Genomic DNA, 163,890 nt, shown 5'->3' with positions numbered 1-163,890 from the left:
TAGGGCGTGTCTGCTAAATATTCGGCTTTGGATGTTCGAGGCTGGATGGATGCTTCGTGCGAATGTTATTTCAGATGAGTTGTGGTCGGTGATTGAGCCTGTAGTCGCGACTGCAGGGGGCCGGCGAGGGCGGCCCTGGAACGATCACCGTTTGACGCTTGAGGGTATTTGCTGGCGTTTTCGCACCGGTTCGCCGTGGCGTGACCTGCCGGTTAAGTTCGGTGCCTGGCAGTCGGTGTGGGAGCGCCACCGGCGGTGGTCTGTCGACGGGTCCTATGAGCAGATGTTCGCGGCGGTAAAGACGGCAACCGGTGCCCAGGACACGGAGTTGGAGTCACTGCTCTCCGTTGATTCGACCAGTGTTCGGGCACATCAGCATGCTGCCGGAGCGCCCAAGGTGACGGTCGATCCAGACCACACAGGGGGCAGTGCCGAGTTACAAGTTTCTGCCCAGCGAGCCGGCTGACCACGCGATCGGACGCTCTCGAGGCGGGCTGACAACAAAGATCCATGCTCTTACCGACCGGGCGTGCGCGCCTGTCACGATGCTGCTGACTCCCGGCCAGGCCGGTGATAATCCGCAACTGGTGCCCTTACTCGAAGCCCATAAGATTCAAGACGCCACGCAGTTCCGGCTGCTCGCCGATAAGGCCTACTCCCATCCCTCCACGCGCACCGAGTTGAGGTCCCGCCGGATCAGGCACACCATCCCGGAGCGCTCAGATCAGATTGAACGCCGGAAGGCCAAAGGCTCAGCCGGTGGAAGGCCACCGGCCTTCGATCAGGCAATCTACAAGGAACGCAACACCGTGGAACGCGGCTTCAACCGCCTCAAACACTGGCGCGGCATCGCAACCCGCTACGACAAGTACGCCACCACATTCCTCGGCGGGGTACTACTAGGAGCGATCACAACATTCCACCGAGTACACAATTAACAGACACGACCTAGTCGGTTTCCGGGCCCTGGCAGTAGAAGCAGGTGCCGGTGTCGCAGTCCTCTGCTGTTTCCTGTTCCGTTTGGCGCTCACTCATTGAGGGTCCTTTCCGTGGGGGTGTGAAGTAGTAGCCCTTGCAAGGGTTTGCCCGGGACCCCTTCTGGGATCCCGGGCAAACGCGGTGGGTAGTGGCCTGCCGGCTGGCTAGTGTGCCAGGGCAGGTTCGGCCAGCTCGACCTTTTCCGCCTCAGTGGGCACGAAGCCCGCCTGGAGCTCGGAGCGGAGCTTGGCCATGTCCAGCTCACCCTGCCACTTGGCGATTGCGACGCAGGAGACGATGTTGCAGACCGTGCTGGTGAGGGCGCGAGCCTCGCTCATGAAGCGGTCGATGCCAACGATGAGGGCAACGCCGGCCACGGGGAGGGTGGGCATGACCGTCAGCGTCGCCACCAGGGCCACAAAACCACTTCCGGTGACGCCGGCCGCGCCCTTGGAGGTCAGCAGCATCATGCCGAGCATCAGCAGGATCTGGCCCCAGCTGAGGTGGATGTCGCAGGCCTGGGCGATGAACATGGAGGCCAGGGTGAGGTAGATGGCCGTTCCGGTCAGGTTGAAGGAGTAGCCGGTGGGGACCACGAGCCCCACAACGCTGCGGTCGCAGCCGATCCGTTCGAGCTTGGACAGCAGGCGCGGCAGGACAGGTTCGCTGGAGGACGTGGCCAGGACGATCAGGAATTCGTCCTTGAAGTAGCGCAGGATCTGCCACAGGCTGAAGCCGGTCACCTTGGCCAGGATGCCCAGGCCCACCACCACGAAGACGATGCAGGCGGCGTAGAAGGCAAGGATCAGCATGCCGAGGTTTCCGATGGAGTGGGCGCCGTACTTGCCAACGGTGAAGGCCATGGCCCCGAAAGCTCCCAGCGGAGCCACCTTCATGATGTAGCCGAACATGATGAAGAGCAGCTTGTTGAAGCTGTTGACCACCTTCAGGGCCAGCTGGCCCGGTGCGCCCAGTTTGCTGAAGGCGAAGCCGCAGAGCAGGGCAATGACCAGTACGGGCAGGACTTCCCCGTCCGCGAAGGCGCCAACGAACGTGGTGGGGATGATGCTTAGGATGAAGTCCACGGGGTTGCTGCTGGGCAGCTGGGTGGTGTACTTCTGGGCCACCGAGGAATCCAGGTGCGTGGGATCGATGTGCATGCCCGCACCGGGCTGGAAGAGCATCACCGCCGCCAGGCCAAGGGCCAGGGCGAGTGCCGTCAGGGCATAGAAGAGGCCCAGCGAGCGGATCAGGGTGGGGCCCACCTTCCTGGTGTCCCGCAGGGAGGTGATGCCTCCCACGATGGTGCAGAACACGATCGGGGCGATCATGAACTTCACGAGTTTCACGAAGCCGTCGCCGATGGGCTTGAGGGATGCGCCGAGGTCCGGCCACAGCGCGCCCACAACGACGCCGAGCGCGACTCCGATGAGTACCTGGACATAGAGGTGTCCGAGGATGGATTTGATCTTCATTGAACAACTTCCTGCTTGGTGCCTGCCCTTGGTGACCGGGCAAAGATAGGGATTTAAGCTGACAGCTCCGCGGCCGGGGCCACGTCGATGTCTGCGGTGGCGATGTGGCGTGCTGCCCGGTGGAGGGCCACTTCGCTGACGGCGCCGGTGTCATCGGTGATGATTTCGGCGGTGATGACGCCGGCAGGTGTCCCGACCCGCAGCAGGCGGGGAGTTCCGGTGCCGGTGGAGGGTGATTGGCCTGCCGCGTTGGCTACGACCGATGACTGCAGCGAGGATGCCAGGGCAACTGCCACGGCTGAGGTCAGGCCGATGGCAGGGTGGGGTGCGAGCATGGACAACATCCGCACCCGCACGTCGTGGCTGCCGGCGGTGATGGTTGTTCCGTCCGCGGCGGTGTAGTCGCCGGCAGGTGCCACAACCCCGACTTTCGGGACAGCGTTCTGCGGCGGATCCTCAGGCTTCCGCAGCCCCATGATGAGGCCTGCTGATGCCCGTGCTGCGATGAGGGTGGGCAGCTGGGCGGTGAGGTTGTCAGTCATAGAGGAAAGATCGACGCCGGCCTGGTCGGCTGCGAGAAGCACGGCAGGGGCGCCGGCGTCCACCATCGTTGCGTCCAGGGTCCTGCCGTTGACCTGGAGCTGGTCCACCGGGGTGCCGGTAGGCAGGAGTGCACCGGTGTTCTGGCCCCAGGGGCCGTGGAACGAGAGGCTGACGGGAACACCGGCAGCGCTGCTGCCCGGAACCCGGGCCAGGCCGGACTTGGGAATCCGGCCGCCGGGAGTGGGAACCGCTCCGCTGAGCACGGCGCCGGAAGTCACGTGGCGCATGCGGACCTTGGTCATGCCGTCCCGGGCGGGAACGATGCCCGTCTGGACTGCGAACAGGGCAATGGCGGTGGCGCAGTTGCCGCAGTTGGAGCCCAGCTCAACGGTGGGGTCACCGATCCCCACCTGGGCGAATAGGTAGTCAAGGTCTGCCTCGGCACCAGGGGTTGCCCAGATGACTGCAGCCTTTGACGTGGTGGACGTTCCGCCCCCGACGCCGTCCAGCTGCCGCGCGTCCGCTGCGCCGAAAGCGGCTGACAGCAGCGCGGGGATGTCCTCGCGGGTGGGGGCGTGGAGGGCCACGTCCCTGGCATCGAAGAGCCAGCACTTGCTGGTGCCGCCCCGGTACCAACGTCCTTTGAGTCCCACTGTATTTCTCCCTCGTAACTTGCAGGTGCTCTACTTCACAGCGCCTTGTACTTCTACGATCAGGGATCAGTGCGTTCAGCACAATCGAAAATAAATGGATGACTATCTACTTTTGCTAAACTCAAACCATGGCAATCTTCGATCTCCACCGGCTGCATGTGCTCCGCGAGGTGGGCCGCACGGGGTCCCTGACCTCCGCAGCGGCATCCCTCTCCTTCACCACCTCAGCGGTCTCACAGCAGATCGCCAAGCTTGAGCAGGAGATGGGCGTGGTCCTCATCGAGCGCCATCCCAGGGGTGTGGTCCTCACCGAAGCGGGTCACGCCCTCCTGCAGTATGCGGAGGATATCGACAGGACTGTCGAAGCTGCGCGGGCGGAGATGGGAGAGTTCGCGGGCCTTCGGCGGGGCCAGCTGCGTCTGGGGACCTTCCCTACTGTTGGAGCATCGTTGATGCCGGATGTGGTCCTCGCATTCCGTGCGCGCCACCCGGAGGTGGCAGTGACGGTGGTCAGTGCCCGCCGGGATGGCCTGCTGGAGCGGCTGCGGCGGCGGGAAACCGAACTGACGCTTCTCTGGGACTATCCCTGGGAGCAAATCGAGGACCCCGACCTGGCCCTGGTCCGGCTGACCAACGATCCTACGGTGCTTCTGGTACCGCGGGAGCACCCCATTGCGAAACAGGGCGCGGTCCGTATCGGCTCCCTGCGGGACCAGGAGTGGGTGGTGCGCGACGAGCACCCCGTGGCCGATGTTCTGCGTCGCGTATGCAGCGATGCGGGGTTTGAGCCGCGGATCGCCTTCGCAGCCAACGACTACCAGGAGACGCAGGGCATGGTGGCGGCGGGTATCGGTATCGCCCTGGCGCCGAAGCTCGCACTGACCGCCCTGCGGCCCGACGTCGTGGCGGTTCCCCTCTCCGGGTCCCCGAAGCGCCGCATCCTCCTTGCCCATTTGGCCAACCGGCGTCTCAGTCCGGCAGCGCAACAGGCGACGAAGGTGTTTCAGTCCGTTGCCAAGAGGCAGGCTTCCTGACGCGGAAACGGTTGGCGTTCCAGCGCGGACTCACGCCGTTTTTCGCCTGTACGGTGCCGCCGGTACTTTTCTGCGTACAACTGTATACAATGGTATGCGAATCGGCTTGAAAAGAGGAAGCATTGGCCACCCCCATCCATCAACGGCTCCGGGAAGACGTTCTGGCGAGCGTCTTTGCTCCTGACGAGCCGCTCACGGAGGCCAAGCTCACGGAGCGGTACGGTGCCTCAAGAACGCCTGTCAGGGAGGCCCTCCAGCGGCTGGAACAGGACGGCCTGCTCGAAAGGCGCGGCAAGGCCGTTGTTGTCCGCACCCATTCCGCTGAGGAGATCATTGACATTTACGAGTCGCGGATCATCCTCGAACAGGCTGCCGCTTCCAAGGCCGCCACGAAGGCAACATCGCTGGATAAGCGCTCGCTCAACGCGCTGCTGCTCAAGATGCGCGACCTGGATGTCGAAGACGGGCGGATACTCGCTGACACGAACCGGACCTTCCACACGCAGCTGTGGCATGCCACCCACAGCCCCTCGCTCATCAGCCTGCTGGAGCGGCTGGACCAGCAGGTACGCCGGTATTCCTTCACCACACTGACCTACCCCGGCAGATGGCCGACCGTGTTGGCGGCCTACACAGAGCTGCTGGCCGCCATAGAGGAGGGCGACGCCGAACGCGCCGGCAACGTGGCAGCGCGGCACATGACGGAGGCCCTGGCCATCCGGTTGAAGATGTATGCCGAGGATCCCCGGACGCTTTAGGCCGCACCGGCGGCCTGGCAGCGTCCCCTAAAAACCCGCCGGCAGATGCTCCTGCATACCCATCGCAACAGGTAGCCCGAAAGTCGGGTGCAGGACGTCGGCCGGCGCAAGGGGTGGGGCGGGCTCCAATGAGCCTGCCCCACCTTGCTTTTCCGCTCAGCCGGCCATGGTTCAAAGGACGACGGCGGCGGCGGGGTGATTGCCGCCGTCGACCCTTCCGGAGGTGTCTTGTCTGCCGGTGCCCCGGGGTTAATTGCGATACGGCAATGGTAAGGGAGTGGAAGAAAGCACTCTTGTAGGCAAAGCAGGAGGGTTTCTCTTGCTTAAGCGCAACAGTTGCTATTAAATAAGTGCATGGCCCGCGTGAGGGGATCGTCGGCAGGCCAAGCGACGGATTGCACCGCCGCACTGGCGGCTCCCCCTGCAAAGACCTTCTGATTCCGTCCTGCGGCGGAAGGCGGCCCACCTGGGTCCGCGGAAGAGTAAAGCGTGCTGGGGCGCGAATCCATTAGCCATAGTGCAAAGGAGCAAATCCGATGGCACGCAACCTTACGTCAGCACCGGCCGTGGGCAATGCCCGGTGGAAGCGGCTGATCCCTGTCGCCATCATCGTCTACATCATCTCGTTCATGGACAGGACCAATATCGGGTTCGCCCTCAACGGACTCCACCAGGACCTGGGCATTGACGCCGCCCAACAGGGGCTGGCGGCCGGCATTTTCTTCATCGGCTACCTGGTCCTGCAAATACCGGGCGGCCACCTCGCCGAACACTGGAGCGCCAAGAAGTTCGTCGGCATCATGGTGCTTATCTGGGGTGTGCTGGCGGTCCTCTCCGGGTTCATCCAGGACTTCACCCAACTGCTTGTGGTGCGCTTCTTCCTGGGCGTCGCCGAGGCCGGGATCTGGCCGGCGATCCTTGTCCTGATCAGCCACTGGTTCCCCGCCGCTGAACGCGCCCGGGCCTACGCCTTCTGGATGATGAACATCGCCATTGCCTCCATCATCACGGCACCCCTTTCCGGGTGGATCCTGTCCTTCGCGGACTGGCGGTGGCTGTTCATCATCGAAGGTCTTTTCCCGTTCGTCATCGCCGCACCCCTGTGGTGGGCCCTGATCGCCGACCACCCGCGTGAAGCGAAGTGGTGCTCGGTGCAGGAACGCGAGTACATCGAGAAGGGACTGGCTGCTGACGCGGCAGCCCATCCCAGCAGGAAAAGCTGGGCATGCGCCACGTCATGTCCAACTCAGTGGTGTGGCGCCTGACCCTGGTGTACTTCCTCATCCAGATCGGCTTCTACGGCATCAATATCTGGCTGCCGCACGTGATCAAGACGATCACCTCCGGGTCCTCCATGGAGGTTGGCCTGATCACCGCGATCCCATATGTGCTGGCGATGGTCGGTCTCTGGTACAACGCCAAGGCCGCCGACCGCACCGGCCGCTACTCGACGCATGTGCTCCTCTCGATGGCAGTTGGTGCTGTTGCCCTGGTGCTCTCAGTTGCAACCGGGGACAACGCGCCGTTCCTGGCGGTCACCCTGATCAGCATCGCCGTCGCCGGAGCCCTGGCATATGACGGCCCGTTCTGGGCTTCCGCATCCCGTGCCATGCCGGTGGCTGTTGCCGGCACCGCCATGGGCCTGATCAATGCGGTGGGCAACCTCGGCGGCTTCGTCGGCCCCTATGTTGGCGGCTACCTCCAGGACGTGACGCACGGCAGTTTCCTTGCCACGTCCATCTTCCTGGCATGTTGCCTGCTGGCCGCCGGCCTTGTGATGCTGAGCCTGCGCCGCGGCGGCGACAGGCCGGTTGCACGCGGCCGGGTGCAGGAGGAGTCTCCCTCCGGAGCCATGGCAGACCGGCCCACGAAGAGGATTTCCTGACAGCACGGGCTTTTCCTGCCAGCACCGACTCCCTTCTGCCGCTCTGTGCGTCCGGCTTNCCGGACGCACAGGACCTGCACAGAAACAACCGGTCCGGGGCATAGCCGCATGCGATGTCCTTGGATCATGACCACTTCACGCACACCCCGCCAGCCCGACGTTGACCAGCCGCATCCCGACCATGACCGGGGGCTGGAGTTCGACCTGTCCACCCTGATGAGCCGCAGGTCCCTGGGGCTGTTCCTCGGCGCAGGGGGAGCCGTGGCCGCGCTGGCCGCGTGCACGCCGTCCGGAAGCACCGGCTCCACCTCTTCGCCAGCATCCACGGCCACCGCCGCTGCACCGTCAGCTGCAGCCACAGCCACAGCCAGTCCGACGCTGACGCGGGCCATCGCTGAATGCGGGGTGGAAATCCCGCAGGAAACCGCAGGACCCTACCCGGGCGATGGCTCCAACGGGCCGAACGTCCTGGAAGCATCCGGGGTGGTGCGGCGGGACATCACCTCAAGCTTCGGGACCGCCTCCGCCAAGGCCGAGGGGGTTCCGCTGACGTTCACCCTGACCCTCCTGGACAACGCCAACGGCTGCACCCCGCTGGCCGGGGCCGCAGTGTATGCATGGCACTGCGACCGGGACGGGAAGTACTCCATGTACGACTCCAGCCTGAAGAACGAAAACTACCTTCGCGGCGTGCAGGAAGCGGACGCCAACGGGCAGGTCACGTTCACATCCATTTTCCCGGCCGCCTACTCGGGGCGCTGGCCGCACATCCACTTCGAAGTATTCGAGTCAATGAACAACGCGACGGCGGCCGGGCAGGTCCTGGCTGTTTCCCAGATCGCGCTGCCGCAAGCCGCGTGTGACGACGTTTATGGCACCCCCGGCTATGAGCGCAGCGTCACCAACATGACCCGCACAACGCTCAGGTCAGACAACGTGTTCGGCGACGATGGCGGCATCTACCAGCTGGCCACGATGACCGGTTCAGCGGCGGAGGGCTACACCGCAGGACTCAACGTGACCATCTAGCAGTGGGCGTGGCGAAACGGGCAGAATCCGACCGTTGACCGCGAACACGGGCGTGAGTACTGTGAGTCCACTATTCAACCCTGCCGTGGAGGCAGCCATGAGCGCCGATTCGAAAAGCAGCACGGACTACGAATTCCTCACCGTCTGGCGCGTGGCCGGGACCCCGCGCGAGGTCATGGAGATCCTGGGCGACGCCGGCACGCTTCCCCGCTGGTGGCCTTCCGTGTATCTGGCCGTTGAGCCCCTGGATCCTGGCGATCCGGACGGCACCGGCAAGGCCTTCTTCCTCCACACCAAAGGCTGGCTGCCCTACACGCTCAGGTGGCAGCTCACCGTCACCGAACCCGTCACTGAGCAGGGTTTCGCGATCTCCGCGCGCGGTGACCTCAACGGCACCGGCCGCTGGACGTTCGAGCAGGACGGCCCCGAAACAGTGGTCACCTACGAGTGGCGGGTCAGTACGGCGAAACCGCTGCTGCAGCGGCTGAGCTGGCTGCTCAAGCCCGCCTTTGCGGCAAACCATCGGTGGGCGATGGCGCGCGGGCAGGAGGCACTTGCCTTGGAACTGCGCCGACGGCGGCCGGGCGCCGACCCTGCCAAAATCCCACCGCCCTCGGGGCCCACCTTTTCACGCCGGTACCGCCGCCCAGGGAGAACGACGCACGCCTGACGTGCGGCTGCTGTGCCTGGAAGGGGCGACGGCGGCGGCGGGGTGGGTGCCGCCGTCGTCCTTTCTGCGGAAGGTGCTTTTTCCTTTGCAGTCAGCGTTCTGCTGACCTGCGCATCGTGACTGAGGCGGACTTCAGCGCGCGACGGAGGCAATGAGGGGTGCGCAGCTGTTGCGGGGCAGGTAGTCGGCTTTGACCTCGATGCGGCGGGCTCCGTCCGGGAGCTTGCCGTGCATCCGCCCCAGCACCAGCTCGATGGCGTGGACCGCAAGCATGTCGAGCGGCTGGCGGATGACGCTCAGCGGGGGAGAGGTCAGCTCGGTCCAGGGATTGTCGTCAAAGACAATGAGGGAAAGCTGGTCGGGGATGTCGGTGCCCATCTGGACAAGCCTGCGGACTGAACTCTGCACTTGTGCGGTGTTGGCGACGATGAGGGCCGTGGGTGGCTGACGCATCGCAAGCAGCGATCCGACGGCGCCGCCACCTGCGTCGCCACGGAAAGGCACGTCGCGGATAAGCGTGGGGTCCACGGGCAGGGCTGCGTTCTGGTGGGCCGCCTTGTAGCCATTTAACCTGGCACTTCCGGTGGAGGTGGTGAGCGGGCCCGTGATCAGCCCGATCCGGGTGTGGCCGAGGCTGATGAGGTGCTCGGTTGAGCGCTGGGCCGAGTCGAAGTTCTCGATGCTGACAACGTCGACGTCTTCAAGTTCCTCGATGGCGCGGTCGATGAAGACGACGTTGACGCCGAGTTCCCGCAACCGCCGCCACTTTTCGATGTTGCCCCCGGTGGGAGTGGCAATGACGCCGCTGACAGACCGGTCGAGCAAGGTGTCAAGGGAGTCCGCCTCCAGGTGCGGATCCTCCTGCGTGGTCATCAACACCACCTGCACGCCATGGCTGCGCGCCTCCCAGACGATCCTGTCCGCCAGGCGTGCGAAAAACGGGTTGGACAGGTCGGTGACGACGAGGCCGATGGTGAGTGCATGCCCGGCGCTGAGTTCACGCGCGGCCGCCCTGGGACGGTAACCCAGTTCGTCGATGACCCGCAGGACTTCCTGCCTCTTCGCAGGCGCGACCGGCCCCGATTCAGGGTTCAGGACCCGTGAGACCACGGAGACAGATACCCCTGCAGCCGCCGCCACATCGCGAATAGTAGGCGCTTTGCGCACCGCTCCTCCTTGAGACACAAGACCCTCGTCGTCATTACCTGCGCCATCCTTTCCTGCCCGTCCGCTTCATTACGGAAGGCCCGGAAGGTGACCGTTGACACAGCTTATCAGCAGCTGGTACAAAAGTGGAACCGGTTCCACTCCGGATAGTTTCCCCACAAAATGCGACAAAGAAGTTGTGCCATCCGGCCCGCCGGAGGTGCTTTCTTTCGCCAGGCACCCCTTAGAGAGATTCCGTGAACCTTCATAAACTCCTCAGCGAACGCGAGCAGCAGTCCCGTCCCATTCGTGTCGGACTGATCGGCGCCGGCCGCTACGGGACCATGTACCTGGCCCAGGCCAACAACATTCCCGGCATTCACGTCGTGGCCATTGCAGACATCAACGTCAAGCGGGCCGAGGGCGCCTTCGACCTGGTGGAATGGCCTAAGGCCCAGGTCGCCCCGGATATCGCCACGGCTTTGCGGGACCGCTCCACCGCCATCGTCGCCAACGCTGACGAGCTGTTCGACGTCGATATTGATGTCATTGTCGAAGCCACCGGCAACCCGATCGTCGGCATTAAGCACGCCCTGAAGGCGATCGAAACCAAGAAGCACATCATCATGGTCACCGTCGAAGCTGATGCCCTCGCCGGCCCGGCGCTGGCCAAGCGGGCCGAAGAAGCAGGCGTGGTCTACTCCATGGCCTACGGGGACCAGCCCGCCCTCATCATGGAACTCGTCGACTGGGCCCGCACCAGCGGCTTTGATGTGGTCTGTGCGGGCAAGGGCGCCAAGTACCTGGAGCACTACCACGAGATGAACCCGGACAACGTCTGGGAAAACTGGGAGTTCTCCAAGGAACTGACCGACTCCGGCCAGCTGAACCCCTACATGCACACCTCGTTCCGGGACGGCACCAAGGCTGCCATCGAAATGGCGGCCGTAGCCAACGGCGCAGGGCTGGCCCCCTCGGATTCCGGCCTGAGCTTCACGCCCGGCAACGTTGAGGAAATTGCGACCATCTGCCGCCCTGCCGCCGTCGGGGGTTCGCTTGCGCACGAAGGAAGCGTCGACGTCATGTCCAGCGTCAACCGTGACGGCAGCTGGATCAGCCACAACACCCAGGAAGGCGTCTTCGTCGTCGTCAAGGCAACCAACGACTACGTCTCCGGCTGCTTCAACGAATACCCCTGGCACCCGGACCCCACCGGCCAGTACGCCGCCCTGTACCGTCCCTACCACTACGTCGGCCTCGAACTGAACATGTCCATTGCCAACGCAGCCCTTCGCGGCATCCCCACCGGCGGACCGGTCGGTTTCTACGGCGATGTGGTCGCCACCGCCAAGAAGGACCTTAAGGCCGGTGAATTCCTCGACGGCGAAGGCGGCTTCACGGTCTGGGGCAAGCTGGTTTCCGCCAGGCACTCGGTCGCCACCGGGGCCCTCCCCGTCGCCCTGGCCCACCATGTGGAGCTTCGTAATGATGTGCCCAAGGGAGCGATCGTTGGCTGGGACGATGTCATCATTGATGACTCCCTGTCCCAGGCGCTGGAACTCCGCCGCGAAACCGAAGCGCTCCTCGCTACCCCCGTCGCTGTCTCCTGAACAGTGCCCCTGGCTCCAAGCCAACCCGCTGCCGTCGGCGGCCAGCCGTGTCTGCCGCGCAGCACCGCATCCTTCCAATGAAGAAAGGCATCGAATGAACCTCAAGACCCGCGCCATCACCGGGGTACTGGCAACCAGCCTGGCTGCGGCCCTGCTGTCCGGTTGTGCAGGAGGAGCCCCGGCCGGCCAGACTGGTCCGGTGGCCAAGATCCAGCTCTCCATCCCGGATCCGCTGACCTCCTCCGTGGGCGTGACTGCCCAGCACTTTGCCGACCAGGTCAAGAAGACCTCCAATGGTTCGGTCCAGGTCACTGTGGTGCCCAACGGCACAAGCTTCAGCGGAGACCAGAATGCCGCCGTGACCCGGCTTCAGGGCGGATCGCTCGACGGGCTCATCCTGTCCACTTCCGTCTACGCCTCGGTGTTGCCGGAGATGAACGGCATCAGCATTCCCTACCTCTTCGCGGACACAAAGGAAGAGGCAAAGTTCCTCGCCGGAGAACCTGGAAAGGTGCTGAAGGACAAGCTGGCCGCAAAGGACACGGTGGCGCTCTCCTTCCTGACCCGGACCGGCCGCGAGATCACCAACTCCGTGCGGCCGATTGAGCAGCCGTCGGACCTGAAGGGGCTGAAGATCCGGGTGCCGGGCAACACCCTGTGGACCGACTTCTTCGGAAAGCTGGGCGCTAGCCCCACCACCATGGCCTTCTCGGAAGTCTTCACCGGCCTGCAGACCGGAACCATTGATGGCCAGGAGAACCCGATTGAGGTTCCCTGGACGAACAAGTTCTCCGAGGTGCAGAAATACGTCTCCATGACCAACCACATCAACGACGCCTGGGTCCTGGCCCTGTCATCGAAGAAGTGGGATTCCCTGACGGATGACCAGAAGAAGGCACTCAACGCCGCTTCCGAGGAAACGGCGACCTTCAAAACCGGTTATGACGACGAACAGTCCAAGAAGCAGCTGGATGAACTGACGGCCAAGGGCATGAAGGCCAACGAGCTCAGCGCATCCGGACTCGCCGAGTTCAAGGCCGCCTCGGAAAGCCTCTATCCGGAGTTCTCCAAGCTCATCGGCAAGGAGTTCTTCGACCAGGCCATCGCCTTCGCCGGCAAGAAGTAGCCGGGACGGGTGGGAGCCCTCCCGGCGGCTCCCACCCGTACCCACGTCCCACTCCCCATCGCAATCCCGCTATCAATGTCGACAGTCTGGAAAATCATGAAACCCACCGTTGCTCCCCAGGACTACGAGGAGGTCCTTCCCCTCGAAGCAGAGGAAATCCTTCATCACGACCATGTGCCAGACCGCTGGAGCGGCGCAGCATGGCTCGACAAGACGCTCGAATGGATTGTGGGAGCAGCGATTCTCGCGGAGCTCGTGGTCATCCTCCTGAACATCAGCGTCCGTGTCATCACCGGCGACTCAGTGCTTTGGGCGCAGGAGGTGTCCGAGATTGCCCTGCTGACCATCGCCTTCATCGGTGGCGCCATCGCCTACCCGAAGGGCGCCCACATGTCCGTCCAGGCGCTCATCATGCGCCTGCCCGCAACCTGGAAGCCGTACCTCGCGGCGCTGGTCGACTGGCTCGTCTTTGTCATGAGCGCCGGCGCGCTGGCCCTGTTCGTACCCACCCTCGTCCAGCAGGTCGAGGAAAAGACGCCCATCCTTCAGCTGCCCGTGTTCTGGGTCAACATGCCCTTCTCGGTGGGCATGGTCCTCATCGCCTGGTTTGCCCTGGTCAAGCTTCGGCGCCAGCCCTGGCGTCCCGCCCTCGTTGGTGCCGGAATCGCGGCTGCCCTCGTCGCCGTCGTCCTGGCCTCCCCGCCGTTGTTCTACTACGCCTCCCCGAACGTCCTGCTCGTGGTGGTCCTCCTGGCCCTGTTTGGCCTGTTGTTCCTGGGACTGCCCATTGCATTTGTCCTGGCCCTCGCCTCCGGAATCTACCTGTACCTCGGCGGCATTTCCGACGTGAGCGCCATCCCCATCGGCATGGCATCCGGGGCCAAGGGGTTCGTCCTGCTGGCCATCCCGTTCTTCATCCTGGCCGGCACTGTCATGAACTCCGCCGGCCTTACCCTGCCGCTGGCCAAGCTCGTCGATGCCCTGATTGGCCATCTCCGCGGCGGCCTGCTGCAGGTCGTGGTGGTTACGATGTACATCTTCTCCGGCATCTCCGGCTCCAAGGTCGCCGATGTCGCAGCGGTCGGTACCACCATGCGCGGCATGCTCGAGGAACGCAAGTACCCGCGGGGCGAAGTGGTCGCGGTGCTGTCGGCGTCGGCCATCATGGGCGAAACCATCCCGCCCAGCATCGTCCTGCTCATCCTGGGCTCCATCACCACCATCTCAACCACCACCCTGTTCCTTGCGGGGTTCCTGCCGGCAGCCTTCCTCGCCCTGGTGGTCATGGCACTGGTGTTCCTGAGGGCGCGCAAGCAGGGCGGTGTGCCAAGCGCCAAGGCCACGTCGCGGGCCCGGGGCTCCGCCACCTTCTTTGCCCTGCCGACGCTTCTGCTGCCCGTGGGCATGGTGGTCGGGATCCTCAGCGGTTTCGCCACCCCCACGGAAGTTTCCTCGGTCGCCGTCGCCTACGCCTTCGTGCTCGCGGCAGCCTACCGCCGCGGCAGCCGGCGCCTTCTGGGCGACACCCTGCGTGAAACAACCACGACGGCGGGCATGGTGCTGTTCATCATCGCGGCAGCGTCGCCCCTGGCCCAGACCCTCGCCCTGGCCGGCGTCTCGCAGCAGATCCACGACCTGATGTCCGGGCTGGGGGACTCACCCATCCTGTTCATGCTCTTCACCGTGCTGCTGCTGGTCATCATGGGCCAGCTCCTCGAAGGCCTGCCTGCGGTGCTCATCTTCGCCCCACTGCTGCTGCCGATCGCCACCGAGTTCGGCGTCAACCCCGTGCAGTACGCCATGGTCCTCATCATCTCCATGGGCATCGGCTCCTTCGCCCCGCCGGCAGGGGTTGGCTTCTACGTGGCCTGCGCCACCGCCCGCGAAACCGTGGAAAACAGCCTCAAACATTTCTGGCCGTACCTGCTGGCAGTGTTCGTCGGCCTCCTCGTCCTCGCCGCTGTGCCCTGGTTCAGCACCTTCCTTCCCGCCCTCGCCGGCCTGATCCCCTTCTAACCCATGACAAACACCAAACCCCTTTCCCCCCTGGATCCCGCTGCGTCCATTTCACTGCTGGGCACCGGCCCCATGGGAGCCCCCATCGCCCGCAACATCATCGACGCCGGGGTGCCCCTGACCCTCTGGAACCGGACCCTCCAGAAGGCTCAAGCCATCGAGGGAGGGACAGTAGCCCCGCGGCCGGCTGATGCCGCAGCGGATGTTGTCCTCACCGTTCTGCCGGACCTGCCCCAGGTCGAAGCACTTCTGGAAGGAGATGACGGCCTACTTGCGGGATGGGCCCGGGCCGGTGTTGTTGAACCTGTCCTGGTCATCCACGGCACCGTGTCAGCCACGGCGGTCGCCGCCTTCGCCAGCCACTGCATGTCCCATTACGGCGTCGTAGTCATCGATGCGCCACTCAGCGGTGGAACCATCGGGGCCGAGCAGGGCCGGCTGAGCATCATGACAGGCGGGCCCCAGAGCGTAGTCCAGTGGCTTACCCCGCTTTTCGAACTCTACGGTTCCACCGTTATGTGGTTCGGGGAGGCAGGGGCCGGGGCGATCGTGAAGGCCTGCAACCAGGTCGTGGTGGCGGCAACGGTCACCGCCCTGTCGGAGTCAATGGCGCTGGCACAGGCCTCGGGCCTGGACCTGGAAAACGTCCAGGCAATCCTGAAAGGTGGGCTCGCCAACTCCGAAGTCCTCCAGCAGAAAGGCGCACGCTGGATCACGGGTGACTTTGACGGTGGCGGTTCGGCCAAGAACCAGCTCAAAGACCTGCGTTTTGTCAGCGAGGCGGCGGCGGACGCCGGACTCTTCCTGCCCGTCGCCACCACCCTTGAAACGGAATTCGAAACTATGGTCACCGAAGGTCTTGGGGACCTCGACCACACCGGCATCTACCTGAGCATCACCAGCAACCGAGTAAAGGAACCGTCATGACCATCGTCGTCACAGCAGTATTCACGCCCAAGGACGGCGCCCGCGACCAGGTTGTCGCAGCCCTCGAGCCCGCCATCGCCGAGGTGCACAAGGAACCCGGCTGCCTCCTGTACGCCATCCACGACGCGCCCAACGGCCAGATCGTGATGATCGAGAAGTGGGAGACGGCAGAGCTGCTCGACGCACACGGCGGCGGGGACGCCGTCAAGCGGCTCAACGCCTCACTCGAAGGACTGCTGGCAGAACCCGTCGAGGTCACCCGCCTGGTCCCCATTCCTGCGGGGACCGCACAGCAGGGCGCCCTGTAATGCCCCAGAGCATCGTGGTCATGGGGGTCTCCGGTGCGGGGAAGTCCTCCGTGGGCCAGGCGCTCGCCGCCCAGCTCGGAACCAGCTTCATCGACGGCGACACCCTGCACCCCGAAGCAAACGTCAGGAAGATGGCCTCAGGCGTTCCCCTCACCGATGACGACCGCTGGCCCTGGCTCCACCTCGTCGGGACAAAGCTGGCCACCAGCTCCCACAGCGGAACCATTGTTGCCTGCTCAGCCTTGAAGCGAAGCTACCGGGATGCCATCCGGACCGCCGCCCCGGACACGACGTTCATCCTGCTGAAAGCCGACAGGCCGGCACTGCAGGACCGGCTCACCCAACGCCCCGGACATTTCATGCCGGCGTCACTGCTCACCTCCCAGCTGGAAACCCTGGAGGAGCTGCAGGACGACGAATCCGGCCTGATGATCCAGTCAACGGGAGGTATCGAGACCACCGTGGAAAGGATCCGGAAACTGTTGGAGCACGCGGCAGCGGACTGAATCCGCCGTGCTGGAAGGTACGACGACGGCGCCGGGTGAGTTCCGCCGTCGTTATTTCCCGCGGGGCTGCTTTCCTCCGGGACAGTCAGGCTGTGGCCGACGGTGTGAGGGAGTCCTGCCGCTGGGTGACGCGCTGGATGAACTCGACCGTTTCGCGTTCGGTTTCGGCGCGGGTGGTGGGTTCGTTGTGCACCTCGTGCCGGACGCCCGGGAAGACGCGGGTGCGGACGTCAGCGTGGCCCGAATCGGCGAGGCGGTTGGCCACGTGGTAGGCCCCTTCGCCGTAGTTGGTCACGGGGTCCTGGTCGCCGGCGAGGATCAGCACTGGGAGGTCCGCGGGGAGCTGTTTGTACCAGTCGTCGGAGTTGACCTGGTCGTAGAGGTCAACGAAGCCCTGCAGGAAGCGGGCACTCAGCGGTGCGCCGAAGTTGTTGAACGGATCCCGCCCGTGGTCGGCCACCACGTCGGCGTCCAGCGCCACCCAGGCGGTGGGGCCGGCACCTTCGCCGAAGCGGCCCAGGAAACCGTCGAACAACTGGCCCACCAGTTCCTCGGGCGCGGGTTCCGCGGCGCGCTCGCCGGAGGCAAGCCGGGCCAGTTCGGGCCGGTTGACCCTCTTCTCGATGCCGCGCATCTGGGCGGCGATTCCGCAGAGAACCAGGCCGGACAGCTGCGTCCGCGGGTCCACGGCCAGGCCGCGGGCAATCATGGATCCCCAGCTGTGGCCGAACACGACGTAGGGAAGCGAGGGGAGGGCATCCCGGGCCTTGGCCTGGAGGGTGACCTCATCGGCAACCACCACGCTCGCAGCGTCCTCGCCGGCGTCGCCCCAGGTGCCCTGCTGCATCGCCGTGCGCCCGTGGCCGGAATGGTCGCCTGCCACCACGATGAACCCCGCGTCCACCAAGGTGGAAATGAGGTGCAAGTAGCGGCGGGAGTGCTCCCCGAGCCCATGGATCAGCTGCACGATTGCCTTGGGCTGGCCGATCGGTTCGTAGACCCACGCCTGGATGGTGTCCCGGCCGTTGGCGGACGTGAACTCGATTTCCTGCAGAGACATGTATTCCTCCCGTGGCGGCGCCTTCGCCTGCCCGTGGTGAGCCTAACCCCCGGATGGACGATGCCGTCAAGGTTGTCTTTGCATGCGGCGCTGGGCCGTGGGAAATGTTGGTTCATCCTCTGTCTTAGCGCCTAGTCTGAACACCAGCCACGTCCCCGGATCCTGGAGGAAGCCATGCCGCAGCCCGACCGTCCTTTGCGCAAGCTTGGCTTCCTCACGATTGGGCTCTTCGATCCTGCTGATCCAGCGGCGGGACATGAATCGACCCTGCAGATCATCGAACTGGGCGAGCGGCTGGGCTTCGACAGTGCCTGGCTGCGCCACCGGCACCTGCAGTTCGGCATCTCTTCGCCGGTTGCAGTGATGGCGGCCGCGAGTCAGCGGACGTCCCGGATTGAGCTGGGTACTGCGGTGACGCCGCTGGGCTGGGAGAACCCGCTGCGGCTGGCGGAAGACCTGGCAACTGTGGACTTGTTGGCCGGAGGGCGAATCAATCCCGGCGTGAGCGTGGGGGAGCCGATGCAGTACGCCACGGTGAAGCATGAGCTTTACCCGGATACGGCGGACGTGGAGGACTTCAGCTACGCCCGGGTGGAGCGGTTTGCGCGGCTGGTGGCCGGGGAGCCGGTGCGGGAGTTCTCCGGCAAGCAGGGCGTGGTGGAGGAGTTCTCCAACCGGGTGGAGCCGCATTCGCCCGGGCTGCGGGAGCGGCTCTGGTACGGGGCGGGCAGCACGAAGTCAGCGGTGTGGGCCGGTTCGAATGGCTTCAACCTGCTGTCCAGCAGCGTGATCTTCCCGGACAAGGACCAGGATCCGGACTTCGCCCTGGTCCAGCAGTCGCAGATCCGGGCGTTCCGGGAGGCGGCATCTGCCGCGGGGCATGCCGGGGCGCGGGTGTCGCAGGGTCTGGTGGTGATTCCGACCGACTCGGCATCGGCGGCTCAGCGTGAGAAGTACCAGCGGTACGTGGACGAACGCACTCCGCGAACCGCTGCTCCGCAGGGGCCGCGGGGCATGATGTTCGCGGCTGATCTGATCGGTACGAGTGCGGAGATCGGCGAGCAGCTGTACGCCCATGCCGGCTTCCAGGAGGTGGAAGAGGTGGCTTTCGCCCTGCCCTTCAGCTTTGATCACGAGGACTATGTCCAGATCCTGACGGACATTGCGGACAAGTTGGGGCCTGCTTTGGGCTGGGCTCCGGGTCGAGACGACCAGCCGGCGTCGTAAGAACTCACGCCAGGGTTGTGGGCTGTTGAGCGCCGACTCTCTTGGGACCCTTCAAAGGTCCAACCTGTCAGATTGGACCTTAAGACTGTTGGGCGTATCCGTCCGCAAAGTGCCGAACAGGCCCTACCCTGACACGTAACACACCCCAACCTGACGTCGGGTTGGGGTGTAACCTCCGTACCGTAGCGGGTTGCAGGCCCATTGCAGGCTCGGGTAACAGGTCCATCGGTGGTTTGTCCCCTCAATGGACCAGGTTTGGCCGCATGGTGATAGGCATCTGCTGGTGAGACCTGACTCTGAGGTACGCGGCAGCCCTGGCGAAGCGGGCCTAGCTAGCCGAACTCAACATCAAAACCCGCAAAGATCAGCGCCTCTCGGATAAATTCTTGTAGCTGCTCGGACTCATGTACCTTCGCAGCCGCCTTCGCAGCCGAGCTACCCCGGAAATAGATGGCTATGCTCATAGGGGGAGCAAGCATTTCTGAATCAATCTCATACTGACGGCCTCGAAAGCTCACAGATAGACCCACGCGAGCGATACGAAGTTCGCCGTCTACAGACGAGACTACATTTGGTCCTCTTGCTTCAAAGTCGGTACTCATTTTGGCCCCCAAACAGTGTGGTATGTGATGTTTACTCCATTATCCCGCAAGATGGGGTACTCGATATTTGCCCAAACACTCCTCAGCCGGACACCGTTTCCGTTCAGAAATACGTGGGCATCTCCACATGCTTGTTTTGCGAAGTCACTCGAAGCAGCATTCCATAAGGGCTCCGCTTCTCCCCACGACATGCCGGCCGTTTGAGCTTCAAGAGCCTGACCCTGACCGGTCATTTCCAGTGTGGTACCACCGGTTCCCCTTGCGTACTGCTCCGCCGCTGCCTTAGCAGCACCGCCCCCGGACCAAAAGACTCTCGCCTCGGCCGCCGCGTCAGCTGCTTCTGCCGCACCAGCTGCGGCATCGACTGCGAGCTCGGCACCGGCAATGGCGGCGTCGGCGGCTATAAGCCCAGGAGTGGCGAGCCCACCGGTGGCGGCGATGATGGCCACATTCGCGACAAGTAAGGTGACATTCAGGGCGATCTCCCTCGTTTGCCGGTCCCAGGAGAAGGGGTTCCACCAGTCGAGTCCGGTGGGGTCGATGTTGTTGACGGGGTTGTTGCCGGCGTAGGCGTACCACTGCAGCGTTTTTTGGTAGGCGGGGTCGCGGCTTGTGAACTGGGCGGTGGCGGGGTCGTAGTAGCGGGCTCGGAGGTAGGTGAAGCCGGTTTCTGTGTCGTTGTAGCCGTGGGTGTATTGCAGTGGGGTGCTGGCGGTGCCTGTGTGGCCGGTGGTTTTGCCGTAGGCGTCGTAGGTGTACGTGCCTGCGATGCTCCCGGAGCTGTCGGTGAGAGCCCTAGTCGACCCGATTTGATCGGCGAAGAAGTAGAGGACTTGAGTTCCTGCAACTTGCTCGATGGGGATCCCGCCGGGGCCGTAGATCAGGGTGTTGGTTCCGTCGGAGAGCAGGTTCGGTGTTGCGGCGTCGTCCCAGGTGAACGCGTTGGTGGTGGTGCCGACGGTTTTGCTGGTGCGTAGTCCGCTGCTGTTGTAGGCGTAGGTGGTGTTGCTGGTGCCGGTCACGGCCTTGGTGAGTTCGTCGGCCCCGTTGTAGGTGTAGGCGCTGGATGCGCCTGTGGCGGGGGTGGTGGCGGTGCGGTTGCCGTCGGAGTCGTAGGCGTAGCCAGTAGTTCCGGCGGGCTTTGTTCCGCAGGTGGGGTTGGTGATGGTGGTGGTGGCGCTCCAGCAGAGTTGGTTGGCTGGATCGAACGCCTGGGTGCCGTTGCGCAGCGTGGTGGTGTTGTTGGCTGCGTCGTAGCCGTTGGTGGTTGTGGTCCCGCCGGAGGTGACGGTGGTCAGTTCATTGGTTGTGGTGTAGGCGTAGGTTTCGGCCTGGCCGGGGATCCCGGTGGGGGTCTGTCCGGTGATCTGTTCGGTGTTGTCCCGGGTGTAGGCGAGGTTGGCGAGTGTCGTCGAGGCTTTGGTGAGGGCCGAGCTGGTCAGTCCTCCGGCGTTGTCGACGGTGTTGGTGACTGTTGTGCCGTTGGGGTAGGCCAGGGTTGCGACTTGGCCGTTGGCGTTGTAGCCGACGGTGGTGGTGTTGCCTGTGAAGTCGGTGACCTTGGAAAGGCGTTCAGCGTCGTCATAGGTCCTGGCCACGGGTGTGGTGCGACCGGGGTAGGAGATGCTGGTTGTGTTCCCGGATGCGTCATAGGCGTAGCCGATGGTCGTGCCGGCGCCATTGGTGTGGCTGGTGAGTTCGCCGAACTCGTCGTAGGCCCAGGTGCTGGTCCCGCTGCCGTCAGTGACGCTGGTGCGGCGCCCGTTCTGGTCAAAGGCGACAGCGGTAATTCCGGGTGTCCCGTCGGAGTAGGCCAGGGATGCCAATCGGCCGGCGCTGTCGTAGGTGTTGGTAGCTGTGATGTTTTTCGGTGTGGTGGTCTTGGTGGTCAGACCGGCCGGGTCGTAGGTAGTCGTGGTCGTGTGATTGTCCGCGTCGGTGACCGTGGTCTGGCGGTCCTGGTTGTCGTACCCGTAGGTGGTTTTTTTGGCCAGCCCATCGGTGGTTGAGGCAACCTTCCCGGTGGGGGTGTAGGCGGTGCTGGTGACCGTGTTGTCAGCGGCCTTGGATGACACGGCTTGGTCGGCGGCGTCATAAGTAATCGTGGTCGTGTGGTTGTTCGCGTCAGTGGTGGAGGTCTTGTTTCCGTCGGCGTCGAACACGGCTGTGCTCTTGTGTCCAAGCGGGTCAGTGACGGTTGTTGTGTTGCCCCAGGCGTCGTGCCCGTAGGTGCTGCATCCCGTCGCCGGTGGGGTACAGGTGGCAAGGATCCCTGCGGCAGTTCCTGTCGGGGCGACTGTGCTGGTCAGCCATCCGGTGGCCGTGTTGTACCCCATGAGGGTTTTGTTGCCCAGCGGGTTCGTAATCGAGGTTACGTCTCCGTAAGAGTCGTAGGCGCTGGTGGTGGTTTTTCCGCGCGGGTCCGTGGTGGAAGTCCGCAGGCCCGGGTGGGCCGCGTCTGCATAGGCGTAACTGGTGGTACGAACGCTCGGACTTGGGTCCGCCGCGACCGTTGAGTTGCCCAGTGCAGCCGACGTCTCGCTTACCGCCACCGAGGTGGGGGCGCCGGCCGTGGAGTACGTGGTGGCCGTCCGCAGTCCTGTCGGTGAGATGGAGAGGGTCTGGTGGCCGGCGTTGTCGTACTGGTAGCTGGTGGTGTTTCCGGCCGTGTCGGACGCGGAGATCTGATTCCCGTGGTCGTCGTAGGCGTAGGTCTTCGTGTGTCCGCCGGGGTCGACGGCGGTTGAGACGCCGAGGGTGACGGGGTCGTAGGTGTAGGTCCAGGTGCCGGCATCGGCGGTGCCGGCTCCCTTGGTTTCGGAGGTGAGCAGTCCGTTGACGTCGTAGCTGTCGATGGTTTTGTGGCCTGCGGGATCGGTGACCAGGGTTTGGCCCTGGACGAGGTTCGCGCCGGCGTTGGGACCGTAGGTGAAGGTTGTGACCCTACCGAGGGGGTCCGTCTGGGAGGTTACGCGTTCGGAGGTGTCGTAGACCATGGATGTCACCGGGGTGGGTGTCCCGGTTTTTCCGTAGTTGGCCGGGGTCCGCATGGAGGTCATGAGGTGCGTGGAGGCGTAACCGAATTGGGCGTGATCGGCGTCGTTCTTTGTTCCACCGCTTCGTGTGGTGCCGACTCCGTATACATCTGTCAGGTTTGAGTTGGCGTCGTAGACGTAGTCGATCTGCCGGTTGGCGGTGTCTTTGACGCTGGTGATGTGGGTGCCGGTCCACGTGAAGGTGTACGTGCGTCCGGAGGGGTCTGTGACCGTGGACAGGTGGCCGGACCCGTCGTACGCCAACGTCGTTGCATAGGGCAGGGTTGCTTTGGTGCCGGCAAGGTCAGTTTCGCTGCTCAGCCTTCCGGTGGCAGTGTCGAAGGTGAAGATCGACGTTCCGCGGCGGGTGTACGTGTAGGTCGTGCCGGACTTGGTCAGGGTCGCGTCAAACCGTGGCGCGGTTGCAGTGTAAACCCCGTTGGAGAGGGTGAACGCGACTTTTGAGGCGTCTTCTTGAGTGATGGTTACTTTGCCGGTGGTGGCGTCGGTGGCGGCGGTGAGACCGTAGTTGTAGGTCCACCCCCAACCGAAGGGTCCATTGGCGGCGGAGGCTCCGTTGGGTCCGGCGGGGTCGGCTATAGCAGATGCATAGGAACGGGTCACGTTCAGGGGTGAGCCCAGCCCGGGGGTGGCGAGGTCAGTCAGGCTCTCACCGAAGTAGCCGGTTTGGGTGCTGACGGGGTCACCGGCGGTGCGCTGCACGCAGCCGCAGTTAACGAAGGCCGGGTTGGATCCCTTGGGAGCATCCTGCACTCCTGACGGTCCTCCGATGGGGGTGCCGGGGGTTCCGCCCATGGGGATGAACGCGACAGCGTCGTACGCGACGTCGTACGCTCCGGGGGTCATGCTGCTGCTGTTGTCGAGGGTGACGTTGCCGCCGTTTTGCATGGCGAAGGTGCCGATGGTGGCCCATTGTTCGGAGCCCCAGTCCTGGTTGACACGGATTTTCCAGGGGGCGACGCCGCCGCCGGGGTTGATGTTGTACACCACGTCGGTGGCTGTGGCCCCTGTGGCGGGGAAGTGGATTTTGATTTTGTAGTACTGCAACGAGGGCAGGTTCGGGGTCCACACGCCGGTGTTGATGACCTGGGGTTCGTTGGCAGGCTGTGTGTGGTCGAACAGGATCCGGCCGCCGAGGCCGACCCCGAGCTGGTGGGTGTCGATTTGACCCACGGTGACGCCGTTGGTGTCTTTTCCGTAGTTCATCGTGAAGGTGCCGTTGCTGGACCAGTTCAGACCGGAACAGCCGACCCTGTTGAGCGGTGGTGAGGTCTCATCGTCGACGATGATGGGTGCTCCGCCTGGGCCTGAGGGGACGGTTCCGTCGAGGTTGCAGGTTGGGGGGTGGGGGTCGGCGTAGGTGGGTTCGGTTGACCCGGCCCCGTATTCGTATGCCGATGTTGTGCAGGCGGTTGCACAGGTTGCCACCCAGGTGACCGGTTTGTGCCACCAGCATTCGTAGTCGGCCAGGGTGCAGTATGCCCCGCTGGCGTCGGCCGGGTTGCAGTTGTTGCTGCTGTCGCACATGGCATTGATGCCCGGGATCTGGGGCCAGTTCGTGCCGTGGTAGTCCGGTGTGGAGTAGCCGTAGTAGCCGTACCGGATCAAGGGGCTGGCCATCCAGCCCATGACACGTTCCTGGTAGGGCCAGTCCGCCGGGTGCGCAGCGTCGGCGTACGTAGTTTTCAGGTACGGGGAGCGGTTGGGCGGGTACGAGGGGTTGCGCGGGTTGTTCGCCCAACCCAGACCCCAGGTTCCGTCGGGTCCGGTGCAGGTCGGGCCCGGTGTGCAACCGGTCGTGTTCCCGAACGCGGCGGTGGGCTGGATGCCGCTGTTGTAGCCCCAGAGCGCGAAGTACCAGTTTTCAAGCTTGGACGGGTCGGCGTTGTTGGCCGTGATCCCGGATTCGTACAACTGGTTCCACGTGTCTTCCAGGATTTGCAGGCCGGCGGAGATGTTCTCCTGGTAGTCGTTGGCGATCTTCATCTCCCCGTGGTAGGAGATGTTGGTGTCTGCGGTGTGCATGCCGTTGGTGACCTGGGCGACGCCGTAGCCGCAGTCAGCGTTCGGGTAGTCGATCTGGTCGATCGTGCCGGCGGCACCGTAGTAGTCGGAGATCAGCGGGTCGGCCGGGATACCGGGAAGTGCGTGCCAGGATGCCTGGTTGAAATTTGATTCCTGGGCCAGGATGCCCAGCATGACCGAACGCGGCACCGTGGTCTGTGTGCTGCCGGCGGGATGGTCCAACGGGATCGGGGAAAAGTCATCACTGGGCGAATAGCTGACCAGGCCCATGTTCGCGAAATTTGCCGGTCGTGCGTACTGCGAGCCGGACAGGAGGCCCTGTTCGGCCATCTGGACAGCCCAGTTTACTTGGGCATTGGAGGGCTGCATGACCTGCATCGCCGGATCCAGGCGTCCTATGGCGCAGGTGGGAGTGTCTGTGCTGCTCGCCAGTTGGATGGTGGGGCCCGTAGTGGTGGAGGAGGCGTTCTTGATGCTGAAGCTGGAATCGAGCTGGACCGAGTTTTTGACCGTGGGTTTCCCCGCTACCGAATGGTCAGATGCGGACTCTTTCGGTGCGCGTGTGTTCCGTTCAGACGCTGCTGTGCGCTGCCCGGCCACGCCGGCAGGGACGAAGGATGAGACGTCGGTGGTTATTTTTCCGTCGGTGGTATCGAGGGAACGATCAATGACTTTTCCGGTCCCGGAGATGACGGCTTCCCCGGCAGTGATTGCCGCGGCCTGTGCCTGGTCCGCCTGCTGGTCCTGCTTATTGGCACCGGGTCGGGCCGGTTGCTTTGAAGCAAAAATTGCATCGCCGTCCAGGGATGCTCCGGTGGCTGTACCGCTCAAGTGTGAGGAGTCGACGCTTTTCAGAGCCGAGGAATTAGGCGCCTTCTCCAGGCCGGTAATCGTGTTTTTTCCGTCGCGTCCAGCGAACAAGGCGACTTTGTCGACCGGCCCCTGCCCAAGAGTTGTGGTCTTCTTACCGTCGAAATGCAGCGCTTCGGTGCGCGAGCTGTCGGCGACAACGTTCAGCAGGTCGACGCCGCCGTCACCAGTGGTGCGCAAACTGAACGGCGAACCCTTCAGCGTGGCGAGCTCGGCGGGCTTTGCCGGGGCGGTGTCCGTGCCATTATCTGGAACGGAAACAAGCATGGATCCCAGAACCCCTATGATTCCGCCCGGGGTTGGCACGGCAGAGGTAACCTGCCCGGCCACGGTCGTTGAATGCGCTACTTTTCCTGCGGCAAGGTCAACCGATACGAGCCCGGTCGTCTGCTCCTGGGCGCCCAATGAGAGCGAAAAAACCGCTGTGTCTCCAGTCCCGCATCCGGGGGAGTAGTACTTCAGGCCGACACCGCTCACGACAGGCGTCACCTTGCCTGTCGCGACCTCGATGGAATATCCGTACGCTCCACGGTCCCGGGCCGCGGCAAGATTCACGGAGGCACCAGCCAGCACGGCGACTGCTGCGAACTTTCCATCACCCGATAAGCACTGATAGCCAGTCCACGATCCAGCGTCCACATTTTGTGGCTTGATAATCGCAAGGGATTTCCAAGCAAACCCGCCGGATTCCTTACCGATCTGCAGATGGTAGCCGGACGAGTCACCAAAGCCAGTGATCGCTACATCGGAGGACGACGCTGCCTGAGGACCGAAATCCTCCTCAGGCGAGGCAACTGGGTGAACCACTGCAGGATCCAGGCCGGAAGCGGCAGTCTCGGCGGGAACCCCGGCTACCGCAGGAGGAGTGCTGACCAACGGCCCCAGCACCGCACCCGAAAGGACCATTCCCAGGACAGCAAGAGTGCGGGGCATGCGTGACAAAGATATGTTCATGACGGGGCTTTCAGCAGTAACGACGGCGAGGCGAAACGAAGCCGGAAAACCGGCCGCAACGTGTTTGCTGCTTGGTTACCGTGAGTGGAATCTCAGCCCTCACCGTCGCCGAGGGGGCGGCACGACTCACCTGACAGCACTCACCGATCAACGAAGAGACGAGATCCCCTGTCGTGGCGACACCAATTAGCCCAAATCCCCTCAGCGACCGGTTGCATGCCGGTGCACTCGTGGAAGCATCCACTCGCAGAAGAAATCATACATAACACCAAACTGTCAAGGACAGATCAGTTTATGATCAAGACCGAGACAATTATGAACGGTTGCTTGACACAACTAACAAAGCCTGAGACTCTCGGTCGGAGTCTCGCACGTCCAGTGAACCCGCTCGGCATAGGGGTTTTGTGCTGCATTTAGGCCGGAGTCAATTTGGCGGCTTCGACCGAACAGTTGGACTCAAAGGTCGTTGTTGTATCGCCAGCCGAACTACAACCGGGCTCCCGGTTTTGGCCTCCAAAGGCGAAAGTTCACCTAAAGTTAGCGTTGCAATTTGCCACTGCCGAACGAGCATCTTTAAGGACGTCTCGACGCGCAACGCCTATTTGTTCATTTTAATGGGGATGCGACTAATAGCTGAACTCTGCGCTAGTTCCACAATTAAAATAAAAATGGCTTCATTCTCGGAATTCGACATAAGAAAGGCAATGCAATGCCCAAACTTTCACTCAAGCGCACCGCCTCAATCGCGGCAACATTACTCCTCGGATCGGTCGGCTCCCTTGGGATGCTGGCGGCCACTCCGCAGCCTGCACAAGCCGCCTCGTGCTCTTACGATACGTGCTTCAATCAGGACCCGCAGTCAACCGATTGCTCGCGAGATGCCTACACCGCCGGCGGCACTTATGGGCAAATTGAAGTGAGGTACTCGCCCACTTGCCATGCCACGTGGTTCAGGGACGCGCAATTCGGCGGCTTCAGTTTCGCTCAATCGCTACATCAGACCTCTTATACCGTCTTTATGGAACCTCTCTACAGCTGGTATATTCCTTACCCTCAGTGGAGCGGAAGTTGGACGGCTATGCTCCCCGTACCAGACAACGGATATACGCAGTACCAAGTAAATGGCTATTGGTCCTCTGTTTTTGATATGCGTGAGGGAGCATAGGCTCGCAGGAATTCGCGTCGCGTTTCGAGGGGAAAAGATTCCCCGCTGCAGGCTATGGAAGGGTCCAATGTGACCTCTTTCCGTGCCTGTAGCCGGGGCGGACGCTACTGGATCGAAGATCAGAATGCGATGCCGCCCATGGCTGCTGCCACCTTCAGGAGCCTCAAGAAAGAAGCGACTGATAGCGCGACGAGCTGGCCAGACCAAAACGTAAGAACATGAAGGGCGGCACCGGAGTTGGTGCCGCCCTTTAACGTCAGGATTCGCTATACGAGACTGCTAAACGGTCTTCCGTTCCAGTCGCCAACCACGGACGGGTAGCCCGGGAATAAAGTCCCACTCAGCCTTGCAAGAATCACCAGGTGGCCCACCTGGCATGCTCCTGAAAGCCAGGCGTGTTGTCATGATCCTCGATAACGCTGCCCTTGCCGCAGGGGCAGTAGTACGCGTACTGCGCTGCGTCCCCCGGGCCGGCACCCCAGGCGATATAACGGGCGTTGGACGGTAGGACCCGATGGCTAATCTGGGGCTATCCGGCATGTTTTCCAAAGCGGGACGTTGTTGCTAATCGGAAGAGGTAATCATGGGGCCGCGAAACTTGCTGAGAAGGCGTCAGACGCCAGCTACGGTTATGCCGGCCCCTGCCGCTACGTCCACTCTCCGTGACTGTGAATCGCTGACGTCCGAACAGCGAGCTGATCTGCAGGCTGCCAGGGTCGAGCTACGGCAGGCTATGGAGGATTCCCACGTAACCTCGTTCCGTGCCTGCAGCCGGGACGGCCGCCCCTGGCTTGAGGATCCGGATGCAATGCGGGCCATGGCCGCCATTTTCAGGAGCATCAAAGAGGACACAAATGGTAGCGGGACGAGCCAGACGTAAGAACAGCTCTTAGCTGGCGTCTGGAACGTCGGCGTGGAAGACAAGGTCTTCCAAGAACTACTCATCGACCCGTTATTTGAGGCTCCTGCCAGCCCCTTCTGACGCTAGCTTTACATAACATAGGTTATCGGCCCTGTTAGGCGTTTCGACGTCCGGGAACGTGTACCGTCCAGATCAGATCCGTTTCGCACGCTTCTCGAGCCGGGAGCGCGACAGGCTCCAAGGAATATCAGCCAAGCCCCAGCTCAACTTCAGCCTCTACTACCGTGACCTGATCCGGTGGTCGCATGGGAACTAGCTTCCAGTCAGCCTTGTTGGCCAGTACCCGTACCAGGGATGCCCCTCTTGATGCAGAAGGTCGAGTACCGGGTACTCGTGCCCTTCAACCCGCAATAACTTGTACTGGTATCTGTTCCCACGCCTCGGGGGGCAGCGACTCAACTTGAAGGAGAACAGTTAGTATGAGCCCTCGTGATTCACAAGGCCCCGAGCACGTGTACGAACCGAGGCAGTACGAAGCTGGAGGGCGTTTGAGGCCACGTCCATGGCCTGTTGGCCCCAGCGGGAGCTACGGGAAAGTGGACTTTGATGACAGCGAGGGAAAGGCGGTCCTCACCGTCTACGTGCAGCGCGCCACTGAAGAAGGCTATGTACTGCATGTTGAACACCTGGCCGCGCCGCTACGGGTGGATGGGACGCTCCTTCGCTTGAACCCGACACCTCACGTAGATAGGGATGCTGCAGACTTCCGCCGGATCACCGCTGCACGTGCGGCGGCCGAGAAGGCCGCGGCCGAGCTGGACGCCGCCGTCAGCGCCGCCCGCGCGAACGGAGACTCCTGGGAGGTTATCGGTGCAGCCCTCGGCATGTCCGCCCGGACTGCGCGGGAGCGGTTCGAACACAAATCAAGGCGAGGGCGAAATGGGCTGTTGACAAGGTGATGCGGGCGCGCGGCGTGGCCCCTGGTTAACGCCACGCTCCCAGTCAGAACCGTCGTTCCTTGGCGCCTCCAACCACCCGCCGTCCAAGTTCATGGGAACGTAGTACATAGAAATACGAAGCAATGTTCGGGCGGCCACCCGTAACCTGTTTAAATGCCTCGTTTCGCCCTTGATATAGAATCCGTGCCCCGCCCTGCCCGCGCGCAGGAACTCCTGGACGCCGTGAACCACCGGGTGGTCATTGCCGACGGCGCCATGGGCACCATGCTCCAGGGCCGCGACCTCCAGCTGGACACCGACTTCCAGAACCTTGAGGGCTGCAACGAGATCCTCAATGACACCCGTCCGGACGTCATCGCCGACATCCACGACGCGTACTTCGCCACCGGCATCGACGCCGTGGAAACCAACACCTTCGGCGCCAACTGGTCCAACCTCTCCGACTACGGCATCGACGACCGCATCGAGGAACTCGCCCTCAAGGGCGCCAAAATCGCCCGCGAACGCGCCGAAGCCGCGGAAGAATTAGACGGCCGCATGCGCTGGGTCCTCGGCTCCATGGGGCCCGGCACCAAGCTCCCCAGCCTGGGCCACACCAGCTACGACTGGCTCAAGCAGACCTTCGCCCTGCAGGCAGAGGGCCTCATCGACGGGGGCGCCGACGCATTCCTCATCGAAACCAGCCAGGACCTCCTACAAACCAAGGCCGCCGTCAACGGCTGCAAGCAGGCCATCGTCGCCAAGGGCGTCCGCCTCCCCATCTTCGTCGAGGTGACGGTCGAAACCACCGGCACCATGCTCATGGGGTCCGAAATCGGTGCCGCCCTGACCGCGCTCGAACCGCTCGGCGTCGACGCCATCGGCCTGAACTGCGCCACCGGACCGGACGAGATGAGCGAGCACCTCCGCCACCTCTCCAAGCAGTCCTCCGTCGCCATCGCCTGCATGCCCAACGCCGGCCTGCCCGTCCTGGGCGCCAACGGCGCGCACTACCCGCTCTCACCCGCCGAACTCGCCACCGCGCACGAACAGTTCGTCCGCGAATTCGGCCTGGGCCTGGTGGGCGGCTGCTGCGGTACGACGCCGGAACACATGGCCGCCGTCGTCGAACGTCTTGCGCCCTTCCGCACCAAAGCCGCGGTCACCAACAGCGGAAAGCCGGCACGAATCCCCGAAGAGCGCGAAGCCGGTGTCGCCTCCCTCTACCAGCACGTGAACTTCGACCAGGAGTCCGCCTACCTGGCCATCGGTGAGCGCACCAACGCCAACGGCTCCAAGGCCTTCCGCCAGGCCATGCTCGAAGAGCGCTGGGACGACTGCGTGGACATCGCCCGCGAGCAGATCCGCGTCGGCGCCCACCTCCTGGACGTCTGCATCGACTACGTGGGCCGAGACGGCGTGGCCGACATCAAGGAGGTAGTGAGCCGCTTCGCGTCCGCCTCCACCCTGCCGCTGGTCATCGACTCCACCGAACCGCCCGTCCTGCGGGCAGGCCTGGAACTCATCGGCGGCCGCCCCGTGGTCAACTCCGTCAACTACGAGGACGGCGACGGCCCGGACAGCCGCTTCGCCCGCATCATGCCGCTGGTCAAGGAACACGGCACCGCCGTCATCGCCCTGACCATCGACGAACAGGGCCAGGCCCGCACCACCGAAGGCAAGGTGGCCATCGCCTCCCGCCTCGTCGACGCCCTGGTGGGCGAATGGGGCATGCGCGTCGAGGACATCATCGTCGACTGCCTCACCTTCCCCGTGGCCACCGGCCAGGAGGAGACGCGCCGGGACGGCATCGAGACCATCGAAGCCATCCGCCAGATCACCACGAAATACCCGGGCATCAACACTACCCTCGGCGTCTCCAACGTCTCCTTCGGCCTGAACCCGGCAGCCCGCATCGTGCTGAACTCCGTGTTCCTGCACGAGGCCGTCCAGGCCGGCCTGACCAGCGGCATCATCGACGCCGCCAAGATCGTCCCGCTCGCCTCCCTTCCGGAGGACCAGCGCAAGGTGGCCCTTGACCTCGTCTGGGACCGCCGCGAATACGACGCCGACGGCAACACCACTTACGACCCCCTGGCCAGCATGCTGGACATGTTCGCCGGCGTCGACACCGCTGCGCTCAAGGACCAGCGCGCCGCCGAACTCGCCGCGCTGCCCACCGGCGCACGCCTTGAACGCCGCATCATCGACGGCGAAGGCAAGGGCCTCGAAGAGGACCTGGACCTGGCCCGCAGCGAGGGCATGACCCCGCTCGGCATCATCAACGACCACCTCCTCGAGGGCATGAAGGTGGTGGGCGAACGCTTCGGCGCCGGCGAAATGCAGCTGCCGTTCGTCCTGCAGTCCGCCGAGGTCATGAAGAACGCGGTAGCCCTCCTCGAGCCGCATATGGAGAAGTCGGACTCCTCCGGCAAGGGCACCATGGTGATCGCCACCGTCCGCGGCGACGTGCACGACATCGGCAAGAACCTGGTGGACATCATCCTCACCAACAACGGCTACAAAGTGGTCAATATCGGCATCAAGCAGGGCATCGCCGAGATCATCGCCGCCGCCGAGGAGCACAATGCCGACGTGATCGGCATGTCCGGGCTCCTGGTGAAGTCCACCGTGGTGATGAAGGAAAACCTCGCCGAACTGCAGTCCCGCGGCCTGGCGAAGAAGTGGCCCGTCATCCTGGGCGGCGCAGCCCTGACCCGCGCGTACGTGGAGCAGGACCTCGCCGAGCAGTTCGACGGCGTGGTCCGCTACGCCAAGGACGCGTTCGAGGGCCTCTCCCTCATGGAACCCCTGGTCCGCGTGGCCCGCGGTGAATCGCCGGACGACGTCGGCCTGCCGCCGCTGAAGAAGCGCATCCACAGGGGCGGCGCGAAGTTCACGGTGACCGAGCCCGAAGCCATGCCCGGCCGCTCCGACGTCACCGCCGACAATCCCGTACCGGTGCCGCCGTTCTGGGGCACCCGCATCGTCCGCGGCGTCTCGCTCCACGACTACTCCGCGTTCCTCGACGAGCGCGCCACCTTCATGGGGCAGTGGGGCCTCAAGCCCGGCCGCGGCGAGGACGGCGCCTCCTACGAGGAACTCGTGGAACGCGAAGGCCGGCCGCGCCTGCGGTACTGGCTGGACCGCATCCTGGGCGAGGGCATGCTGGACGCCTCCGTCGCCTACGGCTACTTCCCCGTGGTTTCCGAAGGGGAACAAATGGTGGTGCTGCACCACGGCGAGGATCCCGACGCCGTCCTGGGCCAGGCGGGCCTGCTCGCCCCCGACGGTGGTTCCGGCGGCCCGATCGGCACCGACCGCCTGCGGTTCGACTTCCCCCGCCAGCGCCGCGACCGGCACCTGTGCCTCGCCGACTTCGTGAAGTCCCGCGAGTCCGGCCAGATCGACGTGCTCCCGGTGCAGCTGGTCACCGCCGGCTCCAAGATCGAAGAGTTCACCTCCAAGATGTTCGCCGCCAACCAGTACCGCGATTACTACGAACTCAACGGCCTGGTCATGCAGCTCACCGAGGCGCTCGCCGAGTTCTGGCACGCCCGCATCCGCAAGGAGCTCGGCTTCGCCGCCGAGGAGCCCAAGGACACCGCAGGGTACTTCAAGCTCGACTACCGCGGCGCCCGGTTCTCGCTGGGCTACCCCGCCTGCCCGGACATGGAGGACCGCCGCAAGGTCACGGAACTCCTGAAACCCGAGCGCATGGGCGTGGTCCTGAGCGACGAGCTGATGCTGCACCCCGAACAGTCCACCGATGCGTTCGTGTTCCACCACCCGGAGGCGAAGTACTTCAAGGTCTGATTTCGGCAGCGGCCTCCGGCGGAGGACGTCACCCCGGGGCCGTGCCAGGCAGCGAGGCCAGCTGGGTCAACGAACCGTCGCGGCCCAGGCTGAGGATGAGGTCCAGGGCCAGCCGTCCTAGGAACGCGTCATCGTGACTGACCACAATCACGGCGCCCCGATACGCAGCGAGTGACTCCACCAACTGGTCAACGCTGCGGATGTCCAGGTTGTTGGTCGGTTCGTCGAGGATCAGCACCTGCGCCGGCGGGTCCGCGAACAGAAGCCTGGCCAGGGAAACCCGGAACCGCTCACCGCCGGAGAGTGTCCGCACAGGCCGGTTCACGCTGTCCCCGCGCAGGAGGAACCGTGCCAGCCGGTTCCGAATATCACCGGATGGCACCTCCGGAGCGGCGTCCTGGACGTTTTCGAGCGTGGTGGCATCTTCCCTGAGCCCATCGAGGCGCTGCCGTAGGTACCCCGCCCGATCGGTCAGCAGGCTGCCGCCGGCTTCACCCCTGGAGCACGGCAGGCTGCCCACCAACCGCTCCAGGAGCGTGGTCTTGCCGGCACCGTTCGGTCCGATGATCGCCACCTTCTCGGGGCCCTGCACCACAAAGGAGCGGTTGGTGCCCCGCAGTTCCGCTATCCGCCGGCTGCGCGGAACTTCCGGGTCCGGGAGGTTCAGCGATATCCGTTCGTCCTCCCGCACCTTGGCGGCGGCCGTGTCCAGGGCTTCCTTGGCCGCCTGTACTTTGGTGTCCATGCCTGAACGCATCTTCCCGGCCGACACCTGCGCGTCGGAGGCCCGCCGGTTCATCAGGATCTTGGATCCCTTTTTGCTGTCGTAACTTTTCTGGCCCGTCCTGGCCCGTTGGGCGAGCTTCGATTCCGCCTCCTGCTGTTGGCGCTTTTCCTTCTTTACCAGTTGCCCGGCAGCCCGCGTTGCCTGGACGGCCGCGGCTTGCTGCTCCTCCAGGTAGGCGTGCCATTCGCTGTAGGGTCCGCCGAACACCGTAAGTCCTCCCGCGTAGAGTTCCGCGGTGCTGTCCATCAGTTCCAGGAGTGCCAGGTCGTGGCTGACCACTACCAGGCTTCCCGGCCAGTCAGCGAGCAGGTGCCCGAGTGCCGAGCGGGCTCCGCGGTCCAGGTTGTTCGCCGGCTCGTCCAGCAGCGTGATGGGCGTTCGCTGGACCCGCAGACCGGAAATGGCAGCCAGCATGGCTTCCCCGCCGGACAGCTCGCCGACCCGCCGGTCCAGACCGATGCCACTAAGCCCGATCTCCCGCAGTGCCTCATCAGCACGGGTCTCGATGTCCCAGTCGTCGCCCAGCACATCAAAATGCTCCACCGCTGCGTCGCCGGATTCGATGGCCCGGAGGGCGGAGACTTTGTCCTTGATGCCGAGCAGCTCCATCATGGTGGCTCCGTGGTGCAGCGTCAGGGTCTGCGGAAGGTAGCCGACGTCGCCTTCGGTGATGATGCTGCCGCCCGTTGGGGTGAGCGTTCCCGCCACGAGACGGAGCAGGGTGGACTTGCCGGAACCATTGGTTCCCACCAAGCCGGTTTTGCCCGGCCCAAAAGTGCCGGAAATCCCGGCCAGCGCCGGTGAGCCGTCCGGCCACCGGAAGTGCACGTCCGTCAGGACGATGGATGGATTCTTTGCTGTAGGCATGGTGCTCCAGGAGAAAATGTTGTGCGGCCGGAGCCGCGGTTCGCCAACGTCAGGTCTGTACCGCGGGGAGGGTCCTACGCCGGGCGGGACACGACAGTGTGCCGCCAGGGCAGGCAAGGACAAGGCAGTGCCGCGAGGCAGGAAATCAGTGCAGGAAAAGGAAAGCCATGGAGTGGCATGGGGCTCCGGGTGGTTTCAGCGGAAGAAGCGCTGAGACCTGCCGGCCCTTAGGGCATCAGGGAAGTGTCAGCGCGCGGACTGCGTCGCGAAACCTGAAATGCCCGTCAAAACATTGCCTAACACTGGGGAATAGAGGACACCAGTGTCACAAATCCATTCGTTGAAGGCAACCTGCCTGTCTTCTTCAAGGCGTGAGTAGGTGCCGGTCGCTGCCATGCGGTGATGGTGTCCGGGAGGCCTGGACGTCCGCGCCGGCAGCGCCGCCGGAAACCGGCTTCACCCGCCGCAGCGCGGCGAGAATCGCCCTGCCCACCACAGCGATGCCGATCACCGTGGTGACGGCGCGCAGGGTGTCCCAGCCCGCCGTCGAGGTCAGCAGCGAGTACAGCAGGAAGCTGCTGAGGTTGGTGCCCAGCGGCGCACCCGGCACATAGGAAATGCCGGTGCCGGCGCCCACCGCAAACGGCCAAAACCACAGGTTGGTCAGCAGCCCGAACAGATACGACGCCACCACGCCGTAGCCGGCCAGCATCCACAGTTCGGCCTTGCCGCGGACCCGGCGGGGGAGCAGGCCGGCTCCCGCGCCCACCCACGCGCAGGCGAAGATCTGGAACGGTGTCCACGGCCCGATCCCGCCCCACAGCGCGCTGGACACGGCGATGGTGGCCGCGCCCAGCAGCAGGCCGAACCGGGCACCGAACGCGCGGCCGGCCAGGATCAGCAGGATGAAGACCGCTTCCACGCCGCCGACGCCGGTGCTCGCCACCCGGACAGCGGAACCGACGGCAGCCAGGACGCCGAGCAGCGCCACGGTATGCGCCGAACGCACCGAACCGTCCAGGGACACCACGACGGCGACCACCGCCACGGGCGCGATCGCCAACGCCGCGTAGGGCAGGGCGGCCGTGGCGTCCTGGGGGAGGGCAGCGGCGAGCAGGGGCCAGCAGAACGTCGCCAGGGCCAGCAGGTTGGCAGCCGCAAGGACTGCGAGCTCGACGGCCCGCGGCACCCGGACGCGGCGCTGCGGCCGTTTCACAGCGGGAAGATCAGGCTGGGGTTCGGGCCATGGGGCCAGCCGTTGTGCCGCGGGAACGGCTGCGGCTGGTTCGACTTGATTGGCTGTCGGGGACGAGGGCGCAATCCCGTCCCGCATCGGCAGGATCCGGGCGCCAAGGCCATAGGCAAAGTCGACATCGTGCGTGGCGATCAGGACTGCCGTGCCGTCGTCCGCCGCCGCGCGCAGTGCTGACGAGACGGCTGCCCGGGCCGCGGGATCCAGGCCGCGGGTGGGCTCATCGATCAGGAGGACCGGCGGTTTGTCCATGGTCTGCAGGGCGATGGCGAGGATCCGGCGCTCGCCGGCGGAAAGGTCCCGGGGGTGTTCGTGGCCGACGGGCATCCCGGCATCTCCCCGCAGGAGGGCCAGGCGTGATGCGGCGACGCCTGGCTCGATGCGGGCTCGCCTGATGCGTGCCAGGCGCCGCTCGGCGGCACGGAGTTCTCCGGCGACAGTGTCCCTGGTGAAAAGGTCGTCGGAGGCGTCCGGCACCAAGGCCACCCGGCCGCCGTCGGCCGTCTTCCCACCGGCATTTCCACCGGCCGTGGTTCCAGCGACAGCCCCCTCGCCCAGGGCCAGCGCCACCAGCAGCGACGACTTCCCGGCCCCGTTCGGCCCCACCAGGGCCACCACTTCGCCACGATGCAGGGCCAGGGATGCATCGCGGACCAGCGGCTTGCCGCCACGATGGACTGAAAGGTTCGCCGCCATCAGCACGGGCGTGGAGTCCGCCAACGGCCGGGCCGGGCCTCCGTCAGAACGGGCAGTCGGGGCAGTTGGCGCAACGCCGGGCACCAGGGCATCGCGCTCGAGGGTCCACCACGAATCGGCCACGGGGACCAGCGCCGCCGCCCGGTGCTCCGCCACGATCACGCAGACGCCCGCCTGGTGGGCCAGGGCGTCGAGCACGGAAATGACCAGGGCGCGGGCTGCGGCGTCGAGGTCGGCCAGTGGCTCGTCCACCAGGAGAAGCCTGGGCTGGTCCACGACGGCGGCGGCGATGGCCACCAGCGTTGCCTCACCCGCAGAGAGGGTGCTGACGTTCCGGTCCAGCAGCGCCGTGACTCCGGTGAGTGCAGCGACCTCCTGCACCCGCATCTTTGCGGCAGCGGCAGGCATGCCGCGCAGTTCGAGGGCCAGGGCGATGTCGTCCCGGACCCGGGTGGTGGCGAACGCAGCCCGGGGGTTCTGCAGGACCACGCCCACCAGGCGGGCAGTGTCACGCGGCGGGGCAGCAGCGCGGTCCAGCCTGCCGACCCGCACCATCCCGGAAAGGTCTCCGCCGTCGACGTGGGAAAGCAGGCCGGCGATGCCGCGCAGGATGGTGGACTTGCCGGAGCCGGTGGGTCCGGTGATGACGGTGATGGAGCCGCCGGACGGCGCAAACTTCTCCACCTTTATGCATGCTGCACCAATCCGGAACTGTGCGTCCCGGACCTCAAGCGGTGCGCCGCCGTCGTTCCCCTTCTGCTGCGCCGCCCGGCTCCCGAAGCCGCGCAGCTCCAGGGCCGCGGCAACCCGGCCGGCGTGTTCGAGGGTGCGTTCCAGCACGGGCACCAGGGCGCGGGGGCCGAAGCGCTCACCCCGCAGCCGAAACGCCAGCCGGACGGAGGCCACGGCGTCGGCCAGGGCGGGGAGCGCGGCCCACGCCACCACCAGCATCCGGGCCACGCCCTGAAGTGGACCGCCGCGGGCCAGCCGCACGAAACCCCGGGACACATCGAACCAAGCGTTGAACAGGCCGAAGGCGAGGATGGTCGCGGCAATGGGCAGTGCGGACAGCACGGCCGCCCACAGTCCGGGCCCGGTGACCGGACCCAGGAACACCACATGGGCGTACGGAGCGGGGAGCCGCAGCGGCGGCAGGTCGAGCAGGAGGGGGCTGCCGGTGCCCGCGCCATTGAAGAGGACGCGGTAGATGACCCGCGCCGCAACGAACACAGCGGCGAGGACTGCCGCTGCGCGCAACGGCGCGGGCCGGAAGGTCATGCGGCGGGGGCGGCCGGCTCGCCGTCGACCGAGAAGAGCAGCTCCAGGCTCTCGCCCGGGTTGACCTTCAGGGTTGCCAGGCCTTCCTGGGCGTAGGCCCAGTCACCCGAGGCGGGCTTGACCCACAGACCCCAGTAGGCGAACGCGGCGGGCATACCCTTGCATTCCTCGCGGTAGGTGCCGTCCTTGTGTTTGATGTCCAGGTCGGCGGCGGGCACACCGTTCACCCGGCACACGATTTCGTTGGGGTACTGGGTGGTGCCCTCGGTCTTGATCTTTGCCTCCTCCAGCACCTTGGACGCCACAGTGGGTCCGTCCACGGAAACGCAGGTGGAGGTGTTGGCGGCGGACTGTTTCAGGGCGCCGGAGTCAACGATGACCTTCACGCCGGCGCAAGGGCCGGCGGCGGTGGAAGAGGCGCTGGCCGAAGCTGCTGCCGGGGAGGCAGAGCCGGAGGCAGCGGGGCTGGACTGGGTGGCGGCAGGCGTTGAACAGCCCGCGAGGGCAAGCAGGAGACCGGCGGCGGCAAGGGGGCCCGCGGCCGCGGTACGGATCTTAGTCAAAGTCACTTGTCAAGGGTAGGACGTTGCCGGTCGGGATCCGCCAGGGCTTTCGTTGTATGACGCCGGTACTCAACATGGCAGAGCCGGGGACGCAGAAAGGGCCGACGGCGGCACTCACGTGNCGCCGTCGGCCCGTTCCTTTGAAGGTGCTGCTGCAGCAGCGGCCTTTATGGCACCTGCGCGTCCACCAGCTGGTGCTCTTCCGAAGCGTTGGCGGCGGTGGACGCCGACGCCGGGTGGGCAGCGACGGCGGCCGCGTGCTCGGCCAGCACGCCGGTTTGGTGGCGGATCTTCAGGCGGTAGAGCAGGGTCCCGCCAATGACCACGGCGGCCACGAAGATCACGCCGCCCCACTGCAGGTACCACTCGAAGGGCGGCACGGAGTTGTAAATCTCCGGGCGCGGCCACACCAGGTTGAGGGTCATGGCGGCACCCCACAGGACGGCGAGGATGTTCACGGGAAGACCCCACTTGCCCATGGAGAATCCGGGCTCGGAACCATCCGCGACGAGCGGCCACTTCTTCAGCAGCCGCTTACGCAGCAGCGGAACCGTGACCAGGAGGTAGGACAGGTAGATCAGGACGATGCTGATGCTGGACAGGATGGTGAAGATGGCCGGCTGCATCACGTTGACCAGCAGCGGGATGACGGCCATGACGCCGATGACGATCGCGGCGACGGTGGGGGTCCTGCGGACCGGATCCACCTTGCTGAGCTGCCGGCTGAAGGGCAGGTTGTTGTCACGGGCCATGGCGAACATCATGCGGATGGCGGCGGCGTGGACGGCGAGGGTGCACACCACCACTGCCACGACGATGCAGGCCAGGAAGGCCTTGCCGAAAGGGCCGCCCAGGACGGAGAGCACGATGTGCTGCAGGCCGCCGTCGGGGGAACCAATCTGGGGGTCGGTGAGGTCCGGCGCTGCCAGGATGCCGAACAGCAGGATTCCGCCGCCCAGCAGGAAGGACGCCGTAACAGCCCGCAGGATGGCCTTGGGAGCGGTCTTCTTGGGGTCCTTGGTTTCCTCGCCCAGCGAGCTGGCGGTGTCGAAGCCGTACATGACGTAGCCGGAGGCCATGGCGCCGATCAGGAAGACGCCGAAGAAGCCGAGGTCGTGGCCCTCGCCAAAGCCGTTGGTCTGGAAGAAGACTTCCGGCCCGCGCACCACGTGCCAGGCCAGGGCGAGGATCAGCAGCACGGCCGCGATCAGTTCAACGAAAACACCGATGCTGTTGATCCTGGTCATCAGCTTCACGCCGAACGCGTTGATCAGGGTGGAGATGGTGATCATGATGGTGGCCAGCACCACGCCGTTCATGGCGAAGTCGTACGGTCCGGTGCCGTCACCGACGAACTGGAACCCGGACCAGAGCTGCGGGAGGGTGATCTGCAGGGCCAGGGCCACGGAGCCCAGCGCCATGATGGAGGACAGCAGCAACAGCCAGCCGGCCAGCCAGGACGATGTCCCGGACGCGAGCCGCTTGGCCCAGTTGTAGACGGAGCCGGCGACGGGGTAGCGGCCGGCCAGTTCGGCGAAACACAGGGCCACCATGAGCTGGCCGACGAACACGATGGGCCAGGACCAGGCATACGCCGGGCCGGCCATGGAAAAGCCAAAGTAAAACAGTTGGAAAACACCGGTGAGGATGGAGATGTAGCTGACACCCGCGGCGAAGCTGGCGAACTTGCCGATGCTTCGGTCGAGGGTCTGGGTGTAGCCGAATTCGTCCATGCCGCTTGAATCAATACTCTTGCTGGGTTCCAATTTGGACTCCTGGGTCAGAAAGCACGATGGGGACCGGCCGCCCTGGGGTGCGGCGGAATAACGTTTGCGGGGGCCGTTGCTGTTGGTCAGGACGGCCCCCTGATGAGCTGCCGCTTAGGCGAGGGACGTGGTGAGCTCCGGCTCTTCCAGTGCATCTGCCCCGGCGTGGCCTGCCCGGATGAGATCGGCACAGCGCTCGCCGATCATCATGACGGTGATGTTGGGGTTGACGGTGACGTGTTCGGGCATGACGGACGCGTCGGCAACACGGAGGCCTGTGACGCCCTTGACCCGCAGCTCCGGATCCAGTGGCGACATGTCGTCGTCGTACGCTCCCATCCGGACGGTGCCCACCGGGTGGTAGACGGTGTTGTGGGTCTTGCGGATGTAGTCCTTCAGTTCCTCATCCGTCTGCGCCTCGATGCCGGGCGAGAGCTCGCGGCCCGTCCATTCCGCCATGGCGGGCTGGGCGGCGATTTCGCGGGCCTTGCGGATGCCGGCCACCATGACGCGCATGTCGTGGCCCTCCGGATCGGTGAAGTAGCGCGGGTCCACCATGGGCTTGTCGCGGAAGTCGCGGCTGCGCAGCCGGACTGTTCCGCGGGAGCGGGCGTGGGTGACGTTGGGGGTGAGGCTGAAGCCGTTTTCCGTGGTGGGGTAGCCGTGCCGCAGGGTGTTCATGTCGAACGGGACGGAGCCGTAGTGCATCATCAGGTCGGGGCGGTCAAGGCCGTCCTCGGTGGGGGTGAAGATGCCGATTTCCCACCACTGGGTGGAGGTCTGCACCATGGGCTGCTTTGCCTCGAACTGCACCACGCCTTCGGGGTGGTCCTGCAGGTGCTCGCCCACGCCGGGGGAGTCCACCAGGACCTCGATGCCGTGCTGGGCCAGGTGCGCGGCCGGGCCGATGCCGGAGAGCATGAGCAGCTTGGGGGAGTCGATGGCGCCGGTGGAGACCACTACCTCGAGGTTGGCGGAGAGCCGGTGGGTGCGGCCGAACGCCCCGTCAACGACGTCCACGCCGGTGCAGCGCTTGTCCGCGTCGAACACCAACTGGCGGGCACGCAGCCCGGTCAGCAGGGTGAAGTTGGGGCGGTCCACGATGGGGTGGATGTAGGACACGGAGCTGGAAGCCCTGGTGCCGTCCGCCTGCCGGTTGATCTGGAAGAAGTTGGCGCCGTTGACCACCGTGGTTCCGGTGTTGAACTTCGCCCGCGGGATGCCTGCCTGCTCACAGGCGTCCAGGAGCGCGACGCCGGCGGGATCCGCCGGGGGCACGTTCATCAGGTGCACGGGGCCGGAGTCGCCGTGGTGGGGGGCCTGCGGACCGGCGTCCTCATTGGTTTCCAGCCGCTTGTAGAGCGGCCAGGCAGCGTCGGCGTTCCAGCCGGTGGCGCCGTACTTGGATTCCCACTCGTCCAGGTCCTCGCGGGGCGCCCAGAAGGCGATGCAGGAGTTGTGGCTGGAGCAGCCGCCCATGACCTTGGCGCGGGCGTGGCGCATGAAGGAGTTGCCGTTCTCTTGCGGCTCGACGGGGTAGTCCCAGTCGTAGCCGGATTCCAGCAGTTCCATCCAGCGGTCCAGCTGCAGGATTTCGGGGATGTTCCGGTCGTCCGGGCCCGCCTCGACGAGGGCCACGGTGACGTCCGGGTCCTCGCTCAGCCGTGCGGCGACTGCGGCGCCGGCGGATCCGCCGCCGATGACGAGGTAATCGAATGAGCGCTCGGTGAGCTGCTCGATGTTGTCGACGTGCATCTAGTTCTCCTTGCCGTGGTCAGCAAACCAGCCGGTGACCTGGGGGCTGGTGTTCTGGTAGATGTGTTTGGCTTCCTGGTACTCGGCCAGGCCGGTGGGGCCCAGTTCGCGGCCGACGCCGGACTGGCCGAAGCCGCCCCATTCGGCCTGGGGGAGGTAGGGGTGGTAGTCGTTGATCCAGATGGTGCCGTGCCGCAGCCGGCCTGCCACGCGCTGGGCCTTGCCGGCGTCCTGGGTCCAGACGGCGCCCGCCAGGCCGTAGATGGTGTCGTTGGCAGTGGCCACGGCCTCGTCCTCGGTGCGGAATGTCTCCACGGTGACCACGGGGCCGAACGCCTCGTCAACCACCACGGACATGCCCCGCTGCACGCGGTCCAGGATGGTCGGCTGGTAGTAGAAGCCGGCATCGTACTTTTCTCCGGACGCGGCTGCGCCGCCGGTGCGCACCCGCGCGCCTTCCTCGATGCCGCGCTGGACGTAGGCGTGGACCTTGTCCCGGTGGGCGGCGGAAATCAGCGGCCCGGTTTCGGCGGCGTCGTCAAAGGGGCCGCCGATCCGGATGCCCTGGGCCCGGCGGACCAGTTCGTCCACGAAGCGTTCGGCGATGGATTCCTCCACCAGCAGCCGTGCCCCTGCCGAGCAGACCTGCCCGGAGTGGACGAAAGCGCCGTTGAGGGCGTTGTCCACGGCGGCGTCGAAGTCGGCGTCCGCGAAAACGACGTTCGGGTTCTTGCCGCCCAGTTCCAGCGCCACCTTCTTGACGGTGGCTGCGGCGGCTGCCGCGATGCGCTTGCCGGTTTCCAGGCCCCCGGTAAAGGAGACGAGGTCGACGGCGGGGTGTTCCGAAAGCGGTGCGCCCGCCTCCGCGCCGGCCCCGGTCACGAGGTTGGCGACGCCGGCCGGCAGGCCAAGGTCCTGCAGCAGCTGCATGGCCAGGATGCTGGTGGACGGGGTCAGTTCGGAGGGCTTGAGGACAAAGGTGCAGCCGGCGGCCAGTGCGGGGGCGATCTTCCATGCGGCCTGGAGCAGCGGGTAGTTCCAGGGGGTGATCAGTCCGCAGACCCCGACGGGTTCGTAGACGATCCTGCTGGCGACGTCTGGGTTCCCGGCGTCGACGACGCGTCCCGACTGCTGCCCGGCGAGCCTGCCGAAATACTCGAAGCAGGCCGCGACGTCGTCCATGTCGATGCGGCTTTCGATGATCCGCTTTCCGGTATCAAGCGACTCGGCGCGGGCGAATTCTTCCCGCCGTTCGCGCAGGCCGGCTGCGACCTTCAGGAGGAACGTGCCGCGCTCGGGTGCCGGGACTGAGGACCAGGCACCTGAGTCGAAGGCGCTGCGGGCCGCCATGATGGCGCGTTCGGCGTCGTCCCGGCCGGCCTCCGACACGAGGGCTACCAGCTGGCCGTCGGCAGGGTTCCTGATTTCGCGTACGGCCCCTGATGCCGCGGCCTCCCAGGCTCCGTTGATGAAGAGGGAGGATGCGGTGGTGGTTTCTGCCTTGGGGCTGCCGTCCTGTACTGCTGTGGCGTAAGTCATACCGAGGACAGTAATGCACTTTGAACGACTGTTCAATAGTTATTTTGAACAATCGTTCAATGCTACGCGGGGAGCTGCCGGCGTTGTGCTGCGGGTGCTCTCAGTCCCGACCGGGTTCCGTGGTGGTGCTGGTGTTGGCCGGAACCGGTGCGAAGGCGATCTCCTCCGTGCGGGCGATGCTCCGCTGGGTGGCGGCCCGGTCCACCCCGAGAAGCGCGGTCAACCACATGCCGTTTTGGATGACGACAATATCGGCGGCCCGGTCCCTGCATGCCTTCCAAGGGAGCTCCGGAATCGCATTGGACACCAGCGTGGCGAGCCCGTCCAGGTACCGGTCGAATGCCGCCGCGTTGATCAGGGCGTAATCCTCGTCAGCCCGGGCCAGGGCCCACAAGTGCAGTCGAAGTGACAGGTAGCGGGTGGTCAGCAAATCTGCGCCGGCCACTCGATGCAGTGCCTGGCGCAGTTGTTCCTCCGGAGTCAGTGCCGGGTCCTGCGCAACCAGCAGGAGGTCGTGCTCATCCACCCGGCGCAGGGCGGCCCGGATGAGCGTGGTCTTGTCGTCGTAGTAGTAGTTAACCAGGCCCAGCGCCACGCCGGCCTCGCGGGCCACGGCCCGCATGCTCACGCCGGAGATGCCGTGGCGCGACAGCAAATCCATCGCCGCGTCAAGAATGCGCGTCTGCTTGTCTATCTGTTCGCCCGAGTTCACGGCACTGGTCCCCATATGGCCAGACTATTGCCTTAGGGACCGGGAACGCACTTCCACCGCCGGAGCCGGCCGAACCCCGCGGCCCAGCTGATAATCTGGAAAAGGCCTCGAGCAGAGTTGGGCTTCCATGCCCCCAGGGATCCAATGTTCGGCCGGAGATAAATGGAAAGCGCAAGCCTCATTGCCCTCTTTTTTGCCGGAGCCATGGGCACAGCCAGGAGCGCACAGCCCAACGCACCGCAAATCATCGACAAACCCACCCGCATTTCGGCTGCCGTGCTGGCCACCAGGAGCCGCATCGCCACCTTCCTGCACCGGCTGGCTTGGGCGGTGGAACCCGACCCCCGCTGACGCAGCTGAGTCCCCGCCGGGAAGCCCGGCGGGGACTCATTCGTCGGCAGGATGCCTACTTCTTTGGCAGGCCCGCCGGGTTCAGTTCGGACTTCTGGATAGCCTCGGAAGAGAGGCCCCAGCGGTCCAGGATCCTTGCATAGGTGCCGTCCGCGATGAGGTGGTTCAGGGCAGCCTGGGCCGCCGCCGCAAGGCCGTTGCCCTTCTTGGTGGTGAAGGCGATCTGCGCCGTCAAAGGCCAGCCGCCGTTCAGCGTGCCCACCTGCTTCGTCTTCCCGTCCTGGGCCGCCTTGTAGGCGGCGGCCGCGTTGGGGCCAAAGGTCAGGTCCGCGCGGCCTGACTGAAGGGCCAGGCTCGAGGCGGAGTCGTCGTCGTAATACTGGAACTGCACCGGCGCCAAACCGTTCCTTTTGTTCTCCTCGTCCCAGCGCACCAGGATGGCTTCCTGGTTGGTTCCGGAGCCCACGATGATCTTCCTGCCGGCCACATCCTTGGCTTCCTTGATGTCGCCGATGCTGGAATCACTTTTGGCGTAGAAGCCCAGCAGGTCGTTGCGGTAGGTGGCGAAGTCAAACTTCTCCTTCCGCGCCTCGGTGACGGTCACGTTGGACAGCACGGCCTCGTACTTGGCCGATTCGATGCCCAGCGGCCAGTCGGCCCAGGCGACGGGAAGGACTTCGACCTGAAGGCCGAGCGATTCCCCCACCGCATAGGCGATGTCCACCTCGCTGCCGATCAGGGTCTTGTTGTCCGTGGCGAAAAGGCTCAGTGGCGCCGTGCCGCCGGTGGTCACCACGGTCAGCTTGCCGTCGGCCTTAATGGGCTCCGGGACCAGCGCTGCCGCGGCGGGATCGGTTGAGACATTGAAGCGGTCCTGGTCCGGGGAGAGGTTGAAGGTCTTGCCGGCGGAGTTGGTGGCGGACGACGACGGTGCTGCCGCCGCCGAGGCGCCCGGGTCGGAGCAGGCGGCCAGTCCCAACAATGCGGAGACGGCAACGGCCACGGCGGCTACGGGTCTGGTGGTGATGGTCATGGTTCCTCCTTGGAGGGGTGGGGGATGCGGGCCGATGGTGCGCGTTGCTGCAACTATCCGCCAGCCGCCGGCGGCGAATCAAAGGCCCTGAAACGCTGGGATACAGGGAGTAACGGCGGTTAACCGGACGACCGCGGCGGTCATATTCGGGCCAGGGGAGGGTCCGGGAGGACGGGCGTCACGGTTTCAGCAGAAAACGAGTACCCGGGTGAAAAAGACAGGTGGTGACTACGCGTGTTCTCCCCGTATGCCGGAATTTACGGTGGGGCAATGAGGCGGCCAAAGTGGCCCGCTGCAACGGTCTTATCAGGAGCTCGCATGCGCACTTCCCCTTCCCCGTCCACGTCTGTTCTGACCCGGCGTCTTGCCGCCGCAGTGGTCCTGCCCGGGTTGCTCACCACCAGCCTGGTGCTCGTCCAGCCGGCACTTGCAGCCACAACATCCACCACGGGAATGTGTAACGGGGTGGTCAATCAGCTGTCACACCGCGGCGCCGTCCAGGAGAACCTCCTGAAGGCCGCCGCCAAGAAGAATGCCGATGCGATCTCCGCGTTGCAGGCGGACAAGGCCACGCTCCAGGCACAAGCGGATGCATTGGCCGCGCAAAAGGCCGACGCGGACAAGGCGCTGGCTGACCTAGCGACCCAGGAGACACAGCTGGACAGTGAGGAAGCAGCAGCGCAGACAGAGCTGAATAACCTGACCGAGGACCAAAAGAGCCTGGCCGCCCAAGTGGAGGCAACGAAAGCCGCCATTACCGACCTTCAGGGCCAGCAGGCAAGCGTTGAGAGCCAGCTGGCACCGCTGCAGGATGAACTCGCAGCAGCCCAGACGGCCTCCGCCGCCCTCAAGGACCAGGCAGACAAGCTGGCAGCAGAGCTGGTGGCCAACAGCCAAGCCGTCGCGGCCGCCCAGACGGAGCTTTCCGCGCTGCAGCAGGCTGCGGACCAGGCGGCTTCCGACCTCGCTGCCAAGGAAACCCAGATCCAGCAGGCACAGGATCAGCTGGCTGACCTGACCGCCCAGGCGCAGCAGGCCGCCGCCGCGGTGGATGCTGCACAGACTGCAGTCGATGACGCACAAGCTGAGCTGACGAGGTTGCAGCAGGCAGGAGACACGGCGGTCGCAGTCTTGGAGGCCCAGCAGGCCAAGGTTGACGCTGCGAAGACGACGCTGGCGGGCCTGCAGGAGACTGCCGCAGCTGCGGATGCCGCAGTGACCGGAAAGAACGCGGAAATTGCAGCGGCACAGGCGCAACTCGCCGCCCTGCAGTCCGCGGCCTCCAGTGCCAAGGCGGCGCTCGATGCCAAGAATGCCGATATTACGGCAGCCCAGACGGCCCTGCAGACCCTTCAAGCCAACGCGGCGGCAGCGGCCAAGGCTGTCAGCGACAACAATGCCAAGATTGCTGCGGTGACCGCCGACATCACCACCCTTCAGAACCAGATCGCAACGGTGAACGGCCAGATTGCAACGAAGCAGGCCGCGCTGACCCAGGCCCAGAACGACTTGGCCACGCTCACGTCGCAAAAGACCAGCCTTGAGGGCCAGATCGCCGACCTGACCAGGCAGATCGATGCCATCAACGGCAACTCGCAGAAAAAGCGGGATCTGATTGCTCAGCGCGACGGCCTGCAGAGCCAGTTGACGGCAGTGAATAGCCAGATCGCCGACAAGAACACACTGATCTCCGGGCTCCAGGGCGACCTGAAGACCCTCCAGACGCAAGTGGACAGTTTGAACTCACAATTGCTGGCAAAGCAGCAGGAAAGCAGCACACTGCAGCAGAACGCTGCCCCGCTGCAGGCGGCGCTCGACGCCGCGAACGCTGCAGTGACCGCAAAACAGAACGACATTGCCACCCTCAAGGCGCAGGTGCCCGCGCTCCAGGACGCCGTGAACCTGGCCAACGCGGCTGTTGCCACGAAGCAGGCGGAGCTCACCACCCTGCAGGGAGAGCTCCCGGGGCTCGAGCAGGCAGCGAAAGACGCTGCTGCCGCGGTGACGGCCCAGCAGCAGGTGGTGAAGGACCTCGAAGCCGCCTTGCCCACCCTCACGGACAACGTTGAGCAGGCCCAGGAGGCCATTACTGACCAGCGGGCTATCCTCGACGGCTTGAACGGGACCCTGGCCCAGGCAAAGGACGCGCTGGCAGCGGCCAACGGAGCGGTGGATGACAAGAACGCCGAGATATCAGCCCTGCAGCTGCAGCTTCCGGCGCTTCAAGCCACCCTGGACGCCGCCAACACGGCCGTTGCCTCGAAGACGGCGGACATCGCGGCGCTCAACCAGTTGGGTGACGACCTGGTGGCACGGATTACGGCCCTCAACGGCCAGATCGCCACCGCCGAAGCCAACGTCCTTGAGCTGCAGACGCGGGTACAGCCGCTGCTGGACCAGCTCGACAGCCTCAACGGGGAGATCAGCACGGCGGAAGCAAACCTCAAGGTGCTGCAGGGTCAGCTGAGCACGGTGGACGCCCAGGTTACCGCCGCCCAGGACACTCTCCGGGCACTCCAGGCCAAGAAGGGGAACAACGCCGACGCGATCAAGGCGCAGAAGCTGCTGGTGTCCAGCCTGCAGACCCAGCTGGCGGACATCCAGAAGCAGATCGCAGCGATCGACCCCTCCATCGCGAACGGGGGCTGTGCCGCCTGATCACAAGGAATGAAGGCCGGCGCCCAACGACGTGCGCCGCAAGGAGGGGACCAGCCCATGCGAACTGGTCCCCTCTTTACTGCACTGCCTGTTGAACTGCGGGCTACGGCAGGGCAGCCAGGACTTCCTTTGCCACGTCCTCGCTGGACTGCGGGTTCTGCCCGGTGATGAGGTTGCCGTCACGGACCACGTTGGAGCTCCAGGCCGCACCGTTCTCCACAACGGCGCCCTTCTCCTTCAGCGCATCCTCCACCAGCCAGGGCGTGTTCTCGCCGGTCCCGCCGCCGAGCTCTTCCTCGTTGGTGAAGACCGTCAGGCGGCGGCCCTTGAAAGCGAACCCGCCGTCGTCGTCCGTTGCGCTCAGCAGTCCCGCCGGACCGTGGCAGAACGGAGCGATGATCTTGCCGTCCCTGTTGGCCGCCACCAGGAGCCGGCCAAGGTCGGCGTCCTTGTAGAGGTCGGCCATGGGGCCGTGGCCGCCGGGCATGACGACGGCGTCATACGCGGCAATGTCGACGTCGGCCAGGACCAGCGGGTGCGACAGCTCGCCGTCGATCTTTGCCAGGTAGTCCCGGAAGCCCTGCGCCCGGTCCTCGCCGCCCGCGGACTCTGGAGCCAGGCTTACTTGGTCCACGGTGGGCTTCCTGCCGCCGGGGGTGGCGATGTGGACCGTGTTTCCGGCGTCGGTCAGGGTCTGGTGTGATACCACCAGTTCCTCTGCCCAGTAGCCGGTGGGGTGTTCGCTGCCGTCCTTCATGGTGAGGGAATCGGCGGCCGATACGACCATCAGGATGTTTGCCATGGTGTAGCTCCTTTCTCTAAATCTTTAGTTGCCGGCCGCTTCGAGCTCGGCGTAAGTGTCGTCGTCGAGCGTGATGCCGGCGGCGGCCATGTTCTCTTCAAGGTGCTGCACGGAACCGGTGCCCGGGATGGGCATCATGACGGGGGAGCGGCGCAGCAGCCAGGCCAGTGCCACCTGGGAGGTGGTGGCGCCCAGACGCTTGGCTGCTTCGTCCAGCGGGCCGCCCGGCCGGGCAAGCTCGCCCGCCGAAATCGGTGCCCACGGGATGAAGCCGATGCCGTTCTCCTCGGAGTAGCGCAGCACGTCCTCAGAGCTGCGGTCAGTCAGGTTGTAGCGGTTCTGCACGGTGGACACGGTGAAGTGCTTCCCGGCCGCTTCGAGCTCCGCCACGCTGACCTGGGACAGGCCGAGGGCCCGGACCTTGCCTTCGTCCTGGAGCTCGCGGAGCACGCCAAACTGTTCCTCAGCGTCCACCTTCGGGTCGATGCGGTGCAGCTGCAGCAGGTCCAGGGTGTCCACCTTGAGCTTGCGCAGGCTCAGTTCCGTCTGCTGGCGCAGGTATTCCGGCCGGCCCACGGGGATCCACTTGTTGGGTCCGGTGCGCGTGAAGCCCACCTTCGTGGCGATCTTCAGCCCCTCCTGGTACGGATGCAGGGCCTCGGCGATGATTTCCTCGCTGATGTTGGGGCCATAGGAGTCAGCGGTGTCAATGAAGTCCACGCCGAGTTCGACGGCGCGGCGCAGCACGGCCACGGCGGCCTTGCGGTCTGCGGGCTCACCCCAGACACCGTCACCGACGATGCGCATGGCACCGAAGCCGAGCCTGTGCACGGTTCCCAGATCCTTCAGGTCAATCGTTGCGGACAGTTCCAGCTGGTTCGTTGAATCATGGCTCATAGGGGCGGCAACCTCATCAGTGTGCTGAGTATTCCGGAAATCACGAAATAAGCCGGGGACCGCCGTCGTTATGTATCAAGTGCCGCCGTGATCCGGCCGGCGCCTTCTTACGAAACGTTCCTGAAAGGCCGCATCCGACGTGACTCTTCCCCTCTCCATCCTTGACCTGGCAACCATCGGCAAAGGCCAGACGGCGGCGGAGAGCCTGGCGGGCAGCGTGGCCATGGCGCAAAGCGCCGAAAAGCTGGGCTACCGGCGCGTCTGGTACGCGGAGCACCACAACATGTCCTCCATCGCTTCCTCTGCCACCAGCGTGCTGATCGCCCACGTGGCCGCGCATACCGAAAGCATCCGCCTGGGGGCCGGCGGCATTATGCTGCCCAACCATTCCCCGCTGACCATCGCCGAACAGTTCGGAACCCTCGAAACCCTGCACCCGGGCCGGATCGACCTTGGCCTGGGCCGGGCCCCGGGCAGCGACCAAAACACCATGCGGGCCCTGCGCCGCGACCCGATGTCCGCGGACAGCTTCCCGCAGGACGTCCTGGAACTCCAGGGCTACCTGACCGGCCCCACCCGCATCCAGGGCGTTGAGGCTACGCCCGGCAAGGGAACCAACGTGCCGCTGTACATCCTGGGTTCCTCCCTGTTCGGCGCCCGGCTGGCCGCGCAGTTGGGCCTGCCGTATGCCTTCGCCTCGCACTTCGCCCCCGCGGCCCTGCAGGATGCCGTGGCCACCTACCGCCGCGAATTCAAGCCCTCCGCCCAACTGGACGCCCCGCACGTCATCGCCGGCGTCAACGTCATCGCCGCCGACTCCGCGTCCGAAGCCCAGGAGATGCTGCAGGCCACCAAGCGCGCCCGCGTCTCGCTGTTCTTCGGCGGCGGCACCCGCGAATTCACCGACGACGAAGCGGACATGATCCTCGACTCGCCGCAAGGACGGCACATGGCACAAATGATGACCTACTCCGCCGTGGGCACCCCTGACATGGTGATGGACTACCTGGACAGCTTCGGCAAGCACGCCGACGCCGACGAACTCATCGTGGCCCACCAGAGCCCGGGCACCGAGGCACGGCTGCGCTCCGTCGAACTGCTGGCCCAGGCCGCCGGACTGGTGCGGGTCTGACCATGGCGAACGTAAAAGACGGCGTAGGGTTCCGGTCCGAGCGGGGACCCATCCTTATTGCCCTGATGCTCTCCACCGGCCTGGTGGCCATCGACTCAACCATCGTGGCCACGGCGGTGCCGTCGATCGTCCGTGACGTGGGTGGCTTCTCGTCCTTCCCCTGGCTTTTCTCTGCGTACCTGCTGGCGCAGGCAGTGTCCGTGCCCATCTACGGCAAACTCTCGGACATGGCAGGGCGCAAGCCCATTATCCTGATCGGGATTGGCCTGTTCCTCCTCGGCTCGGTGCTCTGCGGGGTCGCATGGAGCATGCCCTCGCTGATCGCCTTCCGGGCCCTGCAGGGACTCGGTGCCGGTGCGGTACTGCCGGTGGCCGTCACCATCGCCGGCGACATCTACACCCTTCAGGAGCGCGCGAAGGTCCAGGGCTACCTGGCCAGCGTCTGGGCCATCTCCTCCGTGGTGGGCCCCAGCCTGGGCGGCATCTTTTCAGCATTGGGCATCTGGCGCGGCATCTTCCTTGTCAACGTGCCGCTCTGCCTGCTGGCCGGATGGATGCTGATCCGCACCCTCCACGAAAACGTGGAACGCGCCACGCACAAGGTGGACTACGCCGGGGCGGTGCTGCTGGCCGGATCGCTCGGCCTGCTCATCCTCGGCGCCCTCCAGGGCGGCCAGGCGTGGGCATGGAACTCGCCCATCAGCATTGGCGTGTTTGTTGTCGGGGCCGTGCTCCTGGTTGCGTTCCTGCTGGTGGAGCGGCGGGCAGCGGAACCCATCCTCCCGGCCTGGGTAGTGTCCCGCCGCCTGTTGGCCACCACCGCGCTGGTGTCCTTCGGGGTTGGCGCGATGATGATCGGGCTGACCTCCTACGTGCCCACCTTCCTGGAAGGAGCATTGTCCTCCTCGCCGCTGGTCGCGGGCCTGGCGCTTGCAGCCCTGACGCTGGGCTGGCCGCTCAGTGCCTCGCAGGCCGGGAAGTTCTACCTGCGGATCGGGTTCAAGTCCACTGCCCTGATCGGCATCGCCATTGCGGTGGCCGGCCTGCTGATCCTGTCCCTGACGGCCGCTTCCCCCAACGTGGCGCTGATCGCCATCAGCTGCTTCGTCGTCGGGCTTGGCCTGGGCCTGCTGGCCACGCCCACCTTGATTTCCGCCCAGTCCAGCGTGCCGTGGCATGAACGCGGCGTGGTGACCAGCACCAACATGTTTGCCCGCTCCATCGGCAGCGCCCTGGGCGTGGCTGTGTTCGGTGCCGTGGCCAACTCCATCTACGGCGGCAGCAGTGGAGGCAACGCCGATCCCGCCACGGTGATCAGCGCCTCCGGGGCTGTGTTCCTGGCCGCGCTGGTGGCCGGGTTGCTGACGGTGGCCGCGGTGCTGGCGATGCCTGTGGTGAGGGCAGAAGACAGCGGCAAGTTCGACGCCGAGCCGATGCCCACCAGTGCGGAAGGCAGCTCCAGCTAGGCTGCCGCCGGCGGGGATGTTCCTACAGACAAGCCCTAAGGGCGAATGTGTGTTTTCTTCCCAGCGCTATTTGTTTTTTCCGCGTGCGGCTACGCGCCAGCGGTCCACGATTTTGCCGCTGTTGACGACAGTGATCTCGTCAACCAGATTCACGGCCACGCATACGTGGTTCGGTATTACCCGTAACCGCCCTCCGAGAGGCGGGAGCTCTGCATCTGCTGGCCAGACCACGGTCGCGTGATGTTCCGAGAGCGCGGTGATACGTGCTTCGGGATAGTCGAGCAGACGTCCAAAGCCGGTGGCCCACGCAGGTCGGTCGCCGCCTAGGATTTTGCTGCCAGAGTCCAGGACGATCCGTCGCGGTATGACGTCGTCGCCCTCATGCCGGCTTACCACTGTTGCGGCGACGGTCAGCGCGATGTCTTCAGGGGCGCATCGTTCCAGTTCCAGTTGCTGGGCGTCATTGAACACATAAACTCCTGGCCGGACCTCGGTGGCTACGGAATCACCGGTGAGAGTGGCTGTGGGAGTTGAACCGCCGCTGCGATGCAGGATTTCAAATCCTGCTTGTGTGAGCAGGTCCGAGGCCTGCCTGAGGGCCAACCGTTCTTCTTCGGTTGCTTTCAGGGGCATCCCGGGGGCGTAGCTGTGGCCCGGGAAGGTGAAGACGCCTTTGACCCTCAGCCCGGCGCGTGCCGCGGCGTGGGCCACGTCAACGACCGCACCTGGGGCGATTCCGCTTCGGTGATGGCCACTGTCGATTTCCAGCAGCACGTCAAAGTCGCCGGTTGCGTCATCCAAGGACGCTCCCATTGCTTGGGCGGCCTCCCGTGAATCGAGTCCTACTGAGATCTTTGTGGTGGCAGCAAGCCGGCGCAGGCGTTCGGCTTGACGAGGACCGACCCAGATGGGGTAAGCGATGAAGATGTCGGTAGCTCCGTGTTCTGCGAAGACTTCAGCCTCCCCGAGGGTGGCTACAGTGATGCCGACTGCACCGGCCGCCAGCTGCAGTTGCGCGATTTCGGGCACCTTGTGGGTTTTCACGTGGGGTCGGAGGCTCAAGCCTTTCGCCTGGACGGCAGCGGCCATGCGGTCGATGTTCCGCTGGAGCACATCCCGGTCGACCAGGATCTCTGGAGTGTCGACTTCCTCTGGGATTGTCATCACTGGTTCTCTTTCTCTAGGTCGGGCCCCTAGCGGGACGCCCGGAAGATCGACGGCGCGGGCCGGGTCCCGGTGGCAAGGTCGGCGAGGATCCGCCCCACCACCGGCGTGAACTTGAAGCCGTGGCCGGAGAAGCCCGCACCGATGACGACGGGCCCGATGCGGTCCAGGACAAAGTCCTCGTCCGGGGTGGTGGTGTACGTGCAGCTAATGGCCTCGAAGGAATCGGCGTCGACGCCGGGCAGCCACTGCCGTGCGTAGTCCTGCAGGGCGGCGAGCTGTTTCGGTTCGGGCAGGAAGTCCCGGTGGTCCGGGTCCACCACGGGGCCCACGCCGTGCCAGCCGGCCTTAATGCCTTCGCCGGGGGTCTGCATCCCGTAGACGGGGGAGTACCAGCCCTGGTAGTCGGGGCCCGGGTAGTGGTTGAAGCCGGGCCACACCGCGCCCGGGTCCGCCACTCGGAAATGCGCGGGCTGCTCCTGCGTCACCCGCAGCTTCGGGATCCGGAACGTTGCAGCGTCCTTGCCCGCAACCCTGGCCAGCAGCTTCTCCGTCCAGCCGCCGGCCGTGACCACGGCCTGGGCTGCGGTGACCACCTCGGTGCCCCCAGCGGATTCAAGCACCAGCCGCACGCCGTCGTCGAAAACCTCGAAGTCCACCACCTTGGTGTGGTGCCTGATCTCGGCGCCCCGGTCTGAAGCCAGCCGCTGGAAGGCGGGCAGCGCCGCCTCCGGGTTGAGCTGGCCGCCGTCGGGCATATGCAGGACCTGCTGGTCGAACCGGATGCCGCGCCATCGTTCTCCGGCCTCGGCGGGGTCCAGGAATTCGGCGCCGATACCGGCCTCGATGAGGGCCTGGGAGACCTTCGGCAGGTCCCCGCCGGGGCCGTGGGCGACAATGCCGGTGCGCGCCAGCAACTGCACGCCGCTGTCCTGCTCCAGTTCCTCCCACAGCGCCAGCCCCTCCGCGAGCATGTCCACGTAGTCGGGCTGATGGTAACCGGGGTTCAGGTTGCGGGTGGCGCCGTGGGACGCGCCGATCTTGTGCCCGGGGCCGAACTGCTCCACCAGCGTCACCTCGCGGCCCCGGCGGGACAGCGCCCACGCTGCCGCAGAGCCCATGGCTCCGCCGCCAATCACCACGGTATCCAACACGGTATTCATCAGCCCTCCAGGGGTCGGTGCTGTCATAGGGGTCAGTGCTGCCATCAACAGTTACGCCGGCCACGGTCAGGCCAGCAAGAGCGCGACGCCGATCATCGCCGGTACTGCCACCACGGTGGTGATCAGCACGGTGTCCTTGGCAACGGTCAGCCCGGTCTGGTACCTGCTGGCGGCCACGAAGACGTTCTGCGCGGTGGGCAGGGCGGACGTGACCACCAGCGCGAACAGTGCGTGGCCGTCCATTCCCAGCGCGAAGCGGGCGAAAACATAGGCGAGCGCCGGCTGCACGGCGAGCTTGAAGCCGCTGGCCAGCAGGGTGTCCACCCGGCGCCCCGCCGAGGCCTGCAGCGGCCGGGTACCGTTCAGGCTCATGCCGAACGCGATCAGCATCGCGGGGATGGCGGCGCCGCCGATCAGGTGGATGGGCTCCATGACCAGCGCCGGAACCTGGAAGCCGGTACCGGCCACCAGCAGTCCCAGGCCGGACCCCACGATCATGGGGTTGCGCAGGATCATGAGGAAGAACCCGATCACGGTGGTGCGGTGCGTGCTGGTGCTCGAGTCCAGGATCATCAGGAACATCGGCGTGAAGAACGCCAGCTGGAAGATCAGCAGTGGGGCCACGTAGCTTGCGTCGCCCAGGACATATACCGCGATGGGAATACCCAGGTTCGCGGAGTTCGCCAGGGATGCGGACATGGCCGACATCAGCGACTCGGGCAGTGCCCGCTTCAGCCAGAACCTGGCGATCGTGAAAAAGATAGCCGCCGTGGTCATTGCCGCCGCGGCCGTGACCAGCAGGGGCTCGGCGAACACTTCCTGCAGGCGGGCCTTGCTGAGGGTTTCAAAGAGGAGGGCGGGGCTGGCGACGAAGAAGGTGAGGCCGCTGAGGACGGGCCGCGCGTTGTCCCCCAGGATCTTCCGCCGGCCCACGAACCATCCCACCAGGATGATGCACCAGACCACGAAGAAGCCGGCCAGCACTCCTAGCAAGGGTCAGCCTTGTGGCAATTGCCTGCCTTTTGGGCGCAGCGGAGGAAGGGGCCGGGACACACGCTCCGGTTACAGGGTGGCGTTGTTAAGCGCGAAAGGGGGGCGCATCATGCCGGGCGTGAGGCCCTCCGCGGGATCATTGCCCAGCTGGATGATCCGGTTGTCCTGGTCTACGTGGACCACCTTGGGCTCGTAGGCCCTGGCCTCTTCGGTGGTCATTTCGGCGTAGGTGATCAGGATGACGATGTCGTTCTCGTGCATCAGGTGCGCCGCTGCACCGTTGATGCCGATCACGCCGGAACCGCGCTCACCGGCGATGGTGTACGTCTCAAGCCGCGCGCCGTTAGTGACGTCCACGATGGACACCAGCTCGCCGGGAAGGATGTCGGCGGCTTCGAGCAGATCGAGGTCGACGGTGACAGAACCTACATAGTGCAGGTCGGCGTGCGTCACGGTGGCCCGGTGGATTTTGGACTTGAACATTGTTCGATTCATAACGGCTCCAGTCTAGACCTGCGGCCCGTTGCCTGCAGTGACGCAGGAAACACTGCAGTCACGTACGCGGGCGTAGTGTCAGCCGGGCTCCAGGCAGGGGGCGCCCCTGCGCAGCCACGTGCTCTCTGGCGGCGCAGCAAGGGAGGGGTACGACGGCGGCCGGTCACCCGGCGTCGTCCCTTGCCACTGCCGCGGCTGCCGCAGCGAGGGTCTCCCTGGCGGCAAGGATGGCCGGGCGCTGCGCGCTGGAGCGGCGGACCGAGGTGAAAATGGTGCGGTGCGGCTTGCCGGGAAGCTCCAGCAACTGGGCCGTGGTGCCGCGGCCGGTCCACACCAGGTCAGGCATCAGCGCCACCGCGTTGCCGGACTCGATCAGCCGGGCCTGGGCCTGGAGGTCGGCGGTTTCGAACCGGACATCCGGTTCGAAGCCGGCACTGCGGCACGCCTGTTCCGCCCAGTGCCGGGACGCTGCACCCCGGGGTTCCATGACCCAGGCCAGCTCTGCCGTGTGCTCGATCCCGCGGATGGCCGTCCCGCCGTCCGCCGCCGGCGGAACGGCCAGCCGGATGGCGTCGGTGGTCAGCTTCACCCGGTCCAGCTCGGGGTAGCGGGGGGCAGCGTGCCCGGGGTACTGCTCCGCGATCACCAGGTCGAAGTCCCGGGCCCAGGTTTCGTGCAGCGCGGTTTCCGGTTCGCGCTGGATCATCTCGATCCGCACCTCGGGGTAGGTGGTGGCCATCCGGGTCAGAGTGTCCGGCATCAGCGCCAGTGCCGCCGACTGGAACACGGCAATCCTCACGGTGCCGGTCACGGTGGTCAGTGACGCGGCCAGGTCTGCCTCGGCCTGCTCCATGGTCTCCAGCAACTGCGCCGTGTGGGCCACCAGCACCTCGGCCTGCGGCGTCAGCTGCACCCGCCGCCCGGTCTTCCGGAGCAGCTCAACGCCCACTTCCTTCTCCAGGAGGGCCAGCTGCTGCGATACCGACGACGGGCTGTACTGCAGTGCCTCGGCCACCTCTGCAAGGGTCCCCCGGATGCTTAACTCGCGGAGCAGGCGGAGCCGGCGAACGTCCAGCATGATGCATTCCTAACTGAAACTAACGAATATAGGTTAGAAGTAGTCACTTTATCTAACGCAATGCCGCACGCATACTGTTGGGATCGAGTTACGCCCATCACAGCCGTTCCGTGCGTCGTGATGGGACCGCACCCCAAGCAGGAGTTCTTGATGAGCAGTAGAGATATGAGTCAATCAATCATGCGGCGCAAACCCGTCGACGACATCGAAGAGGAGAACAAGCACAGCGGCCTCTTCAAATCCCTTGGGCTGTGGCAGCTCACGGCCATCGGCGTCGGCGGCATTATCGGCGTCGGCATTTTCTCCCTGGCGGGGCTGGTGGCGGCAGGCAGCGGCGACAACCCGGGTGTGGGGCCCGCGGTGCTGATCTCCTTCCTGATCGCCGGCCTTGCATCAGCGGCAGCGGCGCTCTCCTACGCAGAATTCGCTGGCATGATTCCGCGCGCCGGCTCGGCCTACACCTACGGCTACGTTGCGCTCGGCGAGGTGATCGGCTGGTTTATCGGCTGGGACCTGCTGCTGGAGTACATCGCCATCGTGGCCGTGGTGGCCATCGGCATCTCCGGTTACCTTGACGCCTTCCTCGCCGGCATCGGCATCCATATGCCGGCCTGGATGACCTCCACGGTGGACGAGGGCAAGGGCGGCATCGTCAACATTCCCGCCATCCTGGTCTGCCTGCTCGTGACATGGATCCTGTCCCGGGGCACCAAGGCTTTCGGCAGGTTTGAGCTTGTGGCCGTCGCCATCAAGGTTGTCCTGATCCTCTTTATCATCGGCCTGGGCGTGTTCTACATCGACACCAACAACTACAACCCATTCATGCCAAGCGGCTTTGGGCCCGTGGTGGCAGGTTCGGCCACCGTATTCTTCGCAGTATTTGGCTACGACGCCATGAGTACCGCGGCCGAGGAAGCCAAGGACGGCAAGAAGCACATGCCCAAGGCGATTGTGCTCTCGCTGATCGTGGCCATGCTCCTCTACGTAGCCGCCACTCTGGTCCTGACCGGCATGCAGAACTACAAGGACATCGACCCGAAGGCCGGCTTCGCCTCCGCCTTCACCTCGGTGGGACTTCCGGTCGTCGCCACCATCATCTCGGTGTTCGCCGTGCTGTCCATCCTCACCGTGATGCTCACCTTCCTGCTGGGCGTCACCCGCGTCTGGTTCTCAATGAGCCGCGATGGGCTCCTCCCGGGCTGGTTCTCCAAGACGGACCGCCACGGCACACCCCAGCGCGTTACCTGGATTGCGGGCATCACCTCGGCATTCCTGGCCGGTGTCTTCCCCATCAAGGAAGTGGCCGACCTGACGAACATCGGCATCCTGGCGGCGTTCGTCGTCGTCTGCCTGTCCGTCATCATCTTCCGTTACAAGCGCCCTGATGCTGCGCGCACCTTCCGGCTGCCCTTTATGCCGGTGGTGCCGGCCTTCGGCATCCTGGCCTCCGGATTCCTGATGACCCAGCTGCCGTGGGAAACCTGGGTGCGGTTCGTTGTGTGGCTGATCATTGGCCTTGCCATCTACTTCGGCTACGGACGCAAGCATTCATTGATGAACCCCAACAGCCCCCGGCACGAGGAACTCGTGGAGCTGCACCGCCCCCTCTCTTAGCCCTTCTTAGAGCGCCCGCTCACATCTGACGGTTATTTCCGAAACGCCCCATCATCTATTGCGCGTCCTTCCCAAACGCGACATCAGATAAAGAGGCGCCCTGCCAAACCCTCTCCCACGTTCGTGGGGGAGGGTTTGGTGCTTTTCACGTACTGCTGACGGGTTCCCGGATTTCCTGCATCAGGTGATGGGGGTCTGGACCTTGAGGGCCGTAGGTGGGCGGGGGTTTGGAGGCTCTAGAAGCATCGGTTTTCCTAACCTGTATTGGTTGGAAAAGATCGCTTTATCTTATGTGAGTGGAAGCTCATACTGGTGAAAAGACCTCCTCCCAACCCAGAGAAAGTACGGGAAAACAATGACCCACGTTGCAATGGAACCAGTACTGAGCGCCGGCGCGGCACCGCAGAAAGTCGACGCCGACGTCCCCCAGGCCAAGGCCCTCGCCGATGAGGCAATCGCCCTGGTCCGGCGCTGGCTGACCGAGGCCTCCAAGGTCCCCGTCGACGCTTCCGCCCAGCAGCTGGCCGGTGTCCTGAAGGACCCCAACGGCCTGGAATTCACCGTCGGCTTCGTGGACGGCGTCGTCCGCCCCGAAGACCTGAACGTCGCCGCCCGCAACCTGGCAAAGCTGGCCCCCAAGGTTCCGGCCTTCCTGCCCTGGTACATGCGCAGCGCCGTGGCCCTTGGCGGCACCATGGCCCCGGTCATGCCGCAGGTGGTCATCCCCATCGCCCGCAAGGTCCTGCGCGAAATGGTGGGCCACCTGATCGTTGACGCCACCGACGCCAAGCTGGGCCCGGCCATCGCCAAGATCAGGAAGGACGGCATCAAGCTCAACGTCAACCTCCTGGGCGAGGCAGTCCTCGGCGAGCACGAAGCCTCCCGCCGGCTCGAGGGCACGCACACGCTGCTGGCGCGCCCCGACGTCGACTACGTCTCCATCAAGGTCTCCTCGACCGTGGCCCCGCACTCCGCCTGGGCCTTCGACGAAGCCGTGGAACACGTCGTCGAAAAGCTCACCCCGCTCTTCCGGCGCGCTGCTTCCTTCCCCAAGGCCAAGTTCATCAACCTGGACATGGAGGAGTACAAGGACCTGGACATGACCATTGCGGTCTTCACCCGGATCCTGGACAAGCCCGAATTCAAGAACCTCGAGGCCGGCATCGTGCTCCAGGCCTACCTCCCGGACGCGCTGTCCGCGATGATCCGCCTGCAGGACTGGGCGGCCGAACGCCGCGCCCACGGCGGCGCCGGCATCAAGGTCCGCGTGGTGAAGGGCGCCAACCTGCCCATGGAACAGGTGGAATCCTCCCTCCACGACTGGCCGCTGGCCACCTGGGGCTCCAAGCAGGACTCCGACACCAGCTACAAGAGCGTCATCAACTACTCGCTGCACCCGGAGCGCATCAAGAACATCCGGATCGGCGTCGCGGGCCACAACCTGTTCGACATCGCCTTCGCGTGGCTGCTGGCCAAGCAGCGCGGCGTGGAATCCGGCGTCGAGTTCGAAATGCTGCTGGGCATGGCACAGGGCCAGGCCGAAGCCGTCAAGAAGGACGTCGGCTCCCTGCTGCTGTACACCCCCGTGGTGCACCCGTCCGAGTTCGACGTCGCCATCGCCTACCTGATCCGCCGCCTGGAAGAGGGCGCCAGCCAGGAAAACTTCATGTCGGCCGTCTTCGAACTGAGCGAAAACGAAGGGCTCTTCGAGCGCGAGAAGCAGCGCTTCCTCGCCTCCCTCGAAGCCCTGGACAACAGTGTGCCGCTGCCCAACCGCCGCCAGGACCGTAAGCTGCCCCCGGAGCCCATGCCGCACACCGGTTTCCGGAACACCCCGGACACCGACCCCGCCCTGCCCGCCAACCGTACGTGGGGCCGTGCCATCCTGGAGCGCGTCCCGTCCTCCACCCTGGGGGATGCAGCCGTGAAGGCCGCCTTCATCAACGACGAGGAAACGCTCAACAGCGCCATCGCCAACGCCGTGGACAAGGGCAAGGCCTGGGGCGAACTCTCAGGCGGCGAACGTGCCGAGATCCTGTACCGCGCCGGCGAAATCCTCGAGGCCCACCGCGCCGACCTCCTGGAGGTCATGGCCAGCGAAACCGGCAAGACGATCGACCAGGGCGACCCCGAGGTCAGCGAAGCAGTGGACTTCGCGCATTACTACGCCGAGTCCGCGCGCAAGCTGGACACGGTCGACGGCGCCACCTTCGTCCCGGCCAAGCTCACCGTCGTCACTCCGCCGTGGAACTTCCCGGTGGCCATCCCCGCCGGGTCCACCCTCGCGGCGCTCGCCGCCGGCTCCGCCGTCGTCATCAAGCCCGCCAAGCAGGCCGCCCGCAGCGGCGCCGTGATGGTGGAGGCGCTCTGGGAAGCCGGCGTGCCCAAGGGCGTGCTCACCATGGTCCAGCTGGGCGAACGTGAGCTGGGCCAGCAGCTGATCTCCCACCCGGCCGTGGACCGCGTGATCCTCACCGGCGGCTACGAAACCGCAGAGCTGTTCCGGTCCTTCCGCAAGGACCTGCCGCTGCTCGCCGAGACCAGCGGCAAGAACGCCATCATCGTCACCCCCAGCGCAGACCTGGACCTGGCCGCAAAGGACGTGGCCTACTCCGCGTTCGGCCACGCCGGCCAGAAGTGCTCCGCCGCCTCACTGGTGATCCTGGTGGGCTCGGTGGCGAAGTCCAAGCGGTTCCACAACCAGCTGATCGACGCCGTCACCTCCCTCAAGGTGGGCTACCCGCAGGATCCCACCAGCCAGATGGGCCCCATCATCGAGCCCGCCAACGGCAAGCTCCTCAACGCCCTGACCACGCTGGGCGAGGGGGAGAGCTGGGCCGTGGAGCCCAGAAAGCTGGATGACTCCGGACGGCTGTGGAGCCCGGGCGTGCGCTACGGCGTCAGGCGCGGTTCCTACTTCCATCTCACCGAGTTCTTCGGCCCGGTCCTGGGCATCATGACCGCGGACACCCTGGAAGAGGCCATCGCCATCCAGAACCAGATCGAGTACGGACTCACGGCAGGCCTGCACTCCCTGAACTCGGAGGAACTGGGTACCTGGCTGGAGGGCATCCAGGCCGGAAACCTGTACGTGAACCGCGGCATCACCGGCGCCATCGTCCAGCGCCAGCCGTTCGGCGGCTGGAAGAAGTCCGCTGTTGGTGCCGGCACCAAGGCCGGCGGACCCAATTACCTCGCCGGCCTGGGTGACTGGACCCCTGCCCGCAGCACCGCCACCGCCGCCGTCGGCCACCCGGCTGTCCGGCGCATCCTCAACGCGGCCGGCTCCGCATTGCAGCCCGGAGAACTGGAGTCCGTCCAGCGGGCCCTGGCATCCGACGCCGAGGCATGGGCTGAGGAGTTCGGTACCGCCAAGGACGTGTCCGGGCTGACCGCCGAGCGGAACATCTTCCGCTACCGCAACCTGCCCGTCACCATCCGCCTCTCCGAAGGTGCGCCGCTGGCGCACCTCGTCCGGACCGTGGCGGCAGGCGTGCTGGCGGGTTCGGCACTCACCGTGTCCACCGCCGTCGAACTTCCAGCCCAGCTCCGCTCGGTGCTCACCGCGCAGGACATCGACGTTACGGTGGAGTCCGACGCCGGCTGGCTGGCTTCCGCCGGACACCTCGCCGCCGCGGGTAAGCTGTCAGGCGCCCGCATCCGGCTGATTGGGGGAGACGCCTCCGCGCTCGCCGAAGCTACCGGCGGCCGGCCCGACCTGGCCATTTACGCCCACCCGGTCACCGAGGCGGGCCGCGTGGAACTGCTGCCGTTCCTGCACGAGCAGGCCGTCAGCATCACCGCGCACCGGTTCGGTACGCCGAACCACCTGTCCGATGCGCTGATCTAGGGCCGGCAGGCACAAAAAGGGTCCGGTGGTTGGGTTTGTTTTCACAAGCTCAACCACCGGACCCTTTTGTATGTCCGCTAGCCCAGGTACCAGCCCGGCGGCGTCCAGGTGACGGGGACGCTGTGGGCCGAGAAATCCTCGCAGTGGGTGCAGGTGTAGGCCACTTCGCCTAGGGTGGCTACCGTTCCGTCACGCCTGTAGGTGGGCGGAATGTACGACTCGAGGTAGACGAACTCGTCCGTACGGCACTTGTCGCAGGTGGGTTTTCCCACGTAGCCGGAGTCTACTGAGGCGTGTCCGGTTCCGAGGGTGTTCTGACGGGTGGACGGCCGTGCTGTGGAGTACGGGCGTGCGTGCGCAGAACCTGGGTGGATGTTCCTGGCTGTCGTCATTGGCTGCCTGTCCCAAGCGGTTTTCCGGCATGCGGATTGGCGCTTGTTTGGGTGAACTGGCCTGCTGCTTGACCTTGGAAACCCAGCATAGGGGATGCCGATTCCCCTATCAATGGACACGGGTCACCTAACTTACCTAAATGCTGGAAATTGCGTGGTTGGAGAGTTAAGTTTGGCGGTTAATGGTCCGGCCCACGATCGACTGGGTGAGGGCGTCGATGACCTCGGCGTTGGCCAGCGGGTTGCGGATCAGGGTGAAGTCCACATCCCCCACGGGCGGAAGGTCGAACCGGCGCGTGATGATCTTGAGGTCTTCGGGCACCAGTGACGTTGGCATGACTGCCACCCCGATGCCCGCCCGGACCGCAGCCAGGACGCCGCTGATCTGCCGCGTGGTGCAGGTGATCCGCCAGGTCCTGCCGTGGGCTTCCAGGGCATCGATGGCCAGTTTCCGGCTCAGGCTCGGCGCCGGATAGGCGATGAGCGGAACAGGCATCCCCTGCTCCAGCACGGTCTGTTCCAGGCCAACCCAGGAAAAGGAATCATGCTGGACCACCGTGCCGTCTTTTGCGCCGGCAACCCATTTCACGAAGACAAGGTCCAGTTGGCCGGCGTTGAGCTTGCGGTACAGCTGGTCGCTTTGCCCCACGGTCAGTTCCAGGTTGATCTGGGGGTAGATCTGCCGGAACTCCCGGAGGATCCGGGGCAACCCGGTGATGGCAAGGTCGTCCGCCGTGCCGAACCTGAGGCGTCCGCGCATGGCCGAGCCGGAGAAGTAGCGGGCTGCGGCGTCATGGGCGGACAGGATGGTCCGCGCGAACCCCGCCATGGCATCACCGTTGTCGGTAAGCCGGACGTCACGGGTGTCACGGGTAATGAGGCTGCGCTTTGCGGCCGCTTCCAGCTTGCGGATGTGCTGGCTGATGGTGGGCTGGGCGAGGCCCAGGCGCTCGGCGGCCCTGGTGAAGCTGAGCGTATCCGCTACCGCCAGGAAGGAGCGCAACTGGGCTGGTTCGAACATTTCTTACTCCGCTGCCTTTGGACCGGTCCCCGGAACGGCCGGGTTATTGCGTTTTGCAATACGAGTTATAGGGACCATACAGCTCCATAATTGGCTCCGCCAGCCTAGCGTTAAGGACATCCCAGCCCGCCCGCAATTTTGAGGACACTCCTGTGGCACCCCCACCGCCTTCGTCGGCTTCCGTCTCCCAACCAATCATCGACGCGGCGCGGTCAACGCCGCCGAACAACCAGACCCAGCCCATTCCCGTCGTCGCTGAACGGCTCCCCTGGAAGCACACCTTCATCTCCCTGAAAGTGCCCAACTTCCGGATCTTTGCCGTGGGCCACTTCATCGCCGTCATCGCCATCTGGATGCAGCGGATTGCCCAGGACTGGCTGGTGCTGCAACTCTCGGGCTCCGTGACGGCCGTGGGAATAACCGTGGCGCTGCAGTTCCTGCCCTCCCTGCTGCTCGGCCCCTGGGGCGGCATGGTGGCCGACCGGTTCGCCAAGCGCAAGATCCTTATCCTCTGCCAGAGCATTGCGGCAACCCTGGCCGCCACCCTGGCTGTCCTTGCCCTGTCCGGCGTCATCATGGTGTGGCATGTGTACGGCATCGCCCTGGTCCTGGGCCTGGTGACCGTCCTTGACCAGCCGGCGCGCCAGGTGTTCGTCAACGAGCTGGTGGGCCCCACCTATCTGCGGAACGCCATCAGCGTCAATTCCACCACCTTCCAGCTGGGCGGCCTGATCGGGCCCGCCCTCGCCGGCCTGCTCCTGACGGCGGTGGGGGCCGGCTGGGCTTTCGCCGCCAACGCCGTGGCCTGCTGCTCCACCGTGGCAATGCTGCTGGTGCTGCGCAAGGACCAGCTGTTCGTCAGTGCCCCCACACCCAAGAGCAAGGGCATGCTTCGTGAGGGTTTGCGCTATGCCTTAAGCAAGCCCACCATCTATTGGCCGTGGCTGATGGCCGGCTTCATCTCTGTCTTCGCCATGAGCCTGCCGGTGCTTCTGGCCGCCTTCGCGGACCACGTCTTCAAGGTGGGCGCCGGCGGGTACGGGCTCCTCAACGCCCTGGTGGCACTGGGTGCGTTGTCAGGTGCGGTCGCGTCCACCCGGCGCCGGCAGCTGCGCCTGCGGTCCGTGGTGTTCTGCGCCGGGATGTACGGCCTGATGCTCTGCCTGGCAGTTCTCGCCCCGTCCATGGTGTGGTTTGGGGCCGTGATGGTGCTGTCCGGCTTCTGGTGCCTCATGTTCCTGACCGGCTCCAACCAGCTGGTGCAGGTCAGCTCCAACATGGGCATCCGGGGCCGCGTCATGAGCCTGTACATTATGGTGCTGATCGGCGGCCAGGCGCTGGGCGGACCCATGCTGGGCTGGATCGCAGAGCACGCCGATCCGCGTGTTGCCCTGCTGGTGTCCGGCGGCGTGCCCGCCCTCGCGGCCATGACAGTCGCTGCCATCCTGGCCCGCAAGGGCGGGTTGCAGCTTCGGCTGGACCTCAAGGGCCGCCGCCCGCTGAGGATCGTCAGCCGGCATGCGGGCGCCTGAGGGGCCGCCCCTTCACCCGGTTGCAGGGCGCAACTTATACGGTTGCCGGGTGTAAAGCCGGGTGTGGATACTCCCGGCCCCGCTCCTGGAACCGCAGCACGGCGTCATTGCGGACCACGCCGTCGCGTATTTCGATGGCACGCGCGATGGTGTCGTTGCCTTCCCACGCGGCCGGTCCGCCCATCACTGTTTCGAGGAACGGCTGCAGGGCCTGGCTGATTTCCCAACTGGAGGAATTCCAGAGGTACGAGGGGCTGTGGTCCACCGCGTAGTAGTTGATGTGGTCACCCACGGTGAACATCGGATCGGCGAACGTGGTTGACCGCGCCCAGCTGAAGCCCATGCCGTCATCGCAGGACACGTCGACAATGAGGCTGCCCGGGCTGAATGCTGTGAGGTCCTCCGTGCGCAGGTACGTGAGCGGATTGTTCGGGTCCTGCAGGGTGCAGTTGACTACGATGTCGCTTTCAGCGAGGAACGGCGCCAGCGGAACCCGGCCCCGTTCGGTGATGACCTGGCTCAGGAAGGGAGCTTCGGCGTCGTGGTCAAACTGCACGATGTTCACCGAATGGATGGGTGCCCCCACCGCGGCGACGCCCCGGTTGGTGAGCACCTGGACGTCGTGGATGCCGTGCGCGTTCAGCGCAGTGACCGCCCCGCGGGCCGTGGCTCCGAAACCGATCACGACGGCGCTCAGGCGGCGCCCGTAGTCCCCCGTGGAACCGGTCAGTGCGAGGGCATGCAGGACCGAGCAGTAGCCGGCAAGCTCGTTGTTCTTGTGGAAAACGTGGAGCCCGAAGCCGCCGTCGCTGGCCCAGTGGTTCATGGCCTCGAAGGCGATAAGGGTCAGCTTCTTGTCAATGGCCAGCTGGGTAATGGCGCGGTCCTGGACACAGTGCGGCCAACCCCAGAGAACCTGGCCGTCACGCATGTCGGCGAGGTCGTCCGTCTGCGGTTTGGGCAGGAGCACGACGTCGGCCGCCGCCAGCAGCTCGTCCCTCCCCGCCATGCGTCCCACCAGCGTGGAGAGGTGGCTGTCCGCGACGCCGAAACGTTCGCCGTAGCCCCGCTCCAGGATGATGCGCTCCCGGAGTGCGGGCGCGATCCGTTCGAAGTGCAGTGGATGGATGGGTACGCGGCGCTCATCCGGTTTACGTGTGGAGGCCAGGACGCCCAGGCTCAGCCGGGTCTGTGGGCCGCTCACTTCTTCTTTGCGGCCTTGGTGGACGTGCTGTCCAGGGAGCTGGCCGGCGCGGCGGCGGCCTTCTTCTCAGCGCGCTTTTCCTTGATGGACTTGCCGGACTTTTTTGATGCCGTTTGACGCGGGGACTTGTCAGTCATGGTTGCTCCTGTAGCGGAACCGAATAGGTTCCTGACTACTGACAGTACACCCGTGCGCCTAAACATCACCGGGGTGGTTGGCCGCTTGGGCCGGGGGAGGAATTGGAGCGGCTGACGGGAATCGAACCCGCGTATCAAGCTTGGGAAGCTAGCGCTCTACCATTGAGCTACAGCCGCAGCGCCGCCGCTCGCGCGGGGCAGAACTTAGCTTAGCGCAGATCTGTGCGCTCCCCGGCAACCCGGAAGGCGGAGGCTCCGTGTCCTGCAAGCGGGACGTCATCCAGTAACTCTTCAATAACGTCGGCGCCGCCGGCTAGGTCCCGGTGTTGGGCGCTGGCTAACCTAATCCGGGTAGCGGCCGAGTTGGGGGAGGCAGCTATTGCGGCAGCCCACGTCAACCACAGGAACTACTTCATGGCATTCGCAGAGCACGAGGTCCTCATAGAGCGGGACGCCATTGACGTGTACCAATTCCTCCTTGATGCCACCAACCTTCCTGCTTGGCGGAACGATGTCCGCAGCGTGAAACTCGTGCGCGGTCCGGCCGGGTCCAAGGGGGCTGTTTACCGGAAGATGGTGGCCGGCCGCTCCGGGCTGAGCATCCCGGCGGAGCTGGAGATCACCAACGTTCGGCCCGGTGCCGAGATCGAATTCCATATCGTTTCCGGACCGGCCACCCGGTGGGGCGGCTACTACCTCAGCAGCGAAGACACCGGCACCAGGGTCCGGTTCGCGATGGAAGCACAACGCGAGGGACGCTTCAGCTTCCTCACCAGGCTCGGTTTGCTGGACGGGATGCTGCAACGCCGCGTCAGCTCCGACGTTGCCCAGCTGGACCGGCTGAAGGACGTGCTGGAACTCCTGCCCGCGGTGTGATCACTGGGCCAGCCGCTGCCCCGCCCAGGGCCCGGCAATGTTCGACGGCGATGCGAGGCTTCCTGCGCTCAGGTCCCAGTACTGCACCACGTCACTGGCCCGGCGGAGTGCCACTCCCGTGGAGTTCAGTGCGGTGACGTTGCGCAGCAACCGGATTCCCGTAACGTCTGTCCATCCTGTGGCCACAGTGGGCCGGGCCTCCGCACGGAGCGCCGTGGTGCCCCATCCGCGGTAAAGCTGGACGCTGCCGTCGGCCTTGATGGCCAGGACATCCTGGAAGCCATCGGCGTCGTAGTCCACCATGGCGAGCCGGGAGGCGTATACCCCGGTGGCGACCGTGACGCGCTCTGCGATGTCGCCGGTGCCCTTGTTGCCATAGAGGTACAGGTTCCCTGCAGTGTCCAGGGCCAGGATCTGGGGCATCCGGTTGTTGGCGCACCAGCCGCCTACCGCCAGGGTCAGGGTGTTCCATCCGCCGGTGCCGAGCGTGATCGGGGCCTGGAATCCTCCGCCGGCAATACCGCGGTGCAGTGTCAGGTTGCCGCCGGTCCACTGGGTGAGGAGGTCGTAGGTGCCGTCGCGGTCCCAGTCGGTGACAAAGACTTCCTTGGCTCCGCTGAATCCGGAGCTGACCACCTTGGCAGGGGCATAGGTGCGGGGACCGGTGGACGCCCTGTCCAGCAGTTGTCCTGCAGAGTCGACGGACACGAGGTCGGCCGGGCCGGTGATGGCGGCGGCAGCAAGGTTCAGGGTGGGCGGCATGTGTTTGACGGGCGCATCACACAGGCTTGGCGCGGGTGCCGGGAAGGCGCCCCCGCCCGAGCTGGCGCCGCCAGGGGAATCGACTGTGCCTGCCGGAAGCGTGGTGTAACCGAAGAAGTCCACCACTCCCCAAATTTGGTACGTGGAGTTGGTGTAGGAGATGCCGATGCCCATCACGTTGAACCGTGGGTCCAGGAGCATGGCGTTGTGCCCCGGAGAGCCCTTCCACCACTCCACGAGCTGCGCGGCGTCGCGGTCGGTCCGGATGGCAATGACCTCACCGGCGCCGTTGTTGGGGCTTAAGGCGCGCGGGTCGGTCCAGAAACTCGCCCGGTGCTCGACCACCTCCCGGGTGGCGATGTTGTCCGACCAGTCCTGGGCCAGTCCTGCCACCGTGGGGTGGTACTTCACCTTGTTGAGGCCGTTGGCCACCCGGTATTCGTTGATCTTGGTGAAGACGGTAAGGATGGCGGCAGCGTTGCTGTCCGGGACCAAGGCCTCGGTGGCGGGAAGTGTTGTGGCCGGTGCGGGAGCGGCGGGCTGGCTGGCGGAAGGGGACGCGAGTTCCTGGTCCGGTGCCCACAGGGGCGGAATGGACGCAGTCTGCGGGACGGACCCTGTAGTAGCAGTCGTTGGTGCAGGCAGCGTTTCGGGGGAGGATGCGGTGTCGACCGTGGAAGCCGTGGCCGGGGCTGACGCGGTGGCGGTGGACGTCGTTGGGGTCGATGTGGAAGGGGATGGCGCCGCGGTTGCGGTTGGCCCGGACAAGGGTGACGCCACGCGGATGTCCGGATCCACGGCCGGAGTGAGGCTGCCTGGCATAACGTCACCCACACGGGAAGCGCCGCCGTCGCGGACGATGGGCGTCCCCAGCGTGATGCCTGCACCCCCGGCCTGGCCGAACTGCGGCGGCGCGGGAGGTGCGGCGGCGTTCGAAGAGACCAGTGCCAACGCACACAGCACGCCAATAAAAGACGGTGCCACCAATTTATTCACAACATCCCCAGCTCTGTTACGGCACCCGGGAGACCATTCCGGTAGCTTTCATTCGCAACATTAGCCCCAGCAGGCCACAGCAACAACGGGAAAATGTGGGTGTGGATAACCGATACGGTAATTTGGGACGGTGCTGATCTCTGACCGCGACATTCGTGCCGAAATTGATTCCGAGCGGATCGTGCTGGAACCGTACGATCCGGCGATGGTCCAGCCGTCGTCCGTGGATGTCCGGATCGACAAATTCTTCCGCTTGTTCGACAACCATAAGTACGCACACATTGATCCGGCGCAGGAACAGCCCGAGCTGACACGCCTGGTGGAAGTGGAGGAGGACGAAGCCTTCATCCTGCACCCCGGCGAGTTCGTCCTGGGCTCCACCTACGAAACGGTGACGTTGCCTGACGACATAGCAGCGCGCCTGGAAGGCAAGTCCTCACTGGGCCGCCTGGGCCTGCTGACGCACTCCACGGCAGGCTTCATCGACCCCGGTTTTTCCGGCCACGTCACCCTTGAACTGTCCAACATGGCCACCCTGCCCATCAAGCTCTGGCCCGGCATGAAGATCGGGCAGCTCTGCTTCTTCCGCCTCAGCTCTGCTGCGGAATTCCCGTACGGCCAGGGCGACTATGGCAACCGCTACCAGGGCCAGCGCGGTCCCACCGCCAGCCGCAGCCACCTGAACTTCCACCGCACCAGCATCTAGCGGCACCAGCGGCCCGAACACTCGGCCACGTCACGCGCCGGGAGCCCTCCTGGTACAGCCGGGCCAGGCAGGTGCAGCCGCAAAAGGCTTAGAGCTGCGGTGCCGGGGCGGGCCTCCGGATGAACGGCGCGGTCAACGGTTCCACGTAACGGGCGGCCAGCGGGCCCATCACCGCCATCAGCAGCACGTAGGCCGTGGCAAGGGCCGCAAGCTGATGGGGAACGACTCCCGAGGCAACGGCCAGGCCTGCAATGACGATGGAGAATTCGCCCCGGGCAACCAGTGCGGCGCCAGCGCGGAAGCGGCCGGGCCGGGCGATTCCGGCCTGTTTCGCAGCCCAGATCCCGGTGAGCACCTTGGTTGCCGCCGTGGCCACCGCAAGGATCAGCGCCCAGCCCAGGACCGGCGGAATTGATGACGGGTCTGTGTTGAGCCCGAACGCCACGAAGAAGATGGCGGCAAACAGGTCGCGCAGCGGTTCAAGGATGCGGGTGGCGTTGTGCGCCGTGGAACCTGAGATCGCGATGCCGAGCATGAACGCGCCCACCGCCGCCGAGACCTGCATGGCAGACGCAGCGCCCGCCACCAGCAGGGCCGCCCCGAGGACGTTCAGCAGGAAGACCTCGGAGTTTTCGCTGTGCACGGCCTTGGAAACATGGTGCCCATGCCGCAGCGCCACCATGAGGACCATCGTGACCACCGCCAGCGCGATGCCCACGGCGGTGAGCCCGCCCAGGAAACCCACCCCGGCCAGGGTGGCCGTAAGGATGGGCAGGTAGACGGCCATGGCCAGGTCCTCGAACACCAGGATCGAGAGCACCACCGGGGTTTCGCGGTTTCCGAGCCGGCCGAGGTCCGTGATGACCTTGGCGGCAATGCCGGACGAGGAAATGTACGTAACGCCGCCCATGACCATGGCGCCGACGCCACCCCATCCCAGGAGCAGGGCCAGGCCGGCGCCGGGCAGGAAGTTCAGGACGAGGTCGAGGACGCCGGCCTGCCATGAGCGGCGCAGGCCGGTGAAAAGCTCGGCTGCCGTATATTCCAGCCCGAGCATAAGAAGGAGCAGGATGACACCGATCTCGCCGGAGAGGTGCGCAAACTCGTGCATGCCTTCCAGCTTTATGATGCCGCCTGCCCCGAATGCCAGCCCGCCCAGCAGGTAGAGCGGGATGGGGGACATTCCGATCCGTCCGGCCAACCTCGCCAACAGGCCGAGGCAGAACACAACGGCCCCCAATTCAATGAGGGTCAGGGCCAGCGGGTCCATGGGGATTAGCCGTGGCGGAGGATCTCGGCCGCTGAGTCGAGGCCTTCCTGGGTGCCCACGGCCACCAGCAAGTCGCCGGCGTGGAGGACGGCATCGGGTCCCGGCGACGGCAGCACTTCGCCCTCGCGCATGATGGCCACGATCGACACCCCGCACCGGGTGCGGATGCATGCCTTGCCCATGGGCTGGTTCTGGAACGGGGAGCCGGACGCGATGGAGAACTGCCGGGTGACGATGCCCGGAACATCCTTGTGCTCCTCCGTAAGCTTCATCGCCAGATGCGTGCCGCCCAGAAGGTTGCCAAGCGTGGCGGCTTCGTCGCTGGTGAGCGGGATCGAGGCCTGGCACGTGTCGGGATCATCCCAGGTGGAAACGATGAGTTCCGTCTGGCCCTCCCGCCGCTCCACCACGCCGATGCGGCGTCCGGAAGCGGTCATGAAATCCTTCCGGCGGCCCAGGCCGGGAAGGTTCGTTTCGTCAACGTTCATGAATCCAGCCTAGTCCGCCGCGCAACTCCCTGGTGCGCCTGGAGCAGGGGTCCCGGGAGCCGTTTCACGCTGCGGGAACCACCGCAATGGGGGCCTTCTCGGGCGGCTTCACCGGCAGCAGCACCAGGAGCCCGGCCAGGAGGACCACCATAATGCCCAGGATTCCCCACCGCTGCGCCTGCCCGGCCGGCACCAACGGGGTGGCCACGGTGATGCAGAGCGTAAACAGGGCCGGCGCCAGGAAGCTGACGGCGCGGCCGGTGGTGGCATAGAGGCCAAACAGCTCGCCGGACTCGCCGTGCGGCGCGAGCCGTGCCAGGTAGGCTCGGGAGGAGGACTGGGCCGGGCCGACGAACAGGCACAGGAACAGCCCGAACACCCAGAACGTGGTGCTGCCGGCCCATTGCATGCCCAAGAAGGAATAGTTCCCATTGCCCAGGACCAGGATTGCGGTCCCGGCCACCAGGAGCCCCGCCAGGGACCCTGTAATAACGGCCTTGGGACCGACCTTGTCGTCCAGGAACCCGCCGATGACAGCGCCAACCGCGGCCACCACGTTCCCGAAAATGGCGAAGAAGATGACCTGTGACAGGGCAAACCCGAACGTACCGGCCGCGATAATGCCGCCGAACGTGAAGACCGCTGCGAGCCCATCCCGGAACACGGCGCTCGCCAGAAGGAAATAGATGGTGTGCGGGCTGGTGGCGTAAATCGCCTTGATCCTCCGGAAGAGCAGGCCGTAACTGGCAATGAATCCCAGCCGTGCGGCCTGGGCGGACCGGGCTACTTCGGGAACGGCGAACAGCACCGGGAGGGCGAAGACGAAGAACCACAGCGCCGAAAAGACGGCCACCAGCCTGATGTTCAGGCTGTCCTGCGTTGACGAGCCGAACCAGTCGAAGGCCGGCTGGACGAACAGCTGCAGGACGATCAGGAGCGCCACAATGCCACCGAGATAGCCGGCACCCCAGCCGAAGCCGCTGACCTTGCCGATGTTCTTCGGCGTGGAGACCTGGGCCAGCATGGCGTTGTAGTTGACGCCGGCGAATTCGAAGAACACGTTCCCCAGCGCGATCAGCGAGGCGCCGAGCAGCAGGAACTCCGGCCGCGGGAACACGAAGAAGCACAGGGCCGTGAGGATGGCAACGGCGGCCGAGTTCACTCCCAGCCACAGCTTCCGCCTGCCGCCGGCATCGGAGCGCTGGCCCGTTACGGGTGCCAGCAGTGCGATGGCAAACCCGCCGACGGCGAGTGCCGCACCCAGGACTGCCGAGGCTTTGTCCTCACCCCCGAAGGCATTGGACGTCAGGTAGACCGTGAAGACAAATGTGGTCATGACCGCGTTGAAGGCCGCCGAGCCCCAGTCCCAGGACGCCCAGGCCAGCACGCGGCCCTTGCTGGAGGACCGGGTTCCGGCTTCGAGTTCGGAGGCAGGCTGCATTGCCCCCGGAGCGCTGGCGCTGTTCATACGATGCATCGTATCCGCCCCTGGCGAACACGCTGCGGACCACGGGCCCGCGACGCCGGGGATTCGGTGCTGTTGCACCGCCGGGCGGGGGCTGCGCCCTGATGTGCCTTGGTAAACTGACCCCTCCCGGACCTTACTTTTTGCCGCCTGCTCCAACTTTTGACAATCGAATCCCTGACGTTGCGGAGAATACAGTGATCACAGTCCTTGCCGTGCACTTTTCGGTGGCTGTCCTCGCGCCCTTCCTCTTCAGGCTTTGGGGCCGCAACGCTTTTTACGCGCTGGCAGCCGTTCCGGCGGTTTCGTTTGTTTGGCTGATGTTCCTGCACAATCCCATCTACGCGGGGCCGGGCGCCGTCACCGAGGTCGTCGAATGGATCCCCGGCCTCCACTTGGAACTGGCATTCCGGATGGACGCCCTGGCCTGGGTCATGTCCCTGCTGGTACTCGGGGTGGGGTCGCTGGTTCTGGTCTACTGTGCCCGGTACTTCAAACGGGAGGACCAGGACCTTGGCGGGTTCGGCGCCCAGTTGCTGGCGTTCGCCGGTGCCATGTTCGGCCTGGTCACCGCCGATGACCTGCTGCTGCTGTTCATCTTCTGGGAACTGACCACCATCCTGTCCTACCTGCTGATCGGCTTTGCCCGGACCAGGCTGGCCGCCCGCCGTTCAGCCCTCCAGGCGCTGATGGTCACCACCGCCGGCGGCCTGGCCATGCTGGTGGGCCTGATCATGCTCGGCTACGCAGCCGGCACCTACCGGATCTCGGGCATCCTTGAGCAGGCGCCGGCACTGGTTGGCGGCGCGTCAGGGGCCATGGTGAGTGCCGCCGTCGTACTCATCCTGGTGGGTGCCATCACCAAGTCGGCGCTGGTCCCGTTCCACTTCTGGCTTCCGGGCGCCATGGCGGCGCCCACGCCCGTCAGCGCCTACCTGCATGCCGCGGCAATGGTCAAGGCAGGGATCTACCTGGTGGCACGGCTGGCTCCGGGGTTTGCAGAGACCGCCTACTGGCAGCCGGTTGTCCTGGGGCTGGGCCTGGCCACCATGCTGGTGGGCGGTTACCGGGCGCTGCGCCAGACCGACATCAAGCTGATCCTCGCCTACGGCACCGTCAGCCAGCTGGGCTTCCTCACCATGGTGGTGGGGCTGGGAACGCCCGACGCCGCGCTGGCGGGCCTGGCCATGCTGCTGGCCCACGGCATGTTCAAGGCCACACTGTTCCTGGTAGTGGGCATCATCGACCACCACTCCGGAACACGGGACGTCCGCAAGCTCTCCGGCGTCTTCCGATCCTCCCGTGCGCTGGCGATCGTGGCCGGCATCGGCGCCGCGTCCATGGCCGGCGTACCGCTGCTGGGCGGCTTCGTGGCCAAGGAATCGGTGCTGGAAGCGTTCGTGCACCACGCCGGAGACCTGCAGTCCGGCCCGTGGGGCATGGTGGTCCTGGCCGGTGTGGTGGTGGGGTCGATCCTCACGTTTGCCTACAGCGCACGTTTCATGTGGGGCGCCTTCGCTGTAAAGCCCGGCATGGACCCCACCCCGTTCAAAGCCATCCATCCCTCCTTCCTTGCCGCTCCTGCAGTCCTGAGCCTCCTCACCCTGGCCTACGGGCTCTGGCCGGTGCCGGTGGATGGGTGGATCCAGCCGTATGCCGCGCTGTTCGCTTCCACAGCGCCCGACGCCGGCAGCCCGGCGGAGCAGGCAGGCCACCTTGCGCTGTGGCACGGGATCACCCCCGCGCTGGGGCTGACGGCCCTCACCTTCGCGCTGGGCCTGGCAATGTACTTTGGCCGCAACGCTGTGGCCCGGGCCCAGTCCCTGGTCCCCGGCTGGGTGGACGGCGACCGCGCGTACCAGTTGACCATCGGTGCCCTGGACGACGTTGCCGTCTGGCTCACCGGCCGCACCCAGCGTGGTTCGCTGTACTTCTACCTCGCCGTGATCCTCAGCGTGGCGTTCGTCCTGCCGCTCGCGGCGATCCTGCTTGGCGGCAACGCCCTGCCGAAAGACATCTACCTGGTGGACCCGAATTCCCCGCTGCAGCTTGTGGCGGGGGTGGGCATCGTCATCGGCGCCCTGGCCGCCGTCAGGGCGAACAAACGCTTCCTTGCCGTGCTCATGGTGTCGGTGACCGGCTACGGCATCGCGCTGGTCTTCGCCCTGCAGGGCGCGCCGGACCTCGCGCTGACCCAGATGCTCGTGGAGACCATCATCCTGGTGGCGTTCGTCCTGGCCATGCGGAGCCTGCCGCCCGAACTGCGGGACCGTACCGGCGGCAAATATCGGGTGCTGCGCGTCATCATCGGGCTGGGATTCGGCGTGACCATGGTTTTTGCCGCCATTTTCGCCATGGGCGCCCGCACGGCCATCCCTGTCTCCCTGCAGTTTCCGCAGCTGGCCTATGAAGGGGGCGGCGGCCTCAACGTGGTCAATGTGACCCTGGTGGATATCCGGGCTTGGGACACGTTCGGCGAGATCAGCGTCCTGGCGCTCGCCGCCACCGGTGTTGCCAGCCTCATTTTCGTGCGCGGCCGGGGCGACCGCCTGCAGCGGTCCGCGGCCGTGGCCGAGGGCACCGTGGGCCGCCGCCACGGCGTGGACCCCGGGTCCCGGGACGCCGCGGCCCTGGCCGTCAGCCGGAAGTTCGCGGCTTCTGCCCGTGACGCCTGGATCGTGGCGGGCCGCACGCTTGCCCCGGAACGCCGCTCCATCATCTTCGAGGTGGTCACCCGGCTGATCTTCCACTCGATGATCATCTTCTCGCTCTACCTCCTGCTGGCCGGCCACAACCTGCCCGGCGGCGGTTTCGCCGGCGGCCTGACCGCCGGCCTGGCCCTGACCATCCGCTACCTGGCCGGCGGACGCTTCGAACTGCGCGAGGCCGCGCCGCTCAGTGCCGGCGCGCTGCTGGGCACGGGCCTGGCCCTGGCCGCCGCATCCGGCGTGATGCCCCTGCTGCTCGGGGGCCAGGTGTTCCAGTCCGCCATCATCCAGGTATGGCTGCCCGTGTTCGGCGACATCAAATTCGTCACCTCCACCATTTTCGATATCGGCGTCTACATCGTGGTGGTGGGCCTGGTACTCGACGTGCTGCGCAGCCTCGGGGCGGAGATCGACGAACACATGGAGCAACGGTCGGCCTCCGCCCACCAGGATGAGCCGGACGAGGACCGCCCGCAGCAACCGGAACCGGAAGCAGAACGCGACCTGGAACCAGCGTTGGAGCCGGACGCCGTCCCTGCCGCAACCACCGCGGAGGGCACCGCATGAGCGTGAACCTGACCCTGCTGATCGTCATGGGCGCCCTGTACGCGTGCGGCATCTACCTGATTCTGGAACGCAGCCTCACCCGGGTGCTGCTGGGGCTGATGCTCCTGGCCAACGCCACCAACCTGCTGATCCTGGCCACCGGCGGTTACGCAGGCCTTGCCCCGCTCTTCACCAAAGACACGCCCGCGCAGGACTACAACGATCCCCTGCCGCAGGCCCTGATCCTGACCTCGATCGTGATTTCGTTCGCGGTCACGGCGTTCATGCTGGGCATCATCTACAGGACCTGGGTGCTGGCGCGCCAGGATGAGATCCAGGACGACATGGAGGACCGCAGGGTGGCTGCCACCCCCAGCTTCGATGCGGAGGACGACGCCGAGGTCCCCGCGGAAACCTCCGAATTTCCGCTCACCATGCTCGGCACGGATGGCCGGGACGTCTCCAACCATGCAGGTTCCGGAACCAGGGAGGACCGGGAAACCGACCGGCCGGTGGCCACAGTGTTGGCAGGCGGCCGGGAGATGCCCGCCGAACACGCCGCCGCGGAGGAACAACCCGGCTCCCTCAACGTTGACCCCCACCCGGAAGGAGGCGGACAGTGAACATCCCCAGCCTGGCCCCGCTCGCCGTCGTACTTCCCATCCTGGGTGCCGCCCTCACCTTCCTGCTGATCCGGCACTCCCGGGCCCAGCGGGCGGTGAGCATCGCCGTGCTCTCGCTGACCCTGGCGCTCGAATGCCTTCTGCTCGCCTCGGCGTGGAACAGCGGGACAGCCGCGGTGACCATCGGCGGCTGGCTTCCGCCGTGGGGCATTGTCATGGTGGTTGACCAGTTCTCCTCGCTGATGCTGGTGGTGTCCTCCGCCATCAGCCTGGCCGTGCTGGTGTACGCCACCGGGCAGGGCATGGCCGACGGCGACCACGACGCCCCGGTCTCGATCTTCCACCCCACCTACCTGATCCTGGTGGCAGGGGTGTCCAACGCCTTCCTCTCCGGGGACCTCTTCAACCTCTACGTCGGCTTCGAGATCCTGCTGACCGCAAGCTATGTGCTGATGACCCTGGGTGGGACGGGGCCGCGCATCCGGGCCGGCGTCACCTATGTGGTGGTGTCCGTCGTGTCCTCGGTCCTGTTCCTGATCGCCATCGCCATGGTGTACGGGGCCACCGGAACCGTCAACATGGCGGACCTGGCCATCAAGCTGGGCGAGCTGGACCAGGGCACCAGGACCCTGCTGCACGTGATGCTGCTGGTGGCGTTCGGCATCAAGGCCGCCGTGTTCCCGCTGTCCTTCTGGCTCCCCGACTCGTACCCCACCGCACCCGCGCCCGTCACCGCCGTGTTCGCCGGCTTGCTGACCAAGGTGGGTGTCTATGCGATGGTCCGGACCGAGACGCTGCTGTTCCCCGGCGACACCCTCAACACGCCCCTGATGGTGGTGGCGCTGCTGACGATGGTGGTGGGCATCCTCGGTGCCTTGGCCCAAAGCGACATCAAGCGGCTCCTGTCATTCACCTTGGTCAGCCACATCGGCTACATGGTCTTCGGGCTGGCGATGTCCTCTGCAGTGGGCCTGGCGGCGGCGGTCTTCTACGTTGCCCACCACATCACCATCCAAACCAGCCTCTTCCTGGTCACCGGCCTCATCGAACGCCGCGGCGGCAGCTCGTCCGTGGACCGGCTGGGCGGACTGGCCAAACTGTCGCCCATGCTGGCACTGCTGTTCTTCATCCCCGCGATGAACCTGGCCGGCATACCTCCGTTCTCCGGGTTCCTGGGCAAGGTGGGGCTGATCCAGGCCGGCATCGAACTCGGCACCCCCCTTGCCTACGCGTTGGTGATCGGCGGGGTGGTGACCAGCCTGCTGACGCTGCTGGCCGTCGCCAGGGTCTGGAACCGCGCCTTCTGGCGCAGGCCCACTGACGCCGAGCACCCGGATCCTGTGCTCCTCGCAACGCCATCGGCGCGGATTTCCGGACCCGGGGCCAAACTCAACACGGTAACGCTCCTGCCGCGGACCATGGTGGGTTCCACCGCGGGCCTGGTGGTGCTGGGCATTGCCCTGACGGTCTTCGCGGGGCCACTGTTCGGGCTCTCCGACCGGGCCGCGCGGGACATGCTGGACCGGGCCCCGTACATCCAGTCGGTCCTGGGCAGTGATGTCCAGGTTCCGGCGCCTGCCGGAGCAGGAGGTACGCGATGAGCCGGAAACGCATTTCGCTGCGGCAGGAACTGCCGCTCCTGGTCTGGCTGGTGATCGTCTGGGGCGCGCTGTGGCACGATTTCAGTGCCGGGAACCTCCTGTTTGGCGCCCTCCTGGCGGTGGGCGTGGCCAGGCTCTTCTACCTTCCGCCCGTGGAGCTCGGCGGCCGTTTCAACGTCCTCTACGCCGTGTCCTTTGCCCTGGCCTTCCTGGGGAAAGTGGTGGTGGCCAGTGCCCAGGTCCTGTACCTGGCCACCGTCCGCGGCCCCAAGGTGACCAACGCCGTCGTCGCGGTGAGGCTGCGCAGCCACCAGGACCTGATCGTCACCGCCACCGGCCACGTCATCTCCCTCATCCCCGGCTCCCTGGTGGTGGAGGTGGACCGCTCCACATCCACCCTCTACCTGCACGCGCTCAACATCACCTCCAAGGAAGACGTGGAGGGCCTGCGGAACGAGGTCCGGTCCATCGAGGCAGGCCTGATCCGCATCATGGGCACGCCGGAAGAACTTGAAGCCGTCCGATTGGAGGCCGCCGCATGATGCAGGTTGTCCTGGCTGTTTCAGCCGTGATCTTCTCGCTGGCGGCGGCCGGCGCCATCATCAGGATTGCCAGGGGCCCGTCGCTGCTTGACCGGGTGCTGGCAGCGGATGTGCTGCTGGCCATCCTTGCCGGGGCGTTGTGCATCGATATGGCGGTGAACCGCCACCTGAACAACCTCATGCTGGTGGTGGCCATCTCCATCATCGGATTCATCGGATCCGTGACCGTGGCCAGGTTCGTCGCTGACCGGAGGGTGAAGCCTGATGAATCCTGACTTCTCCGGACCTGATGGATGGATCGACGCCGTCTCCGCGGTGTTCATGGTGGTGGGGGCGCTCCTGTCCCTCGGCGCCGCCGTTGGCCTGCTCCGTTTCCCGGACCTGCTGAGCCGGATGCATGCCGCCACCAAACCCCAGGTGCTGGGCCTGTTCCTGCTGCTGGCGGCCATCGGGTTGCAGATGCGCACGTGGTGGGTGTGGCCGGTCCTGGTGGTGGCGTGGATCTTCCAGCTGCTCACGGTGCCCGTGTCGGCGCACATGGTGGGCCGGGCGGGCTACCGCACCAAGCACCTGCACCGGGAACTGCTTACCTCCGACGAACTGGAGGCCGTGGTGCAGAAAGCCGCCGCCGAGACTGCCCTGAAGGACGGCCCCGGCGACGGCGGGTAACGCAGTGTTGGACGCTGTCCTGCCTTAGACGATGTCCTGGGTCTTGGCGAAGCGGGCGATGGCGCGCTGGGTGCCCCGGTTGGCCAGGACCTGGATGATGGCACTGACCGACGCCGAGATCAGCGCAAAGGTCAGCGCCGAACGCAGGCTGGTGGGGACATCCTCGTGCTTGCCCGTGGGTGCCTTCTGGCCGGTGGTCTTTTCCCAGATGGTGTTGACCAGCTTGGTGCCGGCCAGGCCCGCACCCAGGCTCACCCCGGTCCCGAGCAGCTTGATGAATAGGTTCATTCCTGTAACTCCTTGCGGCGGCGGAAAACGGACTGCCTCCACCCTAGCCCGACAGCCGTGCCGGTCATGGCAAGGACGTGGCGGGCGGACGGGCCTGGTGAACTAGGCGGTTGGTGGTTCGGTGCGGAACTTGATCATTTTGTGCGTGCCGTCGCAGTAGGGTTTGATCGCCGAGGCCCCGCACCGGCACAACGCCACGGTCTTTCGTTCCCGGGGCACGGCATCCCCCGAGGGGGTGACGATCTCGAACCCGCCCCTGACGATCAAGGGCCCGTCCGGGCACACCACTATTGAGCCCGCCGCGGATTCCTGGTCCACGTTGCCTCCTGTTCCTTGCTGTCCGGGATCATGCTGCTGTCCTGGGTCGTGTCGCTGTTGGGGGTCGTGCTCCTCTTTGGGCGTCATGCCGGCACCGCATCCATGGTTGGTGCCTGCGTCCGGCAGGCCGCGGCCAGCTTTCCGGCATGGCGCCGCCGCAGTTCCGCTTCGCTGTGTGCCGCCGTCCTGATCCGGCCGCCGGCGTAGGGGACGCCGCCTGCCAGCCCGAAAAAGACGGCCAGCCAAACGCAGGCGGCCCGCTCCAGGGCCCAGAGCGGCGCGAACCATGCAGCTGAGGCTGGAAAAACGGCCGTCCCGTTGTCCCGCCGTCGTCCTGCTTCTGCGCAGGCCACGGCCGCTCCCGCCAGAGCCAAAAGGGCCACCCGCCGCAAGATGGCAGGAAGCAGGCCGGTACCGGCAACTGCGGGGAGCAAGGCCAACTCGGCAAGGAGCCGCCGCGGCTGGGCGAAGTCGTCGTAGGCCTGCCGGGCGCGTTGCCGGATGAAATGCCGTGCAGTGGGTGGCCTGCGCGCCACGAACAGGCCGGGGAGGATCCGCTCGGTGCCGCCGGCGGCCTTGATGGTCCGGATAAGTTCCAGGTTTTCGAACAGGACTCCCGCGTAGCCGTCCGTGGCCAGGAGGGCGCTGCGCCGAACTGCCAGCGTCCCCGGATAGTCGGCGGACCAGGCGCGGTTGAGCAGCGTCCTGGCCGTGTCCCAGCGGGCGTGCCAGGGGAGCGGCGCAAAGTAGTTCTGCGGCCGCACCACGTCCGCCGACCTGAGGTGATGCACGACGGCGGCCAGGGCCTCGCGCGTGTAGCGGACGTCGTCGTCGGCAATGACGAGGAACTCCGCCTCCGAGGCGCGCACCCCGGCCATCACCCCGGCCACCTTCCCGTTGCTGCCGCGCCCGTACCCGCTGGGTTGTGCTCCGGCGGAAACGTGCTGCTGGTCCGGCGGGATGAGGCGAACGGCCGGGGGAAACGCGGCACGGTGGCTCTCGATAAGGGCCCGATCCGAGCCGTCCACCACGGTCACGGGTATCCAGTCCACGAGGTGCCGGAGGTAGGCCGATAATTCGGCCAGGCCCGAGTCCGAGGCCCATCGAAGGGGAAGGATGTATTCTGCGTCGGGCGCCACGACGTCATGAGTCGCTGCAGTGCGGGCCGCGGTCATGCTGCCGCCGGCACGGCCATGCGGAGCGAAGATTTGCCGGCTTCCCAGGAGGACATCAGGTGGTTCGACAGGCGGCTGTCGATGGCCATGACGGCAGTCGCCCCGAACAGGACATCCGCGAGGAGCTCCGGCTCTGCTTCCACCAGGCCGCCTGCCAGGTCCCGCCCCGCAATTTGCTCGTGGACGGCGTCGGCCTCCACATGCTCGTCGAAGTAGTGGGTGATGTCCGCGCCGAAACCGTGCCGGCGGAATCCGTTGCCGTAGAAGCGGTTGGGCTGGGAAGACGTCATTTCATAGATGGCCAGGTGGCCGGTGATGGCGCCGCGGAGCCGCCGGTTCAGGCCGCACAGCGACATGAGGTTCACCGATGCCAGGGAGACGGCGGGAACTGCATCGACGTAGGCGCCGTAGCAGTCGTCCAGGCCCAGGCCCCGCATGGTCCGGGCGAACAGCGCGCTGTGCATCCGGTCCGGGCGCCCGCCGCCGTATTCGTCCGCCTGGATTTCCACCAGTGCCGCCTTGGGCCGTCCGCTGAGGCGCGGGATCGCCCAGGTGTGGGGATCGGCTTCCTTCAGCTGGTACACGGATTTGTGGACCAGGAACTCCTTGAGTTGGTCCAGGCTTGCCTTTCGGGCAACGAAACGGGAGACGCTGGGGCCGGTGTCCCCGGCGGCAAGGCCGAAGAGGACATCGGCCACAGCGTCGCTGGTCATGGAAACCCCGGCGGGCAGTTCGAGGTTTCCTGCTGCCTGCCGGGCCGCAGAACGGAGGGCCGCTTCAAAGGGTTCCTCGATCAGCCGCCGCACCCGGATCAGCCCCGGCTCCCACTCCCAGGCGTCGGAGACGCCGTCAAGGCCCGAGTAGTGCAGCTCGTAGAGGCAGAAGAGGGCCAGTTGGATGTCCTCGTCGCCGATGATGTCGGTGGTTTGGGCCAACCGCCCCGCCACCTGCCGGTGCAGTGCGTCCAGCTCTGCCCCCGCCGAATCAGGAGCCTGTGCCAGGGCCGCGAAGAGGGCGCTGCTGACAGGGCCTCTGGTTTCCGGAATTCTCATGGTGCTCCTTGTTCTGCCGGGCTGTTTCCGTGACCGCGGACGGAGCTCCTTCACCCTGTCCGCGTCGATCCCGGGAACCAATATAGTAAGCATGATTACTAATAAAAGCTAAGGCCTTGCCTCAGCAGGCCGCCGGCCTGGTCACATCCCGGAGGATAGGCGCCAGGAGCCCTCCATCAGGGGCTTACCGGTGTAAACTTGTGCACGCCTGGAAGGGCAAAAAGCCTTACCCAAATTCAACGCAACACTAAAAACGACAGGGGAGCGCCGCCGTCGGCCATCCGGCACCAGCCGGGAACCGCAGGTGGGCGCTGAGAGTGCGGACAGCCGCAGACCCTCGAACCTGATCCGGTTAGTACCGGCGCAAGGGAGTCGAGTTCTCAAAGTGTCGCGGCTGCACGGCTACAGGCCGCCAGCCGGGTCCACTTTCCCCTCCTGTTTCCCAGGAGGATTCAATGAGCACTGCAGCAATCAAGAAGACCACCAGTAAGTCCTGGCGCGTCGTGGACATCGTGGTCGCCGCGCTGGTGGCCATCGCCGGAGGCGTTATTTTCTGGGCCTGGGACCAGGCCGCGGCCGCGGTATCCGTGCCGATGAACGCCGCCTACCCGCCCCTGAACGGCCTGATCGCCGGCGGATGGATGATCCCCGGTGTCCTGGGGATGCTGATCATCCGCAAGCCCGGGGCCGCCCTGTTCTGTGAGACCGTGGCCGCCACGGGCGAGCTCCTCATGGGCTCCCAGTACGGCGCGTCCGTCCTGTTCTCCGGCTTCGTCCAGGGCCTGGGAGCGGAAATCATCTTCGCCATCTTCGTCTACCGCAAGTTCAACCTGCCGGTGTCCCTGCTGGCCGGCGCGGCCGCGGGCCTGTTCTGTGGCCTGAACGACTCGTTCGCGCCGTGGGGCTGGAACATCGCGTACTCCGGCGGGGACAAGCTCGCCTACATCCTGTTCTGCATGGTGTCAGGCGCGGTTATCGCCGGCGCCCTGTCCTGGCTGGCCACCCGGGGCCTGGCGCGCACCGGAGTGCTCAGCTCCTTCGCATCCCGCAAGGCCGCCACGGAGCCAGTCTTCTCCTGATGGCTTCCCAGGACGCCGCCGCGGCGGTCCGCCCCGCCGCCGTTAGCGCGCGCGGCTGGGGCTGGCGGCATGCCGGGCGGACCAGGCCTGCCGTCCATGCCCTCGACCTGGACATCAGCCCTGGTGAGCGGGTGCTGCTGCTCGGTCCCTCGGGGGCCGGGAAGTCCACGCTTCTGCATGCGCTTGCCGGGGTGCTGGGCGACATTAACGACGACGGCGAGGCAGGCGACGCCGACGAGTCCGGTTCGCTGCTCATTGACGGCGCCGTGCCCCGCGCCCAGCGCGGGCGCGCCGGATTGGTGCAGCAGGACCCCGAAACCCAGGTGGTCCTGTCCCGCGTGGGCGACGACGTCGCCTTCGGTGCCGAAAATCTTGCGGTGCCCCGGGACGCTATCTGGGCGCGAGTGCACGAGGCGCTTGCCGACGTCGGCCTCTCCCACCTCCCGCTGGACCACTCGACGTCGGCCCTGTCCGGCGGGCAGAAGCAGCGATTGGCGCTGGCGGGCATCCTGGCGATGCGCCCCGGGCTGATCCTGCTGGACGAGCCCACAGCCAACCTTGACCCGGACGGGGTCCTGGAAGTCCGGGACGCCGTTGCCCGCTGCCTGGACAAGACGGGGGCCACCCTGGTTGTGGTGGAGCACCGGGTTTCCGTATGGAAGGACCTGGTGGACCGGATCGTCGTACTCCAGCCGGGTTCCGCTGCCGACCCTGCCGTGCTCCTGGACGGGCCTCCGGACCGGGTGCTCAGCGACGCCCGCGCCATGCTCGCGGCGGCCGGTGTGTGGGTCCCTGGCTACGTACCGGCTACCCGCGGCCGTTCCGAGGTTCCCGCCCCCGGCACCGGGAACCTCCTGCTGGCCGCCGAACAGCTTGCTGTCTCCCGCGGACGTCCACGCCGCAAGGGCCTCCGCAGGATTCCGGCCGTCCCGGTCCAGGAAGGGTTGGCGGCCCAGGTCCGCGCCGGCCAGGCCCTCGCCATCACCGGTCCCAACGGCGCCGGGAAGTCCACGTTCGCGCTGACTCTTGCCGGGCTGCTGGAGCCCGTCTCCGGGAAGGTTTCCGCCACGCTGGACCTCAGCCGTGGCGCGGGAATCGACCCCTACAACTGGAAGGCCGAGCAACTGATTTCGCGGGTGGGGACAGTGTTCCAGGAGCCGGAGCACCAGTTCGTCACGGGCAAGGTGCTCGATGAGCTGCTGTTCGGCCCCCGGCACCTGGGCCACGGCGAGGACCGGGTTGATGAACTGCTGGAGCGGCTGCGGCTCACCCAACTGGTGGACGCCAACCCCTATACGCTCTCCGGCGGCGAAAAACGGCGGCTTTCCGTGGCCACCGTCCTCGCCGCCAGCCCCCAGGTACTGGTCCTGGACGAACCCACCTTCGGCCAGGATGCCAACACGTGGGCCGAGCTGGCCTCGTTCCTGTCCGAACTGCTGGATGCCGGCACCGCCGTGGTGTCCGTGACCCACGACGCCGAATTCACGGCGGCGTTGGGCGGGGTGGAGCTCCGGATGGCCGCGACGGAAGCGGTGGCGCCATGAGGCAGGAACTCACCCTGGCCGGCAACCGTGCCCTCCTGGCCCGGGCCAACCCCCTGAGTAAATTCGGGGCCGTCCTCCTTATCACGGCGGTCCTGGCACTGTCGATCGACTGGGTGTCGGCCTCCGTGGCCCTGGTCTTCGAACTGCTGCTGTTTCCCTTGGCCGGACTCACCCTGACCCTGCTGTGGCAGCGTGGATGGCCGTTGATCCTCGCCGCCGCCGTGGGCGGGTGGAGCACCTCCATCCTGGCGCCGGACAGCGGAAGGATCCTGCTCGACGTCGGCATCTGGACCATGAGCCAAGGCTCGCTGCAGCTGGGTATCGGCTTCCTCCTGCGCGGCTTTGCCATTGCATTGCCGGCGGTCCTGCTGATGAGCTGCACCGACCCGACGGACCTCGCCGATGCGCTGGCGCAGAAGGCGCGGCTACCGCACCGGTTCGTACTGGGGACCCTGGCCGCGATGCGCTTGGTGGGGCTCATGGCCGAGGAATGGCAAACTATCGGGATGGCACGGCGGGCGCGCGGCGTGGGCTCGCGCGGCAGCGTGGGCCAGCGGGTCAAAGCGACGCTGGGGCAGAGTTTCGGGCTCCTGGTGCAGGCAATCCGCCGCGCGTCCCGGCTCGCCGTAACCATGGAGGCGCGCGGCTTTGGCGGCGGCAACAGGACGTGGGCGCGGGAATCCACTTTCAGCGCCTTGGACCTGGGCGTGGTGGCTGGCGGCGTGGTGATGGCCGGGCTTTCCCTGGCGGCGGCTCTTGCGGCGGGAACGTGGAACATGGTGTGGCTGGGCAGCTGATGGGCCCAGTGCGTGCGTCCCGTATCGCACAGTCCGGGTAAAGCCTTTCCGGCGCGGCTGACGTAGGACCGCTAGCGGAGTGAATAACTCATTTATGATATATTTGTGGTTATGACGCAGGAAACCGCTGAGCACGTTGCCGCCATGCTGAAGGACGCCCGGACCGAGAAGGGCTGGACGCAGGGCCAGTTGGCCGCCGAACTTGGCACCAGCCAAAGTGCCGTCGCCCGGATGGAACAGGGCAAGCAAAACCTGAGCCTGAAGATGATCCAGCGGCTGGAAAACATCTTTGACCGGAGCATCGTCAACGTCGGCAAGCCGCAGATGACGCACCTGCGGGTCGAGGGCGGACGAACCCTGTCCGGCGCTGTGGACGTCAACAGCAGCAAGAACGCCGGCGTCGCACTGCTGTGCGCCAGCCTGATCAACCGCGGCACCACCGTGCTCCGCCGGCTGGCCCGGATCGAGGAAGTCAACCGCATCGTTGAGGTGCTGACCAGCATCGGCGTGGAGTGCACCTGGCTCAACGACACCGACCTGCGCCTCCGCCGCCCCGCGGTCCTAAACCTGGACGCGATGGACGTGGACGCTGCACGGCGAACCCGCAGTGTCATCATGCTGCTGGGACCCCTGCTGGACGAGTCGCGGGAGTACCGCCTGCCCTACGCCGGCGGCTGCGACCTTGGTACCCGCACCGTGGAACCCCACATGCAGGCGTTGCGTGAGTTCGGCCTTTCCGTGGAGGCCACCGCCGGTTTCTATGGCGTCCAGGCACCCCCCGGCGACACCCGGGACCGCTCCTTCGTCCTCACCGAGCGAGGGGATACGGTCACCGAGAACGCCATCATGGCCGCAGCCCACCGGGCCGGGACCACCGTGATACGCAACGCCAGCCCCAACTACATGGTGCAGGACCTGTGCTTCTACCTGCAGATGCTCGGCGTCACCATCGAGGGCGTGGGCACCACCACCCTGAAGATCACGGGCAAGCCTGAAATTGACGCCGAAATCGAGTACTTCCCGTCCGAGGACCCCATTGAGGCGATGAGCCTCATCACGGCCGGCATCGTCACCAATTCAGAGGTCACCGTGCGGCGCGTGCCCATCGAGTTCATGGAGATCGAGTTGGCCACCCTGGGCCAGATGGGGCAGAAGCTCGAGGTTTCGGGCGAGTACATGGCCCGCAACGGGCGCACCCGCCTGGTGGACGTCACCACCAAGCCCTCCGAGCTGCGTGCCCCCGAGGACAAGATCCATCCCATGCCTTTCCCTGGGCTGAACATCGACAACCTGCCGTTCTTCGCCGTGATTGCTGCGAACGCGCAAGGCCAGACCATGATCCACGACTGGGTTTACGAGAACCGGGCGATCTACCTGACCGAGCTGAACCGGCTTGGCGCCCAGGTGCAGCTGCTGGATCCGCACCGGATCTATGTCAACGGGCCCACCAAATGGCGTGCCGCCGAGGTGGGCTGCCCGCCGGCGCTCCGGCCTGCGGCCTGCCTGCTGCTGGCCATGCTGGCCGCACGCGGCGTCTCCGAACTGCGCAACATCTACGTGATCGAGCGCGGTTACGAGGACTTGGCGGAACGTCTTAACACCATCGGTGCAAAGGTGGAGTACTTCCAGGACTGAGCATTCACGCTTCGTCATGAACGGCGGGCCACAGTTCCAATGCCCCGCTGCTGTCGCAGAATGTTCGTATGCGTACATTCGGCGTTGAGGAAGAACTCCTGATCGTAGATCCGGAGTCCGGGGAACCGCTCGCCCTGGCTGACGCCCTCCTCGCCGGCCACCACGTGGCGGCGGATGATCTCCCTGCGGATTCGAACGTCCACCACGGCGGAAACCAAGCGGATTACGACGACGAGATGGGCCTGAGTGCCGAGCTGAAGCTTGAGCAGATCGAGACGCAGACCCGGCCGTGCCTGGACTACGAGCGGCTGCTGGTACAGATCCGGGCTGGCCGGACGCTCGCGGACCAGGCGGCACGGAAGCATGATGCAAGGGTGGCTGCGCTCGCCACCTCACCGCTTGCTTCCACCACGCACACCACGCCCGATCCCCGCTATGCCAGGATGCTGGAGCGCTTTGGACTTACCGCCCAGGAACAACTGACCTGCGGCTTCCACGTCCATACCTACATCGAATCGCCGGAAGAAGGGGTTGCCGTCCTGGACCGCATCCGCGACAAACTTGCGGTGCTGACGGCAATGAGCGCCAATTCGCCGTTCTGGAATGGCGTACCTACCGGATTCGAGAGCTACCGGACGCAGGCCTGGAACAGATGGCCTACAGCAGGGCCTGCAGGCATTTACGGCACCTACGCCGCTTACCGCCGCGTGGTCACCCGACTGCTGGAGACCGGCGTCATGCTCGATGAGGGCATGCTCTACTTCGATGCCCGGCTTTCCCGCAACCATCCCACCGTGGAAGTCCGAGTGGCGGATGTCTGCCTTCGGGCCGAGGACGCCGCTCTGATCGCGGTGCTGGTCCGGGCGCTGGTGGAATCCGCCAGCCGGGAGTGGCGCGAGGATGTCGATCCGGCACCGGTGCCTACTGTCCTGCTGCGGATGGCGTCCTGGCAGGCCAGTAGCGAGGGGCTCAGCGGTGAGCTCCTGGACTTCGGGAACTTCCGGCCCGCTCCCGCGGCGGATGTAGTCCGTTCGCTGGTTGATTACCTGGCGCCGGTGCTGGACGAACAGGGCGAGCTGGCCCTTGCACGGCAGGGTGTGGAGGACATCATCGCCCGCGGAACAGGGGCGGCCGAACAACGCCGTGCACGCGACAAGGCCCTGGCCGGGCCGCCGCCGGAGGACATGGGGTTCGGCGCTGTGGTCCGCCAGGCCGTCCACGTCACCATGCGCGGTTCGCTGGACCTGTCAGAGGTGGGGACAACGCCGGAGCTGCTGCGCGTACGCCAGGCCTGAGACGGTCCTCGCGGACATCCCGCTTGTAAGGGATGGCACGCCGTGCTTAGGTGAGTCATCGGCGGCAGCATGAGCTGCCCTTTCCTTGGGGGATGGAATGACTGGAAACCCGAAGTCGACGTTGTACCGGCGTACTTTGTGGGCAGGAGTGGTCCTGGGCGCTATTGGTCTGTTGATTCTCTTGTTCGCAAATACGTTCATGCAGACGCTGGGCACTCAGACGTTCAACGGTTCAAACGGCTTCTTCTTTGCCCTGACGCAAGTCTATGTATTGGCCGCCCAGGGGTGCCTGCCGTTCTCGGCGGCGCTGATTTCAGCCGCCCTGGTGATGCGCTACCTGGCCTTGGCTTCGCTTCCCACTAAGCAGCAGGCGACAAAACAAACAATGTAGGCCTAAGGGCAGCGATTGTTGCCACCGGCGGAGAGCCGATGATCTATCGCGAAGCAGGCTGAGCGAGAAAACTCTGCCCGCGTGTTCGACCGTGCCCTCCCGAGCTGGCGCTGCGGATTTAGGCAGCGAGGAGCTGCAGAAGTGCTTCCTCCATGAGACTTCGCTGCCCGGGCAGCGTGCCTGGCGGCCAGTGGGTTGGTTCGGGGGTGGGGTGGTCGGGTGTGTAGTGCCGGCCGGTGGGTGAGGTCCAGCCTGGTGGCTCATTCGGGGCCGCGGTATCGGGTACCCACCGGGAGTTGTGTTTGAGCCGGTGATGTTTGTGGCAGAGCTGGGCCAGGTTGCTGATCCCGGTGCTTCCCCCGTCTTCCCAGGCGGTCCCATGGTCGATGTCGTTGTCCGGGGTGTGGTTGCTGCAGCCGGGGAAGGTGCATCTGCGGTCCCGCATCCTGATCCATTGTTTGATGGTCTCTGGGAGCCGGTAGCGGGTGCGGCCGATCTCCAAAGGCGCCCCGTAGCGGGGGTCGACCAGCACCCGGTAAAACGAATCAGCCCCGTCCGCGACCAGTGTCCGGGCCATCGATGCCGGGATGGGACCGAAGCCGTCCAATTCCGCCGGCTCATCCGTGATACCGAGCAGAGCGAACACCGGCACGGTCACCAGGACATCGGCCCGCGGGGTGGGGACCTTCCCAAGCTCAGCGGTATTGCCCTCGCCTAGCAGGAGGGATGCTGCGATGTCGGGGCGGAGTTGGGTGAGGGTGCGGGGTTCGTCGGGGCTTTGGAGTCCGCGGGCGGTGGCGGTGGTGCGGTTCCAGATGGCAGATGCGGTGTGTCCGGGCAGGTAGAGGGAGAGCCAGGCCATGCCGTCGCGGTCGGGGGTGTATTCCATTCGCCGGTCTGCGACTCCTTTGGCGTGGCGCTTTTCGATCGATTCGGGGTGGTGGCGTTCCCGCCACGCACGGACCTTGGCCCGGAACCGGGACGGGATGAGGTCGCCGGGGGTGGCGCCGCGGGCGGGATTGGGTGCGTCGGGGTCGAAGAAGTGCGCCACCAAACCCGCGGCGCCGGCAGGGGTGAGGCCTTCGGTTTCGTCGGCAACAATTCTTGCGTGCTGCCAGGACACGGCCCCCGCCGACAGGGCATCCATCACTGGCGGCAAGCAGGAGACCCGGCGAGACTGGTCCACGAGGGCGCTGGCAGCTGGGGAGCTGATGGTCAGGATCCCGGCGATCTCCTCCACGGCGGACATCTCCGCATAGGTGCGCTCCTGTACGGGGGCGTTCGGGGCAAGCATCGCGTGTTGGATCTGCACGGCGTCGGCAACATCGCGGGCTTTCACCGCGGCGAGCTGGCCCTCGAGCCGTTTCACCACCGCGAGCCGTTCCAGCCGCAGTTCGTACCGACGCTGCAACACGTCCACGTCAGTGCCGCCATGAGCATCGGAATCCAGAACAGCGTCTTCAAGGTCCAGCGCATCAAGGGCAGCAACAGAGGCAGAGATACCCTCCGTCACTGCCCCAACACCGATGCTGATTCCCATACCCACATCATCCAACGAGGGTCCGACATTTGAATCCGACAGGCAGCGGGCAGTGCGCCCAGCAGGCAGTGGAGGCAGCGGCTGCCGCACCCTTTGGACTTATGTCAGGTAGCTGGCCCCATGGCGCCTGCCAGGTGGCCGTGGCATATTCTGCCGCGTGACGCCGTCGTACGTATTTGAGGCTGAACTCTGGTTGCACCCGGGTGAAGCGCCATGGCACTTCCTGACCGTTCCCGCGAACATCGCTGACGAGATCGCGGAAGAAACCTCAGCGCTGGTGACAGCGTCCAAATCCGCCTCGACGTCCAGCCCGGCTAGATCTGCTTCAGTGCCTGTTCCAGGTCGCGGATAAGGTCTTCAGGGTCCTCAAGGCCTACGGACAACCGGACCACTCCGTCGCTCAAGCCGATCGCGGCACGCCCCTCCGGCCCCATGGCGCGGTGCGTGGTGGTGGCGGGGTGGGTGATCAGGGACTTGGAATCGCCGAGGTTGTTGGAGATATCGATGATGCGCAGCCCGTCCAGCAGCGCGAACGCCGCTTCCTTCGCCGAACGCCCGGCGGAAGGAGACAGCTCCAGCGTCAGCACCGTGCCGCCGGCGCTCATCTGCTTTGCCGCCAGGGCGTATTGCGGGTGCGACTTCAGCAGCGGGTACTTCACCCAGCTCACAGCCGGCTGTTCTTCCAGCCACTCTGCCAGCCGCAGGGCCGTGGCGGAGGAATGGTTGACCCGCAGGCCCATGGTTTCCAGGCCCTTGGTCAGGACCCAGGCGTTGAAGGCGGAAAGCGCTGGGCCGGTGTGGCGCATCAGCTGCTTGACCGGGCCGTCGATGAACTCCTTGGTACCGAGGATGGCCCCGCCCATCACCCTGCCCTGCCCGTCGATGTGCTTGGTGCCGGAGTAGACGATGACGTCCGCACCGAGGTCGCCACAGCGCTGCAGCAGGGGAGTGGCAAAGACGTTGTCCGCCACCACCGTTGCACCGGCCGCGTGCGCCAGTTCGCTGACGGCGGCGATGTCCACGATCTCCTGCATGGGGTTGGACGGGGATTCGAAGAAGACGGCGGCGGTGGGCTTGGAGAGTGCCTCCCGCCACTGGTCCAGGTCCGGGCCGTCCACGAAGACCGTCTCCACACCCCAACGGGGCAGGATCTCGTTCAGGATCACAAAGCACGAACCGAACAGTGAGCGGGCGGCCACCACCCGGTCGCCGGCAGCCAGCAGGGCACCAAGGGCAGTGAACACCGCGGACATTCCCGACGCCGTCGCGAAGCATGCCTCAGTGCCTTCCAGCAGCCTGAGCCGTTCCTGGAATGTGGCCACCGACGGGTTGCCGTAGCGGGAGTAGACAAAGCGCTCATCCTCGCCGGTGAATGCGCGTTCGGCTGCCGCGGCGGACTCGTAGACGAAGCCGGAATTCAGGAAGATGGCCTCGGACGTTTCCTGGAAGTTGGTTCGGTCAAGGCCGCCGCGGACGGCCTGTGTGTCGGGGTTCCAGCCGGGGGCGTCTTGGTTGAAGCTCACTTAGTTCTTTCCGAGGTTGGTGGGCAGGCCGCGGTTCTTCCAGCCATTGACGGTACGTTCGCCGTAATGGTCCGGCTCGCCTTCGAAGCCTTCCAGCACGCTGTAGGACGTGAAGCCGGCCTGGGTGGCGGCGGTGGCCGCGGCAATGGAGCGCTGGCCGGAGCGGCACAGGAACACCAGTTCCGCGCTCGGGTCTTCCGGCGCCTGCTCCTTGAGGTCCTGGACGAAGCGCGGGTTGGGGATGCCGCCGGGGAAGGTCCATTGGATGAACAGCGGATCGTTGTCCGTGGCCTTTGTGTCCGGGATGCCGATGTGGGCCCATTCGCCCTCCGTGCGGACGTCCACCAGGATGGCGCCCTGCTCCAGCTTGGCCCAGGCTTCCTCCGGGGTCAGGTCTCCTGCGTAGCTCATGCGTGCCCCTCGCCGTCGAATTCGAGGTCTCCAGCGGCGTCGAGCTGGTCCACGGCGGTGGCCACGGCGGCATCTGCGGAAGCGATCGCTGACGGAAGGACGATCGCCTGCGCCACGATCACGCTGGTGCCGTTGAAGGTTGCAGCCGGGCTGCCGTGCAGCACGTAGCCTTCGGCAAGGGCGTTGGAGATCCGCTCACAGAATTCACGGTTGTCCGCGCCGCTGATAAGGCGGTAGGACAGTCTTTCCTCGGGGGCAGGTGCGTCAGACATGACGGAACTCCTTCTTTCACGCTTGCAGCTCGAATCGGTCGATATGCCGAGTATTCACCTGAGGCACCCCGCCGCGAAAGGGAGGGTTGCCGACCGGCCAGTCAGGGCTTCACACCGGTACTCATTACTCCCCAAAAACGTAACACCTGCCGCGAAAACCCGCATCGCCGCCGTCGTCATGTTCCGTAATTCAGCAGGCGCCCAAGGCGATAAGGTTCCTAGGGTGGGGCACCCCCGACGCCAGAGCAATGAGTGCCGGGGGGGGGGGTTCTTGTCAGCATCCGGGGAAACACGTCGCACCCCGCGGTCCGCCGCAGCCGTCCACGTTCCCTCGTCTCCGTGGTGGCCGGGCTCCTCATCAGCCTTCTGGCCCTGGTGGGCCTGGCAGCTGCAGCCGATGCAGGTGCGGCGCAAGCCGATGCCGCCCGGCAGCTGCGGGCGCCCCTGACCGGGAAAACCATGGCTCGGGGCGGCGCTCGAATGGGGCGAGGACACCGCTGCCGGCTTCAGCGACGGGCTAGGCGTTCAGGACGAAAAATGCTGTGGCACGCAAGTGCCACAGCATTAAATCATGTTCCGAGGGCCGGCCGGAGCCCTTACGGAGAGGGCCGGAGTTTCAAGACAGCCGCGGGTAGCTGCTCAGGATGTAGTCGGCCGCGGCAGGGCCCTTCATCCGAAGCCCGTTGTGGCGGAGTGAAACCTTGTGCTTCATGGCTGCCCAGAAATTCGATTCGGGGCCGGGTGCCTGCTGGTTGATGAAGCACCAGCTCGTGTAAAGCCCATAGAGGCGGTCACGGTCCAGGTTGGATCCTGAGACCTGGTCAAAGTGGGTAGCTTCCTGCAGGAAGATGTCGAACTGCGAATGTGCCATTGCGGCTTCCCTTCGCTCAGTGCTCGGTGCCACCGTTCGGCTACAGCAGCGGTATCCCGTGTCCTGCACAAGGACAGCGGTTCATAAACACCATGCCGTCCACAAGAACGGAACCAGGGACGCTCTCACCGTATGTCTACGCTGTAGACTTTACCTGTAGACTACAGATACGGCAAGCGACTGGAGTAATCGCTTCCGTGACCCGCCCGGCATTCAGGATGGACAACATGGCTTCCCCAAAAACCGTCACAACAGCCAGCCGCAAGGCCAGGCTGAGCCGGGACGTGGTGCTGGCGAAAGCCTTGGAAGTCGTGGACGCCGAAGGGCTCGATGCACTGACCATGCGCCGGCTGGGACAGGAGCTTGGCCGGGACCCGATGAGTCTTTACCGGTACGCCGAAAACCGCGCAGCCCTGCTGGACGGCGTGTCTGAGCTCGTGCTCAACCAACTCACCATCCACCCGGAGGACCCGGACTGGAAGGCGCAGCTGCGCAACATCGCGCATAACCTCCGCCAGCTGGCTCTGGAGCACCCCAATGTGGTGCCGTTGCTGGTCACCCGGCCGCTCTCCACGCCGCTGGGTCTGCGCCCGCTGGGCACGCTCCGGCCCTTGGAGCAGATTCTTTCCCTGCTCGCGGCAGCGGGATTCGAACCGTCAGATGCGCTTCATGTGTACCGGGCCTACTACGGCTTCCTGTATGGGCACATCCTGAACGAACTGCAGGAGTACGTGGTGGACCCGGAAGAGAACGAGGTGCTGCTGCGCCTGGGGCTCCACCGCCTGCCGGCCAAGGAATTCCCCAGGCTCCGCACGCTGGCACCCGCACTCGCAGAGTACGACGGCGCCATGGAACTAGACCAGGGACTGACCATCCTGCTGTCCGGCCTGGAAGCACAGCTGACCCGTCAGGCCTCCCGGGTCTGACGGCCGCAGACTGTTCACAAGCAGCCTGTTCACATACGGCCGGGCGCCAGGATTACTCGAACGACGCCCGTCGCCGGTCCTGGGCCCGGGTGTTCCAAACGTCCGGCCGGTTGACCTTGAACCGGCGCCCGGTCAGCGCCTTGGCGTTGAGCCGCACATAATGTGCCTTTTCACCGGGCTGCCAGGGCTCGAGGCCGAGGCTGTCCACGGCGTCCTTTTCGGCCTGGTCCTCGATGATCTCGGTATCGCCCCGTGCCACAACGCTCCACGCTACTTCGGTGGCGGGATCGTACCCGTCGATCTCCAGCGCCGCGGCCCGTTCCATGGTGGCTCCCCAGAGCTTGGAGCCTGGTGCCGTGCGGAACGCGATGCTGCGCCTATGGACAACGTAGTTGACGGGAAAGATCTCGGGATGGCCGTCCACGACGATGGCAAGCCTGCCCACGATATCGTCGGCGAGGAGTTCCCAGCAGTCGTCAAAGGACAATTTTTCGATCGGCACGTTTTGCGGGTCCATGGTCCACACCTTACGGGTGATACTCCAGCGGGAAAAGGGACGGCGTGCCCTGTCGCACGCCTAGTGGATACCGGCGAAAAGTGCGCTCAACTCAGCTGTCAGTTCCTTCTGAAGCGAGGGCGTGCCGATCTGCTTGCCGTCGATCGTGTTGACGGGCGCCAGCAGGCGGACGCTGGAGATCAGCCAGACGGCATCCGCGTCCAGGAGGTCCTGCGGTTCCAGGGGGCCGTAGCCCAATTCCCAGCCGGCCGCCTTCGCTGCGGTGAACAGCGCGCCCTGGGACGTCCCGGGAAGGATTCCGCTGTCCAGCTGTGGCGTGATCAGGCGTTTGACCCGGGTGCCGGTGCCGGACTCTTCCACGTGCGCCAGCAGCACGGTGGACGTGGGGCCTTCCAGGACGCGGCCATTGGAGGACAGGAAGATTACGTCATCCGCACCCTGCTTGTGGGCGTAGCGGAGGGCGGCCATGTTCACGGCGTAGGACAGCGTCTTCGCACCCAGGAGCAGCCAGGGCGCACGCTCGGCAACGTCGCTGTCATAGCCGCGGTCCAGGAAGATCACGTCGATGCCCGTCTCCCGCTGCCGCCGGCCGGCAGCACCCGCGGGAGAGGCCTGGACCCACGCGGTGGGGGCGGGAGCGCCCTCGACGCCGCGGCTCACCACCAGCTTGACCACCAGCTCGTCCGTGGCGGGGTTTGCCGGCGGGTTCTCCGAGCGGTGCCGGGCAACAGCGGCCGCAATGGCGCGCCGCCAGGCGTCCTGGCCCGGGATGTCCAGGTCAAGGGCCTCGGCGGAGCTTCCGAGCCGGTCCAGGTGGGCCTGCATCTTCCGGACCTCGCCTCCCACGGCCAGCATGGTTTCGAAGACGCCGTCGCCCCGCGTGACCCCGAGGTCCGTGACCAGCAGCTGGGGTTTGGACGCATCCGCGACGCGGCCGTCAGGGAAATCAGGGTCGAGGAAAACGAGAACCACGGGGGCTGGAGAGGTCATGGCACCAGCTTAGTGCGGCGCCGCGGATAAGCTGGGCGTAGTGCCCCGGCCGGAAACCGTCCTCCGGAGCCTAATCGCTCCGGGAGTTATTGACGTGTTGTGGCCTTTTTCGCTTGCCGGCACCGCGCCGACGTGGGTTGTGGTGCTTCTGGGCTTCGCGGACCTTGCCATCCGGGTCCTGGCGCTGGGCATCATCCCTGGCAACAGGCGCCCCACCACCGCCATGGCCTGGCTGCTGGGCATCTTCTTCATCCCGTTCGTGGGCATCGTCTTGTTCCTGCTGTTCGGCAACTTCCAGCTCTCAAGCCGGCGCCGGGCGCAGCAGGAGCAGGTCAACGACCGGGTGCGGTCAGGAATCAGCGCCCTCTCGGAAGTTGAAAGCGACTATCCCGGCCCGGAGTGGGTGAAATCCGCGGCTGAACTCAACCGCACGCTGGGTTCGCTGCCCATGGTGGACGGCAACACCGTGGACCTCATCCCCGGCTACCCGGATTCCATCCTGGCGATGACCAAGGCCGTCCGGAAGGCGAAGAAGTTTGTCAACGCCGAGTTCTACATCATGAGCTCGGACCACGTCACCAATGACCTGCTCACCGCCATGGAGGAAGCTGCGGAACGCGGCGTGGAAGTGCGCCTGCTGTTCGACCACATCGGGACGCTGCGCATCAAGGGCTACCGGAGGCTGCTCCGGCGCCTCAGGGCGGGCAAGATCCAGTGGAAGCGGATGCTTCCCCTGCTGCCCATCCACGGCCAGTGGCGCCGGCCGGACCTGCGCAACCACCGCAAGATCATGGTGGTCGACGGCGAAATTGCCTTCACGGGGTCCCAGAACCTGATCGAGCCCTCCTACAACAACCCCCGGCACCGGAAGGCGGGCCGCGAATGGGTGGAGCTGATGGCATGCCTGCGCGGCCCCATCGTGACCACCCTGAACGTCGTCTTCGCCACCGACTGGCTCAGCGAAACCGATGAGTCCCTGGAACACCAGCTGCAGCTCCCGGCGAACCCGGAACCGGGCGACGTCACTGCCCAGGTAGTGCCCAGCGGCCCCGGGTTCATCACCGAAAACAACCTCCGCCTTTTCAATACGCTGATCTACTCCGCACAGCACCGGATCTCCATCTGCAGCCCCTACTTCGTTCCGGATGACTCCCTGCTCTACGCCATCACCACCGCCGCGCAGCGTGGCGTGGACGTGGAGCTGTTCGTCTCCGAAAAGGGCGACCAGTTCCTGGTGCACCACGCCCAGCGGTCCTACTACGAGGCCCTCCTGGAAGCCGGCGTGCGGATCTACCTCTACAAGGCCCCGTTCGTGCTGCATGCCAAGCACTTCACCATCGATGACGAGGTGGCCGTCCTGGGGTCCAGCAACATGGACATGCGCTCGTTCTCGCTGAACCTGGAGGTCTCCGTGATGCTCCTGGGCGAGGACATCGTGAACAAGATGCGGGCGGTGGAGGACACCTACCGGGACATTTCCCATGAGCTCAAGCTGGCGGACTGGCTCAACCGGCCGCTCGCCGCCAGGTACGTGGACAACGTGGCCCGGCTGACGGCCACGGTCCAGTAGCCGGTCCAACCCCCACGCCGCCTAGTCTTCGGCACCCACCCGCTGGCCGTCGTCGCGCCCTGCATGCTCCGGCCACCCGCCGTTGCGGTAAGCGGGTGTTCCCAGGGCGAGCACCATCACCGCCAGGGCGCAGCTGCCGGTCATGACGCCGGCCATGGACAGCGAGGTGCCGCCGAGGACCCCCACCAGGGGGCTCACGAGCCCTGCGACGCCGGACTGCAGGGCGCCGATAACGGCTGCCGCCGTCCCGGCCATGTGGCCGTAGTTGTGCAGGGCCAGCACGGAGGCGTTGGCCGGAATCATTCCCTGGGCCGACAGGACCAGCCACAGGGCGGCCACCAGGCCCAACGCTCCGCCGGCGCCCGTGGCCACCACAGTGAGCAGCAGCAGGGCAAGGCCCAGCTGGACCAGGAGGGCGGTGCGCAGGAGGCGGACCGGCGGGAACTTCCGGACCAGGGCGGCATTGAGCTGGGCCGAGAGGACCAGGGCGGCGCCGTTGAGGGCGAAAACGAGGGCGAACTGCTGGGCGGTGAGGCCGTATTCGTTCTGGAAGACGAAGGGTGAGCCCACCACGTAGCTCATGATCAGCGCCAGCCCCAGCCCCGGAATGACGGCCAGGGCCATGAAATGCCGGTCCCGGAGCAGCGACCAATAGGCCCCGGCCACATGCCTGGGGTTGCCCGGGCTGCGTCTGTCCCCGGGGAGGGTCTCCGGCATGAACCCCAGGACGATGGCCACCAGGACCACTCCGATGAGCGCCAGCGCGTAGAAGACCGCGCGCCAGTTCCAGGCGCCGGCGATGGCCTGGCCCACGGTGGGGGCCAGGAGCGGTGCCACGCCGATCACGAGCATCAGCCGGGACAGCAGCTGGGCCGCCGCGGACCCGACGAAACGGTCACGGATCACGGCGAGTGCCACCACTGCCGCGGCTGCATTGAAGAAGCCCTGCAGCACGCGCAACCCGGTGAGCGTTTCGATGTTCGGCGTCATGGAGCAGAGCAGCGAGATGGCCACGTGCAGCGAGATGCCGATGACCAGCGGAAGGCGCCGCCCGAACCGGTCCGAGAACGGGCCGATGACCAGCTGGCCCACGCCGGCGCCGACGAGGGTTCCGGACAACGTCAGCTGGGCGGCGGTCTGCGTGGTGTGGAGGTCGGCCTCCACGGCGGGCAGGGACGGCAGGTACATGTCCGTGGTGAGGGCCGGAAGCGCAGCCAGGGCACCGAGCATCAGGACGTACTTGATGCTCCGCGGTGCCCTATTGCTGGGGTTGTGGGGACGGGACGAATCCGGCACGCGGCAAACCTCACTCGTGGCGCTGGGGATTACCGCCGCGTGGCTTGAGCGGTTCAGCTGACGCTCTGGAGCCTACCCCCGGCCCGGTCCGCCTAAACGGCGTCAGTCTTCCGGAAAGGCAGCGCCCAGGGTTGAGAGGACGCCGTAGGCCTTGGTCCGGATTTCCTCGTATTCGTCGTCCGCCACAGAGTCCGACGTGATGGCACCGCCGACGCCGAGTGAGAGTTCAGCCGTTCCGTCACCTGCTGCATCGATCACCAGCGTCCGGATGGCGACGGCGAGATCGGCCGCAGCGTTGAGCGAAAAGTAGCCGATGGCACCCGAGTAGAGCCCGCGCGGCCCGGCCTCCAGCCGGTCAAGGATGGCCATGGTGCTGATCTTGGGCGCACCGGTCATGGAACCTGCCGGGAAGCAGGCAGCCACGGCCTCGGCCCGTGGCGCACCGGGGCCCAGGCGGGCGTCGATGGTGCTGACCATCTGGTGGACCGTGGCGTAGCTTTCGATGGCGCACAGCCGGCTTACGGTAACCGAGCCGGGTTCGGCAAAATGGCTGAGGTCGTTGCGCAGCAGGTCCACGATCATGATGTTCTCGGCCCTGTCCTTCAGCGACGTCGCCAGGTCCGTGCGCAGCCGGTGGTCCTCCTCCGGATCGGCAGCCCGGCGCCTGGTGCCCTTGATCGGCTCGGCGCGCATGCCGCCGTCGGACGCGATTTTGAGGAACCGCTCCGGCGAGGTGCTGGCCACGGCCAGGCTGCCCAGCCGCAGGTAGCTGGCGAACGGGGCCGGGTTCCTGGTGCGCAGCGCAAGGTAGGTGGTCCAGGGATCCAGCGAACCCGCCTCAATCCGGGCTTCGAGGGTGGTGGTCAGGCAGACCTCGTAGCTGTTGCCCTGGGTGATCTGGTACTGGGCGGCCGCAATCTTCTCCCGGTAAGCCGCGCCAGAATCCCTGCTCCGGAAGGTGGGCGCTGCGGGACGTACGACGCCGGTGCTGCCGCCGGCTTCCGCTGCCAGGTCCGCCTTTTGGGCGGCCGTGTCCGCCGCGGCGCGGACCGCCTCCCGTGCCTCCGCCAGCCATTCGTCCGCATCCGGTGCCTCCAGAGCCAGAAGCCAGGCCTCGCCGTCGGCGTGGTCCAGCACCACGGCCCTGCCGGCGAAGATCAAGGCGGCATCGGGAGTGGAGGCGGTCAGGTCACTGCCACCCGTTTCGCGTTTCAGCTCGTAGCCCAGGCATCCCAGCCAGCCCAAGGTGAACTCGCCGGGGTAGCCGTCCGGCGTGCGGACGGCCCGGCGGCCCCAGACGGTGTCCAGCCAGCGGAAGAAGGGGCCCGGGACGTTCGCCGTGGATGAACCTGCGCTGATCCGGCTGACGCCCCCGCGGTGGGTGACGAACTGCCCGAACATGCCGCCGTCGTCCGCCATGATGCTGAACCTACTGCGCTCCGCCGCCATCAGTGCTTCGCGGCCTGCGCCGTCCTTTCCGCTGCCCGCATTGGAGGAGTCCAGCCAGACGGCGTTGGCCGAGCTCCCGTACAACCGATGGAACAGCTCCGGCGCGTCAGGTGCGGCCGTGAGGCGCTCGGCGCGGAGGCGGAGCCCGCGGCGGGCGGACAATTCCGGCGCGAGCACCGGGGCCAGGACGGGCAGGAAGGGGAGGAGCCGCAGGACATCCGCCGGGGCCGAACCGTCGGCCAGGTTCTGGACACGGAGGTCCGCATGGCCCGGCACATCATCCAGGCCCAGCCACTCTTCCTCCTGGGCAGCCCATTGGTCCCAGTAAGGCTCATAGGTGGCACCATCCCGGTCCAGGGCACGTGTCCGCCGGATATCGTCCGGGGATTCGGCCCAGATCACCGCGTCCAGCAGGGGACGTGCCGCTTCCGCCGCGGCCCCAACGCCTTCCACGATGACGATCTCCGCGGGCAGCGTTACCCGGGCGTCGCCGTCGTAATGGTTCTCCCAGTCCCAGCTGGTCCAGGTGGCTGCCTCGCCGCGGCTCAGGGGCGTCAGGACGGTGGAAACGTAGCGCTCGATGCCCGCCGCGAGGCCGTCCCAGCCGGGGTAGATATCTTCGAGATGGAACAGGGAGACCCTGTGGTGTGCGCGCAAGGTGGCCGCAAGCTCGACGGCGAGGGTGGTCTTCCCTGCGCCGGAGCGCCCGTCGACGGCGATGATGACGGGGGCTGGGCTCATGGACTAGAGCGTACCGTTTTCCTCCGCACGGTTTCACCCCGGCGGTACGGGCTGCCGGGAGGGGCGCCGGGCCCTAATGCGGCTGGAGCTGTGTGTTCTGCCGGACTGCTGTCCTGATGTGCTCCACCAATCCTGGAAGGGCGGAGTGGATCTGGTGCCAGACGGCGTCGAAGTCTGCGTGGCCGCCGTACCAAGGGTCCTCGATGCCCTGGTCCAGCCGGTCCCTGCCGGCCATGGCGGGATCAAAACTGCGCAGCATCCGGATCTTGTCCAGGGATTCCTGGTCCGGTGCCGCTTCGCTGAGCCAGGCGTAGTGGTCGATGTCCAGAGCCAGGATCAGGTCGCGCTCGCGGAACCAGTCATTCTCCCACTCGCGCGCCACGTGGTGCTCGGACGCCAGCTGGGTAGCGGCGAGCCGGCGGCCGGCGCGTGGATCGATGGGTCGGCCGGCCTCGTATCCGGTGGTGCCGGCGGAGTCCACCTCCACCAGCCCGTCAAGGCCCTCGCGTTCAAGTGCCGCCTTGAGCATGAGCTCGGCCATGGGGGACCGGCAGATATTGCCTGTGCAGACAGTGATGACGCGGTATGCGCTCGACGTTGAGTCCATGCCTCCAAGCATGCGCGCATCCAATCCTCTTGGCTAGCCGTCGGTTCACATTGTTTTACAGCCTTGTAAAGATGCATGACTGGCGCTGATATGGGTACGTCCCACGTTGGTGCCCGTGCTGGCTGCGCGGCTTCAGCGGTTGCATTTTGGGTGGTTCAGCAGTTCCAGCGGGGCCGCCGGTCAGTGGATCAGGGCCAGGAGGATGCCGACAGCCACGAACAGGACGCCGAACACCCTGCTGAGGACCATTTGCCCCCGGTCCGTGGTGGTGAAGCGATGGAACGACTTTGCGGCGGCGGCAAAGAAAAACCACATAACCAGGATGTCGATGGCCACGATGGTGGCGGTCAGAACCGCATACTGCGCGACCAGGGGCTGATCGGGGCGGATGAACTGCGGCGTGAAGGCAAGGAAGAATACGATCGCCTTGGGATTGAGCAGGTTCACCCAGAAGCCGCGCCGGAAAATGGACCAGGCGGGCTCGTTGCTCAGCGTGGCGGCCTGCTCCTGGGCGGCGGCTGGCTTGCTGAGGAACTGGCGGATGCCCAGGTAGACCAGATAGGCCGCCCCGGCGTAACGGATCACGTTGAAGGCCATGGGCGAGCTGGCCACGAGCACGCCGACGCCCAGGGCCACAATCAGCACGTGGACAATGAGGGCTGTCTGCTGGCCGAGGATTCCCCAGATGGAGCGCCGGAACCCGGCGTTGAGGGAATTGCTCATGGTGTTGATGGCCCCGGCGCCAGGGGTGAAGCTGATGAGGGCGCCGGCACCCGCAAGGGCCAGCCACAGGGAAAATTGCACTCATCAATCTTACGGGGGCCTCTGCAGGGCCCCCGTCACCGGCAGTTCCATGCTTTGAATGCATCCGGTGGTCCCGGTTGCACGGCAGGCCAGGGCGACGGCGGTCCTACGCCCTGGCGATCACCTCGCCGTTGGGAATCAGGAACCAGCCGTCGTCCGTGGAGCCCCAGCGGTGCCAGCCGGCCGAGATCCTGGCAAGGCCGGCGGCGTCGGCGAACCCGTATTCCAGGGCCTGTTCCGCGAATGCCGAATGCAGCACCCGCTCACCCCAGACGCGCGCCTGCCAGCGGCGCTGCTGCGCCGTGGCGTACAGCCAGTTGCTGCTGCTGGGTGCAACGTCGGTGAAACCGGCAGACTGGGCCCAGCTGACCAGGCGCCGCCCGGCGTCGGGCTCTGCTCCGTTGCGGCGGGCGATCCGCTGGTACAACTCCATCCACTCGTCCAGTTCCGGGATGGCGGGGTACCAGCTCATGCCGTGGAAATCGGCGTCGCGCACCGCCACGATGCCGCCCGGCTTGGCGACGCGGCGCATCTCGCGGAGCGCCTCCACGGGGTCGGTCAGGTGCTGGAGCACCTGGTGTGCATGGACGACGTCGAACGTTCCATCCGCGAAGTCGAGGTCGTAGATGTTGCCCGCCACGAATTCAACGTTCGGTACTTCGCGCTCGACAGCCAGGGCCTTTGCCTGGGCAATAATGTCCGGCGAACGGTCCAGGCCGGTGACTTTGCCTGGGCTGACCAGGGCGGCGAAATCGCAGGTGATGGTGCCGGGCCCGCAGCCAACGTCCAGCAGCGAGGCTCCAGGCGTGAGGTAGGGGAGGACGAACGCCGCCGAATTCTCGGCGGTCCTGGCGGCGTGGGCGCGGACCACCGATTCATGGTGGCCGTGCGTGTAGACGTCTTCTTCAGGCTGCTGCGCACTCATAACCAAACGCTACTCCCTGTCCGGGGAAAGCTATTCGGATTCAGTCCTTGCGGCCACGGTGGCTTCGGTCATCGCGGTCATGAACCGCGTGACGATATCCAGCTCTTCTTCGGAGAACCCGGCCATGGCGCTTCCCATGTGCTGGGCGAGGGGAGCGAAGATGGCCCCGCCCTCCCGGAAGGCCTTGGGCGTCATCTTCAACTGGACCTGGCGCCGGTCCGTGCTGTGCCGCTCCCGCACCACGTGGCCGGAGCTGTCCAGCCTGTCGATCAGGGCGGTGGTGGCGGGAGAACTCAGGTTCAATTCCTTCCGCAGCAGTCCGGGAGTCACCACGTTGCCCCGTGCCGTGTGCCGCATGATCACTGCCAGGGCATTCATGTCCGTACGGTGCATGTCCTTGCGGTCACCGGCGGCGTCCACGTACCGGTTCGCCTCGATGGTGAACTCCTGCAGGATCCTGAGCAGGGGATGGCCAAACTCCGGCCCCGCCTGCTCGAGGGGGGATTGCCGGGGAGGGTTCGTGCCCGCCATCTCCACCTCCTGCCTTTGGTTCCCGGCCATTTTCTGCTCCGGCGTCCTGACGGATATTACTCCAGGGCCGGGCCTTTCCGGCTCCCGCTGCCGGCAGCCGGACGCGTCGGCCAAAAAAAGCTCGACTGGCACTTATCTCTGTGATGGAGATAATCTATGCTGGAACAAATCCTACTCCTCCTGCCCACCGATGGAAGGCATCATGAATCGCACAAAAGTTGCCAGGGAACGCGTTCCGTTCTGGCTTCGCTGGTTGGTCCCCGTGGTCCTGGTGCTGACCTGGCTGGGCCTCGCAGGCGTGGGCGGGCCCACGTTTGGCCGCCTGGAGGAAGTCTCGTCCAACGACCAGGCGTCTTTCCTGCCCGCCAGCGCAGAAGCCACCGAGGCCCAGGACTGGCAGGCCAAGTTCCGTGACTCGGACGAGGTCCCGGGCATCATCGTCATCGAGAAGAGCGAGGCTTTCACGCCCCAGCAACTGGGCGGGCTGGCGCCACTGAAGACCAGCCTTGAAGACCTCAAACTGGGCAGCACCGTGATCGGCCCGATTCCGTCCAAGGATGCCAAGGCCGTCCAGTTCGTGGTTCCCATCGGGTCCTCAGCCGAGATCAAGGACGCCGTCAAGGAACTCCGGGACGCGGTCAAGGAAGCCGCCCCGGAGGGTGCCCAGACCTTCGTGACCGGTCCGGCCGGTCTTGCGGCCGACCTCACCGCTGCCTTCGGCGGCATTGACGGGATCCTCCTGCTGGTGGCCCTGTCCGCCGTGTTCGTGATCCTCCTGGTGGTCTACCGTTCCCTGCTGCTGCCCGTCATGGTGCTCCTGACCTCTGTGTTTGCCCTGTGTGCCGCCATCCTGCTGGTGTTCGGCATGGCCAAGGCCGGCTGGATCCAACTCAACGGCCAGAGCCAGGGCATCCTCTCCATCCTGGTGATCGGCGCGGCCACGGACTACGCCCTGCTCTTCGTGGCCCGGTTCCGGGAAGCCCTCACGCACACCACCAACCGGACGGCCGCCGTCCTGACCGCGTGGAAGGCATCGTTTGAACCCATCCTTGCCTCAGGTGCCACCGTGATCATCGCTCTGCTGTGCCTGCTCTTCTCCGACCTCAACTCCAACAAGGCCCTGGGGCCGGTTGCCGCGGCGGGCATCCTCTGCGCCCTGTTTGCCGCGCTGACCCTGCTGCCCGCCCTGATGGCGCTGCTGGGCCGCGCCGCTTTCTGGCCCTTCCGGCCCAGGCTCCTCCCTGCAGACCAGCGCGAACCCGAACTGGTCACCGGACTGGAGGGCCAGAAAGGCCTGTGGCGGGCCATCGGTTCGCTGGTGTCCCGGCGCCCCAGAACTGTGTGGGTCGCCTCGGTCCTCCTGCTGCTCGTGGCAGCCGGAGGGCTGTTCCAGCTGAAAGCCAACGGCGTGCCGCAGACGGATGTCATCCTCACCGCCTCCAACGCAGTCGACGGCCAGGACGCTTTGGCCCGCCACTTCGACGCCGGCAGCGGCAGCCCCGCCGTCGTGGTTGCAGACCAGGGCAAGGCAGCGGAGGTGCTGGAGAAGGTGAAGGCGGACGACGGCGTCGGTGAGGCCTACCTGCTGGGCCGTGGCAGCGTGCCCGTCACCGGAGCCCCGGGCGCTCCCACCGCACCGGATGTCCGGGACGGGAAGGTCCTCATCAACGCCACGCTGAAGAATGCCGCGGACTCGCTGGAGGCGGAGGAGACCATCAAGGCCCTGCGCGCCGAGGTGAAGGCCGTGGATCCCGGCGCCCTGGTGGGCGGCGTGACTGCAACGGCGCTCGATACCAACACCACCGCCCAGCGGGACCTGCTGGTCATCATCCCGGTGGTCCTGGTGGTGATCCTCTTCATCCTCATGTTGCTGCTGCGTTCCGTCGTGGCTCCGGTCCTGCTGGTGCTCTCCGTAGTGGTCTCCTACGCGGCGGCCCTAGGTGTGTCGGCCTTCGTCTTCAACAACCTCTTCGGGTTCCCCGGCGCCGATGCCACCGTGCCGCTCTTCGGCTTCGTCTTCCTGGTGGCCTTGGGCGTGGACTACAACATCTTCCTGATGAGCCGCGTCCGCGAGGAATCGCTCAAGCACGGCACCCGGCCCGGCATCCTGCGCGGCCTCGTGGTGACCGGCGGCGTCATCACCTCCGCCGGTGTGGTCCTTGCCGCAACGTTCGCCGCCCTGGGCGTCATCCCCATCATGTTCCTGGTGCAGCTGGCCTTCATCGTGGCCTTCGGCGTACTGCTGGACACCGTGCTGGTGCGCTCGCTGCTGGTGCCGGCCCTTGCCTACGACATCGGGCCGAAGGTCTGGTGGCCCGGCAAGCTGGGCCGCACCGATGGAGGCACTGCCGAACGGCCGCGGGAGCCGGGCGTCGAACCTTTGGAAGAGGTTCCCAGCCGCTAAGCCCCTTCAGGCACTAACCCTGCTGCCGCCACCACTCCACGGTGGCGGCAGCAGCCGTTTCCAGCGGCGTGGGGCTGACTCCAAGCGCTGCCTCGGAAGCTGCTGAATCCATGACGAACGGCCGCTCGAACTGGTACAGCATCTCCGCCAGCTCCCTGGCATCCGGCGAAAACGCAGCCGCCGCCCGGAGTGCCCACCCGGGCAGCGCGCGCACCTTTGGGGCCGGCTGTCCCGCCGCCGCTGCAAAGGCGTGCGCAAGCTCCCGCTGCGACAGTGCCGGGCCCGTTGGTGCGTGCCACACCGCATTCCACGCTGACGGCCGGTCCGCCGCCGCTATCATGGCGCGGGCCAGGTCCGGGACGTACGTGAAAGAGTGGGGCTGCCTCGCGCTGCCGATCACGCTGACGTTCCTGCCCGCCAGGATCGGTACCACCATGCGCTCCCCGCCGTGCGCCATCCGCACGCGGGGGCCGAAGAAGTCGGCCGCCACCACACTGACGGTGGGCGTCGCCGAGGCGCCGCGGGCCTGCAGCAGTGCCGTCCGGACGCCGCGCTTGCCCCCTGTTGCCAGCCGCGGGCTGGTCTCCGCCATAACGCGGTCCGGCTCGCTGTAGGAGTAGAGGCTTTCAGGGAAGACGACGACGGCGCCCGCCTCCCGGGCGGCAGTGAGCACCGCCTGCTCCGCAGTGGGGAGCTCGGCCCGCCACGCGGCGGCGGTGTAGGCGGACCCGTGGATGCAGTGGAAGACGGCCTGGGCACCGGCGAAGGCAGCCTCCAGGACTTTGGGATCCCTCGCGTCGCCCTGAGTGCGCTCGATCAGGGGGTGGCCCGGTCCGCTGCCCGAGCGTGTCAGCACGCGGACGTGCCGGCCCTGCGCTGCCAGCTGCCCGGCCACTGTCCAGCCCACCGGTCCTGCCCCGGTTACTACGTACGTATTTTCCATCTCGGCCTCCCTATGAGATTAACGAGAGCACTGCTCTCGGTAACAGCATGACGGGGCAAGACTGCCAAGTCAAGAGCGGTGCTCTCTTTTGATGCCAACGCTCTCAGTTGTGGCATGCTGGACCCGTGACTGACGCCGACGGCACCCCCGAAACCCGCTCCCGCCCCCTCACCCCCCGGCAGCGGGCAAGGACGCAGACGGTGGCGGACATCGTGCGCCTTGGCCGGCAGCATCTGGCGGTCCACGGCGCGGCGGCCCTCTCCCTGCGTGCAGTGGCGAGGGATCTGGGGGTGGTGTCCTCTGCCGTCTACCGCTACGTGGCGAGCCGTGACGAGCTGCTCACCCTGCTGCTGATCGATGCGTTTGGCGAGCTGGGGGATGAAGTGGATGCCGCCGTCGGCCGCGTGCCGGAGGATGACCACCCCGGCCGGTTCCTGGCGCTGGCGCGCGCCGTCCGCGCCTGGGCCATCCGTGAGCCCGCCAGCTACACCCTCCTGTTCGGCAGTCCCGTTCCCGGCTACAACGCCCCGGCAGAGCGGACAACGGGTCCGGGGACGCGCGTGATTGTCAGCCTCATCGGAATCCTGCAGGCCGCGTCCCAGGCGGGCGCGCTGGCCGTTCCGGCCGGCGCGCCCAAGCTTCCCGCCACCCTCGCCGCGGACCTTGATGCCATCCGCCGGGAGTACGGGTTGTCGATGCCGGAGGAACTCGTGGCGAGGGGCGTCCTGGTATGGAGTTCCCTTTTTGGTGCGGTCAGCTTTGAAGTCTTCAACCAGTACGGACCTGACACCTTCACCGCCCCCACCGAACTCTTCGAGCATCACATGACAGTCCTCGCGGAGGTTGCAGGGCTGCCGGCGCAGGGCCGCTGACGGGGCCGGCGGGGGCCCTGTTGGTGCGCGTGCCCCGTCGATAGACTGCCACTGCGCCCGCATGGACGCGGAGCCTCGAAGGAGAGATGCACCATGACTGAAAACCCTGAAGTTGCAGCCGAGGAACCCCGCAAGGGCAGCAGCGCTCCCGGGCTGGAAGGAGAAGGCGGGCAGTATGTGGACGGTGACTACGGCGACGCCGGCACCATCAACGAACCCGACCGGGATGGCGTGGACGGTGAATACGAGGAAGGCGACTACGGTGACGCCGGAAGTGCGGGCGGCGCCCGGACCGAGCGGGCCATCCGCGAAGGCCTTACCGATGGCCAGGTCCAGGGAACAACCGAGGAGCGTGGACCGCTGCACGGCGACCGGGACGCGGAGCGGTAAGCAGCCCCGGGGCCTGTTCTCCTAAAGCGAACTTGCCGTCCGCCGTCGTGCTTTCACGTCGGAAGGCCCGGAATTCCAAAGAATTTCCAAAACTGAACTACGCCCAGCACGCAAAGTTGAGCGCACCTCACTCAACTTTGGATTGACATCGGTGGCGCCCTGAGTAGAGTTGAGTGCAGAACGCTCAATGCTTAGGGCGCCAACCAGTTTCCAAGGAAAGAAGGAAGCAACACATGTCACGTGCAGTAGGTATCGACCTCGGAACCACCAACTCCGTCGTCTCCGTTCTCGAAGGTGGCGAGCCCACCGTTATTGCCAACGCCGAGGGTGGCCGCACCACGCCGTCGGTCGTTGCATTCTCCAAGTCCGGCGAAGTCCTGGTCGGCGAGATCGCCAAGCGCCAGGCCGTCAACAACATCGAGCGCACGATCGCTTCCGTCAAACGCCACATGGGCACCGACTGGAAGGTGGACATCGACGCCAAGAAGTACACCCCGCAGGAAATCTCCGCGCGTATCCTCATGAAGCTGAAGAACGACGCCGAGTCCTACCTGGGTGAAAAGGTCACCGACGCCGTCATCACCGTCCCGGCCTACTTCAACGACGCCGAGCGCCAGGCCACCAAGGAAGCCGGCGAGATCGCAGGCCTGAACGTCCTGCGCATCGTCAACGAGCCCACCGCCGCAGCCCTCGCCTACGGCCTGGACAAGGGCAAGGAAGACGAACTCATCCTGGTCTTCGACCTCGGTGGCGGTACCTTCGACGTCTCCCTGCTGGAAGTCGGCAAGGACGAAGACAACTTCTCCACCATCCAGGTCCGCGCCACCGCCGGTGACAACCGCCTCGGCGGCGACGACTGGGACCAGCGCGTCGTTGACTACCTGCTGAACCAGCTCAAGGTCAAGGGCATCGACCTGTCCAAGGACAAGATCGCCCTGCAGCGCCTCCGCGAAGCAGCCGAGCAGGCCAAGAAGGAGCTCTCTTCCTCCACCAGCACCAACGTCTCGCTGCAGTACCTGTCCGTCACCCCTGACGGTCCGGTGCACCTTGATGAGCAGCTGACCCGCGCCAAGTTCCAGGACCTCACCAAGGACCTGCTGGAGCGCACCAAGAAGCCGTTCCACGACGTGATCAAGGAAGCGGGCATCAAGCTCTCCGACATCAACCACATCGTCCTGGTGGGTGGCTCCACCCGTATGCCCGCCGTGTCCGAACTGGTCAAGGAACTGGCCGGCGGCAAGGAACCGAACAAGGGCGTCAACCCGGACGAGGTCGTGGCAGTCGGCGCAGCCCTGCAGGCAGGTGTGCTGAAGGGTGAGCGCAAGGACGTGCTGCTGATCGACGTCACTCCGCTGTCCCTCGGCATCGAAACCAAGGGTGGCGTGATGACGCACCTGATCGAACGCAACACCGCCATCCCCACCAAGCGGTCCGAAACCTTCACCACCGCTGACGACAACCAGCCGTCCGTGGCCATCCAGGTCTTCCAGGGCGAACGCGAATTCACCCGCGACAACAAACCGCTGGGCACGTTCGAACTCACCGGCATCGCCCCGGCACCGCGCGGCATCCCGCAGATCGAGGTCACCTTCGACATCGACGCCAACGGCATCGTGCACGTCTCCGCGAAGGACAAGGGCACCGGCAAGGAACAGTCCATGACCATCACCGGCGGCTCCAGCCTCTCCAAGGAGGACATCGACCGCATGGTCCGCGACGCCGAGGAGCACGCAGCCGAGGACAAGGCACGCCGCGAGGCAACCGACACCCGCAACACGGCCGAGCAGCTGGCCTACTCCGTGGACAAGCTGATCGCCGACAACGCGGACAAGCTGCCCGAAGAGGTCAAGACCGAGGTCCAGGGCGACGTTGACGCGCTGAAGAAGGCGCTTGAAGGCACCGACGACGCCGCTGTGAAGTCCGCGTTCGAGAAACTGCAGGCTTCCCAGACCAAGCTCGGCGAAGCCATCTACGCCCAGCCCGGTTCGCCGGACGGTGCAGGTGCAGCTGGTGCCGAGGGTGCCGCGGGCGCTTCGGCAGGTTCCTCCGACGAGGACATCGTCGACGCCGAGATCATCGACGAAGACGAAGCGAAGAAGTAAACCATGCCGCACCACGGTAACGAGGAAGAGCACAACACATCCGCGGGCCAGCAGAACACGCAGGGCAACGGCCAGGAGCCGGTCATCCGGGACAACCGCAAGGTTGACCCGGTGACCGGGCAGGCCCGGCACCCCGAGGGCGGCCAGCCCTCGGGGACCGGCTCCCCGGCCGGAGCAGCGGATTCCGACGGCGACGCGCTGGCCCAGGCCGAGGAGATTCTCAACGGCGTGGACGTGCCGGCCGAGGAATCCGTGGCCCAGGGGGCTCCGGCAGGGTCCACCGGCAACGCCGAGGCAGCCGAACTGCGCAATGACCTGCTCCGCCTCCAGGCTGAGTACGTCAACTACCGCAAGCGGGTTGAACGCGACCGCGCCGTGGCAGGGGAAATGGCCGTCATCGGCGTCCTGAACTCCCTGCTCCCGGTCCTGGACGACGTCGATGCCGCACGGCAGCACGGTGACCTGACCGACGGTCCCTTCGCCGCGATCGCCACGAAACTGGAGAACGCGCTGAAGACCTACGGCCTGGTCCGCATCAACGAGACCGGCGTGGAGTTCGATCCCACGATCCACGAGGCCCTGATCCAGCAGCCCGGCGAGGACATTGAGGTTGACACTGTCAGCCAGGTCCTCCGCTCCGGCTACAAATCAGGAGAACGCGTCCTCCGCGCAGCCCAGGTGATTGTGGCCGTTCCGGCGTAGTCGGGGTTTACCTCCACGCCTCCGCGGATGAGGGGGCCCCGCCCCTACGCTGGGTGGCTAACGATCTGCGATCGTCAGCCACCCAGCTCCGGCAGCGGATCTGGCCTCCCAACACTCGCAAGCTCGTGTCGGGGCCCTCGGTCAGCTCCTTAGATGCCACTCCCGGGCCCCCTTATCCGTCCGTCGCTCAGCGCTCGTCTCGCCTAAGGTGGGAGCAAGCGAAGCGCAGCTGGATAGGGGGCCGCGGCGTGGCGGGCACCGCGGAGCGGGCACGGCCCCCTATCCAGCGGAGCGTTGCCCAGCCGGGGCACGAAGGTTTGAACAAGAAAGGAAACGCCATTGGCTAGCCAGGATTGGGTGGACAAGGACTTTTACAAGATCCTTGGTGTTGCCAAGGACGCTTCCGATGCCGACATCAAGAAGGCCTACCGGAAGCTTGCGCGGCAGCACCACCCTGACACCAACGCCGGTAACACTGCTTCCGAGAAGAAGTTCAAGGACATCTCGGAGGCCTACTCGGTGCTCTCGGATCCGGAGGAGCGCCAGCAGTATGACGCCATCCGGGCCATGGGCAGCGGGGCCCGTTTTGCCCCCGGCGGTGCCGCTGGCGGCAACGGCGGGTTCGAGGACATGTTCGGCGGCCTCTTTACCGGCAACACCGGACGCCACGCCGGCGGCTTCAACCCGTCCTCGGGCGGCATTCCGCCTGAGTTCGCGGATCTCTTTGGCGGCTTCGGCGGCGCGCCTGGATTCCAGCGCACGCCGCAAAAGGGCGCTGACCGCAGCGCGTCCACCAGCATTTCGTTCGCCGGCTCCATCCGTGGCACCACCATTGGCCTGCGCGAGCCCAGCGGTGAAGTGATCGATGTCCGGGTTCCGGCCGGCATCAAGGACGGCCAAAAGGTCCGGGTGCGCGGCAAGGGCCAGCCGGGTGCCGCGGGCAACGGGGACCTGGTGGTGTCCGTCTCGGTGCAGCCGCACGCCTTCTACACGCGCGACGGCGACAACCTCCGCATCCACGTCCCGGTCACCTTCCCCGAGGCTGCCCTGGGAGCGGACATCGAAGTTCCCACCATCGACGGCGACAAGGTCAGGGTCCGGGTTCCGGCAGGCACGCCGTCCGGGCGTACCCTGCGGGTCAAGGGCAAGGGCGTGAAGACGTCCAAAGGGACCGGCGACCTGCTGGTGACCATCGACGTCGCAGTTCCCAAGAATCTCAACAAGGACGCAGAAGCTGCGGTCAAGGCGTTCGCCGAGGCAACGTCGTCGGCGGACGTCCGCGAGGGCCTGGCAGCCAAGGCCCGGCTCTAGGGCGGAGGTGAGCCGTGGACATCAACGCCGACCAGCCGATCTTCGTGATCTCCGTGGCGGCCGAGCTGGCGGACATGCACCCGCAGACCCTGCGGCAGTACGACCGCCTGGGCATCGTCAAGCCAAGCCGTGCCCCGGGGAAATCCCGGCGCTACTCGCAGCGTGACGTCAACATGCTGCGGGAAGTGCAGCGGCTGTCGCAGGAAGGGGTCTCGCTGGAGGGCATCAAGCGGATCCTGGAACTCGAAAACCAGGTGGCTGCCCTGCAAAGCCGGATCAATGAACTGACCGAAGAACTCGGGCGCAGGCCGCGGGCCGTGGACTCGCGGATCTTCGCCGCGGGTACGGCAGGCGACGTGGTGAGCCTGGCCCGCGGGCAGCGGCCCCGGCCAAGGTCCCAGGCTGTCATGCTGTGGCGGCCCCGCGCCATCGGGAAGTAACAGGCCCCGGCAGCAGGTAGTGCTGCCGGCGGCCACCGGGCAAATATGAGTACCTGCTACTCGTGACCGAAAAAGCCCCTGGAACTTGAATGGAACCATCGCCGGATCAGCGGCGGTGGTCCACAAGTTCTGGGGGTTTTCCGTGTTTAAGGTTCTCAGCAGCAAGGCCCGGCCGTGAGCCCGGGAATGGAGTCCGTGGCTGCCTTCAGCAGCTCCCTGCCCGGCCAGGTCCTGCTGGCGCTCGGCCAGACCATCGTGGTGGTGTGCGTGTGTTTCGACATGGTGCGTGAACTGTCCGTGCCCAGGTCGCACCGCCGCTATGTGGCGAGCACCGTCTTCCGGACCCTGGCCATCCCGTCCATCGTGGCCAACGCCATGACCGTCTTCATCGCCCTGGTGGTGTCGTCCTGGGTGGACGTGGTGATGGGCATGTTCGTGCTCGTTGCAATCGTCTTCCGCTTCCACCACAACCAGGACGAGGACAACTGGTGGAAGGGCAAAGGCAAGAAGCTGGCGCGCTGGGCCCGCCGGCAGTTCTCCGGCCGGACATCCACCGCCCCGGCCCTGGGGTAGCCCTGCAAAGCCCCGGGAGCCCGGCGCTGGGGACATGCGTGCCGGGCTCCCGCATCAAACTCAGCCGTTGATGACCTGCGGTACGCCGAGGGCCTTGAGACCTTCGACGCCGAACTCCACGCCGTAGCCGGACTGCTTGGCTCCACCGAAGGGGATGCGGGGGTCGACGGCGCCGTGCCGGTTGATCCACACCGTGCCGGCCTGGATGCGGGCAGCGACCTCACGGGCAGCCGCCAGGTCGGGCGACCAGACGGAGGCGCCCAGTCCGACGTCGAGGCCGTTGGCCTTTTCCACCGCTTCATCAATGGTGCTGTAGCGGATGATGGGTAGCGCGGGGCCGAATTGCTCCTCGGCCACCAGCGGGTTGTCGTTGTCGATGTCCGCCACCAGGGTGGTGGGGTAGAAGAAGCCGGGCTGGCTGGTGTCCGGGTTCCCCCCCAGCAGGACGCGTGCTCCGGAAGCCTTGGCTGCCTCCACGAGGTTCGCCACGACGTCGTACTGTGCTTTGTTCTGCAGCGGTCCCAGGACGTTGTTTTCGTCCAGGCCGTTGCCCATGGGCATGGCCTTTGCGACCGCCACGAGTTCTTCGCAGACGGCGTCGTAGATGCTGTCGTGGACGTAGAGGCGCTTGAGGGCGGCGCAGGTCTGGCCTGTGTTCAGGAACGCGCCCCAGAAGACGTCCTGGGCGATGGCCTTGGGGTCGGCGTCCGGCAGGACGATGCCGGCGTCATTGCCGCCCAGTTCCAGGGTGAGACGCTTGACCGTGTCCGCCGAGGACTTGATGATCGCGCGGCCACCGGCGGTGGAGCCGGTGAACATGATCTTGCCGATCGCCGGGTGGTCGGTGAGGCGGGCGCCCACTTCGCGGCCGCAGGACACCACGGACAGGATGCCGTCCGGGAGTTCCTCATTGAGGACCTTGACCAGCGCAAGCACGGACAGCGGGGTGTTGCCGGAGGGCTTCACCACCACGGCGTTGCCCATACGCAGCGCCGGGGCCAACTGCCATACGGCGATCATCATGGGCCAGTTCCACGGGCCGATGGCGCCGACCACACCGATGGGCCGGTAGTGCAGTTCGGCGCGGGTCTCGCCGTCGTCCACGATGGTTTCCGGCTCCAGCGGCAGGCTGGCCGTGGCGCGCAGCCAGGCCACGCACGCACCCACCTCGAACCGGGCGTTCGGTCCGTTCAGGGGTTTGCCCTGCTCGCGGGAGAGCAGTTGGGCAAGTTCCTCGGCAGAGCGTTCGACGGCGTCGGCTGCCTTCAGGAGCGCGGCGGACCGGGCGTCGTGGCCCAGGGCAGCCCAGGCCGGCTGGGCGGCGACGGCCGCCGCCACTGCACCTTCCAGGTAGTCGAGGTCGTGGATCGGTGCTTCGCCCACTGCCTCACCGGTGGCAGGGTCAAAGATGGTCCGTCCGGTGCCGGACGCGGGGGCAATGGACGCGAGGAGCGCATCGTAGGTTTCCAAGGGATACTCCACTTTGAGTAGGCAAGGACGCCAGCCGGTCGGCGTAGCGGGTTACCCCCAGTCTGGGTGAGGGCCCGGTCCGCGCTCTTGTGTTTGGGCGCAGGACCCTTGACGTGGAGTGAACGGTGTAAAAAGTTCGTGACACCTTATTGTGAACTAGTCAGATTAAGCCTAAAGTTGACGTCAGGCCGGCGAAGCCTCAAGGACCGCCGGGTATCTCCTCCCCGGATACAGGCAAACGACCCCACCAAGCACCCAGCAACGGATACCGCGGCTCCTACTGCGCCTCCGTGACACAGGTGTTGGGTGCCGTGCGCCGTCGCCATCCCACACAAGCAGGAGAACACCATGACTTTAGAGGCCGAGCGCACTGAAGCACCCGCAACAGCAGCCACCGACATCTCCCGAGGCGGCAGCTACGTTACGTTGCCGGCAGGCTCGGAAGTGTCGCCGCAGCCGGAGGGCAGCTACGTCACGATGCCGGCCGGCCAGGAGGTGCCGCCGCAGCCGAAGGGCAGCTACGTCTCGCTGCCTGGAGCCCTTCCCGGAAATGGCATCAGGGCCGAGGGCACGTACGTGACACTTCCCGCGGACGGTGAGGGAGACTAGGGTCAGCTGCACCCTGCCTTGGTTGACCCGCGTTAAAGCACCTGCCGCCCCCTCGACCGGGGGCGGCAGGTGCTTCTTCCATGACGTCAGTTCGCGTAGGGGTCGGCGATGCCGATGTATTGGGTGGTGGTGTATTCGGCGATGCCTTCGGCTCCGCCTTCGCGTCCCAGGCCTGATTGTTTGACGCCGCCGAAGGGCGCGGCGGCGTTGGAGATGACGCCGGCGTTGAACCCGACCATGCCGAACTCGATCTGTTCCGCCACTCGGAGGAGTTTGTTGAAGTCGCGGCTGTAGAGGTAGGAGGCGAGGCCGTACTCGGACGCGTTAGCCAGCCGGATGGCGTCTTGCTCGGTGCTGAAGGTGGTGACGGGGGCGACGGGGCCGAAGATTTCCTGGCCCAGGATCGCCGCGTCGTTGGGGACATTCGCCAGGACGGTGGGCCGGTAGAAGTAGCCGGGCCCATCCACGGGCGCCCCGCCGGTCACTGCCACGGCCCCGGCATCGACGGCGGCAGTCACCAGGGCGTGCACGTCGTCCCTGGCGCCGGCGTCGATGAGCGGCCCTACCTGGGTTGAAGCTTCCGTTCCGCGGCCGGTGGTAAGGGCGCCCATCGCGGCTGCGAACTTGGCCGTGAATTCGGCGGCGACGGTTTCGTGGACGAGGAATCGGTTGGCCGCGGTGCAGGCTTCGCCCATGTTCCGCATCTTCGCGGCCATGGCCCCGTCGACGGCTTTGTCGAGGTCTGCGTCGTCGAAGACGATGAACGGGGCGTTCCCGCCGAGTTCCATGGAGGTCCGGAGCACGTTCTGCGCGGCGTCGGCCATGAGCCGCTTGCCCACCGGGGTTGAACCGGTGAAGGACACTTTCCGGAGCCGGGAGTCTTTCAGCAGCGGCCCGGAAATCCCGGATGCCGAGGATGACGCGACGACGTTCAGGACCCCGGCGGGCAGGCCGGCGTCCAGCATGGTTTGGGCGAAGTACTGCGCCGTGAGCGGGGTGAGCTTGGCGGGCTTCAACACCATGGTGCAGCCGGCGGCGACAGCCGGGGCGACCTTCCTCGTGGCCATCGCCAAGGGGAAGTTCCACGGGGTGATGAGCAGGCAGGGTCCGACGGGTTTGTGCTGGACCAGGATCTTGTTCTTGCCTTCGGGGGTGGTCAGGTAGCGGCCGTAGTCGCGGACGGTTTCCTCGGCGAACCAGCGCAGGAATTCGGCCCCGTAGGTGACTTCGCCGCGGGCCTCGGCCAGGGGTTTGCCCATTTCCAGGGTCATCAGCAGAGCGAAGTCCTCCGCCCGTTCGGTCACCAGGTCGAAGGCGCGGCGCAGGATCTCGGACCGAACCCGCGGCGCGGTCCGCGCCCAAGAGGCCTGCGCGGCATCTGCCGCATCCAGCGCGGCGATCGCGTCATCGCTCGTGGCGGACGCGAGGGTGGCAAGCACCTCCCCGGTGGCGGGGTCGTCGACGTCGAACGTGCCGCCGTCGGACGCCTCCACCCACTTCCCATTGATCAGCAGGCCGGTAGGCACGGAGCCTGGCAGGGACGCCTCACGCTCAGCGGAAACGGCAGGGGGCAGCTCGGAAATGGTCATGCAGGGCTCCTTGGTAGGTGAATGTTCTGGGGGCGCATCTGGCTCGCAGTTGTTGTCGTTTTCAGGCGTCAAAACGACAACAACTGCGAGCTAGTTGGGTGTCAGTAGCTGGCGCGGGTTTCGCCGCCGGCCTGGGGAATGTATTTCGCCGCGAGGGCTTCGGAGCCGCGGGCCAGGATGGCGACGTCGGCACCCACCAGGATGAAGGCCGCGCCATTCGCGAGGTAGTGCTCTGCGGTGGCCTGGTTGAAGGCGTTCACGCCGGCGGGCTTGCCGGCCGCTTTGGCGGCGGACAGGCACTGTTCGACGGCGGCGCGCACTTCGGGGTGTTCCTGCTGTCCCAGCAGGCCCATGGACGCGGCAAGGTCGGAGGGGCCCATGAAGATGGCGTCCACGCCGTCCACTGCGAGGATGTCCTCGACCGCTTCGACGGCGGCACTGGATTCGATCTGCACGGTGACGCTGATGGTTTCGGCGGCACGGGCCAGGTAGTCCGGGACGCGGTTCCAGCGGGCGGCCCGGGCCAGTGCCGACCCCACGCCGCGGACGCCCTGGGGCGGGTAGCGGGTGGCCGCCACCGCTGCTTTGGCCTCGGCTGCCGAGTTCACCATGGGGATCAGCAGGTTCTGCACGCCGAGGTCCAGGTACTGCTTGATCACCACGGTGTCGTTGACCGGCGGCCGGACCAGAGTGTGAACCGGGTAGCCGTGGATGGCCTGGAGCTGGGCGAGGATGGTTTCGAGCCCGTTGGGGCTGTGTTCGGCGTCCACCAGCAGCCAGTCCAAGCCTGCGCCGGCGCAGAGTTCCGCCACGAGCGGGCTGCCGGAACATACCCACATCCCGGCCAGCGGCCGGCCTGCTTCACCCTTTTGCGCCGCCAGGGCGGACCGGAAGGTGTCTTCTACTCGAAACGGCATGTGACACTTCCCAGGGGTCCGTAGTCGGCGTGGACGGTGTCGCCCTTGTAGACCCACATGGGCCGGGTGAACGAGCCGGCCAGGATGATGTCCCCGGCCTTGAGCGAATCGCCGTGGGCGGCGATCTTGTTGGCCAGCCAGTGGACGCCGTTGGCCGGATGGTCCAGGACGCCGGCGGCGACGCCGGTTTCCTCCACGGTCTGGTTCTTGTAGAGGATGGCGGAGACCCAGCGCAGGTCTACCGCGTCCGGCTTCACCGGGTTGCCGCCGATCACCATGGCGCCCATTGCGGCGTTGTCCGAGATGGTGTCCACGATGGTCCGGCCCTCCATCTCGATCCTGGAGTCCAGGATCTCGAGGGCCGGAACCACGTAGTCGGTGGCCTTCAGGACGTCGAAGATCGTCACCCCGGGGCCTTTGAGCCCGTCCTTGAGCACGAAGGCCAGCTCCACCTCCACCCGGGGGTGGGTGTACTTGTCCCATTCCACGGAGCAGCCGGTGTCCAGGACCATGTCGTCGAAGATGGCGCCGTAGTCCGGTTCGGTGATGCCCGTGGCGGCCTGCATGGCCTTGGACGTGAGGCCGATCTTGCGCCCTACCAGGGTCCGGCCGGCCTCCTCATTGCGGCGGCGCCACAACTGCTGGACGGCGTAGGAGTCCTCCACGGTCATGTCTGGGTAGCGGGCGGTCAGGCGGGGAACAGGGGTACGGGTCCGGCCGGCTTCCACCAGCTCGTCCGCGATGGCCTCAATCGTCGTTGGCTCCAGCATGGTTAGACCTGGACCCCCAGCTTGAAGCCCACAGGGTCTTTGCTGGCGGCCGCGTCTTCGGGCTTGCGGGTGTAGGAGAACCCGTCAGCGCCAACGGTCACCGCCATCTCGGACTTTTCCTCGCGCTCGATGACGGGCTGCGGGTTGCCGTCGAGGTCCAGGACCAGGGAAGCCTCGGTGTACCAGGACGGAACCACGGGGTTGCCCCACCAGTCACGGCGCTGGTTGTCGTGGACGTCCCAGGTGATGGTGGGGTTGTCCGGGTCGCCGGTGTAGTAGTCCTGGGTGTAGATCTCGATGCGGTGCCCGTCCGGGTCCAGGATGTAGAGGTAGAACGCGTTGGAGACGCCGTGCCGGCCGGGGCCGCGTTCGATCCGGTCGCTGATGCGCAGGGCGCCCATCTTGTCGCAGATCTGGATGATGTTGTGCTTCTCGTGCGTGGCGAACGCGACGTGGTGCATGCGCGGGCCGTTGCCGCCGGTGAGGGCAGTGTCGTGGACGGTCTGCTTGCGGTGCATCCACGCGGCGTACGTGACGCCGTCGGAGTCCTTGATGTCCTCGGAGACGCGGAAGCCCAGGTCCTCCAGGTACTTGCGGCCCTTGGGGACGTCCGGGGTGACCTGGTTGAAGTGGTCCAGGCGGACCAGTTCGCCGGCGGAGTAGAGGTCGTAGCGCTGGGTAAGGCGCTCCACGTGCTCCACGTCGTAGAAGAACTCGTACGGGAAGCCCAGCGGGTCCTCGACGCGGACGGAGTCTCCCACGCCCTTGGTGAAGCCGTCCTTGCGGCGCTCCACCCGGCAGCCCAGCTCGCGGTAGTAGGCCTCGGCGGCGTCCACCTCGGCGGGGGACTTCACGCGGTAGGCGAACGCGGCGACGGCAGCGATGGGTCCCTTGCGGAGCACCAGGTTGTGGTGGATGAACTCCTCCAGGGAGCGGAGGTAGATCGCGTTGTCGTCTTCCTCGGTGACGTGCAGGCCCAGCACGTCCACGTAGAACTCACGGGACTTGGCGAGGTCGGTGACCACGATCTCCATGTAGGCGCAGCGGACGATGTCCGGTGCCGGGACGGTGGGGGTGGGAACGAAGTTGGTCATTGGAGTCTCTCTTCTTTGAAAGGTGTTTTCCCCAACTGACTGGCAGTAGATGCCGTTATGGAGGCCCAAAACGACAACAAATGCGAGCTAGTTGGGCTGGTAGGGGCTAGGCGCCGAACTTGGGGGTGTGGACGGTGCCGAGGGTGATGTGCACGGCCTGCTGGTCGGTGTAGAAGTCGATGGAGCGGTAGCCGCCCTCGTGGCCCAGGCCCGAGGCCTTGACGCCGCCGAATGGGGTGCGCAGGTCCCGGACGTTGTGGCTGTTCAGCCACACCATCCCGGCCTCGACGTTCTGTGAGAAGTTGTGGGCCCGGGTGAGGTTCTGGGTCCAGATGTAGGCGGCGAGGCCGTACTTGGTGTTGTTCGCCAGGGCCAGGGCTTCGTCGTCGTTCTCGAACGGCGTGATGGCCACGACGGGTCCGAAGATTTCCTCCTGGAAGATCCGGGCGTCAGGGGCGACGTCGGCAAACACCGTGGGTGCGATGTAGTTGCCTTCGGGCAGGTGGTCGGGGCGGCCGCCGCCGGCCAGGAGCCGGCCTTCGGACTTGCCGATCTCCACGTAGGAGGCCACCTTTTCGTAGTGCTCCGGGTGGACCAGGGCGCCCACCTGGGTTTTGGGATCGTGGGGATCGCCCACCACGATGTTCTTTGCCCGGGCGGCGTACTTCTCGCAGAACTCGTCGTAGATGGCGTGTTCCACCAGGATGCGGGAGCCGGCCGTGCAGCGTTCGCCGTTGAGGGAGAACACGCCGAACAGGGCGGAATCGATCGCGGCGTCCAGGTCGGCGTCGGCGAAGACAACGCACGGGGACTTGCCGCCGAGCTCCATGGACAGGCCCTTGAGGTTGGCGGCCGCGTTCCGGAAGATCGTCTGGCCGGTGGTGGTCTCGCCGGTGAAGGAAATCAGCGGGACGTCCGGGTGCTTGACCAGGGCATCGCCGGCTTCCTCGCCCAGTCCGTTGACCAGGTTGAAGACGCCGTCGGGAAGGCCGGCGTCCTTGAAGATGGTGGCCCACAGCGACGCGGAGAGCGGCGTGAACTCGGCCGGCTTGAGGACCACGGTGTTGCCAGTGGCCAGTGCCGGGGCGAGCTTCCAGGACTCGAGCATGAAGGGGGTGTTCCAAGGGGTGATCAGGCCGGCCACGCCAATCGGCTTGCGGTTCACGTAGTTGATCTGCGAGCCGGGAACCTTCATGGCGTCATCGAACTGGGCCACGATCAGGTCCGCGAAGAACCGGAAGTTCTCGGCCGCGCGCAGGGCCTGGCCCTTGGCCTGGGTGATGGGCAGGCCCGTGTCGAAGGTCTCCAGTTCGGCCAGGCGTGCTTCCTGGGCTTCGACCGCGTCGGCGATCCTGTTCAGCACCCGGGCGCGTTCACGGGGCTTCATCTTTGGCCACGGGCCGTTGGTGAAGGCTTCGCGGGCGGCGGCGACAGCCAGGTCGATGTCCTCTTTCTGGCCCGCCGCGGCAGTCGCGTAATTCCGGTTGGAGACCGGGTCCAGGACGTCGAAGGTCTTGCCGCCCACGGAGTCGACGAACCGGCCGTTGATGTAGTGCTGGATGTGGGTGGGAAGGTCTTCGGGAACGTAGTGCTTGCTGGTTTCTACTGAGGTCGTCATCGTTGAAGTCCTATCTGGGTGTCAGTGGTTGGTTTGGGCCAGGTACGCGTCCAGGGTGGCGGAGCGGTGGAGCCTGGCGGCTTTTTCGATCTGCTCTGCGTCGGCGCCGCTTTCGATGAGCCTGAGCAGGTTTTCGTGTTCCTCCACCGAGTCGCGGGCGCGGCCGGGGACGAAGCGGAAGGTCGAGGACCGGAGGGAGGCGAGCCGGTTCCAGCCGCGGTGCACCAGGTCCAGGATGTGCGGGTTGGGGCAGTGTTCGAACAGGACGGAATGGAAGTCCTGGTTGAGCTGGGTGAAGCGGACCGGATCGAAGTGGTCCAGGCAGTCGCGCATGTCCTGGTTCACGGCGCGGGCGCGGGCGATGGCCGCGGCGTCGATCAGCGGGGCGGACAGGGCGGTCGCGGCGCCTTCGACGATGCTGAGGGTTTGCATGGTGTAGAGGTATTCGGTGGGGTCGATCCCGGCGACGGTGGCGCCCACGTTCCGTTCGAATGTCACCAGGCCCTCGGCCTCGAGCCGGCGGATGGCTTCGCGGACCGGGACCACGCTGAATCCCAGGTCCTTGGCAATGGAACCCAGCACCAGGCGGTACCCGGGGGTGTAGGTGCCTTCCACGATCCGGGCCTTGACGGCCTGGTACGCCTGCTCCGACTTGCTGCCGGGGGTTGCGGCCGCCTCGGTTAGGGCTGTATCAGTCATCGTTCTTTCCTGCCCATTCCTTGTACCGTTCCTGCCACTCCTTGTTCATGGGGTAGAGGCCGTCCACGCTGTTGCCTTGCTTGACCATCTCGAAGATGAACGCTTCTTCCTTCTCCTGCTGGATGCAGTCCTCCACCAGTTCGTCGGCGATGGCCGGCGGGATCACCAGGATGCCGTCGAAGTCGGCCACGATGATGTCACCGGGCTGCACGGTGGCGCCGCCGCACGCGATGGTGATGTCCATGTCCCACGGGATGTGGCGGCGGCCCAGCACGGCCGGATGCGGATTGGCGAAGTAGGTGGGCATCTCCAGGTCTGCCACGGCGGAGTAGTCGCGGACGCCGCCGTCGGTGATGATGGCGGCGGCGCCTCGGACCTGGGCGCGGAGGGCCAGGATGTCGCCCACGGTTCCGGTGCCTTTCTCGCCGCGGGCCTCCATGACCAGGATTTCGCCTTCGTTCACGGAGTCGATGGCCTTCTTCTGGGCGTTGAACCCGCCACCGTGGGCCTTGAACAGGTCTTCACGGTTGGGGACGTACCGCAGGGTGCGGGCCAGGCCCACCACCCGGCGGTCGGGGCGTGTCGCCTGCAGCCCGTCGATGCTGACGTTGTTCAGGCCCCGCTTGCGCATCTGGGAAGACAACGTGGCCGTGGCAACGGACTCCAGCCTGGCTTTCAGTTCCGGGGTCAGGACAGGCCCGACGGCGGCAAGCCCCGCCGCTTCACGGGAACCATAGGCTTCCTCCCGCTGCAGGTCATCGACCTTCGGCCGGGCACCAAAGTCCGCGAACGCCGTCGTGCCTTCCTCAACGGTGGTGACCAGCCGGCCGGTGGACAGGCGCCCGTCCGCCGTTGCCACTTCCACTTCCAGGACGTCGCCCGGCTTCGCGACCGATGCCCCGGCGGGGGTGCCGGTGAGGATGATGTCCCCCTCCTCAAGGGTGAGGAGCTGGGAGAGGTCCGCCACCAGCCGGGCGAACGGGAAGAGCAGGTGCCCGGTGGTGTCGTCCTGGACCAGCTCCCCGTTGTGCCAGGTGCGGATGCGCAGTTTGGCGGGGTCGACGGCGTCTGCCGGGATCAGTGCCGGGCCTACCGGCGTGAAGCCGTCGCCGCCCTTGGACCGGAGGTTGGAGCCCTTGTCCGCCCAGCGCAGATCATACACGCCAAGGTCATTGCTGGCCGTGACGGCAGCGACATGGCTCCACGCGTCCTCGATAGAAACACGGCGTGCGGCCTTGCCGATCACCAGGGCGATCTCGCCCTCATAGCCCAGCAATTCACAGCCGGCCGGACGCTCAACGGGGTTTCCACTGAGTGCCAGGGAGCTGGAAGGCTTGAGGAAGTAGGACGGCTGGGCCGGGGTGCGGCCGCGCTGGGCGGCCCGGCTGGGGTAGTTGATATGCACCGCGATCACCTTGCGTGCTGCTGCCAGGGTGTCGCCGTTGACCTGCTCCAAAGCCTTCTCCTCATCAGGTACGAAATCGTATACGATCACTATTACTCATCCGCGGGGCTTCGTCAACCCTCGAATTTCGAGGCCTTCCCGAGGGTCGCCACGAGGTACTTGTCGCCTGGATCACAGGGAGCGTACAGTGGATGCCAAGACCAATGTTTCGATTATCGAATTGTATGTTCTGATATAGAACACACCTGATAGAACTCCAGCACAACGAAGTGAGGACATCCCGTGCAGTTCCACCACCACGGATACGTATCCGGAGACCCCCGCGTCCAGCCCGCAGCCGGTGTGGGCCTTAACCGCCCCGAAGAGCTTCCGGAGGAAGTGGACGTGCTCATCGTCGGCACCGGCCCCGCCGGAATGCTCGCCGCCGCGCAGCTCTCCATGTTCCCCAACATCACCACCCGGATCGTCGAACGCCGCCCCGGCCGGCTCGCCATCGGGCAGGCCGACGGCATCCAGGCGCGCAGCGTGGAGACGTTCCAGGCTTTCGGATTCGCGGAGCGGATCATTGCCGAGGCGTACCGGATAACCGAAATGGCGTTCTGGAAGCCGGATCCGGCCAACCACGCGAACATCGTCCGGACTGCCCGGGCCGTGGACGACGAGATGGGGATCAGCGAATTCCCGCACCTCATCGTGAACCAGGCGCGCGTGCTGGACTACTTCGCCGAGTTCGCCGCAAACTCACCCACCCGGATGAAGCCCGATTACGGCTACGAATTCCAAGGCCTGGCCGTTGCCCGGGAAGGCGACTACCCCGTCACCGTGACGCTCCGCCACACCGCAGGCCCCAAGGAGGGGCAGGACCGCACCGTCCGCGCCAAGTACGTGGTGGGTGCCGACGGCGCCCGCAGCAAGGTGCGGCAGGCGATCGGCTGCACGCTCGCCGGCGACCAGGCCAACCACGCCTGGGGCGTCATGGACGCGCTCGCGGTCACCGACTTCCCTGACATCCGGACCAAGTGCGCCATCCAGGGCGAAAAGGGCAGTATCCTGCTTATTCCACGCGAAGGCGGCCACCTGTTCCGCATGTACGTGGACCTGGGCGAGGTTGACCCGGCCAGCCAGCACTCAGTGCGCAACACCAGCATCGAGGACATCATCGCCAAGGCGAACGAGATCATGCACCCCTACACACTGGACGTGCGGAACATCGCCTGGCACAGCGTGTACGAGGTGGGCCACCGGCTGACGGACAGGTTCGACGACGTCCTGCCGGAGGAACGCGGCAGCCGGACCCCGCGGGTGTTTATCACCGGCGACGCCTGCCACACCCACAGCGCCAAGGCCGGCCAGGGCATGAATGTCTCAATGCAGGACGGCTTCAACATCGCCTGGAAGCTGGGGCACGTCCTGGAGGGCCGCAGCCCGGAGAGCCTGCTGACTACTTACTCCGAGGAACGCCAGGTGGTGGCCAAGAACCTGATCGACTTCGACAAGGAGTGGTCCACCATGATGGCCAAGAAGCCGGAGGAGTTCGAACACCCCTCCGACCTTGAAGACTTCTACGTGCAGACCGCCGAATTCCCGGCCGGCTTCATGACCCAGTACACGCCCTCCCTGATCATTGGCTCCGCGGACCACCAGGACCTGGCCACCGGGTTCCCGGTGGGCAAGCGCTTCAAGTCTGCGCCCGTGGTGCGGGTGGGTGACACCAACCCCATCCACCTGGGCCACCACGCCACCGCTGACGGGCGCTGGCGGATCTACGTCTTCGCGGACGCCGCGCTGCCGGGCACGGACTCAGCCACGGACACGCTCGCCGAATGGTTCGCCAACTCGCACGAGTCCCCGTTGGCCGCCACTCCTGCCGGCGCGGACCCGGATGCCTGGTTCGACCTGAAGGTCATCTACCAGCAGCCGCACACCGCCGTCGACATCAGCGCCGTGCCGGCCGTCTTCAAGCCGCAGGTGGGCCCGTTCAAGCTGACCGACTACGAAAAGGTCTACGCCACCGACCCCAAAGCGGACATTTTCGACCTGCGCGGCCTGGACCGCAATGGCGTCGTGGTGGTGGTCCGCCCGGACCAGTACGTGGCCAACGTCCTGCCGTTGACGGCAACGGCGGAGCTCGGCGCGTTCTTCGCTCCGCTGCTCAAGCCGCTGCAGGCACCGCGTCAGGCAGTGGCGGCCGCGGCCCGGTAGTCGGCCGCCGGGTACACGCCGAGGATCCGCACTTCGGTGGTGAAGAAGTCCAGTTCCTCGAGGGCCAGCTTCAGCGGCAGGTCCCCGGGGTGGCCTTCGACGTCAGCCATGAACATGGTGGCGGCGAACTCGTTGCCCACCATGTAGCTCTCCAGCCGGGTCATGTTCACTCCGTTCGTGGCGAAGCCGCCCAGCGCCTTGTACAGGGCGGACGGGACGTTGCGGACACGGAACACAAAGCTGGTCACTGCCGGTCCGGGAAGTTCCTCCCGGGCCGGCAGTGCCGTTTCCCGGGCCAGGACCACGAAGCGGGTGGTGTTGGAGGGGTCGTCCTCAACGCGCGAGGCCAGCACGTCCAGGCCGTAGATCTGCGCGGCCAGCGGGGGAGCGAGGGAGAGCTTGCGGGGATCGTTCCATTCCGCCACCTCGCGGGCCGACCCGGCGGTGTCGCCGGCGATGACGGGTTTGAGGCCATGCTCGCGGATCAGCTTCCGGCACTGGCCCAGTGCGTGGATGTGGCTGTGGACCTCCGTGGCGCCTTCAATGGTGCTCCCCGGGATGCCCAGGAGGTCGAAGTGGATGGGCAGGAAGTACTCGCCCACGATCTGCAGGTTGGACTGCGGCAGCAGGATATGGATGTCCGCCACGCGGCCCGCGATGGAGTTCTCGATGGGGATCATGGCCAGGTCCGCCTCGCCGGTGGTCACCAGCTCGAAGGCGTCCTCGAAGCTGGCGCACGGGACGCTTTCCATGTCCGGGAACATCTGCTGACACGCGATATTGGAGTTGGCGCCGGGCTCACCCTGGTACGCAATCTTGGAGGCCATGATCCGTATGGTTTCACGGCCCGGCGCCAGCTCCCAATTACTGCGGCGTAACGCGAAGCCAGAGGTACTGCCGGGGCAGGAGGGTGACGCCGTCATCCAGTTGCAGGGCGGCCTCGGAGAGAAGGTCGACGGCGGCAGGAGAGTACCCGCCGAAGGTCTCCGCCGGCAGGGTCTGGGGTGAGTCGCTGAAGTTTGCCAGGGCCAGGATGGTGCTGCCGCCTTCCATCCCACCCGGCCGCTGGTACGCGAGCACCGAGCGGTTGTTGGTGCCGAAGCCGATCAGCGTGGTTCCGGCCAGTTCGGGGGTGCCGGCGCGCACCTCGATCATCCGTCTCAGGCCCGCGTATACCGCACCTTCCGGTGTGGCCGGGTCCAGGCGGCGCGCGTACTGTTCCTTCGGAAAATGCGGCCGGTGCACCCAGCGGCTGTCCTCCCCGTGGCCCGGCTCGGACGCATACGAGTAGTCGTTGACCTGGCCCACCTCGTCACCGAGGTACAGCAACGGGATGCCGCCGGTGCTGAACGGCACCGAGTGGGCCAGGAGGATCCGTTCCACCGCCTCGGCAGGGTTGACCTCCATGCCGCAGAGGGACGCCGTCGTGCCCGAAATGCGGCAGTCGCCGGTCTTGGGGTTGTCCTGGAAGGGGACGCCGCGGGCGAAGCTGCCCGGGAAGCGGTTGACGTAGAAGGAATTCAGGAAGCGGCGGTGGTCGAAGCCGTTGATGCCCAGCTCTGCCGCGTCCTCGTCCGCGAAGGTCCAGCCGATGTCGTCATGGCTGCGGACATAGTTCACCCAGGCCGTGCCGTCCGGGATGTTGTGCCGGCGTTCCAGCGCCTGGGCCAGGAGCGAGGCGTCCCGGGTGGCCAGTGACTCCCAAATCAACGCCATCTGCAGCGGGTTGTACGAAAGCTGGCATTCTTTGGGGTCGATGTAGAGCGCCACCTCGTCCGGGTGGACGATGGCCTCGGACTTGAACAGCAGCGACGGCGCCGCCAGCCGGCACACCGCGTTGAAGGCCCGCAGCAGGGTGTGCGCCTGGGGCAGGTTCTCGCACGGTGTGCCCAGCTGCTTCCAGATGAAGGCAACCGCATCCATCCGCAGGATGTCCACGCCCTGGTTGGCCAGGAAGAGCATTTCGCCGGCCATGGCCCGGAAGACGTCGGGGTTGGAGTAGTTCAGGTCCCACTGGTAGGTGTGGAAGGTGGCCCACACCCACCGGCCGTCCTCCATTCGGATAAAGGATCCGGGGTGGTTCTCGGGGAAGATCTCGCGCACGTTCGCCTCGAACGCGTCCGGCATGGTGCGGTCCGGGAAGATCCAGTAGTAGTCGCTGTATTCAGGGTCCCCCGCCGCTGCCTTGCGGGCCCACTCATGCTCGTCGGAGGTGTGGTTGAAGATGAAGTCCACCACCAGGCTGATGCCGTTGTCCTTCAGTTCGGCTGCCAGGGAGCGCAGCTGGTCCATGGTCCCGAGTTTGGGGTTTACCTCCCGGTAGCTGGAGACTGCGTAGCCGCCGTCCGAGTGCGGCTCGGGTGCCAGGAACAGGGGCATGAGGTGCAGGTAGGTCAGGCCCAGTTCCTTGAAGTACGGGATCCTGGCGCGCACGCCCTCCAGGCTCTCGGCGTAGCGGTCCACGTAGCAGACGCCGCCCAGCATCCGGTTGGACTGGAACCAGTCCCGGGTGCCTTCCCGCTCCGCATCCGTTGCCTTCAGCTCCGGTGCCCGCTCCTGCCAGGACCGGGCACACTGGACCACCAGGGCGGACAGCTGCTTCAGCCAGTCCCGGCGGTCGCCGTACAGGGAATGGAAGAGGCTGCGCAGGGTGGGAAAGTGTTCGTCAAGGCGCCGGTCGAAATCCTGGTCCGGGCGCAGCCCAAGCTCCCGCTCCCGGGACACCGCGGACAGCACATGCCGGCGCGCCTCTTCGTCCTCGTTAACGGTTTCCTGCATGCTGCTGCCCCTTCCGGCCGCCATCAATGCGTAGGGCGGCATGTTCGTCGAAGTATTCCACGTCACTTTAGCCGCGCATTTGCAGTGCTGGCCTGCAGGGCTGCGCCCACCACGCCCGCGGAATTTTCCAGGCGTGCGGCGATGACCGGGGTGCGCAGCGACAGACGGGGCAGGTACTCGTGGCTGCAGGCCGAAATTCCACCACCGATGATGATGAGGTCCGGTGAAAACAGGAACTCCACGTGGGACAGGTAGCGCTGCAGCCGGTCGGCATACTGCACCCAGTCGAGGCCTTCGTTTTCGCGGACGACGGCGGATGCCCGCGATTCCGCCTTGGTCCCGCCAACTTCCAGGTGGCCCAGCTCGAAGTTGGGTACCAGCGTGCCGTCGACAATCAACGCCGATCCAATGCCTGTTCCCAAGGTAAGGACCAGGACAACACCCCGGTTGGCTGCCCCGGCGCCGTACTGCGTTTCGGCCAGGCCGGCGGCGNTGACGACGCGGACGGGCCGGCCCAGCCGGGACTGCAGGTACCGCTGGACGTCAAGCCCGATCCAGCTGCCGTGCATGTTGGCCGCTGACCTTGCGACTCCCCGCTGCACAATCGACGGGATGGCGATGCCCACGGCACGGTCCGCAGCCCGGTGGCTTTCGGCTTCGAGCTCAGCGACGATTTGTTCCACGGTGTCCGCCACTGCATCCACGCTGCCGCACGAGGGTGTTTGCAGGCGGCGGACAGTGCCGGCAGGGGCGCCGTTGGCCAGATCAATCAGGGCACCCTTGATCCAAGTGCCGCCAACATCGATTCCAATGCGGAGCTCCCCAGCTGTGCCTTGTGCCGGGTACGGGGTCGCCATGATGGGCAAGATACGTTCCTTCAGTGTCATCGGGTGGTGGTTATGCGGCGGGGGCAGGTTACTTGACGGCGCCCTGGGTGAGGCCGGCCATCACCCAGCGCTGGGTGAACAGGTAGACGATGATGGCCGGTCCCATCGCCATCAGGTACGAGGCGAAGGCAACGTTGTAGCTGTTGCTGAACTGCGTCTGGAAGATCTTTTGCAGCACGGGAATGGTCTGCAGTTCGGGATCGGAAATGATGAGGGAGGGCATCATGAAGTCGTTCCAGGAGGCGATGAAGGCGAAGATGCCCACGGTGGCGCTCATGGGTCCAAGCAGGGGGAAGATGAGCCGCCAGAACACCTGCCACGTTCCGGCGCCGTCCATCCGCATGCTTTCCTCCAGTTCCAGGGGGATCGAGCGCAGGAAGGCGGTAAACAGCATCGTGTTGAACGCCAGGGCAAAGACGATGTGCAGGATTGCGACGCCGAGCGGATTGTCGAGTCCCACGAGGCCCGTGAGTTGGATCTGGGGCAGTGCCACCACTGGGAACGGGATGAACATTGCGGCGAGCAGGTAGAAGAACGACCAGCGGAAGAGCCGGCGGTCCCAGTTGCGGACAATGGCGTAAGCGGCCAGCGCCGACACGACGATCTCGCCGACGACTGCGGTCACGGACACGAACACGGAGATCAGGAAACCGCGCGGGAAATTCGTGAGCGTCCACGCTTGCGCGAAACTGTCCAGGGTCAAGGGGGCGGGCAGCGAGAAGGCATTGCCGTCAACCGCCTGGCCGGTGGTCTTGAAGGCCATGCTGATGGTGACGTACAGCGGGACGAGCACGCCGAGCGTACACACGATCAGGACGGCGGTGGCGGCCCAGTTGGTGCGCTGCGGGCCGGTCCGGACCCGGCCCTTTCCTGGGGCTGTTGGTCCTGGGGTCACTGGTTCTGCGGGGATGGTGCGGGTCGCCGTGCTCATGCTGCGATCCCTCCTTTGCCACGGGTGAAGCGGAGCTGGATGAGTGCGATGGCGATGCTGATGAGGAAGAAGATCACTGCATTGGCCATCTGGTAGGCGTAGTCGCCGCCTTCGAAGCCGCGGAAAATGGCCATGGCAACGCTGCGCGTTGAGACCCCGGGGCCGCCGTCGGTGAGGCCGACGATGATGTCGTAGGCATTGAGGTAGTTCTTGAAGCCCAGCACGGTGTTGATCACCGCGTACCCGGCAATGAGGGGCAAAGTGATGTGCCGCAGGTTGTGCCAGGCGGACGCGCCGTCGATGGAGCTGGCCTCGTAAACCTCGGGCGGAACCGTGAGAAGCCCTGCGATGTAGATCAGCATCGCACTTGGAACTGACTGCCACGCGGTGACGAAGACGATCCCCAGCCAGGCAAGGTCGGGGTTGGCCAGGATGCTTGAGGAGAGCAGGTCGATTCCCAGCCCTTTGCCCATCAGCGGCAGTGAATTCGAGAAGAGGTACTGGAACACAAAGGCGATGACGATGCCGGAGATCACCATGGGGATCACGAACACGGTGCGCAGCGCCGTACGGAAGCGGACACGTGACGTCAGCCCCAGGGCCAGCAGGAAGGCCAGGACGTTCACAACGACCACCGTCACCAGCGAGAATGCCAGCGTGAACCCGTAGGCGCCCAGGACTCCCTCGTCACGGAATACCGCAATGAAGTTCCGGATGCCGATGAACTCGAAGTCTCCGAAGCCAACAGAGTTGGTGAAGCTGTAGACGAATCCGAGGACGGCGGGCAGTGTGATGGCGAGGGTGAAGATCGCCAGTGAGGGGAAGAGGAAGAAGTAGTACAGCGGATCCGCGCGGCTTATGCGGGCAGCCGCCGGCTTTCGCGCTGCCGGGGCTGTCACCACCGCTCCCGGGGAAGGCTTCGTCATTGATGACATGGAGGAGTCCTCATTTCAGGCATGGAGATCGGAAGTGGGGCTAGGCGCGGAATGCCAGGCGGGCCCAGTCGGCGTCCATCCGGCGCAGCGTGCCCTGCGGGTCGGCGCCACCGATGATCGACTGGATGTAGTTGGCAGCGGGAATTGTGTTGGGAATGAACTGTGAAGCGCCCATGTAGAAGCGGCCGTCGTCGTAGTACTTCTGCATTTCGACGATCCGGGGATCGGTGACCGGGGGTGCGTCCTTGGACGTGCCGAAGCCCAGGAACTGGGCGTTGTAGGTGTTTTGGACGTCGGGCTGCATCAGGTACTGAAGGAAGGCGCGTGCCCCCTGCTGGCCGTTGGCGGCCTCGGGCACCCAGAGCGAAAGGTCGATGTTGACGCGGACCTTGAGGTCGGCAGGGCTGTCTGTCATTGGCAGGGGGAAGGTGCCGAGCTCAAGGTCAGTGCCGGCCTTTTCGATCTCGCCGAACGCCCACGGACCCTGGAAGTACATCGCCGCCTGGCCCTGGGCCATGGCAGTGTTGCCGTCACCATAGCCCCGGCTGGAGGCATCAGGATTGACGTACTTCGTCAGCTGTACCATGCGCTGCACCGGTTCCAGCAACGTCTTTTGGAACGATACTTCGGAATCCGGGCCGGCGTCCTCGCCGACGTCATGCATCTTGCTGTAGAAAGCGCGCACGTCAACCATGCCGCCCACCGTGTAGTCGAACAGGCCTTGCGCGATGGTCCAGGGGTCCCGGAAAGTTCCGTAGATAGGAGTGACGCCAGCTTCCTTGAGCCGTTCACACACCTCAATGAATTCGTTCCACGTGGTGGGGACGGCCAGGCCGTTCGCCTCAAAGATGCGGCGGTTGTAGATGACGGACGCGGCCATGACGGAGTACGGAATGACGCTGGTGCGGCCGGGGTAGGTGGGGTACCAGTTGGTGAGGTCCAGAACGTCGTGCCGGATGGAACCTGCTTCGGGGAGGTCGGAGAGGTCTGAGAGTGCACCGCGCTCCATGAACCGGGCCATCTCCAGGTTGTAGTTGAGGCAGCCAAGATCCGGGGGACTGCTGCGAACGAAGCTGGCAGAAAGATTTGTTGCCATGTCATGCAGCACGCGGTACCGGTCCTGCGACGCGGTGAACTTCGATGCCAGGTCGCGGAAGTAGGGAACCGCTTCCGGTTTTGACTGGTGGAACGTGATGGTTGGTGCGGCACTTGCCGGCGCGCACCCGGCCAAGCCGATGGCGGTGAGCGTACCTCCCGCGGCGGCAAGGAAAGTACGTCGGGAGACTCGCGTCCCGGCGGACGTCAAAGGTGGCAACATCGGCTCCTAAGGGCTCTCGAAAAGAATTTATTTGGACCTTATATTTAGGTCCTATATGAGGATGGGGGACCCGAGGGATATCGTCAAGGGGTGGACGGAACTACGGCGAGCTCGACGCAACTGTTACGGCAGATCAACTCGGAAGCGCTGCTGCGCTTTGCCCTGCAGGAACAGGTGTTCACGGCTGCGGAAGCCATGGACGCAACCGGGCTGACGCGCGCCACGGTGCTGGGTGTCTGCGACGGGCTGGTGGAAGCGGGCTGGCTGGAGGAAGTGAGCGACGGCGGGGACGCCGGCCGGGTGCATAAGGGCCGGCCCGCACGCCGGTACCGGCTGCGCGAAGCTGCGGGCGTGGTGGTCGGGCTGGATGCCGGTGAAAGCCAGCTCACCACCATCGTGGCGGATCTGCGGGGCCGTGAACTGGGCAAACGCCGCCGAAGCATCGACTCGCACTTCCTGGGCCGCGCCGGGCGGGTTGCGACCGCGCGGGAGCTGATCGATCAGGCGCTTAACGACGCAGGATGCGGCGCCGGCGACGTCCTGCTCACGGTCGTAGGCGTTCCCGCCCCGGTTGATGGGGCCGGACAGTCCCCGGACCGGGGAGAATTCTGGAACCTGATGAATTCCGGATTTGCCTCAAGCCTTCCGGGGACCGTCATCGTTGAGAATGACGCCAACCTTGCCGCCATCGCCGAGCAGGCGCAGGAGCCTTCGGTGAATGTGGCAACCCTGCTCTCCGGAGAGCGGTTTGGTGCCGGGCTGATCGTTGACGGGCGCTTGCTTCGGGGGCGCCACGGCGGCGCCGGTGAGATGCGCTTCCTGGACATGTTCGACAACAAGCTCGTCCCCGACGAGGGAGGCTCGGATGGGTTCGGAGCGCTTGCGCGGAAGTGGGCGCGTTCACGCATTGGTTCCTATGGCGGGGCTACCGTGCTGCGGCGCCTGCCCCCGGAAGAAATCAGTGCCGAGGACGTCTTCCAGGCGGCGGGGGAGGGGGATCCGCTGGCACGGGACATTATCGAGCGGCTCGGCGTCCGGCTGGCGCGGATTGCGGTGGTGCTCTCCAGCCTCGTCGACATCGAGCGGGTGGTCATTGCCGGCGGGATTTCACCGGCCATCGGCCCTGTCCTGGAACACGCCCGGACCCTGCTGCCCGCGAACTCCGGCCTGCCGCTGCCTGACCTTGTTGCAAGCACTTTCGGTGCAGAGGCAGTGGTCCAGGGCGCCATCGAATCCGCCCTGACAAGCATCAGGGGTGAACCGTTGGCATTCCTCCCGCGGGTCCTCAGGGCCTGAGGGCGGGACGGCGCGGGGAAGCCTAAAGAACGCTGCGGATTGCCTGCTCGAAACTGGTCACATGCTCCAGGGCGAGCTTGCCCGCCCGGTCCGAGTCGCCGTCGGCCACTGCCTCCAGCAGTTCCACGTGCTCGGCGATGTGCTCCGCCACGGAGGGCACCTTATCCAGCACCATGCACCAGATGCGGGTGGCCAGGTTGTCGTACCGGATCAGGACATCTTTAAGGTGGGTGTTGGCGGCCGCCTTGTAGATCAGCCGGTGGACCTTGATGTCGTAGCGCATGAGGTCGTAGGGATCGTCCCCGCCGCCCATCTTGGCGATCGCGGCAGCGGTTTCGCGGATTTCCTGGCGCAGGGCGGGGGTGGCGAGCTTGGCGGCGCGGCGGGCGGCCAGGGGCTCCAGGGATTCGCGCAGTTCAGAGACGTCCGCAAGTTCGGTGATGTCGACGATGGTGGCGAAGGTTCCGCGCCGGGGATAGGACACCACAAGGTGGTCGCTTTCCAGGCGCTTGAGCGCTTCCCGGACCGGGGTGCGGCCGATGCCGAGGTCGGCGGCGATCTTGCCGTCGTTGATTGCCTCGCCGGGCCGGATGTCGAGCATGATGAGGCGGTCCCGAAGGTGCCGGTAGGCCTGCTCGGCGAGCGAAAGGTCCCCGTCCCCGACGAGGTGGTTCTCCAGTGTGACGCTCATTTCGAGGGCTCCCAAGGTAGCTATTGACTGCGACGTGATCTGCAACATACTATTACGTCAGATCTAATATATCAGTTACAGATCAGTTATGGATCAGTAATTCCGAAGGGCTTAGAAGGAGAACAATGCAGGACGTACTGAACGCCTCGCTCGCCACGGTTGACGCCGACGTCGCCGCCGCCGTTGCACGGGAACTGCACCGCCAGCAGTCCACGCTGGAAATGATCGCTTCGGAGAACTTCGCTCCGTCGTCCGTGATGGAAGCCCAGGGCTCGGTCCTCACCAACAAGTACGCCGAGGGCTACCCCGGTAAGCGCTACTACGGCGGCTGCGAACACGTTGACGTGATCGAGCAGCTCGCCATCGACCGCGTGAAGGCCCTCTTTGGCGCCGAATTTGCCAACGTCCAGCCGCACTCCGGCGCCCAGGCCAACGCGGCCGCCATGTTCGCCCTGCTGAACCCCGGCGACACCATCCTCGGCCTGTCCCTGGCCCACGGCGGACACCTCACCCACGGCATGAAGATCAACTTCTCCGGCAAGCTCTACAACGTGGTGCCCTACCACGTCCGCGAGGAAGACCTCCGCATCGATATGGCAGAGGTGGAGGCCCTGGCCCTCGAACACAAGCCCAAGCTGATCGTGGCCGGCTGGTCCGCCTACTCCCGTCAGCTCGACTTCGCCGAATTCCGCCGCATCGCTGACCTCGTGGGCGCCTACCTCATGGTCGACATGGCCCACTTCGCCGGCCTGGTGGCCGCAGGGCTGCACCCCAACCCCGTCCCCTACGCGGACGTGGTCACCACCACCACCCACAAGACCCTGGGCGGTCCCCGCGGCGGCGTGATCCTGGCCAAGGAAGAGTACGCCAAGAAGATCAACAGCGCCGTCTTCCCCGGCCAGCAGGGCGGACCGCTGGAGCACGTGGTCGCCGCCAAGGCCGTGGCCTTCAAGCTCGCCGCAGCCCCCGAATTCAAGGAACGCCAGGAACGGGTCCTGCAGGGCGCCAAGCTGCTGGCCGAGCGCCTCCTCAAGGACGACGTCGCAGCCGCGGGGATCTCCGTGGTCAACGGCGGCACCGACGTCCACCTGGTCCTCGTGGACCTGCGCCACTCCGAACTCGATGGCCAGCAGGGCGAGGACGCCCTTCACAAGATCGGCATCACGGTTAACCGCAACGCCGTGCCGTTCGATCCCCGCCCGCCAATGGTTTCCTCCGGCCTCCGGATTGGCACTCCCGCCCTGGCCGCCCGCGGCTTCGGTGCCGCCGAATTCACCGAAGTGGCGGACATCATTGCCTCGGCGCTGATCGCTTCGGCCGGCACGGGCACCCTGCCCGGGGACACCGCCGTCGAACTCCGTGCACGCGTGACGGCCCTGGCCGAAAAATTCCCCCTCTACCCGCACCTCACCGCCGACGCCAGCCCGGCCGGAGCTGAGGCAGACTTGATTGGAGCCGCCCAGTGAGCACCCAGCACCTTCCGGAGCACCCGGACTTCCTTTGGCGGAACCCGGAGCCAAAGTCCTCCTATGACGCAGTGATCGTGGGCGGCGGCGGGCATGGCCTGGCCACCGCATACTTCCTGGCCAAGAACCACGGAATGACCAACATCGCCGTCCTGGAAAAGGGCTGGCTGGCCGGCGGCAACATGGCCCGCAACACCACCATCATCCGCTCCAACTACCTGTGGGACGAGAGCGCCGCGATCTACGAGCACGCCCTCAAGCTCTGGGAAATCCTGCCCGAGGAACTCGAATACGACTTCCTCTTCAGCCAGCGCGGCGTGATGAACCTGGCCCACACCCTGGGCGATGTCCGTGAAAGCATGCGCCGGGTGGGTGCCAACAAGCTCAACGGCGTCGACGCCGAATGGCTGGACCCGCAGCAGGTCAAGGAACTCTGCCCCATCCTGAACATCAGCGACAACATCCGCTACCCCGTCATGGGCGCCACTTACCAGCCCCGTGCCGGCATTGCCAAGCACGACCACGTCGCCTGGGCCTTCGCCCGCAAGTGCGACGAACTGGGCGTTGACATCATCCAGAACTGCGAAGTTACCGGCTTCCTCAAAGACGGTGACCGGGTGGTAGGCGTTAAGACCAACCGCGGCACCATCAACACCGAAAAGGTGGGCCTCTGCGCCGCAGGCCACAGCTCGGTCCTGGCCGAGATGGCCGGATTCCAGCTTCCCATCCAGTCCCACCCGCTGCAGGCACTCGTATCCGAACTCCACGAGCCGGTCCACCCCACCGTTGTCATGTCCAACCACGTGCACGTCTACGTGTCGCAGGCGCACAAGGGCGAACTGGTCATGGGCGCCGGCGTGGACTCCTACAACGGGTACGGCCAGCGCGGCTCCTTCCACGTCATCGAGCAGCAGATGGCGGCCGCCGTCGAACTCTTCCCCATCTTCGCCAGGGCCCACGTGCTCCGGACCTGGGGCGGCATCGTGGACACCACCCTGGACGCCTCGCCGATCGTGGGCCTGACTCCCGTGGAGAACATGTTCGTGAACTGCGGCTGGGGGACCGGCGGGTTCAAGGGAACCCCCGCCGCCGGCATGACCTTCGCGCACACCATCGCCACCGGCGCCCCGCACCAGCTGAACAAGCCGTTCTCCCTGGAACGCTTCGAAACCGGCGCCCTCATCGACGAACACGGCGCCGCCGCCGTGGCCCACTAGCCGCCGCCACCAGAAAAGGACTAACGCACATGCTGCTGATCCCATGCCCCAACTGCGGCCCGCGGGACGAAACCGAATTCCACTACGGGGGACAGGCCCACGTGCCGTACCCGGAGAACCCCAGCGAGCTGACCGACACGGAGTGGTCCCGCTACCTCTTCTACCGTGAGAACCCCAAGGGCATCTTCGCCGAACGCTGGGTCCACAGCACCGGCTGCCGCCAGTGGTTCAACATGCTCCGCGACACCGTCAGCTACGACATCAAGGCCATCTACCCCATGGGTGCCCGCCGGCCTGACCTGGGCGCCGCCCCGTCCGGAGAAACCGGCACGGCCAGCCTTGCCGCTGACAGCACCACCACCGGAACCGTGGCACCCAGCCTCGCTGCCACCAGTCTTGCCGCCAGCACCACGCCCGCCACCACCACCGCCCCGGAAGGAGCAACCAAGTGACTTCCCAGAACGCCCGGCTCAGCACCGGCGGCCGGATCGACCACACCATCTCCTGGCGCTTTACAGTAGACGGTGAAGAGTTCACCGGCCACCCGGGCGACACCCTGGCCTCGGCCCTGCTGGCCAACGGCCGCGTGGCCGTGGGCAACTCGCTCTACGAGGACCGCCCCCGCGGCATCATGTCCGCCGGCGTGGAAGAGGCCAACGCCCTGGTCCGCATCGAAGCCCGCTTCCCCGGCGACGTCGCCGAATCCATGCTCCCCGCCACCACCGTTTCCCTGGTGGACGGGCTCAAGGCCACCCTGCTCAACGGCCTGGGCAAGCTGGACCCGGCGGACGACCGCGCCGAATACGACAAGAAGTACGTCCACACCGACGTCCTGGTGATCGGTGGCGGCCCCGCCGGACTCGCCGCGGCCCGCGAAGCCGTGCGCACCGGCGCCCGCGTCATGCTCCTTGACGACCAGCCCGAACTCGGCGGCTCGCTGCTCTCCGGTTCCACCGCTCCGGGCCAGGCAGAGACCATCGAGGGCAAGCCAGCCCTGGAATGGGTGGCCGATGTCGAAGCCGAGCTGGTGTCCGGCGCAGAGTCCACTGTCCTGAACCGCACCACCGCGTTTGGCGCCTATGACGCCAACTACGTAATCGCCGTCCAGAACCGCACGGACCACCTGTCCAGCCCTGCCGCCCCCGGTGTTTCCCGCCAGCGGATTTGGCACATCCGTGCCAGCCAGGTGGTGCTGGCACCGGGTGCCCACGAACGTCCCCTGGTGTTCGAGAACAATGACCGCCCCGGCATCATGCTCGCTTCCGCCGTACGCACGTACCTCAACCGGTACGCCGTAGCCGCCGGCAGGCGCGTGGTCATCAGCACCACCAACGACAGCGCCTACGCCGTCGCCGCCGACCTCGCCGCCGCCGGCGTCAAGGTCGCAGCGGTCGTGGACGCCCGCCCCCAGCTCACCGCCGCGGCAACTGCCGCCGTCGAATCCGGCATCCGCGTCCTGATCGGCAGCGCGGTGGCCAGCACCACTGCCGACGCCACCGGCCGGCTGGACGGCGTCACCGTCCGCAGCATCAACGACGACGGCGAGCTCACCTCGGGCGTCGAGCAGATCGCCGCAGACCTGCTGGCAGTGTCCGGCGGCTGGAGCCCGCTGGTCCACCTTCACTCACAGCGGCAGGGCAAGCTGCGCTGGGACGAGGACCTGGCAGCCTTCGTGCCGAGCACCGAAGTTCCCGACCAGCAGACCATCGGCTCCGGCCGGGGATCCTTCGCCACCGCAGACTGCATCGCCGAGGGCATTTCCGCCGGCGCAAGGGCGGCCATCGCAGCCGGCTTCGAATCCGCCGTCGAACCGTCCGTGTTCGGCGACCCGAAGGCCTCCGCCCCCACCCGCCAGCTGTGGCTGGTACCGGGCGAGAGCGGAACCCCGGAGGACTGGCACCACCACTTCGTCGACTTCCAGCGCGACCAGTCCGTGGCGGATGTCCTCCGCTCGACCGGCGCCGGTATGCGCTCCGTGGAACACATCAAGCGGTACACCTCCATCAGCACCGCCAACGACCAGGGCAAGACCTCCGGCGTCAACGCCATCGGCGTGATCGCTGCGGCCCTGCGCACGGCCGGCGAGGCCTCGCGCGGCATCGGCGACATCGGCACCACCACGTACCGCGCACCGTTCACCCCGGTGGCGTTCGCGGCACTGGCCGGACGCCAGCGCGGCGAGCTCTTCGACCCCGCCCGCGTCACGTCCATCCACCCCTGGCACGTTGCCAAGGGCGCCCTCTTCGAGGACGTTGGACAGTGGAAGCGCCCCTGGTACTACCCGCAGGGCGGGGAGGACATGGACGCCGCCGTGCTGCGCGAATGCGCCGCCGTCCGCGACTCCGTGGGCTTCATGGACGCCACCACCCTGGGCAAGATCGAAATCCGCGGCAAGGATGCGGGGGAGTTCCTCAACCGGATCTACACCAACGCGTTCAAGAAGCTCGCCCCGGGCGCCGCACGCTACGGCGTCATGTGCACCCCGGACGGGATGGTCTTCGACGACGGCGTGACCCTGCGGCTCGACGAGGAAACCTTCTTCATGACCACCACCACCGGCGGCGCCGCCAAGGTGCTGGACTGGCTGGAGGAATGGCTGCAGACCGAGTGGCCTGAGCTGGACGTCAAGTGCACCTCCGTCACGGAGCAGTGGAGCACCATCGCCGTCGTCGGGCCGAAATCCCGTGAGGTCATCGCCAAGGTGGCACCGGAGCTGGCAGCCAACGGCGGCCTGGACGCCGAAGCCTTCCCGTTCATGACCTTCCGCGAAACCACCCTTGCCTCCGGCGTGCGGGCCCGGATCTGCCGGATCTCGTTCTCCGGCGAACTCGCCTACGAGATCAACGTCCCGGCCTGGTACGGGCTGAACACCTGGGAAGCCGTGGCCGCTGCCGGTGCCGAGTTCAACATCACCCCGTACGGCACCGAAACCATGCACGTGCTGCGTGCCGAGAAGGGCTACCCGATCGTCGGGCAGGACACCGACGGCACCGTCACGCCGCAGGACGCGGGCATGGAGTGGATCGTTTCCAAGGCCAAGGACTTCATCGGCAAACGCTCCTACTCCCGGTCCGACGCACAGCGTGATGACCGGAAGCACCTGGTGAGCGTCCTTCCCGTCGACGGCACGCTGCGGCTGCCCGAAGGCACCCAGCTCGTGGAAAAGGGCCGCTCCACCAACCCCGCCTACGGCCCCGTGCCGATGGAAGGGTTCGTCACCTCCAGCTACCACAGTGCAGCGTTGGGCCGGTCATTCGGCCTGGCCCTGATCAAGAACGGACGCAACCGCATCGGCGAGACGCTGGTGGCGGCCGCCGGCGACCAGCTGGTGGACGTGGTTGTCGCAGAGACAGTGCTTTTTGACCCTGAAGGGACCCGTAAAGATGGCTGAAACAGCAGCATCCCCGACCTCCGCAAAGACCTTGGCGGACAAGAACCTGGCAGCCCGGATCAGCCCGGCCCGCCAGCTGTCCGACGCGTTCGCCGCAGGTTCCCTGGCCGGCACCGTTGAGCTCTCCGAGGTGCCCTTCCTGACCATGGTGGGGCTCCGGGCCGACGCCGGTTCGGAAACCGCAAACCGGCTGGCCGCCGTCACCGGCGGCCTCCCGGCCGGCTCCGGCTCGGTGGTCACCAATGGTGACACCTCCGTGCTGTGGCTTGGTCCTTCCGAGTTCCTGGTGGTGGCGCCCACCGAGGCCCACGAATCCCTGGGCGGCGACCTCATCCCCGCCCTCCGGGAGGCCCTCGGCAGCGACGCGGGCCAGGTGGTGGACCTCTCCGCCAACCGCACCACGTACGAGCTCACCGGCCCCCGGGCCCGCGCTGTCCTTGAAAAGGGCTGCTCGCTGGACCTGCACCCGCGGGCGTTCAAGGCCGGAACCGCGTTCTCCACCGAGATCGCGAACATCCCTGCCATCCTGTGGAAGACCGGCGAAGAGTCCTTCCGGATCTTCCCCCGGGCCTCCTTCGCCGAGTTCCTGGGCCGCTGGCTGCTGGACGCCATGCGGGAGTACGCTTCGCCAGAGGTCCCCTGATGGCGCTTAGCGTCCTTGACCTCTTCTCTGTTGGCATCGGGCCCTCGTCGTCACACACGGTGGGCCCGATGCGGGCGGCCAAGCTCTTCGCAGACGGCCTGAAGGGCGACGGACAGCTGGCCTCCACCGTGCGCGTCCAGTCGGAACTGTTTGGTTCCCTGGGCGCCACGGGGCGGGGCCATGGCTCGGACAAGGCGGTGGTCCTGGGCCTGCAGGGCCTTGAACCGGAAACCGTCAACACCTTCACCGCCGATGACCAGGTGGCCGCTGCCGCGCTGAACGCCGAACTGCAGGTCGCGGGAACGCACCGGGTGGACTTCAACTGGGAAGAGGACGTGGTGCTGCACCGGCGCAAGTCCCTGCCCGCCCACCCCAACGGCATGACCTTCCGCGCCCTTGACCACACCGGCGCCGTACTGAGTGAACGGAGCTTCTACTCTATTGGGGGCGGCTTCGTGGTGGACGGCGATGCCGCAGGGGCGGACAAGGTGGTGGCGGACGACACCGTGCTGCCCTACCCGTTCTCCACAGCGGACGAACTCCTGCAGATCTGCAAGCGCGAGGGAATGTCCATTTCGGACGTCATGCTCGCCAATGAGCTCACGTGGCACAGCGAAGCCGAACTCCGGGAAAAGCTGCTGGGCCTGTGGGCCGTCATGCGCGAGTGTGTGGAGAACGGCTGCAACGCCGAGGGTATCCTGCCGGGCGGCCTGAAGGTCACCCGCCGCGCACCCGCGCTGTTCCGCACCCTCACCGCCTCCGCCGCCACCGCCGAAGCCGCGGCAGCAACGCCGTCGCCCGTCCAGGCACCCGCTGACCCGCTGCTGGCGATGGAATGGGTCAACCTGTTCGCCTTGGCAGTGAATGAGGAGAACGCCGCCGGCGGGCGGATCGTTACCGCGCCCACCAACGGCGCTGCCGGGATCGTGCCGGCGGTCCTGCACTACTACATCAAGTTTGTCCCGGGAGCCGACGACGACGGCGTGGTCCGCTTCCTGCTGGCGGCGGCCGCCGTCGGAATCCTGTTCAAGACCAACGCCTCCATCTCCGGCGCCGAAGTGGGCTGCCAGGGCGAGGTGGGGTCTGCCTGCTCGATGGCTGCGGCCGGGCTCTGCGAAGTGCTCGGCGGGACGCCCGCGCAGGTGGAAAATGCCGCCGAGGTGGGGATCGAGCACAACCTGGGCCTGACCTGCGACCCCGTGGGCGGGCTGGTGCAGATCCCCTGCATCGAGCGGAACGCGATCGCCAGCGTGAAGGCGATCAACGCGGCCCGGCTGGCCCTGCATGGGGACGGAAGCCACAAGGTCTCGCTGGACAAGGCCATCAAGACCATGCGCGACACCGGAGCCGACATGAAAACCAAGTACAAGGAAACCTCCCGAGGAGGCCTCGCCGTGAATGTGATTGAGTGCTGAGCCATGACTGCTACTGAAACCCACCACCCCGCCCCGAAGGCGCCCACCACTGTGGAGCACGTCCTCACGCTGGACTGCCCCGAAGGGCCGGGCATCGTGCACGCCGTTTCCGGCTTCCTGCTGGAACACGGCTGCGACATCATCGACAACAAGCAGTTCGGTGAGCGCAGCGAGGGCCACTTCTTCATGCGCGTCCACTTCGTCTCAGAGGGCGACGACTCCACACTGCAGGTCCTGCGGGACTCGTTTGCCCCCGTGGCCGACAAGTTCGGCATGCGCTGGCAGCTTGAACGCCAGGGGTCCAAGCGCAAGGTGCTGATCATGGTGTCCAAGTTCGGCCACTGCCTCAACGATCTGCTCTTCCGCGCCCGCATCGGTGAACTTCCCGTGGACATCGTGGCTGTGGTGTCGAACCACCGGGACCACCAGACACTGGTGGAGTGGCACGGCATCCCCTTCCACCACATCCCGGTGACCGCCGATACCAAACCGGCGGCGGAAGCTGAGTTGATGGAACTGGTGGACAGCCTCGACGTCGAACTCGTGGTGCTGGCCCGCTACATGCAGGTGCTCAGCGATGACCTGACCCGGAAGCTGGACGGCCGCGCCATCAACATCCACCACTCGTTCCTGCCCAGCTTCAAGGGCGCCAAGCCATACCACCAGGCCTACGCCCGGGGCGTCAAGACAGTCGGCGCCACGGCGCACTACGTCAACGCCGAGCTGGACGAGGGCCCGATCATCTCCCAGCAGGTAGTGGACGTGGACCATACCTACGGCCCCGAAGACCTGGTGGCGGCCGGCCGCGACACCGAATGCAAGGCCCTCTCCAATGCAGTGAAATGGCACTGCGAAGGCCGGGTCATCCTGCAGGGCAACCGCACCGTGGTGCTCCGGTAGCCGGACCAACACCATACTTCCAGCGCGGCTGGCTTCCCCTTCCGGGGCGGCCGGCCGCCCTTTTTGTTGTGCCCGTCCGGGCGGCGTCAGGCTCCGCGACGGAGCAGCACCACCTGGTGCACCTCCTCAAGGGCTGCAGCAATTTCGTCCCGGCCCACCCCGGCGAGGTATTGCATGACCAGTCCGTCCAGTGCAGCGAACAAGGTGCGGGCAACCACCCGGACATCGCCCTGGACGCCGAAAGCCCGCAGGCCCTCGGCGAGGGCGTCCACATAGCTTTCGTACAGCGTGGCCACCGGTCCTGCCAGCTCGGGGCGGCGGCGGGCCTCGAGGATCATCTCGTACTGGAACACCTGCAGCCCCGGGTCTTCAAGGAGCAGCTCCAGCAGCGCCCCGGTAAAGGTGCCTCCGTTCTCCGCTGCATCCTTCAGCCGGGAGGCGGCGATGGACTGCTCGGAGGACCACTCCAGTGCTGCGGCGATCAGGGCATCGCGCGTACCGAAATGATGAGCCACCAGGCTGTTGTTGACCCCCGCAGCCTCCGCAACCGCACGGTATGTCAGCCCCCGCAAACCTTTCTGCGCCACCACATCCACCGCCGCACGCAGCAAAGCTTCGCGGCCCTGGCCATAGGCGGGCGTGGCGGAGCGGGCGGCGGAAGCGGTCATACCGTCGATTCTAGCCAGCGTATCTTCCGGCCCGGCCTACCTATTGACTTAAAACTAAGCAATTGCTTAGATTGCTTTCACGCAGTGACCCGGGTCACCAGCGAACCCCTTTCCATATCTTTCGCGGCCAACCCAGATTCCCGCCGCCCCTGCCACCTGGAGTCCCCATGACAACAACATCTGCCTTCAGCACGTCCTCGTCCCTTGACCGGGAGAAGAACGAACCCTTCGAACTGGGCCAGGTCCAGTGGATCCGCCGGTTCGGCGAAGGTGGCCGGGAGGCGTTGGCCTGCGGATACTGGCACGTCACACCGTCCGAGGCCCCGAAACCCTTCGATCTGCTGATGGAAGCCGACGAAACGATCCACATCATCGAAGGCCACCTCCGGATTGAGGTGGAGGGTGGAGACGCCTACGACCTCACGCCCGGCGGTGCCGCCTCCTTCAACAGGGGTGCCCACACGCGGTGGACCGTCCTGGCCCCCACCGTCGAGTTCTTCGTCTACTCATAGGCGCGGACAATGGAACAGCACAGCAGCGCCTTGGACCAGGGCCAGCTGGATGTCATCGTCGTCGGTGCCGGTTTCGCCGGCCTCACCGCCGCACGCGAGCTCACCCGGCAGGGGTTGAAGGTTCATGTCGTGGAAGCCCGGCACCGGATCGGCGGCAGGACCTGGCTGGATCACCGGCTGGGCCGCGACCTGGAGATCGGGGGCACCTGGGTGCACTGGACCCAGCCCTACGTCTGGGCCGAGCTGAAAAGGTACGGCATCGGTACCGTTGCAAGCCCGGAGCCGCAGCGCGCCTTCTGGTGGGCCGGAGGCGCGCGGCAGGAAGGTGACCCGGCCGGCCTCCTGGAGCTGATCGGCACGTACAACGCCGCGTTCGTGCAGGAGTCCCGCCGCTACTTCCCCGAACCCTTCCGTCCGTTGAGCACCGGGGACTTCAAGGCAATCGACCACATCTCTGTCCAGGACCGTATACGGGAGCAGTTCCCGGCAGGCACTGAGCGGGACGTGCTGGAGTCCTTCTGGGCGCTGAACTTCAACGGGCCGCTGGACGAGGCCGCGCTGACCCAGGCCCTGCGCTGGGTGGCCCTGGCCAACGGTGACTGGGCCGTCAACTTCGAAGCCTGCGCCACCTACAAGATCCAGGGCGGCACGGCGGCCCTGGCCGGTGCCATCCTCCGGGACGTCCGGGCCGCCGTCGACTTCGGCTTCGTTGTGTCAGGGATCAGCGACGACGGCGGTATGGTCTCCGTCAGCAGCACGGACGGCCGGACCGTCACGGCCATGACCGCAATCGTCACAGTTCCGCTCCACGCGCTGGGCGCCGTCGATTTCGAGCCGCCCCTGCCGCCTGCCCAGGCGGAAGGGGTCCGCCGCGGACAGGTGTCCAGGGGTGTCAAGGTGTGGATCCGGCTGCGGGGTGAACATGCCCCCTTCGTAGCGCTGGGAAACGCGGACTGGCCGCTGAACTTCTTCCAGGCGGAATACACGCTCGACGGCGACACGATCGTCGTCGGATTCGGGCCGGACGCGTCGAAGATCGACGCCGGGGACGCCGCGGCAGTGCAGGCGCAGCTGGTCCGGCTGGTGCCGGACGCCGTCGTACAGGAGGTCGCGACGCATGACTGGGTGGCGGATCCGCTGGCGGGGGAGACGTGGCCGATGCACCGGACCGGTTTCCTGGCCAACCATCTTGCCGCGCTGCAGGCTGGGCACGGAAACGTGCTTTTTGCCGGCTCCGACATTGCCAACGGCTGGGGCGGCTTCATTGACGGGGCCATCGAGAGCGGCATGGAGGCCGCACTGGCGGCGGCTTCGAATATTGCGGGCCGCACCGGCACTGCGCTGACCGACAACAACTGATCGCTGGTGGACAAAGCCGCGGCGCGGGCCGCTGCCAAGCTGGATTCCACAGCAATTTTTCCGAGCTCATGACCGTTAAGAAGGATCCAATGAGTATTTCGAATTCCGAGACCCGGACCACTGACGCTCCGGCCAAGGAGCATTCCACGGCCCTGCGCGCCGGCAGCATCGGCGTGCTGGGCATCCTGTTCTTCGTCCTCTCCGCCCAGGCGCCCCTGACGGGGATCGTCGGCGCAGCGCCGCTCGCCGCAGCCCTGGGCAACGGTGCCGGCGCCCCGGGCGCCTACCTGATCGTGGGCATCGTCATCGTGATCTTCGCGGTGGGCTTCGTAGCCATGAGCCGTAAGATCCAGGCCAACGGTGCGTTCTACGCCTACGTCACGGCAGCGTTCGGCAGGCGGACCGGAGCCGGTGCAGCCTGGCTGGCGCTGCTGGCCTACAGCACCGTCCAGGCCGCCATGTACGGGCTCTACGGCGCCGCCTTCTCCGGACTCCTGGCCTCCGCCGGACTCGGGATTCCCTGGTGGCTGCTGGCCCTGGCCACCATGGCCGGGGTCCAGGTGCTGGGTTCCCTCAACATCGAACTCGGTGCCCGCGTGCTGGCCGTGCTGGTGGGACTCGAGGTGGCCATCCTCCTGATGTTCGGCTTCACCGTGCTGTTCCACGGCGGCGGCCCGGAAGGCATCAGCGTTGCCGCGTCCTTTTCGCCGGAAGCCATCGGCGCAGGGGCTCCAGGCGTTGCCATCATGTTCGCCGTGGCTTCCATGTTCGGTTTCGAATCGACGGCCATCTACTCCGCCGAGGCCAAGGACCCGCACCGCACCGTGGCCCGCGCAACTTACCTGTCGGTGGGTGTCATCTCGGTATTCTTCGCCTTCATCTCCTGGATGCTGGTCAGCTACTACGGCCCCTCCCAGGTGATGGACGCCGCCGGCGCCGCCCTCGAGTCCGGGGACGCCACCTCCTTCGTCATGGGCCCCCTCGTGGACCTGTTCGGCCCCTGGGCGGGCATCGTGGCAGGCATTCTCCTGGTCACCTCGCTGCTGGCCGGCATCATCGCCTTCCACAACGGCATCAACCGCTACCTCCACTCGCTGGCCCTGCGCGGTTCCATGCCGGCCGTCCTTGCCCGGACCAACCGGCACCGCGCACCCGCCGTCGCCGCGTGGGTCCAGTCCGCCACCGCCGTCGTGCTGGTGGTGCCGTTCGCCATCCTGGCCCTGGACCCGGTGCTGACCCTGTTCTCCTGGTTCAGCGGCCTGGCCGTGGCGGCACTGCTGGTGCTGTACATGCTGTGTTCGGCGGCCGTCGTCGCATTCTTCCGCCGGGAACGCAGCGCAGCCCAACTGTGGCAGACCCGCATCGCCCCCGTCCTGGCGGCGGTCCTGCTGGCCTGGGTCCTCAGCCTGGTGGTCAGCAACTTCACGGCCCTTATTGGCGGCAGCGCCGAGACAGCTACGGCCCTGCTGGTGTCGGTCCCGGTGGTCTTCCTGGCCGGCGTGCTGGTGGAGTGGGCCATCCAGCGCCGCCACCACGTGGCCGCCCTGGGCCACGCGCTTACGTAACCGTTTACTTGGCCGGCAGCGGAGCTGCGGCACTGGNGGTCCGCGCCGGGCCAGCACGCGTGCCGCCACGAACAGGCTGCCCAGCAGCAGTGCCGCCAACCACGCCACGGAGCCGGAAACCGGCCACCATCCCGCCAAACCAAGAAGTGCGGGAACAGTGGCGGACACCTGGCTGGTCAGCACCAGCGACCAGCCCGCGAACGGCTCCAGGCGCCCTGCGCCAAGGGCCAGGCACGCGAACAGCATTGCCCAGAGCGCGCTCCAGCACAGCCAGAGCACCGCCAGCAGCGGATCGCTGCCCACCCAGGCAGCTGCCAGCAGCACCCCGCAGAACGCCACCATTCCGCAGAACCAACCCAGTCCCCGCGAGCCGAGTGCCAGCAGCGTATCCAGTCCCGAATACAGGTACGTGGTTCCGAACAGGAACATGCCTGCCGCCGTCAAAAGCGCTGCCGGAACATTGCCGGCGGTGGAGGCATGGACGACGCTGAGCACCAGCTGGGTGCCACCGGCCAGCAGGCTGAGGACGGCGGCGTCGCGGCGGGGCAGGCGCCCAAGGGTGGCCAGGCCGTTGACCAGCAGGGCGGCACCGGAGAGCAGGAGGCAGACGTAGGGCATCAGGCCGTCCCCGCTATTTGCGCTGGGGAAAAACATCTCATAAAGCGGAAAGTTGCTGTCACAATACGGAGATTAGTGCAGGCGCCGCGGGCGGGCTAACGGGGGCCAGTCATAATCCGATAGGTTGAAGCGTAAACCTATCGGGGCGATAACTGCCTGCTTGGCGCCCGTTCCCACTACGGCTCCAAGGTAAGGACAGAGTTTATGGATGCACGGCTGGAAGCCATCAGGGACAGCGTGCTGGCGCGGAACCCCGGGGAGGCGGAGTTCCACCAGGCCGTGGTGGAGGTCTTCGAAAGCCTGGGGCCGGTGCACGACCGCCATCCCGAATTCCTCGAAGCCGCCATCCTGGAACGCCTCTGCGAGCCTGAGCGCCAGATCATCTTCCGGGTCCCGTGGACGGATGACTCCGGACGCGTCCGCATCAACCGCGGCTTCCGCGTCGAGTTCAACTCCGCCCTGGGGCCCTACAAGGGCGGGCTCCGCTTCCATCCCTCCGTATACCTGGGCATCGTCAAGTTCCTCGGCTTCGAGCAGATCTTCAAGAATGCGCTCACCGGCATGCCCATTGGCGGTGGAAAAGGCGGCTCCGACTTCGACCCCCGCGGACGCAGCGACGCCGAGGTCATGCGGTTCTGCCAGTCCTTCATGACCGAGCTCTACCGCCACATCGGCGAGTACACCGACGTTCCCGCGGGTGACATCGGCGTGGGCGGCCGTGAAATCGGCTACCTCTTCGGCCAGTACAAACGCATCACCAACCGGTACGAGTCCGGCGTGCTGACCGGCAAGGGGGTCTCCTGGGGCGGATCCCTGGTCCGGCCCGAGGCGACCGGCTTCGGGACGGTGATCTTCACCCAGGAGATGCTGAAGACCCGCGGAACCTCCTTTGAAGGCCGGCGCGTGGTGGTCTCCGGTTCCGGCAACGTGGCCATCAATGCCATCGCCAAGGCGCAGTCCCTCGGCGCCACCGTGGTGGCCTGCTCCGACTCCTCCGGCTACGTGGTGGACGAGGCGGGCATCGACGTCGCGCTGCTCCGCGAGGTGAAGGAAGTGCAGCGGGCGCGCCTGAAGGACTACGCCGAGCGCCGTGCCGGCGTCTCCTACGTGGACGGCGGCTCCGTGTGGGACGTGGCCGCGACGGTGGCGCTGCCGTGCGCCACGCAGAACGAGCTCGACGGCGATGCTGCCGCCCGCCTGGTCCGCGGCGGCCTGGTCGCGGTCGGTGAAGGCGCCAATATGCCCTCCACCCGAGACGCCGTAGCCGTATTCCAGGAGGCCGGCGTGCTGTTCGGGCCCGGCAAGGCGGCGAACGCGGGCGGTGTGGCGACGTCCGCACTGGAGATGCAGCAGAACGCCAGCCGGGATTCGTGGTCCTTTGAACACACCGAGGAACGGCTGACGGACATTATGGTGGGCATCCACGACCGTTGCGCCGCCACCGCAGAGGAATACGGCGAACCGGGCAACTACGTGCTGGGCGCAAACATCGGCGGCTTCGTCAAGGTGGCCGACGCGATGCTGGCGCAGGGCCTGATCTGAAAGGTTGGTTCAGGAGCCGCGGCGCCACTGGGTGGGGGAGACCCCGAACGCGTCGCGGAAGGTCCGGCTGAAGTGGGCTGCGTCCAGGAACCCCCACGCCGCTGCCACGGCACCCACCGACTTGCCCGCATGCAGGGGATCCCGCAGGTCACGGCGGGCACCTTCCAGACGCTGGCTCCTGATGAAGCCTGCCACCGTACTGCCGGTTTCGTGGAAGACGTTGTGCAGGTGCCGGGTGGAAATGAAGTGCGCGGCGGCAATGCCGGCCGGGGACAACAGGGGATCGGAGAGGTTGGCCTCAATGTACTCCCGGATGGACACGGCCAGCAGCGCCTGCGGCTTCATCCGGTCCGGCGAGATGTCCATTTCCGCGTGCAGCATGGTGGACACCAGATCCAGCGCGTTCGTGGCGAGCCGGGAGCCGCTGGGGCCGTTCAGGACATCCAGGTTCGACGAGAGTTCCCGGATGAACTGGCCCACGATGCCGCTGAGGCCGCCGCTGCCCATCCGGACGGCCGCAAGCTGGCCCACGTAGTCCGCCGGCAGGGACAGGGCATCACAGGGAAACATGAGCACCATGATCCGGGTCTGGTCCTCGAAGGCGAGCGTGTACGGCCGGTTGGTGTCATAGATGGCCAGGTCGCCGGGCTGAAGCACGGCTTCCCGGTTGTCCTGGATCAGCAGGCCCGTTCCTTCCAGCTGCAGGTTCAGCTTGAAATAGCGTTCGTGGGCCTGGGCAATCAATGCCGGCGTGCGGTGCACCTCGTGCGACGTGGCGGTGACTTCCACGATGGACATCCGGTCCAGCACCCGGGACCGCATCCGCCCCTGGAATCCATCAACGTCGGCCGTCCGGGCGGTGAGGGGCACGAAGGATTCGGCCACCAGGTGTTTCCAGTGGTCGAACGACGTCGCAACGCTGGAGGTGAGATGCTGGCTGGTTTCCCGGGACATCGCCCCGGTTGATGCTGGTGCTGGCATTGGTGTTCCTTGCGACGGGCTGCAGCATGGCGTTTCCCCCGGCTGTGTCGTGGGACACAGTCCACCCAGATTAACTGCACCGGAACTTTTTTTCAACAGCTGGCGAAAATAAAGATTCCGCCCTTGCCAGCGTGCCCCAAGGCTCCCGTGCCATGATCAGGCCATGAATCGCGTCCCGGGCACGACTGAACAGCGCCGTAACTACAACTCCCGTGCGCACCACTCCCGCCTTCGGGTGCTGGTGATGCTCATCGTCGGACTCGTGGCAGCGCTGGGTGTCGGGTTCCTGGGCAGCTGGCAGTACGCCCCGGCCGCTGGTTGGGCTGCCTCCTCGGCCACCTACCTGGTCTGGGTGTGGAGCGTCATCGGGCGCCTTGGCCCGGCCGCCACGGCTGCCCACGCCCGGCGGGAGGACCCGGGCCGTGTGTTCTCCGACGCCCTGGTCCTTACGGCCACGGTGGCCAGCTTTGCCGGGGTGGGTCTGATCCTGCTGGACGCCTCCAGCGCCCAGGGCCTCACCAAGGACGCCACCGTTGCCATGGCGCTGGGCAGCATTGCCCTGTCCTGGTTCCTGGTCCACACGTTGTTCACCCTGCGGTATGCCGCCATCTACTACCAGGGCGGGACCGGCGTCGACTTCAACGAGGATGAGCCACCCAGCTATGCCGATTTTGCCTATCTGGCCTTCACTGTGGGCATGACGTTCCAGGTATCGGACACCGACCTGAAAACCAGGGCGATCCGTTCCACCGTCCTGCGGCAGGCGCTGCTGTCCTACCTCCTGGGCGCCATCGTGCTGGCCACCACCATCAACCTGGTATCCGGACTCATCCATTAGCCGCCTCCGCTGCGGAGCCAGGACATATTCTGGGGCCATGGCGGAGATGAGAATGAACTGGCACAGGCGGCACAAAGAAGCTCTAAGTGCAGGTGACAGGGCTGCGGATACGCTGCGGAACGGCATGGGCAGCTGGCCGTTCGTGGGCATTTTCGTGGGTTCCATGGGGCTGTGGGCCGCGGTGAACACGTTCCTCCTGGCCAGCCGGGCCTGGGACCCCTACCCCTACATCCTGCTGAACCTTTTCCTGTCCATGCTGGCCGGCCTCCAGGGCGCGATCCTGCTCATTGCGGCGAAGCGCCAGGACGCCATCGCATCAGCCATGGCCCAGCATGACTACGAGACAGACGTCCGCGCTGCCGCGCAGATCGAAATGCTGATGAACATCAACGCCGAGCAGCTGAAGCTGCTGCAGGAACTGCGTGGCCTGAGGGGCAACCCGCCGGGCGCAAGCGGCGAATTCGGGCTCCCCTAATGGCGGAATTCCGCTTAAACCAGCAATGGGTGCAGCTCCTGCAGGAGCTGCACCCATTATGGCAAGGGTCGATTAATCCTTCTTGAAGGCATCCTTGACGTGCTCGCCGGCCTGCTTGATGTCCGACTTGGCCTGGTCCGTCTGGCCTTCCGCCTTCAGGCTTTCATCGCCCGTGGCGCTTCCGGCAGCTTCCTTGCCCTTGCCGCCGAGCTTCTCTGCTGCGTTGCCGATCTTGTCATCCAAACCCATGGAGATGCTCCTTACAGTTCGTGCTCGCTCCGGCATTCGCCAGAACCTGACCCCTCAATAGTAAGCATACTTTCGAGTTTGGCGCTCATTTCCCGTCCGGAATCTTGGTTAGAAGGGCAAGATAGCCCTCAAGTTGGGCATCGTGACCAAAGTCCGTGTGGCCCTCCGGCGCCAGGGCGGCCTCGATCTGCGCCCCAAGCAGCATGTTCAACAGTTGGCCGGCCAGGATCGCGTCGTCGACGTTGGTGCTCACGTCTCCACTGTCCCTGGCCTCCGCGAGGAAGCGGCGGATGGCGGTGTGCCACTCGTCCATGGACTCCTGGTGGATTGCGGCTTTTTGGCGGTCATTGATGGCTTTTTGCCAGAACGGGACCACGATCCGGGCCTCATTGACGCGTTCCTCGTCGAGGGGGAGGACCTCCAGGCAGAAGGCGCGCAGTGCGGCGAGCCCGGCCTTTCCGGCGGTGACCTCCGCGATCCTCTGGTTGGTCCGGTTGAAGACGTGGCTGAAGGCAAATTCGAGCAGCGTGTCCTTGGTGGGGAAGTAGGGCTTCAGCGCGCCGTTGGCAAAGCCGGCTTCCATGGCGATTTCACGCATGGTGGCGCTTTCCAGTCCCTGGCGGGCGATGATCCGCCAGGTGGCATCCACGAGCTCCAGGCGGCGCTCGTCATGGTCAACTATCTTGGGCACCGCGGCGTCTCCCCGAAATATTTTGCTCAGGCTCTTGTGAGCCATGTTACGGACGTTTATTCTCTACAACTATAGAAAATAAACTCCCAGCGGCCGGCAACGGCCCGGACAAAGGTTCTCCCATGACTCTTGCACCAACCCACACTGCATCTGCCTTCCGGCTGGCAACGCCGGAGGAAATCCTGGATGTCCGCTCCATCCTGCAGTCGGAAGGGCACCTGGGCCCGCAGCACCGCATTGCGTATTTGGGACTGCTTGATCCGGCGCGCGGCACGCAGCCGGAGGAGATGGAGAGGAGGTTCCGGGTCTTCATCCACGACGTCTCCGGGGCCGGCCCGTGGGACGTCATCGTCTCCACCACCCAGGGAAAGGTGCTGTCCGCCGTCGAACTCGACACCGCGGTAACCGGTGAACTCCCGGTCCTGGAGGAGGAGTTCGAAGTGGTGGAATCGCTTCTCGCCACCGATGAACGATGGTTGAAGGCGCTGGCGGACAGGAGCCTGGAGGTTGAGAAGGTCAGGGTGGCACCGCTCTCTGCCGGGGTGTTTGAGTACGCCGAGGAAAAGGGCCGCCGGATCCTGCGCGGCCTGGCGTTCGTGCAGGAGTTCCCGGAGGACAGCGCCTGGGCGCACCCGGTGGACGGCCTGGTGGCCTACGTGGATGTGGTTAGCAAGGAAGTCACCCAGGTGATCGACCTGGGCGTGATGCCCATCCCGGCTGAGCACGGCAACTACACGGACCCCGGGCTGACCGGTCCGATCCGTGAAACCCAGAAGCCCATCAGCATCACCCAGCCCGAAGGGCCCAGCTTCACCGTCACCGGCGGCAACCACGTGGAGTGGGAAAAGTGGAGCCTGGACATTGGCTTCGACGTCCGCGAGGGCGTGGTCCTGCACAACCTCGCGTTCCAGGACGGCGGCCGGAAGCGGCCGATCATCAACCGGGCATCGATTGCCGAGATGGTGGTCCCGTACGGTGACCCCTCGCCGGTCCGGTCCTGGCAGAACTACTTCGACACCGGCGAATACCTCGTGGGCCAGTACGCCAACTCCCTGGAACTGGGCTGCGACTGCCTGGGCGAGATCACCTACCTCAGCCCCGTCATCTCCGACGCGTTCGGCAACCCGCGGGAAATCCGCAACGGCATCTGCATGCACGAGGAGGACTGGAGCATCCTCTCCAAGCACTCCGACCTCTGGAGCGGCATCACCTACACCCGCCGCAACCGCCGCCTGGTGATCTCCTTCTTCACCACCGTCGGCAACTACGACTACGGCTTCTACTGGTACCTCTACCTGGACGGCACCATCGAGTTCGAGGCCAAGGCCACCGGCATCGTCTTCACCTCCGCGTTCCCCGAGGGCGGCTCTGACAACATCTCCCAGCTCGCCCCCGGCCTGGGCGCCCCGTTCCACCAGCACCTCTTCAGCGCCCGGCTGGACATGGCCATCGACGGGTTCACCAACCGGGTCGAGGAAGAAGACGTCGTCCGCCAGGCCATGGGCCCGGGCAATGAACGCGGCAACGCCTTCTCACGCAAGCGCACCGTGCTGGCCCGCGAATCCGAAGCCGTCCGCGAAGCAGACGCCCGGGCCGGCCGGACCTGGATCATCTCCAACCCCGAGTCCCTCAACCGGCTGGGCGAGCCCGTGGGCTACAAGCTGCACTCCCACAACCAGCCAACGCTCCTGGCGGACCCGGATTCCTCCATCGCCCGCCGGGCAGCCTTCGCCACCAAGGACCTCTGGGTCACCCGGTACGCCGAGGACGAGAAATACCCCACCGGCGACTTCGTGAACCAGCACGCCGGAGGCGCCGGCCTGCCCGCCTATGTGGCCCAGGACCGGGACATCGACGGCCAGGACATCGTGGTCTGGCACACCTTCGGGCTGACCCACTTCCCCCGGGTTGAAGACTGGCCCATCATGCCGGTGGACACCGTGGGCTTCAAGCTCCGTCCCGAGGGCTTCTTCGACCGCAGCCCGGTCCTGGACGTGCCGGCCAACCCCAACCAGCAGGCGTCCTCCTGCCACACCGAGGGCGGCAGCGGTGGCTGCCACTAGCCTCGCCCCCGTATCGCCAGGAAGGACGACGGCGGCAGGACGGGTCCGTGCCAACGGTCCCGTCCTGCATCCCCGGCTGGTGGCCGTGGCCACCGCGCTGTGCTGCGTGGCCCACCTGGGGCTGGCCGCATCCGGCCACCACGACGCCTGGCTCGCTGTCCTGATGGTGGCGCTCGCCGCCGTCTGCGTCCCGTGCGCGGTCCATATCTGGCGGTACAGCAGGTTGGGCGCGCTCCATCAGGTGACCGGTGCCGCCGCTGCCATGGCCGGCCTGCACGCGGTCCTCCTGCTCGGCTCCGGCGGTGCGGGACACTCCCACGCCGGGGCGCCGCCGTCATCTGCTGCCCACGGGGACGGTGCCGGCGGGCTTCTGCTGGTGATCGCGCTGGAACTGGTGACGGCGCTGCTCGCCGCCACCCTCGTTGCACGCTTGAGGCGGCTTGCCGCCTAGCCGATCTCAGCCAGCCGGAACTCCCAGGGGGCGGGCTACGTGCAACTGTTCGTGGTCAACGAGCCACTGGATGGATTCGAAGATGGCCTGCTCGGGCTCGTAGCGCGGGGCGTAACCAAGCACGGATGAGGCCTTCCCGATGCTGAAGCACTGGCTGCGGTACAGGTGTCCCCAGCTGGATTCCGCGTACTCCTTCGCGGTGTCTTCACGGAACCGTTCCCAGCTGACCGTTTCCAGCACGGCGGCGTGCCCGAACCAGGCGGAGGCGATGTCCGCGTAGCCGCGCACGGTCAGCGCCGTCGGGGCCACAATGTTGAAGTCCTCCCCGGCTGCGGCTTCCCGCCGGGCGATGGCCAGCTCGAACGCCTGGGCGACGTCGTCGGCATGGACGTGGTGCATCAGCTCGGCGCCGCTGCCGGGAACCCGGAGGGGCCGGCCGGCAGAGATCTGGTGCCAGACGGCGGGGTCCAGGTTTCCCAGCGGACCAATGGGATGCCATCCCGGTCCCACGATGTGGCCAGGGTGCAGCGACGTGGTGGCCAGGCCGCCGCGGGCAGTTTCCTCCCGGAGCATCGCCGCGATCCGGTTCTTTTCGATGCCGTATTCGCCAAAGGGCGCAGCGGCTGAGCCGGACCCCTCCCGGATGGGCAGCTTCAGGCTTTGGCCGTACCGCCAGACGGAGCCGCAATGCAGCAGGTGCCCCACTTCACCGCGCAGCCGCTGCACCAGGGAGGCTGCGGATTCCAGGGTGAAGCAGACCAGGTCCACCACGGCGTCCGGCTTCAGCCCGGCCACCCGGTCCCCGAACGTCCCGTCCCGGTCCTCCTGCTGCCGGTCGGCGGTGACCTGGTTTACCTGCTGCCATTCGGGTGAGTCGATGTAGGGCCTGCTGGTGCCGCGGCTGATGGTGGTGACCTCGTGGCCGGCGCGGACCAGCCGGGGGACCAGGAATGAACCGATGTGGCCGCTGCCGCCGATGACGGTGACTCTCATTGCTCTCCGATCGTTGTATTTTCCTCCACCGTAGGGCTCGGGCAGCAGGAAAGGGAGGTCCTGGGGCCTCCCTTTCCAGTGTGTGCGGCTGCTGCCGGTGCGGTTACTGTCCGTGCTCCAGTGTGGTCACGCGGGCTTTGCGTACTCGGCGGCGCTCATGACTTCATAGCCAACGAACGTCTCGTCGTTTTCCACCCAGGCGTCATGACCCGCGGGGATGGAGTATGCGTCTCCTGCGTGGATTGTCTTCCGGGTACCGTCGTTCAGCTGGACGGTCAGGGTTCCGGCGGTGCAGAAGCCGAGGTGGTTGTTCTGGCAGCTGTCGGTATGGACAACGGTTTTGACTGTTTCGGACCAGCGCCAGCCCGGTTCGAAGGTGAACCGGCCCAGGGTGGCGCCACCAATGTTGATGACATCCACCTGCGTCTTGGGCGGGCGGCGCTTCTCGTCGGGGTCGTCGAAGGATTTGGATTCAAGGTCCGTGACCGTTACTGCAGGCATTGCTGGCTCCCGGTAAGGAGTAATTGTTTAATTCGTCCGGCGGGCTGTGCGGCGCCGGGAGATGGCCCGGCAGGGCGGGATGTGCCCGTCCAGAACCTGCCGGACCTCGTGTGCGACGATCCCAATCTGCTCTTGCCCGCAGCCGATGTCAATGACGCTTTTACTGCTGGAACCACTCTCGTGCCGGGTTGGTCACCGAGGGTGCCGCACGGTCCAGGTCCGGCTGCGCAGCCCACTTCACGCTGTTGGCCAGGACCCGCTGGACCTGCGGGTGGTGGTACACCGGGTATTCCTGGTCGCCGGGGCTGAAGTAGAAGATGCGTCCCTTGCCGCGGGTGAAGGTGACGCCGGAACGGAACACCTCGCCGCCGGCGAAGGAGCTGATGAAGATCAGGTCGTCGGGGTCGGGGATGTCGAACAGTTCCCCGTACATTTCCTGTTCCGGGATGACGATGGGGCTGTCCACGCCCTCGGCGATGGGATGGGACGGCTTGACCGTCCACACCAGCTCGCGTTCGCCGTCGTTCCGCCACGCCAGCGAACAGCTGGTGCCCAGGAGTTTGGTGAAGATCTTCGAGAAGTGCCCGGAATGGAGCACGATGAGTCCCATCCCGCCCAGAACGTGCCGGTGGACGCGCTCGACGACGGCGTCGCTTACCTCGGCATGCGCCACATGGCCCCACCACAGCAGGACGTCCGTCTCCGCGAGCACCTCATCGGCCAGGCCGTGTTCATCGTCCGTGGCCAGGACCGCCGTCGTAATCTCCGCGTCGGGGCAATGGGACCGAAGGCCCGCGGCGATGGCGCCGTGGATGCCGTCCGGGTACATGTCACCGATGTGCGGTGGCTGGTTGTTCGCCTCGTGGACGCCCTCGTTCCACACCAGGAGCTTCAGTTTGCCGTTCATCAGAGCCGGACCTCCCTCTGCTCAAGCGCGGACTGGTAGCACGCGTCGATAATCTGTGCCCGGTAGAGGGCCAGGGACCCATCATGTTTGGCCCAGACCTGCTCCCCGCCACGGACTGCGGTGACGAAATCCTCCACCACGCCGTCGTGGGCGCGGCCCGGCAGGACAGGGGGCAGGTAGTCCGCGGACTCGCCGTCCCTGTCGGTAAACACCCGCAACTGGCCGACCGGCGGGAAAGGGGCGCCGTGCACCCTGAGTTCGGCACCGCCGTCGGTTCCGTACACCGTGAAGTCCAGCTGGTCGTCCGTTTCCCGGTACGCAGCCCAGCTCGCCTCGACCAGCAGCGTGGCACCGCCCTCCAGCCTCAGGAATGCCGAGGCGAAGTCCTCCACTTCAAAGGCGTGGCTGGAGGCCTGGGCGGAGAACCGGCTTCCGCCGCCCCTGCCTTGCGGGCCCAGCTCCGAATGGGTGGCTGCCGAGACGGCCACCACCTTCGGTTCGCCGAGGAGGTGCAGGGCGAAGTCGAGCACGTGGACGCCGATGTCCGCCAGCGGGCCGCCACCGCCAAGCTCCGGATTGGTAAACCAGCTGCCCAGCGTGGGAATGCCGGAACGCCGCAGCCACGAGGCCTTCGCGTAATAGGGCCGGCCCAGTCCGCCGTGGTCAATAACTTCCTTGAGGGCCTTGATGTCGCCGCGGCGGCGGTGGTTGAAGGCCACATCCAGGACACGGCCGGCGTTTCGGGCGGCGTCCACCATGGCCTGGCCCTCGGCGGCGTTGCGCGCGATGGGCTTCTCGCTGAGGACGTGGATTCCCCGTTCCAGGGCGGCGATGGCGATGGGTGCGTGCAGGAACGTGGGGACGGCGACGCTGACGGCGTCCAGGCCGCCGTGGTCCAGCATGTCCTTCCAGTCGGCAAAGGCGTTGGGAATGGAGTATTCGGCCTGCAGGGAGTCGCGGAGCTCCTGCTCCATTCCTGCCAGGGACACAATGGTGACGCCCTCGAGGTCGTGGTAGGCCTTCAGGTGCTGCTGGCCGGCCCAGCCGATGCCGACTACGCCGACCCGCAGCTCACTCGGCCGTACAGGGGAGGATTGCTGGCTGTTCAAGGGCTGGCTCCTTCGGGGTAGCTGGCTGCCCGGATGCTTCCCAGCCTAGCCCTGCACCGCCGTGGAAGTGCACTGCCCCGCCTGCGCCCGAAACATGCATTTAACCTTCCCGCAGGACGCGCGAAACGTCATCCTGGATACTCTGGTGCAACAAGGTTTACTCTTAGCTAACACCAATCCCGACAGGACTGTTCCGATGACCAGTGTCGCAACCCCTGCTGTAACCACGGTGCCTGATGCCTCGCCAATGCCGCTGACGGACACCACCCAGATTTCCCTGGCGGACATCGCCCGCGCCCACGGCGTCCGCTTCCTGCTGGCCACCTTCGTTGACATGACCGGCAAGCCCTGCGCCAAGCTGGTGCCGGTGGAGGCGGCCGATGACTTGGAAGCCGGAGCCATGGGCTTCGCCGGCTATGCCGCGGGCCTGATCGGCCAGAACCCCCAGGACGCGGACCTGATCGCCGTCCCGGATCTTTCTTCCTTCACCCCGGTTCCCTTCATCAGGGAGGGCCTGGCCATCATCCACTGCGATCCCCATGTCAACGGCCAGCCCTGGCCCTACGCCCCGCGCATCATCCTCAAGAACGCGCTGGCGCGGCTGGCGGACAAGGGCATGCAGGCGAAGATCGGCGCGGAGGTGGAGTACTTCCTCGTCAACAAGAACGACGACGGGACGCTGAGCACCGCCGACACCCGCGATGATTCGCCCCGCCCCTGTTACGACGCCCGCGGCGTTACCCGGATGTACGAGCACCTGACGTCCATCAGCGATGCCATGAATTCGCTGGGCTGGGGAAATTACGCCAACGACCACGAGGACGCCGCCGGCCAGTTCGAGCAGAACTTCACCTACGCCGACGCGCTCACCACCGCGGACCGGGTGGTATCGCTCCGCTACATCCTCAACGTCCTGGCGGAGCAGCGCGGCATGACCGCCACCTTCATGCCCAAGCCGTTCACAGACCGCACCGGCACTGGCCTGCACTTCCACCTTTCGCTCTGGTCCGGCGCCGACGCGCTGTTCCCGGGCGACGATGAAGACGGAAAGGCCGACGGCGGGCTCGGCCTGTCCGGGCTGGCCTATTCCTTCATCGGCGGAATCCTTGAGCACGCCCCGGCCCTGCAGGCCTTCCTCGCCCCCACCGTGAATTCCTACAAGCGCACGGGCGCCACCACAAGCACCTCCGGGGCCACGTGGTCACCGCGAAAGGCCTCCTTCGGCGGCAACGACCGCACCCACATGATCCGCGTACCGGACAACAAACGGATCGAACTGCGCTCCGGCGACGGTTCCGCGAACCCATACCTGGCCATCGCCACCGCCATCGCCGCCGGGCTGGACGGGGTGGAGAAGTCCATTGATCCCGGCATGCCGTCCGGACCGGGGGAGTCCAGGCCGGACGCCCATCTCCTCCCGGCCACCCTGCTGCACGCAGTCGAAGCCCTCCGCAGGGACCCGGTGGTCCTGGCAAGCCTCAGCGGTGATCCGGAGATCGGCACGTACTACGCAAACGCAAAGGAAGAGGAGTTCCTTAGCTGGCACAACCAGGTCAGCGACTGGGAAATCCGCACCTACCTCACCTCAATCTGATCCCTACGACGTAAAGGACTTTCCATGTGCGGAATCGCCGCGCTGCAGCTGCGCAATCCCTCGCTGCACCCCCAACTGGGCGCAATGCTCTCCACCATGCTCTGCCAGATCGTGGACCGCGGACCCGACTCCGCCGGGCTCGCCGTCTACAACACGCCGGGCCTGGTGTCCCCGGGCGCCTCCACCCTGAGCCTGCTCGGCAGGGACCAGGGAATGACGACGGCGGCCATCACCGAAAGCATCGCGGCACTGCTGCCGCCTGACGCGGCAGCAGCCGTGCAGGTGGTGGGAGACACCACCTTGGTGAGCGCCGCCGTCGGGACCGACCTGCTGGTGAAGGCCGTCAGCGAAACCCTGCCCGCGTCCACCGTCATCGGCCGTGGGGAGCACGTCGCTGTCATGAAAAGCGTGGGCCATCCGATGCAGATCGCCGCCGACCACGGACTGGAGGCGATGGCCGGCAGCCAGGGACTGTCCCACACCCGCATGGCCACCGAATCCGCTGTCACCGCCGGCGGCTCGCACCCCTTCTCTGTGGCGGACGACCTGTGCCTGGTGCACAACGGCTCCTTCTCCAACCACGCCACGGTCCGCCGCGAACTCAAGCGTGAAGGCGTGGTGTTCGATTCGGAGAACGACACCGAGGTGGGCGCCCGCTACGTCGCCTCCCGGCTGCAGCAGGGCGACACCCTCGAGGAAGCCCTGGTGAACCTCGGCAAGGTCCTGGACGGCTTCTACACCCTGGTGGTCACCACAGCGGACAGCATGGCCGTGGTCCGTGATCCCATTGCCTGCAAGCCGGCCATCATCGCCGAAACCGAAGACTACGTGGCGATGGCTTCTGAATACCGCGCCCTGGCAGCCCTGCCCGGCATCGACAACGCCCGCATCTTTGAACCCGAACCCGGAAAGGTTTACACATGGTCACTCTGACAGCCCCCGAAACCATTACTTCCGACATTGCCGCCCCGGCAGTCGTCGACCTTTCCGGCGCCCCGGTCCGCGACCTGAACCAGGCCCTGCACAACGCCGTTGACGGCCAGGCCTGGACCGTGACCAATCCCGGCGGCAAGCACAGCCTCGCCGTCGGCATCAGCGCCGACATTGCGGTGACCATCGAAGGCCACGCCGGCTACTACGCCGCCGGGATGCACCAAAAGGGAACCGTGACCGTGAACGGCAATGCCGGCGTCGGACTTGCCGAGAACATCATGTCCGGCACGGTCCACGTGAAGGGTGACGCCTCCCAGTCCGCGGGCGCCACCGGCCATGGCGGCCTGGTGGTCATCGACGGCAACGCCGGCGCGCGCTGCGGGATTTCCATGAAGGGCGTGGACATCGTGGTGGGCGGCAACATCGGCCACATGTCCGCGTTCATGGCCCAGGCCGGCCGGCTGGTGGTCTGCGGCGACGCCGGTGACGCGCTGGGTGACTCCATCTACGAGGCCTGCATTTACGTGCAGGGCACGGTGGCCTCCCTGGGCGCCGACTGCATCGAAAAGCCGATGAAAGCCGAGCACCTCGAAGAGCTCGCAGAACTGCTGGCAGCAGCCGGCCGCAC

General features: G+C 66.0%; 139 protein-coding genes, 1 tRNA gene, 2 pseudogenes and 2 riboswitches (1 of these 144 only partly in view). Of the genes and pseudogenes, 70 read left to right on the top strand and 72 right to left on the bottom strand.

All coding sequences use genetic code 11. From position 1 onward, the window contains the following. The first annotated feature begins 49 nt into the window (after nucleotides 1-49). A pseudogene (locus ACTJK0_RS06055) lies at nucleotides 50-938 on the top strand (IS5 family transposase). 204 nt (nucleotides 939-1,142) lie between these two features. Here the strand turns inward: ACTJK0_RS06055 and dctA are convergent. Both dctA and ACTJK0_RS06045 read right to left on the bottom strand, forming a co-directional pair. Beyond that, nucleotides 1,143-2,453: a C4-dicarboxylate transporter DctA gene (gene dctA, locus ACTJK0_RS06050; RefSeq protein WP_440744614.1), complete on the bottom strand. Its 1,311-nt coding sequence runs from the start codon at nucleotides 2,451-2,453 to the stop codon at nucleotides 1,143-1,145. 53 nt (nucleotides 2,454-2,506) lie between these two features. Next, on the bottom strand, nucleotides 2,507-3,649 hold the full coding sequence (locus tag ACTJK0_RS06045) for a PrpF domain-containing protein (protein WP_440744613.1): 1,143 nt from the start codon (nucleotides 3,647-3,649) through the stop codon (nucleotides 2,507-2,509). A gap of 128 nt (nucleotides 3,650-3,777) precedes the next feature. On the opposite strand from ACTJK0_RS06045, the gene ACTJK0_RS06040 reads away from it, so the two are divergent. The 6 genes from ACTJK0_RS06040 to ACTJK0_RS06015 all read left to right on the top strand — a co-directional run bounded on the left by ACTJK0_RS06040 (nucleotide 3,778) and on the right by ACTJK0_RS06015 (nucleotide 9,025). After that, nucleotides 3,778-4,683 carry a LysR family transcriptional regulator gene (locus ACTJK0_RS06040; protein ID WP_440744612.1) on the top strand — a complete coding sequence of 302 codons (906 nt, stop codon included), beginning with the start codon at nucleotides 3,778-3,780 and terminating at the stop codon, nucleotides 4,681-4,683. Nucleotides 4,684-4,805: 122 nt separating this feature from the next. Further along, nucleotides 4,806-5,441 (top strand): GntR family transcriptional regulator, encoded by a 636-nt coding sequence (locus tag ACTJK0_RS06035; protein WP_440744611.1) that lies wholly within the window; start codon nucleotides 4,806-4,808, stop codon nucleotides 5,439-5,441. A 536-nt stretch (nucleotides 5,442-5,977) separates the two neighbouring features. Then, nucleotides 5,978-6,706, top strand: coding sequence for an MFS transporter (locus ACTJK0_RS06030; RefSeq protein ID WP_440744610.1), 729 nt, complete (start codon nucleotides 5,978-5,980; stop codon nucleotides 6,704-6,706). Then, on the top strand, nucleotides 6,667-7,326 hold the full coding sequence (locus ACTJK0_RS06025) for an MFS transporter (RefSeq protein ID WP_440744609.1): 660 nt from the start codon (nucleotides 6,667-6,669) through the stop codon (nucleotides 7,324-7,326). Before ACTJK0_RS06030 ends, ACTJK0_RS06025 begins: the two co-directional genes overlap by 40 nt. 126 nt (nucleotides 7,327-7,452) lie before the next feature. Then, complete coding sequence (locus tag ACTJK0_RS06020; protein ID WP_440744608.1) at nucleotides 7,453-8,355, top strand: intradiol ring-cleavage dioxygenase; 903 nt, start codon at nucleotides 7,453-7,455, stop codon at nucleotides 8,353-8,355. 97 nt (nucleotides 8,356-8,452) lie between these two features. Continuing rightward, nucleotides 8,453-9,025: an SRPBCC family protein gene (locus ACTJK0_RS06015; protein ID WP_440744607.1), complete on the top strand. Its 573-nt coding sequence runs from the start codon at nucleotides 8,453-8,455 to the stop codon at nucleotides 9,023-9,025. A 132-nt stretch (nucleotides 9,026-9,157) separates the two neighbouring features. On the opposite strand, the gene ACTJK0_RS06010 is transcribed toward ACTJK0_RS06015, so the two are convergent. Then, on the bottom strand, nucleotides 9,158-10,192 hold the full coding sequence (locus ACTJK0_RS06010) for a LacI family DNA-binding transcriptional regulator (RefSeq protein WP_440744606.1): 1,035 nt from the start codon (nucleotides 10,190-10,192) through the stop codon (nucleotides 9,158-9,160). A 236-nt stretch (nucleotides 10,193-10,428) separates the two neighbouring features. Here ACTJK0_RS06010 and ACTJK0_RS06005 point away from each other — a divergent pair, with 236 nt between their 5' ends. From ACTJK0_RS06005 to ACTJK0_RS05980, 6 genes are all read left to right on the top strand, one after another. Continuing rightward, complete coding sequence (locus tag ACTJK0_RS06005) at nucleotides 10,429-11,781, top strand: NAD(P)H-dependent oxidoreductase (protein ID WP_440744605.1); 1,353 nt, start codon at nucleotides 10,429-10,431, stop codon at nucleotides 11,779-11,781. Between the two features lie 94 nt (nucleotides 11,782-11,875). Further along, the gene (locus tag ACTJK0_RS06000; protein WP_440744604.1) at nucleotides 11,876-12,907 is read left to right on the top strand and encodes a DctP family TRAP transporter solute-binding subunit; all 1,032 of its coding nucleotides are present in this window, start codon (nucleotides 11,876-11,878) and stop codon (nucleotides 12,905-12,907) included. A 96-nt stretch (nucleotides 12,908-13,003) separates the two neighbouring features. Then, complete coding sequence (locus tag ACTJK0_RS05995; RefSeq protein WP_440744603.1) at nucleotides 13,004-14,923, top strand: TRAP transporter large permease; 1,920 nt, start codon at nucleotides 13,004-13,006, stop codon at nucleotides 14,921-14,923. A 3-nt stretch (nucleotides 14,924-14,926) separates the two neighbouring features. Next, complete coding sequence (locus ACTJK0_RS05990) at nucleotides 14,927-15,850, top strand: NAD(P)-dependent oxidoreductase (RefSeq protein WP_440744602.1); 924 nt, start codon at nucleotides 14,927-14,929, stop codon at nucleotides 15,848-15,850. Further along, nucleotides 15,847-16,158 (top strand): putative quinol monooxygenase, encoded by a 312-nt coding sequence (locus ACTJK0_RS05985; RefSeq protein ID WP_440744601.1) that lies wholly within the window; start codon nucleotides 15,847-15,849, stop codon nucleotides 16,156-16,158. Before ACTJK0_RS05990 ends, ACTJK0_RS05985 begins: the two co-directional genes overlap by 4 nt. Then, a complete protein-coding gene (locus ACTJK0_RS05980; protein ID WP_110545410.1) occupies nucleotides 16,158-16,664 on the top strand; it encodes a gluconokinase in 507 nt (168 codons plus the stop codon). The genes ACTJK0_RS05985 and ACTJK0_RS05980 overlap by 1 nt, the downstream gene beginning before the upstream one ends. An 85-nt stretch (nucleotides 16,665-16,749) precedes the next feature. Here ACTJK0_RS05980 and ACTJK0_RS05975 read toward each other — a convergent pair whose 3' ends face one another. Further along, a complete protein-coding gene (locus ACTJK0_RS05975) occupies nucleotides 16,750-17,724 on the bottom strand; it encodes an alpha/beta fold hydrolase (RefSeq protein WP_440744600.1) in 975 nt (324 codons plus the stop codon). A gap of 174 nt (nucleotides 17,725-17,898) precedes the next feature. On the opposite strand from ACTJK0_RS05975, the gene ACTJK0_RS05970 reads away from it, so the two are divergent. After that, nucleotides 17,899-18,951 (top strand): LLM class flavin-dependent oxidoreductase, encoded by a 1,053-nt coding sequence (locus ACTJK0_RS05970; protein ID WP_440744599.1) that lies wholly within the window; start codon nucleotides 17,899-17,901, stop codon nucleotides 18,949-18,951. 332 nt (nucleotides 18,952-19,283) lie between these two features. Here ACTJK0_RS05970 and ACTJK0_RS05965 read toward each other — a convergent pair whose 3' ends face one another. After that, a complete protein-coding gene (locus ACTJK0_RS05965) occupies nucleotides 19,284-19,553 on the bottom strand; it encodes a hypothetical protein (RefSeq protein ID WP_440744598.1) in 270 nt (89 codons plus the stop codon). Further along, on the bottom strand, nucleotides 19,550-26,437 hold the full coding sequence (locus ACTJK0_RS05960; protein WP_440744597.1) for an RHS repeat-associated core domain-containing protein: 6,888 nt from the start codon (nucleotides 26,435-26,437) through the stop codon (nucleotides 19,550-19,552). Before ACTJK0_RS05960 ends, ACTJK0_RS05965 begins: the two co-directional genes overlap by 4 nt. Nucleotides 26,438-27,167: 730 nt before the next feature. Here ACTJK0_RS05960 and ACTJK0_RS05955 point away from each other — a divergent pair. From ACTJK0_RS05955 to metH, 3 genes are all read left to right on the top strand, one after another. After that, complete coding sequence (locus tag ACTJK0_RS05955; RefSeq protein ID WP_440744596.1) at nucleotides 27,168-27,623, top strand: DUF2690 domain-containing protein; 456 nt, start codon at nucleotides 27,168-27,170, stop codon at nucleotides 27,621-27,623. 1,458 nt (nucleotides 27,624-29,081) lie between these two features. Next, nucleotides 29,082-29,444, top strand: coding sequence for a hypothetical protein (locus ACTJK0_RS05950; RefSeq protein ID WP_440744595.1), 363 nt, complete (start codon nucleotides 29,082-29,084; stop codon nucleotides 29,442-29,444). A 153-nt stretch (nucleotides 29,445-29,597) separates the two neighbouring features. Next, nucleotides 29,598-33,239, top strand: a complete 3,642-nt coding sequence (gene metH / locus ACTJK0_RS05945; protein WP_440744594.1) for a methionine synthase — start codon at nucleotides 29,598-29,600, stop codon at nucleotides 33,237-33,239. Between the two features lie 28 nt (nucleotides 33,240-33,267). Here metH and ACTJK0_RS05940 read toward each other — a convergent pair whose 3' ends face one another. From ACTJK0_RS05940 to ACTJK0_RS05910, 7 genes are all read right to left on the bottom strand, one after another. Further along, nucleotides 33,268-34,893: an ABC-F family ATP-binding cassette domain-containing protein gene (locus ACTJK0_RS05940; protein WP_440744593.1), complete on the bottom strand. Its 1,626-nt coding sequence runs from the start codon at nucleotides 34,891-34,893 to the stop codon at nucleotides 33,268-33,270. A 364-nt stretch (nucleotides 34,894-35,257) separates the two neighbouring features. Further along, complete coding sequence (locus ACTJK0_RS05935) at nucleotides 35,258-38,119, bottom strand: ATP-binding cassette domain-containing protein (protein WP_440744592.1); 2,862 nt, start codon at nucleotides 38,117-38,119, stop codon at nucleotides 35,258-35,260. Next, nucleotides 38,116-38,688, bottom strand: a complete 573-nt coding sequence (locus ACTJK0_RS05930; protein WP_440744591.1) for a hypothetical protein — start codon at nucleotides 38,686-38,688, stop codon at nucleotides 38,116-38,118. Before ACTJK0_RS05930 ends, ACTJK0_RS05935 begins: the two co-directional genes overlap by 4 nt. Nucleotides 38,689-38,849: 161 nt before the next feature. Further along, nucleotides 38,850-40,415, bottom strand: a complete 1,566-nt coding sequence (locus ACTJK0_RS05925; protein ID WP_440744618.1) for an APC family permease — start codon at nucleotides 40,413-40,415, stop codon at nucleotides 38,850-38,852. 147 nt (nucleotides 40,416-40,562) lie between these two features. Further along, complete coding sequence (locus ACTJK0_RS05920) at nucleotides 40,563-42,203, bottom strand: GMC family oxidoreductase (protein WP_440744590.1); 1,641 nt, start codon at nucleotides 42,201-42,203, stop codon at nucleotides 40,563-40,565. Then, on the bottom strand, nucleotides 42,204-43,742 hold the full coding sequence (locus ACTJK0_RS05915) for an aldehyde dehydrogenase family protein (RefSeq protein ID WP_440744589.1): 1,539 nt from the start codon (nucleotides 43,740-43,742) through the stop codon (nucleotides 42,204-42,206). A 100-nt stretch (nucleotides 43,743-43,842) separates the two neighbouring features. Beyond that, nucleotides 43,843-44,469: a TetR/AcrR family transcriptional regulator gene (locus ACTJK0_RS05910; protein ID WP_440744588.1), complete on the bottom strand. Its 627-nt coding sequence runs from the start codon at nucleotides 44,467-44,469 to the stop codon at nucleotides 43,843-43,845. A 147-nt stretch (nucleotides 44,470-44,616) separates the two neighbouring features. Here ACTJK0_RS05910 and ACTJK0_RS05905 point away from each other — a divergent pair, with 147 nt between their 5' ends. Further along, nucleotides 44,617-44,805, top strand: a complete 189-nt coding sequence (locus tag ACTJK0_RS05905) for a hypothetical protein (protein WP_110545384.1) — start codon at nucleotides 44,617-44,619, stop codon at nucleotides 44,803-44,805. Between the two features lie 55 nt (nucleotides 44,806-44,860). Here ACTJK0_RS05905 and ACTJK0_RS05900 read toward each other — a convergent pair whose 3' ends face one another. Beyond that, on the bottom strand, nucleotides 44,861-45,838 hold the full coding sequence (locus ACTJK0_RS05900; protein ID WP_110545382.1) for an ABC transporter substrate-binding protein: 978 nt from the start codon (nucleotides 45,836-45,838) through the stop codon (nucleotides 44,861-44,863). A gap of 318 nt (nucleotides 45,839-46,156) precedes the next feature. On the opposite strand from ACTJK0_RS05900, the gene ACTJK0_RS05895 reads away from it, so the two are divergent. After that, complete coding sequence (locus ACTJK0_RS05895; protein WP_110545381.1) at nucleotides 46,157-48,496, top strand: chromosome segregation ATPase; 2,340 nt, start codon at nucleotides 46,157-46,159, stop codon at nucleotides 48,494-48,496. Between the two features lie 103 nt (nucleotides 48,497-48,599). Here the strand turns inward: ACTJK0_RS05895 and ACTJK0_RS05890 are convergent, their stop codons facing one another. Together ACTJK0_RS05890 and ACTJK0_RS05885 are read right to left on the bottom strand one after the other, a co-directional pair. Beyond that, nucleotides 48,600-49,298, bottom strand: a complete 699-nt coding sequence (locus ACTJK0_RS05890; protein ID WP_110545379.1) for a type 1 glutamine amidotransferase domain-containing protein — start codon at nucleotides 49,296-49,298, stop codon at nucleotides 48,600-48,602. A 24-nt stretch (nucleotides 49,299-49,322) separates the two neighbouring features. Further along, nucleotides 49,323-50,195 carry an aldo/keto reductase gene (locus tag ACTJK0_RS05885; protein ID WP_110545377.1) on the bottom strand — a complete coding sequence of 291 codons (873 nt, stop codon included), beginning with the start codon at nucleotides 50,193-50,195 and terminating at the stop codon, nucleotides 49,323-49,325. A 139-nt stretch (nucleotides 50,196-50,334) separates the two neighbouring features. Between ACTJK0_RS05885 and ACTJK0_RS05880 the strand changes: the two genes are divergently transcribed. Together ACTJK0_RS05880 and ACTJK0_RS05875 are read left to right on the top strand one after the other, a co-directional pair. Next, nucleotides 50,335-51,327, top strand: coding sequence for an LLM class flavin-dependent oxidoreductase (locus ACTJK0_RS05880; RefSeq protein ID WP_440744587.1), 993 nt, complete (start codon nucleotides 50,335-50,337; stop codon nucleotides 51,325-51,327). A gap of 2 nt (nucleotides 51,328-51,329) precedes the next feature. Continuing rightward, the gene (locus tag ACTJK0_RS05875; RefSeq protein WP_440744586.1) at nucleotides 51,330-52,793 is read left to right on the top strand and encodes an MFS transporter; all 1,464 of its coding nucleotides are present in this window, start codon (nucleotides 51,330-51,332) and stop codon (nucleotides 52,791-52,793) included. 66 nt (nucleotides 52,794-52,859) lie between these two features. Here ACTJK0_RS05875 and ACTJK0_RS05870 read toward each other — a convergent pair whose 3' ends face one another. The 5 genes from ACTJK0_RS05870 to ACTJK0_RS05850 all read right to left on the bottom strand — a co-directional run bounded on the left by ACTJK0_RS05870 (nucleotide 52,860) and on the right by ACTJK0_RS05850 (nucleotide 57,686). Further along, nucleotides 52,860-53,960, bottom strand: coding sequence for a D-TA family PLP-dependent enzyme (locus tag ACTJK0_RS05870; RefSeq protein WP_440744585.1), 1,101 nt, complete (start codon nucleotides 53,958-53,960; stop codon nucleotides 52,860-52,862). Between the two features lie 26 nt (nucleotides 53,961-53,986). After that, complete coding sequence (locus ACTJK0_RS05865; RefSeq protein WP_440744584.1) at nucleotides 53,987-55,120, bottom strand: FAD-dependent oxidoreductase; 1,134 nt, start codon at nucleotides 55,118-55,120, stop codon at nucleotides 53,987-53,989. 66 nt (nucleotides 55,121-55,186) lie between these two features. Continuing rightward, nucleotides 55,187-56,113, bottom strand: a complete 927-nt coding sequence (locus ACTJK0_RS05860) for an AEC family transporter (protein WP_440744583.1) — start codon at nucleotides 56,111-56,113, stop codon at nucleotides 55,187-55,189. 69 nt (nucleotides 56,114-56,182) lie between these two features. Further along, on the bottom strand, nucleotides 56,183-56,608 hold the full coding sequence (gene panD / locus ACTJK0_RS05855; RefSeq protein ID WP_440166843.1) for an aspartate 1-decarboxylase: 426 nt from the start codon (nucleotides 56,606-56,608) through the stop codon (nucleotides 56,183-56,185). A 163-nt stretch (nucleotides 56,609-56,771) separates the two neighbouring features. Then, nucleotides 56,772-57,686 carry a LysR family transcriptional regulator gene (locus ACTJK0_RS05850; RefSeq protein ID WP_440744582.1) on the bottom strand — a complete coding sequence of 305 codons (915 nt, stop codon included), beginning with the start codon at nucleotides 57,684-57,686 and terminating at the stop codon, nucleotides 56,772-56,774. Between the two features lie 165 nt (nucleotides 57,687-57,851). On the opposite strand from ACTJK0_RS05850, the gene ACTJK0_RS05845 reads away from it, so the two are divergent. Together ACTJK0_RS05845 and ACTJK0_RS05840 are read left to right on the top strand one after the other, a co-directional pair. Continuing rightward, on the top strand, nucleotides 57,852-59,300 hold the full coding sequence (locus tag ACTJK0_RS05845; protein ID WP_440744581.1) for an amino acid permease: 1,449 nt from the start codon (nucleotides 57,852-57,854) through the stop codon (nucleotides 59,298-59,300). 355 nt (nucleotides 59,301-59,655) lie between these two features. Continuing rightward, nucleotides 59,656-63,150 carry a bifunctional proline dehydrogenase/L-glutamate gamma-semialdehyde dehydrogenase gene (locus ACTJK0_RS05840; RefSeq protein ID WP_440744580.1) on the top strand — a complete coding sequence of 1,165 codons (3,495 nt, stop codon included), beginning with the start codon at nucleotides 59,656-59,658 and terminating at the stop codon, nucleotides 63,148-63,150. Nucleotides 63,151-63,227: 77 nt separating this feature from the next. On the opposite strand, the gene ACTJK0_RS05835 is transcribed toward ACTJK0_RS05840, so the two are convergent. Together ACTJK0_RS05835 and ACTJK0_RS05830 are read right to left on the bottom strand one after the other, a co-directional pair. Then, nucleotides 63,228-63,422, bottom strand: coding sequence for a hypothetical protein (locus ACTJK0_RS05835; RefSeq protein ID WP_440744579.1), 195 nt, complete (start codon nucleotides 63,420-63,422; stop codon nucleotides 63,228-63,230). Between the two features lie 286 nt (nucleotides 63,423-63,708). Then, nucleotides 63,709-64,563, bottom strand: a complete 855-nt coding sequence (locus ACTJK0_RS05830; protein WP_440744578.1) for a LysR substrate-binding domain-containing protein — start codon at nucleotides 64,561-64,563, stop codon at nucleotides 63,709-63,711. Nucleotides 64,564-64,715: 152 nt separating this feature from the next. On the opposite strand from ACTJK0_RS05830, the gene ACTJK0_RS05825 reads away from it, so the two are divergent. Continuing rightward, nucleotides 64,716-66,095 carry an MFS transporter gene (locus ACTJK0_RS05825; protein ID WP_110545359.1) on the top strand — a complete coding sequence of 460 codons (1,380 nt, stop codon included), beginning with the start codon at nucleotides 64,716-64,718 and terminating at the stop codon, nucleotides 66,093-66,095. Between the two features lie 34 nt (nucleotides 66,096-66,129). Here ACTJK0_RS05825 and ACTJK0_RS05820 read toward each other — a convergent pair whose 3' ends face one another. The 3 genes from ACTJK0_RS05820 to ACTJK0_RS05810 form a co-directional block, all read right to left on the bottom strand. After that, nucleotides 66,130-67,299, bottom strand: a complete 1,170-nt coding sequence (locus ACTJK0_RS05820) for a N(5)-(carboxyethyl)ornithine synthase (RefSeq protein WP_440744577.1) — start codon at nucleotides 67,297-67,299, stop codon at nucleotides 66,130-66,132. Continuing rightward, on the bottom strand, nucleotides 67,296-67,436 hold the full coding sequence (locus ACTJK0_RS05815; protein WP_181422514.1) for a hypothetical protein: 141 nt from the start codon (nucleotides 67,434-67,436) through the stop codon (nucleotides 67,296-67,298). Before ACTJK0_RS05815 ends, ACTJK0_RS05820 begins: the two co-directional genes overlap by 4 nt. 103 nt (nucleotides 67,437-67,539) lie before the next feature. Then, a tRNA-Gly gene (locus tag ACTJK0_RS05810) sits at nucleotides 67,540-67,613 on the bottom strand. Between the two features lie 237 nt (nucleotides 67,614-67,850). Here ACTJK0_RS05810 and ACTJK0_RS05805 point away from each other — a divergent pair. Beyond that, complete coding sequence (locus tag ACTJK0_RS05805; protein ID WP_110545356.1) at nucleotides 67,851-68,312, top strand: SRPBCC family protein; 462 nt, start codon at nucleotides 67,851-67,853, stop codon at nucleotides 68,310-68,312. Here ACTJK0_RS05805 and ACTJK0_RS05800 read toward each other — a convergent pair whose 3' ends face one another. After that, nucleotides 68,313-70,058 (bottom strand): CAP domain-containing protein, encoded by a 1,746-nt coding sequence (locus tag ACTJK0_RS05800; protein ID WP_440744576.1) that lies wholly within the window; start codon nucleotides 70,056-70,058, stop codon nucleotides 68,313-68,315. Between the two features lie 142 nt (nucleotides 70,059-70,200). Between ACTJK0_RS05800 and dcd the strand changes: the two genes are divergently transcribed. Continuing rightward, a complete protein-coding gene (dcd, locus tag ACTJK0_RS05795; RefSeq protein WP_110545352.1) occupies nucleotides 70,201-70,776 on the top strand; it encodes a dCTP deaminase in 576 nt (191 codons plus the stop codon). Between the two features lie 88 nt (nucleotides 70,777-70,864). Here dcd and ACTJK0_RS05790 read toward each other — a convergent pair whose 3' ends face one another. The 3 genes from ACTJK0_RS05790 to ACTJK0_RS05780 all read right to left on the bottom strand — a co-directional run bounded on the left by ACTJK0_RS05790 (nucleotide 70,865) and on the right by ACTJK0_RS05780 (nucleotide 74,002). Next, nucleotides 70,865-72,046 carry a cation:proton antiporter gene (locus ACTJK0_RS05790; RefSeq protein WP_110545351.1) on the bottom strand — a complete coding sequence of 394 codons (1,182 nt, stop codon included), beginning with the start codon at nucleotides 72,044-72,046 and terminating at the stop codon, nucleotides 70,865-70,867. A 5-nt stretch (nucleotides 72,047-72,051) separates the two neighbouring features. Further along, nucleotides 72,052-72,534 (bottom strand): cation:proton antiporter regulatory subunit, encoded by a 483-nt coding sequence (locus ACTJK0_RS05785; protein ID WP_110545349.1) that lies wholly within the window; start codon nucleotides 72,532-72,534, stop codon nucleotides 72,052-72,054. A 64-nt stretch (nucleotides 72,535-72,598) separates the two neighbouring features. Further along, nucleotides 72,599-74,002, bottom strand: coding sequence for an MFS transporter (locus ACTJK0_RS05780; RefSeq protein WP_110545347.1), 1,404 nt, complete (start codon nucleotides 74,000-74,002; stop codon nucleotides 72,599-72,601). Nucleotides 74,003-74,196: 194 nt separating this feature from the next. Between ACTJK0_RS05780 and ACTJK0_RS05775 the strand changes: the two genes are divergently transcribed. From ACTJK0_RS05775 to mnhG, 6 genes are read left to right on the top strand one after another with little or no spacing between them, the layout of a single operon-like run. Then, the gene (locus ACTJK0_RS05775; protein WP_440744575.1) at nucleotides 74,197-77,274 is read left to right on the top strand and encodes a Na+/H+ antiporter subunit A; all 3,078 of its coding nucleotides are present in this window, start codon (nucleotides 74,197-74,199) and stop codon (nucleotides 77,272-77,274) included. Further along, a complete protein-coding gene (locus ACTJK0_RS05770) occupies nucleotides 77,271-77,876 on the top strand; it encodes a Na(+)/H(+) antiporter subunit C (RefSeq protein WP_110545344.1) in 606 nt (201 codons plus the stop codon). The genes ACTJK0_RS05775 and ACTJK0_RS05770 overlap by 4 nt, the downstream gene beginning before the upstream one ends. Further along, nucleotides 77,873-79,477 carry a Na+/H+ antiporter subunit D gene (locus ACTJK0_RS05765; protein WP_440744574.1) on the top strand — a complete coding sequence of 535 codons (1,605 nt, stop codon included), beginning with the start codon at nucleotides 77,873-77,875 and terminating at the stop codon, nucleotides 79,475-79,477. The genes ACTJK0_RS05770 and ACTJK0_RS05765 overlap by 4 nt, the downstream gene beginning before the upstream one ends. Then, nucleotides 79,474-80,019 carry a Na+/H+ antiporter subunit E gene (locus ACTJK0_RS05760; protein ID WP_440744573.1) on the top strand — a complete coding sequence of 182 codons (546 nt, stop codon included), beginning with the start codon at nucleotides 79,474-79,476 and terminating at the stop codon, nucleotides 80,017-80,019. The genes ACTJK0_RS05765 and ACTJK0_RS05760 overlap by 4 nt, the downstream gene beginning before the upstream one ends. Further along, nucleotides 80,016-80,294 (top strand): monovalent cation/H+ antiporter complex subunit F, encoded by a 279-nt coding sequence (locus ACTJK0_RS05755; protein ID WP_110545338.1) that lies wholly within the window; start codon nucleotides 80,016-80,018, stop codon nucleotides 80,292-80,294. The genes ACTJK0_RS05760 and ACTJK0_RS05755 overlap by 4 nt, the downstream gene beginning before the upstream one ends. Beyond that, nucleotides 80,284-80,688, top strand: coding sequence for a monovalent cation/H(+) antiporter subunit G (mnhG, locus tag ACTJK0_RS05750; RefSeq protein WP_110545337.1), 405 nt, complete (start codon nucleotides 80,284-80,286; stop codon nucleotides 80,686-80,688). The genes ACTJK0_RS05755 and mnhG overlap by 11 nt, the downstream gene beginning before the upstream one ends. A gap of 24 nt (nucleotides 80,689-80,712) precedes the next feature. Here the strand turns inward: mnhG and ACTJK0_RS05745 are convergent, their stop codons facing one another. From ACTJK0_RS05745 to ACTJK0_RS05730, 4 genes are all read right to left on the bottom strand, one after another. Continuing rightward, nucleotides 80,713-80,976: a DUF4235 domain-containing protein gene (locus ACTJK0_RS05745; protein WP_110545335.1), complete on the bottom strand. Its 264-nt coding sequence runs from the start codon at nucleotides 80,974-80,976 to the stop codon at nucleotides 80,713-80,715. A gap of 102 nt (nucleotides 80,977-81,078) precedes the next feature. Then, on the bottom strand, nucleotides 81,079-81,294 hold the full coding sequence (locus tag ACTJK0_RS05740; RefSeq protein WP_110545333.1) for a CDGSH iron-sulfur domain-containing protein: 216 nt from the start codon (nucleotides 81,292-81,294) through the stop codon (nucleotides 81,079-81,081). Between the two features lie 83 nt (nucleotides 81,295-81,377). Beyond that, nucleotides 81,378-82,433, bottom strand: coding sequence for a glycosyltransferase (locus tag ACTJK0_RS05735; protein ID WP_440744572.1), 1,056 nt, complete (start codon nucleotides 82,431-82,433; stop codon nucleotides 81,378-81,380). Between the two features lie 32 nt (nucleotides 82,434-82,465). Continuing rightward, nucleotides 82,466-83,521, bottom strand: a complete 1,056-nt coding sequence (locus tag ACTJK0_RS05730; RefSeq protein WP_440744571.1) for an iron-containing redox enzyme family protein — start codon at nucleotides 83,519-83,521, stop codon at nucleotides 82,466-82,468. A 248-nt stretch (nucleotides 83,522-83,769) separates the two neighbouring features. Further along, nucleotides 83,770-83,909: riboswitch (TPP riboswitch) on the top strand. Between the two features lie 67 nt (nucleotides 83,910-83,976). On the opposite strand from ACTJK0_RS05730, the gene ACTJK0_RS05725 reads away from it, so the two are divergent. The 6 genes from ACTJK0_RS05725 to ACTJK0_RS05700 all read left to right on the top strand — a co-directional run bounded on the left by ACTJK0_RS05725 (nucleotide 83,977) and on the right by ACTJK0_RS05700 (nucleotide 90,262). Then, the gene (locus ACTJK0_RS05725; protein WP_110545330.1) at nucleotides 83,977-84,600 is read left to right on the top strand and encodes an ECF transporter S component; all 624 of its coding nucleotides are present in this window, start codon (nucleotides 83,977-83,979) and stop codon (nucleotides 84,598-84,600) included. After that, nucleotides 84,600-86,144 carry an ATP-binding cassette domain-containing protein gene (locus ACTJK0_RS05720; RefSeq protein ID WP_110545328.1) on the top strand — a complete coding sequence of 515 codons (1,545 nt, stop codon included), beginning with the start codon at nucleotides 84,600-84,602 and terminating at the stop codon, nucleotides 86,142-86,144. Before ACTJK0_RS05725 ends, ACTJK0_RS05720 begins: the two co-directional genes overlap by 1 nt. Next, complete coding sequence (locus ACTJK0_RS05715) at nucleotides 86,141-86,941, top strand: CbiQ family ECF transporter T component (RefSeq protein ID WP_110545327.1); 801 nt, start codon at nucleotides 86,141-86,143, stop codon at nucleotides 86,939-86,941. Before ACTJK0_RS05720 ends, ACTJK0_RS05715 begins: the two co-directional genes overlap by 4 nt. Nucleotides 86,942-87,052: 111 nt before the next feature. Then, nucleotides 87,053-88,576: a UDP-N-acetylglucosamine 1-carboxyvinyltransferase gene (locus ACTJK0_RS05710; protein WP_110545325.1), complete on the top strand. Its 1,524-nt coding sequence runs from the start codon at nucleotides 87,053-87,055 to the stop codon at nucleotides 88,574-88,576. A 68-nt stretch (nucleotides 88,577-88,644) separates the two neighbouring features. Next, nucleotides 88,645-89,871, top strand: coding sequence for a glutamate--cysteine ligase 2 (locus ACTJK0_RS05705; protein ID WP_110545324.1), 1,227 nt, complete (start codon nucleotides 88,645-88,647; stop codon nucleotides 89,869-89,871). A gap of 97 nt (nucleotides 89,872-89,968) precedes the next feature. Then, nucleotides 89,969-90,262 carry a hypothetical protein gene (locus ACTJK0_RS05700; RefSeq protein WP_440744570.1) on the top strand — a complete coding sequence of 98 codons (294 nt, stop codon included), beginning with the start codon at nucleotides 89,969-89,971 and terminating at the stop codon, nucleotides 90,260-90,262. A gap of 118 nt (nucleotides 90,263-90,380) precedes the next feature. Here the strand turns inward: ACTJK0_RS05700 and ACTJK0_RS05695 are convergent, their stop codons facing one another. Continuing rightward, entirely contained in the window at nucleotides 90,381-91,802 is a 1,422-nt protein-coding gene (locus ACTJK0_RS05695; RefSeq protein WP_440744569.1) for a DUF222 domain-containing protein, read from the bottom strand. A gap of 157 nt (nucleotides 91,803-91,959) precedes the next feature. Between ACTJK0_RS05695 and ACTJK0_RS05690 the strand changes: the two genes are divergently transcribed. Next, the gene (locus tag ACTJK0_RS05690; protein WP_181422359.1) at nucleotides 91,960-92,154 is read left to right on the top strand and encodes a DUF1905 domain-containing protein; all 195 of its coding nucleotides are present in this window, start codon (nucleotides 91,960-91,962) and stop codon (nucleotides 92,152-92,154) included. On the opposite strand, the gene ACTJK0_RS05685 is transcribed toward ACTJK0_RS05690, so the two are convergent. From ACTJK0_RS05685 to ACTJK0_RS05670, 4 genes are all read right to left on the bottom strand, one after another. After that, nucleotides 92,117-93,325: an O-succinylhomoserine sulfhydrylase gene (locus ACTJK0_RS05685; RefSeq protein WP_110542026.1), complete on the bottom strand. Its 1,209-nt coding sequence runs from the start codon at nucleotides 93,323-93,325 to the stop codon at nucleotides 92,117-92,119. The two genes, ACTJK0_RS05690 and ACTJK0_RS05685, sit on opposite strands and share 38 nt — an antisense overlap. After that, nucleotides 93,326-93,736: a rhodanese-like domain-containing protein gene (locus ACTJK0_RS05680; RefSeq protein WP_440744568.1), complete on the bottom strand. Its 411-nt coding sequence runs from the start codon at nucleotides 93,734-93,736 to the stop codon at nucleotides 93,326-93,328. After that, nucleotides 93,733-94,008 (bottom strand): DUF1737 domain-containing protein, encoded by a 276-nt coding sequence (locus ACTJK0_RS05675; protein WP_440744567.1) that lies wholly within the window; start codon nucleotides 94,006-94,008, stop codon nucleotides 93,733-93,735. Before ACTJK0_RS05675 ends, ACTJK0_RS05680 begins: the two co-directional genes overlap by 4 nt. Before the next feature lie 13 nt (nucleotides 94,009-94,021). Next, nucleotides 94,022-94,137: riboswitch (SAM riboswitch) on the bottom strand. A 487-nt stretch (nucleotides 94,138-94,624) separates the two neighbouring features. Continuing rightward, on the bottom strand, nucleotides 94,625-94,879 hold the full coding sequence (locus ACTJK0_RS05670; RefSeq protein WP_440744566.1) for a hypothetical protein: 255 nt from the start codon (nucleotides 94,877-94,879) through the stop codon (nucleotides 94,625-94,627). A 227-nt stretch (nucleotides 94,880-95,106) separates the two neighbouring features. On the opposite strand from ACTJK0_RS05670, the gene ACTJK0_RS05665 reads away from it, so the two are divergent. Then, nucleotides 95,107-95,805 carry a TetR/AcrR family transcriptional regulator C-terminal domain-containing protein gene (locus ACTJK0_RS05665; protein WP_440744565.1) on the top strand — a complete coding sequence of 233 codons (699 nt, stop codon included), beginning with the start codon at nucleotides 95,107-95,109 and terminating at the stop codon, nucleotides 95,803-95,805. A 52-nt stretch (nucleotides 95,806-95,857) separates the two neighbouring features. Here ACTJK0_RS05665 and ACTJK0_RS05660 read toward each other — a convergent pair whose 3' ends face one another. Together ACTJK0_RS05660 and ACTJK0_RS05655 are read right to left on the bottom strand one after the other, a co-directional pair. Further along, nucleotides 95,858-96,322: a pyridoxamine 5'-phosphate oxidase family protein gene (locus ACTJK0_RS05660; RefSeq protein ID WP_110542166.1), complete on the bottom strand. Its 465-nt coding sequence runs from the start codon at nucleotides 96,320-96,322 to the stop codon at nucleotides 95,858-95,860. 60 nt (nucleotides 96,323-96,382) lie between these two features. Then, nucleotides 96,383-97,312 (bottom strand): aminodeoxychorismate lyase, encoded by a 930-nt coding sequence (locus tag ACTJK0_RS05655; RefSeq protein ID WP_440744564.1) that lies wholly within the window; start codon nucleotides 97,310-97,312, stop codon nucleotides 96,383-96,385. A gap of 94 nt (nucleotides 97,313-97,406) precedes the next feature. On the opposite strand from ACTJK0_RS05655, the gene cls reads away from it, so the two are divergent. Continuing rightward, nucleotides 97,407-98,882 carry a cardiolipin synthase gene (gene cls / locus ACTJK0_RS05650; RefSeq protein WP_440744563.1) on the top strand — a complete coding sequence of 492 codons (1,476 nt, stop codon included), beginning with the start codon at nucleotides 97,407-97,409 and terminating at the stop codon, nucleotides 98,880-98,882. Nucleotides 98,883-98,903: 21 nt separating this feature from the next. On the opposite strand, the gene ACTJK0_RS05645 is transcribed toward cls, so the two are convergent. The 6 genes from ACTJK0_RS05645 to ACTJK0_RS05620 all read right to left on the bottom strand — a co-directional run bounded on the left by ACTJK0_RS05645 (nucleotide 98,904) and on the right by ACTJK0_RS05620 (nucleotide 105,235). Beyond that, nucleotides 98,904-100,178, bottom strand: coding sequence for a multidrug effflux MFS transporter (locus tag ACTJK0_RS05645; RefSeq protein WP_440744562.1), 1,275 nt, complete (start codon nucleotides 100,176-100,178; stop codon nucleotides 98,904-98,906). Nucleotides 100,179-100,280: 102 nt separating this feature from the next. Then, on the bottom strand, nucleotides 100,281-102,368 hold the full coding sequence (pabB, locus tag ACTJK0_RS05640; RefSeq protein ID WP_440744561.1) for an aminodeoxychorismate synthase component I: 2,088 nt from the start codon (nucleotides 102,366-102,368) through the stop codon (nucleotides 100,281-100,283). Between the two features lie 73 nt (nucleotides 102,369-102,441). Beyond that, on the bottom strand, nucleotides 102,442-102,975 hold the full coding sequence (locus tag ACTJK0_RS05635) for a low molecular weight protein-tyrosine-phosphatase (protein ID WP_440744560.1): 534 nt from the start codon (nucleotides 102,973-102,975) through the stop codon (nucleotides 102,442-102,444). A 180-nt stretch (nucleotides 102,976-103,155) separates the two neighbouring features. Then, nucleotides 103,156-103,779, bottom strand: a complete 624-nt coding sequence (locus tag ACTJK0_RS05630) for a LysE family transporter (RefSeq protein WP_440744559.1) — start codon at nucleotides 103,777-103,779, stop codon at nucleotides 103,156-103,158. Nucleotides 103,780-103,885: 106 nt separating this feature from the next. Beyond that, the gene (locus ACTJK0_RS05625) at nucleotides 103,886-104,704 is read right to left on the bottom strand and encodes a methyltransferase domain-containing protein (protein ID WP_440744558.1); all 819 of its coding nucleotides are present in this window, start codon (nucleotides 104,702-104,704) and stop codon (nucleotides 103,886-103,888) included. 30 nt (nucleotides 104,705-104,734) lie between these two features. Then, nucleotides 104,735-105,235, bottom strand: coding sequence for a MarR family winged helix-turn-helix transcriptional regulator (locus tag ACTJK0_RS05620; protein WP_440744557.1), 501 nt, complete (start codon nucleotides 105,233-105,235; stop codon nucleotides 104,735-104,737). A gap of 202 nt (nucleotides 105,236-105,437) precedes the next feature. On the opposite strand from ACTJK0_RS05620, the gene ACTJK0_RS05615 reads away from it, so the two are divergent. Further along, the gene (locus ACTJK0_RS05615; RefSeq protein ID WP_440744556.1) at nucleotides 105,438-107,639 is read left to right on the top strand and encodes an MMPL family transporter; all 2,202 of its coding nucleotides are present in this window, start codon (nucleotides 105,438-105,440) and stop codon (nucleotides 107,637-107,639) included. Between the two features lie 13 nt (nucleotides 107,640-107,652). On the opposite strand, the gene ACTJK0_RS05610 is transcribed toward ACTJK0_RS05615, so the two are convergent. Further along, nucleotides 107,653-108,582, bottom strand: coding sequence for an NAD-dependent epimerase/dehydratase family protein (locus tag ACTJK0_RS05610; protein ID WP_440744555.1), 930 nt, complete (start codon nucleotides 108,580-108,582; stop codon nucleotides 107,653-107,655). Between the two features lie 125 nt (nucleotides 108,583-108,707). Here ACTJK0_RS05610 and ACTJK0_RS05605 point away from each other — a divergent pair, with 125 nt between their 5' ends. The 7 genes from ACTJK0_RS05605 (at nucleotide 108,708) to ACTJK0_RS05575 (ending at nucleotide 114,972) form a co-directional block, all read left to right on the top strand. Continuing rightward, on the top strand, nucleotides 108,708-109,454 hold the full coding sequence (locus tag ACTJK0_RS05605) for a TetR/AcrR family transcriptional regulator (protein ID WP_110542017.1): 747 nt from the start codon (nucleotides 108,708-108,710) through the stop codon (nucleotides 109,452-109,454). A gap of 93 nt (nucleotides 109,455-109,547) precedes the next feature. Next, nucleotides 109,548-109,844 (top strand): hypothetical protein, encoded by a 297-nt coding sequence (locus ACTJK0_RS05600; protein WP_110542016.1) that lies wholly within the window; start codon nucleotides 109,548-109,550, stop codon nucleotides 109,842-109,844. A gap of 233 nt (nucleotides 109,845-110,077) precedes the next feature. Continuing rightward, the gene (gene dnaK, locus ACTJK0_RS05595) at nucleotides 110,078-111,946 is read left to right on the top strand and encodes a molecular chaperone DnaK (RefSeq protein ID WP_440744554.1); all 1,869 of its coding nucleotides are present in this window, start codon (nucleotides 110,078-110,080) and stop codon (nucleotides 111,944-111,946) included. 3 nt (nucleotides 111,947-111,949) lie between these two features. Further along, nucleotides 111,950-112,648, top strand: coding sequence for a nucleotide exchange factor GrpE (locus ACTJK0_RS05590; protein WP_440744553.1), 699 nt, complete (start codon nucleotides 111,950-111,952; stop codon nucleotides 112,646-112,648). A 339-nt stretch (nucleotides 112,649-112,987) separates the two neighbouring features. Beyond that, on the top strand, nucleotides 112,988-113,959 hold the full coding sequence (locus ACTJK0_RS05585) for a DnaJ C-terminal domain-containing protein (RefSeq protein WP_440744552.1): 972 nt from the start codon (nucleotides 112,988-112,990) through the stop codon (nucleotides 113,957-113,959). 14 nt (nucleotides 113,960-113,973) lie between these two features. Further along, on the top strand, nucleotides 113,974-114,399 hold the full coding sequence (locus ACTJK0_RS05580) for a heat shock protein transcriptional repressor HspR (protein ID WP_110542012.1): 426 nt from the start codon (nucleotides 113,974-113,976) through the stop codon (nucleotides 114,397-114,399). A gap of 186 nt (nucleotides 114,400-114,585) precedes the next feature. Further along, nucleotides 114,586-114,972: a hypothetical protein gene (locus ACTJK0_RS05575; protein WP_110542011.1), complete on the top strand. Its 387-nt coding sequence runs from the start codon at nucleotides 114,586-114,588 to the stop codon at nucleotides 114,970-114,972. A 60-nt stretch (nucleotides 114,973-115,032) separates the two neighbouring features. On the opposite strand, the gene ACTJK0_RS05570 is transcribed toward ACTJK0_RS05575, so the two are convergent. Further along, on the bottom strand, nucleotides 115,033-116,442 hold the full coding sequence (locus ACTJK0_RS05570) for an aldehyde dehydrogenase family protein (RefSeq protein WP_110542010.1): 1,410 nt from the start codon (nucleotides 116,440-116,442) through the stop codon (nucleotides 115,033-115,035). Between the two features lie 348 nt (nucleotides 116,443-116,790). Between ACTJK0_RS05570 and ACTJK0_RS05565 the strand changes: the two genes are divergently transcribed. After that, on the top strand, nucleotides 116,791-117,051 hold the full coding sequence (locus ACTJK0_RS05565; RefSeq protein WP_440744551.1) for a hypothetical protein: 261 nt from the start codon (nucleotides 116,791-116,793) through the stop codon (nucleotides 117,049-117,051). An 86-nt stretch (nucleotides 117,052-117,137) separates the two neighbouring features. Here the strand turns inward: ACTJK0_RS05565 and ACTJK0_RS05560 are convergent, their stop codons facing one another. The 7 genes from ACTJK0_RS05560 to ACTJK0_RS05530 form a co-directional block, all read right to left on the bottom strand. Continuing rightward, the gene (locus ACTJK0_RS05560) at nucleotides 117,138-118,640 is read right to left on the bottom strand and encodes an NAD-dependent succinate-semialdehyde dehydrogenase (RefSeq protein WP_440744550.1); all 1,503 of its coding nucleotides are present in this window, start codon (nucleotides 118,638-118,640) and stop codon (nucleotides 117,138-117,140) included. Nucleotides 118,641-118,741: 101 nt separating this feature from the next. Beyond that, complete coding sequence (locus tag ACTJK0_RS05555) at nucleotides 118,742-119,557, bottom strand: aldolase/citrate lyase family protein (protein WP_440744549.1); 816 nt, start codon at nucleotides 119,555-119,557, stop codon at nucleotides 118,742-118,744. After that, nucleotides 119,542-120,327 carry a 2-oxo-hept-4-ene-1,7-dioate hydratase gene (hpaH, locus tag ACTJK0_RS05550; protein WP_440744548.1) on the bottom strand — a complete coding sequence of 262 codons (786 nt, stop codon included), beginning with the start codon at nucleotides 120,325-120,327 and terminating at the stop codon, nucleotides 119,542-119,544. The genes ACTJK0_RS05555 and hpaH overlap by 16 nt, the downstream gene beginning before the upstream one ends. A 2-nt stretch (nucleotides 120,328-120,329) precedes the next feature. Beyond that, a complete protein-coding gene (gene hpaD, locus ACTJK0_RS05545) occupies nucleotides 120,330-121,421 on the bottom strand; it encodes a 3,4-dihydroxyphenylacetate 2,3-dioxygenase (RefSeq protein WP_440744547.1) in 1,092 nt (363 codons plus the stop codon). A gap of 106 nt (nucleotides 121,422-121,527) precedes the next feature. Next, the gene (gene hpaE / locus ACTJK0_RS05540) at nucleotides 121,528-123,039 is read right to left on the bottom strand and encodes a 5-carboxymethyl-2-hydroxymuconate semialdehyde dehydrogenase (protein WP_440744546.1); all 1,512 of its coding nucleotides are present in this window, start codon (nucleotides 123,037-123,039) and stop codon (nucleotides 121,528-121,530) included. Nucleotides 123,040-123,060: 21 nt separating this feature from the next. Beyond that, entirely contained in the window at nucleotides 123,061-123,738 is a 678-nt protein-coding gene (locus tag ACTJK0_RS05535; RefSeq protein WP_440744545.1) for a GntR family transcriptional regulator, read from the bottom strand. Next, entirely contained in the window at nucleotides 123,731-125,194 is a 1,464-nt protein-coding gene (locus ACTJK0_RS05530) for a fumarylacetoacetate hydrolase family protein (RefSeq protein ID WP_440744617.1), read from the bottom strand. The genes ACTJK0_RS05535 and ACTJK0_RS05530 overlap by 8 nt, the downstream gene beginning before the upstream one ends. A 231-nt stretch (nucleotides 125,195-125,425) precedes the next feature. Here ACTJK0_RS05530 and ACTJK0_RS05525 point away from each other — a divergent pair, with 231 nt between their 5' ends. Further along, complete coding sequence (locus ACTJK0_RS05525) at nucleotides 125,426-127,345, top strand: FAD-binding monooxygenase (RefSeq protein WP_440744544.1); 1,920 nt, start codon at nucleotides 125,426-125,428, stop codon at nucleotides 127,343-127,345. Here the strand turns inward: ACTJK0_RS05525 and ACTJK0_RS05520 are convergent. From ACTJK0_RS05520 to ACTJK0_RS05495, 6 genes are all read right to left on the bottom strand, one after another. Further along, nucleotides 127,318-128,172 carry a prephenate dehydratase gene (locus tag ACTJK0_RS05520; RefSeq protein WP_440744543.1) on the bottom strand — a complete coding sequence of 285 codons (855 nt, stop codon included), beginning with the start codon at nucleotides 128,170-128,172 and terminating at the stop codon, nucleotides 127,318-127,320. The two genes, ACTJK0_RS05525 and ACTJK0_RS05520, sit on opposite strands and share 28 nt — an antisense overlap. Nucleotides 128,173-128,209: 37 nt before the next feature. After that, nucleotides 128,210-130,123: an alpha-amylase family glycosyl hydrolase gene (locus ACTJK0_RS05515; protein WP_440744542.1), complete on the bottom strand. Its 1,914-nt coding sequence runs from the start codon at nucleotides 130,121-130,123 to the stop codon at nucleotides 128,210-128,212. A gap of 62 nt (nucleotides 130,124-130,185) precedes the next feature. Further along, complete coding sequence (gene ppgK, locus ACTJK0_RS05510) at nucleotides 130,186-130,980, bottom strand: polyphosphate--glucose phosphotransferase (RefSeq protein WP_440744616.1); 795 nt, start codon at nucleotides 130,978-130,980, stop codon at nucleotides 130,186-130,188. 58 nt (nucleotides 130,981-131,038) lie between these two features. Next, the gene (locus tag ACTJK0_RS05505; RefSeq protein WP_440744541.1) at nucleotides 131,039-131,941 is read right to left on the bottom strand and encodes a carbohydrate ABC transporter permease; all 903 of its coding nucleotides are present in this window, start codon (nucleotides 131,939-131,941) and stop codon (nucleotides 131,039-131,041) included. Further along, a complete protein-coding gene (locus ACTJK0_RS05500) occupies nucleotides 131,938-132,876 on the bottom strand; it encodes a carbohydrate ABC transporter permease (RefSeq protein ID WP_440744540.1) in 939 nt (312 codons plus the stop codon). The genes ACTJK0_RS05505 and ACTJK0_RS05500 overlap by 4 nt, the downstream gene beginning before the upstream one ends. A gap of 40 nt (nucleotides 132,877-132,916) precedes the next feature. Continuing rightward, entirely contained in the window at nucleotides 132,917-134,194 is a 1,278-nt protein-coding gene (locus tag ACTJK0_RS05495; RefSeq protein ID WP_440744539.1) for an ABC transporter substrate-binding protein, read from the bottom strand. Nucleotides 134,195-134,284: 90 nt separating this feature from the next. Here ACTJK0_RS05495 and ACTJK0_RS05490 point away from each other — a divergent pair, with 90 nt between their 5' ends. Beyond that, a complete protein-coding gene (locus tag ACTJK0_RS05490; protein ID WP_440744538.1) occupies nucleotides 134,285-135,490 on the top strand; it encodes an ROK family protein in 1,206 nt (401 codons plus the stop codon). Nucleotides 135,491-135,512: 22 nt separating this feature from the next. Here ACTJK0_RS05490 and ACTJK0_RS05485 read toward each other — a convergent pair whose 3' ends face one another. Continuing rightward, on the bottom strand, nucleotides 135,513-136,181 hold the full coding sequence (locus ACTJK0_RS05485; RefSeq protein ID WP_440744537.1) for a GntR family transcriptional regulator: 669 nt from the start codon (nucleotides 136,179-136,181) through the stop codon (nucleotides 135,513-135,515). 125 nt (nucleotides 136,182-136,306) lie between these two features. Here ACTJK0_RS05485 and glyA point away from each other — a divergent pair, with 125 nt between their 5' ends. From glyA to purU, 7 genes are read left to right on the top strand one after another with little or no spacing between them, the layout of a single operon-like run. Beyond that, nucleotides 136,307-137,647, top strand: coding sequence for a serine hydroxymethyltransferase (gene glyA / locus ACTJK0_RS05480; RefSeq protein WP_110541995.1), 1,341 nt, complete (start codon nucleotides 136,307-136,309; stop codon nucleotides 137,645-137,647). Then, nucleotides 137,644-138,864 carry a sarcosine oxidase subunit beta family protein gene (locus ACTJK0_RS05475; protein ID WP_110541994.1) on the top strand — a complete coding sequence of 407 codons (1,221 nt, stop codon included), beginning with the start codon at nucleotides 137,644-137,646 and terminating at the stop codon, nucleotides 138,862-138,864. Before glyA ends, ACTJK0_RS05475 begins: the two co-directional genes overlap by 4 nt. Nucleotides 138,865-138,893: 29 nt before the next feature. Continuing rightward, a complete protein-coding gene (locus tag ACTJK0_RS05470) occupies nucleotides 138,894-139,316 on the top strand; it encodes a sarcosine oxidase subunit delta (protein ID WP_440744536.1) in 423 nt (140 codons plus the stop codon). Beyond that, nucleotides 139,313-142,255 (top strand): sarcosine oxidase subunit alpha family protein, encoded by a 2,943-nt coding sequence (locus ACTJK0_RS05465; RefSeq protein ID WP_440744535.1) that lies wholly within the window; start codon nucleotides 139,313-139,315, stop codon nucleotides 142,253-142,255. The genes ACTJK0_RS05470 and ACTJK0_RS05465 overlap by 4 nt, the downstream gene beginning before the upstream one ends. Further along, on the top strand, nucleotides 142,248-142,898 hold the full coding sequence (locus ACTJK0_RS05460; protein ID WP_110541991.1) for a sarcosine oxidase subunit gamma family protein: 651 nt from the start codon (nucleotides 142,248-142,250) through the stop codon (nucleotides 142,896-142,898). The genes ACTJK0_RS05465 and ACTJK0_RS05460 overlap by 8 nt, the downstream gene beginning before the upstream one ends. Further along, entirely contained in the window at nucleotides 142,898-144,313 is a 1,416-nt protein-coding gene (locus tag ACTJK0_RS05455; protein WP_110541990.1) for an L-serine ammonia-lyase, read from the top strand. Before ACTJK0_RS05460 ends, ACTJK0_RS05455 begins: the two co-directional genes overlap by 1 nt. A gap of 3 nt (nucleotides 144,314-144,316) precedes the next feature. Then, a complete protein-coding gene (gene purU, locus ACTJK0_RS05450; protein ID WP_440744534.1) occupies nucleotides 144,317-145,213 on the top strand; it encodes a formyltetrahydrofolate deformylase in 897 nt (298 codons plus the stop codon). Between the two features lie 86 nt (nucleotides 145,214-145,299). Here purU and ACTJK0_RS05445 read toward each other — a convergent pair whose 3' ends face one another. Then, nucleotides 145,300-145,881: a TetR/AcrR family transcriptional regulator gene (locus tag ACTJK0_RS05445; protein WP_440744533.1), complete on the bottom strand. Its 582-nt coding sequence runs from the start codon at nucleotides 145,879-145,881 to the stop codon at nucleotides 145,300-145,302. Between the two features lie 167 nt (nucleotides 145,882-146,048). Here ACTJK0_RS05445 and ACTJK0_RS05440 point away from each other — a divergent pair, with 167 nt between their 5' ends. The 3 genes from ACTJK0_RS05440 to ACTJK0_RS05430 all read left to right on the top strand — a co-directional run bounded on the left by ACTJK0_RS05440 (nucleotide 146,049) and on the right by ACTJK0_RS05430 (nucleotide 149,317). Continuing rightward, nucleotides 146,049-146,393: a cupin domain-containing protein gene (locus ACTJK0_RS05440; protein ID WP_440744532.1), complete on the top strand. Its 345-nt coding sequence runs from the start codon at nucleotides 146,049-146,051 to the stop codon at nucleotides 146,391-146,393. A 9-nt stretch (nucleotides 146,394-146,402) separates the two neighbouring features. Beyond that, nucleotides 146,403-147,752: a flavin monoamine oxidase family protein gene (locus ACTJK0_RS05435; RefSeq protein WP_440744531.1), complete on the top strand. Its 1,350-nt coding sequence runs from the start codon at nucleotides 146,403-146,405 to the stop codon at nucleotides 147,750-147,752. Between the two features lie 89 nt (nucleotides 147,753-147,841). Continuing rightward, on the top strand, nucleotides 147,842-149,317 hold the full coding sequence (locus tag ACTJK0_RS05430; RefSeq protein ID WP_440744530.1) for an APC family permease: 1,476 nt from the start codon (nucleotides 147,842-147,844) through the stop codon (nucleotides 149,315-149,317). A gap of 189 nt (nucleotides 149,318-149,506) precedes the next feature. On the opposite strand, the pseudogene ACTJK0_RS05425 reads toward ACTJK0_RS05430, so the two are convergent. Continuing rightward, nucleotides 149,507-149,935: pseudogene (locus ACTJK0_RS05425) on the bottom strand (AmiS/UreI family transporter); the annotation flags it as partial. 204 nt (nucleotides 149,936-150,139) lie between these two features. Between ACTJK0_RS05425 and gdhA the strand changes: the two are divergent. Then, nucleotides 150,140-151,477: an NADP-specific glutamate dehydrogenase gene (gdhA, locus tag ACTJK0_RS05420; RefSeq protein WP_440744529.1), complete on the top strand. Its 1,338-nt coding sequence runs from the start codon at nucleotides 150,140-150,142 to the stop codon at nucleotides 151,475-151,477. Nucleotides 151,478-151,486: 9 nt separating this feature from the next. Here gdhA and ACTJK0_RS05415 read toward each other — a convergent pair whose 3' ends face one another. After that, nucleotides 151,487-152,458: a helix-turn-helix domain-containing protein gene (locus ACTJK0_RS05415; protein ID WP_440744528.1), complete on the bottom strand. Its 972-nt coding sequence runs from the start codon at nucleotides 152,456-152,458 to the stop codon at nucleotides 151,487-151,489. Nucleotides 152,459-152,621: 163 nt separating this feature from the next. Between ACTJK0_RS05415 and ACTJK0_RS05410 the strand changes: the two genes are divergently transcribed. Continuing rightward, nucleotides 152,622-153,296 (top strand): DUF1345 domain-containing protein, encoded by a 675-nt coding sequence (locus tag ACTJK0_RS05410; protein ID WP_110541981.1) that lies wholly within the window; start codon nucleotides 152,622-152,624, stop codon nucleotides 153,294-153,296. Nucleotides 153,297-153,333: 37 nt separating this feature from the next. After that, a complete protein-coding gene (locus tag ACTJK0_RS05405) occupies nucleotides 153,334-153,771 on the top strand; it encodes a DUF1003 domain-containing protein (protein ID WP_440744527.1) in 438 nt (145 codons plus the stop codon). A 72-nt stretch (nucleotides 153,772-153,843) separates the two neighbouring features. Here the strand turns inward: ACTJK0_RS05405 and ACTJK0_RS05400 are convergent, their stop codons facing one another. Then, nucleotides 153,844-154,020 carry a CsbD family protein gene (locus tag ACTJK0_RS05400; protein WP_440744526.1) on the bottom strand — a complete coding sequence of 59 codons (177 nt, stop codon included), beginning with the start codon at nucleotides 154,018-154,020 and terminating at the stop codon, nucleotides 153,844-153,846. An 85-nt stretch (nucleotides 154,021-154,105) separates the two neighbouring features. Continuing rightward, nucleotides 154,106-154,756 carry a TetR/AcrR family transcriptional regulator gene (locus ACTJK0_RS05395; protein ID WP_440744525.1) on the bottom strand — a complete coding sequence of 217 codons (651 nt, stop codon included), beginning with the start codon at nucleotides 154,754-154,756 and terminating at the stop codon, nucleotides 154,106-154,108. 77 nt (nucleotides 154,757-154,833) lie between these two features. Here ACTJK0_RS05395 and ACTJK0_RS05390 point away from each other — a divergent pair, with 77 nt between their 5' ends. Both ACTJK0_RS05390 and ACTJK0_RS05385 read left to right on the top strand, forming a co-directional pair. After that, nucleotides 154,834-156,774, top strand: coding sequence for a primary-amine oxidase (locus ACTJK0_RS05390; RefSeq protein ID WP_110541977.1), 1,941 nt, complete (start codon nucleotides 154,834-154,836; stop codon nucleotides 156,772-156,774). Next, the gene (locus ACTJK0_RS05385; RefSeq protein WP_440744524.1) at nucleotides 156,761-157,225 is read left to right on the top strand and encodes a hypothetical protein; all 465 of its coding nucleotides are present in this window, start codon (nucleotides 156,761-156,763) and stop codon (nucleotides 157,223-157,225) included. The genes ACTJK0_RS05390 and ACTJK0_RS05385 overlap by 14 nt, the downstream gene beginning before the upstream one ends. A gap of 6 nt (nucleotides 157,226-157,231) precedes the next feature. Here the strand turns inward: ACTJK0_RS05385 and ACTJK0_RS05380 are convergent, their stop codons facing one another. The 4 genes from ACTJK0_RS05380 to ACTJK0_RS05365 form a co-directional block, all read right to left on the bottom strand. Beyond that, nucleotides 157,232-158,218, bottom strand: a complete 987-nt coding sequence (locus tag ACTJK0_RS05380) for an NAD-dependent epimerase/dehydratase family protein (protein ID WP_440744523.1) — start codon at nucleotides 158,216-158,218, stop codon at nucleotides 157,232-157,234. Between the two features lie 126 nt (nucleotides 158,219-158,344). Next, a complete protein-coding gene (locus ACTJK0_RS05375) occupies nucleotides 158,345-158,719 on the bottom strand; it encodes a cupin domain-containing protein (RefSeq protein ID WP_110541974.1) in 375 nt (124 codons plus the stop codon). Nucleotides 158,720-158,879: 160 nt separating this feature from the next. Further along, nucleotides 158,880-159,626 carry a ThuA domain-containing protein gene (locus ACTJK0_RS05370; RefSeq protein ID WP_440744522.1) on the bottom strand — a complete coding sequence of 249 codons (747 nt, stop codon included), beginning with the start codon at nucleotides 159,624-159,626 and terminating at the stop codon, nucleotides 158,880-158,882. After that, a complete protein-coding gene (locus ACTJK0_RS05365; RefSeq protein ID WP_440744521.1) occupies nucleotides 159,626-160,735 on the bottom strand; it encodes a Gfo/Idh/MocA family protein in 1,110 nt (369 codons plus the stop codon). The genes ACTJK0_RS05370 and ACTJK0_RS05365 overlap by 1 nt, the downstream gene beginning before the upstream one ends. A gap of 196 nt (nucleotides 160,736-160,931) precedes the next feature. Between ACTJK0_RS05365 and glnT the strand changes: the two genes are divergently transcribed. The 3 genes in view from glnT to ACTJK0_RS05350 are tightly spaced (at most 24 nt apart) and all read left to right on the top strand, a layout consistent with a single transcriptional unit that may run on beyond the window. Next, complete coding sequence (gene glnT, locus ACTJK0_RS05360) at nucleotides 160,932-162,329, top strand: type III glutamate--ammonia ligase (protein ID WP_440744520.1); 1,398 nt, start codon at nucleotides 160,932-160,934, stop codon at nucleotides 162,327-162,329. A 24-nt stretch (nucleotides 162,330-162,353) separates the two neighbouring features. Continuing rightward, complete coding sequence (locus ACTJK0_RS05355; protein WP_110541970.1) at nucleotides 162,354-163,262, top strand: glutamine amidotransferase; 909 nt, start codon at nucleotides 162,354-162,356, stop codon at nucleotides 163,260-163,262. Then, nucleotides 163,250-163,890 carry the 5' portion of a protein glxC gene (locus ACTJK0_RS05350; protein ID WP_440744519.1) on the top strand. The gene runs 82 nt beyond the window's last position, so 641 of the gene's 723 nt are visible here — the first part of the coding sequence; its start codon is at nucleotides 163,250-163,252; its stop codon lies off the right edge, out of view. The genes ACTJK0_RS05355 and ACTJK0_RS05350 overlap by 13 nt, the downstream gene beginning before the upstream one ends.

Origin of the sequence: Paenarthrobacter sp. 22069, from assembly GCF_052046035.1 — a bacterium.
Lineage (GTDB): Bacteria > Actinomycetota > Actinomycetes > Actinomycetales > Micrococcaceae > Arthrobacter.
The sequence above is the reverse complement of the archived record's forward strand: the minus strand, read 5'-3'. Positions and strand labels throughout refer to the sequence as shown.

What these genes read in the sequence shown, in the direction of transcription:
- ACTJK0_RS05370 (WP_440744522.1), bottom strand. Translation starts at nt 159,626, where the DNA reads ATGAACGGCAAACTGAAGCTCCTGGTGTGGAACGAGGGCGTCCACGAG.
- ACTJK0_RS05895 (WP_110545381.1), top strand. Translation starts at nt 46,157, where the DNA reads ATGCGCACTTCCCCTTCCCCGTCCACGTCTGTTCTGACCCGGCGTCTT.
- gdhA (WP_440744529.1), top strand. Translation starts at nt 150,140, where the DNA reads ATGGATGCACGGCTGGAAGCCATCAGGGACAGCGTGCTGGCGCGGAAC.
- ACTJK0_RS05515 (WP_440744542.1), bottom strand. Translation starts at nt 130,123, where the DNA reads ATGCAGGAAACCGTTAACGAGGACGAAGAGGCGCGCCGGCATGTGCTG.
- metH (WP_440744594.1), top strand. Translation starts at nt 29,598, where the DNA reads ATGCCTCGTTTCGCCCTTGATATAGAATCCGTGCCCCGCCCTGCCCGC.
- ACTJK0_RS05560 (WP_440744550.1), bottom strand. Translation starts at nt 118,640, where the DNA reads ATGACCATTTCCGAGCTGCCCCCTGCCGTTTCCGCTGAGCGTGAGGCG.
- ACTJK0_RS05995 (WP_440744603.1), top strand. Translation starts at nt 13,004, where the DNA reads ATGAAACCCACCGTTGCTCCCCAGGACTACGAGGAGGTCCTTCCCCTC.
- ACTJK0_RS05695 (WP_440744569.1), bottom strand. Translation starts at nt 91,802, where the DNA reads ATGGGAATCAGCATCGGTGTTGGGGCAGTGACGGAGGGTATCTCTGCC.
- ACTJK0_RS05960 (WP_440744597.1), bottom strand. Translation starts at nt 26,437, where the DNA reads ATGCCCCGCACTCTTGCTGTCCTGGGAATGGTCCTTTCGGGTGCGGTG.
- ACTJK0_RS05435 (WP_440744531.1), top strand. Translation starts at nt 146,403, where the DNA reads ATGGAACAGCACAGCAGCGCCTTGGACCAGGGCCAGCTGGATGTCATC.
- ACTJK0_RS05660 (WP_110542166.1), bottom strand. Translation starts at nt 96,322, where the DNA reads ATGGACCCGCAAAACGTGCCGATCGAAAAATTGTCCTTTGACGACTGC.
- ACTJK0_RS05390 (WP_110541977.1), top strand. Translation starts at nt 154,834, where the DNA reads ATGACTCTTGCACCAACCCACACTGCATCTGCCTTCCGGCTGGCAACG.
- ACTJK0_RS05755 (WP_110545338.1), top strand. Translation starts at nt 80,016, where the DNA reads ATGATGCAGGTTGTCCTGGCTGTTTCAGCCGTGATCTTCTCGCTGGCG.
- ACTJK0_RS05375 (WP_110541974.1), bottom strand. Translation starts at nt 158,719, where the DNA reads ATGCCTGCAGTAACGGTCACGGACCTTGAATCCAAATCCTTCGACGAC.
- ACTJK0_RS05790 (WP_110545351.1), bottom strand. Translation starts at nt 72,046, where the DNA reads ATGGACCCGCTGGCCCTGACCCTCATTGAATTGGGGGCCGTTGTGTTC.
- ACTJK0_RS05500 (WP_440744540.1), bottom strand. Translation starts at nt 132,876, where the DNA reads ATGTCATCAATGACGAAGCCTTCCCCGGGAGCGGTGGTGACAGCCCCG.
- ACTJK0_RS05400 (WP_440744526.1), bottom strand. Translation starts at nt 154,020, where the DNA reads ATGGGTTTGGATGACAAGATCGGCAACGCAGCAGAGAAGCTCGGCGGC.
- ACTJK0_RS05905 (WP_110545384.1), top strand. Translation starts at nt 44,617, where the DNA reads ATGGAAAGCGCAAGCCTCATTGCCCTCTTTTTTGCCGGAGCCATGGGC.
- ACTJK0_RS05460 (WP_110541991.1), top strand. Translation starts at nt 142,248, where the DNA reads ATGGCTGAAACAGCAGCATCCCCGACCTCCGCAAAGACCTTGGCGGAC.
- ACTJK0_RS06000 (WP_440744604.1), top strand. Translation starts at nt 11,876, where the DNA reads ATGAACCTCAAGACCCGCGCCATCACCGGGGTACTGGCAACCAGCCTG.
- ACTJK0_RS05520 (WP_440744543.1), bottom strand. Translation starts at nt 128,172, where the DNA reads ATGGCCTCCAAGATTGCGTACCAGGGTGAGCCCGGCGCCAACTCCAAT.
- ACTJK0_RS05760 (WP_440744573.1), top strand. Translation starts at nt 79,474, where the DNA reads ATGAGCCGGAAACGCATTTCGCTGCGGCAGGAACTGCCGCTCCTGGTC.
- ACTJK0_RS05555 (WP_440744549.1), bottom strand. Translation starts at nt 119,557, where the DNA reads ATGCCGTTTCGAGTAGAAGACACCTTCCGGTCCGCCCTGGCGGCGCAA.
- ACTJK0_RS05985 (WP_440744601.1), top strand. Translation starts at nt 15,847, where the DNA reads ATGACCATCGTCGTCACAGCAGTATTCACGCCCAAGGACGGCGCCCGC.
- ACTJK0_RS05505 (WP_440744541.1), bottom strand. Translation starts at nt 131,941, where the DNA reads ATGAGCACGGCGACCCGCACCATCCCCGCAGAACCAGTGACCCCAGGA.
- ACTJK0_RS05440 (WP_440744532.1), top strand. Translation starts at nt 146,049, where the DNA reads ATGACAACAACATCTGCCTTCAGCACGTCCTCGTCCCTTGACCGGGAG.
- ACTJK0_RS05380 (WP_440744523.1), bottom strand. Translation starts at nt 158,218, where the DNA reads ATGAGAGTCACCGTCATCGGCGGCAGCGGCCACATCGGTTCATTCCTG.
- hpaE (WP_440744546.1), bottom strand. Translation starts at nt 123,039, where the DNA reads ATGACGACCTCAGTAGAAACCAGCAAGCACTACGTTCCCGAAGACCTT.
- ACTJK0_RS06025 (WP_440744609.1), top strand. Translation starts at nt 6,667, where the DNA reads ATGCGCCACGTCATGTCCAACTCAGTGGTGTGGCGCCTGACCCTGGTG.
- ACTJK0_RS05965 (WP_440744598.1), bottom strand. Translation starts at nt 19,553, where the DNA reads ATGAGTACCGACTTTGAAGCAAGAGGACCAAATGTAGTCTCGTCTGTA.
- ACTJK0_RS05700 (WP_440744570.1), top strand. Translation starts at nt 89,969, where the DNA reads ATGACTGGAAACCCGAAGTCGACGTTGTACCGGCGTACTTTGTGGGCA.
- hpaD (WP_440744547.1), bottom strand. Translation starts at nt 121,421, where the DNA reads ATGACCAACTTCGTTCCCACCCCCACCGTCCCGGCACCGGACATCGTC.
- ACTJK0_RS05875 (WP_440744586.1), top strand. Translation starts at nt 51,330, where the DNA reads ATGGCGAACGTAAAAGACGGCGTAGGGTTCCGGTCCGAGCGGGGACCC.
- purU (WP_440744534.1), top strand. Translation starts at nt 144,317, where the DNA reads ATGACTGCTACTGAAACCCACCACCCCGCCCCGAAGGCGCCCACCACT.
- ACTJK0_RS05815 (WP_181422514.1), bottom strand. Translation starts at nt 67,436, where the DNA reads ATGACTGACAAGTCCCCGCGTCAAACGGCATCAAAAAAGTCCGGCAAG.
- ACTJK0_RS05915 (WP_440744589.1), bottom strand. Translation starts at nt 43,742, where the DNA reads ATGACTTACGCCACAGCAGTACAGGACGGCAGCCCCAAGGCAGAAACC.
- ACTJK0_RS05600 (WP_110542016.1), top strand. Translation starts at nt 109,548, where the DNA reads ATGACTGAAAACCCTGAAGTTGCAGCCGAGGAACCCCGCAAGGGCAGC.
- ACTJK0_RS05955 (WP_440744596.1), top strand. Translation starts at nt 27,168, where the DNA reads ATGCCCAAACTTTCACTCAAGCGCACCGCCTCAATCGCGGCAACATTA.
- ACTJK0_RS05670 (WP_440744566.1), bottom strand. Translation starts at nt 94,879, where the DNA reads ATGGCACATTCGCAGTTCGACATCTTCCTGCAGGAAGCTACCCACTTT.
- ACTJK0_RS05980 (WP_110545410.1), top strand. Translation starts at nt 16,158, where the DNA reads ATGCCCCAGAGCATCGTGGTCATGGGGGTCTCCGGTGCGGGGAAGTCC.
- ACTJK0_RS05620 (WP_440744557.1), bottom strand. Translation starts at nt 105,235, where the DNA reads ATGGCGGGCACGAACCCTCCCCGGCAATCCCCCCTCGAGCAGGCGGGG.
- ACTJK0_RS05675 (WP_440744567.1), bottom strand. Translation starts at nt 94,008, where the DNA reads ATGTCTGACGCACCTGCCCCCGAGGAAAGACTGTCCTACCGCCTTATC.
- ACTJK0_RS05845 (WP_440744581.1), top strand. Translation starts at nt 57,852, where the DNA reads ATGAGTCAATCAATCATGCGGCGCAAACCCGTCGACGACATCGAAGAG.
- ACTJK0_RS05850 (WP_440744582.1), bottom strand. Translation starts at nt 57,686, where the DNA reads ATGCTGGACGTTCGCCGGCTCCGCCTGCTCCGCGAGTTAAGCATCCGG.
- ACTJK0_RS06020 (WP_440744608.1), top strand. Translation starts at nt 7,453, where the DNA reads ATGACCACTTCACGCACACCCCGCCAGCCCGACGTTGACCAGCCGCAT.
- ACTJK0_RS05575 (WP_110542011.1), top strand. Translation starts at nt 114,586, where the DNA reads ATGGAGTCCGTGGCTGCCTTCAGCAGCTCCCTGCCCGGCCAGGTCCTG.
- ACTJK0_RS05990 (WP_440744602.1), top strand. Translation starts at nt 14,927, where the DNA reads ATGACAAACACCAAACCCCTTTCCCCCCTGGATCCCGCTGCGTCCATT.
- ACTJK0_RS05395 (WP_440744525.1), bottom strand. Translation starts at nt 154,756, where the DNA reads ATGGCTCACAAGAGCCTGAGCAAAATATTTCGGGGAGACGCCGCGGTG.
- ACTJK0_RS05865 (WP_440744584.1), bottom strand. Translation starts at nt 55,120, where the DNA reads ATGAATACCGTGTTGGATACCGTGGTGATTGGCGGCGGAGCCATGGGC.
- ACTJK0_RS05900 (WP_110545382.1), bottom strand. Translation starts at nt 45,838, where the DNA reads ATGACCATCACCACCAGACCCGTAGCCGCCGTGGCCGTTGCCGTCTCC.
- ACTJK0_RS05655 (WP_440744564.1), bottom strand. Translation starts at nt 97,312, where the DNA reads ATGACCTCTCCAGCCCCCGTGGTTCTCGTTTTCCTCGACCCTGATTTC.
- ACTJK0_RS05715 (WP_110545327.1), top strand. Translation starts at nt 86,141, where the DNA reads ATGAGGCAGGAACTCACCCTGGCCGGCAACCGTGCCCTCCTGGCCCGG.
- ACTJK0_RS05890 (WP_110545379.1), bottom strand. Translation starts at nt 49,298, where the DNA reads ATGGCAAACATCCTGATGGTCGTATCGGCCGCCGATTCCCTCACCATG.
- ACTJK0_RS05840 (WP_440744580.1), top strand. Translation starts at nt 59,656, where the DNA reads ATGACCCACGTTGCAATGGAACCAGTACTGAGCGCCGGCGCGGCACCG.
- ACTJK0_RS06015 (WP_440744607.1), top strand. Translation starts at nt 8,453, where the DNA reads ATGAGCGCCGATTCGAAAAGCAGCACGGACTACGAATTCCTCACCGTC.
- ACTJK0_RS05745 (WP_110545335.1), bottom strand. Translation starts at nt 80,976, where the DNA reads ATGAACCTATTCATCAAGCTGCTCGGGACCGGGGTGAGCCTGGGTGCG.
- ACTJK0_RS06040 (WP_440744612.1), top strand. Translation starts at nt 3,778, where the DNA reads ATGGCAATCTTCGATCTCCACCGGCTGCATGTGCTCCGCGAGGTGGGC.
- ACTJK0_RS05415 (WP_440744528.1), bottom strand. Translation starts at nt 152,458, where the DNA reads ATGCCAGCACCAGCATCAACCGGGGCGATGTCCCGGGAAACCAGCCAG.
- ACTJK0_RS05680 (WP_440744568.1), bottom strand. Translation starts at nt 93,736, where the DNA reads ATGAGCTACGCAGGAGACCTGACCCCGGAGGAAGCCTGGGCCAAGCTG.
- ACTJK0_RS05535 (WP_440744545.1), bottom strand. Translation starts at nt 123,738, where the DNA reads ATGACTGATACAGCCCTAACCGAGGCGGCCGCAACCCCCGGCAGCAAG.
- ACTJK0_RS05805 (WP_110545356.1), top strand. Translation starts at nt 67,851, where the DNA reads ATGGCATTCGCAGAGCACGAGGTCCTCATAGAGCGGGACGCCATTGAC.
- ACTJK0_RS05725 (WP_110545330.1), top strand. Translation starts at nt 83,977, where the DNA reads ATGAGCACTGCAGCAATCAAGAAGACCACCAGTAAGTCCTGGCGCGTC.
- ACTJK0_RS05410 (WP_110541981.1), top strand. Translation starts at nt 152,622, where the DNA reads ATGAATCGCGTCCCGGGCACGACTGAACAGCGCCGTAACTACAACTCC.
- ACTJK0_RS05590 (WP_440744553.1), top strand. Translation starts at nt 111,950, where the DNA reads ATGCCGCACCACGGTAACGAGGAAGAGCACAACACATCCGCGGGCCAG.
- ACTJK0_RS05455 (WP_110541990.1), top strand. Translation starts at nt 142,898, where the DNA reads ATGGCGCTTAGCGTCCTTGACCTCTTCTCTGTTGGCATCGGGCCCTCG.
- ACTJK0_RS05615 (WP_440744556.1), top strand. Translation starts at nt 105,438, where the DNA reads ATGAATCGCACAAAAGTTGCCAGGGAACGCGTTCCGTTCTGGCTTCGC.
- ACTJK0_RS05665 (WP_440744565.1), top strand. Translation starts at nt 95,107, where the DNA reads ATGGCTTCCCCAAAAACCGTCACAACAGCCAGCCGCAAGGCCAGGCTG.
- ACTJK0_RS05635 (WP_440744560.1), bottom strand. Translation starts at nt 102,975, where the DNA reads ATGGACTCAACGTCGAGCGCATACCGCGTCATCACTGTCTGCACAGGC.
- ACTJK0_RS05565 (WP_440744551.1), top strand. Translation starts at nt 116,791, where the DNA reads ATGACTTTAGAGGCCGAGCGCACTGAAGCACCCGCAACAGCAGCCACC.
- ACTJK0_RS05485 (WP_440744537.1), bottom strand. Translation starts at nt 136,181, where the DNA reads ATGAGCGTCACACTGGAGAACCACCTCGTCGGGGACGGGGACCTTTCG.
- ACTJK0_RS05625 (WP_440744558.1), bottom strand. Translation starts at nt 104,704, where the DNA reads ATGAGTGCGCAGCAGCCTGAAGAAGACGTCTACACGCACGGCCACCAT.
- ACTJK0_RS05405 (WP_440744527.1), top strand. Translation starts at nt 153,334, where the DNA reads ATGGCGGAGATGAGAATGAACTGGCACAGGCGGCACAAAGAAGCTCTA.
- ACTJK0_RS05705 (WP_110545324.1), top strand. Translation starts at nt 88,645, where the DNA reads ATGCGTACATTCGGCGTTGAGGAAGAACTCCTGATCGTAGATCCGGAG.
- glnT (WP_440744520.1), top strand. Translation starts at nt 160,932, where the DNA reads ATGACCAGTGTCGCAACCCCTGCTGTAACCACGGTGCCTGATGCCTCG.
- ACTJK0_RS05910 (WP_440744588.1), bottom strand. Translation starts at nt 44,469, where the DNA reads ATGGGGACCAGTGCCGTGAACTCGGGCGAACAGATAGACAAGCAGACG.
- dctA (WP_440744614.1), bottom strand. Translation starts at nt 2,453, where the DNA reads ATGAAGATCAAATCCATCCTCGGACACCTCTATGTCCAGGTACTCATC.
- ACTJK0_RS05920 (WP_440744590.1), bottom strand. Translation starts at nt 42,203, where the DNA reads ATGCACGTCGACAACATCGAGCAGCTCACCGAGCGCTCATTCGATTAC.
- ACTJK0_RS05935 (WP_440744592.1), bottom strand. Translation starts at nt 38,119, where the DNA reads ATGACCTTCCGGCCCGCGCCGTTGCGCGCAGCGGCAGTCCTCGCCGCT.
- ACTJK0_RS05940 (WP_440744593.1), bottom strand. Translation starts at nt 34,893, where the DNA reads ATGCCTACAGCAAAGAATCCATCCATCGTCCTGACGGACGTGCACTTC.
- ACTJK0_RS05495 (WP_440744539.1), bottom strand. Translation starts at nt 134,194, where the DNA reads ATGTTGCCACCTTTGACGTCCGCCGGGACGCGAGTCTCCCGACGTACT.
- ACTJK0_RS05710 (WP_110545325.1), top strand. Translation starts at nt 87,053, where the DNA reads ATGACGCAGGAAACCGCTGAGCACGTTGCCGCCATGCTGAAGGACGCC.
- ACTJK0_RS05830 (WP_440744578.1), bottom strand. Translation starts at nt 64,563, where the DNA reads ATGTTCGAACCAGCCCAGTTGCGCTCCTTCCTGGCGGTAGCGGATACG.
- ACTJK0_RS05785 (WP_110545349.1), bottom strand. Translation starts at nt 72,534, where the DNA reads ATGAACGTTGACGAAACGAACCTTCCCGGCCTGGGCCGCCGGAAGGAT.
- ACTJK0_RS05445 (WP_440744533.1), bottom strand. Translation starts at nt 145,881, where the DNA reads ATGACCGCTTCCGCCGCCCGCTCCGCCACGCCCGCCTATGGCCAGGGC.
- ACTJK0_RS05470 (WP_440744536.1), top strand. Translation starts at nt 138,894, where the DNA reads ATGCTGCTGATCCCATGCCCCAACTGCGGCCCGCGGGACGAAACCGAA.
- ACTJK0_RS05885 (WP_110545377.1), bottom strand. Translation starts at nt 50,195, where the DNA reads ATGAGCCATGATTCAACGAACCAGCTGGAACTGTCCGCAACGATTGAC.
- ACTJK0_RS05925 (WP_440744618.1), bottom strand. Translation starts at nt 40,415, where the DNA reads ATGGACGAATTCGGCTACACCCAGACCCTCGACCGAAGCATCGGCAAG.
- mnhG (WP_110545337.1), top strand. Translation starts at nt 80,284, where the DNA reads ATGAATCCTGACTTCTCCGGACCTGATGGATGGATCGACGCCGTCTCC.
- dnaK (WP_440744554.1), top strand. Translation starts at nt 110,078, where the DNA reads ATGTCACGTGCAGTAGGTATCGACCTCGGAACCACCAACTCCGTCGTC.
- hpaH (WP_440744548.1), bottom strand. Translation starts at nt 120,327, where the DNA reads ATGCTGGAGCCAACGACGATTGAGGCCATCGCGGACGAGCTGGTGGAA.
- ACTJK0_RS05730 (WP_440744571.1), bottom strand. Translation starts at nt 83,521, where the DNA reads ATGAGAATTCCGGAAACCAGAGGCCCTGTCAGCAGCGCCCTCTTCGCG.
- ACTJK0_RS05770 (WP_110545344.1), top strand. Translation starts at nt 77,271, where the DNA reads ATGAGCGTGAACCTGACCCTGCTGATCGTCATGGGCGCCCTGTACGCG.
- ACTJK0_RS05975 (WP_440744600.1), bottom strand. Translation starts at nt 17,724, where the DNA reads ATGTCTCTGCAGGAAATCGAGTTCACGTCCGCCAACGGCCGGGACACC.
- ACTJK0_RS05430 (WP_440744530.1), top strand. Translation starts at nt 147,842, where the DNA reads ATGAGTATTTCGAATTCCGAGACCCGGACCACTGACGCTCCGGCCAAG.
- panD (WP_440166843.1), bottom strand. Translation starts at nt 56,608, where the DNA reads ATGAATCGAACAATGTTCAAGTCCAAAATCCACCGGGCCACCGTGACG.
- ACTJK0_RS05720 (WP_110545328.1), top strand. Translation starts at nt 84,600, where the DNA reads ATGGCTTCCCAGGACGCCGCCGCGGCGGTCCGCCCCGCCGCCGTTAGC.
- ACTJK0_RS05610 (WP_440744555.1), bottom strand. Translation starts at nt 108,582, where the DNA reads ATGGAAAATACGTACGTAGTAACCGGGGCAGGACCGGTGGGCTGGACA.
- ACTJK0_RS05355 (WP_110541970.1), top strand. Translation starts at nt 162,354, where the DNA reads ATGTGCGGAATCGCCGCGCTGCAGCTGCGCAATCCCTCGCTGCACCCC.
- ACTJK0_RS05970 (WP_440744599.1), top strand. Translation starts at nt 17,899, where the DNA reads ATGCCGCAGCCCGACCGTCCTTTGCGCAAGCTTGGCTTCCTCACGATT.
- ACTJK0_RS05780 (WP_110545347.1), bottom strand. Translation starts at nt 74,002, where the DNA reads ATGAACAGCGCCAGCGCTCCGGGGGCAATGCAGCCTGCCTCCGAACTC.
- pabB (WP_440744561.1), bottom strand. Translation starts at nt 102,368, where the DNA reads ATGAGCCCAGCCCCCGTCATCATCGCCGTCGACGGGCGCTCCGGCGCA.
- glyA (WP_110541995.1), top strand. Translation starts at nt 136,307, where the DNA reads ATGCAGGACGTACTGAACGCCTCGCTCGCCACGGTTGACGCCGACGTC.
- ACTJK0_RS06030 (WP_440744610.1), top strand. Translation starts at nt 5,978, where the DNA reads ATGGCACGCAACCTTACGTCAGCACCGGCCGTGGGCAATGCCCGGTGG.